General features: G+C 33.6%; 182 protein-coding genes and 3 tRNA genes (1 of these 185 only partly in view). 88 read left to right on the plus strand and 97 right to left on the minus strand.

Annotated elements, in window-relative coordinates:
* From mraY to HHX25_RS13170, 17 genes are all read left to right on the plus strand, one after another.
* Positions 1 to 580: the end of a phospho-N-acetylmuramoyl-pentapeptide-transferase gene (mraY, locus tag HHX25_RS13090; RefSeq protein WP_169674233.1), read on the plus strand. Its footprint begins 662 nt before the window's first position; 580 of the gene's 1,242 nt are visible here — the last part of the coding sequence; its start codon lies off the left edge, out of view; it ends in the stop codon at positions 578 to 580.
* Between the two features lie 37 nt (positions 581 to 617).
* Entirely contained in the window at positions 618 to 971 is a 354-nt protein-coding gene (locus HHX25_RS13095; RefSeq protein ID WP_169674236.1) for a four helix bundle protein, read from the plus strand.
* Between the two features lie 14 nt (positions 972 to 985).
* Positions 986 to 2,317 carry a UDP-N-acetylmuramoyl-L-alanine--D-glutamate ligase gene (murD, locus tag HHX25_RS13100; RefSeq protein WP_169674239.1) on the plus strand — a complete coding sequence of 444 codons (1,332 nt, stop codon included), beginning with the start codon at positions 986 to 988 and terminating at the stop codon, positions 2,315 to 2,317.
* A gap of 120 nt (positions 2,318 to 2,437) precedes the next feature.
* Entirely contained in the window at positions 2,438 to 3,631 is a 1,194-nt protein-coding gene (locus HHX25_RS13105) for an FtsW/RodA/SpoVE family cell cycle protein (RefSeq protein ID WP_169674757.1), read from the plus strand.
* Between the two features lie 6 nt (positions 3,632 to 3,637).
* Positions 3,638 to 4,753, plus strand: a complete 1,116-nt coding sequence (murG, locus tag HHX25_RS13110; protein ID WP_169674242.1) for an undecaprenyldiphospho-muramoylpentapeptide beta-N-acetylglucosaminyltransferase — start codon at positions 3,638 to 3,640, stop codon at positions 4,751 to 4,753.
* 26 nt (positions 4,754 to 4,779) lie between these two features.
* Positions 4,780 to 6,132: a UDP-N-acetylmuramate--L-alanine ligase gene (gene murC, locus HHX25_RS13115; RefSeq protein WP_169674244.1), complete on the plus strand. Its 1,353-nt coding sequence runs from the start codon at positions 4,780 to 4,782 to the stop codon at positions 6,130 to 6,132.
* 16 nt (positions 6,133 to 6,148) lie between these two features.
* The gene (locus HHX25_RS13120) at positions 6,149 to 6,841 is read left to right on the plus strand and encodes a cell division protein FtsQ/DivIB (RefSeq protein WP_317169086.1); all 693 of its coding nucleotides are present in this window, start codon (positions 6,149 to 6,151) and stop codon (positions 6,839 to 6,841) included.
* Between the two features lie 3 nt (positions 6,842 to 6,844).
* The gene (gene ftsA, locus HHX25_RS13125; protein WP_169674250.1) at positions 6,845 to 8,158 is read left to right on the plus strand and encodes a cell division protein FtsA; all 1,314 of its coding nucleotides are present in this window, start codon (positions 6,845 to 6,847) and stop codon (positions 8,156 to 8,158) included.
* 114 nt (positions 8,159 to 8,272) lie between these two features.
* Positions 8,273 to 10,276, plus strand: coding sequence for a cell division protein FtsZ (gene ftsZ, locus HHX25_RS13130; RefSeq protein ID WP_169674254.1), 2,004 nt, complete (start codon positions 8,273 to 8,275; stop codon positions 10,274 to 10,276).
* Between the two features lie 139 nt (positions 10,277 to 10,415).
* Entirely contained in the window at positions 10,416 to 10,865 is a 450-nt protein-coding gene (locus HHX25_RS13135; protein WP_169674256.1) for a GatB/YqeY domain-containing protein, read from the plus strand.
* Positions 10,866 to 11,070: 205 nt separating this feature from the next.
* A tRNA-Arg gene (locus HHX25_RS13140) sits at positions 11,071 to 11,144 on the plus strand.
* A 153-nt stretch (positions 11,145 to 11,297) separates the two neighbouring features.
* On the plus strand, positions 11,298 to 11,474 hold the full coding sequence (locus HHX25_RS13145; RefSeq protein WP_169674259.1) for a hypothetical protein: 177 nt from the start codon (positions 11,298 to 11,300) through the stop codon (positions 11,472 to 11,474).
* Positions 11,475 to 11,784: 310 nt separating this feature from the next.
* A complete protein-coding gene (locus HHX25_RS13150) occupies positions 11,785 to 12,159 on the plus strand; it encodes a site-specific integrase (protein ID WP_169674264.1) in 375 nt (124 codons plus the stop codon).
* Positions 12,160 to 12,196: 37 nt separating this feature from the next.
* On the plus strand, positions 12,197 to 12,481 hold the full coding sequence (locus HHX25_RS13155; RefSeq protein WP_169674267.1) for a hypothetical protein: 285 nt from the start codon (positions 12,197 to 12,199) through the stop codon (positions 12,479 to 12,481).
* A gap of 746 nt (positions 12,482 to 13,227) precedes the next feature.
* The gene (locus tag HHX25_RS13160) at positions 13,228 to 22,710 is read left to right on the plus strand and encodes a PKD domain-containing protein (RefSeq protein ID WP_169674270.1); all 9,483 of its coding nucleotides are present in this window, start codon (positions 13,228 to 13,230) and stop codon (positions 22,708 to 22,710) included.
* A gap of 47 nt (positions 22,711 to 22,757) precedes the next feature.
* Entirely contained in the window at positions 22,758 to 23,675 is a 918-nt protein-coding gene (locus HHX25_RS13165) for a PorP/SprF family type IX secretion system membrane protein (RefSeq protein ID WP_169674273.1), read from the plus strand.
* A gap of 14 nt (positions 23,676 to 23,689) precedes the next feature.
* Positions 23,690 to 25,690 carry an OmpA family protein gene (locus tag HHX25_RS13170; protein WP_169674277.1) on the plus strand — a complete coding sequence of 667 codons (2,001 nt, stop codon included), beginning with the start codon at positions 23,690 to 23,692 and terminating at the stop codon, positions 25,688 to 25,690.
* A gap of 61 nt (positions 25,691 to 25,751) precedes the next feature.
* Here HHX25_RS13170 and HHX25_RS13175 read toward each other — a convergent pair whose 3' ends face one another.
* From HHX25_RS13175 to HHX25_RS13190, 4 genes are all read right to left on the minus strand, one after another.
* The gene (locus HHX25_RS13175) at positions 25,752 to 30,644 is read right to left on the minus strand and encodes a DNA repair ATPase (RefSeq protein ID WP_169674281.1); all 4,893 of its coding nucleotides are present in this window, start codon (positions 30,642 to 30,644) and stop codon (positions 25,752 to 25,754) included.
* An 87-nt stretch (positions 30,645 to 30,731) separates the two neighbouring features.
* Complete coding sequence (locus HHX25_RS13180) at positions 30,732 to 31,166, minus strand: hypothetical protein (protein ID WP_169674284.1); 435 nt, start codon at positions 31,164 to 31,166, stop codon at positions 30,732 to 30,734.
* Positions 31,167 to 31,263: 97 nt separating this feature from the next.
* A complete protein-coding gene (locus HHX25_RS13185; RefSeq protein ID WP_169674287.1) occupies positions 31,264 to 33,330 on the minus strand; it encodes a flotillin family protein in 2,067 nt (688 codons plus the stop codon).
* 69 nt (positions 33,331 to 33,399) lie between these two features.
* Positions 33,400 to 34,131: a hypothetical protein gene (locus HHX25_RS13190; protein ID WP_169674290.1), complete on the minus strand. Its 732-nt coding sequence runs from the start codon at positions 34,129 to 34,131 to the stop codon at positions 33,400 to 33,402.
* A 620-nt stretch (positions 34,132 to 34,751) separates the two neighbouring features.
* Here HHX25_RS13190 and HHX25_RS13195 point away from each other — a divergent pair.
* Complete coding sequence (locus tag HHX25_RS13195; protein WP_169674295.1) at positions 34,752 to 36,047, plus strand: MFS transporter; 1,296 nt, start codon at positions 34,752 to 34,754, stop codon at positions 36,045 to 36,047.
* A 20-nt stretch (positions 36,048 to 36,067) separates the two neighbouring features.
* Complete coding sequence (locus HHX25_RS13200) at positions 36,068 to 37,225, plus strand: mandelate racemase/muconate lactonizing enzyme family protein (RefSeq protein WP_169674298.1); 1,158 nt, start codon at positions 36,068 to 36,070, stop codon at positions 37,223 to 37,225.
* Between the two features lie 125 nt (positions 37,226 to 37,350).
* On the opposite strand, the gene HHX25_RS13205 is transcribed toward HHX25_RS13200, so the two are convergent.
* Both HHX25_RS13205 and HHX25_RS13210 read right to left on the minus strand, forming a co-directional pair.
* On the minus strand, positions 37,351 to 39,078 hold the full coding sequence (locus tag HHX25_RS13205; RefSeq protein WP_169674301.1) for an FG-GAP-like repeat-containing protein: 1,728 nt from the start codon (positions 39,076 to 39,078) through the stop codon (positions 37,351 to 37,353).
* A 209-nt stretch (positions 39,079 to 39,287) separates the two neighbouring features.
* Entirely contained in the window at positions 39,288 to 42,620 is a 3,333-nt protein-coding gene (locus HHX25_RS13210) for a VCBS repeat-containing protein (protein ID WP_169674304.1), read from the minus strand.
* A 338-nt stretch (positions 42,621 to 42,958) separates the two neighbouring features.
* Here HHX25_RS13210 and HHX25_RS13215 point away from each other — a divergent pair, with 338 nt between their 5' ends.
* The 10 genes from HHX25_RS13215 to HHX25_RS13260 all read left to right on the plus strand — a co-directional run bounded on the left by HHX25_RS13215 (position 42,959) and on the right by HHX25_RS13260 (position 59,312).
* Complete coding sequence (locus tag HHX25_RS13215; protein ID WP_169674307.1) at positions 42,959 to 46,168, plus strand: SusC/RagA family TonB-linked outer membrane protein; 3,210 nt, start codon at positions 42,959 to 42,961, stop codon at positions 46,166 to 46,168.
* A 16-nt stretch (positions 46,169 to 46,184) separates the two neighbouring features.
* Complete coding sequence (locus tag HHX25_RS13220; protein WP_169674310.1) at positions 46,185 to 47,939, plus strand: RagB/SusD family nutrient uptake outer membrane protein; 1,755 nt, start codon at positions 46,185 to 46,187, stop codon at positions 47,937 to 47,939.
* Positions 47,940 to 48,203: 264 nt separating this feature from the next.
* The gene (locus HHX25_RS13225; protein ID WP_169674313.1) at positions 48,204 to 52,472 is read left to right on the plus strand and encodes a hybrid sensor histidine kinase/response regulator transcription factor; all 4,269 of its coding nucleotides are present in this window, start codon (positions 48,204 to 48,206) and stop codon (positions 52,470 to 52,472) included.
* A gap of 194 nt (positions 52,473 to 52,666) precedes the next feature.
* The gene (locus HHX25_RS13230; RefSeq protein ID WP_317169087.1) at positions 52,667 to 53,830 is read left to right on the plus strand and encodes a mandelate racemase/muconate lactonizing enzyme family protein; all 1,164 of its coding nucleotides are present in this window, start codon (positions 52,667 to 52,669) and stop codon (positions 53,828 to 53,830) included.
* A gap of 6 nt (positions 53,831 to 53,836) precedes the next feature.
* On the plus strand, positions 53,837 to 54,844 hold the full coding sequence (locus HHX25_RS13235; RefSeq protein ID WP_169674316.1) for a sugar kinase: 1,008 nt from the start codon (positions 53,837 to 53,839) through the stop codon (positions 54,842 to 54,844).
* On the plus strand, positions 54,841 to 55,470 hold the full coding sequence (locus tag HHX25_RS13240; protein WP_169674319.1) for a bifunctional 4-hydroxy-2-oxoglutarate aldolase/2-dehydro-3-deoxy-phosphogluconate aldolase: 630 nt from the start codon (positions 54,841 to 54,843) through the stop codon (positions 55,468 to 55,470). Before HHX25_RS13235 ends, HHX25_RS13240 begins: the two co-directional genes overlap by 4 nt.
* Positions 55,467 to 56,627, plus strand: a complete 1,161-nt coding sequence (gene dgoD, locus HHX25_RS13245; protein ID WP_169674322.1) for a galactonate dehydratase — start codon at positions 55,467 to 55,469, stop codon at positions 56,625 to 56,627. Before HHX25_RS13240 ends, dgoD begins: the two co-directional genes overlap by 4 nt.
* A 16-nt stretch (positions 56,628 to 56,643) precedes the next feature.
* Positions 56,644 to 57,750: an SMP-30/gluconolactonase/LRE family protein gene (locus tag HHX25_RS13250; RefSeq protein ID WP_240964532.1), complete on the plus strand. Its 1,107-nt coding sequence runs from the start codon at positions 56,644 to 56,646 to the stop codon at positions 57,748 to 57,750.
* A gap of 115 nt (positions 57,751 to 57,865) precedes the next feature.
* Positions 57,866 to 58,714: a zinc-dependent peptidase gene (locus HHX25_RS13255; protein WP_169674325.1), complete on the plus strand. Its 849-nt coding sequence runs from the start codon at positions 57,866 to 57,868 to the stop codon at positions 58,712 to 58,714.
* A gap of 181 nt (positions 58,715 to 58,895) precedes the next feature.
* Positions 58,896 to 59,312, plus strand: a complete 417-nt coding sequence (locus HHX25_RS13260) for a CBS domain-containing protein (RefSeq protein WP_169674328.1) — start codon at positions 58,896 to 58,898, stop codon at positions 59,310 to 59,312.
* On the opposite strand, the gene rpe is transcribed toward HHX25_RS13260, so the two are convergent.
* The 4 genes from rpe to HHX25_RS13280 form a co-directional block, all read right to left on the minus strand.
* Positions 59,309 to 59,971 (minus strand): ribulose-phosphate 3-epimerase, encoded by a 663-nt coding sequence (gene rpe / locus HHX25_RS13265; RefSeq protein ID WP_169674331.1) that lies wholly within the window; start codon positions 59,969 to 59,971, stop codon positions 59,309 to 59,311. The two genes, HHX25_RS13260 and rpe, sit on opposite strands and share 4 nt — an antisense overlap.
* Positions 59,972 to 60,009: 38 nt before the next feature.
* Positions 60,010 to 60,429, minus strand: coding sequence for a BLUF domain-containing protein (locus HHX25_RS13270; RefSeq protein WP_169674334.1), 420 nt, complete (start codon positions 60,427 to 60,429; stop codon positions 60,010 to 60,012).
* 313 nt (positions 60,430 to 60,742) lie between these two features.
* Positions 60,743 to 61,606 carry a sigma-70 family RNA polymerase sigma factor gene (locus tag HHX25_RS13275; protein WP_034041378.1) on the minus strand — a complete coding sequence of 288 codons (864 nt, stop codon included), beginning with the start codon at positions 61,604 to 61,606 and terminating at the stop codon, positions 60,743 to 60,745.
* Positions 61,607 to 61,796: 190 nt separating this feature from the next.
* Entirely contained in the window at positions 61,797 to 62,780 is a 984-nt protein-coding gene (locus HHX25_RS13280) for a hypothetical protein (RefSeq protein ID WP_240964533.1), read from the minus strand.
* 103 nt (positions 62,781 to 62,883) lie between these two features.
* Here HHX25_RS13280 and HHX25_RS13285 point away from each other — a divergent pair, with 103 nt between their 5' ends.
* On the plus strand, positions 62,884 to 63,543 hold the full coding sequence (locus HHX25_RS13285; RefSeq protein ID WP_169674337.1) for a hypothetical protein: 660 nt from the start codon (positions 62,884 to 62,886) through the stop codon (positions 63,541 to 63,543).
* Between the two features lie 178 nt (positions 63,544 to 63,721).
* Here HHX25_RS13285 and HHX25_RS13290 read toward each other — a convergent pair whose 3' ends face one another.
* From HHX25_RS13290 to HHX25_RS13310, 5 genes are all read right to left on the minus strand, one after another.
* On the minus strand, positions 63,722 to 65,158 hold the full coding sequence (locus HHX25_RS13290) for a glycosyltransferase (protein WP_169674340.1): 1,437 nt from the start codon (positions 65,156 to 65,158) through the stop codon (positions 63,722 to 63,724).
* A gap of 227 nt (positions 65,159 to 65,385) precedes the next feature.
* Positions 65,386 to 67,638, minus strand: a complete 2,253-nt coding sequence (locus tag HHX25_RS13295) for a polyribonucleotide nucleotidyltransferase (protein WP_169674343.1) — start codon at positions 67,636 to 67,638, stop codon at positions 65,386 to 65,388.
* Positions 67,639 to 67,849: 211 nt separating this feature from the next.
* Positions 67,850 to 68,119: a 30S ribosomal protein S15 gene (gene rpsO / locus HHX25_RS13300; RefSeq protein ID WP_169674765.1), complete on the minus strand. Its 270-nt coding sequence runs from the start codon at positions 68,117 to 68,119 to the stop codon at positions 67,850 to 67,852.
* A gap of 234 nt (positions 68,120 to 68,353) precedes the next feature.
* Entirely contained in the window at positions 68,354 to 68,665 is a 312-nt protein-coding gene (locus HHX25_RS13305) for a hypothetical protein (RefSeq protein ID WP_169674346.1), read from the minus strand.
* Positions 68,666 to 68,698: 33 nt separating this feature from the next.
* Positions 68,699 to 69,667: a sodium-dependent bicarbonate transport family permease gene (locus HHX25_RS13310; protein WP_169674349.1), complete on the minus strand. Its 969-nt coding sequence runs from the start codon at positions 69,665 to 69,667 to the stop codon at positions 68,699 to 68,701.
* A 309-nt stretch (positions 69,668 to 69,976) separates the two neighbouring features.
* Between HHX25_RS13310 and HHX25_RS13315 the strand changes: the two genes are divergently transcribed.
* Complete coding sequence (locus tag HHX25_RS13315) at positions 69,977 to 70,900, plus strand: LysR family transcriptional regulator (RefSeq protein ID WP_169674352.1); 924 nt, start codon at positions 69,977 to 69,979, stop codon at positions 70,898 to 70,900.
* 81 nt (positions 70,901 to 70,981) lie between these two features.
* On the opposite strand, the gene accD is transcribed toward HHX25_RS13315, so the two are convergent.
* The 3 genes from accD to tamL form a co-directional block, all read right to left on the minus strand.
* Entirely contained in the window at positions 70,982 to 71,839 is an 858-nt protein-coding gene (gene accD, locus HHX25_RS13320; RefSeq protein WP_169674355.1) for an acetyl-CoA carboxylase, carboxyltransferase subunit beta, read from the minus strand.
* Between the two features lie 275 nt (positions 71,840 to 72,114).
* Positions 72,115 to 73,182: a class II fructose-bisphosphate aldolase gene (gene fbaA, locus HHX25_RS13325; protein ID WP_169674358.1), complete on the minus strand. Its 1,068-nt coding sequence runs from the start codon at positions 73,180 to 73,182 to the stop codon at positions 72,115 to 72,117.
* Positions 73,183 to 73,336: 154 nt separating this feature from the next.
* Positions 73,337 to 75,862, minus strand: a complete 2,526-nt coding sequence (tamL, locus tag HHX25_RS13330; RefSeq protein ID WP_169674361.1) for a translocation and assembly module lipoprotein TamL — start codon at positions 75,860 to 75,862, stop codon at positions 73,337 to 73,339.
* Between the two features lie 250 nt (positions 75,863 to 76,112).
* Here tamL and HHX25_RS13335 point away from each other — a divergent pair, with 250 nt between their 5' ends.
* The gene (locus HHX25_RS13335; protein ID WP_169674364.1) at positions 76,113 to 76,838 is read left to right on the plus strand and encodes a TrmH family RNA methyltransferase; all 726 of its coding nucleotides are present in this window, start codon (positions 76,113 to 76,115) and stop codon (positions 76,836 to 76,838) included.
* Positions 76,839 to 76,866: 28 nt separating this feature from the next.
* On the opposite strand, the gene HHX25_RS13340 is transcribed toward HHX25_RS13335, so the two are convergent.
* From HHX25_RS13340 to ubiE, 3 genes are read right to left on the minus strand one after another with little or no spacing between them, the layout of a single operon-like run.
* Complete coding sequence (locus HHX25_RS13340) at positions 76,867 to 77,439, minus strand: hypothetical protein (RefSeq protein WP_169674368.1); 573 nt, start codon at positions 77,437 to 77,439, stop codon at positions 76,867 to 76,869.
* 28 nt (positions 77,440 to 77,467) lie between these two features.
* Complete coding sequence (gene porT, locus HHX25_RS13345; protein ID WP_169674371.1) at positions 77,468 to 78,196, minus strand: type IX secretion/gliding motility protein PorT/SprT; 729 nt, start codon at positions 78,194 to 78,196, stop codon at positions 77,468 to 77,470.
* A 5-nt stretch (positions 78,197 to 78,201) separates the two neighbouring features.
* Positions 78,202 to 78,927 (minus strand): bifunctional demethylmenaquinone methyltransferase/2-methoxy-6-polyprenyl-1,4-benzoquinol methylase UbiE, encoded by a 726-nt coding sequence (gene ubiE, locus HHX25_RS13350; protein ID WP_169674375.1) that lies wholly within the window; start codon positions 78,925 to 78,927, stop codon positions 78,202 to 78,204.
* Between the two features lie 259 nt (positions 78,928 to 79,186).
* Here ubiE and trkA point away from each other — a divergent pair, with 259 nt between their 5' ends.
* Together trkA and HHX25_RS13360 are read left to right on the plus strand one after the other, a co-directional pair.
* Complete coding sequence (trkA, locus tag HHX25_RS13355; RefSeq protein WP_169674379.1) at positions 79,187 to 80,536, plus strand: Trk system potassium transporter TrkA; 1,350 nt, start codon at positions 79,187 to 79,189, stop codon at positions 80,534 to 80,536.
* 14 nt (positions 80,537 to 80,550) lie between these two features.
* Complete coding sequence (locus tag HHX25_RS13360; RefSeq protein ID WP_169674382.1) at positions 80,551 to 82,044, plus strand: TrkH family potassium uptake protein; 1,494 nt, start codon at positions 80,551 to 80,553, stop codon at positions 82,042 to 82,044.
* Between the two features lie 16 nt (positions 82,045 to 82,060).
* On the opposite strand, the gene HHX25_RS13365 is transcribed toward HHX25_RS13360, so the two are convergent.
* The gene (locus tag HHX25_RS13365) at positions 82,061 to 82,717 is read right to left on the minus strand and encodes a response regulator transcription factor (protein WP_169674384.1); all 657 of its coding nucleotides are present in this window, start codon (positions 82,715 to 82,717) and stop codon (positions 82,061 to 82,063) included.
* 384 nt (positions 82,718 to 83,101) lie between these two features.
* On the opposite strand from HHX25_RS13365, the gene HHX25_RS13370 reads away from it, so the two are divergent.
* Both HHX25_RS13370 and HHX25_RS13375 read left to right on the plus strand, forming a co-directional pair.
* Positions 83,102 to 83,359 (plus strand): hypothetical protein, encoded by a 258-nt coding sequence (locus tag HHX25_RS13370; RefSeq protein WP_169674387.1) that lies wholly within the window; start codon positions 83,102 to 83,104, stop codon positions 83,357 to 83,359.
* A 236-nt stretch (positions 83,360 to 83,595) separates the two neighbouring features.
* Positions 83,596 to 83,859 (plus strand): hypothetical protein, encoded by a 264-nt coding sequence (locus tag HHX25_RS13375; RefSeq protein WP_169674390.1) that lies wholly within the window; start codon positions 83,596 to 83,598, stop codon positions 83,857 to 83,859.
* A gap of 161 nt (positions 83,860 to 84,020) precedes the next feature.
* Here HHX25_RS13375 and HHX25_RS13380 read toward each other — a convergent pair whose 3' ends face one another.
* Positions 84,021 to 85,205 carry a pyridoxal phosphate-dependent aminotransferase gene (locus HHX25_RS13380; RefSeq protein WP_169674393.1) on the minus strand — a complete coding sequence of 395 codons (1,185 nt, stop codon included), beginning with the start codon at positions 85,203 to 85,205 and terminating at the stop codon, positions 84,021 to 84,023.
* A gap of 36 nt (positions 85,206 to 85,241) precedes the next feature.
* Positions 85,242 to 86,336 (minus strand): fatty acid desaturase family protein, encoded by a 1,095-nt coding sequence (locus HHX25_RS13385; protein WP_169674396.1) that lies wholly within the window; start codon positions 86,334 to 86,336, stop codon positions 85,242 to 85,244.
* 142 nt (positions 86,337 to 86,478) lie between these two features.
* Between HHX25_RS13385 and rsmG the strand changes: the two genes are divergently transcribed.
* Entirely contained in the window at positions 86,479 to 87,108 is a 630-nt protein-coding gene (rsmG, locus tag HHX25_RS13390; protein WP_169674398.1) for a 16S rRNA (guanine(527)-N(7))-methyltransferase RsmG, read from the plus strand.
* Between the two features lie 7 nt (positions 87,109 to 87,115).
* Here rsmG and HHX25_RS13395 read toward each other — a convergent pair whose 3' ends face one another.
* From HHX25_RS13395 to uxuA, 4 genes are all read right to left on the minus strand, one after another.
* Entirely contained in the window at positions 87,116 to 88,072 is a 957-nt protein-coding gene (locus HHX25_RS13395) for a tetratricopeptide repeat protein (protein WP_169674401.1), read from the minus strand.
* 156 nt (positions 88,073 to 88,228) lie between these two features.
* Positions 88,229 to 89,476, minus strand: a complete 1,248-nt coding sequence (locus HHX25_RS13400) for an RNA polymerase sigma factor (RefSeq protein WP_169674404.1) — start codon at positions 89,474 to 89,476, stop codon at positions 88,229 to 88,231.
* Positions 89,476 to 89,811 (minus strand): YciI family protein, encoded by a 336-nt coding sequence (locus tag HHX25_RS13405; RefSeq protein WP_240964534.1) that lies wholly within the window; start codon positions 89,809 to 89,811, stop codon positions 89,476 to 89,478. Before HHX25_RS13405 ends, HHX25_RS13400 begins: the two co-directional genes overlap by 1 nt.
* Positions 89,812 to 89,913: 102 nt before the next feature.
* Complete coding sequence (gene uxuA / locus HHX25_RS13410) at positions 89,914 to 91,080, minus strand: mannonate dehydratase (protein WP_169674410.1); 1,167 nt, start codon at positions 91,078 to 91,080, stop codon at positions 89,914 to 89,916.
* A gap of 280 nt (positions 91,081 to 91,360) precedes the next feature.
* On the opposite strand from uxuA, the gene HHX25_RS13415 reads away from it, so the two are divergent.
* Positions 91,361 to 92,473, plus strand: a complete 1,113-nt coding sequence (locus HHX25_RS13415) for a helix-turn-helix domain-containing protein (protein WP_169674414.1) — start codon at positions 91,361 to 91,363, stop codon at positions 92,471 to 92,473.
* Positions 92,474 to 92,590: 117 nt separating this feature from the next.
* On the plus strand, positions 92,591 to 92,995 hold the full coding sequence (locus tag HHX25_RS13420) for a lipocalin-like domain-containing protein (RefSeq protein ID WP_169674417.1): 405 nt from the start codon (positions 92,591 to 92,593) through the stop codon (positions 92,993 to 92,995).
* A gap of 302 nt (positions 92,996 to 93,297) precedes the next feature.
* Here the strand turns inward: HHX25_RS13420 and pruA are convergent, their stop codons facing one another.
* The gene (pruA, locus tag HHX25_RS13425) at positions 93,298 to 94,926 is read right to left on the minus strand and encodes an L-glutamate gamma-semialdehyde dehydrogenase (RefSeq protein ID WP_169674420.1); all 1,629 of its coding nucleotides are present in this window, start codon (positions 94,924 to 94,926) and stop codon (positions 93,298 to 93,300) included.
* A gap of 151 nt (positions 94,927 to 95,077) precedes the next feature.
* Here pruA and HHX25_RS13430 point away from each other — a divergent pair, with 151 nt between their 5' ends.
* Together HHX25_RS13430 and HHX25_RS13435 are read left to right on the plus strand one after the other, a co-directional pair.
* Positions 95,078 to 95,803 carry an NRDE family protein gene (locus HHX25_RS13430; RefSeq protein WP_169674423.1) on the plus strand — a complete coding sequence of 242 codons (726 nt, stop codon included), beginning with the start codon at positions 95,078 to 95,080 and terminating at the stop codon, positions 95,801 to 95,803.
* The gene (locus HHX25_RS13435; RefSeq protein ID WP_169674426.1) at positions 95,796 to 96,800 is read left to right on the plus strand and encodes a DUF6695 family protein; all 1,005 of its coding nucleotides are present in this window, start codon (positions 95,796 to 95,798) and stop codon (positions 96,798 to 96,800) included. The genes HHX25_RS13430 and HHX25_RS13435 overlap by 8 nt, the downstream gene beginning before the upstream one ends.
* 5 nt (positions 96,801 to 96,805) lie before the next feature.
* Here the strand turns inward: HHX25_RS13435 and HHX25_RS13440 are convergent, their stop codons facing one another.
* From HHX25_RS13440 to HHX25_RS13450, 3 genes are all read right to left on the minus strand, one after another.
* Entirely contained in the window at positions 96,806 to 97,480 is a 675-nt protein-coding gene (locus HHX25_RS13440; protein ID WP_169674429.1) for a hypothetical protein, read from the minus strand.
* A 124-nt stretch (positions 97,481 to 97,604) separates the two neighbouring features.
* Positions 97,605 to 97,991 carry a Co2+/Mg2+ efflux protein ApaG gene (gene apaG, locus HHX25_RS13445; protein WP_169674433.1) on the minus strand — a complete coding sequence of 129 codons (387 nt, stop codon included), beginning with the start codon at positions 97,989 to 97,991 and terminating at the stop codon, positions 97,605 to 97,607.
* 109 nt (positions 97,992 to 98,100) lie between these two features.
* Positions 98,101 to 99,351, minus strand: coding sequence for a type IX secretion system plug protein (locus HHX25_RS13450; RefSeq protein WP_169674436.1), 1,251 nt, complete (start codon positions 99,349 to 99,351; stop codon positions 98,101 to 98,103).
* A 153-nt stretch (positions 99,352 to 99,504) separates the two neighbouring features.
* On the opposite strand from HHX25_RS13450, the gene HHX25_RS13455 reads away from it, so the two are divergent.
* The 6 genes from HHX25_RS13455 to nqrF all read left to right on the plus strand — a co-directional run bounded on the left by HHX25_RS13455 (position 99,505) and on the right by nqrF (position 105,667).
* Positions 99,505 to 100,860: a Na(+)-translocating NADH-quinone reductase subunit A gene (locus tag HHX25_RS13455; RefSeq protein ID WP_169674439.1), complete on the plus strand. Its 1,356-nt coding sequence runs from the start codon at positions 99,505 to 99,507 to the stop codon at positions 100,858 to 100,860.
* On the plus strand, positions 100,860 to 102,086 hold the full coding sequence (locus HHX25_RS13460) for an NADH:ubiquinone reductase (Na(+)-transporting) subunit B (RefSeq protein WP_169674442.1): 1,227 nt from the start codon (positions 100,860 to 100,862) through the stop codon (positions 102,084 to 102,086). The genes HHX25_RS13455 and HHX25_RS13460 overlap by 1 nt, the downstream gene beginning before the upstream one ends.
* Positions 102,087 to 102,088: 2 nt before the next feature.
* On the plus strand, positions 102,089 to 102,829 hold the full coding sequence (locus tag HHX25_RS13465) for a Na(+)-translocating NADH-quinone reductase subunit C (protein ID WP_169674444.1): 741 nt from the start codon (positions 102,089 to 102,091) through the stop codon (positions 102,827 to 102,829).
* 2 nt (positions 102,830 to 102,831) lie between these two features.
* Positions 102,832 to 103,476, plus strand: a complete 645-nt coding sequence (locus tag HHX25_RS13470) for an NADH:ubiquinone reductase (Na(+)-transporting) subunit D (protein WP_169674448.1) — start codon at positions 102,832 to 102,834, stop codon at positions 103,474 to 103,476.
* Between the two features lie 87 nt (positions 103,477 to 103,563).
* Positions 103,564 to 104,358: an NADH:ubiquinone reductase (Na(+)-transporting) subunit E gene (gene nqrE / locus HHX25_RS13475; RefSeq protein ID WP_169674450.1), complete on the plus strand. Its 795-nt coding sequence runs from the start codon at positions 103,564 to 103,566 to the stop codon at positions 104,356 to 104,358.
* A 1-nt stretch (position 104,359) separates the two neighbouring features.
* Positions 104,360 to 105,667, plus strand: coding sequence for an NADH:ubiquinone reductase (Na(+)-transporting) subunit F (gene nqrF, locus HHX25_RS13480; protein WP_169674453.1), 1,308 nt, complete (start codon positions 104,360 to 104,362; stop codon positions 105,665 to 105,667).
* Positions 105,668 to 105,801: 134 nt separating this feature from the next.
* Here nqrF and HHX25_RS13485 read toward each other — a convergent pair whose 3' ends face one another.
* The 3 genes from HHX25_RS13485 to HHX25_RS13495 all read right to left on the minus strand — a co-directional run bounded on the left by HHX25_RS13485 (position 105,802) and on the right by HHX25_RS13495 (position 110,224).
* Positions 105,802 to 106,260, minus strand: a complete 459-nt coding sequence (locus tag HHX25_RS13485) for a Na(+)-translocating NADH-quinone reductase subunit F (protein WP_169674456.1) — start codon at positions 106,258 to 106,260, stop codon at positions 105,802 to 105,804.
* 127 nt (positions 106,261 to 106,387) lie between these two features.
* Positions 106,388 to 109,042: a T9SS type A sorting domain-containing protein gene (locus HHX25_RS13490; RefSeq protein WP_169674459.1), complete on the minus strand. Its 2,655-nt coding sequence runs from the start codon at positions 109,040 to 109,042 to the stop codon at positions 106,388 to 106,390.
* Between the two features lie 435 nt (positions 109,043 to 109,477).
* Positions 109,478 to 110,224 carry a hypothetical protein gene (locus HHX25_RS13495; RefSeq protein ID WP_169674462.1) on the minus strand — a complete coding sequence of 249 codons (747 nt, stop codon included), beginning with the start codon at positions 110,222 to 110,224 and terminating at the stop codon, positions 109,478 to 109,480.
* A gap of 402 nt (positions 110,225 to 110,626) precedes the next feature.
* Between HHX25_RS13495 and HHX25_RS13500 the strand changes: the two genes are divergently transcribed.
* Both HHX25_RS13500 and HHX25_RS13505 read left to right on the plus strand, forming a co-directional pair.
* Entirely contained in the window at positions 110,627 to 111,004 is a 378-nt protein-coding gene (locus HHX25_RS13500) for a Na(+)-translocating NADH-quinone reductase subunit F (RefSeq protein ID WP_169674465.1), read from the plus strand.
* Positions 111,005 to 111,982, plus strand: coding sequence for an FAD:protein FMN transferase (locus tag HHX25_RS13505; RefSeq protein ID WP_169674468.1), 978 nt, complete (start codon positions 111,005 to 111,007; stop codon positions 111,980 to 111,982).
* Here HHX25_RS13505 and HHX25_RS13510 read toward each other — a convergent pair.
* Positions 111,979 to 114,180 (minus strand): response regulator, encoded by a 2,202-nt coding sequence (locus HHX25_RS13510; protein ID WP_169674471.1) that lies wholly within the window; start codon positions 114,178 to 114,180, stop codon positions 111,979 to 111,981. The genes HHX25_RS13505 and HHX25_RS13510 overlap by 4 nt on opposite strands.
* 58 nt (positions 114,181 to 114,238) lie before the next feature.
* Positions 114,239 to 116,737 (minus strand): TonB-dependent receptor, encoded by a 2,499-nt coding sequence (locus HHX25_RS13515; RefSeq protein WP_169674475.1) that lies wholly within the window; start codon positions 116,735 to 116,737, stop codon positions 114,239 to 114,241.
* A 227-nt stretch (positions 116,738 to 116,964) separates the two neighbouring features.
* On the opposite strand from HHX25_RS13515, the gene HHX25_RS13520 reads away from it, so the two are divergent.
* The 3 genes from HHX25_RS13520 to HHX25_RS13530 all read left to right on the plus strand — a co-directional run bounded on the left by HHX25_RS13520 (position 116,965) and on the right by HHX25_RS13530 (position 121,446).
* On the plus strand, positions 116,965 to 119,751 hold the full coding sequence (locus HHX25_RS13520; protein ID WP_169674478.1) for an SBBP repeat-containing protein: 2,787 nt from the start codon (positions 116,965 to 116,967) through the stop codon (positions 119,749 to 119,751).
* Positions 119,752 to 119,838: 87 nt separating this feature from the next.
* Positions 119,839 to 120,846, plus strand: a complete 1,008-nt coding sequence (locus HHX25_RS13525; protein WP_169674481.1) for a hypothetical protein — start codon at positions 119,839 to 119,841, stop codon at positions 120,844 to 120,846.
* 147 nt (positions 120,847 to 120,993) lie between these two features.
* Positions 120,994 to 121,446, plus strand: coding sequence for a hypothetical protein (locus HHX25_RS13530; RefSeq protein WP_169674485.1), 453 nt, complete (start codon positions 120,994 to 120,996; stop codon positions 121,444 to 121,446).
* A 44-nt stretch (positions 121,447 to 121,490) separates the two neighbouring features.
* Here the strand turns inward: HHX25_RS13530 and HHX25_RS13535 are convergent, their stop codons facing one another.
* The 4 genes from HHX25_RS13535 to map all read right to left on the minus strand — a co-directional run bounded on the left by HHX25_RS13535 (position 121,491) and on the right by map (position 123,945).
* Positions 121,491 to 121,862 carry a DUF423 domain-containing protein gene (locus tag HHX25_RS13535; RefSeq protein WP_169674488.1) on the minus strand — a complete coding sequence of 124 codons (372 nt, stop codon included), beginning with the start codon at positions 121,860 to 121,862 and terminating at the stop codon, positions 121,491 to 121,493.
* A gap of 5 nt (positions 121,863 to 121,867) precedes the next feature.
* A complete protein-coding gene (locus HHX25_RS13540) occupies positions 121,868 to 122,635 on the minus strand; it encodes a class I SAM-dependent methyltransferase (RefSeq protein ID WP_169674491.1) in 768 nt (255 codons plus the stop codon).
* Positions 122,636 to 122,686: 51 nt separating this feature from the next.
* A complete protein-coding gene (locus HHX25_RS13545; RefSeq protein ID WP_169674494.1) occupies positions 122,687 to 123,061 on the minus strand; it encodes a GxxExxY protein in 375 nt (124 codons plus the stop codon).
* Between the two features lie 65 nt (positions 123,062 to 123,126).
* Positions 123,127 to 123,945 carry a type I methionyl aminopeptidase gene (gene map / locus HHX25_RS13550; RefSeq protein WP_169674498.1) on the minus strand — a complete coding sequence of 273 codons (819 nt, stop codon included), beginning with the start codon at positions 123,943 to 123,945 and terminating at the stop codon, positions 123,127 to 123,129.
* Positions 123,946 to 124,066: 121 nt separating this feature from the next.
* Between map and HHX25_RS13555 the strand changes: the two genes are divergently transcribed.
* A complete protein-coding gene (locus tag HHX25_RS13555) occupies positions 124,067 to 125,332 on the plus strand; it encodes an acetyl-CoA hydrolase/transferase family protein (protein WP_169674502.1) in 1,266 nt (421 codons plus the stop codon).
* A gap of 7 nt (positions 125,333 to 125,339) precedes the next feature.
* Here the strand turns inward: HHX25_RS13555 and HHX25_RS13560 are convergent, their stop codons facing one another.
* Both HHX25_RS13560 and gpmI read right to left on the minus strand, forming a co-directional pair.
* Positions 125,340 to 125,744, minus strand: coding sequence for a BT0820 family HAD-type phosphatase (locus HHX25_RS13560; RefSeq protein WP_169674505.1), 405 nt, complete (start codon positions 125,742 to 125,744; stop codon positions 125,340 to 125,342).
* 56 nt (positions 125,745 to 125,800) lie between these two features.
* On the minus strand, positions 125,801 to 127,318 hold the full coding sequence (gene gpmI / locus HHX25_RS13565; protein WP_169674508.1) for a 2,3-bisphosphoglycerate-independent phosphoglycerate mutase: 1,518 nt from the start codon (positions 127,316 to 127,318) through the stop codon (positions 125,801 to 125,803).
* 250 nt (positions 127,319 to 127,568) lie between these two features.
* Between gpmI and HHX25_RS13570 the strand changes: the two genes are divergently transcribed.
* Positions 127,569 to 127,976, plus strand: a complete 408-nt coding sequence (locus HHX25_RS13570) for an ankyrin repeat domain-containing protein (RefSeq protein WP_169674511.1) — start codon at positions 127,569 to 127,571, stop codon at positions 127,974 to 127,976.
* A 68-nt stretch (positions 127,977 to 128,044) separates the two neighbouring features.
* Here HHX25_RS13570 and HHX25_RS13575 read toward each other — a convergent pair whose 3' ends face one another.
* Complete coding sequence (locus tag HHX25_RS13575) at positions 128,045 to 128,812, minus strand: M48 family metalloprotease (protein WP_169674514.1); 768 nt, start codon at positions 128,810 to 128,812, stop codon at positions 128,045 to 128,047.
* Between the two features lie 192 nt (positions 128,813 to 129,004).
* Here HHX25_RS13575 and HHX25_RS13580 point away from each other — a divergent pair, with 192 nt between their 5' ends.
* Both HHX25_RS13580 and HHX25_RS13585 read left to right on the plus strand, forming a co-directional pair.
* Positions 129,005 to 129,421, plus strand: coding sequence for a GNAT family N-acetyltransferase (locus tag HHX25_RS13580; RefSeq protein WP_317169090.1), 417 nt, complete (start codon positions 129,005 to 129,007; stop codon positions 129,419 to 129,421).
* Between the two features lie 50 nt (positions 129,422 to 129,471).
* Positions 129,472 to 129,544 (plus strand) — tRNA-Gly (locus HHX25_RS13585).
* 233 nt (positions 129,545 to 129,777) lie between these two features.
* Here HHX25_RS13585 and pepE read toward each other — a convergent pair.
* On the minus strand, positions 129,778 to 130,485 hold the full coding sequence (gene pepE / locus HHX25_RS13590) for a dipeptidase PepE (RefSeq protein ID WP_169674521.1): 708 nt from the start codon (positions 130,483 to 130,485) through the stop codon (positions 129,778 to 129,780).
* Positions 130,486 to 130,609: 124 nt separating this feature from the next.
* Between pepE and HHX25_RS13595 the strand changes: the two genes are divergently transcribed.
* From HHX25_RS13595 to HHX25_RS13640, 10 genes are all read left to right on the plus strand, one after another.
* Positions 130,610 to 131,419: a carboxypeptidase-like regulatory domain-containing protein gene (locus HHX25_RS13595; RefSeq protein ID WP_169674524.1), complete on the plus strand. Its 810-nt coding sequence runs from the start codon at positions 130,610 to 130,612 to the stop codon at positions 131,417 to 131,419.
* A gap of 108 nt (positions 131,420 to 131,527) precedes the next feature.
* Complete coding sequence (locus tag HHX25_RS13600; protein WP_169674527.1) at positions 131,528 to 132,340, plus strand: carboxypeptidase-like regulatory domain-containing protein; 813 nt, start codon at positions 131,528 to 131,530, stop codon at positions 132,338 to 132,340.
* A complete protein-coding gene (locus HHX25_RS13605) occupies positions 132,327 to 133,127 on the plus strand; it encodes a hypothetical protein (protein WP_169674530.1) in 801 nt (266 codons plus the stop codon). The genes HHX25_RS13600 and HHX25_RS13605 overlap by 14 nt, the downstream gene beginning before the upstream one ends.
* Before the next feature lie 93 nt (positions 133,128 to 133,220).
* Positions 133,221 to 133,724 carry a DUF6702 family protein gene (locus HHX25_RS13610; RefSeq protein WP_169674533.1) on the plus strand — a complete coding sequence of 168 codons (504 nt, stop codon included), beginning with the start codon at positions 133,221 to 133,223 and terminating at the stop codon, positions 133,722 to 133,724.
* Between the two features lie 122 nt (positions 133,725 to 133,846).
* On the plus strand, positions 133,847 to 136,105 hold the full coding sequence (locus HHX25_RS13615; protein WP_169674536.1) for a M1 family metallopeptidase: 2,259 nt from the start codon (positions 133,847 to 133,849) through the stop codon (positions 136,103 to 136,105).
* A 74-nt stretch (positions 136,106 to 136,179) separates the two neighbouring features.
* On the plus strand, positions 136,180 to 136,467 hold the full coding sequence (locus HHX25_RS13620) for a Sec-independent protein translocase subunit TatA/TatB (RefSeq protein WP_169674539.1): 288 nt from the start codon (positions 136,180 to 136,182) through the stop codon (positions 136,465 to 136,467).
* Positions 136,468 to 136,592: 125 nt separating this feature from the next.
* On the plus strand, positions 136,593 to 138,893 hold the full coding sequence (locus HHX25_RS13625) for an ATP-binding response regulator (RefSeq protein WP_169674542.1): 2,301 nt from the start codon (positions 136,593 to 136,595) through the stop codon (positions 138,891 to 138,893).
* Positions 138,894 to 139,105: 212 nt separating this feature from the next.
* Positions 139,106 to 141,052, plus strand: a complete 1,947-nt coding sequence (locus HHX25_RS13630; RefSeq protein WP_169674545.1) for a sensor histidine kinase — start codon at positions 139,106 to 139,108, stop codon at positions 141,050 to 141,052.
* Position 141,053: 1 nt separating this feature from the next.
* Positions 141,054 to 141,815 carry a LytR/AlgR family response regulator transcription factor gene (locus HHX25_RS13635; protein ID WP_169674548.1) on the plus strand — a complete coding sequence of 254 codons (762 nt, stop codon included), beginning with the start codon at positions 141,054 to 141,056 and terminating at the stop codon, positions 141,813 to 141,815.
* 100 nt (positions 141,816 to 141,915) lie between these two features.
* Positions 141,916 to 142,593 (plus strand): hypothetical protein, encoded by a 678-nt coding sequence (locus HHX25_RS13640; protein WP_169674551.1) that lies wholly within the window; start codon positions 141,916 to 141,918, stop codon positions 142,591 to 142,593.
* A 58-nt stretch (positions 142,594 to 142,651) separates the two neighbouring features.
* Here the strand turns inward: HHX25_RS13640 and HHX25_RS13645 are convergent, their stop codons facing one another.
* The 9 genes from HHX25_RS13645 to kynU all read right to left on the minus strand — a co-directional run bounded on the left by HHX25_RS13645 (position 142,652) and on the right by kynU (position 150,973).
* On the minus strand, positions 142,652 to 143,296 hold the full coding sequence (locus HHX25_RS13645; protein WP_169674554.1) for an O-methyltransferase: 645 nt from the start codon (positions 143,294 to 143,296) through the stop codon (positions 142,652 to 142,654).
* Between the two features lie 90 nt (positions 143,297 to 143,386).
* Entirely contained in the window at positions 143,387 to 144,472 is a 1,086-nt protein-coding gene (locus HHX25_RS13650) for an amidohydrolase family protein (RefSeq protein ID WP_169674557.1), read from the minus strand.
* Positions 144,473 to 144,481: 9 nt separating this feature from the next.
* Positions 144,482 to 145,006, minus strand: coding sequence for a 3-hydroxyanthranilate 3,4-dioxygenase (locus tag HHX25_RS13655; RefSeq protein ID WP_169674560.1), 525 nt, complete (start codon positions 145,004 to 145,006; stop codon positions 144,482 to 144,484).
* Positions 145,007 to 145,061: 55 nt separating this feature from the next.
* Positions 145,062 to 145,844: an SDR family oxidoreductase gene (locus tag HHX25_RS13660; protein WP_169674563.1), complete on the minus strand. Its 783-nt coding sequence runs from the start codon at positions 145,842 to 145,844 to the stop codon at positions 145,062 to 145,064.
* 1 nt (position 145,845) lies between these two features.
* On the minus strand, positions 145,846 to 146,286 hold the full coding sequence (locus tag HHX25_RS13665; protein WP_169674566.1) for a GNAT family N-acetyltransferase: 441 nt from the start codon (positions 146,284 to 146,286) through the stop codon (positions 145,846 to 145,848).
* Between the two features lie 12 nt (positions 146,287 to 146,298).
* On the minus strand, positions 146,299 to 147,741 hold the full coding sequence (locus HHX25_RS13670; protein ID WP_169674569.1) for an aldehyde dehydrogenase: 1,443 nt from the start codon (positions 147,739 to 147,741) through the stop codon (positions 146,299 to 146,301).
* Positions 147,742 to 147,836: 95 nt separating this feature from the next.
* Positions 147,837 to 148,250, minus strand: coding sequence for a RidA family protein (locus HHX25_RS13675; RefSeq protein WP_169674572.1), 414 nt, complete (start codon positions 148,248 to 148,250; stop codon positions 147,837 to 147,839).
* A 2-nt stretch (positions 148,251 to 148,252) separates the two neighbouring features.
* A complete protein-coding gene (locus HHX25_RS13680) occupies positions 148,253 to 149,665 on the minus strand; it encodes an FAD-dependent oxidoreductase (protein WP_169674575.1) in 1,413 nt (470 codons plus the stop codon).
* 45 nt (positions 149,666 to 149,710) lie between these two features.
* Positions 149,711 to 150,973, minus strand: a complete 1,263-nt coding sequence (gene kynU, locus HHX25_RS13685) for a kynureninase (protein WP_169674578.1) — start codon at positions 150,971 to 150,973, stop codon at positions 149,711 to 149,713.
* Between the two features lie 121 nt (positions 150,974 to 151,094).
* On the opposite strand from kynU, the gene HHX25_RS13690 reads away from it, so the two are divergent.
* Both HHX25_RS13690 and HHX25_RS13695 read left to right on the plus strand, forming a co-directional pair.
* Positions 151,095 to 151,925 (plus strand): IclR family transcriptional regulator, encoded by an 831-nt coding sequence (locus HHX25_RS13690; RefSeq protein ID WP_240964535.1) that lies wholly within the window; start codon positions 151,095 to 151,097, stop codon positions 151,923 to 151,925.
* Positions 151,926 to 151,972: 47 nt separating this feature from the next.
* Entirely contained in the window at positions 151,973 to 152,392 is a 420-nt protein-coding gene (locus tag HHX25_RS13695) for a (4Fe-4S)-binding protein (RefSeq protein WP_169674581.1), read from the plus strand.
* 180 nt (positions 152,393 to 152,572) lie between these two features.
* Here the strand turns inward: HHX25_RS13695 and HHX25_RS13700 are convergent, their stop codons facing one another.
* Positions 152,573 to 153,247, minus strand: a complete 675-nt coding sequence (locus HHX25_RS13700; RefSeq protein ID WP_169674583.1) for a hypothetical protein — start codon at positions 153,245 to 153,247, stop codon at positions 152,573 to 152,575.
* A 70-nt stretch (positions 153,248 to 153,317) separates the two neighbouring features.
* On the opposite strand from HHX25_RS13700, the gene HHX25_RS13705 reads away from it, so the two are divergent.
* Positions 153,318 to 154,118 (plus strand): class I SAM-dependent methyltransferase, encoded by an 801-nt coding sequence (locus HHX25_RS13705; RefSeq protein ID WP_169674586.1) that lies wholly within the window; start codon positions 153,318 to 153,320, stop codon positions 154,116 to 154,118.
* Positions 154,119 to 154,180: 62 nt separating this feature from the next.
* On the opposite strand, the gene HHX25_RS13710 is transcribed toward HHX25_RS13705, so the two are convergent.
* The gene (locus HHX25_RS13710; RefSeq protein WP_169674590.1) at positions 154,181 to 155,596 is read right to left on the minus strand and encodes a hypothetical protein; all 1,416 of its coding nucleotides are present in this window, start codon (positions 155,594 to 155,596) and stop codon (positions 154,181 to 154,183) included.
* A 283-nt stretch (positions 155,597 to 155,879) separates the two neighbouring features.
* Between HHX25_RS13710 and HHX25_RS13715 the strand changes: the two genes are divergently transcribed.
* Positions 155,880 to 157,949, plus strand: a complete 2,070-nt coding sequence (locus tag HHX25_RS13715; RefSeq protein WP_169674593.1) for a hybrid sensor histidine kinase/response regulator transcription factor — start codon at positions 155,880 to 155,882, stop codon at positions 157,947 to 157,949.
* An 83-nt stretch (positions 157,950 to 158,032) separates the two neighbouring features.
* Here HHX25_RS13715 and msrA read toward each other — a convergent pair whose 3' ends face one another.
* The 3 genes from msrA to HHX25_RS13730 form a co-directional block, all read right to left on the minus strand.
* Complete coding sequence (msrA, locus tag HHX25_RS13720; protein ID WP_169674596.1) at positions 158,033 to 158,689, minus strand: peptide-methionine (S)-S-oxide reductase MsrA; 657 nt, start codon at positions 158,687 to 158,689, stop codon at positions 158,033 to 158,035.
* 123 nt (positions 158,690 to 158,812) lie between these two features.
* Positions 158,813 to 159,592, minus strand: coding sequence for a zinc ribbon domain-containing protein (locus HHX25_RS13725; RefSeq protein WP_169674598.1), 780 nt, complete (start codon positions 159,590 to 159,592; stop codon positions 158,813 to 158,815).
* Between the two features lie 3 nt (positions 159,593 to 159,595).
* Complete coding sequence (locus HHX25_RS13730) at positions 159,596 to 160,690, minus strand: Nif3-like dinuclear metal center hexameric protein (RefSeq protein ID WP_169674601.1); 1,095 nt, start codon at positions 160,688 to 160,690, stop codon at positions 159,596 to 159,598.
* A 46-nt stretch (positions 160,691 to 160,736) separates the two neighbouring features.
* On the opposite strand from HHX25_RS13730, the gene lpxK reads away from it, so the two are divergent.
* The gene (gene lpxK, locus HHX25_RS13735; protein ID WP_169674769.1) at positions 160,737 to 161,747 is read left to right on the plus strand and encodes a tetraacyldisaccharide 4'-kinase; all 1,011 of its coding nucleotides are present in this window, start codon (positions 160,737 to 160,739) and stop codon (positions 161,745 to 161,747) included.
* On the opposite strand, the gene HHX25_RS13740 is transcribed toward lpxK, so the two are convergent.
* The 7 genes from HHX25_RS13740 to HHX25_RS13770 are packed head-to-tail and all read right to left on the minus strand — an operon-like array spanning position 161,737 to position 169,049.
* Positions 161,737 to 163,974: an ATP-binding protein gene (locus HHX25_RS13740; protein ID WP_169674604.1), complete on the minus strand. Its 2,238-nt coding sequence runs from the start codon at positions 163,972 to 163,974 to the stop codon at positions 161,737 to 161,739. The two genes, lpxK and HHX25_RS13740, sit on opposite strands and share 11 nt — an antisense overlap.
* Positions 163,975 to 164,001: 27 nt before the next feature.
* Complete coding sequence (gene gap, locus HHX25_RS13745; RefSeq protein ID WP_169674607.1) at positions 164,002 to 165,018, minus strand: type I glyceraldehyde-3-phosphate dehydrogenase; 1,017 nt, start codon at positions 165,016 to 165,018, stop codon at positions 164,002 to 164,004.
* A 1-nt stretch (position 165,019) separates the two neighbouring features.
* Positions 165,020 to 165,898: a lipoyl synthase gene (gene lipA / locus HHX25_RS13750; protein ID WP_169674610.1), complete on the minus strand. Its 879-nt coding sequence runs from the start codon at positions 165,896 to 165,898 to the stop codon at positions 165,020 to 165,022.
* A 48-nt stretch (positions 165,899 to 165,946) separates the two neighbouring features.
* Positions 165,947 to 167,191, minus strand: a complete 1,245-nt coding sequence (locus HHX25_RS13755; protein WP_169674614.1) for an Nramp family divalent metal transporter — start codon at positions 167,189 to 167,191, stop codon at positions 165,947 to 165,949.
* Positions 167,188 to 167,736, minus strand: a complete 549-nt coding sequence (locus HHX25_RS13760; RefSeq protein WP_169674617.1) for an RNA polymerase sigma factor — start codon at positions 167,734 to 167,736, stop codon at positions 167,188 to 167,190. The genes HHX25_RS13755 and HHX25_RS13760 overlap by 4 nt, the downstream gene beginning before the upstream one ends.
* Positions 167,727 to 168,839 (minus strand): glycosyltransferase, encoded by a 1,113-nt coding sequence (locus HHX25_RS13765; protein ID WP_169674622.1) that lies wholly within the window; start codon positions 168,837 to 168,839, stop codon positions 167,727 to 167,729. Before HHX25_RS13765 ends, HHX25_RS13760 begins: the two co-directional genes overlap by 10 nt.
* A gap of 6 nt (positions 168,840 to 168,845) precedes the next feature.
* Positions 168,846 to 169,049 (minus strand): membrane or secreted protein, encoded by a 204-nt coding sequence (locus tag HHX25_RS13770; RefSeq protein WP_169674625.1) that lies wholly within the window; start codon positions 169,047 to 169,049, stop codon positions 168,846 to 168,848.
* 228 nt (positions 169,050 to 169,277) lie between these two features.
* Here HHX25_RS13770 and aqpZ point away from each other — a divergent pair, with 228 nt between their 5' ends.
* Entirely contained in the window at positions 169,278 to 169,964 is a 687-nt protein-coding gene (gene aqpZ, locus HHX25_RS13775) for an aquaporin Z (RefSeq protein WP_169674628.1), read from the plus strand.
* 107 nt (positions 169,965 to 170,071) lie between these two features.
* Here aqpZ and HHX25_RS13780 read toward each other — a convergent pair whose 3' ends face one another.
* The 4 genes from HHX25_RS13780 to HHX25_RS13795 all read right to left on the minus strand — a co-directional run bounded on the left by HHX25_RS13780 (position 170,072) and on the right by HHX25_RS13795 (position 173,675).
* Complete coding sequence (locus HHX25_RS13780; protein ID WP_169674631.1) at positions 170,072 to 170,860, minus strand: anti-sigma factor; 789 nt, start codon at positions 170,858 to 170,860, stop codon at positions 170,072 to 170,074.
* Positions 170,861 to 170,872: 12 nt separating this feature from the next.
* A complete protein-coding gene (locus HHX25_RS13785) occupies positions 170,873 to 171,403 on the minus strand; it encodes an RNA polymerase sigma factor (protein WP_169674634.1) in 531 nt (176 codons plus the stop codon).
* Positions 171,404 to 171,471: 68 nt separating this feature from the next.
* Positions 171,472 to 172,485 carry a UDP-N-acetylmuramate dehydrogenase gene (murB, locus tag HHX25_RS13790; RefSeq protein WP_169674637.1) on the minus strand — a complete coding sequence of 338 codons (1,014 nt, stop codon included), beginning with the start codon at positions 172,483 to 172,485 and terminating at the stop codon, positions 171,472 to 171,474.
* Positions 172,476 to 173,675 carry a pyridoxal phosphate-dependent aminotransferase gene (locus tag HHX25_RS13795; RefSeq protein WP_169674640.1) on the minus strand — a complete coding sequence of 400 codons (1,200 nt, stop codon included), beginning with the start codon at positions 173,673 to 173,675 and terminating at the stop codon, positions 172,476 to 172,478. Before HHX25_RS13795 ends, murB begins: the two co-directional genes overlap by 10 nt.
* A 104-nt stretch (positions 173,676 to 173,779) precedes the next feature.
* On the opposite strand from HHX25_RS13795, the gene HHX25_RS13800 reads away from it, so the two are divergent.
* The gene (locus HHX25_RS13800; protein ID WP_169674643.1) at positions 173,780 to 175,135 is read left to right on the plus strand and encodes a PDZ domain-containing protein; all 1,356 of its coding nucleotides are present in this window, start codon (positions 173,780 to 173,782) and stop codon (positions 175,133 to 175,135) included.
* 58 nt (positions 175,136 to 175,193) lie between these two features.
* Here the strand turns inward: HHX25_RS13800 and HHX25_RS13805 are convergent, their stop codons facing one another.
* Entirely contained in the window at positions 175,194 to 175,619 is a 426-nt protein-coding gene (locus HHX25_RS13805) for a DUF1573 domain-containing protein (protein WP_169674646.1), read from the minus strand.
* A gap of 427 nt (positions 175,620 to 176,046) precedes the next feature.
* Here HHX25_RS13805 and HHX25_RS13810 point away from each other — a divergent pair, with 427 nt between their 5' ends.
* The gene (locus HHX25_RS13810; RefSeq protein ID WP_169674661.1) at positions 176,047 to 178,683 is read left to right on the plus strand and encodes a valine--tRNA ligase; all 2,637 of its coding nucleotides are present in this window, start codon (positions 176,047 to 176,049) and stop codon (positions 178,681 to 178,683) included.
* A 164-nt stretch (positions 178,684 to 178,847) separates the two neighbouring features.
* On the opposite strand, the gene HHX25_RS13815 is transcribed toward HHX25_RS13810, so the two are convergent.
* Genes HHX25_RS13815 through HHX25_RS13835 form a run of 5 tightly spaced genes read right to left on the minus strand, consistent with a single transcriptional unit; the run spans position 178,848 to position 182,969 of the window.
* Entirely contained in the window at positions 178,848 to 179,342 is a 495-nt protein-coding gene (locus HHX25_RS13815) for a DUF192 domain-containing protein (protein WP_169674664.1), read from the minus strand.
* A 1-nt stretch (position 179,343) separates the two neighbouring features.
* The gene (gene lgt, locus HHX25_RS13820) at positions 179,344 to 180,273 is read right to left on the minus strand and encodes a prolipoprotein diacylglyceryl transferase (RefSeq protein WP_169674667.1); all 930 of its coding nucleotides are present in this window, start codon (positions 180,271 to 180,273) and stop codon (positions 179,344 to 179,346) included.
* Positions 180,274 to 180,285: 12 nt separating this feature from the next.
* Positions 180,286 to 181,413, minus strand: coding sequence for a peptidylprolyl isomerase (locus HHX25_RS13825; protein ID WP_169674670.1), 1,128 nt, complete (start codon positions 181,411 to 181,413; stop codon positions 180,286 to 180,288).
* A gap of 1 nt (position 181,414) precedes the next feature.
* Positions 181,415 to 181,957, minus strand: a complete 543-nt coding sequence (gene gldI, locus HHX25_RS13830; RefSeq protein ID WP_169674673.1) for a gliding motility-associated peptidyl-prolyl isomerase GldI — start codon at positions 181,955 to 181,957, stop codon at positions 181,415 to 181,417.
* Entirely contained in the window at positions 181,950 to 182,969 is a 1,020-nt protein-coding gene (locus HHX25_RS13835; RefSeq protein ID WP_169674676.1) for a DHH family phosphoesterase, read from the minus strand. The genes gldI and HHX25_RS13835 overlap by 8 nt, the downstream gene beginning before the upstream one ends.
* Before the next feature lie 88 nt (positions 182,970 to 183,057).
* Here HHX25_RS13835 and HHX25_RS13840 point away from each other — a divergent pair, with 88 nt between their 5' ends.
* A complete protein-coding gene (locus tag HHX25_RS13840; protein ID WP_169674679.1) occupies positions 183,058 to 183,477 on the plus strand; it encodes a nucleoside-diphosphate kinase in 420 nt (139 codons plus the stop codon).
* Between the two features lie 73 nt (positions 183,478 to 183,550).
* On the opposite strand, the gene HHX25_RS13845 is transcribed toward HHX25_RS13840, so the two are convergent.
* From HHX25_RS13845 to recF, 5 genes are all read right to left on the minus strand, one after another.
* Positions 183,551 to 184,336 carry a nuclear transport factor 2 family protein gene (locus HHX25_RS13845; RefSeq protein WP_169674683.1) on the minus strand — a complete coding sequence of 262 codons (786 nt, stop codon included), beginning with the start codon at positions 184,334 to 184,336 and terminating at the stop codon, positions 183,551 to 183,553.
* Between the two features lie 193 nt (positions 184,337 to 184,529).
* Complete coding sequence (locus HHX25_RS13850) at positions 184,530 to 184,721, minus strand: cold-shock protein (RefSeq protein ID WP_102755017.1); 192 nt, start codon at positions 184,719 to 184,721, stop codon at positions 184,530 to 184,532.
* Positions 184,722 to 184,817: 96 nt separating this feature from the next.
* Positions 184,818 to 185,114, minus strand: coding sequence for a DUF721 domain-containing protein (locus HHX25_RS13855; protein ID WP_169674686.1), 297 nt, complete (start codon positions 185,112 to 185,114; stop codon positions 184,818 to 184,820).
* A gap of 35 nt (positions 185,115 to 185,149) precedes the next feature.
* Positions 185,150 to 185,830, minus strand: a complete 681-nt coding sequence (locus tag HHX25_RS13860) for a 2'-5' RNA ligase family protein (RefSeq protein ID WP_169674689.1) — start codon at positions 185,828 to 185,830, stop codon at positions 185,150 to 185,152.
* A gap of 16 nt (positions 185,831 to 185,846) precedes the next feature.
* The gene (recF, locus tag HHX25_RS13865; protein WP_169674690.1) at positions 185,847 to 186,926 is read right to left on the minus strand and encodes a DNA replication/repair protein RecF; all 1,080 of its coding nucleotides are present in this window, start codon (positions 186,924 to 186,926) and stop codon (positions 185,847 to 185,849) included.
* 138 nt (positions 186,927 to 187,064) lie between these two features.
* Here recF and HHX25_RS13870 point away from each other — a divergent pair, with 138 nt between their 5' ends.
* From HHX25_RS13870 to HHX25_RS13905, 8 genes are all read left to right on the plus strand, one after another.
* Complete coding sequence (locus HHX25_RS13870; protein WP_169674692.1) at positions 187,065 to 187,835, plus strand: tetratricopeptide repeat protein; 771 nt, start codon at positions 187,065 to 187,067, stop codon at positions 187,833 to 187,835.
* A gap of 5 nt (positions 187,836 to 187,840) precedes the next feature.
* On the plus strand, positions 187,841 to 188,326 hold the full coding sequence (ribH, locus tag HHX25_RS13875; RefSeq protein ID WP_169674695.1) for a 6,7-dimethyl-8-ribityllumazine synthase: 486 nt from the start codon (positions 187,841 to 187,843) through the stop codon (positions 188,324 to 188,326).
* A gap of 156 nt (positions 188,327 to 188,482) precedes the next feature.
* Entirely contained in the window at positions 188,483 to 188,716 is a 234-nt protein-coding gene (locus tag HHX25_RS13880; protein ID WP_169674698.1) for a hypothetical protein, read from the plus strand.
* Between the two features lie 18 nt (positions 188,717 to 188,734).
* Positions 188,735 to 189,022 carry a riboflavin synthase subunit beta gene (locus HHX25_RS13885; protein WP_169674700.1) on the plus strand — a complete coding sequence of 96 codons (288 nt, stop codon included), beginning with the start codon at positions 188,735 to 188,737 and terminating at the stop codon, positions 189,020 to 189,022.
* 3 nt (positions 189,023 to 189,025) lie between these two features.
* Positions 189,026 to 190,879 (plus strand): DNA mismatch repair endonuclease MutL, encoded by a 1,854-nt coding sequence (mutL, locus tag HHX25_RS13890; protein WP_169674703.1) that lies wholly within the window; start codon positions 189,026 to 189,028, stop codon positions 190,877 to 190,879.
* 4 nt (positions 190,880 to 190,883) lie between these two features.
* The gene (locus HHX25_RS13895) at positions 190,884 to 191,642 is read left to right on the plus strand and encodes a rhomboid family intramembrane serine protease (protein WP_169674706.1); all 759 of its coding nucleotides are present in this window, start codon (positions 190,884 to 190,886) and stop codon (positions 191,640 to 191,642) included.
* Complete coding sequence (locus tag HHX25_RS13900; protein WP_169674708.1) at positions 191,642 to 192,508, plus strand: rhomboid family protein; 867 nt, start codon at positions 191,642 to 191,644, stop codon at positions 192,506 to 192,508. The genes HHX25_RS13895 and HHX25_RS13900 overlap by 1 nt, the downstream gene beginning before the upstream one ends.
* A 302-nt stretch (positions 192,509 to 192,810) precedes the next feature.
* Positions 192,811 to 193,833 carry an endonuclease/exonuclease/phosphatase family protein gene (locus tag HHX25_RS13905; RefSeq protein WP_169674710.1) on the plus strand — a complete coding sequence of 341 codons (1,023 nt, stop codon included), beginning with the start codon at positions 192,811 to 192,813 and terminating at the stop codon, positions 193,831 to 193,833.
* Between the two features lie 79 nt (positions 193,834 to 193,912).
* Here the strand turns inward: HHX25_RS13905 and HHX25_RS13910 are convergent, their stop codons facing one another.
* The 16 genes from HHX25_RS13910 to HHX25_RS13985 all read right to left on the minus strand — a co-directional run bounded on the left by HHX25_RS13910 (position 193,913) and on the right by HHX25_RS13985 (position 209,967).
* Positions 193,913 to 194,221, minus strand: a complete 309-nt coding sequence (locus HHX25_RS13910) for a DUF6122 family protein (RefSeq protein WP_169674713.1) — start codon at positions 194,219 to 194,221, stop codon at positions 193,913 to 193,915.
* Positions 194,221 to 194,844, minus strand: a complete 624-nt coding sequence (locus HHX25_RS13915; RefSeq protein ID WP_169674716.1) for a WbqC family protein — start codon at positions 194,842 to 194,844, stop codon at positions 194,221 to 194,223. Before HHX25_RS13915 ends, HHX25_RS13910 begins: the two co-directional genes overlap by 1 nt.
* 87 nt (positions 194,845 to 194,931) lie before the next feature.
* Complete coding sequence (lepB, locus tag HHX25_RS13920; protein ID WP_169674718.1) at positions 194,932 to 196,518, minus strand: signal peptidase I; 1,587 nt, start codon at positions 196,516 to 196,518, stop codon at positions 194,932 to 194,934.
* A gap of 66 nt (positions 196,519 to 196,584) precedes the next feature.
* Positions 196,585 to 197,289 (minus strand): 4-hydroxy-tetrahydrodipicolinate reductase, encoded by a 705-nt coding sequence (gene dapB, locus HHX25_RS13925; protein ID WP_169674719.1) that lies wholly within the window; start codon positions 197,287 to 197,289, stop codon positions 196,585 to 196,587.
* The gene (locus HHX25_RS13930) at positions 197,290 to 197,904 is read right to left on the minus strand and encodes a DUF5683 domain-containing protein (protein ID WP_169674721.1); all 615 of its coding nucleotides are present in this window, start codon (positions 197,902 to 197,904) and stop codon (positions 197,290 to 197,292) included. It abuts the gene before it with no gap.
* A complete protein-coding gene (locus tag HHX25_RS13935) occupies positions 197,894 to 198,805 on the minus strand; it encodes a ParB/RepB/Spo0J family partition protein (RefSeq protein WP_169674723.1) in 912 nt (303 codons plus the stop codon). Before HHX25_RS13935 ends, HHX25_RS13930 begins: the two co-directional genes overlap by 11 nt.
* A 5-nt stretch (positions 198,806 to 198,810) precedes the next feature.
* Positions 198,811 to 199,575 (minus strand): ParA family protein, encoded by a 765-nt coding sequence (locus HHX25_RS13940; RefSeq protein ID WP_169674726.1) that lies wholly within the window; start codon positions 199,573 to 199,575, stop codon positions 198,811 to 198,813.
* Between the two features lie 111 nt (positions 199,576 to 199,686).
* Positions 199,687 to 200,772 (minus strand): ParA family protein, encoded by a 1,086-nt coding sequence (locus tag HHX25_RS13945; RefSeq protein WP_169674728.1) that lies wholly within the window; start codon positions 200,770 to 200,772, stop codon positions 199,687 to 199,689.
* Positions 200,773 to 200,906: 134 nt separating this feature from the next.
* Positions 200,907 to 203,075 (minus strand): methylmalonyl-CoA mutase, encoded by a 2,169-nt coding sequence (gene scpA, locus HHX25_RS13950; RefSeq protein ID WP_169674772.1) that lies wholly within the window; start codon positions 203,073 to 203,075, stop codon positions 200,907 to 200,909.
* Positions 203,075 to 203,710, minus strand: coding sequence for a hypothetical protein (locus tag HHX25_RS13955; RefSeq protein WP_169674730.1), 636 nt, complete (start codon positions 203,708 to 203,710; stop codon positions 203,075 to 203,077). Before HHX25_RS13955 ends, scpA begins: the two co-directional genes overlap by 1 nt.
* 1 nt (position 203,711) lies before the next feature.
* Positions 203,712 to 205,079 carry a methylmalonyl-CoA mutase subunit beta gene (locus tag HHX25_RS13960; protein ID WP_169674732.1) on the minus strand — a complete coding sequence of 456 codons (1,368 nt, stop codon included), beginning with the start codon at positions 205,077 to 205,079 and terminating at the stop codon, positions 203,712 to 203,714.
* Positions 205,072 to 205,395 (minus strand): FtsB family cell division protein, encoded by a 324-nt coding sequence (locus HHX25_RS13965; RefSeq protein ID WP_169674734.1) that lies wholly within the window; start codon positions 205,393 to 205,395, stop codon positions 205,072 to 205,074. Before HHX25_RS13965 ends, HHX25_RS13960 begins: the two co-directional genes overlap by 8 nt.
* Complete coding sequence (gene udk, locus HHX25_RS13970) at positions 205,396 to 206,001, minus strand: uridine kinase (protein ID WP_169674735.1); 606 nt, start codon at positions 205,999 to 206,001, stop codon at positions 205,396 to 205,398. It lies immediately after the preceding gene.
* Between the two features lie 68 nt (positions 206,002 to 206,069).
* Complete coding sequence (locus HHX25_RS13975) at positions 206,070 to 206,486, minus strand: c-type cytochrome (protein WP_169674737.1); 417 nt, start codon at positions 206,484 to 206,486, stop codon at positions 206,070 to 206,072.
* Positions 206,487 to 206,524: 38 nt separating this feature from the next.
* The gene (locus HHX25_RS13980) at positions 206,525 to 207,649 is read right to left on the minus strand and encodes a PQQ-dependent sugar dehydrogenase (RefSeq protein WP_169674739.1); all 1,125 of its coding nucleotides are present in this window, start codon (positions 207,647 to 207,649) and stop codon (positions 206,525 to 206,527) included.
* A 17-nt stretch (positions 207,650 to 207,666) separates the two neighbouring features.
* Complete coding sequence (locus tag HHX25_RS13985) at positions 207,667 to 209,967, minus strand: TonB-dependent receptor domain-containing protein (RefSeq protein ID WP_317169092.1); 2,301 nt, start codon at positions 209,965 to 209,967, stop codon at positions 207,667 to 207,669.
* 145 nt (positions 209,968 to 210,112) lie between these two features.
* On the opposite strand from HHX25_RS13985, the gene HHX25_RS13990 reads away from it, so the two are divergent.
* From HHX25_RS13990 to HHX25_RS14010, 5 genes are all read left to right on the plus strand, one after another.
* Positions 210,113 to 210,187: transfer RNA gene (locus HHX25_RS13990), tRNA-Pro, on the plus strand.
* Between the two features lie 78 nt (positions 210,188 to 210,265).
* Positions 210,266 to 210,448, plus strand: a complete 183-nt coding sequence (locus HHX25_RS13995; RefSeq protein ID WP_169674741.1) for a sigma factor-like helix-turn-helix DNA-binding protein — start codon at positions 210,266 to 210,268, stop codon at positions 210,446 to 210,448.
* Between the two features lie 757 nt (positions 210,449 to 211,205).
* On the plus strand, positions 211,206 to 213,059 hold the full coding sequence (locus tag HHX25_RS14000) for a glycoside hydrolase family 97 protein (protein ID WP_169674743.1): 1,854 nt from the start codon (positions 211,206 to 211,208) through the stop codon (positions 213,057 to 213,059).
* A 384-nt stretch (positions 213,060 to 213,443) separates the two neighbouring features.
* Entirely contained in the window at positions 213,444 to 216,419 is a 2,976-nt protein-coding gene (locus HHX25_RS14005; RefSeq protein ID WP_169674745.1) for a T9SS type A sorting domain-containing protein, read from the plus strand.
* Entirely contained in the window at positions 216,416 to 217,171 is a 756-nt protein-coding gene (locus HHX25_RS14010) for a fibronectin type III domain-containing protein (protein ID WP_169673983.1), read from the plus strand. Before HHX25_RS14005 ends, HHX25_RS14010 begins: the two co-directional genes overlap by 4 nt.
* Positions 217,172 to 217,179 lie beyond the last annotated feature (8 nt).

A 217,179-nucleotide genomic window follows, 5' to 3' on the forward strand; every position in this document is an offset into this window, starting at 1 on the left:
TATATTTATTCTAATCAGCATTATTATTATAACTGCTGTTTCAAACGGCGCAAACCTTACGGACGGTATTGATGGGTTAGCAGCCGGGACATCGGCAATAATAGTGCTTACATTAGGGATATTCGCATGGGTGTCTGGTAATATTATTTTTTCAGACTATCTCAATATTATGTATATCCCAAGAGTGGAGGAGATAACCATTTATATTGCTGCTTTTGTAGGGGCATTAATTGGTTTCTTATGGTACAACACATTTCCAGCTCAAGTTTTTATGGGAGATACAGGAAGCTTAACCATTGGGGGTATAATTGCTGTGATAGCTATTGCTGTTCGTAAAGAGTGGCTAATTCCAGTGTTGTGTGGTATTTTTTTAGCGGAAAATTTATCGGTAATCATGCAGGTAAGCTGGTTTAAGTATACGAAGAAAAAATATGGGGAAGGGCGTCGCATTTTTAAAATGTCACCATTGCATCATCACTATCAAAAATCAGGATATCATGAAAGTAAGATTGTAACCCGATTTTGGATTGTAGGTATTCTATTAGCGATTCTTTCAATAGTCACATTGAAAATTAGATAGTCAGAATTACGAATTACGATTTTGGATTTAAGAATATATGAAGGAAGTTTTAAAAAAAAGAACAAAAAAATTTGCATCAGATTGCTGGCATTTATGTACAAAATTTCCTGTTTCAAGAGAGTTCAATGCATACTGTAACCAATTAATAAGATGTTCAAGTTCAGTTGGGGCTAATTATAGAGCGGCGTGTAGGGCAAAGTCCGATGCGGATTTTATAAATAAGCTAAAGATTGTTGAAGAAGAAGCTGATGAGAGTATGTACTTTTTGGAATTGCTTATAGAGGTTGGTGGCAAGGAGCATAATGAAATAAGAAGATTGTTGGCCGAAGCAAACGAATTATTATCTATAACAGTTGCTTCAATTAGAACTATGAGAAACCGTAAATCGTAATTCTAAAATCGTAAATGAAAAAGTTAGTCATATTAGGAGGTGGAGAAAGTGGTGTTGGTACCGCGCTTTTGGGAAAAGAAAAGGGGTATGATGTTTTTGTTTCAGATAAAGGAAAAATTAAAGAAATATATAAAGAAGTTCTTATAAATAATGAGATTGAATGGGAAGATGAAAACCATTCGGAAGAAAAAATCCTGAATGCAGATGTTGTAATGAAAAGCCCTGGGATTCCAGATAAAGTGCCTTTGGTGAAACAGATTCGTGATAAGGGAATATTAGTAGTATCAGAAATTGAATTTGCATCGAAGTTTACGCAGGCTAGTATTGTTGGGATTACAGGGAGTAATGGTAAAACAACAACGGCTTCTTTGACGCATCATATTCTAAAACAAGTATTAAATGTGGGGCTAGCGGGTAATATAGGTGACAGTTTTGCTAAACAGGTTTTAGAGGAAGGCTACGATAATTATGTGTTGGAGATTAGCAGTTTTCAATTAGATGATATTGTCGATTTTAAACCGCATATAGCAGTAATTACAAACATTACACCTGATCATTTAGATAGGTATGACTATCAATTTGAGAAGTATATCGCTTCAAAATTTAGAATAGCTATGAATCAAACTAAAGCGGATTATTTGATTTATGATGCCGATGATGAAGTGATAGTCGAGCATTTAAAAAAACATCCAGTTCAGTCAACATTATTGCCATTTTCATTGACAAAGCAAATAGAGAATGGTGCGTATTTAAAAGATGATAATATAAATATAACAATTAATAACAACCAAATAATTATGCCAACAACAAATATAAAATTAGAAGGAAAACACAACACAAAAAATGCTATGGCTGCCTCGACAGTCTCGCATTTGTTGAAAATTAGAAAACAGACCATAAGGGAGAGTTTGGAAAACTTCCAGGGTGTTGAACACCGTTTGGAGCATGTTTTAAAAATTAATAAAGTACAGTATATAAACGATTCTAAAGCAACTAACGTAAATGCTACATATTATGCTTTGGAAAGTATGGATGCACCTACGGTTTGGATTGTTGGAGGGGAAGATAAAGGCAATAACTATGAGGAGTTGTTTCCTTTTGTAAATGAAAAAGTGAAGGCTATTATTTGTTTGGGCGCAGATAATGAGAAATTGATGCAAACGTTTGGGGGCATGGTCGATGTTATTGTTGAAACACAATTTATGAGCGAGGCGGTAAAAATTGCGTATAAAATTTCTGAAGCAGGAGATAATGTTTTATTGTCGCCAGCATGTGCAAGTTTTGATCTGTTTCAAAATTATGAAGATAGAGGGCGTCAATTTAAAAGCGCAGTAAGAAATTTATAAAAATCAGGAATTATCCTGTTTATCGCACTGAGCGTAGTCGAAGTGAGATTAAGGAGGTGGTAGGGATTAAAAGTATAATAATAACTTTCATTAGGAAAGATGTCTGGGAGGACAGATGGGATGCAAACAGTATTTAAAAACATAAAGGGAGATCGGTTAATTTGGGCTATTGTAGCGTTGTTGGCTATAGCCTCATTTTTGCCTGTTTACAGTGCTGCTAGTGATCTGGCATATGTTAAGCACAACGGTAATACGTTTATTTCGTTTGTAAAACATTTTATGCATTTGTTTTTAGGGTTCGTTATTATGTATGGAGTACATAAAATCCCGTATAGATATTTTAAAGGGTTGTCTTTGGTGATGATTCCAATAGTTTTGGTGTTGTTGGTTATTACGATGTTGCAAGGAACAGTTATGGGAGGGGCAAGTGCTAGTAGATGGATTAAAATACCTATTGTGGGCATGTCTTTTCAAACATCGACTTTTGCTTCGGTGGTGCTGATGGTTTATGTGGCGCGATATATGTCGAAAATTAAAGATATTAATATAAGCTTAAGGAAATCTATTCTTCCGCTTTGGATGCCTGTTTTTATGGTGTTGGCCTTAATTTTGCCTTCAAATTTTTCAACAGCAGCCATTATATTTTTAATGGTGTTGTTTCTGGTGTTTTTAGGAGGGTATCCTGTGCGCTATTTAGGGGTTATACTAGGTTCGGGCCTGTTGGCATTGGTGTTTTTTGTCATGTTTGCAAAATTAACAACCGGACCATTGCATGTTAAAGTGACCACTTGGGAAAACAGAATTAAGAACTATTCAAATAATGAAGATACGGATGCAGATTATCAAATAGAAAAAGCAAAAATTGCTATAGCATCTGGTAAGGTTTTCGGTGTCGGTCCAGGTAAAAGTATTCAAAAACATGCCTTGCCGCAATCGTCATCAGATTTCATTTTTGCAATTATTATAGAAGAATATGGCTTAATAGGGGGTTTTACAATTATAATCCTTTATATGTGGTTGTTGTTTAGGATTGTTATTGTATCTCAAAAATCTGATACCATATTCGGTAAACTCTTAGTATTGGGTGTTGGCTTGCCTATTGTGTTTCAAGCGTTAATTAATATGGCTGTAGCTGTCGAGTTGTTTCCTGTAACGGGACAAACATTGCCTTTGGTGAGTAGTGGAGGGACATCTATATGGATGACGTGTTTGGCGATAGGAATTATTTTAAGCGTGAGCGCGAAACGAGAAGAAATAAAAGAACAGGAAATTAAGGAGGATAATCCGTTGGAAATTTTAAGTGAAACTATTTAAGAGCTAGTGGCGAAAAAAGAAACATACAAAATCATATTATCTGGAGGAGGTACTGGAGGGCATATTTATCCTGCTATAGCTATAGCAAATGAGTTAAAATCTCGTTTTCCTGATGCGAAGTTTCTGTTTGTGGGAGCTAATGATAGAATGGAAATGGAGAAAGTGCCACAAGCTGGGTATGATATTAAAGGGCTTTGGATTTCTGGAATTCAGCGTAAACTAAGTTTAAAAAACCTAGCATTTCCTTTTAAGCTTATAAGTAGTTTATGGAATGCGCAAAAGATCGTAAAATCGTTTAAGCCAGATATCGCTATTGGAACGGGAGGATTCGCTAGTGGGCCTTTGTTGTATGTAGCAGCACTAAATAGGGTTCCCAGTTTAATACAGGAGCAGAATTCGTATCCTGGAATTACGAATAAGTTACTGTCAAAAAAGGCAGAAAGAATATGTGTAGCTTATGATGGATTGGAGCGTTTTTTTCCGAAAGAAAAAATTATAAAAACAGGTAACCCTGTACGTCGGGATTTGCTAAATGTAGATAGTAAAGCGGTTGAGGCTAAAGAGTTTTTCAACTTGAAACATGGAAAATATACGCTCTTAATTTTGGGGGGTAGTTTGGGGGCTAGAAGGATAAACGAATTGATAGAGAATAAACTGGATTTTTTAAATACGCTAAATGTGCAGGTTATATGGCAATGTGGAAAGTTGTATTATCAGCAGTATAAAATTTATAATAATACAAAGCATGTGCAGGTATTTGAATTTTTAAACCGTATGGATTATGCTTATGCTGCAGCTGATATGGTTATTTCAAGAGCTGGAGCTAGTTCGGTTTCAGAGTTGTGTATTGTAGGTAAGCCAGTCGTTTTTATCCCATCCCCAAATGTAGCTGAAGACCATCAGACAAAAAATGCTATGGCAATGGTAAATAATGATGCAGCCATGATAATAAAAGAAGCAGATTTGGATGTGGATTTTGAAAACAAGTTTTCACAACTCGTGGCATCACATGAAAAACAAAAAGAATTAGGTGTCAATATAAAAAAAATGGCATTGGAAAATGCTACATCTCAGATAGCAGACGAAGTAGAAAAGCTTCTGGCAAATGATAATATAAATTGATCTCTGTCAATGCAGAAATGACGAAAATGAACTTAAATAACATACATAACATCTATTTTGTTGGCATAGGGGGCGTCGGGATGAGTGCTTTGGCGCGTTATTTTCATGCCAATAATAAATGTGTGGCAGGCTACGATAAAACTCAAACCGACATAACGAATGGTTTGCTGGTTTTAGGTATAGAGGTTCATTTTGAAGATTCGGTAGATAATATTCCAGCTTCTTTTTTAGATGTCGAAAAAACACTTGTTGTTTATACGCCAGCGATTCCTAATAGTCATTCGGAATTGACATATTTTAACACGAATGCCTATAAGGTTTTAAAACGTTCGCAAATTCTGGGACTGATAACAGAAAATACATTTTGCTTAGCTGTAGCGGGAACTCATGGAAAAACGACAACGACGAGTATTTTGGGGCATTTAATGAATAAATGTGATGTGCCTTTAACAGCTTTTTTAGGAGGAATTAGTGAGAACTATAACTCCAATTTAATATTGAATGGCACAGAGGTTTCGGTTGTGGAGGCAGATGAGTTCGATCGTTCCTTTCTAACATTGTCTCCAGATATGGCATGTATTACATCTATGGATGCAGATCATTTAGATATTTATGGAGATGCTTCAGAATTAAAAAAAACATTTGAAGATTTTTCAAAAAGATTAAAACCTAATGGGAAATTGTTTGTTAGAAATGGTTTGCCGCTAGAAGGTGTTACGTATGGTATAGAAGATAATTCGGATTATGCGATTCAAAATATAAAAGTAGAAAATGGTACTTATGTTTTTGATGTGAAAACTCCAAAAACAGTACTTGAGGATTTACGATTTAATTTACCGGGCAGACATAATTTATTGAATGCTTTAATAGCTATGGCTATGGCTTTGGAGTATGGCTGTTCTAGTAAGCAGCTTATAGAGGCGTTAGAATCTTTTAAAGGTGTTAAACGTCGATTTACCTATCATATAAAAACTGAAAATCTTGTTTTTATTGATGATTATGCCCATCATCCTGAAGAGATTAATGCAGTACATCAGGCAGTTAGGGAAATGTACCCAGATGAAAAAGTATTGGCCATTTTTCAACCGCATTTGTACAGTCGGACACGTGATTTCATAGAAGGTTTTGCAGAAAGTTTATCCCAGTTTGATGAATTGCTGTTATTGGATATTTATCCAGCCAGAGAGCTGCCTATAGAAGGTGTGACTTCAGCTTGGTTGCTAAGTAAAATAAATAATGAAAATAAGCAGTTGGTAAACAAAAAAGAGTTGTTGCCAGCGATACATAATAGTGCTGCTAAAATTATATTAACCATTGGGGCAGGCGATATAGGAGAACAAGTAAAACGTATTAAAAAAGAATTCAATATTGCGAGTTAATTGGAATTACATAAAGATGTTTGTCTTATTGGTACTAGTGGCTTTTTTGTTTGCTTTTGCATCACAAAAAAATGCGCAGAGAAAAGTATCAAGCCCTCATGTGAGGTTTATTGGAGAGAATAATCTGTTTGTATCAAACGAAACTGTTAGTAAATTGTTAATACAAAAATATGGAGGTGTTAAAAATGTACCTAAAGAAACTTTAGATTTGAATGAGCTAGAAAATGCCCTAAAATCTAACCCAATGATAAAAACAGCAGAAGTGTATGTTGCTGTAAATGGTACACTTAATGCTGAAATTGAACAAAAGGTACCTATAGCACGAGTGAGTACAAACGCGTCTTATTATATTGATGATGAAGGTTCTTATATGCCATTATCTACTAATTATTCAGCTAGAGTACCATTAGTTACTGGTTATGTAGAAAAAAATAATTTAAAAAACATTCATAAAGTTGCCAGTAAAATTACTCGTGATGAGTTTTTAAAAAAGAATGTTATAGAAATTCATCAAAGTATCGATAAGGTTGTTTACTTAAAATTAAGACAATGCAACTTTATAGTGCAATTAGGTGACGTGAATTTTTTAAATAAAAAGATCAATAATTTAAAAGCGTTTTATCAAAAAAACCTAAAAGAAAAAACACTTAATAATTACAGTAAAGTCAATTTGCAGTTTGACAACCAAGTAGTGTGTACCAAAATATAAGGCATGGAGTATAATTTAGCAGTAGGATTAGACATAGGAACCACAAAGATTGTGGCAATGATTGGTCGTAAAAATGAATACGGTAAAGTTGAAATTTTAGGAATAGGTAAATCTAAAAGTTTAGGGGTACATCGCGGTGTTGTAAATAATATTACCCAAACGATACAATCCATACAACAAGCCGTTCAAGAAGCAGAAGTTTCCTCTGAAATGAAAATTGAAGGTGTTACTGTTGGTATTGCTGGGCAACACATAAGAAGCTTACAGCACAGTGATTATATAACAAGACCTAATTCAGAAAATGTTATCGATGATGAAGATATCGATAGATTGATAAATCAAGTACATAAACTCGTCATGCTACCAGGAGAGGAAATTATCCATGTATTGCCTCAGGAGTATAAAGTAGATGGTCAAGCAGAAATTAAGGAGCCAATAGGTATGTATGGTGGGCGTTTGGAGGCTAATTTTCATGTGGTTGTTGGTCAGGTATCTTCTATAAGAAATATAGGACGCTGTGTGCAAAGTGCTGGTTTAAATTTAGAAGGTATTACGTTGGAGCCGCTAGCCTCAGCAAATGCAGTTCTAAGTCAAGAAGAAAAAGAAGCTGGTGTGGCACTTATTGATATCGGTGGGGGTACCACAGATTTAGCCATTTTTAGAGATGGTATTATCCGCCATACAGCAGTGATTCCTTTTGGAGGAAATGTGATTACTGAAGATATAAAGGAAGGCTGTTCTATTATTGAAAAACAGGCTGAGTTGTTAAAGATAAAATTTGGTTCTGCATGGCCAGGAGAAAATAAAGATAACGAAATAGTGTCTATACCAGGTTTGAGAGGAAGAGAACCCAAAGAGATTACATTAAAAAACCTGTCAAAAATAATTCATGCACGTGTTGTTGAGATTGTTGAACAGGTGTATGTCGAAATTAAAAATTACGGACACGAAGAACAGAAGAAAAAATTAATTGCCGGTATTGTATTAACAGGTGGTGGTAGTCAGTTAAAACATTTAAAACAATTGGTAGAGTATATAACAGGTATGGACACTAGAATAGGGTATCCAAATGAGCATTTGGCAGGTGATAGTGATGGTGATATTACGAGTCCATTGTATGCTACGGCCGTAGGATTGGTTTTAGATGGTTTGAAACGCCAGGAAAGAAAGAAGTTGGAACAACAAAATGAAATTGAGGTAAAAGCTGAAGAAGAAAAACCAGCTGAAGAAATTAAAGAACAACCAGTAAAGGAACGCCGTTCTTTTCTAGATAAGCTAACCGATCGTGTTAAAGATTTTTTAGATAACGCAGAGTAAGAAACCTAATAAAATTGTCTGATAGATAATTTTAAAGAAGCAGCCTAATGGCATAGAGATAATAATATTCATTGAATTAAAAATAAAGTATAAAACCTCAGTAAAATAGAATTTATGAGCAGCAAAGAAGAATTCGAAAGCATTGCATTTGACCTTCCTAAAAACCAGTCAAATGTTATTAAAGTTATTGGTGTTGGAGGAGGAGGCAGCAATGCCATTAATCACATGTTCCAACAAGGTATTAAAGGTGTTGATTTTTACATATGTAATACCGATGCACAAGCACTTCAAAACAGTGGTGTGCCTAACAAAATCCAATTAGGGGTTAATTTAACCGAAGGGTTAGGTGCAGGAGCAAATCCAGATATAGGAGAGCAATCAGCCGTTGAAAGTTTTGATGAAATTTCACGAATGTTAGACTCTAATACCAAAATGGTATTTATCACCGCTGGTATGGGTGGTGGAACAGGAACTGGGGCTGCTCCTATTATTGCTAAAATGGCTAGAGAATTAGACATTTTAACAGTAGGTATTGTAACCATGCCATTTCAATTTGAAGGGAGAATGCGTATCGAACAGTCTCAAAAAGGAATTGAGAAATTAAGAGATGTTGTAGATTCGTTAATTGTAATAAATAATAATAAACTTCGTGAGGTTTATGGAAATCTTGGTTTTAAAGCAGGATTCTCTAAAGCAGACGAAGTGCTATCAACTGCTGCTCGTGGTATAGCCGAAGTTATTACACACCATTACACACAAAACATCGATTTACGAGATGCTAAAACAGTATTAAGTAACAGTGGAACTGCTATTATGGGATCTGCTTTGGCTTCAGGACAAAATCGTGCTCAGGATGCTATCCGTAAAGCTTTAGACTCCCCATTATTAAACGATAATAAAATTACAGGCGCAAAGAATGTGCTGTTGTTAATTGTTTCAGGTTCTCAAGAAATTACTATTGATGAGATTGGAGAAATTAATGATCATATTCAGACCGAAGCAGGCCATGGCGCCAATATTATTATGGGGGTTGGTGAAGATGAAGCATTGGAAGAGTCTATTGCAGTTACTATTATTGCTACAGGGTTTAACCTAGAACAACAAGACGAAATTTCTAATACAGAAACTAAAAAAGTAGTGCATTCACTTAGTGAAGACCAAGACTTAAACCCCAAAGAAAAAGATCCGGTAATTATTGCTCCAACAATAGAACTGGAAGAAAAAAAAGAAGCGCCTATAGTGCGTCATACCTTGGATTTGGAAGCGGAAGAAGAAGGACTTAGTAATTTAGAAAAGAGTTTTATTAATAAACAAAAACTTGCTAAACCAACTAAAGATATAGATTTAATACCAACCTCAGAACTTATAAAAAATATTGATGTAGTATATGATGAGGTAAAGGCAGATTTTGAAGAAGAGGAAGATTTTATTATCAAACCAGTTACAAGAATGTCTGACGATGTTGAAGATATTACCGATGTAGAAATTATTTCAGATTATATTGAAGAAGAGCAACAAATTACTTTAACTTTTGATTTGCCACTTTCATCAAATGATGTTGACAAAGAGGAGACTGAAGAGAAGGAAGATGTTATTTCACATCAATTAATGGCGGATGAGGATATTAAAGAAATACCAGTTAATGATTATGTTGAGCTTATAACGGTAACAGAAACTAATGAAGAGGGTGATGTTCGTTATGCATTGGATGATTATGTTGAGGTAGAATCTTCAATGAATAAAAAGCAACCAGTATCTAATGAAGCTGTAGAAGAAATAGATAATGATATTGTGTTTGAAAAAAAGACCTCTCAGGAGCCTACTCCAAAAGAAGAAGCCGAAGAAAAAGTAGATCCGATGAATACGCCTATTTCTGAGCTGCTTAAAGAACGTGCAGAAGAGCGTAGACGAAAAATGAAGGATTTTAATTATAAATTCAACAATGCAAAAATAGATGATATAGAAAAGGTGCCAGCTTATAAACGTCAAGGTGTAAACTTAGATGAGGCTAAGCATTCTTCGGAAACAGATATGTCTAGAACCAGTATTGGGTTGGATGATAATGATGATATTCAATTAAGAAGCAATAATTCGTTTTTACACGATAATGTAGATTAATAGTACACTGGCCTTACTTTGTTATGAACCCGAAAAGTGTCCCTCAACTTTTCGGGTTTTTATTTATTAAAATTTTGTCATTCCCTTCAAGGAGGGAATCTTTTTTTCTTATTATCTTCGCGTTTAAATTAGAATTACAATGAGTTTACAAAAAGATGTTATGTCTGCTTTAAAAGAAGCAATGAAAGCTAAAGATCAAACAGCTTTAACGGCTTTGCGAGCTGTGAAATCTGCTATTTTGTTAGCGCAAACAGAAAGTGGTGCTAAAGAAGATTTAACAGAAGAACAAGAACTTAAAATACTCCAAAAACAAGTAAAACAACGTAAGGATAGTGCAGCTGTTTATATAGAGCAAGGACGAGAAGACTTGGCTGCACCAGAATTGGCAGAAGCCGATGTTATTGCGCAATTTTTGCCAGAAGCCTTAACCGAAGAGGAAATTGAAAAAGTGGTTGTTATGACTATTGATAAAATAGGAGCTGAAGGTATGAAAGATATGGGTAAAGTTATGGGGATTGTTAGTAAAGAGTTGGCTGGACAAGCAGATGGAAAAACGATTTCTAATATAGTGAGACATAAGTTATCATAAATTAACAGGACCAATTATGATGACTAATTTGTCATTCCGAACGAAGTATGAGGAGGAATCTCATAATCATAAGATTTCTCAAGTTTATCTTGAGTACACTTCGATTCCTCTCAGCATAAACTAAAGTCAAATGTTTCATGCTTTGCTTTGTCGAAATGACAACTAATAAAAAAATTAAAAGATCCCTGCCTACGCAGGGATGTAAGGCTGCGTAGTTCAACTGGATAGAATATCAGATTTCGGCTCTGAGGGTTGGGGGTTCGAATCCCTCCGCGGTCACTAGAATACATTCAATTAAATTCGTTACCCCGTAGTTTGTAGGAACTACGGGGTTTTTGTTTTCAGTTGATTTCGAAACAATTCGTTTAATGTCATTTTTTTGTTCCACCAATATTTCACTAAAAATCATATGTTTCACCAAAAGAAAAAACTATGGGTACAACACTAAAATTTTACATTAATGAAAACAAAAAAAGTATTATCGACAGTCGTTACCCAATGTACCTCAGAATTGTACATGAAAGAAAAAAATCTGAAGGCAGAATTAGAGCGACACCGATAAGTGAACATGATATTCGAGACCATTTATTAAGTAGAAATAAATTGTAGATTATAATAACCATACAAGCTACCAATGATTTCTACACCAACCACATAATCCCCAGTGTTGATAAAGCACCTGGAATCAAAAGGAACTATATGATAATCCATTAATCATTTTAGTAGCTTTTTAAAGTACAGTGGACTGGAGTATTTAAATATTAGAGATTTTAAGAGAATGCATGCGTCCCAATTTGTAGATTATTTAAAAACCCCGTATCAGAATTAAATAAAATTGGATTAAATGGGCAATCCGTGAATAGTATAGTTAAGAATATAAAAACCAGTCTTCAATAAATTACTATTAGAAGAAAAAATAATGATCAATCCGTTTTTAGGAGTTAAAACCCCATTTAAACGTACAGAAAAACCTAGGTTAAGTAATAAGCAGTTTAAAAAGATAGTCAAACTTGATTTGGAAGAGAGTCCAACTTTGGAAGTGTATCGTGATATATTTTTGTTTCTGTGTTATACTGGATTTAGTTATTGTGATACATTGGATATTAGGTATAACGATATAACTTCGGGATTTTTAAAAATTCATAGAAAAAGTCTAAAGTACGTACAAATTGGATTAGATACCGAATATACTATCGTTAGAAAAGCTAATACTTATAATGAGGTCATTCGATTAGAAACTCAATCAAGAATCCCAATCCAGTGTCCCCAAAACGAGATAATACCTATTTCGTAGCATTAAGTTTAGGTTTGGTAATCCCGTTTATCTTTTTTTGCGTTTTATTTTTCTTAGATTTAAAGTCAATGTTAAGGATGATATTGTATCTCAAAACCCCAAAAGACCTGTTAATGAAGAGATATCATACGTTAAAGATAATAAACTTATAACCAGTATCGTAGATAGGTCGGTTTTATCTGAAGTATTTAGAGTACAAAGAACTAATATAGATCATCACCTTAGAGACGAGTCGTCTGATACTTTAGAAACAGGGAAAGTTATTTATGTAATAACATCAACAATAAAAGGAGAAGGAAAACATATACCGCTACAAATTTAGCCTTGTCTTACTTGGGATTAAACAAAAAGGTTATACTTATTGAGGCAGATTTTAGAAACCCTCAAATTCATTTTTGTTTTAATTTTTCAAGAGCAAAAAAGGATTGTCTTGTTTTTTGAATGAAGAAGAGGTTGATTATAAAGATTTGATAATGGATTATAAATGGTTCAAAATTAGAGATTTTATTGTCTGGTAACTTACAGCCTAATCCTGCGAAACTAATTTCAAATGGTAGGTTTGAACTGTTATTAAGCAAATTAAAAAGAGAGTATGATTGTATTATAGTAGATACAGCACCAACCATTTAGTTACAGATATGGTGTTAATTGCTTCATTTTCAGACACGACACTATACATTGTTCGTTCGCGTTTTACGGATAAAAAATTATTAAATTTCTCTAATAAGCTGGTAAATACCAGTTACCGTTATAAACGTTTTAGAGCCAAACAGAAGGTATGGCTACAATTATGATTATGGTAGTAATAATGTCAAGAGGTCATTGTTGGCCAAATACTTCACTAAATAAGTGTTGATAAAATAAAAGAATAACCTTTTTCTTTTATCTCTTTTTTCATCAATTAAGTTGATTTTTTGTAGCTTAAAAGCCTCTTTTAAGTAATCTTTTTTTTATTAAAAAATGCATTTTGTCGTATTTTATTTGCGTTTAATCGATAAAAAATGTAAAATTGCACATAATTGTAAGAAAGTACAATTTAAATTGTATAAAAATACTCATTATATACAGATGAAAAATAACCAACTTACCCAAAAAGGCAATAGTTTTAAGTTATTGATTTTTATAACTTTTCTATGTTCCATTAATTTCATAAATGGACAATCATGCACTATTAATGCAGGTTTAAACCAAACCATATGTGCAAATGATGTATTTCAATTAGATGGGAATACACCAGACACTTATATGGTTGCTCCATCCTGGAAACAAATTTCGGGACCTTCGGTAATCATAAGTGACCCGACTATTGATGATCCTATTATTACAGGAGCCATTCCTGGTAATTCATATGAGTTTGAACTTAGTGCCACTTGTTTTAATGGTGATGAACCTGTTCAAACAGTCATTATAACAGTACAGCCCATAACGATTGCAGATGCGGGTTTTGACGTAACATCATGTCCGGATAGTAGCGGCTCTATAGTAATAAATGGAAACACACCAATAAATTCGGGAGAAACTGGGCAATGGACCATAGAAGGCAGTAACAATGCAGGTGTTGTTATAAATCAACCCAACTCTGCGACGTCTACAATTAATCTACCTGAGACCAGTGCAGGAACTACTACATTACGTTGGACGATTACGGGACTTGATTATGCGCCAAGTCAATTCTGTGAATCGTTTGATGAGGTAATAATAACAAATTATGGAGGGACGTCTCCAGTTGATGCAGGATCAGATCAAACACTCAATAGCTGTTATACTGTAAGCCGTTCTACAAATTTAAATGCAAGTTTTGGAGGAAACGGTTTAAGCGGACAGCAAGGTACATGGTCGTTTGTAAGTGGGCCATCAACCCCAACTTTTGGAAATGTTAATAGTAATACATCATCAGTCAGTAATTTAATTGAAGGCGTTTATGTGTTTAGATGGGATGTTGTTGGTTCATGTGTTTCAGGAAGTGATACGGTAACTATTACGGTGGCACCAGCAACTCAGGACGTTACTGTAGCATTTATATCAAATGATAACCAGCGTTTTTGTGATCCGTCGATTACGCAAACAACGCTAGTGGGATCAGTACCAGATTTCACCAATGAAACAGTACTTTGGGAACAAATTGACCCTGGAACAGGAAACGTTATAACTCCTCCAACAGTTACTATTGTCGCCCCAACCAACAGTACTACACAGGTAACAGGATTAAGTTCTCCAACGGCTTACAGATTTAGATATACTATTGAAAATACAGTCACTGGTTGTACAACCAGTGATATTGTAAATGTAAGATATAACGTGAATCCCGTTAGTATTATTGTGAATTCGGGTAACGATATAACAGGTACCTGTGGAGATACTTCCATTCCTGTTCCCTATACGTCAACCAGTGGTAACAGAACAGAATACAGTATTATAAGTGGTCCTTCAGCTTCAGTTTTAACTTTTCCAACCTCCTATGTTAATTTAGGAGGCAGTAATAATGGAACAGCAAACATCAATAGTTTTGATGTCGCTGGGATATATACTGTGAATTTTAGGCGAAGAAGGTTAGGTAATCTTTTATTGAGTTGTGATGAGGCTAATGATGCTATCAATATCTACATATCTACGGCACCAGCGGGAGCAAATGCAGGTTCAGACCAGACTTTTACATGTGGTCAGGTCAATGGAAATTTGGCAGGTAGCGCTGTGGGTTTAGGAGAAACATCTATATGGTCTTTAGTTAGTGGGCCGGATGGCATGACAAATAGTATTATTGGCGATCGATATGCACAAAATTCATCACTTACAGGTTTGATACCAGGAGTTTATGAGTTTAGTTATACCGTATCGGCCGGGCCGGATTGTCCAATTTCAACCGACATCACAGAGGTAACGGTGACACCGGTAAGTAATTTACCTATAGATGCAGGTGTTAATCAGTTAGTTTGTTTCAATGCGCCTGTACAATTAGCAGCCGACTCGCTTTTAGACAGTCAAATAGGAACCTGGTCAGCATCAGATCCAGGAATAACATTTTCAGATGTTAACGATCCCAATGCGATTGCAGAAGGGTTTACAACACCTGATGCCACAGTTGGTAATGGCAATGCCTATACCTTAACATGGACGGTTGATGAACGGACCGGGTTCCCGGATTGTGGCGCAGCAGAAGTAGATACAGTCATTATAGAAACGTTGTTGGATGGATCGCCTACTACAGCAGATGCTGGAGCAGATCTTTGTTTTGCCACAGGTACCAGTACAATTCCCAATTTAGCAGCTAATGCCCTTGGAGCAGGAGAAGAAGGCACCTGGACCCAGTTATCAGGACCAAATACAGCAAGTTTTACTAATCCGAATAGTCCAACATCAGAAGTTACAGGACTTATTGATGGGCAATACGTGTTTACATGGACCATTTCATATACAGCTCCTGCACCAAATGCATGTCCGCCTACTTCAGATGATGTAGAAGTTGTAGTTGCAGATACGGCAACAACAATTAGTGCCGGTACAAATCAAACATTATGTTTAGCGCCTGGATTATTATCTTTTACAATGAATGCCGATGACCCTGCACCATTTGGAGGCGTGGGAACCTGGAATTTAGTTTCGGGCTTAACAGGTTTCACAGTGGACGATATAAATAGTCCAACAGCTACCTTTAGTAACCTACTGGATGGTTCTTATGTTTTCGAATGGATAATTTCTTATGGTAACTGTACAACGTCTAATACGTCCGATCAGGTGACCATTGAAGTCGGTATTCCGCCTACACCGGCAGTGATTCAGGGAGTTAACCCACAAACAATTTGTGCCGCAACGAATACAACAATTACAGCCGATCCTTTAATAAATCTGGGTATAGAAACTGGAACCTGGACGGTAGTTTCAGGGCCTAATACGCCAACAATAAATGATCCGAGTAGTAACTCAATAAATGTTACGGGTTTAATTACAGGAACTTATGTGTTTAGGTGGACAACCGTAAGTGGTTCTCCGCTTTGTCCAACATCAGCAGCAGATATTAATGTAGATGTTTTTGCACCGTCATCAGCTGGTTCAGATCAACAACTTTGCGAAGTAAATAGTGTTTTTTTGGAAGCTACCGAAGGAACTACAGGAACCTGGAGTATTGTTTCTGTTGATGGCGATACGACCCCAGGTGTGATAGCACCATATACACCAACCCAATCACCCAGTAACGGTAACACAGCGAATGCTCCGGTAGATCCAGGCTCTGTATATGTATTTGAGTTTACAACAGATTACCCGACTCTGGCATGTAATAATAGCGATCAAGTGACCATAACTGTGAGTAGTGGTCCTAGTGAAGATGCATTGGCGGGGCCGGATCAGGAAATTTGTATGGACGATCCCACTACAGGAGCGAATACCACGGTGTCTTTAACCTCAGGTAATGCAAGTATTCCTGTAGATGTAACCTCAGAATGGCGATTGCTGTCCCAGCCAGGAGGTGCTACAGTAGGTTTTACAACACCTAATAATAGTACCACAACCGATGTTACTGGTTTAACAGTGCCTGGCGTATATATTATAGAATTAAATTTTCAATCAAACTCCTGTATTGATAATGCAGATATCGTTAGAATAGAAGTGTTTCAAGCACCGACTCCAATTAATGCAGGGCCAGATCAAACCAATGCCTGCCAATTAGATTTCCTTACGGCAGCAACACCGCCTACCGTAGGCATAGGAACCTGGACGATAACAAGTCATCCGGTAGGTTCTTCTAATACAGCAACAATTGACAATCCAAATAACCCAGCTACGAGTCTATCAGATATAGAATTAGGAACCTATGAATTAACCTGGACGGTATCCAATGGCCCTTTTGCTTCAGGACCATGTTCCCCGCAAATGGATACAGTAGAAATAACATTTACAGATAATCCACCGTCACAAGCCATGGCTGGTCCCGATCAGGATTTATGTGATGAAACAGAAACATTTTTAAGTGCAACACCTTTGAGTTCCGGAACAGGAACCTGGTCACAAACAGGAGGTAACCTGGCAACAATTGCAGCAGCCAATAATCCGAATAGTTTAGTATTAGGACTTTCTGCTGGTATATATGAATTTACATGGACTGCCACTGGAGGGGGATGTACATCCGACGATGTCGTACAAATCATCATTCATGCAGATCCTGTAAGTGCAGAAGCTGGGGCCAATCAATCATTACCTGAATTCTCTTCTGTGACTTTAGGCGCAACATCACCACCAGTAGGATCAGGAGTTTGGATACAGCTTTCCGGGCCAACCTCTGTTGGTTTTGTTAACGATACAGACCCAGGAACAGCAGTAACAGGTACTACTGTTGGTACCTATGTTTTTGAATGGACTGTTAGTAGCGGAAATTGTAATATGGCCGCAGATCAGGTTACAGTGACGATAAATCCTATATCCGATCTGGAACTAACAAAAAGTGTATTATCTTCCAGTGTTAACGCAGGAGATGTGGTAACATTTACAGTCGCTATTTTTAATAATGATGCAAGTGCTACTAATTCTGATGCTACAGGTGTTACCGTCGAAGACGTCTTACCCTTAGGATATTCTTTAGTTCCAGGAACGGTATCAAATGGAGGTTCTTTTGACCTGGGGACACAAACTATAACGTGGTCTAACCTGTCCATTGTGAGCGGAACAACACTGAACTTAACATTTGATGCTACGGTTAATGGAACAGGTTCTTATGTAAATACTGCTCAAATTACAGCAAGTGACAATTTAGACCCGGATAGTGATCCTAGCACAGATAGTTCAGTAGATGAAGATGGTGATTTAGACGGTGACGATGATGACGAAGACACCGCATCCGTAACTATACAATCCTCGGATTTGTCTATTCAAAAAGTAGCTAACGTCACTAATGTTAGTATAGGCGATACGGTTATCTTTACATTAACTGTAACAAATTCGGGAGCAGATACCGCCACCAATGTTAGTGTTTCAGATCAATTACCTGTAGGTTTTACCTATCAAAGTGATGACTCAGGCGGTAGCTATAGCTCGGGGACAGGCGTATGGAATGTCGGCAGTGTTACAACAGCAACACCTCGGGTATTAAACATTACAGCTACAGTGAATGCACCAACAGGAGCAGCTAATGAATATCTGAATATAACCGAAATAATAGCAAGCGATCAACACGATCCAGATAGCACACCCAATAATGATGATGGAGACCAAAGTGAAGATGACGAAGACAGTGCTCAGGTCACTCTAGAGTTAGCGGACCTTCAGTTAACGAAAACCGTATTACCAGTTTCTGGTTCTGTGGGAGATACAGTAACATTCTCTCTTTTATTGGAAAACTTTGGGCCTGGAGATGCTACAGGAATAGCTATTGAAGACTTATTGCCTACAGGATTCGAAGTCGTTCCGGGAACCATTTCCGATTCAGGTATTTACGTCGTAGGAAACAAATCTATTGTATGGAATGATCTTTCTTTAAATAATGGACTTTCCAGAACGCTGACTTTCGATGCTACTGTGAATACATCTGGAAATTATACCAATAGTGCACAAATAACAGCCAGTGACCTGGATGATCCCGATAGTGATCCAGCTACAGACGAAACTGTGGATGAAGATGGAGACTTGGATGGTGATGATGATGATGAAGATACAGTAACTTTTACAATATTACAATCCGACCTATCCTTGACCAAGGGCGTACAGAACGCCGTTACGGTCCTACCACCTAATATCGGTGATGTGATAACCTTTGAAGTCACGATAAGCAATGGCGGCCCAGACAATGCCACGGGCATATCGGTATCTGATATCGTCCCATCGAGCTATGGCAACATCACCAATATCAGTAATGGCGGGGCGTTGATAGGGAGCACTATAAACTGGGGTGGCCTATCCGTAAACAACGGAGGAAGCCTGACGTTGACCTACGATGTAGAAGTGCTGGCCCCAACAGGCGCGGGAAGTGAGTACTTAAATATTGCAGAGATCACTGGTAGTGACCAGTTCGATCCAGACAGTACCCCGAACAACGACGATGGCGACCAGAGCGAAGACGATGAGGCGAACTTTACAGTAACGCCCCAACAATCCGATTTAAGTATAGAAAAAGTAGTCAGCAATGAGACGCCAAATGTAGGCGGTACGGTAAGCTTTACGATCACAGTGACCAACTCAGGTCCATCAGATGCTACTGGGGTATCGGTAGCCGATGTGGTACCATCCGGATATAGTGGCATCACCAATATAAGCGTTGGCGGTAGTTTGGGCGGCAGCACGATTACGTGGACGGGCTTAAGCGTCAGCACGACAGTACCAGTGGTATTGAGCTTTGATGCTGTGGTAGATGCCCCAACAGGAACAGCAGGTGAGTATGTAAACCAGGCACGTATCACTGCGAGCGATCAGTACGATCCTGATAGTGACCCGAGTACTGATGAGACAACAGACGATCGAGGAGACGGTATTCCCGATGATGATGAAGACACGGCAAACGTTGTCCCACAATCTTCCGACCTAAGCATAGAAAAGACGATAAACGACACGACACCAGATGTAGGCGATACGGTCACATTTACCCTAACGGTCACCAATGCAGGTCCAGATGCAGCCACTGGCGTATCGATAGAAGATGCCTTACCAAACGGATATACCTTGGTTACGGTCAACGATGGTGGTACAGGCGCTGCAAACACAGCAAGCTGGACAGGGTTGAGTATAGCAGCGAACAACGGGTCTATAAGTGTCACTTACACAGCCACGGTAAACGCACCTGGAGCAGGTGTTGGTTATACGAACGTCGCACAGATCACAGCCAGCGATCAACACGATCCAGACAGTAGTCCGAATAATGACGATGGCGATCAAAGCGAAGATGACGAGGACAGCTTAACCATAGCACCCAATCAGGCAGATTTGTCACTTACAAAAATGGTTGTAGATAGCGATACTACCCCATTAATGGGCTCTGAAATTACATTTGAAATTAGAGTTTTTAATGATGGGCCTCAAAATGCTACGGGTGTTCAGGTAAGAGACCTTTTACCATCAGGATATGACTATGTATTATATAGTTCAACAGCTGGTATATATGATGAAACCACAGGAGTTTGGGATGTTGGTAATGTGATAGCAGGTGGTTCACAAACCCTATTAATAGATGTACTGGTAAATGAAACAGGAGATTACCTTAATATAACAGAAGTGATAGCCTCTGATGTGTTTGATATAGACTCAAATCCTAATAACGATGATGGTGATCAAAGCGAAGATGATGAAGCTAGTGCAGTAACAGCACCAGTACAGCCTATGGCCGACCTGTCATTAACAAAAATAGTAGTAGATGGTGATACCACACCACTAATTGGTACGGAAATTACATTCCAGATTACTGTGACAAATGATGGACCACAAGATGCTACTGGAGTAGAAATTACGGACCTTTTACCATCTGGGTACGACTTTGTATTATTCAGTTCTACAGAAGGATCATATAATGAAAACACTGGCGTATGGACCGTAGGTAATATAGCCAATAGTACCTCGGAGACTTTGTTAATAGATGCTCTGGTTAATCCGACAGGAGATTATTTAAATATTACTCAGATTACAGCTTCAGATGTTTTAGATATCGATTCAACACCAAATAATGATGATGGCGATCAAAGTGAAGATGACGAAGCTAATGCCATCGTAACACCAGTTGCATCGGCTGCCGATTTATCATTGACGAAACGTGTTGTAGATGGAGACGTTAATCCGGTAGTAGGTTCAGAAATTACATTCATCATTACAGTAACAAACGACGGACCAGAAGATGCTACAGGTGTGCAGGTGATCGATTTATTACCATCAGGATTCGACTTTGTATTATTTAGTTCTACTTCGGGAACATACGATGAAACAACTGGAATTTGGAACATAGGAAATATTGCCAATGGTGGTACTGAAACCCTTTTAATTGATGTTTTGGTAAATGGAACAGGCGATTACTTAAATGTTGCAGAAATAACAGCATCAGATATATTAGATCTGGATTCAACACCAAATAACGATGACGGTGACCAAAGCGAAGATGATGAAGCTAATGCCGCAGTGAATCCTGTAGATGCTGTTGCAGATTTATCGATACAAAAAACAGTAGTCGATAATGATATCATGCCTAATGTGGGTGATGAGATTACATTTAGAATTACAGTTAATAACGACGGACCCGATGCGGCTACAGGCGTGGAAGTGATCGACGTTTTACCACATGGGTTTGATTTTATTCTTTATAGTTCTACCTCGGGGACTTATGATGAATCTAGTGGATTGTGGACTGTTGGTACAGTACCAGCTAATGGGTCTCAAACATTATTTATCGATGTGTTGATTAATGACCCAACGGGAACTTCTGGAGAGTACTTTAATGTCGCTCAAATAACAGGAAGTGATGTTTTAGATCCAGATAGTACACCTAATAATGACGATGGTGACCAAAGTGAAGATGATGAAGATGGGATCTTAATCTTAGTAGAAACAGCAGACTTAAGTTTAAACAAATCTGTTAGTGATGCCAATGCGAATGTTGGAGATATTATAATATTTACACTACAAATAGATAATACAGGTGTAAGTGTAGCAACAGGTGTTGCCGTTGAAGATATACTTCCGATAGGTTATAGCAATATATCCAATATTAGCAATGGTGGAGTACTATCTGGTAACACGATTAATTGGACCAACTTAAGTATTCCTTTAACTGGTTTAACGCTTACTTATGAAGCAACCGTAAACATGCCAACGTTGCAAGACGATGAATATTTAAATATAGCTCAAATTACTGCCAGTGATCAGTTTGATCCTAATAGTACACCAAATAATGATGATGGAGACCAAAGTGAAGGTGATGAAAGTGCTGTTAGAATCAATACACCAACGGCAGATATTGCAGTATCAAAAGTGGTGAGTAATGCGAATCCAGCAATAGCCGAAACGATTGTATTCACTATTACAGCAGAAAATATAGGAAGTATGGATGCTACCTCTGTCGAGATTATGGATGCCTTACCGCAAGGTTATGGGTTTATTTCAGCATCAGCATCCTCCGGTACCTATAGCAATAATACGGGCATATGGAACATCCCTTTAATATCGGTTGGAACTACCGAAACATTGGAGATTACAGTTGAAGTTTTAGATATTAATGATTATGAAAACACAGCATCATTGGAGTTTTTAGATCAAATAGATTCTAATGAAAATAACGACACAAGTACCGTATCTATAATACCACAATGTTTAAGAATTTACAACGAGTTTTCACCAAATGGTAACGGTAAAAATGAGGTGTTCTACATAGACTGTATCGCTAATTATCCTAATAACAAACTTCAAATATTTAATAGATGGGGTAATCTGGTTTATTATAAAGAGGGGTATGAAAATAGTTTTGATGGTGTTTCGAACGGAAGAGCCGTGCTAAACAAAAATGAAAAACTACCAGTAGGTACATACTATTACATATTAGACTTAGGAGACGGTATGGAGCCTAGATCAGGGTGGTTATACATAGTCAGATAATTTAAAAATTAAAATAAGACTTTCTAGCAAACATAAAAGAATATAAGATGAGCTTTAAATTAAAAACAATAATGGGTTTTGTTTTAATGTTGAATTTGTTAAAAACACAAGCACAGCAGGACCCGCAGTATACAGACTATATGTTTAATACATTGACTGTAAATTCTGCTTATGCAGGTTCAAGAGGACATTTATCTATAACTGGGTTACATAGAACGCAATGGGTTGGTTTGGATGGTGCGCCAGAAACACAATCCTTTAGTATAGAATCTCCAGTAGGCAAAAATGTAGGACTCGGTTTTTCTGTAATAAATGATAGACTCGGGCCTTCTGATGAGTTTTATTTTGATACCAATTTTTCATACACAATCACACTTTATAATGAAAGTAAGTTTTCTTTTGGAATAAAAGGGGGAGGAAGGATGCTAAATGTAGATTGGTCGAGAGGTTCTTATCAGGAGCAAGAAGACGTTTTTCAACAGAATATAGAGAACAGGTTTTTACCAACGATCGGGGCTGGAGTGTTTTGGCACAATACGAATACCTATGTAGGGTTATCAGTTCCAAATTTTCTAACCAACGAGCATTATGATGGCGTACAAAATGCTGTAGCGGCAGAGCGTTTGCATTACTTCTTAATAGCTGGTAAAGTTTTCGATTTAAGCCCTACAATCAAGTTTAAACCTGCTTTTCTCGGAAAGTTTGTCGTAGGAGCTCCTATTATTGTAGATCTGTCAGCTAATTTCCTGTTTCGGGACGCGCTAAGGTTGGGAATTGCTTACCGCTGGGATGATTCTGTTAGCGGACTCATTGGGTTACAACTATCACCTAAATTAATGCTGGGTTATGCATACGATTACACGACAACCGATTTGCAGAGCTTCAACTCGGGAACTCATGAGATCATGTTGCGTTTTGAATTGAAATCAAAAGAAAAACAATTAAAATCACCACGTTTCTTCTAAAAATATTGAGACATATGAAAACTATAGTTACTATAATAATGTTTTGTGTAATAAGCTTTTCTTTTTCACAAAACGCCGTAAAAAAAGCAGACAGATTATTTGATACCATGTGGTATAAAGAGGCTGCAGTATTGTATGAGTTGGAGCTTAATAAGATAGAACGAAGAAATCAAGGAGGTGATGCCAATCATATCAGTCTTTTAAAGCGTGCTGGTGATGCTTATTTCTTCAATACTGATATGGATAATGCTTACAAATGGTATGATAAATTAGTATCAGGCTTTTACTCTGAAGTTGATGCCGAATATATATTCAGATATGCACATGCGTTAGAAGGTGTTGGGAAATATAGAGAAGCAAAACGTTGGATGAAGGAGTTTTCAAAAAGAACCCACAAAAAAGACAATAGGTCCCCTAAGTTGGATCAGAGAGGGTTAACTGTGGATGATATTTTAGATATTGCACCTAGGTTTACACTTAAAAATGTATCTGTTAATACAAAATACTCAGACTTTGGGCCTATGTATTACAAAGATCAGTTAATTTATGCTTCAGCGGTGGACACGTCATATTATCACACACGAATATACCATTGGAATGAGCAACCGTTTTTAAACATGTATGTAGGTGAGCTTAATGAAATGGAGTCTGACCTTAAACACATCGATCAGTTTTCAAAGCTAATAAACACAAGATATCATGAAGCCACTCTGGCCTTTTCACCAAATCAAAAGAAAGTATATTTCACAAGAAATAATTATAATGGAGATTTAAAAAGAGATAAAGAGGGTACAAATCATTTAAAACTTTATAGTGCAGAATTGTTAAAAGGTGAAGATAGTTTACATACATGGCAAAATATAAAAGAACTACCGTTTAATAGTGATGATTATTCGGTAGGCCATCCAGCTATTAGCAGTGATGGTAAATTACTATATTTTGTATCGGATATGCCAGGTTCAATAGGTGGTACGGATATTTTTGTAGTAGATATATTAGATGATAATAATAAGGATCTTACAGAATACTCAGGATATTCACAACCCCGAAATTTAGGAAAACATATTAACACGCCTGGTCGGGAAATGTTTCCATATATCACAGATAATGCTTTATATTTTGCATCAGATGGATATCTGGGTCTTGGAGGACTGGATGTTTATGAAAGTCGCATCGTAAATAATCATTTTAATGAACCTGAAAATCAGGGAGCTCCATTAAATAGTGAGTTGGACGATTTTGGGTTTATTGTTAATGAAGAAAAAAATAGAGGTTTTGTCTGTTCAAACAGGTTATCCGGAAAGGGAGACGACGATATTTATTCCTTTGTTAGATATCCAAAAGGAGAGGCCTCCTGTTATCAGGCTATTAAAGGCTATATTTCCCATAATATTACAGGAGAACGTATAGCAGGTGTTCATATGTTTTTATTTGATGAGAATGGAAGGGAATTGGAAAAGACAACCACTAACATTAATGGGGGCTATGCGTTTAATACTTCATTAGATTGCTCAACAAAATTTATGATTAAAACAGAAAAAACAGGATATGGTCCTAGGGAAAAAGACGTACTCACACTGTCCAAAAGTGGAGAAACAGTTGTTCCTTTAGGGCTTGAAACGTTAAGCCGTTTAATTGTCGAGGAAGCAGGTGTCTTAAAAATTAAGATAGGCATTATCTACTTTAATTTAGATAAATCTTATATTCGACATGATGCTTCTGTAGAATTGAATAAAATTGTATTGCTGATGATGCAATATCCAAATATGGTCATTAAAATAGAGTCTCATACAGATTCTAGAAATACTGATGCTTACAATTTAGACTTGTCAGATAGAAGAGCCAAATCTACGAGAGATTATATAATTAGTCAGGGAATAGAAGCCAGTCGCATTGAAAGTGCAAAGGGCTATGGTGAATCACAGTTAATTAACGATTGTAAAGATGATGTCAATTGTTCGGAAGAAGTACATCAAGAGAATAGAAGGTCTGAGTTCATTATTATTAAGATGTAATTAAACTGAAATTATTTGGATTTAATTATATTTGAAACGGTAATGAAAAATTAATGTTTTCCTATTTATCTAAACCACGTTTCAAAACATTCTGTATACCCTCTAAATGTTCGCTAAATTGCATCATTTGAGCAAGAACTTGAGCCATTTCATTTTGATTTCCAAAACCTTTAAGTTTATTGTTTTTGGCAAAAGTGTCTTTAATAGTCTGCCAGCGTTCAATTTCTGTAGCCTCTAAAGTTTTAGTTAGTTCTTTGTATTTTAATAAATTAGCCTCAGCAGCACTTGTAAGTGTTTGCGATTCATTTTCGTAATGAGACAATAAAAGGGTTTCTAGCTCTTTATTATTCATAATGGGTACTACTTTAGCGACTAATTTACTCATATCCCGATAAGACCCCTGTAGTTTAAAGGAAGGCTCGGTGCGGTAATTGTCATCCATGGCTGCCGATTTGATATAGGTTTCATTGACCTTTAATACGGTATCGCGAATGGTAACAACTTTATCTAATACTGCTAAATAATCCTGAATTTCTTGTTTTGTGTGATTACCCTTAAGTGCTAAATTGTCACGATTTCCAGATTCTACAACGTCTATTAACTGATAGATATCTTCAAAATATTTACTGCTTAATTGATGGAGAATAGGGTTGGAGGTTAGTGCGTTTTCAATTAGACTAAGTTTAAATAAATCTGCAGTATCACCAATAATATCTCCTAAATTATAAATATCTGCACGATTAGCCAACATATCTGGTATTTGAAATTTTTCTCCACTTTCTGTATAGGGGTTACCAGCCATTATAACACAAAACTTCTTACTGCGTAAATCGTAAGTTTTTGGCTTGCCATGATATACCCCTTCAATTTTACGAGTACCATCGGCCAATGATATGAATTTTTGTAAAAACTCTGGATTACAATGCTGTATATCATCTAAATAGAGCATAACATTATTACCCATTTCAAAAGCCAAATTAAGCTTGTTCAGTTCTTCACGTGCTGCGGAGTTATTTGCGGTTAAAGGATCTACAGAGGTAACTTCATGGCCTATAGCAGGGCCATTTATTTTCATAAATATAAGCCCTAAACGATTTGCCATATACTCCATCAAAGTCGTTTTTCCATAACCAGGAGGTGATATGAGTAATAACATTCCCATACGATCGGTACGTTTGTTATCTCCTACACTTCCTAATTGTTTGGATAAATTATCACCAAATAAGGGCAAATACACTTGATCTATAAGTTTGTTTCTTACAAAAGAGGAAAGTACTCTTGGTTTAAATTCCTCTAGTTTTAAATTTTCTTTTAATGTTTCAGTAACAGTATGCTTTGCTTCTCGATATGCATCGAATGCTGGTACTTCTATCGATGTGAAGTGTTGTAATTGACTTATGAAATGATGATAATTAAATTGAAAACGACCTTGGTTAATGGTAGGGTGACTGCCTTTCAAATTTTCAATAAGAAATGAAGGACTTATTTGAATGGTTTCTGGGCTTGTCTCTCTTTTGTATAATATAATGGCAACAACTTCATAAGCATACTTTATATATTCGGGGGCTTGTAATTTTATAAAAGAACTTACCCATTGCATAACTAATTGTACGGTATCGGTAATTGTATATTTATCGTCTAAAGCAATTTCAAGAGATGTTTTAAAGGTAGAAACGGCATTTTTATTTTCTAAGGACTTTGAAAAGCTCTCATATAGTTCCTGGGCTGTTTTACTTACACAAAAGGTGTTGTTGCTTTGTAATTCATCAAATAAGTAGGAGGCTGTTTCAAACTCAAGTGTATTGTTGCGTTCTTCATAATCTTTAGAAATGATGCTATGAAGTGTAGATGCGCTTAATTCATGGCTTAGTGCCTCTATAACAATTTGATATTCTTTACTACTAGGAAAAGTAGCTAAAACCCCTCCTGAGGCTTTTATTTTTTGGTTCCACGATTTTTTGCTATCGATATCTAGAGTATTCCAAAAGAACTGTCCGTAGGCTCTAACCATAGCTTCATAACGAAGTAGACCTAAATCTTGATGTTTACTAATTAAAATTTTTAAAATTTTGGTTGCATCTTCATCATGAACACCTTTAATATAGCCTTCGGAATAGTTTTTACTGCTTTCGGTTTTTACAAGTTGAAACAATTCCGTTTCGTTAAGTTTGTCTATGTTTGGATACGAATTTGTGAAAATCTTATAAGCCAAATAAGACGATCTATATATGTTTTGGTTTTCTGATATTAATTCTTGATTCCAATATTTTTGAGATGTAATTAATGTGTCGTCTTCAATAGTTTGATAAAAATCGGTACCTGTAAGGTGGTATTTTAAAGTATCGTCTTTATAAACTATGGTTAGGTCTAAGGGCTGTTTGTTAACTCCAAATTTGTGTTTCCCTAGTTTGATAATATTTTCACCATCTTCATATAAATCTTGGGTATCTTTTAGTTTTCTAATAGCATCCTCTTTGGCTACTTTAATCCCTGTTTCAATGGATTCGGCTTTTCCAGCATCATCTAAATCTTTAAGATTGGTTATGATATCGCGAAGTTTATTAATCATTAGGTCTGAAGCAAAATACCCATTTATTTCAACCGTAGATTTAAAACTTAAGGCTTTTTTTGTGACCCCTTTTAAAATACGATTAGCAGCTGTCTCTAGGGTTATGGCTTTTTTATTTCTGGCTTCAATAAGACTGTTTTTTCTAGCTTCAAAAGCATTGTATACTTCTTCTCTTTTTTCAATGATTTGAGAAATAAAGTCTTCGAAATTTGCAAATCTGCCTTCTAAATCTTCTAATTGAACAGACACTTTGTTTAACAGCTCGTCTGTTTTTTCTGGAGTAGTAGCAATATCTAAGTAATTAATAATGCTTTGATCTATCAACTTTAGTTGTGCAGTAAATTCGGCTGAGGCTTCTTTTTCACCTAAAGCTTTCAATTTGTTTTTTAATCCTGCTTTAAGTTGGTTAATAGTAGCAAAGATTAGTGAAATATTATCAATGATTTGTGTGGAATGTGAGGCATCTTCTATTTCTAGGTTAGATACAATATCAATGAGCATTTCCAAATCAGTAGCTATTTGGTTGACCTCTTCTTCTAATTTTTTTGCATCGATAACTTTTTTAATGTCCTCTAAAGCGATTTCTTTTTCTGCTACACGCTTGTGGTAGGGTATAAGAGCCTTGTCGTTTAGTAGAAATTGAACACAACGTTGGGAAATTTTATCATTTTGAACTACAATATCTTCTTCTAGAGTCTTTATAAATGTAGTGTTTACATAGCGAATATCGTTTAAGCCAATAACTTCACCTCTAAGTGTTCTTAATTGTGATAGTACGGAGACGAAATCTTCTATAGATTTGAATGTACTGCTTTTAATTTTTCCAAAAATACCATCTGCTTTAGCCTGTATGTCTTGGGTAATATCTGCTGCGGTTTTACGAAGCTGTACTACTTTTTCAAATTCATCAACAGCAGCGTTGGCAGCAGCATTTAATTCTTTTAAAGGTTCGTTAATAAGAAAGGTCTCTGGCTCTGTAATCCAATAATAGCTATTTAAAATATCATTAGAGAATTTACTAATGTCTGTATACAAACCGTCATAACTATCTTCTTTATTTAGAAGGGTTATCAAAGCTTGGCATTCGGCCATAGCCTTAACAATGTCTTTGTTTCCTATTTTATATAATAGGGTATCGGTATGCTCAGAAGGAATAACATCTCCTTTAATAAACGGCGTTTGCCATATTTGAATTACATGGTGTTTGGTCTGCTCGTCTTCGGTTTTAAAGTAGCAAAGTTCGCCACCATTTAGAATGGTGTAACCATTACAGATGATGGGCGTTTTTACCTGTTGTTCTATAACATTGTAAGACATCAATACATATAGACCTTTCTGGCTTTCATAAAACACATAAAGGAAATCTTCACCATTAGGAGAGCTTACCTTCTTTTTAAACTTAACGTTGGAAATACCATTATCGAACAACTTAAAATCTCCGGACTGCAAATAATAGCCATCAGCAAAAATAATACCTTGGTCGTCTGGTAGTAACACGCATGCATCTGCAATACTTTCTATCTTTTTTACTTCTTGTATTTTATGATTGTATACAAAATATCTTGGTTCTTCTTGAAACGGCTTAATTTCTAAGGCAATTAAATTACCAAGGTCTGCATATTTATATTGGCCGTCGTCTAAGGTTTGGTCTGGGTGTGTTACGGGCTCGTCATAAATACCTTTACCATCATCTGTGTTATCTTCTATTTTGATGGTTAAATCGCCTCCAACTGTTTCTACAAATATTTTGTCTAATATTGATATGTGTGGATGCGTGCCATATACATGATTCTCTCGTGTTGGTTCTACCCAATTAAATTCATGCTGATTTGGGAATTTAAACTCATGTTCACTTCGGTTATCGATATACTCAAGTGTACCGTCATTAATTAACCATTTAAATGTTTTTATATCTGTGATGCTTTCACTTAACTGAAATACCATATGCAGATAATTTCCAACGATGGCAAATTTTGTAAAAACTGTATTTCTATAATATTTATAGAGATTGGTAAAATCATTTATAAAAGTATTGTCTTCTAACAGGTCTAAGGGTTGAATACTAAAGCGATCGTTGTCATAAATATAAATACTAAACACGTCGGCAAGTGTTATGTCGGTACGAAGCCCAAAGTGTACATTATAACCAAATAAACAAATATCTCCTATGGTAACAATATCTCTTGCAATACAATTGTTTTCGGTATTAATGCGATTATTGGCAATCAGTTTAGTTTCAACATTACCAAAAACGTTTTTACGAGCATCATTTAATTGAGATAACCTTGAAAGAAGTTCGCTTTTTTGTTTTTGTAAGCGCCCTTGAATAATCTCATAAGTGCCTCCGTCTAGTTGTATATTATTGTCTGTATTGGTTTGTTCCATAGTTTTTACTTTAATTGTAGCTCTATTTGTTAAGAATTACTCTTAAAATTTCTTTGTTTTGGCAGGAAGCTGATATCAAGTTTAAAATCATTTTTTAGTCCTAAAAAGCTTTTCTAAAGGTGTTAAGTTTTTATCAGAAGACTGTTTTCTGCTTCTTGTATTAGGTATTATTTCTACAATAGCTGAATTCCAAATTCTATTTGTGAAAAAACCTTTAGAAAGACGATATTTTATAGAGTCACCTTCATAGGATGTCTTATAGGTATCGTAATTGCCTCTAATGATTATTTCGTCATCTGATTTATCTTTAATAAAAAACAAAAAACCATTCGGATCATATTCATTTACAGGAAAAACAATATTATGTCCTGAACGATTATTTCCTGAATAAGTTATTTTATCTACATATTTTTTTCCAATAATGATTCCACGATGATACTCGTTCTTTAAAAAAGAGCTATCGGCTAAGTAGAATAATATTGTAGCTGTAATTAATATTAAAATGATTTTTGTTTTCGACACGAAATACTTGAAGCTTCAAAAATTAAATTTCTTAGATATATCGTAGTCAAAACATACGTTTTTATAAGTTTTGACTACGATTTAGTTTGATATGGGGCTACCCTAACTTCTTATCAGATAAGCCAAGTCCTTTAGCAAGGTTTGCTAGGTTATTGAATAAAGTTTCTTCATTGGTATCTGCGGTTTTAGATTTTAAATCCACTAGAAGATTAGCAACGGTTAGGTTTTTGATGTCTTCTGAAGAGATACCGTATTTAGTAGCAAAATCTTTTATTTTATCTAAAAGATTTCCCTTAACGTCTTCGCTCCCTAAAATAGCATCTTTAACCTGTGTAATATTATCTGAATGATTTACTAAGCGATCTATACCTTTAGACTTTGTAATTTGTCCGATAATTTGATCGAAGAACATCGTTTCTCCACCAACAATATCAATATTTGCAGCTTTAAGAGCCGCACCAATCACATCAGCTTGTGCATCTGCAATTTCTTTTTGGATGTTAATTTCGGCTAAATCTACTTGTAATTCCTTGTCTAAACGTAATTTAAACTCTTCATGCTCTTTACCAACACCATCTAATTTTTTCATGGCGTTTGCTTTTTCTTCAATACCAGCAGCTTCGGCCAGGGCTTGTTCTTTTATTACTTCGGCTTGGGCGACACCTTCTTCTTTTACGGCTTCTGCTTTAGCTAAAATACCAGCAGCTTCCGCTTTGGCTTTTTCTTCAATAATAGATGCTTCTACCAGACCTTGACGTTCATTAGCGTCAGCTTTTGCATGCATCACTTGTGCTTCAGACATACCAATAGTTGCTTCTTCTTTAGCTTTGGCTTCGGCTAGTGTTTTTCTAGCTTGAGCTTCTTTTTCGCTGGCTTGTTTCTTCGCCTCTGCTTCAATATTAATTTCTTCTGCTTTTTGTTTTGCAGCTTCTTTTTCAGCTTCGGCAGCTTTTATTGTTTTAATTAATTCTTCTTGTGCATTCGCTTCTGCGATTGTAATTTTTACTTGTTTTTCTCTATCGGCAGTTTTGAAAGCTTCAATATCTTTCATACTCTCTCGCTCTTCTACGACCCCTTTTTCTAACATCACTCTATCTCGAATAACGTCTTGAATATTTTTCTTTTCAACCTCTACAACTTTTTCTTTTTCAATTTGAGCCAGAGTGACAATACGTTCTCTTTCTGTAGCTTCCAGCATTCTATCTTTTTCTACGCGTTCTGTTTCTACCACATCGGTGCGCTGTTTGTTTTTAGCGGCTACAATTATTTGACGCGCCATGTTCTCTTCGGCTACTTTTACTTTTTCTTCTGTGGAAATTCTGGCGCTTTCAGATTTTAAACGTTCTTCTTCGGCAACTTTCAAGGTTTCAGCATTTTCTCGAGCCTTTATATTGGCAATTTCTCTTTTTTGTTGTTCTTCTTTTTCTGCTAATTGTTTGTCCAGCTCCAGTATGGCTTCACGAGCTTCTACATCTTGTTTGCGAATTACTTTCTCCTCATCACGTTTAATAAGGTTCGCTTTCATGTTTTGTTCTGCAGTGAGTTCTGTAATTTTTTTAATACCCTCGGCATCAAGAATGTTATCAGACTTTAAAAAACCAACAGGTGTTTGTTCTAGGTAATCGATAGCACAATCTTCTAAGGTATAACCGTTGAGGTCGGTACCAATAATATCTACAATTTCATCACGAAACTCTCTACGTGCTTCATATAATTCAACAAACTGGAATTTTTTACCTACTGTTTTTAAAGCTTCAGAGAATTTAGCCTCAAAGAGTTCTTCTAAAGTCGAAATATCTGAGGCTCTTTCGCAACCTACCGTTTGTGCTACTTTTTTAATAAAATCTACTTCGTTATTTACTCTTACAAAAAATGCAACCTTAATATCGGCACGCATATTATCTTTACATAATAAGCCATTATCTCCAATACGCTCAATTTGGATTTTCTTTACCGAAATATCCATGATTTCCACTTTATGAAATACAGGCACCACATATAAACCCTTATCTGTTGCTACTTTTGTACCCTTAAAGCCTGTTCTTACCAAAGCTTCTCCCTGAGGAACTTTTTTATAGAATAAGGCAATAATTGCAAAATAAATTATAATTAAGAAAAGAATAAGTCCAATGCCTATTCCAATAAATTGTGTGATGTGTTCCATAAGTTAATATTTGATTTTTAAATTGATTTAAAATTATTATATATATTTTGTTAATTGACTTTGTTTGATTTAAACAGGCTTTGTCTCATCATCTTCGTAGGGAAACACCCAATAAAAATTTTTATCTTCAGACTGCCTAACAATGACAATGTTTTGTCGGTAGCTAATTGTTTTACCATCAAAAGATTTTGCATATATAGACATAGGGTTTCCATCTGCCACCACTTCTGCGGCTCCCATTTTTTCTCCAGAAATTTTTGATAACATAATACCTTTTCTGCCCGTTAAATTTATAGGCAAATCACCGTCTTTATTTAAGTTTTTAAAAAAGCTTTTAAAAGGAGTCGTAATAATTTTAGTTAGAATTAAGGAAGGCAATATGCCTGCTAATAATAATGTATACCCAAAACTAGTATTGTAGGATCCCGTAATGCTTGTAGAAATGACAGTGCATAGCCACCATATAAAAACCCAACAGGTAAATGTGAACATAAATGGTAGGCCTACAAAATTAAAGTAGATTAATACCATTTGCCACCATTCCAATTTTTTTCTTTGGTCTCTAACAATATCTTCTTTATTGATTTCAACATTAGCAATATCGGGAAGGTTTGTAATGCTACCTAGATTGGTATTTACATCGACATCCACATCTGCATCAATATCTACATCGATGTCTACATCTACATCAAAATCAATTCCAGAAATCATGGTGAATAGCCAATAGATGATAAGTAATATAACAAGGAGGCTTAAAACAATATTTACAGAAGAAAAAGCAATTTCAATAATCGAGTTCAATAGATTTTGGTTTTTAGGCGAGTAGGTTTATGCTAATCAATTACTCACAAACAATATTAGGTAATTTTTTTATATTTTTAGTTAGTAAATTATTATTTGGTTTTTACTTTACCGTAGCTATAATTCTATTTATATGTAACCAAATAATTATAAATGTTACAATAAACTTTAAATTTATTGATTTATAGATAATATTTGTATCCATGGTTATACTTGAACCAGGTATGTTGCTGTTTGAACTAAAAATAAAGCAAAAAGAAGACGTCTAATAAAATATTTAGAAAGCCAATAATTTGCTGGATAAAAGAAACTTTTTTAGCTATAAATAATTATTAAATTTATGTTAACGCATTTTGTGCTTTAGAGAGAAAAACTACTTTTGTTTTTTTTAGCTTATAAAAAAATACATTGGGGGGTCAAATCTTTTTATAGTCTCTTAAATTATTGGTAAAGTAAAACTAACTAAAACTTGATATAATCTGTAGGTGTTGAGTTTTGGAAATGTTTTATAGTAATTACAGGTCAAGTATCTGTTCTTTCTGGCTTCTTGAATAATTTGTGGTTCTATTATTATATATTTAGACTTTACCATATTATTCAATCAAAACCAAACAATTTAAATGAGTGTAAGATCAATCAAATTAGAAACCAAAAAGCGGTATAATATTCTTGTAATGATATTTATTACTGTTGTAATAAATTATTTAGATAGAACCAATATATCCGTTGCGGCTTTTGCACTCCGAAAAGATTTAGGAATAGATACGGTTCAAATGGGCTATGTGTTTTCTGCCTTTGGTATATTTTATGCCAGTCTTCAAATTCCTGGAGGTATTGTTGCGGATAAAATTAAATCTCGAATACTTTACGCATTTATTTTAGTGTTTTGGTCAGTTGCCACTTTGTTACAGGGTTTAGTAAACTCTTTTGGAGCTTTGTTAGGTTTAAGAGCTAGTATTGGTATTTTTGAAGCGCCTTCGTATCCTATTAACAATTTAGTGGTGAGCAGATGGTTTCCAGAAAGGGAAAGGGCTTCGGCTATAGCAGTGTATACATCTGGTCAGTTTTTAGGTTTAGCTTTTTTAATACCGTTATTAACCCTTATTCAAGATGCGGTAGGTTGGCGCGGGTTATTTATAATCTCTGGAATTATAGGGATTGTTTGGGCAGCGATTTGGTATATATTTTACAGAGATCCGAGGGATCATAAAAGTGTTAGTGAATCTGAATTGGAATATATTGAAAAAGGAGGAGGTTTAGTTGGAGCTAAAAATAAAGATGAAGTTAAGAAAAAATTTGAATGGTCAGATTTTATACAAGCGTTTATTTATAGAAAGCTATGGGGTATTTATATAGGCCAGTTTTGTTTAGGAGCAATTACCATGTTCTTTTTAACTTGGTTCCCAACTTATTTAGTAGAGTTTAGAGGATTCGATTTTGTAAAATCAGGGTTTTATGCTTCGGTACCTTATTTAGCAGCATTTTGTGGGATTTTATTATCTGGTTTTACATCCGATTTTTTAATTAAAAAAGGGTATTCAGCCGAAATCTCTAGAAAATTACCCATTCTTGTTGGGATGCTATTGTCAACGTGTATTATTGGGGCTAACTATACTAATGACACGTTTTTTGTAATATTCTTCTTGGCGCTTGCTGGTTTTGGAATGGGATTAGCTAGTATTGCTTGGGTATTTGTATCTTTAATAGCTCCTAAAGATAATTTAGGCTTAGTAGGAGGTGCCTTTAACTTTATTGGTGGGCTATCTAGTATAGTTGTACCAACTGTTATTGGATATTTGGTGCAAGATGGAGATTTTAGCCCAGCACTACTATTTATTGCAGCTATTGCTTTCTTGGGCTTTTTCTCATACATATTTTTAGTTGGGAAAGTAGAGCGTATTGTTCCAAAGGAGTAATATTAAAACTTTTATTGTAAATGAAAATTACGGCAGTTAAACCGTATCCAATAAATATTGGTACAGGAAGTCAGTTAGTTGTTAAGGTAGAAACCGATTCTGGTATTTACGGTTGGGGAGCCTCTGGTTTGTCTGGTAGAGAGTATGCTGTTATAGGTGCACTCAAGCATTATGCACCCTTAATTATTGGAAAAGATCCTATGCAGATTGGGGCCATATGGCAGGATTTGTACAGAGGGCAATACTTTGAAGGAGGACGTGTTTTAACAGCAGCTATATCTGCTATAGATATTGCACTTTATGATATAAAAGGAAAGACCCTGAAGGTGCCTGTTTATGAATTGTTAGGAGGTAAACAACGTGATTTTGTTACATGCTTTGCTTCAATTCGCTTTTCAACTTTGGAGGAGCTGATAAATCAATCTAAAAGATTGGTAAATGAAGGGTGGGATATGCTAAGACTTGCTCCAGCTGAATTTGAAGAGCAAGAAGACACGTCTCGTTTTGAACCAAGAGAATCTATAGCCATAATTGCCGAGTGGATGCTTGCACTAAGAAAAGAAATCGGTAATAAAATCACTATAGGGATTGATTATCACTCAAGGTTAAGTTTGGCTGAGACCTATTCGTTTATGAAACGTATGCCAGAAGGAACCTTAGATTTTATAGAAGAGCCTATTCGTGATGAAACCCCAGGCGCCTATGAAGCCTTGCGGAAAATGATAGATATTCCTTTTGCAATAGGAGAAGAATTTTCAAGCAAATGGCAATTTTTACCATTTATAGAACGAAATATTGCTCAGTACGCCCGTGTAGATGTATGCAATGTAGGGGGAATTACGGAAGCCATGAAGGTAGCTTCAATGGCTGAAGCTCATTATATAGATTTAATGCCGCATAACCCTCTAGGACCAATTTGTACAGCCGCTACAATTCACTTAGCAGCAGCCAGTCCTAATTTTAGTTGGTTGGAAGAGTTAAATACCGGAGCTCATGGCTCAACAAACGATTCAAAATTTTATCCAGTACAACCAAAATTGCAAGGGGCAAGGTATCCAGTTTTAGACACACCTGGTCTTGGTGTTGAAGTAAATGAAGCGTTAGCTCAAGAAAGTAAATTTATTCCAGTCGAAATTCCAAGGTTGAGAAAAACCGATGGCTCTTTTACTAATTGGTAAGCTTTATTGAATTATCTTTTGGTTTAATAGAAGCATTTTATAAGGTAATTGTATTTGAAACCAAATAAATGTAAGTGTTGAGGAAAGTTTATGTATTGTAAGTTAATTGTTTGTTTATCAAATAATCAACTCTTTAAAACAACTTTCCCAGTCCAAGTTTTGTTATCTAGTTTAATTTGATAAATATAGAGGCCAGCAGGGAAGTGGTACCCGTTTTGATTTTTACCATACCATCTTTCTGCCCATTCGCCTTCTGGAATGTTTTCTCTGTAAAGATTCCATACTTGAAGTCCAGAAATAGAGTAAATATTAATTTCTAATGATGTCTGGGAAATAGTATTTATTTTAAATTCAGTAAAAAATGAAAAAGGATTAGGAATACAAGAGAGACTAATTTCTTCAGATAGAGGTTCGGGGTTTTCTTCATTGTTTTCTTCTTCATTTTCAGTTTCTTCAAAAGTTTTCCCTTCGGTCATTCCCGAACCTTCAACAATATTAATTTTTTGATTCTTGTCGATATTGTAAATGATTTCCTTTGAACTATTAGGCCATTTAACGATAAGACTGTCTATTTTTTTAACTTCCCCAAGTCCAAAATGTATGGGTTTAATACTTTGCCCCATAATAGCAGCGCCATGATTGAGCCTATGGACAGCTTTGCCTTCTGAAAAAGCCGATAAAGTTGCACCAAATGCATCTCTGTTTACCGTGGTCCCTTGCAGATTTACTTGAAGCCATGAATTGGGATTCGCAACTATATTTTCATATAAGTAAGGAGCGCTATTGGTGTTGCTTACCAGAATATCGAGATCACCATCATTGTCAAAATCAAAAACTTCAGCCCCCATACCATTAGCAATACCATCTGCTTCAGATTCATTTGACCATTCTTCAAAACTATTGCTGCCTTCACTTCGTAAATTTTTAAAGAATACGTTTTTATAGCGCAAGTCATTGTCTCCATTAACAACGTATATATCCTGATCTCCGTCATTATCGGCATCAAAAAGTCGTGTACCCCAGCCAAAATGACCATTTCCTACTTTTTCAACTTCTGTTTTATTTTCAAATGGAGCTCCAGGAGTTCCCATAAAAAGTGGGTTGCTTTTGCCTTCAGCAATGTTAGTAACATAGATGTCAAAATACCCATCGTTATTATAATCGCCAATATCTGAACCCATGCCACATCCTAGATTAGTTAAATTATAGGCTACTGTAGACTCAACAAACGATTTTCCTTCTTGGCTCAAGTAAAATTTGCTTAAACCAAAATCGTTTACAACGTAGATGTCTATCCAGCCATCATAGTTTACATCAATTGGGAGGCAAGACCATGTTCTGTTGCCATCGTCAAGATTAAGTGCGCCTTCAATCTCTGTAAATGTGCCATCATTATTGTTGGTAAATAATCTATTGGCAGCGTCTAGATATTGCAAGTACAGGTCCAGGTCACCATCGTTATCATAATCCCACCATAACCCTCCAGTGTTACTGCAATTATCCTTACAGGAAGTTATATTGGCTTGTACACTAACATCTGTAAATGTACCATTACCCGTGTTTTTATATAGTTGCGTACCATTTTGGTGAGCGAGCAATAAGTCTGGATAGCCATCATTGTTGTAGTCTCCCCAAGCAGCACCAAGTTTTAAGTCTAATTTATTAGCTTTAGAATGTTGATTTGCGAATCCAGCATCTTCTGTTACATCTTCAAATCGTCCCCCCCTATTGTTTAAAAGTCGACTCCAGGTATTTGGATTGTTTTTATCGAAGGAGTTATACGCTACAATAAAAACATCTAAATCGCCATCCAAATCGTAGTCTGCAACAGCATTTCCATAATTTACTTCCATTTCGGAAAAAATGGAAATATTCTTTTCAAAAAATCTCTGAGCCTCTACAGTTGTAACGCTAAATATTAAAAAAAGTACTAGTAATTTAGAAGTATGCAAAACGTATATTTTAGTCTCATTAAATTTAAAATATACATAGGATTAAAAAGAGTAATCCCAAATCAAATAGAAGTAAATTTTAGTTTATGCCAAGAGTAATGAGAACAGTGCTAATATTTGAAGACCTGTAAACTGTCATTATTGTTGCCAACTAAAATAGCTTGAGCATTTTTAATTTTAATCTTTGCCATAGATTTTGCATTATGGGGCACGTAAAACCCGCTTTCTGTTACAGGAATGCTATTAAACTTACCTTTACCATTTCCTTTTAAATATAAACCTATTCCAGCATCATTTCTAGGTGTTTCTATTTCAGATCCATATAAATTTCCTGATATGACTATATCTTTATTACCATCATCATCAAAATCGTCAACAATAATATTGTTAATACTTGATATTTGTGCTAATTGAGGTAATTTATGTAACTTGAAATCTTCTCCTTCAATATTTTTAACATAATATGAGGCAAAGTCGTGTGCTCTGAAGTGTAATGCATTATCTAGATTATCACCATAGATATCTTTTAAATTAGAGTTTCCAAAGGATTCGAAATTTGGAAATTTCTTTTCCAAAGAAGGAATTTGTTCTAGAGAGCAAGATCTGCCACGTACAGGGTACACCTGTCCGTGATCATAATAACTTAAAACAATGTCATTAGAACCATTTTTATCAAAATCATAACTATGAACTTGAAACGGATGATCTTCTGAGGCTTTATACTTGTAGTTAAGTCCTAAGTTACCAACAATAAGATCGTTGTATCCGTCTTTATCCATATCAGCACTAGTCACTTGAAAGTACCACCCTTCGGTGTTTTTGAGCCCTTCAAATTCTTTTCTTGCAAAAGAACCATTTTTGTTTACGAAAACTATAATAGGCATCCATTCTCCTGTAACAACCAAATCTAAAAAAGAGTCATTGTTAATATCGGTCCATGTTGCAGATGTTGTTAATCCTAGTTTGTTCAAGCCAGGTATCACGGTATTAGTTACATCTACAAAAGAGCCATTTCTATTTTCAAGTAACTTGCTATTTGTTGGGTGTGGGTATTTTTGAGGCGTAAGTCTTCCTCCTATGAAAAGGTCGAGGTCGCCATCATTATCATAATCAGCTTGTTCAACCACTGAACTGCTAATATAGTATTTTGGGACTCTAGTTTTGTCTTTCTTAAAGGAGCCCATACCATTATTTATATATAATCTATCTTGAAAAAGTCTATGGTTTTCAGGGAATTCATTACCGCCACTAGCTACAAATAAATCTAGATCACCGTCATTATCAACATCTATAAAAGTGCTTCCAGCATCTTCGGCGTCTTTATCCTGGATCCAGGCACCATCCTTTTTTTCTGAAAAAGTACCATCTTCTTTTTGTAGAAATAACACACCTGGATTACCCGCTGATCCGCCAATAAAAAAATCTTCTAGACTGTCATTGTTAACATCGCCAACAGAAAGATAAGGGCCAAATTGAGACATTTTATGAGGTAATAAAACTTCTCTTAAATAATCATTATAGGCATTCTCTTTGTGCTTGTACAGGAGTTTAGTATCTTGAATAATATCTTTAAAAACAAGGTCAGTCTTTTTTTGCTTTGAAATAAGTTGGTTTACTGTGATATTTTTAGGCGAAACCTGAATTGTTTGCTTGCCTTTAACATTTTCCAGTAATGTTGTTTCTCCGTTAGGCCATTTAATTTCAACTTTTTCTACCTGATTGGCATCGCCAATTCCGAAATGTGCAATGTCTTCACTTTTAGACATGTAGCCTCTGTTGTTAGAAAGCTCTACGATCTGCCATAGAGAATCGTTTTTATATAAGCTCACTCTTGTTCCATATATATTTGAGTTGTTTTTGATGCTTAATTTAAATCTAATATAATTTCCTATGTTTCTTTCTGTAGTATTATTTCTGTATATAAATGCTTCTTCATCTACATTGTTAATCACAATATCTAGATCGCCATCTAAATCTAAATCGGCATAGCAAGCACCATTTGACAATGTCGGTAAATCAAAACCCCAGTCTTCAATTTTGTTCTCAAATGTTAAATCCCCTCTGTTTTTATAGATGTAATTATTTAGCTTATCTTCTGGTGCCATTTGTGCTAGGGCCAAAACATTTACGACATCTTGAAACCTTTTGTTTTGTTTTTTTGCTTCAATTTCAATGCTATCTAAAATGATTTCGTATTTGTTATTTACATCACTGTAGCGCATATTTCTTTTAATACCATTAGTAACAAAAATATCTTTGAGGCCATCATTGTCAAAATCTGCGATTAGTGGCCCCCAGCTCCAATCTGTATTTGAAACCCCAGCAATTTGCGCAAGATCACTAAAGGTACTGTTGCCATTATTTCTCTGTAATGTATTAAACATATATTGGTAGTGCCAACCTCTATCTACGATGGCCCAGAAATCTTCAGGCCTCATACCTCCCATGTTTGTTTTTATACGCTTGTGGTCTTCGGCTACCATATCAACGACCATCATATCTAGATGACCATCATTATCAAAATCGGCTATATCACTTCCCATGCTAAAATTAGAAATATGCTTAAAGGATTTATTCGTGGTATTGCTAAAAGTCCTATTGCCATTATTTACATATAAATAATCAGGTTTATCATAATCGTTGGTAATGTATATATCGGGCCAGCTATCATTATTAATATCTCCAACACTAGCAGATAATCCATGGGCTAAATTTTTTGTACCAGCCATATGTGATACTTCTGAAAAGCCTTTGTTTGACCCAAGGTTTAAAAAAAGTTTATCACTGTAACGTGGATTTGCATATTTTAAAGGTGTTTGTCCACTAGACCTGTTTCCGTATCCAGGAGGTTGGTTGACCAGATATAAATCTACCCAGCCATCTTTGTTGAAATCAAAAAAATTAGCTTGAATTGAATGCCCAGGGTCGTTGATACGATAAGCTTGAGCGCTTTCTGTAAAACTTAAATCCCCATTATTTATATAAAGTAGATTATTGCTGCTGCCTCTTTTTTTGAGACTAGCATTTTTACAAACATAAATATCTAGGTACCCATCTGCATTTACATCGGCAAAGGTCACGCCAGTAGACCAAGAATTAATGGTATTTATTCCAGATTTTAAAGAAATGTCTTCGAAAGTTAAATTCCCTTTGTTTAGGTATAATTTGTCTTTAACTTGATTTCCTGAAAAATAAATATCAGGTAAACCATCATTATTAATATCTCCAATAGCAACGCCAGCCCCATTCACAAAACCTTCATTAATAAGGTGGTTCTCGTCTTTTGTTTCGGTAAGTGTGTTTGAAAATGTAATTCCTGTGTGATTTGAGCTAATTAAACTAAAATGTTTATCCGATGCCCTCAAAATAGGTGGGTGATTTTTAGTACAAGAATTTATACTTAACCCAATCAAAAATATAATACCGTAACTTTTTTTCAACATGAAGAATAAGATGTTTTTCTTAAAAATATATTAGAGATCCATTATCAAAATATGTAGGAGTTTAAGAGCGATATTTAGAAATATTTAAAATACCTCTCTAAAAAAGACCAAGTTAATAATTATTTGCTCATCTATTGATAAATATGGAATCTTAAGTGGCTTTTGATTGATTTTTACTCTTTGTTGAATTCCGTTTACTCACCTGCAAGTATGCTTAAGATGTAATTTGCATACCTGTTTAAGACGTGTGGTATGTGTCATATATATAATAGGACTGACGATACTGCAAATACAGGTCTTAAGAAAACTAATTTATTAACTAAACTAAACTTAAAATTATGAGGAAAATTTATTTTTTCAAATGCTTATTCGACAGATTTAGGTTGTTGGGCAAAAAGAAAGGACTGTTATTGCTCTCTCTTTTCAGTGCTTTTTTGTTACAAGCGCAAACGACTAATGTCTCGGGGGTGATTACAGATGAGTCTAATCAGCCTTTAATAGGCGCCAATGTCTTGGTAAAAGGAACCAGTAGAGGGGCGTATACAGATTTTGACGGTAAGTATACAATTGATGTAAACGCTGGAGAGGTTCTTGTATTCTCTTACACAGGATTTGAAACTAAAGAAGTTACAGTTGGTGCTAGTTCTACAATTGATGTCATCTTAGCTGAAGATGCCGCGTCTTTAGATGAGGTTATTTTAATTGGGTATGGTACTAGAAAAAAAGCTGATGTAGTGAGTGCTGTAAGTACGGTAGACAGGGACTTCTTGGAACAACAACCTTCTTCAGATGCCACGAGAGCATTACAAGGTAGTGCTTCGGGTGTGACGGTTGTTGCTTCTGCACGGCCAGGGCAACAAGCCCAAGTTAGAATTCGTGGTCTGGGAAGTATTAATGGAAATTCACCACTGTTTATTGTAGATGGTGTCACTGGGGGAGCTGTTCCACCACCGGATCAAATCGAATCTATTCAAGTGTTAAAAGATGCGTCTTCTACAGCTATTTATGGAGCTAGAGGTGCAAGTGGTGTGATTTTGATTACAACTAAAACAGGAAGAAAAGGTCAGGCAGCTAAAATTCAATTTAATGTTAGAACTGGTATTGGTAGAAATAATGCGAAATATGATTTAGTTACCGATCCTAATTTAATTGGGCAAATGCTCTGGTTAGAGCAAACAAATGATGGTATTACGCCTAGTCATCCACACTTTCAATTTGACCCAAATGACATTATGGGTACGAGGGTGAATGATTATTTATTCCCTAATGGAGCCTCTATTGGAGATCCTTCAACAGATCCTTCTTTATATGAAGAGCGAAACTACCCTATCACGTTAACTAATCAAAATGGTACAGATTGGCTAGATGAGTTGTATAGGTCTGCACTATTACAGGATTATAATTTAGGTATAACTGGTGGGTCAGAAAAAACAGCTTATTCGATAAATGCAAGTTTTTTCAATGAAGAAGGTGTTTTTAAATATAATGGGTTTAAACGATATGCTTTTAGATCTAATATTGATTCAGAACTTACAGATTGGTTAACAGTTGGCCAAAGATTAGGAGCTACATTAAGTGAAAGTAGTGGTAATACAGTAGGTTTTAACGCTATAGCAGAAACAAGTCCGCTAATTCCAGTATTTGATATCGCTGGAAATTGGGCTGGTGGTATTGTTGGAGGTAACCTGAATGATGGTCCGAACCCGTTAGGTAATAACTTCCGTGAGCGCAAAGATTTGAGAAAAACTTTAAACGTGCAGGGTAATTTCTACATTGAAATTAGTCCTTTAAAAGATTTAAAAATTAAATCTTTATTTGGTTATAATATGAATTGGTTTAGTGGTAAAGATCCTAGATTTGGAGATCCAGAAAATACCAATGGTTCTTTTACCAATACATTAAATGAAACCAGAAATAATAGTTTAACGTGGAACTTTACAAATACAATAAACTATACGAAGACATTTTCAGACCTTCACAACTTAGATGTTTTAGTGGGTATGGAGTCTACCAAAATGGATTTTGATATTATAACAGCAGGACGAGCAGGTTTTATTTCAACAAATGATGATTTTTATTTTTTAAGCTCAGGAGCTGATGCCATAACTAATGGCTCGATAGTAAATAATTCCAGTCCTTTTACTTGGTCGTTATTCTCATTATTCTCTCGAGTATTTTATTCTTATGATGATAAGTATATCTTAGAAGGTACTATTCGTCGTGACGGTTCATCAAGATTTGGTGCCAACAACCGTTACGGATATTTCCCAGCAGCCTCAGCAGGATGGGTAATCTCTAAGGAGAATTTTATGGAAGGTTCTAGCAATTGGTTAAATCAATTAAAGTTAAGAGCTGGATGGGGATTGTCAGGTAATGATCAAATAGGTAACTATAATGGATTTACAACCTTTGGTTCAGGCTTAGGTAATTCGTACTACGGTATAGGTGGTGGTGATAACACCATTTCTCTTGGATACCAATCTACAGCATATGGCAACCCAGATGCAAAATGGGAAACTACAGAATCAATCAACTTTGGTCTTGATGCATCTATTAGAGGAGGTTTATTTGTAAGTGTTGATTTTTGGAAAAAAACAACAGAAGATATGTTGTTTAGAACGACTATCCCTGCTATTGAAGGACAGGCTACGGCACCATTCGTAAATGTTGGAACCATGGACAATACTGGACTTGATATAGAAATAAACTATAATAAAAGTGTAAATGAAGATTTTAGTTATAATATTGGAGTTAATTTAACGACTTACACAAATGAAGTTACAAAATTGTCTGCAGAAGAAGGGGATGCACTTATAGGAAGAAGTGAAAGAGGCCAAACATATACAAGAGCAGAAAGTGGTAGAGCTTTTCCAGAATTTTATGGTTATATAGTAGATGGTATTTTCCAAACACAAGCAGAAGCTGACGGACATCCTGCAAATGGAAATTATAACGAACCTGGTAATCTTAAGATTAGAGATGTTGATGGCGATGGAGAAATTACACCAGATGATCGTACTTGGATTGGTAATCCGCACCCAGATTTTACGGCAGGTTTAAACATTGGGGCGAAATATAAAAATTTCGATTTAACTTCAATCTGGTATGCTAGTGTAGGTAACGATATACTTAACTACTACAATCGTTTTACGCGTTATGGTCTTTTTCAAGGGCCTAAGGCTGCAGACCGTTTATTCCGTTCATGGGGAAGCCCATATTTAGCGAATAATGCTGATGCAGTATTGCCTAAGGCCTCTAGTACAACAAGTTTTGAGCAAAACACTAATTCTGATATGATAGAGGATGGTTCATTCTTAAGACTAAAGTCTATTCAGTTAGGTTATAATGTGCCTTCTAAAGTATTGGATAAATTTGGTTTATCTAACATGAGATTATATGTTATGGGAACAAACTTAATTACTTTATTTGATACCTATTCTGGATTAGATGTAGAGGTATCGCCTACTACTGAAATAAATAGAGGTTTTGATTTTGGAACATGGCCACAACCGAAACAATTTATATTTGGAGTGAATATTGGTATATAAAATAAAAAAATAGAAAATGAAAAAATTTAAAATAACAATCAGTCTATTAGTAATTCTAGGAATTGCTTTTAGTTCTTGTAAAGAAGACTTTTTAGAAGAGTTTCCAAAAGGCGTGGTAACAATCGATACGCTTTCTGATGAAGACGGTGCAGACCTTCTCTTAATAGGGGCTTATTCTTTAATTGATGGTTTTTCAGCTGGAGGACCTGGTGGAGCTGGTGAAGCATCTGCAACCAATTGGGTTTGGGGAGATGTACCATCTGATGATATGCACCGTGGAGACCAAACAGGTGGATGGAGTGCTATTAACTTGATTGAACGATTTGAAGTAGATCCTACCAACCCATGGGTTGGCGGATTATGGGCCGCAAACTATGATGGTGTTTCTAGAGCCAATGATGTTATAAGAGTTATAAGAAACGCGGGAGATGCTATTTCTGCAGACAGAGCTACGCAATTAGAGGCCGAAGCGAGATGGTTACGTGCATGGTTCCATTTCCAATTAAGAACTAAAATTGAAAGAATACCATATATTACAGAAGATGTAACTGCTAGTGAAGTTCCTAATGATAGAGAAGTTTGGGATGATATTGAAGCAGATTTACAATGGGGTATTGATAATAATATGGCAGAAACACCTTCAGATGTAGGTAGAGCTTCACGCTGGGCTGCTAAGGCTTTAAAAGCTAGAGCACACATGTTCCAAAATGAATTTGCTCAAGCGAAGCCTATATTGGACGACATATTGAATAATGGACCATTCGTTTTAATGGATCATTTTTATGACAATCATGACGAAGAAAAACAAAACAACGCTGAGAGTATCTTTGAAGTACAATATACTGTAAATGATGGTGCTGCTGGAGGTGAGAATGCAGGTTCAGATCACAGAACATTATTCCCAAGGGGATCAGATGTTGGGTTATGCTGTGCTTATAGTGCACCTAGTTTCGATTTATTTAATGCTTTTAAAGTAGATGCGAACGGGTTACCATTATTAGACACTTTTCAAGATGATTTATTGTTAGAAGATTATGGCTTATTAGATACCCAAGCTTTCACACCAACAGATGTTGATCTTGACCCTAGAGTTGATTGGACTATAGGTAGACGTGGTATTCCATTTTTAGATTGGGGACCAATGAGTGGTGGTGATTGGATGCTTGATCAAGCTGGTATGGGACCATTTATGAACAAAAAAATCATGTTTTACAAAAGAAATTTCAGAACTATTTCTATTTCAACTCCAACTTGGTCTGCAGGTTTAAATGGTAATAACTGGAGATTGTTTAGATTGAGCCATATTATTTTATGGAGAGCTGAAGTTGCTGTTGAAGAAAATGATCTAGGCACAGCCATGACACTTGTTAATAGAATACGTGAAAGAGCACAAGACGATATTGTAATGGGTAGAGTAAGTAACACTACTTTTGGTGCTGGTGATCCAATAGTAATTGATGAAAATCAACCTGCTGCAAATTATAATCTTGGATTGTATACATCGTTTCCAGATCAAGATTATGCTAGAAAAGCAGTGCGTCATGAAACACGTTTAGAGTTTGCATTAGAAGGCATGCGTTTTCAGGATTTAGTACGTTGGGGAATCGATGGAGAAACTATAGGGGCATATTTACAGTCAGAATTATCAAATGGTAAGTTGCCTTGGATTCAAGGAGCGAGTTATGCTGCTGGAAAAAATGATCATTTCCCAATTCCTCAATCACAAATTGATTTACAGCCAGAAGTCTTAACACAAGACCCACAATATTAGTATTAGTTTGTTGAATTAGTCACAATTATTTTTAATTGTTTAGTTGTAAACGGCGATTATTCTACTACAATAGATAATTGCCGTTTTACTTTCATATTTAAACAAATTAAAGAGTTATATTGAAAATGACTTCTCTATAAAATATATACAAGCGATTAGTTTAAGTAAAGTTAATTTTTTAACTTGTATTATGTCTTATTGTTGATTTATAGGCGATTGAATCGTTAGTTGCTCTTTTGAAAGCTAAATTAATTTACCATAATTATGGATGAAAATAATTTTTTAGTGTCCCCAATTAGGAAGTATTTATTGTTAATACTAATCGTTTTTGGTGTTAGTAGTACTAGGGTATTTCATGCGCAAAATATAGATTTAAAGTTTGAACACTTTATTGATGAGAAGGGATTTACTCAAAACTCCGTAATGAAGGTTATTCAAGATCTAGATGGTTATATTTGGATAGGGACACTTAATGGTTTGTATAAGTATGATGGACAGCGATTTACGGTTTTTAGACATCAGTTTAATAATCCAAATAGTTTGGTAAGTAACTCGGTATATGAGTTAGAACTTGATGTTGAAGGTAATATACTAATAGGTACAGGTAAGGGGGTAAGTAAATATCATAGGCTTACCCAAACTTTTTCAACATATCCAATAATTTTACAAAATGCAAGAATTACGGCTATTTACCCAGAATTAAACGGGGGATTATGGGTAGGAACATTACACTCTGGTTTATATTATTTTGATAGCGCAGATCTTGAAGGGAATAACCCTGTAAATTATATACATAAGCCTAATCTTGAAACGAGTATAACGAGCAATCAAATACACTCAATTGTTAAGGACAAATCAGGTAATTTATGGGTAGGAACCTTAAAAGGTTTGAATAAAGTCGTTTTTAAAAATGGGATTGCTGAGTTTCTTCATTTTGAAAAAATGAAGGAAAGTATCAAATTGCTATTTGTAGATAAAAAAGGAACGCTCTGGGCATCAAAAGTAGGGCATAAACTAATAAAAATTGCTGACCCAGGAAATTTTACATCAACGAAGCAAAAAAACTTTGAAGAATATAGGATTGATACAGCCAAATCCGATACCGATGAATCTGGAGGTTTGCTTACCATGTTTGAAGGAAAAGACGGAAGCCTATTATTTGGGATCCATGGTTTTGGTCTTTATGTTTTTGATACAAAAACATGTAAGTACAGTGCTTATGTCCATGACCCTTCAAAACCAGAAAGTATAAGTAGTAACAATATAGAGTCCATACTAATCGATAATACAAATGTACTTTGGGTGGGCACAGAAGAAGGTGGGTTGAATAAATGTGATTTAAAACAAAAAGAGTTTCTCTTTTTTAATGAAAAGGTGCTTTCTGAGAATTCTTTGAGTAACTCCTCTGTTAATGTCATCGCTAAAGAAAATAATAATAGTTTCTGGGTAGGAACGCAAGATGGGTTAAACAAAGTAACCTTTAAAAATGATAATTATGAAGCCCCAACGTTTAAGCATTTTTATTTTAATGATGATGGCTCCAAGTCAAGTCAAAGAGCGCAAGAACATGTATGGTCTATTTTAAAAGACAATGACGCAGATTATTGGGTAGGTACTACAGATGGTATCGTCCATATGCGTCAAGATTATAAATCTGAAAAGATTTCCTCAAATCTAACCGAGCTTGATATGTTAGAGGTTTTTTCTTCTTTACAGGACAGGAATGGCGTTTTGTGGTTTGGATCATTGATAGATGGATTGGTAAAATGGACTAAGACTAAAAAAGACAATGGTAATGAGTTTGACTTTTCAAATCGCGTACATTATTTACCAGATAGTAACGATAAATATAGTATTAGTGCGAAAGAAGTTAGCTGTCTTTATGAAGATAAAAATGGGAATATATGGGTAGGAACATTACAAGGCGGTTTAAATTTAATTGTGCCAAGTGCAGATAACCAACATGATCAATTTGTATCCTATCAACATGATCCAGATAACCCTAGCACACTAAGTCATAATTCGGTTTTTTCAATACTTGAAGATAGAGAAGGTAATTTTTGGATAGGTACATTTGGAGGCGGTTTAAATAAAATGACTTTGCCTTCTAAAGGTAATACAGATCCTGTTTTTAAACATTTTACTGAAGATGATGGCTTGGCGAACAATGCTGTATATGGCATTTTAGAAGACAATAATGGAAATTTGTGGATAAGCACAGATAATGGGATTTCTCATTTTAATCCTAAGACAGAGACCTTTCAAAATTTTAGTAAAGATGATGGGTTACAAAGTAATAATTTTAGGATGAATGCTTACTATAAAAACAAAGACGGCTATTTGTTTTTTGGAGGCTTAAGAGGATTGAATATTTTTAACCCTAATCATTTAAAAGAAAACGATATTCCTGCTCCTGTAAAATTAACAGGTTTTAAAATAAAGAATGAAGACATAAATATAGGCGAAAAATATAATGGTAGAGTTTTATTTGATAAAACCATATCGTTAATTTCTAAACCTATAGATTTAAAATATCACGAAAATACATTAACCTTTGAATTTGCGGCATTACATTATGCAGCCCCAGAGAAAAACAGATTTAAATTTAAACTGGAAGGATTTGATAAGGATTGGGTTGATTCTAAAAAATTACCCTTTGCACATTATACAAACCTATCGCCTGGTAATTATACCTTCAAAGTCAAGGCGTCTAATAATGATGGACTATGGAACGAAGATTCTGCAAATATAAAATTGAGTATACATCCTCCTTTTTGGTTAACTTGGTGGGCTTATTTGGTATATGGTTTTATAATTTTAAGTGTTTTATGGGGGGTTCAATCGTATCTTAATTTACGTTCTCAACAACGAGCTTCGCTTCAAGTACAGAAAGAAATTGAAGAGGTGAATAAATTAAAACTTCAATTTTTTACTAATATATCTCATGAATTTAAAACACCTATAACACTTATACTTAATCCTATAGAAGAGCTTTTGGAATCTGTTGGAGATAGTTTGTCAATACAATCAAAATTAAAAGTAGTACAACGGAATGCGAATTCGTTATTAAGATTGGTACACCAACTTATGGAATTTAGAAAGATAGAAGTAGGGGAAACAAAGTTGGGAACTACAAAGGCGAATATTATAAACTTTATTAGGGAAATTACATTTTCATTTAGGGCATCAGCAAAGAAAAATGAAATCAACCTTTCCTTTGAAAGTGAATTATATTCAGCCGACGCTTGGTTTGATTGGGATAAATTGGAAAAAATTCTTAATAATTTAATATATAATGCCATAAAATTTACGCCATCAGGCGGACAGATTACGGTTAGGGTAAGTAAACCTGAAGATAATGATGAGCTTTATATCGCTGATAGAGATATAAAAACGCAATATCTACAAATAGAGGTCAAGGATAATGGCGACGGTATAGATAAAAACCAATTGCCTTATGTTTTTCAGCGTTTTTATCAAGTCAATAAGCCTAAAAGTAAAAGAGGGGCTGCTAATAAGGGGTCTGGTATAGGTTTAGCAATAACTAAAGATTTGGTTGATTTACATCATGGTGTGATAGAGGTAGAATCTGAAAAAGGAGAAGGGACCTGTTTTATGATAAAATTACCCTTAGGCAATGCTCATTTACTCCCAGAAGAAATGATTGAGATGACAGTTCCAGACCCTTTAAGTGAACAGGATATGGATTCAGATTATGTAAATGAAGATGAAGAGTTGGATAAAGACCAACAAGAAAGTGCGTTTAAGAATAGTATATTGATAGTTGATGATAATGAAGAAATAAGAGAATTGGTAAAAGAAGGGTTTATTAAAGGATATAATATATTTGAAGCAGAAAACGGCAAAGAAGCTTTAAATATAGCTTTAAAAGAAATGCCAGATATCATTATTAGTGATGTATTGATGCCAGAGATGGATGGTGTTGAATTTTGTCATAGTCTTAAAACAAATATTCGAACAAGCCATATTCCTATCATTTTACTCACAGCTTTAAACTCTGTGGAACATCGTATAAAAGGTTTAGAGTCTGGAGCAGATGCGTATATTCCAAAGCCTTTTAAAATGAAATTATTATCTGTACGCGTTGAAAAACTAATAGCTTCTAGAGATTTAATGCGCAAACGCTTTCAAACAGAGAAAGAACTAACCCCGGAAAAAATTACGTTGAATTCTATCGATGAAGAATTCCTCAAAAAGATAATGGATTTTATGGAAGCTAATATGGGTAGGGAATCCTATTGGGTTGACGAATTGGCATCAGATATGAATACAAGTCGTTCAACCTTTTTTAGAAAACTGAAGAAATTAACAGGTCAAGCTCCAAATGATTTTATGAGAATGATACGCTTAAAACGAGCTGTACAGTTATTAGAGCAGAATGAATTAACAATATCGCAGGTTAGCTACATGGTTGGTTTTAATGATCCGAACTATTTCGGTAAGTGTTTCAGAAAATTTTATGGAGATACACCTTCAAATTATATAAAAGAAAAACTTCAGTACAAAAAGTAAATTACTGAAGGTTTTAATTAAATTTACTCGCATAATAATTGATATCCTATGAATCTTAAGAATATTTTGAATAAAGCAATATGAGTTGGTATTGCTACATTTTTTATGGAATATATGATTTTATGGGGCTTTATTTCTATGCGTTAATAATTGAAAAAAAAGACATACAGTCGTTAAAGAATAAAATTTAAATTGTGAAAATAACAGATATCAAAACATATCCAATTAATATTGGTACAACTGGTATTCAATTGGTTGTAAAAGTAGAAACAGATTCAGGTATTTATGGTTGGGGAGCTTCGGGACTTTCTGGTAGAGAACTGGCAGTAGTAGGTTTAATAAAACATTTCAAAACATTTTTAATAGGAAAAGACCCAAGGCAAATTGGTGCTATATGGCAAGAGCTATATCGTGGACAATATTTTGAGGGTGGGCGTGTTTTTACTGCCGCCATATCTGCTATCGATATTGCTTTGTATGATATTAAAGGAAAAGTACTAGGCGTGCCCGTTTATGAATTGCTAGGAGGTAAACAGAGAGATTATGTAGAATGTTTTGCTTCCGTGCGTTTTGCTACTAAAGAAGAGTTGTTAGACTATTCTAAAACTTGTGTAAAAGAGGGCTGGACCGTTTTAAGATTAGCTCCAGCCGAATTTGAATCGCAAGAAGACACGGGGAGGTTTGAACCTAGAGAATCTATTGCCAAATTATCTAAATGGGTTACCGAACTTAGAAAAGAAGTGGGCCCAGATATTACTATTGGTATTGATTACCATACCAGGCTTACAGTAGCCCAAACGTATTCTTTTATGAAACGTATGCCTCCAGGAACTATAGATTTTATAGAAGAACCTATTCGCGATGAAAACCCAGAAGCATACCAGAATTTGCGCAATATGATAGATGTGCCCTTTGCGATAGGAGAAGAGTTTTCCAGCAAATGGCAATTTATGCCCTTTATAGAAAAAAATATAACACAATTTGCCCGTATAGATGTATGTAATGTGGGCGGTATTACTGAAGCTATGAAAGTTGCGGGCATGGCAGAAGCTCATTATATAGATTTGATGCCACATAATCCATTAGGGCCTATTTGTACAGCTGCGACCATTCATATAGCTGCTGCTTGTCCTAATTTTAGTTATTTGGAAGAAGTTAATACGCCTGCACAGTATATGGGAACCAATGCCCCCGAATTTTACCCTGTACAGCCTCAGCTGGAAGGTACAAGATATACTGTTACAGATGCACCAGGCTTAGGCGTTGAGTTTAACGAAGCATTAGCGATGGAGAGAGCGTTTGTTCCAGTAGACATTCCGAGATTAAGAAGAAATGATGGATCATTAACAAATTGGTAAGTAGTTATGGGTTTTACAACTTTTGGAGAAATTATGTTACGGTTAACCCCAAGCGAACACGCTGGGAAAATAAATTCAGCACAAAACTTTGGAGTGCATTACGCTGGCTCAGAATCTAATGTAGCAAGCTCGTTGGCAATTTTAAAGAATCAAGTACAATTTGTAACAAAACTACCTTTAAATGCCGTAGGAGATGGTGCTATGAGATCCTTACAAAGTTTTGGTATTTCAACAGGAAACATTGCTAGGGGAGGTCATAGGATAGGAACTTATTTTATAGAAATAGGATCTTCTATAAGACCTTCTAGTGTTGTTTACGATCGTGCGCATTCGGCTATCAGTGAGATGACGTTTGGAGAATTAGATTGGGAAACGATTTTAAAAGGTCAAAAATGGTTATTCATTTCGGGAATTACACCAGCACTATCTAAGTCATGTGCAGAAGCGACCTTACTTGTGGCAAAAACAGCCAGAAAAATGGGAGTTAAAGTAAGTTTTGATATGAATTTTAGAAGAACCCTTTGGAAAGATAAGAAGGACGCTAGAAGTATATTCGATGCCATATTGGAAAATACGGACCTGCTTTTTGGAAATACAGGCGTTCTAAAAGATGTGTACGATATGGAAGTTAGTGGGGCCAACCCTATAGATCAAACGATTAGTGCCATAGAAAAAGCTAAAAGTACTTTTGGTTTAGAACAACTGGCTTTTACGGTAAGAGAGCACCATTCAGCTAGCGAAAATAAATTATCTGGGGTGGCACTTTTAAACGATAAAACAACTATTTCCAATAGCTATAATGTTGAAATTATAGATCGTTTTGGAACAGGTGATGCTTTTGCTGCAGGTTTTTTACACGGTTTAGGTCAGGAATGGGGTCTGGATAAAACCTTGGGTTTTGCTACGGCAGCTTTTGCATTAAAACACACAATAAGAGGAGATCAACATACAAGTACGGAAGAAGAAATTCTTTCAATTTTTAAAGGTAACATATCAGGACACGTATTACGATGAATAGAAAAGAAATAGTAAATAGTATTAAAGCAGAAAAATTAGTTGTTATTATTAGATTAAAACAACAAGAACATATACCAGAAGTTGTAAAAGCTTTGGTAACTGGAGGTGTAAAGGTATTAGAGATTACTTCCAATACTCCAGGATATTTAGAGGAAATAAAACGCGTGCGTGACACCTATCCCAATATTCTTGTAGGAGCAGGAACCGTTATAAATAAAACCTTGGCGACCGAAGCTATAAATGCTGGTGCCCAATTTTTGGTAACACCCAATACTAATATCGATGTCATTTCGGTGGCACATGAAAATGAAGTGCCCGTATTAATGGGAGCAGTTACACCAACAGAAATATGCAATGCCGTTGAAGGAAAGGCGGATGTTGTGAAGCTTTTTCCTAGCGCGGCTATGGGGATCGACTATTTTAAAGCGGTAAAAGGCCCATTAGATACAGTGCCTTTCTTTGCTGTTGGGGGGATAGCAGTTGAAAATCTTCAAGAGTGGAAAGATGCTGGCACGGCAGGTTTTGGCTTGGGAGGAAATCTAGTAAAACCAATACAAAGTCGACAAGATTTTGACGGTATAGTTGCACTAGCAGAGCGTGTTTTGAAAATAATTCATTCGTGAAGGACGCATTAAAAATAGAAAAAATAGAGTTTTTTAAGGTGCCGCCAAGATGGCTATTCCTTAAAATTACAACACAGGAAGGCATTGTTGGTTGGGGGGAACCTGTAGTTGAAGGAAAAGCAGATACTGTATGGGCATGCGTTAAGGAACTCGAAAAATATCTTATTGGAAAGTCTGCTAATCATATTGAAGATATTTGGCAAATTCTGTATAGAGGTGGGTTTTATAGGGGTGGTCCTATTTTAATGAGTGCTATTTCTGGTATAGATCAAGCCTTATGGGATATTAAAGGTAAATCATTGGGCGTGCCTGTACATGAGCTCTTAGGGGGCGCTGTACGTCACAAAATGAAAATGTATTGTTGGATTGGTGGAGACCACCCGGATGTTGTATTAGAACAGGCCCACGAAAAAGTAAAGGCAGGCTATGAAGCGGTAAAAATGAATGCTACCGGAGGCATGGACTGGATAGCTTCTATAAAAGATGTAAAAAAAGTAGCCCATAATATTAAATTACTACGTGAAGAATTTGGAACGGATTTAGATATTGGTTTAGATTTTCATGGCAGAATACATAAAGGCATGGTGAAACGCCTAATTGATGAATTGACACCCTATGATCCTTTATTTATTGAAGAACCCGTACTTAGCGAAAATAATGAAGCACTAAAACATATTTATGGATATACCAACATTCCTATAGCGACAGGAGAACGTATGTTTTCAAGATGGGACTTTAAACCACTACTAGAACAGGGAACAGTCGATATTATCCAACCAGACTTAAGTCATGCAGGGGGTATTTCAGAAGTCCGTAGAATAGCTGCCATGGCAGAAGCTTATGATGTGTCTTTGGCACCTCATTGCCCTTTGGGGCCAATTTCTTTAGCTTCAGCATTGCAAGTTGATTTCGTTTCTTCAAATGCTGTTATTCAAGAAAGTAGTATCGGCATTCATTATAATCAAGGGTTCGATTTGCTAGATTATGTTTCAAACCCTGAAGTATTTGAAGTAAAAGATGGTTATATAGAACTTTTTCAAAGACCAGGTCTAGGGGTAGAGATAAACGAAGAAAAATTAAAAGAAGGTGTGAAAATAGGCCATGACTGGTCGAATCCTATTTGGCGTGGTAAGGACGGGAATTTTAACGAATGGTAAATTTTATAATATTATAATGAAACAGATTTTAAGCCTATTGATTGTAGCAACCTTCTTTTTAGCATCTTGTAAAAAAGAAAAGAAAAGCGATATTGTAAAAGAGGAGCATACAAAAGAAATAACAAAGAGTAAAGAAACATTAAAAGCAGAATCTACCCATTGGACACCAAGAACCAAGGAAGAAATGGTGTCGATGTTTAAAATTGAGATCTTTGATAACGAAGCTTTAAATGTTATAGATCCTAATTCAAAAATCGAAATTCTAGCTAGCGGATTTACTTGGACTGAAGGTCCTGTTTGGATTAAAGATGGTAATTATTTGTTGTTTTCAGATATTCCGAATAATAAGGTTTACAAATTAAATGCTCAAAGAGATACGATTACTTATTTGCATCCGTCGGGGATTTCTGTAGATAATTTTACAGGTTCAGAATCAGGTTCTAACGGCTTATTAGTTGATGGGGAAGGAGCATTGGTGTTGATGCAGCAGGGCAGTAGGATGGTAGGTAAAATGAAAGCACCTCTATCTAATCCTAAACCAGAATATGAATCTTTGGTTAATAACTATAAAGGAAAGAAACTTAATAGTCCAAACGATGGAGCTTTTGATAAAACTGGAAATCTTTATTTTACTGATCCACCATATGGATTGCCTTTAAATTTGGAAGATCCTACTAAAGAATTAGATTTTCAAGGTGTTTATTGTTTGCTTACTACAGGCGAATTATTGTTGTTGGATGCTACTTTAAAATATCCTAACGGTCTTTGTGTTTCACCCGATAATTCTAAGCTTTATGTTGCTGTTTCCAATATAGAAAATGCTGCTTGGTATGTGTATGATATTGTTGAGCCAGGTAAAGTAGCCAATAAAAAAGTGTTCTATGATGCTAATCATTTTTTACAAAAAGAAGGGTATCAAGGGCTGCCCGATGGTCTTAAAATAGCAAAGAATAATTACATGTTTGCAACAGGGCCAAAAGGCGTTTTAATCTTTAACTTAAAAGGGAAACTCTTGGCTAGAATCCATACGGGGCAGCTAACAGCTAATTGTGCTCTGGGAAAAGAGGAGAAGACCTTATATATGACTGCACATAATTTTATTTTATCTGTCAACTTAAAGTAGTTTTTAAATATAATAAGCGTATTTTGCTACGTAACTATACTTTTTATTAATTATTTTATATGAATAATTAGTAGGAAGTATATATTATAATTTAATTAAAAGCGTTAAGCAGTATATGTTTCTAATTCTAGTTGTACAACAATACACTTTGGGTAGTAAAATAATTCTTGGTGTTTTCTTTGTTGCCATGGCATATATATTTTTAAACTATGGTTTAAAAATGATAGAAATGGGCTATGTGCTTAAAAATAAACGACCACTTTACAACCACTTTTATTTTCGTTTAAGACGCTTAAACAAAAAACAGAAGACCATTTTAACAAACCAGTTTTCTTTTTATAAGAGACTTACCTCCAAAGAAAAAAAATACTTTGAGCACCGTGTAGCATCCTTTATAAAGGATAAAGATTTTATAGGTAGGGATATTGTAATTAGTGACGAAATAAAAGTATTGATAGCTTCAACTGCTGTGATGCTAACTTTTGGTTTTCGTGATTTTTATATCGGAATTATTTCAAAGATTGTGATATACCCGAGTAATTTTTATTCTAATACAAATAAAGCATATCACAAAGGAGAATTCAATCCCAGGTTAAAAGCCTTGGTGTTGTCTTGGGAAGATTTTGTACAAGGTTTTGATGATGGAAACGATAATTTAAATTTAGGGATACATGAGCTTACGCATGCCATTCATATTAATAGTATGAAAGAACGTGATGTAAGTTCAATTATTTTTAGTGATACTTTTAAGGAACTATCCACCTTATTCTCTGAAAATAAATTATTAAGAGAAGAATTAAAAGCATCTGATTACTTTAGAAACTATGCTTTTACAAATCAGTTTGAATTTTTAGCAGTTGCTATTGAGAATTTTATTGAAACACCTCAAGAATTCAGATCTCAGTTTCCCGAAATCTATAATAAAATAAGGCAAATGCTTAACTTTAGAGTTAAGGGATACTAACCAGGGTTTCTTATTTCTTCTTTTAAATACAATACTTTAATTCTGCTGAGGAGGCTTTATTTATTTAATTTCAATGGGTTCTTTATATTTTGCTATGTTGCTTTCTAGAGACATGATTTTTATCATACTTTATTTTTTTTTTCATACTTAATTTTAAAATAGAAATTAAAACCTATTTAAGATGAAAAGAAGAACTCCAGTTTCAGAAATAATGAGCAGTGATATTATAACTTTAAGTAAATCAGATAATTTAGAAAAAGCAGAAAAGCTTTTTAAAAAACATAATATCAGGCACATTCCAGTAGTTAACGGCGAATCTATAATTGGGATGCTAAGTTACACCGATTTACTAAGAATTAGTTTCGCAGATGCTACAGAAGATGAAGGCAACGTTGACACCATAGTTTATAATATGTTTACAATCGAACAGGTTATGACAAAAAAACTAGTTAGTGTTTCTAGCGATACAACGATTAAGGAAGTAGCAGAGATTTTAGCTAAAAATGAATTTCATGCACTACCAATTGTGGATAAGTCTCTTTTAGTAGGTATTGTAACAACTACAGATTTAATAAACTATTTGCTTGAGCAATATTAGGAATTGGCTAGTGCTTTTAAACCTTTTACAGTTTCTGTTTGATTATTGCTTTTAAACACATAGCTTCCGGCAACTAGTACATCAGCACCAACATCAACAAGTGCTTTGGCATTTTTATTAGTAACACCGCCGTCAATCTCTATAATAGTTGAAGCGCCTTTACGAGTAATTAATTCTTTTAATTGAGAGACCTTGTTATAAGTGTTTTCGATAAAACTTTGTCCACCAAAGCCAGGATTCACACTCATAATACAAACTAAATCAATATCGTTTATAGTATCTTCTAAAACATTTACATTGGTGTGAGGGTTTAATGCTACACCAGCTTTCATACCTTCAGATTTTATAGCTTGTAGGGTTCTGTGCAAATGTGTACAGGCTTCATAATGCACCGTAAGCACATCGCTACCTAAATCTGCAAAAGTTTTAATGTATCTATCTGGGTCTACAATCATTAAATGAACATCAATGGTTTTTTTAGCATGTTTGGCAATGGCCTGTAAAACAGGCATTCCAAAAGAAATATTAGGCACAAATACACCATCCATAATATCAATGTGAAACCAATCAGCCTCACTGGTATTAACCATTTCTATATCACGTTGAAGGTTTGCAAAATCTGCTGCCAGAATTGATGGAGCAATTAGTTTAGAAGTCATTGAATGTTTTGTTTATTTGGCAAAAATAACTGTTTTGCTCAATGTTTAGCTATTTTTTGTGCAATAAAATTTTCAACCATATTAACTACTTTATTAGCTAACGTATTATCGGCCTTTCTTAACCATTCAAGATATTCATAAAGTCTATTTAGTTCGTTGTTATCATTGATTATAGTGAACCCAAAATTGTAGTCTTCGAAAATGCGTTGTTGGATATCAATATTTATGACTTTAAAAATATTCCTGTGTCTGGTATCTAGGCTAATTCTTTTAAAGGTGGCATCAACACTTTTTTGATCGCCTTCAAGCACTTGAAGAAAATTAGCATTAGAGTAAATCAATATCCCTGTTATATTATACTTAGAATTATTTTTTTTCGCTTTTGAATATAAAACTTTGAGAGAATTTAGTGATTCTTCCTGACAAGAATCACTAATATAACATATTGTTTTTAACATTAGGAAAAAGGTTGTTTTTTCTAAAATACAAAAAATAATATAATGGGATAATTGAAGGGTAGCAATTTATATTAAAATAAGTCTTTAAAATAAAAAATGCTTTTATAAGAAAGGATAAAAATGAACCCCCGGTAATCAGCCGGGGGTTCTTTCATCAATCAAAAAACGAACAGTTATGTGTAACTGTTTGTTACGGTAATTTAGTCGTAAAAAAATTACGAACCTAAATATGTTTTTAAAATATCACTTAGACTACGCTCAGTGACCATTTTTTAGGGCTCAAACTAATCTTGGTAGCTGAGCGAAGCCGAAGCTAACCTAAATATGTTTTTAATATTTTGCTTCTAGAAGTATGTTTTAGTCTTCTAATCGCTTTTTCTTTAATTTGTCTCACACGTTCACGCGTTAAGTCGAATGTTTCTCCAATTTCTTCTAAAGTCATAGGGTGTTGGTTTCCTAGACCAAAGTATAAACGAATAACATCAGCTTCACGTGGTGTTAAAGTTTCTAAAGCACGTTCAATCTCAGTACGTAAAGATTCATGCAATAACTCTCTGTCTGGATTTGGTGATTCGCCACTGTTAAGTACATCGTATAAGTTAGAATCTTCTCCTTCAACTAAAGGGGCATCCATGCTCACATGGCGACCTGAGTTTTTCATAGACTCTTTAACGTCGTTAATAGTCATGTCCAATTCTTTGGCAATTTCCTCAGCACTTGGTGGACGTTCATGGCTTTGCTCAAGAAAAGCAAACGTTTTATTAATTTTATTAATAGAACCAATTTTGTTTAATGGTAAACGTACAATACGAGATTGTTCAGCCAAAGCTTGTAATATTGATTGACGAATCCACCAAACGGCATATGATATAAATTTAAAACCACGTGTTTCATCAAAGCGCTGTGCGGCTTTAATTAAACCTAAATTACCTTCATTGATTAAATCTGGTAATGTTAGACCTTGGTTTTGGTATTGTTTTGCCACCGAAACTACGAAACGTAAATTAGCTTTTGTTAATTTCTCTAAAGCTATTTGATCACCAGCTTTAATGCGTTGCGCTAATTCTACTTCCTCGTCAGCTGTAATTAAATCAACCTTTCCAATTTCCTGTAAATATTTGTCTAACGATGCAGTCTCCCTATTGGTAACCTGCTTCGTAATTTTAAGTTGTCTCATCTAAAATTCTCCTGTGATTTTTTATTGAATATTTTGGGCATTCAGTGGTTATACGTATATAAGTCGCATAATGTTACAAAAAGTTTCAAATTATTTTTGTGTTCTTTTATTTAGACCCAAAATTTTAAAGAAAGTCACATACCTATATAAATGTTCACTGTTCACATAAGTATTTAGGAATATATATTCTTTACTCAAAATCTAAAAGTTCTGTAGCTTCAATTAAATTGTGAAGTGCATCAATTTTCGAATAGATTTTATTAAAAAAAGTATTCCGTTCTTTTTCCCCAGCAGTATTTAATAATTTTGAGTTCTGTAACTGTTTGTTTAAGAAAATATCAGCTTCATTACAGGTGTGTTTATCTGCCGTTTTGTAGTAAGATAATAAAGTAAAAGGGACATAAAGCATTTTTGATTCTGGGGTACTTACCAAAACATTATTATTCATTAAATGCAACTCATTATAGAAGAGTTTAAATTCAAGGTTTTTATCAATGAGTTTAATAGCAATATCTTTTATTAATTGTTTTAATAGCTTACAAAATTGCAAGGCTGTTTCTGTTTTTACTTGTCCAGCTTGGTAGTAAAAATGAATTTGCTTTAGTGTGCTATTAACCGAAGTAATATCCCAAATCTCAATGGTATTCAAATTATAATAAAGACTGCCCAATCTTTTTCCAGCTTCAATTAATGCTGGGTTAGCAGCAAAATTCTCAAAGCTTTTGGTAGCCAATTCTGGGTTTAATAGTTTAAGCCAAACATAATATTTAAACTGACTTAGTTTATCGCCATTTAAATTATAAAATAAGGGGATGTCTTTTGCCGAATATAAAATACGACTCTCTTTTTGCTTTAGTAAAGGATAAAGAGAGTTATAAGAGTCATCAAAGTACAATTTAAGTTCTGCTTCTGTTTCAATATGTTTTGTCTTTTCGATGGCAACAAACTCTGTATTTGTTGTTTCAAATAGTCTATCTAAGGATATATTGTAATACTTTGCCAACACAATAGTTTCTTCAATAGAAAATTTACTTTTTAAACTTACCCGTCTATGTGCAGCATCGTAGCTAATATCTAAAGCTGTAGATATAGCCTCAATAGTTGATGTATTTTTAGGTAGTTCTTGTTTTAAATATTGAAGAAAAGCCGTTTGATACATGTTCAAATGTATCATTTTTTTTGTGATAATCACAAAATATAATATTAATTGTTGCATTTTAAGCCAGTTAACATGTGATTATAGCAATAATTTTGACTAGAATTCAAAAACTAAAATCATGAAAAAAGAACTTATTATTATAACTGTTCTAATATGCGGCCTTAAACTGTCTGCACAAACCGATACACTTTCTGTTACCAATAGTAAAGATTATTATGATGCTTTTGATGGTTACTTAAATAAGATAACTTTCAACTTTGGAATAGGGGCTTTTGTACCCAAAGGCAACCTGAAAACATATTTTGGAGATGCTCCTTTATTTGAGATCAGTGTTAGTTTTCCGCTTAAAAAGGCGAAATCATTAGAAGCTGTTTTTCAAATTATTATTCCTGACCAGCAAGAGGATTTTTTGTTTTTAAGAACTATAGATACTATTAATGTTAAGAGTACATCGATGTTTAATGGGTTTATAAGATTTAAAAAGTCAGTTCAGAATTCCAGAAAATCCAAGGTCAATCTGGGACTGGGTATAGGCGTATCAACCATAACAACCAATGCCAGAAATCCATTTTATAATGGTAGGAAAGATGAAAGCAAGTATGAGTTTATTTCGTCTCTCTTGTTGATTCCTGGGCTAGCATGGTCTTATACGTTTTCAGAACATGCAAAATTTACCTTAGGCTTAGACTTGCAATACTCACCGTATAAGATAGAAGGAGCTCTACGTGAGGATATTGGACAAATAGCTTTAATTCCAAAGATTAGTTATAGATTTTAAATTGAAAGAGGCTATATTGTTAAGTAAAATAAAGGCTAAATAAAAAGTATTTACATTTCGGTTTTTTCCAAGTAACCCATATAAAAAGAGTTCTTAATAATAAGGAAAATAGACAAAACGCAAAAGTTGCTTTTTAAATAGCCTTTCTCTAACTAACTAATTTAAATCTAGCTTTTAATTATTTTCTTTCTGATAAACCACGTGTTAACCATCCCCTTTTATTAGCGGTTGCGATCGCATAAGGTGTAATCCAAAATAAACCGAAAGTGTATAAAATACTGTATGTATAAGCCCAAAAAGACTCTTTGGTTTCATACCTGTTTGCGTAGAAAATGACAGGAAACGTTGATAGTATAAGGATGCTTAAAAATGTGGAACTCACGAATAAAATAGGATGGGTACACACAAAAAATAACATGAATATCAAAAATGGATAGGTCATTATTATTTCGAGTGATTGGCTTAAAAATAAAAGACGCGTACCTGTTTTGGAGCCTTCTTTGAAATTTTTAAAAACATATTTAGACATTTCAATATTTTCACGAACATTGCTTCTTCCCCATCTAATGAACATTTTGTACAAACCACGATATTTTTCAGGTACATTGGTATATGCATAGGCGTTTCTTTGGAACAAAACACTGTAGCCCTGTTTTAAAATCATGTTTGTCATAGCTCTATCTTCACCAATGTCTGAAGGTTGCCCCATAAAAGTTTGGTTAATCCATTCTTCAAGGCAGGCAAAAACAGCGTCACTTCTATATGCGGCCAAGGCTCCTGGAGTACACAACACAGAATTTAGACTGCTTTCTGCAGAACGTACAAATTCAAAACTCAAAACAAAGCTCACATCCAACATTTTTGGCAGCAAGGCTTTTTCCTTATTCAATACACGAATATTTCCTGCAACGGCACCACATTTTTCATTGGTAACAAATGGGCTAACAAGGTTTCTCAATGTATCTGGTTTCACGATGGAATCGCTATCTACTGTTACAAAAATATCTCCTGAGCCTTTATTAAATCCTCTATAAAGAGCATGACGTTTTCCCATATTTTTAGGTTGTTGGTAAATTTCCAGGCGATCACCTAATTGCTTTTTTGCATCTAGCATCCAATCCCAGGTATCATCTAAACTACCATCGTCAATGGCCAATAATTGTAATTTCTCTTTGGGGTAATTACTCTCTGTTAAACTCATCAAAGTATCCCAAACTTGTTTGCCCTCGTTATAGGCAGGTACAATTACAGTGCAAGTTGGTAATTCATCATTTGTAGCAGATGCGATGGGTTTGTATTTAAAATAACGATATAAAGTATAAATGAAAAAGCTCCCTTTAAACAATAGCAGGGCACCAGACACGATCATGAATAAAAACCCTAATGTAGAACTCATGCGATCAGTATTAAATTGGATAAAATCTTGTCTTAAAACAAACCCTAAATAAACGGCGTCGATCATAAGCAAAAAGGTACAGGTTAGCACTAGAATCCCCCAAATGTCTGATGTTTTTATTGGTGCTACATATTTATTCGTAAGCATGGATTTAGAAATATTAAACATGCTATTTTTTGACGTTTTTAATAGTTTAGAAACTAGCTTTTGGATTTTCATAAATCTGTTTTCGGCATTAGGTTTCTTACTTTTACGTAACAAAAATGATTTCAGATTTTTTTTAATATTTATTTATGAAAATAATTGGAATTGTTACTTGATATTTTGCGGTCTATTAAAATTTTATTGAAGAGGAAGTCTTTTATGCTTATGGTATAATATAAAAACCTCAATTAGTCATGACTAATTGAGGTTTTAAACTCTGAAAATTTATTAAAAGATTAAACTTAATCTTCTTTTTTGTTTTCTCTAGGTTTTCTATCGTCACGACGGTTATCACGTCCACGATTGTCTTTACCTCTATTATTTCTGTTATCACGACCGTTATTATCTCTAGGTGGTCTTGCTACATAGCCTTCTGGTTTTGGTAAAATAGCTTTACGAGATACTTTTTCCTTACGAGTTCTGGAGTCAATTCCAAAATACTTCACATCAAAAACGTCTCCCATATTTACAACGTCAGATACATTTTCTGTACGTTCCCAAGCTAATTCACTTACGTGCAACAATACTTCATTTCCAGGAGCGTCCATGTATTCTACAACCGCACCAAAATCAAGCATTTTAATAACCTTTACTTCATAAACACTGCCAACTTCAGGCTTAAACATCAAAGCATCTATTTTTGCTAGAACAGTATCGATACCTTCTTGTCCTGTTCCTAAAATTTCAACAATACCTTCTTCGGTAACTGGATCTTCGTTTATAACAATCGTTGTATTGGTTTCTTTTTGTAATTCTTGAATTACTTTTCCACCAGGCCCAATTAAAGCACCAATAAATTCATTAGGAATAGTACGAGTCACCATTTTAGGAGCATGAGACTTCACATCATCATTAGGTGCAGAAATCGTATCGGTTAATTTAGTTAAGATATGTAAACGACCGTCACGAGCTTGTTTTAAAGCATTGACAAGAATTTCGTAAGATAACCCTTTTACTTTAATATCCATTTGACAAGCCGTAATACCATCAGCAGTACCAGTTACTTTAAAATCCATATCACCTAAATGATCTTCATCACCTAAGATATCAGATAGTACAGCATATTTTCCAGAATCTGCATCAGAAATTAATCCCATGGCAATACCAGAAACAGGTTTTTTAAGTTGTACACCAGCATCCATCATAGCCATAGTACCAGAACATACTGTTGCCATAGATGACGACCCGTTAGATTCTAATACTTCACTTACAACACGAACAGTATAAGGGCAATCCTCTGGAACCATACCTTTTAAAGCACGTTGTGCCAGATTACCATGTCCTACTTCACGACGAGAGGTTCCACGAATCGGTCTAGCTTCTCCAGTTGAGAAAGGTGGGAAGTTGTAATGTAAATAGAAACGTTCTTCACCTTCGAAGGATGGCATGTCTATTTGATTAGCTTCTCTAGATGTTCCTAAAGTAACTGTGGCTAATGCCTGAGTTTCTCCACGGGTAAAGATAGCAGAACCGTGTGTTGATGGTAAATAATCTACCTCACACCAAATAGGTCTGATATCTGTTGTTTTACGTCCGTCTAAACGTAAACCTTCATTAAGAGTTAAATCACGAACTGCAGCTTTTTCAGCTTTGCTGTAATATTTCGAAATTAAGTCACCGAAATCTTCAACTTCTTCTTCAGAAAAAGTGGCAATAATTTCTTCTTTGATTTCTGCAAACGCAGCACCTCTTTCATGCTTAGAAGAGCCTGCCTTAGCTACAGCGTATACTTTGTCGTACGCCATGTCGTGAATTTTTTGAGCTAATTCTTCGTCTTCACGTTCTGGCTCGTATTCACGAGTTTCTTTTTTGCCAAATGCTTCGGCAAGTTTAATTTGAGCAGCACATTGTACTTTAATAGCTTCGTGAGCAAACTTAATGGCTTCGGTCATTTCTTCTTCAGAAATCTCATCCATTTCACCTTCTACCATCATAACAGAATCAGCAGAAGCACCAATAACCATATCGATATCAGATTCTTCTAACTGCGTTAAGGATGGATTGATTATAAATTCACCATTAATACGACCAACTCTTACCTCAGAAATTGGACATTCAAATGGAAAATCGGATAGTTGAATAGCAGCAGAAGCAGCTAATCCAGCCATAGCATCTGGCATCACGTCTTCATCATGAGACATTAATTGGATCATCACTTGTGTTTCACTATGATAATCTTTTGGGAATAATGGGCGTAAAACGCGGTCTACAAGACGCATGGTTAATACTTCACCATCACTAGGTCTTGCTTCTCTTTTAAAGAAGCCTCCTGGATATCGTCCAGCTGCAGCAAATTTTTCTCTATAATCAACTGTTAATGGTAAGAAATCAACATCTGCTTGTTTGTAATTGGAAACAACGGTACACAAAAGCATACATTTTCCAGATTGTACTACAACGCTACCATGCGCTTGTTTTGCTAATTTTCCAGTTTCGATAGAAATTTCTCTACCGTCACCTAGGTCTATGACCTCTCTAAAAACTTTTGGAATCATAAATTTTTTTAATTCTAATTAAACAATGGTCGTTGTGTTGTTGTAGTGTTGTGTGTGACCAATGAAAAACTATATATCCCGAACTTGTTTCAGGATCTGCTTAATCATAAATTACGTTAATTATACTCTTACGCTCGAGTTGTATTATTATTGTATCGACCAATTTTAGGGTGATACAAAAACAAAAAAGAGGCCGATTAGCCTCTTTTAATTATTTTCTTAATCCTAATTCTTTTACTATGGCACGATATCTTAAGATATCTTTCTTAGTTAAGTAATCTAGTAAAGCGCGACGCTTTCCTACTAGTTTTACTAATGAACGCTCAGTATTGAAATCTTTACGATTGTTTTTTAAGTGTTCTGTTAAGTGATTAATTCTGTAAGTAAACAATGCAATTTGTCCTTCTGCAGAACCTGTGTCTTTTGCACTTTTACCATGTTTTTTAAAGATGGCTTCTTTTTCTTTTTGATCTAAATACATGCTAATATTATTGTAAATAATTGTTATGTAAACGAAAGTTTCTCTTTCGAGCGGCAAATATAGTAATTTTTAATGATTTGCAAGAGCAATATCTTGTAAAGAAAGAAAACGGCAATTTAAACTAGGTTTATCATTTAAATGGGATATGGTGAAAATCCTAAAAGCCCATCAAAGAAATGTATTGATGGGCTTTAGGACTAACAAACTAAATTAAACTAAATCAAAAAAAATGAATCAATTTTCTACTTTTATTGTTACTATACTTTCAATTTTTAGCTTTTTATCATATAATCTGGCATTCGTTAAAAAAGATTTGGCTTCTTGCTTGGAATCAATAAGTTCAGCGATTCTGCCATTATCATATTCGCAAGCATCATTTATGTTTCCCTCTGTACGAGACAGTCTTTGTATTTTGTGAAAGTTTATCTTAACATCTAATATGTTATTTATAATATCTGTTGCTTCAGATGATGTAAAACAGCCATCTATAAGCTTGATTTTTTGCTCTAATTTAGAATCAATCGATGTTTTTAAAACGGTTTCCATAATGTGGTTTTTAAAATTAATATTGCGTTTATTTTAATTAAAATTTTGAATAATATATAAGTATAATGGCATGCCCAGCGTTATATTGAATGGGAATGTAATAGCCAGCGCCATAGGGATATATAAACTAGGACTGGCTTTAGGTACTGCTATTTTCATAGCGGCTGGTACGGCAATGTATGAAGCGCTGGCAGCAAGAATTGTAAATAATAACCTGTTACCAGTATGAGAAATAAAAGCACCGCTGGCAACAGCAACCAATGCACCATTTATAATGGGTATTATAATGGCGAATACTAGGGCAAACGAACCTTTTTTTATAAACTCCGAGAGTTTTTTTCCACTGGTAATCCCCATGTCCAACAAAAAGACTGCTAGAAATCCTTTGAAAATATCTGTAGTAAATGGCTTTATGCCCTCTGCCTGGGCATCACTGGCTAGAAATCCAATGGTTAAACTTCCTATTATTAGTAGTACGCTCCCATTAAATAGGGCATGGCGTAATGCCGTTTTAATAGGGATATCTGACTTTCGTTTGCTACCTTTAAAGATCATAATTAATAAAAGGCCTACCATGATGGAAGGAGCTTCCATAAGGGCCATTACGGCAACCATGTGACCGCTAAAGGGAATCTGTTCTATTTCTAAAAATGCAATGGCGGTAACAAAGGTTACAGCACTAACAGAGCCGTAAGATGCGGCTATGGCACCTGCATTTTCGATACTGAACTTCTTTCTAAGTATAAAGTACGTGTAAATTGGAACAGCTATGGCTAAAAAAATACCAAATAATAAAGCCCAAACAATTTCCATATTAAATACACTATGCGATAGTTCTTGGCCTCCTTTAAAACCTATTGCCAATAATAAATAAAGAGATATAAATTTCGACGAATTCTCTGGTATTTTAAGGTCGCTTTTCAATTGAACCGCAATAACACCAAGAAAGAAAAAGAGTAATGCAGGATTGGTAAGATTATCAAATAGTAAATGTAAATCCATAAAGAAGCTAGTTTTTAATAATTATTTAACCAATGTGTTTATTTTGTGTACTCCATATAACCATTCCAATTATAAAACCGCATAGTAGCAGTTCTTCTAGGAGAAGATTATTGCTTCTTATCGACAGTGAAACCGTGGTTAGATAAATTGATGTAATAACGATACCATTGAGAGTGGTGGGTTTTTGATGTGATTTTTTTGTACTGTTTAATAGCTTTTCTTTCATTATTTTCATATTTGATGCAAAGTTTAATTATTTTATTCATATATTTTTATTTATATTTATTATATAATATATAAAATATTTTTATGAATTATACATTGCATCAATTAGAGGTTTTTCTTAAAATAACAGAATTACAGAGTGTTACTAGGGCTTCCGAAGCATTGTATCTTACACAGCCAGCGGTTTCAATACAATTAAAAAAGTTCCAAGAGCAATTTAAAATTCCTTTGTTTGAAGTTGTTGGCAGAAGAATATACATCACTGAATTTGGTGAAGAAGTAGCACAGGCTGCTAAAAAAATAATGGAAGAAGTAAAGGCTATAGATTATAAGGCTTTATCATTTCAAGGCGAACTTGCTGGTAAGTTAAAAATAGCCATTGTATCTACTGCTAAGTATGTAATGCCTTATTTTATATCAGATTTTATTAATGAAAATAGAGGTGTCGATTTAATTATGGATGTAACTAACAAGGCTAATGTTGTTAGGGCTTTAGAAAATAATGAAGTTGATTTTGCTATGGTTTCAACAATACCTAAGAAACTTAAAATTAATAGAATTGAACTCATGAAAAATGAGTTGTTTATGGTGGGGAGAAAAGATTATAAGCATAAAGGAAAATATTTGTCTAAAACTGAGTTTCAAAAACTGCCACTTATTTACAGAGAACAAGGGTCTGCTACGCGTTTAGCTATGGAAAAGTTTATAGACTCTATGAAGATATCTACTTATAAAAAAATGGAATTAACCTCAAATGAAGCATTAAAACAGGCCGTTATTTCTGGTTTAGGATATTCTATCATGCCCTTAATTGGTATAAAAAATGCTATAAGTAATGAAGAGTTACAAATTATACCAGTAAAAGGACTTCCTATTACCACAAATTGGAATTTGGTTTGGTTGAGCTCTAAGAATATGACCAGTATTTCAAAAAAATTGATAGAACATATTAATGAAAATAAACAGTTGTTAATAGATAAGCATTTTGGTTGGTTGGATAAATATTAAATTTCTTTAAATAGCATAAAAAAGCCTTATCAAAATTAATTTTGATAAGGCTTTTGTTATTATAAAATAACGAAACACTTTTTACACTCTTAAAGGCTGATTGGTTATTAAATCAAGGTATTTATTTACCTTGTTTTTCAACTCATTTCTTACTGTAATAAAATCTAAGAAGCCATGTTCTAATAAAAATTCAGATGTTTGAAAGCCCTCTGGTAGTTCTTTTCCTGTAGTGTCTCTTACAATCCGTGGGCCTGCAAAGCCAATTAAAGCTCCTGGCTCGCTAATATTAATATCGCCTAGCATAGCAAATGATGCCGTTGTACCACCAGTAGTTGGATCTGTACACAATGAAATATAAGGGATTTTAGCGTCTGCCAATTGGGCTAATTTTACAGACGTTTTAGCTAATTGCATTAGGGATAATGCAGCTTCCATCATTCTTGCTCCTCCAGATTTTGATATCACCATTAAAGGAATTTTTTTCTTTAATGCATAATCTGCTGCACGTGCAATTTTCTCTCCTACAACGCTTCCCATAGAACCTCCAATAAACGCAAAATCCATACAAGCTACTACTAAGTCTTTTCCTTTGGATTTTCCTATAGCTGTACGAACAGCATCTTTTAAATTGGTTTTGTCTTGAGCATCTTTTAAACGTTCTGGATACTTTTTTGTGTCAACAAATTTAAGAGGATCCTTAGATTCTAAACTAGCATCTAATTCTTTAAATTTATTGTCATCGAATAATATTTCGAAATATTCTTTACTTCCTATGCGAACATGATAACCGTCTTCTGGGCTTACATAGAAATTTTTCTCTAATTCTTCTGCATCAACAACTTTACCTGTAGGTGATTTATACCAAAGCCCTTTAGGAGTATCTTTTTTCTCCTCGGTTGTTGTTGTGATTCCTTTTGTTTTTCTTTTAAACCAAGACATAATGATTTACTGTTTAACATCCCCATGTAAAAAGGGAATCTTTTTAAAATTTAGTTAGCACTTAGATATTCCTGCTTTTTCTGGAATAACATTCACTTTTAAGGCTAGATTAAAGCCTGACTACAAAATTAAGTCTTTTTTTAATTTTGTGGTAACACCCTAATGATTTTATTAATTCAATAATTGTAACTGGTTGTTTTGCAGGGGTGTAAATGTAAAAAGACTCTGTGTTATACAGAGTCTTTGATATATTTTTGTAGTAAATTCACCTAAAATTATAAGGTGTTTACATTGTTTAAATCTTCAAAAGCCTTTTTTAAACGTTCTACAAAAGTAAGCTCACCTTTACGTAACCATACACGTGGGTCATAGAATTTTTTATTTGGAACGTCATCTCCATCAGGGTTTCCTATCTGTGCTTTTAAATACTCAGATTTTTCGCCCATATAGTCGCGAATACCACTCATAAATGCGTATTGTAAATCGGTATCGATGTTCATTTTTATAACACCGTAGCTAATACCTTCGCGAATTTCTTCTACTGTTGAACCAGAACCGCCGTGGAAAACAAAATCAATGTGGTTTGCTTCAACACCATATTTTTCAGAAATATATTCTTGAGAATTTTTTAAGATTTTTGGAGTTAATTTTACGTTTCCAGGTTTGTAAACTCCATGAACGTTACCAAATGCTGCTGCAATAGTAAATCTAGGACTTACTTTGCTAAGTTCTTCGTAAGCGTATGCAACTTCTTCTGGTTGCGTATATAATTTAGAGTCATCGACATCTGTATTATCTACACCATCTTCTTCACCACCTGTAATTCCAAGTTCTATCTCGAGTGTCATGTCCATTTTACTCATGCGCTCTAAATAGGTTTTGCATATTTCAATATTTTCTTCAATTGGTTCTTCTGAAAGGTCAATCATGTGCGAACTGAAAAGTGATTTTCCTGTTTCTGCAAAATGTTTTTCACTGGCATCTAATAAACCATCAATCCAAGGTAATAGTTTTTTTGCACAGTGGTCTGTATGTAAAATTACTGGTACACCATAGGCTTCAGATAATGTATGCACGTGTTTAGCACCTGCAACGGCACCAGCAATGGCTGCTTTTTGTCCGTCATTACTTAAACCTTTACCTGCATTAAATTGTGCGCCTCCATTTGAAAACTGGATAATTACAGGGGCATTTAAATCTCTGGCAGTTTCTAATACACCATTGATGGTATCTGAACCTATAACGTTAACTGCTGGTAATGCATAATTGTTAGCTTTAGCATGATTGAAAATAGCTTGAACTTCATCACCTGTTGCTACACCTGGTTTTATATTGTGTCCCATTGTATTGTTTTAATTGATTTATAATTTTGACTGACCAAAAGTAATGATTTTTATAGATTCTATGTCAATGATTTAAATTGAAAATACAATTTGAAAGCTAAAACGTTGTAGTTTAGAAGCAAGCTGGCGTGTTACTGATTTAATGACAATTCATTTAAAAGGGATAGTTTATACCTATGTTATAAGTAGCATTTGAGAAGTTATAATCGTTAAACCATCGATTTTGATCTCTATAAAAAGGATCATAAGTTTTAAAACCTATGTCAAAACGAAATACAAAAAAACTAAAATCATAACGAAGGCCAAAGCCAGAGCCTACGGCTATATCTTTTAACGAATTAAAGTTTGTAAATGTGGCACTAGCGTCTTCTACGTTATCTAATACATTCCAAATATTTCCAGCATCAACAAAGATAGCCCCATTTAAATCTTCGAATATATTGAAGCGTTGCTCAGCATTCAAGGCTATTTTTAAGTTGGCTTCATTAAACTCATTGATGGTTTCAGAGCTACCTGGGCCTAAACCGTAAGCTGTCCATGCACGATTATCGTTGGGGCCACCTGCAAAGAAACTTTTTGAAAATGGTATACTGGTAGAGTTTCCGTAAGGAATGGCAATGCCTAAAAAACTTCTTATGGCCAATACATTCTTTTTTCCTAAATCCCAATGTTTTGTATAATCGAATTCTGTTTTTACATACTGTGAATAGGCAACATCAAAAATTTCGTAACGATCATCACTATTTTTCTTTAAGCCCAATAGTTTTGAAGTATTTGCAAGTAAATTGCCTGCTAGTTCTAGTTTGAAACGAAAGATTGAAAAGTCGTCATCAAACAAGTTGGTACGTTCGTCGTTAACAAAGCTAAAGCTGGAAGAAAGTATAAGGTTGTCTTCTGTTAATCGCTCTTTACGTTCATCAATACTATTTATTGTTGCTAATTGACTATCGGATATCTCACTAGGAGTTTGTGGGTTCAAGGCGTAATTTAAAAAAGCATCTGTTTGGCTAGGAATGCTTAAATCTGTATTTGAATCTATATAATTAACATCTTTTGCAATTTGATTTAGAGACTCATAAGAATTTTGATAGATTCCAAAATAATTATTTACATTAAGATTTCTAACGTATTGGGCATTAAATAAATCGAGTCTGTTGCTTACTTTTTTATTTGGATACCAGTTATAATTAAACGTACCACTAAAAGTTTGTTTGTCTAATCCTATGTTTGTCTGACTGGTTGCTGAAAGGCTCATTCGTGTAGAAGGAGACATGTACTTAGGAATGATACTCTCAGTATTGAAAGGTGAAAATAGCCTGGGGATGGTTAGTTTGAAATCGATACCTATTTCGTTAATATCAAAAAATGGGTCTTCAAGATTGTTTTTATCTTTTGAAGCGCCTATAGATCCAATAGCCGAGACTTCAAGAGTTTCTGCTCCTCTAAAAATATTTCTGATTAATAGACTCGGATTTAATGAAAACCCAACGGTTTGAATATTGCTCTGCGAAGCATCGGCACTAAAGCCTAAGCTGAACTTTTTTAAAGGTGTTAACCTAATGGTATCTGTTAGTGTATTGTCGGGATTCTCTATATATTCAATATTTGGGTATTTAAAGGTGCGTAATTCATTTAAATGCCTGTAAGTGCGCGTTCTATCGAGATCTCTAAAAACAGCGCCTGGGTTTATAAATATAGCGTCTGTGAGTGCTTCTGGTCTGTAGCGTATTTTATCGTAGCTATAGAGTTTGTAACCATTGTAAGTAATGGAATCTTGAAATGGTTTTCCCCTATTTTCAAATATGTAATCTGTTATAATGTTTACATCTTTAATTTTGAATATTTCAAAAGGTTCCCTTCTAATGGAATCTTGTGTTCTAATGGCCCTATCTTGAATTTGAATCCCGACATTTACCTTCTTATTAGTGCCAACGGTATCTATTTCGAAAGTGATGTAATCTTGATCAAAGTGAAATATCCCCGAGTTGCGTAATTCATTAGAAATCCTATCGCGTTCTTGTTCAAAATTAGTAGTCTTATATTGTTCGTTTGGTTTTATTAAAGCGTTCCGTTTAATATTTTGATATAAAGAATCTATGATGGGAGATTTTACTTTTTCTGAAATAGAATCTATTATAAAAGGAGTTCCTGTTTTTACTTCATACTTAACGCTTGCTCTTTTGTCCGCATTCTTTTTTATGTCATAAGCCGTTTTAACATCAAACCAACCATTGTTTATGTAGTAATCTTGAAGGCGTTTTACAGATTTTTTTGTTTTCTCTTCGTTTAAAATTACTGGAACTTCCCCGGTTTTACGCAGCCAATTATTAAATCCTACAGAAGAATTTTTTAATCGATATAATTGTTTTTTTGATAATTTTTTGGTTAATCGAGCTCTACGTTTGGGATTTTCATCCAACCATTCTTCAAATAGTGAATCCCTATTGTTACGAGCTAAATTATAAATGTGTAAACGTAACGGGATACCCGCAATTTTCCTGTTGGGTTTTTGGTATAATAAATTGTTTATGGTTTCTGTATTGTCTTTTTTGTCATTTACTAATACCGTGGTATTGGTAAGTAAATGTTCATTTTCGGCAACTCTTTTTGTACTATCACAGGATAAAACGTATCCTGTCAATACTAAGAAGATTAATATTTTCGAGAGCTGTTTTTTCAAATGAAATTAATTCAAATTATAATTTTTACGAATGGACTTCAATTAAAGAAATGTAATTCTGTCTATTTTGGACTCAAAAGTACATTTTTTCAGGTGTTTATTTTTATTTTTTTTCAAAGGGTGCATGTAAGACCAGAAAAATTTTAGTATTAGATATTTGCTTTGAAAAAAATATTTAAAAGATTTTAGTCTGAAACAACCGTATTTTTCATTTCTTTATAAAATAAAATATCACGTTAACTTAGATTACATGCTCTCTAAAAGCCATATAAAATTAATAACGAGTTTAAAACAGAAAAAATATAGACTGCAACATGGCTTTTTTGTTGTTGAGGGTGTTAAAACAATAAAAGAGTTGTTACAATCTAAATTAATACTTCATGCTTTATATACAACAGAATCTTTCAATATTGATGCCAAAAATGAAATTTTAATTACCGAAGTGGAATTAAAGCGCATAAGTTTTTTAACGACACCTAATAAGGCACTTGCTATTTTTAAAATTCCTGAAGCGAAATCGATTGGAGAAAATGGACTTATTTTAGCATTAGATGCCGTTAGAGACCCTGGAAACTTAGGAACGATTATTAGACTTTGTGATTGGTTTGGTGTTAAAGATTTGGTTTGTAGCAAGGAAACGGTAGATTGTTTTAACCCGAAAGTTATACAGGCTACAATGGGGTCTATTACCAGAGTAAATATTAGTTATGTGGATTTAGAGCGGTTTTTAAACGAAACAGGCTTACCAATTTATGGGGCTTTTATGGATGGAGAAACAGTTTACGATATACAATTGCCAGAAAAAGGGATTTTGGTAATGGGAAATGAAGCTAATGGTGTTTCTAAAGAAGTAGAAGCATTTATAAATACAAAAGTCTCCATTCCCAGATTTGGTGATTTACAAGCTACAGAAAGTTTAAATGTAGCTACTGCAACGGCTATTTTATTGAATGAATTTAGAAGGGTGAACTTTTAGTGTTCGATTGGCAGTGTTCCAATAGTCATTAAGATTGGTTTTTTTCTAAATAATTATTGATTATGTGATCATCCCATACTTGTGCTTCAATATACCTATCATATTTCAAATTCTCTTGAGATGACCATTTGTCTTTAGAGGGAATTCCGTATTGATTCAATAACTTTTGAATTTCATCTAACAAATATATTTGACCATTACAAGCTTTTCTATATTTAGCAAGTTTAGGCTCGTCGTAAAACTGAAATGATACCATGCTATCTGGGTAGGTGAAACTTATTTGTTCTGGTTTTATATTTGTCAAAGGAATCTTGACAACACCTGGGTTCGCATAGCAAGATTGCATCCATTCACATTTGCCCAAAGTAAAATAAGATGGACTGCTACTTTTTGGTTTCCCTCCTTTAGCAATAAACCCTTCTCTTAGCCTTTTTTCTAAAGCAAATCTTAATTCGACATAATTAGAAGGTCTTTTACTGTTAAAACCAACAGATATGTTGTTTTGAATTTTTTTAGCCTCTTCAAGTTTGTTTTGAGTAATGTTGAGAAATGGGCCTTGTTCAATTTCGTAGTAGTGATACAAAAACTCAGGTATATCCATTAAGTATTTGATTGAAGTTTGGTTTAAACTATTGAAAGGTAAAATTAACAAATACGCCTCTGGTTTTCATGCCAGCAATGTTACTGGTCCAGGGACTATTGGGGTCTTTATCTCTAACAAGTTCATCGCCTATTCCAAAAAGTCCACGAATAGAAGGTGTGAATTTAAAGTTATATAAGTATAAATCTATCCCAAATCCAAGTTCATAAAACAATGAATTCTTTTTGGTTCTAAATTGTCCATTTTTATTGTCTTCAGGGTTGTTTTCATTACTAGATAAGTTCAAGGCCGTAGAAAATCCACCTACAATAAAAGGTTTAAAATTATTCACGCGTTTGGTTGAAATCTTTACCAATAAGGGTAAATGTATGTAGGTTGATTTAACTTCCCTGATTAAATCTGAATTATTAAACGTTGTACCAGCAAAATACGTTTGACTATAATATAACTCCCGCGTTGTAATTAATAAGCCTGGTTCTAAGCGTAAATCAATAAAGCTATTGATGCGTAAATTTCCAATTAGACCAACACTGAAACCCGGGCTTTTTTTTACGTAGATATCTCGCAAATCTTCTTCATAATCAAAATTAAAATCGTAGCTATTAATCCCTAAAAAGTATCCCCAGCGTAATAATTTGTTATCTGTGGATCCTCTTCCTTGATTGGCATCATAAGTCACTTTTTCTTTGCTAAAAAGCTGCGCACTAGATGCTTGTACGATAAATAAAAATGATAGTAATGCAAAAAATCGCTTCATATTTATTACTTAGATGATTTGTAAATTGTTGCCACACCAAAAGTTTGTGGAAAATCTTCAACATTAATAAACCCAATTTTACGCAAAATATTGTTTAAAGCTTCTCCATAAGGAAAAACCGAGGCAGATTCGCACAAATATTTGTAAGCACTTCTGTCTTTTGAAAATAGTTTTCCAATAAGCGGTAAAATGTGTTTAGTGTAAAACTTGTAGCCCTGTTTGTATGGTGTTTTTGAAGGGATAGATGTTTCCAATATTACAAAAGTTCCTTTTGGTTTTAATACCCTAAAGATTTCTTTTAAACCATTTTCTAGAGTTTCAAAATTCCTCACACCAAAGGCCACGGTAATGGCATCAAACGAGTTGTCCTCAAAAGGCATATTTTCGCTATCACCCAAAACCATTTCTATTTTAGATTCTAAAGCTTTTTTCTTAATTTTTTCTTTACCAATTTCCAACATGCCGCTACTAATATCTAAACCTATAATTTTAGAAGCATTAGTTTCGGCTAGATTAATGGCTAAATCTCCAGTTCCTGTAGCAATATCCAAAATAGTCTCGGGAGTACTTTCTTTAACAAGCTTCACCACTTTTTTTCGCCATTTAATATCTATTCCAAAAGAAATAACACGGTTTAAACCGTCGTAATCTTCAGAAATAGTATCAAACATTTTAGTGACTTGCTCTTTTTTGCCTAAATCACTGTTTTTGTAGGGTTTAATTTTTGACAATGCTGTAATTTTTTGGCAAACCTACATAATTTATTTTTACTTTAATTATTAATTTAAGGCAAAATAAACCGAAGTGGTTTAAACAACTTCTTTGTATAGGTAATCTAGGTCAAAATTATTAAAATAAATACTATTTGAGAAAATATAAACTTTGAAAAAGTATACATTAAATAAGGTGACAAACATTATATTTATAATATCTCATGTAGCAATATGTATTTTATAGTATATTTGTTGCACTTTTTATGATAATCGAATAATGAAAATAATCATTGCTGGAGCTGGTGAAGTTGGATTTCATTTAGCAAAGTTATTGTCTTACGAGTCTCAAGAAATAACATTAATAGATATAGATAAAGAAAGTTTGGCTTACGCCGATGCCCATTTAGATATTAAAGTTATTAAAGGAGATACCACTTCAATTTCCATTTTAAAAGAAGCCCGAGTAAATAATTGTGACTTGTTCATTGCTGTTACGGCTATTGAAACAACAAATATCACGGTATGTGTATTGGCAAAACAATTAGGGGCTAAGCGTACTATTGCAAGGATTTCCAATACCGAATTTATAAACTATAAAGATGAGGTTGGTTTTACTAAATTTGGTATTGATGAATTAATTTCCCCAGAAGCCTTAGCTGCAGCCGAGATTAAATTATCATTAAAGCAATCCTCTTTTAATGATACGTACGAGTTTGAAGGTGGAGCACTTACCATGGTTGGTTTAACATTGTCCAGATCGGCTTCATTTGTTGGTAAAACAGTTAAAGAGGCTGCAAAGATATTTCCTGAAATACACTTTGTCCCAATAGCCATTCAACGTTTTGGTACGCAATATACAATCATTCCAAGAGGTAACACAGAATTTAAGAGAGGAGATAATGTCGTATTTGTAACTTCTGAAGGAGGTGCTGAAGAGCTCTGTAGACTCACAGGAAAATCGAACAGTGACATAAAGAATGTCATGATTTTAGGGGGCAGTCAAATTGGTTATAAGTCTGCAAGAGATTTGAGTGATAAAGGGTTTAACGTAAAACTTTTTGAAGAGAATAAAGAACGTGCGTTTGAAATAGCAGATGATTTACCGAACGTCCTAGTGATTCACAGTGATGGACGTAATGTTGATTTGCTTGATGAAGAGAATATTAGTGATATGGATGCTTTTATAGCTGTGGCAGGTAATTCTGAAACAAATATCATGTCTTGTTTAGTAGCCAAATCCAAAGGGGTTAAGAAAACTGTGGCTTTGGTAGAAAACATGGATTATTTCGAATTATCGCATTCGGTTGGTATTGAGACATTGATAAACAAAAAGTTACTGGCAGCAAATAATATCTTTAGATACATAAGAAAAGGAGAGGTCGTGGCCATGACTAAACTCAGTAATATGAATGCTGAATTGTTAGAGTTTGAAGTAAAACCGACTTCTGCCATTTGTAATAAGTATATTAAGGATGTTGATTTTCCAAGGTCTGCCATCATTGGAGGGGTTATTAGAAACGGCCTGGGTGTTATTGCTCTAGGAGATTTTAAAATTAGAGAAGGTGATCGCGTTGTGGTTTGTAGTTTGTTAAAATCAATAAAAGGTGTTGAAAAATTATTTCGTTAAGATGCATTTAAAGGATGAAGTTAAATTATAAAATAATTTTTCATTTCTTAGGTTTGCTACTGTTATTTAATGGCGGTTTTATGCTTGTGTCTGCCCTTGTGAGTTTTCTTTACGAGGATGGCGTTACATTCCAATTATTCTTATCTGGGATATTTACATTAATTGCTGGCCTTTTAGCCATGGTGTTTACAAGACATCATAAAAAAGAGATGAATAAACGCGAAGGGTATATTGTTGTTTCTTTTGGTTGGGTTATTATGGCACTTTCTGGCACCTTGCCCTATGTGCTAACGCAAAGTATTCCAAGCTTTACAAATGCTTTTTTTGAAACCATGTCTGGCTTTACAACTACAGGAGCTTCTATTTTAAATGATATTGAAGCTGTGCCTAAAGGTGTTTTGTTTTGGCGCAGTTTAACGCATTGGATAGGGGGTATGGGAATTATCGTTTTAGCGATTGCTATATTGCCTTTATTAGGAATTGGAGGTATGCAGCTTTTTGCTGCCGAAGCCCCAGGCCCTAGTGCCGATAAATTACACCCTAGAATTACTGATACCGCAAAACGTTTATGGCTTATTTATTTTGGATATACTGCGGCAGAAACCTTATTGCTTAGTGTAGCAGGTATGTCGTTTTTCGATGCTATAAACCATTCATTATGTACATTGTCTACAGGCGGTTTTTCGACTAAAAATGCCAGTGTGGCTTATTGGAATGGAGAACCCATTATTCAATACATTATTATATTATTTATGTTTTTGGCGGGTACTAACTTTGTTTTAAGCTATTTTGCTTTTAAAGGGAAAGTTCAAAAAATAATTAATGACGAAGAGTTTAAATTGTACTTCAAATTCATAGGAGTTTTTACATTAATTGCTGCGGTTATTATATATTTTAGGGCAGATATTTCTGCATCTTCTATTGTACACCCAATGGTTTGGGGAGAAGCTGAAAGTGCATTCAGGCATTCGCTATTTCAAGTATTGGCCATTATAACTACTACAGGTTTTGTGACAGCCGATTATACGATGTGGACACCTTTTTTAATGGTTTTCTTTTTTGGCCTTATGTTTTTGGGAGGATCTGCAGGAAGTACTTCGGGAGGGGTCAAAGTGGTACGTCATTTAATATTGATAAAAAATGGGTTTCTGGAATTTAAACGAACGTTGCATCCCAATGCTATTTTACCTGTTCGCTATAACAAAAGGGCTATTTCTGGAGATATTGTATTTAATATCCTGGGATTTTTTATTCTTTATATGCTGTCTTTCATTATCGGAGCCTTAGGATTTTCAATGTTTGAAATAGACTTTAAGTCGGCTATAGGTTTGGCTGCTTCCAGTTTGGGGAATGTAGGACCGGCACTTGGTGAGTTTGGTCCTGCAAATAATTATTCGGCTTTACCTCCTTTGGCGCAATGGTGGGCCTCTTTTTTAATGCTTATAGGCCGTTTGGAGCTCTTTACGGTACTTATTTTATTTACGCCTTTCTTTTGGCGTAATAGATAATGTAAAGATCTTTTTGTTAGATAAAACCTAGCTTTTTTGCTTCTTTTACTAGATTGAAGTTCTCTTTGTTTTTAGTGTCTAACAGGGTTTTTAATTTCGTTTTTCTTACTTCAATCGCTCTGGTAGATAATGGTATATAATTTGAAAGATCCTTGGTTTTTTCTCCCATCGAGAGGTGATATAATATTTGCCTGTCAAAATCATCGATCGTTATTCTATTGGCATATGTTTTACGAGTATAGCCTTCAATGGTTTTGCTGTAATATGTTTTTCCTTTTAAAGTGTCTATAATGGCATTTTTTAAATCAATGCCATCAATATCAGATTTAATCATAAACCCTTCAGGATGAATTTCATTAATAATATTCTGAATTCTGGTTTGATCTGTAATAGATGTTAAAACCAGTATTTTTGTATCGGGCGACTCTTTTCTTATCAAAAGTCCCAGGTCTTCACCACAAATAAAACGTTCGTTTCTTGAAATAGGGAGTTGAAGATCCAACAGTACAATTTGTGTTTTAATTCGTTGAATCTTGTATATGGCCTCATCACAATTTTTAGCAAAGGTTATATTAAAGGAAACATTTACTATTTCATTTAGTATGTTTTTATAAGCATTTGCTATAATAGCAGAATCTTCAATAATAAGTAGGTTAATGCTTATTTTGTTCATGCTGAGGGAATTATTTTTTAGTTCGACCTTCAAAAATATAGATTGTTTTTTGTAGTCAGCTTTAAAATAATCAAAATATGTGGAAAAACCGCAATAAATTATTAAATAAAAAGTATTCATTTGTACTTTGCTTATTAATGGGCAATAGGGGCTATTGTATTGACTTCCATTCTTTAAGCAAAAGGTTGTTATGCGAGCCACTGATTACTCAGTGGCTTTTTTTATAGTATAGCTGTTAAGAAAAAATACAATTGTTGATATGTCCATAAATGTTCATGATTAACCCTCGGTAATTCATGAATATAATAGTTTGTAAATAAGGTGATGTAACAATTTTAAAGTTTAAGCGTCGTCTTTATATAAACCAATAAAAATATACGAATCATGGAATTATTATTAACAGATCAAGACTTAGAGCCATTACCTGAATCCAATTCATTTTTAGAGCATACCAAACCACAAGGCATATTAAATTCTAACTATAAGAAATTAGTAAAAAGGAATTTAAATAATATCACTTCACAATCTCTTTTTGGAGTTAAACAACGTTTAAAAAATAGCCGATACAGATTTGCTTCAGGAGCAGAAACTATTTTGAAAGTATCTGCTTTTACTACTATTATTATTGCGATTTTTTCCTAGGCGACGATACTTTTTATAAAAGTTGTAACATTTTCGTAAAAAATACTAGATATATATAAAGCAGCTTTTTTACGATTGTTAACTGATGATCTTTTGAGCTAACCTCAAAATTATCTTTTATATTTTTTTGAATTGAATTTCGATGAACTTTTTTATCGGGCAGTCAATTTATTTTTACAACTTTAAATGTGTTGAATATATTTCAATACAATATCAACTTAAAAATTTAGAAAACTATGGGCGGAGAGGGATCGATGATGGCTGCTATTAATTCTTTAAAAAGCAATAGGAGTCTTATGTCTAAAAGAAAGGAAAAAGGCACTTTAGGCGGGAGTTATGCTAATGTTAAATTAGCAGAATTTCCTGAAGCAACCCCAGAACAGCTAAAGGAAATTAAAGAAAAGCTTCGTAAAGAAAACCAAAAAGATAGAACAAAACAGATTCTACTGTTTGGAGCATTGTGTATTATTTTAATTTCGACAATCTATTATTTTATTTAACGCATAAAAAAGAGGTCTAAAAAGTAATTTATTTTGTCATTCAGAGCGGAGCGAAGAATCTTATTAATGTGTAACCATAACATTAAAATTATGAGAGATGCTTCATTTCATTCTAAATGACACTTTTTAGACCTCTTCTAAATTATTGATTTGTTTTTTTTTTAGCTTACAGCTTCTTTTATTCGCTTAATGGCTTCAATAATTTGTTCTTGAGATGCCGCATAAGAAATACGAATACAATTCGGATTACCAAAAGCATCACCTGTTACGGTTGCAACTAGAGCTTCTTCCAATAAATACAAAGAAAAATCTGTGGCGTTGTTTATGGTTTTGCCTCGTAATGTTTTTCCGAAGTAAAAAGAGACATCTGGGAAAACATAAAAAGCACCTTCTGGAGTATTAGAGTTAAACCCTTCGATATCGCTTAGTAGATCAAGTATTAAATCACGACGAACTTTAAATTCGTCAATCATATATTGTACTTTACTAGGAGCAGCATTAAGCGCTGTGATAACTGCTTGCTGGGCAATACAATTGGCACCACTTGTAATTTGACCCTGTAATTTATTGCATGCACGAGCGATCTTTTCTGGAGCACCAATAAAACCAATACGCCATCCCGTCATAGCAAATGCTTTAGAAACACCGTTAACGGTAATAGTACGGTCGTACATATCATCAAATTCAGCCATGCTAGCATGACCTTCTCCGTAGTTTATATGCTCATATATTTCATCAGAAACGACATATATGTTTGGGTATTTAACCAATACATCGGCAAGCGCTCTTAATTCATCTTTGCTGTATACAGATCCACTTGGGTTACAAGGTGAGCTAAACCACATCATTTTAGTGTTAGGCGTAATAGCTGCTTCAAGTTGCTCTGGTGTCATTTTGAAATCGGTGTCAATAGATGTTTTAACTTCTACAGGAACCCCATCATTCAATTTAACAATATCAGAATAGCTTACCCAGTATGGGCAAGGTAAAATAACTTCATCCCCTTTATTAAGCATGACTCCAGCTATATTTGCCAAACATTGCTTGGCACCTGTTGAAACAACAATTTGAGGAAGGGTATATGTTAAGTTGTTATCGCGTTTAAATTTAGTAATAACGGCTTGTTTTAATTCAACATATCCGTCAACTGGAGAGTATGAATTGTAATTGTCGTTTATAGCTTGAATGGCGGCGTCTTTAATAAAATCGGGTGTATTAAAGTCTGGTTCGCCAAGGCTTAAACCAATAATGTCTTTTCCTTCTCCTCTAAGTTCTCTTGCTTTTGCTGCCATTGCTAAAGTGGCAGACGTAGACATGTTTAAAATTCTATCTGATAATAAGTTCATTTTTTTATATGTTGTATTGAAGTAAAAATGTGAATTTTAGGCTAAACTAGGTTTTTTTCCTAATACTTTAAGTTGGTTATAGTGTTCGTATATGGCTTCCCAAATAGTCTCATATTCATTATATGGCAGGCTAAACTCTTTAGCAGTTTGTTTAACGATTTTAGCTATTCTGTTATAGTGGATATGGCTAATTTGAGCAAATAAATGATGCTCAACTTGTCGGTTTAACCCACCCGTATAAAATTCAACTAACCAGCTTTTAGGTGAAAAATTAGATGTTGTAAACAATTGATGGATTGCCCAGGTATTTTTCATATTACCATTTTCATCAGGTAAAGGCATTTCTGTATTGGGCATAACATGAGCTAGTTGAAAAATAACGCTTAAAATAATCCCGGCAGTGTAGTGCATAATGAAGAACCCTATTAAAACTTGCCACCAAGTGAAGCCTAAGGCTAATGGTAAAACAACCCAGATGGCATAATATATAATTTTACCAATAATTAGCTTGGTCCACTGTGTTGCAGGGTTAGGAAACTTACCATAAGACAACTTTCTTTTTAAGTACACAAATGTTTGTTTGAAATCCGTTGTAACTGCCCAGTTTACGGTTAACAAACCATATAAAAAGAATGCATAATACTTTTGGTATTTATGAATTTTAAGCCATTTGGTGTGTTTTGAAAAACGTATAATTCTACCAGCGTCAATGTCTTCATCATGCCCCTGGATATTCGTATACGTGTGATGCAAAACATTATGTTGCACTTTCCAGTTATAATCATTTCCAGCTAAAATGTAAATGCTGCTTCCCATTAATTTATTAACCCATTTTTTACTTGAAAAAGAACCGTGATTAGCATCATGCATGACGTTCATGCCAACACCAGCCATACCAACACCTACAATCATCATAAAAACAACTTGAGTCCAAGCGGGCAAATCAACTGTAAAGATTAATACAACTGGTACGATAAGTAATGAAAACATGACTACCGCTTTGGTGTATAATTTCCAATTTCCTGTACGTTTTATGTTGTTGTCTTTAAAATAATCGTTAACACGCTTGTTCAGCGTTTTAAAAAATTTTGCAGAATCATTTCTTGAAAAAGTTAATGCTTTTTTACTCATGCTATTAATTTAAAATATAAGAAGGAATAAATTCCGATTGTTATATACCGAGCAAAGATAAGTATAAACGAACTTAAGTAATAACGTTTTTTTGTAAAAATATGCATGGAAAAAGTATATTTTTGTTGAAAATTTAACACCTATGGAGCTTGTTTTAAAATATTTCCCGGAGCTAACCGAAGATCAAATTTCAAAGTTTGAAAAGTTGGAAACACTTTACCAAGATTGGAATTTAAAGATTAATGTCGTGTCCCGTAAAGATATTGATGAGCTTTATTTACGTCATGTGCTACACTCTTTGGCTATCGCCAAGGTTTTAAAGTTTAAAACGGGAAGTAAAATCCTTGATGTTGGCACTGGCGGAGGTTTTCCAGGTGTTCCTTTGGCTATTTTGTTCCCTGAATGTTCCTTTCATTTGGTAGATAGTATTGCCAAAAAATTAAAGGTTGTCAATGAGGTGGTAGAAGGTTTAGGGTTAACCAATATAAAAACAACACATAGTCGTGTAGAGGATATTAAAGATACTTACGATTTTATTGTAAGTCGTGCTGTGGCTGCTATGCCGACTTTTGTGCATTGGGTAAAAGGGCGTGTTGCTAAGCAACAAAGACATGGCCTTAAAAATGGTATTTTGTACTTAAAAGGCGGGGATTTAAGTGAAGAACTTAAAGACTATAAAACAGCTGAAATATATAACTTAAGCGATTTTTATACTGAAGATTTTTTTGAAACTAAAAAAGTGGTCCACCTACCGCAAAAATTTAAGGGGTAGCCATGTATTACAATTTTAATAGAAGCTGTATATTATTATTAAAATAGTAGTATTGATTTTGAAACCAGTAGGTGTTGGCAAACGAATCTACCGTTACTATTTTTTTTTCTGGAGATAATATAGACTTTGCTTTCTGTAAATTCAGTTTGGCATTAGTGGTGTCACCTATTTTGTAATAGGTTAATGCGAGGCCGATAAGAGCATCAAAGTCTGTAGAATCAAACTTTAAAGCAGTAGAGAAGTCAGAAATAGCATTATTGTACTTTCCTAATAACAAATAGGAGGCTCCTCTATAAAAGTAAGCAAACGTGTTGTTTCTATTAATTCTTAATGCCGTTGATAAATCAATATTAGCTTTTTGGTAGTGATTAATGTCCATATAAAACACTCCTCTGTTGTAAAAATTATGTGCATTTGGTTCTGCTATTATGGCAAAAGAATAATCTTTTAATGCTCTTTTTGGCATGTTAAGAGCTTTGTATGCAGCAGCTCTTATTGTATATGTTTTTGATTGGTTTGGGGCTTTCTTTATAACTTTACTAAAATCTTTCACAGCATCTTCATATTCGCCCAAATCGTACTTTACACACCCAAGGCTGAACAAGGCGTCAATAAAAGTAGAGTCTATTTCGAAGGCTTTACCGTAGTCGTTTTTTGCTCCCACAAAATCTTTTAAACTATATCTGGAGTTTCCTCTATTATAATAAGTATCCGCATCAGGGTTCAAAACGATTATTTTTGAATAATCAACGATGGCGCCATGATAATCTCCTATATCGTTTTTTGCAATCCCGCGATAAAAATAAGCATCAAGATTTTTAGAATCTAGCTCTAAAGCTTTGGTGAAAAGATTAATCTTTTCATTTAAGTTGGTTTCTCTTATTGCTTTCCTGAAAAACTTATTGGATTGTGCAAAAGTTAATATAGGCAATGCTATTAACGCAGTTATAATAATTCTTTTCATGCTATAAGCAAGTCTTTTAGGGTATGATTCTAAACAATAAAGTTAGTAATATTTTATATATAACGTTAGGTTTTGTTTTTTAAGTATTAATAATTGAGTAAGTGACAAGGTTATAACAGGGTAGATTGTATTGTGCTGCCTCAATAAATAGAAATCTTAATTTTTAGCGAATAATAAATCTTGTTTCTTTTTTTGCAGATAGTTTTTTTCAAATTTATTGTTAACTATATTTATAGCATAATCTATATGTTTTATGGCTTCTGGAAGGTTGTTTGTAGCGTAATAATAATCAGACAAAGTTCCATAATACAAATAGGCTCTTTGTACAAAAGTCTCTGGTTCAATTTGGTCAAGGTACTTTTTAGACGTTTTGTAATCTTTGTTTTGTAAGCAAACAACAGCCATGGTTAGCAAGTGAATTGGCATAGGTTGAATGTTGTAAAGACACTCATACCAATGGAGTATTTTGTTCCAGTTTGTATCTTCAAAACGGGTTGCGCGTAAATGTTCGGCAGCAATAGCAGCTTCATAATGGTAACAAGAAAATGTAGCTGTGCTAACAGCCTTGTTCATCATGGCGTTCCCTAATTTTATTAGCGGAAAGTGCCATTGGCTTCTATCCTGATTTTTTAGGTCTAAAAGCTCGTTTTCGGCATTGGTTTTTGTTTCGATACGCGCCGAATGAAAACACATTAAAGCAAACAAGGCATAAACCTCTGGTGTTCGGGTGTGCTTATTTTTTAAGAGCATTTTACATAAGCGCATGGCTTCTCCACATAATTCTTTTCGAATTAGGGTCTCTTCTTTATTAGAGTGAAACCCTTCATTGAAAATAAGGTATAGCACTTCCATAACACTTTCTAATCGCTGAGGCAGTAATGTGCCTTGTGGGATTTGGAATTTTAATTGAGATTTTCGTATGGCTTTACGAGCGCGGGTCAGTCTCTTTTTTATACTATCTTCTTTAGTTAATAAGGCAGAGGATATTTCTTTAATACTAAATCCTGAAACTGTTTTCAATGCAAATGAAATACGGTCTCTGGGATCAAGTTTTGGATGGCAAGCTGTGAAGATCATTCGAAGTTGTGAATCTTCAATTTCAGTGTCTAAGAAGAGTTCGTTTATGGCAATGGTATTGGTGCCATGAACAATACGGGGAAGGTGTTTTTTTTCAGTATTTAATTTCCTGAAAATATCTAAAACTCTATTTTTAGCAGCTTGGGTTAGCCAGGCTTCAGGATTGTCTGGTTGTTTGGTACGCCAAGAAATACTTGCTTTTATAAAAGTATCCTGAACGGCATCTTCAATGATTTCGAGATGAGAAAGCCCAAAGATTCGAGTTAAAACAGAGACCATTTTTCCACTATGATAACGGAATAAATGGTCTATGAGTTTTTTTTCCATTAGCGGTCAAATACCATAATTTCACGAATCTCTACAGTGCCACCTAGATCGTAATCGGGATAATCTTCAGCAATTTTTTGAACCGCATCAAAATCGGTAGATTCTACCAGGTAGTAGCCACCAACAATTTCTTTAACTTCTGCGGATGTTAGATCTGTGACCGTTCTATTTTTACCAACCACACGGCGAATAGCAGGTGTTAAGGCATTGCCTCCACGAACAACCCCTGCTTTTTCCATTTTGTCATTCCATGCAAACCATTTTCCCATCCTGTTTTGAAGTTCTTCTGGAGATAAACCAAGATCTGTGTAATCTGCTCCGATGAAAATCATCATAAATTCTTTCATAATTATAATGTTTTTATTGTTTATATAGTTAAGACGTTTATTAAATTAAAAAAGGGGACACTATTTTCAAATTTAACAGGTTTTTTTCATCTATATACCATTACTTTTAGAAATGCCAAGTGCCAATCCTCTTAATTCGGCTAAACCTTTTAACCTGCCAATAGCAGAATAACCTGGGTAGCTAATATTGGTGTTTACATCATCAAGCATTTGGTGTCCATGATCTGGTCGCATGGGTAGCGTTTTATTTAGCTCCTTTTCAATTTTTAAAACAGTCTTTACAATCTCATACATATCTGAGGAGCCATCTAAGTGATTATCTTCAAAAAAACTACCATCGTTTTCGCGTTTTACATTGCGTAAATGAAGAAAATGAATACGATCTTTAAATTTTTCGATCATCTTTGGGAGGTCATTATCGGGGTTTGCACCTAAAGAGCCTGTACAAAAAGTGATCCCGTTAGAAGGGCTGTCTATAAAGTTTACCAGATCTTCCAGATCTTTTTCAGATTTTATAATCCTTGGAAGCCCCATAATATCCATGGGCGGGTCGTCTGGATGAATGGCCATTTTTATACCGAGTTCTTCAGCAATGGGAATAATTTCATTTAGAAAATAAGAAAGATTCGATTTCAAATCTTCATGAGATACGTCTTTATATTGAGCAATCATTTCCTTAAAAACAGGAATGGTTAAGTCGTCTACCGTACCAGGTAATCCTTTTAAAATATTGTCTTCTAATTTCTGCTTGTCTTCATCAGACATTTTTGAATATCGAATATCGGCCTTTTCCAATATATCTGGTGTATAGGCGTTTTTAATAGTGTCTCGCTGTATGATATATTTTTCAAAAATAGCCATGTCTACCTTATCGAATCGTAAAGCGGTTTTACCATTGTCTAGTTTCCAAAAAAGGTGCGTGCGCGTCCAATCTAATACAGGCATAAAATTATAACACACATTTTTAATACCGCATTGCGCCACATTTTTTAAGCTTTGTTTATAGTTTTCAATACGATATTGATAATCACCACGACGTAATTTAATATTTTCATGAATGGGAATACTTTCGATAAAAGACCATGTTAAGCCAGCTGCTTCAATGCTGTTCTTGACTTTTTGTATCTCACTGGTGTTCCAAACCTCGCCATTTGCGATATGGTGTAAAGCCGTTACTATGCCTGTAGCCCCCGTTTGTTTAATGTCCGATAGTGTTACAGGATCGTTTGCCCCAAACCATCTAAATGTTTCTTGCATTTTATATTATTAAGAGAAAGATAGGTTTTCAAATTTAGTAAATTCCTAATAAGACGGGAACTTTATGTTTAAATTTAGTGTGATTGATGTGGGTAAGTATTTAAATTGTTTAGATATGGTGAAAAAAATGATTAATGGATTAGAGTAAAAATAACTTTATAAGGTATTTATTATGTTGTATTCTGATTAATATTTGGTTAGATATTACATTCTAAAATTATTGCTATAACAATTCATTCATTGTATCTTTTTATATAGTTTTGAATTAATAAAATAGATAATGAATATTAAATTTATTGACTTCTTTATTCTTATTGGGGTTGTGCAGGGGTTGTTTTTTGCAATGGCTATTTTATTTTCTAAGTTCTTTAAAAGTAAAACCAATTTATATTTAGGAATTGGAATCTTAAATGGTGTTTTTATAAATATTCAGTACTGTTTGCTAAAATATGGATGGTATGACAACAATCCCAATTATAGAATATTTGAAGATATAGAGTTTGTTCTGCTTTTTCCGATATGTTTGTACGTTTATTATCTGAAATTCTTGAATCCGCAACTAAAGCTAACCGAAAAATATTTATTCTTAGCGCTTCCTTTCGTTATTTCATTATTATTAAACTTATACATTGGCGGTCACTATTACTTTGATTTGTACGTTATATCTAACAAACAATGGATTCCCTATTTCTATAAAATTGAATATTATTTTTCTATCATTTTAAATTTGATTTTTTTAATAGTGGAATATAAAATGCTTTTTAGAAAGAATAGTGATGATGATTATAATGTTGATTATGATCTAAAATGGATTAGAATGTTTTATGTACTTCATCTATCGATTGTGGTTGTCTGGATAATTTTAGAGGTTATTGATTATTTTTATGGTGATATGGCATTTGTTTTATGGTTATTTTTAAATTTTATTTTTTATTGGGTTGGTTATACTGGGGTTTACAAATTTAGATTGGCTAGGAACAGATATGAAATAAGAAAGATTGTAAATAAAGAAAAGAAAGTGACTAATGAAAAATTGAGCAAGTCAAATGAAAATCCATATTTTCAAAAAATGATATCTCTTTTTGAAGATGATAAACTATTTAGAGATTCTAAGTTGAGTAGAAATGATATTGCTGAAAGGCTTGGAATAAGTGTTGGTTATTTTTCTCAAATGATTAATACTGTTTCTGAAAAAAATCTTTCTGATTATTTAAATTTTTATAGAGTGGAAGAAGTTAAAAATATGCTGTTAAACGACGATTTTCAAAATTATAATCTTTTAGCTATTGGTCTTGAAGCAGGTTTTAATTCGAAATCGGCATTTTACATTGGGTTTAAAAAAGAAACAGGTTATACGCCTTCTGAATATAAAAAACAACATCAAAATAGGTAGTCTAAATTTGTCCATAATTGTTTACTTCTAACAATTATAAACCATCATTTTGTTTTACTAAATTAAGTTTGCCAAAAATTTAATATTAATGACTTTTTTGGGTCTAAAAAAAACAAAATGAATAAGAATTTATTATTAATACTAATTACTTTTAGTCTTGCATCTTCATGTAGTAAGGGTGGTAATATTATTAAAAAAATTAATGAAACATTTATTGTCGGAAAATGGAGATTAACTAGTGTAACTGAAAATGGATCGAATGTTAATTTAAATGATTGTGAACGATTAAAAACATTTGAGTTTAACACTGATAAAGAGGTTGTCATAAAAATATATGATTTTAATTTGAATGCTGAATGTGAGATAAGCTCCGACGATACATATGATTATTCAATTGATGATAATTCAATTACTATACAGGGCATAGGTGATGCTGAAATTTCTACTCTAAAAGATGAAACTTTAATTCTTCAATCGGTTGAAGCTTCAAACATTATTATTAAAACATTTGAAAAACAATGATTTTGAAATAATTTTGACTAAAGGAAGATAATAATTCTAGGGAGCGATAATGGTTAAGTTATCGCTCTTTTGTTTCGATAGAAACTTGTGTACAAAAGTGTAATATAAAATCATTTCAATATTTTATATCTAAATGTTAAACGAAGTACAATAATTTTTCCGATAAACTCAAAGATTTCATTTACAAAAGTTTATAAAATAGAAAAGAGACCTTCTAAATTTTTAGAAAGTCTCTTTTGTATAAGTTTCTATATGATGGGATTCCTGCTTTACTGAAGCAAGTTCAGCACATGCTGCAGGAATTATTCTCCTAAAAACGGATAACGGTAATCTGTAGGTGTTACAAAGGTTTCTTTTATCATTCTAGGCGATACCCATCGTAATAAGTTTTGTGCACTTCCAGCTTTGTCGTTAGTTCCAGAAGCTCTGGCACCGCCAAAAGGTTGTTGTCCAACGACGGCCCCTGTTGGTTTGTCATTAATATAGAAATTCCCAGCAGCATTTTGTAAAGCTTCGGTAGCCTGCGTTACGGCATATCTATCTTTGGAAATTATAGCACCGGTTAAAGCATATTCACTGGTTTCATCAACTAATTTTAAAGTTTCAGCGTAAGCATCGTCTTCGTAAACATAAATCGTGATAACAGGGCCAAATAACTCGGTACACATGGTTGTGTATTTTGGGTCTGTCGTGACAAGCACCGTTGGTTCAATAAAATACCCTTTGCTTTTGTCGTAGTTTCCACCTGCAATAATTTCGACGTTACTATCCGTTTTAGCCTGATCTATATATTTGGCTAGCTTGTCAAAGGAGCCTTCATGAATGACTGCTGTAATAAAATTACTCATGTCTTCTGGAGACCCCATTTTAAAGGATTTTATATCTTCTAAAACTAAACTTTTTACTTCGCTCCATAAACTTTTGGGAATGTAAGCTCTTGAAGCGGCGCTACATTTTTGTCCCTGAAATTCAAAAGCACCACGAGTAATAGCTGTAGCTACTTGTTTCGGATTTGCCGATTTATGCGCAACAATAAAGTCTTTGCCACCAGTTTCTCCAACAATTCTTGGGTACGTTTTATAATTGTGTATGTTATTGCCTATTTGTTTCCAAAGTTCTTTAAAAATAAAGGTAGAGCCCGTAAAGTGTAGGCCCGAGAAGTCCGGACTAGCCAAAACGGTATTCGTAATCATGACTGGGTCTCCAAAAACAACATTGATAACGCCCGGAGGGACACCAGCTTCTTCGAAAACATCCATAATTACTTTTGCAGAGTACACCTGGCTGTCACTAGGTTTCCAAACAACAACATTACCCATTAATGCCATACACGCAGGTAGATTTCCAGCAATGGCAGTAAAATTAAAAGGTGTTACGGCATAGGTAAATCCTTCAAGAGGTCTGTATTCAATCCTATTCCAGGCATCACTGGTGCTTTCTGGTTGCTCCATGTATATGTCTGTCATAAACTGTACATTAAAGCGTAAGAAATCTATAAATTCACAAGCAGCATCAATTTCAGCTTGATGAATGGTTTTAGATTGAGCTATCATGGTTGCAGCATTTATTTTTGCTCTGTAAGGGCCAGCAATGAGCTCGGCAGCCTTTAAGAAAATACCAGCACGTTGTTCCCAAGGTATTTGAGACCAATTCTTTCTTGCCTCTAAGGCGGTCGAAATAGCTTCGTCTATATGTGATTTCTCGGCTAAGTGGTAGGTTCCAACAATATGTTTATGATCGTGTGGAGGCGACATCGTTCGTGTATTGCCAGTTTCTATGTCTTTTCCGTTTATATATAATGGAACGTCAATTTTACTATGAAACATTTCTTTATATGCTTTTAGTACTGCTTCTCGTTCTGGAGACCCAGGGGCATAACTTTTAACAGGTTCGTTAACGGCTATAGGTACATTAAAAAAGCCTTTTCCCATGATTTTTGCGGTTTTCGTTATTGAATTTTCATTAAATAAGGTGCAAATTTACGAATTATTTAATGACTTCAATAACTAACAATGTTTAAAAACAAGTTAAAATTTATTTATTTTTTGTAAGTTGCCTCACCGTATTTAGACTACAAGTTTTATGTGTACAGTAACAATTATTCCAAAGGCTAATAATGGGTTTGTTTTAACTTCCAATAGGGATGAAGCACCAGAAAGAATATCCATTTCGCCAGATTTTTATATAATTAATGGTGTGAAAACGTTATTTCCTAAAGATCAGGTGTCTGGAGGTACATGGGTCGGTTTGAGTGAAAAAAACAGAGTGATTTGCGTTCTAAACGGTGGATTTAAATTACACGAACGCAAATTAAGTTATAGGAAGAGTAGAGGGGTAGTTGCTAAAGATTTTATGATTGCTGATGATATAGAAATTACCATTGAAGCTTATAATTTTTTAGATATAGAGCCATTTACTATTATTGTTATAGATTGGAATACTGATTTGAAATTTTATGAATTGGTTTGGGATGGAGAAAACAAATATTTTAGACAATTGCCAAACGAACCAAAAATCTGGTCTTCTTCAACTTTGTATTCTGAAGCCATGAAAAAAGAAAGGTTGAGTTGGTTTGAGTCTTTTAAAAATGAAAATGAATTAAATGAAGCGTCCCTATTAGAATTTCATAAAACAGCGGGGAGAGGAAATGAAGATTTTGGTGTTATAATAGACCGTGGTTTTGTTAAAACGACCAGTATTACGCAAGTAACAAAAAAAATGGATTCTGCTGAAATGCACTACGAAAACCTTCAAGATAAAATAACTACAACTAAAACCTTCAATCTTCCTCAAGTTGTAAATGAATAATACGGGTATTATTTTAACATTGGCGTATCCAGATACTATCGTTATGGTGTCTGAAGAATGGTTTTCTCCTTATTTAAGATTTCTGGGTGTTGGTAAAAAGAACTATTTACGGGCTGGCCATGCTGCCTTGGTGCTCATTGATAAAAGTACAGGGGTTTTAGAATATCATGATTTTGGACGTTACATTACATCTGAGCCCAATGGAAGGGTACGTGGAAGCGATACTGATAATGAATTGGATTTTCCAATAACAGCAGTGATTGAAAACGATTCCATTAAAAACTTAAATGCTATTTTAGAGTTTTTAGGAACCCACCCTAAATTAACCCATGGTGATGGAAAACTGGTAGCTTCTGTTTGTAATGCGGTCGATTACAAAAAGGCACGAACACATATTACCGCCATGCAAAAGCGTGAGTTTATCTATTATGCAGCGTTTAAAAAAGAAGCCTGCAATTGCGCGCGTTTTGTGACGGATACTTTAATAGCATCAGTCACTGATTTAAACATTAAAAAGAAGCTGAAAAACTCTAAGTGGTTTACGCCCAGTACTGTTGGCAATGTGCTTTTGGCAGATACGGAAAATCATGCTTTTGAAGTTTCTGGGACAGGTGTTATTTCAGAATTCAAAGGTTCTCAAAAAAGTGAAAATATTCGTTGCTTTTTAGATAAATTAAAAGGTCATAAACCATCTTTTGTAGGCACTTTAGAACCCCGAATTGTTGATGGTTTACATGAAAAAGCGCAATGGCTCTCTGGTATTGCTGCTGGTGCTTGGTTTGAGTTGCACAATACCGAAAATAAATTAGAATATCGTTTTAGGCGCATTTCTCCATACGGAAACGTGGATTGTGATGCTGTATTTGCAGTTAATGATGCTACATTTGATTATAACTTGACTTTTGAATTTGTACATTATTCTAACTGTAATTTTTTTCATGTGAAGCAGCATGGGCAGGTCTTTAAATTTGAGAGGCTTAAAAGTGGGGTTGGTTAAAATTGTTATTTAGATATGTCTTGTACTAATCTTTGAGTTATACCATTTTTCTCTGTTAAAACCCATATTAATTCATAAGCCCCTGACCCATCACCATGTTGCTGCTTTATAAAATATGAATCTTTATTTTTATAAACTTTTATGTTTTCGTTGCATTCATATAAATCGTTATATAAAACTTTGTGAATATTAATTCTTGTGTTATTTACAATTAAATTGGCTTTTTTGATTTCTCTTTTTGGGTAATTTCCATCTGTTCCCCAAATTTTCCTGCCATCAATTTTATTAACCAAATACCCATTGCCATCATCAATATGGTTTGTTCTATTAAAACCTTTAAACTCATAGTGTAGCTGTACCTCTTTTTGGTGACTGTTTTTTAAATACTCTATTGGTAGCAATCTGGATTTATGGATATAGCCTTTAAGATACATGTCCTCTGAATAATCTACACAAAACTTATCTTTTGGGATAAAAACTTGAATCCAATTTTTTTTCTCTTCGTAGTCATCGTAATTATACCAAAAAGCTTCATTCTCTTTCAGTTTATAAATTATTTTGGTGTCTTTTAGGCTGGATTTTCGAACGTTAGTATATCCATCTTTGTCTTTTATTATGGCAATTTGAGAATAAGAACATGTGAAAATTAAACCAATTAAAAAAGTTGAAATTTTTTTCATGGGAATTAGATCTAGGTTAAGCTAATGAATAATAAATATGAAATTAACAAGGAAGAAATTTTAGCGTAAAGTTAGTGTATGTCTTGTAGATATATTTCCCTGTATTCAGTGAAAATTTTAGCGATTAATTTATCGCAAAAGGTGCGCTCAGCTTAAAAGTAGGTATGGTGACTTTAAACTTCTTCGTAGTCGTAAAGTTTATCATACTATAATGTCCTTGCATAGCACCAAAAGGAGAGGTTAATAGACACCCAGAAGTATATGTATGGGATTCCCCGGGTTTTAACACGGGCTTTTTGCCAATAACACCTTCACCTGATACTATTTCAACATTGTTCAAAGCATCTAAAATCTCCCAATGGCGGGCATTGAGCTGTACAGAATCTTTACTTTGATTTTCAATAGTAATGGTATATCCAAAGGCATATTGCATTTTATAATTTTTATAAAATGAGCCTTCATAGGTGGTTACCACCGATATTTTTATGCCTCTTGTTATTTGTTGAACCATGTTGACTACTAGTACAAAGTATTTGTTGGGTGCTAAAATAGTAAATATTAAGTGGTTAGTGGTAATTTTTAACGTCTTAGGTAAAAAAACTAGTTAAAAAGCACAATTATTAGTTTGAGATGTTAATTGAGCTTCCTTCTCCAATACCAATAATTTTATCATATCTAGCACCTAAGTCCCTATAATACACAATAACTTTATAATTATTTTCAGTTTGATAGAAGTTACCACTAATAGCACCTTCATCAATACTTTTGTCATTATCGACAACAATATATTTATAATTATAAAAACCTTGTTTTAATAACATGGAGTTTGTGTATACGTTGAGTGATTCGTTAAAAACCATTTTAGTGCTTTCGTCGATAACATAATTGTTAAAATTACCATAAACATGAATATTCTTGTTTTTCAAAGATGCTACAGGGAGTAACGAAAAATGCATCCAGACGTAATCAGACTCTATACTTGGGTTTTCTGCATCAATGTTAAGAATAACATAATTACCATTAATATCTGGGTTGTAGGTATATGGTCTGCTGGCTCTCTCGAAATTAGTATATAGATAATTATGGTATAAATCTTTTAAATCGATGCTTTGTACACCCGTATTTGCAGCTCTAACATCTTTGTTTTCAAAAAATAAATACTCATTACCACCCCAAAAACTGGTTTCTGTATCATATTTATAAATCAACTGGTTGCCAATGGTGAATTGCGGTTTTATATTCGAAATAGCTGTGTTAAGATTGTTATTTTGAACAATGACAGCTTTTACTGCTTGTTTTGGGTTGTTAAATTGCATGGTTTTAGAATCGATAACAATTTCTACACGCTGCTTTTCTTCAATAAATTGAATATCACGAGAACGTTTAACACGAACACCAACATTAGTTGTATTTTCATAGATCATGAATTTTCTTGAAAAAACAAGGGTGTCATCACTATTAAAAACAGAAAGCATATAATTTCCCGAGACTTTTAAACGTCTAGTTTGTGCGTTGGGAATAGTGAGCATATAATGTGAGTAAATTTGATATGTGTTAAATGAGTTTTCGTAATTCCTGATGCGCTGGTTATCAAAACCATCCATGTATTCAGATTTCATCAATACTGATGGCGTCCAGTCGGAGTTAAAGTGTTCAATCTTATAATAATAATCATCTTCATCACCATTTAAAGCATCGAATTCCAGAACGACATATTCACCAAGTTTTAAAATTGGCAATTGTGTTTCGGGAGTATTGCCTTTAAAATTGATTGTTTTAATATAATCTGGAGGGGGCATTTCTTCTACTTGACAAAAAGTCAAGTGAGCGATTAAAAGTATGGGTAAAAAAGAGAAAAGTTTAAAAGGCATTGTAGGACAATTTTTGTAAATATACACAAATTTAATGCCTAAAACTGAACTTATTAAAAAGGTGATAAAATTCTATTCGATTTATTATGAAAACTGTATTTTAAATTCGTATTTTTGCACCGATTTTTAGACAACTAATTACAATAAAAAAATATGTCAAACGACATTCGCATTAAAAAAGGTCTAGACATTAAACTTAAGGGTGAAGCTGAAAAAACCTCTGAAAAGGCTATAGTAAGCAACTTTTATACTTTAAGACCTGAAGACTTCCACGGCGTTATCCCTAAATTAATTTCTAAAGTTGGAACAAAAATAAAAGCAGGAGAGACTGTTTTTTTCGACAAATCTAATGAAGCTGTCAAGTTCGTTTCGCCAGTTTCTGGTGAAGTTTTAGAAATTTCTCGTGGTGAAAAACGCAAAATTTTAGCAATTAAAATTCAAGCAGACAAAGAACAAGCTTATCTGGATCATGGTAAGTTTGATGTGGATACTGCTAATTCTGAAGCTATTAAATCACATTTGCTGGCAACAGGTTGTTGGCCGTTTGTAAAACAGCGTCCATATGATGTGATTGCCAATCCAGATAAAGCGCCAAAAGCTATTTTTATATCGGGATATGCTAGTGCTCCTTTAGCAGCGGATTTGGATTTTACATTGCAAGGAAAAGAAGCCGAATTACAAGCTGCAGTTACAGCTTTAGGAAAGCTTACAGAGGGTAAAGTACATGTCTCTGTTGGGAAAAATGGAAATTCACCGTTAGCAGGTTTAACAGGTGTTAGCTTGCATAAGGTTTCAGGCCCACATCCATCAGGAAATGTAGGAACTCAAATAAATAAAATAGATCCAATAAATAAAGGAGAGATTGTTTGGACTGTTAATCCGCAAGACTTAGTTATTATAGGTGAATTGTTGTTAACAGGAAAATTTAATGCAGAACGCATTGTAGCACTCGTTGGTTCTTCGGTTGAAAAGCCACGGTATTTTGTTACCAAGATAGGAAGCGAAGTAGCTACTATGATTTATGATAAAGGTATTGTCAAAGATTCTAACGATCGTATCATTTCAGGTAATGTTTTAAGTGGAAAACAAGTAAAACCAGATGGGCATTTAGATTATTTTAGTAATGTAATTTCTATAATTCCAGAAGGTGATGATTATGAGTTTTTTGGATGGAACAAGCCTGTTTTTAATAAAATATCGACATCAAGAGCGCTGACATTTTCTTGGTTAAACCCTAAAAAAGCATATAGTTTAAATACAAACACCAATGGTGAACACCGCGCTTTTGTAACAACGGGAACTTATGAAGAAGTGTTTCCTTTAGATATATATCCAATGCAGATATTAAAAGCATGTATGTATAAGGATTTAGATGAAATGGAAGCTTTAGGAATGTATGAAGTGGCTCCTGAAGATTTTGCATTAACAGAATTTGTTTGTGTGTCTAAGCAACCACATCAAAAAATTATAAGAGAAGGTTTAGACTTAATGCTTAAAGAGATCGGATAATGGGTTTAAAAGAAAAATTACATAATTTTAAAGTAAAAAACAAAGACAAGAAGTGGTTGCCTGCATTTTCTGCAATCCATACGTTTTTATACTTACCAAATGAGACCACACACAATGGGACTCATATAAAAGCAGCTGATGATTTAAAGCGTACTATGAATACGGTTATCATGGCTATGATACCGTGCTTAATTTTCGGAATGTTTAATGCGGGGTATCAACATAATTTGCAAGTTGGAGAAGCACAAGCAGTAGCAGGGAGCTTCTTTAGTTCTGAGTTTTGGACCATGGCTAACTTTATGATTGGTTTCTGGAAAATATTACCGCTAGTTATTGTGTCTTACGGTGTTGGTTTGGGGATTGAATTCATATTTGCCATTATTAAAGGGCACGAAGTAGAAGAAGGCTACTTGGTAACAGGTATGTTGGTCCCACTTATCGTACCAGTCGATATACCACTTTGGATGCTGGCTGTAGCGGTTGTGTTCGGTGTCGTTATTGGTAAAGAAGTTTTTGGAGGTACAGGGATGAATATTCTTAATCCTGCCTTAACCATTCGTGCTTTTCTGTTCTTTGCATATCCAACATGGATGTCTGGAGACAAGGTTTGGGTTGAAGGAGCCGTTGAGAGAACAAATGAAATTTTAGCAGGTGCAAATTTAGATGCTATTTCTGGAGAAACTATATTAGGTAGTTTGGCACAAGGAAAAGAAGCAGGCTATGGAGTTATGGATATGTTCTTAGGGTTTATTCCTGGTTCTGTTGGAGAAACATCAACTTTATTAATATTATTAGGAGGTTTATTCTTGATCTTTGCTAAAATTGGAAGCTGGAGAATCATGTTATCTTCTGCTCTTGGAGCTATTGTTATGGGATTAATCTTTAATCAAGTAGTTGATTCTGGTTGGATTACAGAAAGTAGTAAATTTTACGGATTAATGAGTACAACTTGGTGGCATCACTTACTTATAGGAGGTTTTGCTTTTGGTACTGTATTTATGGCGACAGATCCTGTTACAGCATCACAAACCAACAAAGGAAAATGGATTTATGGATTCTTAATAGGATTTATTTCTATTTTAATTCGTGTATTCAATCCAGCATATCCAGAAGGTGTTATGTTAGCCATTCTATTAATGAATGTGTTTGCACCTACAATTGACCATTACGTGGTTCAAGGCAATGTAAAACAAAGAATGAAACGTTTAAAAGCAAAAACAGCTTAGTTATGAGTAAAAAAACGGATTCAAATATATATACAATACTTTTTGCCATAGCCATGGTAATAATCGTTGGAGGCTTATTAGCGTTTACAGCTTCTGCCTTAAGACCTAGAATTGATAATAACGAACGATTGGAAAAGCAGCAAAACATTTTGTATGCTATGGGCGTTAATGCAAACGACGAAAGCAGTGCCATATTCGTTTCTACTGATGAAGCACCAGAATTGTTTTCAAAATACATTACCAAGCAATTAGTGATACAAGGTGATGATGTAACTGAAGATCCTGAAGCATATTTAATTGATGTAAAAAAGGAACAATCTAGTGCAAAAGCAGGAAACAAAAGAAGATTGCCTTTGTTTGTTGGTAATAAAGATGGTAAGACATTTTATATAGCGCCTATTAGAGGTAAAGGACTTTGGGATGCTATTTGGGCATATGTTGCTATGGATGCTAATATGGTTGTACAAGGAGCTTATTTTGACCACAAAGGAGAAACAGCTGGATTAGGTGCCAATATTAAGCAACGTTATTTTATGGACGATTTTATAGGTGAAAACCTAATGAGCAATGGAAGTTTTAAAGGAATTACGGTTGCCAAAGGAAATAATGATCCAAAGAATTTAGAGAAAAATGATAACGAGGTAGATGCAATTGCTGGAGCCACTATTACAGGTGATGGAGTTTCGGCAATGATTAAGTCTGAATTAAGACAATATGTATCTTATTTTAAAACATTAAAATAATTATGGGACTTTTATCAAAAAAAGACGCAGCATTAATTAAAGATCCATTAGCAGATAATAACCCTATTACCATTCAAGTATTAGGAATATGTTCGGCTTTAGCTATTACTGCCGAATTAGAAGCAGCAATTGTAATGTCGATTTCTGTATTGTTTGTATTAGGAATAGGAAACGTGGTTATTTCTTTAATGAGAAATATTATTCCGTCAAAAATTAGAATTATTGTTCAGCTAATTGTAGTTGCCGCTTTAGTAATTATTGTTGATCAAGTATTAAAAGCATTTGCATACGAATTGAGTAAAACACTTTCTGTTTTCGTTGGATTGATTATTACAAACTGTATAATCATGGGGCGTTTTGAAGCATTCGCATTAGGAAATGGGCCTTGGCGTTCATTCCTAGATGGTATAGGGAATTCTTTAGGATATGGTGTTATTTTAATTATAGTAGCCTTTTTTAGAGAATTGCTTGGAGCAGGAACTTTATTAGGATTTAAAGTTTTAGGAGACCCTATCGAGAAAACAGGTGTTTACGCATTTGGTTATGAAAATAACGGATTTATGTTATTAGCACCCATGGCATTAATTGTAGTTGGTATCATCATTTGGGTACAACGCAGTAGAAATGAAGCATTAATAGAAGATTAAAATAGTTTACAGTAAATCAGTCTACAATTGGCAATGAATGCTAATATTGAAGACTGCTAACTGAATACTGAACACTAAATAAAATATATGGAACATATAGAATTATTTTTCAAATCAATATTTATAGACAATATGGTATTTGCCACGTTCTTAGGGATGTGTTCTTACCTTGCGGTTTCTAAAAAGGTTAGTACAGCCGTTGGTCTTGGAGCAGCAGTAATATTTGTATTAGCAATTACGGTACCTTTAAACTGGTTATTGGATCAGTATCTTTTACAACCTGGAGCATTAGCTTGGTTAGGAGCTGAATATGCAGATTACGATTTAAGCTTTTTATCATTTATCATGTTTATTGCAACCATTGCAACCATGGTACAATTGGTAGAAATTGTAGTAGAGAAGTTTTCGCCATCATTATATAACTCACTTGGTATCTTTTTACCACTAATTGCTGTAAACTGTGCTATTTTAGGAGGATCTTTATTTATGCAATCTCGTGAGATTCCAACTTTAGGACTGGCAACGACCTATGGTATTGGTTCTGGAATTGGTTGGTTTTTAGCAATTTTAGCGATTGCAGCCATTCGCGAAAAAATCAGATACTCGAATGTACCACCAGCATTAAGAGGCTTAGGGATTACATTTATTATAACAGGTTTAATGGCTATTGGTTTTATGAGTTTTGGAGGTATGTTAACAGGAGGCGATGAAGGTGGTGCTAAAGAAGAAAAAACAGCTTCTGTTGAAAAGAATAAAGAATCAGAATCAAAAGAAAATATTGCGTTAAGCGAAGTAAAAGCATCTAGAGAAGATTCAGGAAAAGATAAAGCGGTTACTCAGCGTAGCCAAAGTATAGCTAACAACATAAAAGTAAATAAGTAATATGATATTAGCAGCAGGGACATTAGGAACCATAATAGCTACAGTAACAGCATTTTTAATTATTACGTTGTTGTTGGTCGCTTTACTATTATTTGTAAAACAAAAATTATCACCGTCTGGACCAGTAAAAATTACGATTAATGGTGAGCGTGAGGTTGAAGTAGCTTCTGGAGATAGTTTGTTAACAACATTAGGATCTCAAAAAATATTTTTACCATCAGCTTGTGGTGGAGGTGGAACATGTATTCAATGTGAGTGTCATGTATTAGAAGGCGGAGGAGAAGCCCTTCCAACTGAAACCCCACATTTTACACGTAAAGAATTACAACACGGAGCGCGTTTAGCTTGTCAGGTTAAAGTGAAGCAGGACATGAATATTACCATTCCAGAAGAAGTGTTTGGTATTAAAAAGTGGGAAGCAACGGTAGTGCGTAACTATAATGTAGCCTCTTTCATTAAAGAGTTTGTTGTAGAAATTCCAGAAGATATGGGGTATAAAGCAGGCGGGTATATTCAAATTGAAATACCTGAATGTGAAATTAAATATTCAGATATTGATATTACAGCCCATCCTGAAGAGCATGAAACACCAGATAAGTTTAAGGCAGAGTGGGACAAGTTTGGTCTTTGGCCATTAGTGATGAAGAATTCTGAAACTGTAGAAAGAGCTTACTCTATGGCTTCTTTCCCAGCTGAAGGACGTGAGATTATGTTGAATGTACGTATTGCTACCCCGCCATGGGATCGTGCTAAGAACGGATGGATGGATGTTAATCCAGGAGTAGCATCATCTTATATATTTGCTCAGAAGCCAGGTGATAAAGTAACTATTTCAGGACCTTACGGTGAGTTCTTTATTAATGAGTCTGAAAGTGAAATGCTTTACGTAGGTGGTGGAGCAGGGATGGCGCCAATGCGTTCACATTTATATCACTTATTTAAAACATTAAAAACAGGAAGAAAAGTAACCTATTGGTATGGTGGACGATCTAAACGTGAGTTGTTCTATTTAGAACATTTCTATGAGTTAGAAAAAGAGTTCCCTAACTTTAGATTTTTCTTAGCTTTATCTGAACCTTTACCAGAAGATAATTGGAAAGTAAAAGAAAATATTGACGCACCTGGTGATGGCTTTGTTGGGTTTATTCACAACTGTGTAATCGATAACTATTTAAGCCTACATGAAGCACCAGAAGATATCGAATTGTATTTTTGTGGACCACCGTTAATGAATAAAGCGGTTCAAAAAATGGGCGAAGATTTTGGTATTCCAGATGAGCACATTAGATTTGATGACTTTGGAGGTTAGACAAATAATCGTTAGTCGTTTTTCAGCACAGATTTAAGTTGAAATGCGTATAATACGAAACCTGATAATAAAACAAAACCCAACAGAGTAATGTTGGGTTTTGTTATTTTAAATGTTAGTGTAAGAGAGATTCACTAATTATAAAATTCTAGCTCATATTTAGGCTTTTCATTTTCAAATTCAAATAGTTTAGTATAATCCATAACATTAGGAACATTATCTAAATAACATAAAAACTTTACAACCTCATTCAAACCATTAAATAAAACATCTTTATCAGTAGGGTTTTCGGGCTTATCATTTTTATGATGAAGCGGTAAGCTATAACCACAGGTTTTTAAAAAAATATTTTCGATTTTTAGCAATTCCAGTGGTCTGTAACCATTAAATCTTCTACCTAGAGTTTCATGCACTTTACCTATGTAATTCAGTTCTAATGTACCATGTCTGTCTGAAAGGTGTTTCCAACTGTCCGTATTATCTAAAATATTTCCAACGGCACATTGTTTACAGCATTCAGGATTTAATTCATTATTATGAAATGCAGTATATAACTTTGTCAAGGCTTGTTCTAAACGCTTAGTAGTTTTCATGATAAATAAAGTAAAATTAACATAAACCAATTGATAAGAAGAAATGGTTTTGCTGCTTTTTAATCAAATTAATCAGTAGAACTATTTCTATAATCTATTACTAGACTTAAAGTTACATAATTTTTATTTATTGTTTTACTATTTTTAATATTTCATTAGTCTCACCAGTTTTTATTTTAACGAAATATATACCAGATGATAATTTGGATATATTTACCTTAATTTGGTTATTAATAATAAATGCATCCTTGTTATATACTAATGTGCCAAATATATTATATATAGACATTTCTGTGGCAGTATTATCCATTGAAGCAATGTTTATATGTAACGTAGTATTAACAGGATTAGGGAAGACTGTTAGACTGTTCCCAACTAATATTAGTTTTTCAAATTTTCCTTGACACTCTTTTTCTGTTTTTACTTCTATAGTATTAGTGCCGTTAGAAAGGGGTAATTGTATTTTATTATCGCTTGTTTTTATAGTTTCTTTATTTAATGTAATGATATATTCTGAAGCTCCAGACATAGTTAAGTCCACTTGTTTTGAAGTTTTGTCAACTTTAGATGTTACATCGATGTTTTCGGGCTCAGAGATGGTCAAATCAAATTCATATTTAAAATCAGTAATTCCTTCTAACGTGATTACTACCTTATAGGTTCCAGCTTTTAGATCTTCAACTTGAAAGGATTTAGAGAATGTATTTTGTTCATTATAGTCTGTCGAAGTAATAGCAATCTCATAATTTTGTTGGCGCAGAGCTTCTATAATAATTTTTCCGTTTTCAGATCCTGGACAAGTTGCGCCTAGTGTCTGAATTTTGAAATTGTTTGTTGGGATATTCTCTGGATCTACGATACGTATATTCTCTGAAAAATTGAATACTTGCATGGCAACCGACGAAACATGTCCACCTGCATCACTAAAGTTAATAGTTATGCTATTATTCTCTTGAATTAAATCGTATGATACGGGAATTTCTAAAACTCCAAAAAAACGATCTCTATTATTTTGATCGTAACCCCTCCAGTCTTCAGGAATTTCAACAGCAGTACCGTTGACTTCCACCAAGGGTTTTAAAGATTTGCCATGGTCGCGCCCTACACCTAAGCGCAAGATTGCTTCTCCATGGGTGCCAGTTTTTGATACATTATTTATTAAGAATGTTTGCGTTTCATTTGCATTGATAGGTTTATAATATGAAGAGGCATAGTATTTTTGTTCAATATTTTCTTCTGTTTGCGCTATTGTATTATCGAAAGTGTATTCTAATATAACAGTAGCTTGCTTTGGTAATAAAACTTCAGATTGAATATCTGTAAATGTTTCTTCTTCTAATTTGGTAGCATTATTTTCTAAATATACTTTACGAACAACTACTTGTTGGACATCATTGCCATTTATACCATTCATTAATAAACTAATGGTTCTATCTTCAAATTCCAGGCTATTAATTATAACATAAGCTTTATTGCCATCTACGTAGGCATCTGCCTGAATATCTTGGTCTGACGCTTTGGTATCTGCACGGGTGCCGTTTACATTTTTCCATAAATCGTACCAAATAACAGTATCTGCATATTCCCATTCGTCGCCAGTTTGCCCTTCAACTTCCCATTTTTGACGTAGTAGACGCGGACCATATACTTGGTCGGGGGCATTTTCTGGAGGACTCCACCAGCTAGCTTTGTGTAACAGGAAGGGCATCGCGACTAATATTTCTTGTTGACGTTCTAATAGCTGCATTTGCATGGATGAAAAAGAACGTACGTTTGCCCAATCCAACTCACGCGAGTAAGGACCTGCTGTGCCTGGATAAAAAGCCCCATATTCTGAGATGTTTAATGGCTTTACTTCCCCAAATTTTATGAAACTGTAAGCAGAAATCATATCTAAAATAGCTTCAACATTACTACCGCTACGATATTGTGGATTTCCATTATCGTTATTTCCTAAAAAGTCATATAAATGTACTGAGAAAAAATCCATGTTTTCACCCGCGATATCCATGAATAATTTCCAATTGTTTTTCCATAAATTAAAATCCCCAGCTTCAAATGATGGGTGAGCTGCGGTATAGCCACCAACTAATGTTTCTGGGCTTAATTCATGAATACGTTTAGCCACGACATTATGTAATTCTGAGATTTTTGCACGAGTTGTTGGTATATCATCGGCGTGAACAAAAGGTTCATTCATTACTTCGACCATCGAGGGTTTGGGTTGACCTGTTGTTCCTCCTGTTCCATATCTTAACAATAAAGATTGCGCATAATATTCTGCTAAAGGTTCAAAATCATCAAGCGCTGGTGTATACGTTTGGGAGTTATTCGTAGTAGGATCAATAACCCTATTTCCAGTAGGATATAAAATAGGTTGCCCACCAATCATCACATTCTGAGCGCGAAATTCTAGTTCATGCATCGATGTACCGTTGGCATAATTTTGTTTTTGCTTGTCGCCTTCAATTTGCATTTGAGTAATACTGGGCCAACCTGGCTTTGCAGGATCTTCACCTGTTTGGCTGTAAAACCATGGTAGTGATCCATTATCACGTCCTAAGTATACATCAAAGTCATTTAAAAATTGTTTTCGTTGGGCATCAGAATCCCAATCTCTGTCACCTAGAGTAGAGTGTACTGTTATAAATTTACTTCTTTCAAATTCAGAAACGTTACCCGATTGGTGCTTTACATTCAAGTTTATATCTACTGTAACAGTTTGTGCTTTTAATGAGCCTATAAAGGCAACAATAAAAATTAAATTAAGGATATGTCTCATGTTTTATATTTAGACTGTAAATCTAATTATAGTCTGTCTGCGATTGGAATACAAATTCATTTAAAACTATAACATATGTTTAATGATTAAATAAATTGTAATTGAAAATTCTATTCGAAAGTTTAGAGATAAAATAAGAAGCAGTATCTCCTATGATATATGATGAAGCTATAAATGCTAAAGGAAAGAAATTATATTTATTGTTTTAAGGGAAATACGCCAACAAAAAATAAACAATTTATGAATTATAAACTTGTCCAGTTTAACTAACGATGCTCATCCTAAAAATAGGAAGAGAAGTAAGAGTTTTATAAAAGAAATATAAAACCCAAAAAACTTTACTAGAGAATGAGTAAAGCTTTTTGGGTTTGGCTATTAAATTTTTATTTAGAACCTAATAAAAAGTAAAAATTAGGTTCAACACAAATAATATTATTAATCTTCTAAATCAGATTTGTTATAAACCCAACCAGGTAATGCAGAACTGTCAAAATTAGGTTTTCTTACAGTGTTTACATTTTCAAAACAAGAAGCATATACTAATTCTTTTACACTTAGTATGTTGTATACTTTGTCATGTTGTTCCTTTGTGAAAGTTCCAAATACAAGTTCTGGATCAACTGATTTATATGCACCATCTTCTAACATAAATGCAAACATAGTTTTTACATCACTTTCGTAAAAATCTGTGTTTTTATCGTAGTCAGCTTCATTTTCAATATAGCTTTTTCCTGCTACTAAAAGATATTCATTTCCTGAGTTTACGTTTTTAACGCTAACAGTACCTCTAAATAAAAGATGGTAGTCTTCGTTATATAAACCTGGTTTACCTTTTAAATTGTATTTGTTTGCACTATAAACTTTTTCAAAGTATGGTGTACTTAAACGTTTTATTTGGCTAGAATGAATATGCTTCATAAATTCTTCTTTCGATTTGAAATAAGAAGGTAAGTTTTCAGCACAGTATCCAGGATACCATTTAGGAGTGTATTCATCATGTAATAATTGATGACTTCCTTTTTTAAAGATTACTGGACGTTCGTAAACTCTTGGATTATAAAATTTATAATTTCCAATTTTAAACAATTCACATCCATCAGTGTTGGCATTTTCTTTTACACTTGTTTTACACGAAACAATAAAACAAAAAAGAGCAAGAGTTTTTAGTATTGTTTTATTCATAATTAAAAGTATTGTTGTAAAACTAAAAATTGTTTATTTCGAGCTTTACATGGTTAAAATCATTAAAAGAATGAACTTACATTCATTCTGAATTTGGGTTTGTTAGTGTGTTATTATTTTTTTGGTTAATTTAATAACGCGGTAAATATAATTTTTTTTCTAAACAAAGCGGATTAAAGGCATATATAATCGATGAAATGCATATTTTGTGTTGTAAAATCTTATTTTTTACTAAAATACATATGTTTAATCTTACGTAAAAGATGTTGATTCATCTTAGTTTTCTAGAAGTTAAAGATTAGTGAATCTAAAATATTGTACATAAACAACTAATTTATTGTTTCTAAATTTAAAAATTTTTAAATCTGATGTTAGTTGATTATTTAATATTAATTTTGCCTTATGAGTAAACCGCTTACTGAACAAGAATTACATAATTTAGCGATGAACTATGTTGGTAAAGATTTGGAACAACGTGGTTTTGAATTTATAGCTGTAAATAGTAAACTTAAAAAACATCCTCAGTTTGTTTGTATCGATAAAAACAAACAATATTATTTTGTGATCGTAAGAGCTGTTATATTACCAGATAACCCTAATAATTATGATGTTGTTTGGATGGAATCATTTAAAAAGCATGCCCGCGATAAAAATGCTAAGGTATTATATGCTGGTGTTGGATTAGGTAACATAAATGATGAAAAAGGCCCTATTTTTTTAAATGAGGAATATCTTCTAGAGTATAACGGGATACAGGTTTTAGAAACGAATTTTAACTAAATGAAGCAGGTTACAACTATATTACTAGTCGTTTTATTATTAATTTCTTGTAAGAAGGAATTAAAAAATACTAAACTATCAGGAAGTGTTTTTGGAACATTTTATGAAGTAACTTATAACTCGAATATAGATTACGAGAGGCAATTCGATAGTTTGTTTTACGTGATTAACAAATCCATGTCTACTTATCAAGCAAATTCGGATATTTCCAAATTGAACAGAAATGAAAAGGTTAAAATAGACGACCATTTTGTAAAAGTATACGAAGCTTCAAAAATAATTTATGAAGAAACAGAAGGCGCTTTCGACCCCACTATTGGCGCTGTTGTAAATGCCTGGGATTTTGGCCCTGAAGGTAAAATTGAAAACTTAGATAGTTTGAAAATTGATAGTTTAATGTTTACGGTCGGTTTTAGTAAGGTTATTAGAACCGATAATACGATTACCAAACCTGAAAGTGCTTTTTTAGATTTTAATGCGATAGCGAAAGGTTATGCAGTAGATGTCATTGCAACATTCTTAGATGATAAAAATATTAAAAACTATCTCGTTAATATAGGAGGCGAACTTCATGCCAAAGGGATTAATGTTGAGAAAAACACTGGTTGGACAGTAGGTGTTGAAAACCCTAATTTTGATGGTACCCAGTCCCTTTCCAGAACGCTTATTTTAACTAATGAAGCCATGGCCACTTCTGGAACGTACAGGAAATTTAAAATAGATGAAAGTGGCAATAGGTACGCTCATATTATTGATACAAAAACGGGGTATCCTAGTAAAACAAATTTGCTAAGCATTTCTGTAATAGCAAAAGATTGTATGACTGCTGATGCTTATGCAACTGCATTCAAATCTATGGGAATTGAAAAAGTGAAAACTTTTTTAAAATCACATCCAGAACTTAAAGTATTTCTGATTTTTGAGAATGATAAAAAGGAGTTGGAAACTTTGGCTTTGAATGGGTTTCCAGAGAATTAGAAATAGGATTTATTAGTAACACCAAATCGTTCTTCAAACTTCTTATAAAAATAGGTGGAGTTAGACATCCCTACAGCATGAGTCAGTTGGTTTTTTAATATAAATGGATCTTCTTCTAGTAACTGTTTCGCTTTTTGTAATCGTGCTTCCATTATAATTTGATTAGGTGATTGTCCAAACACAAGTTTTGTTTTACGGTTTAAAGAACTTTTAGAGGTATTTAATAAATCTGCTAAATAATCTACTCCAAAAGTTTTATCATGTAAATTTTCATTAATAATACTAGTTAGTTGTTTTATGAATGCATTCGATTTTTTCTGAAAGATTTCTTCTTCAGAAGTTTGTGTCAATTCTGTCTCTTTAATAATTTTATAAGAATCCAAATATTTCTTTACAGAAAACAGTAGTTCTTCTTCTAAAAAAGGCTTGGTTAAATAGCCATCAATACCTAAGCGTAACATACTTAGTTTCCCTTGATCGTCCGATCTTGCTGTGATAACAATAACAGGCGTTTTAGAGGCTCTTTTTTTTAATTGATTAACCAACTCTAAGCCATCCATTATAGGCATCATATAATCGGTTAATATGAGATCTACTTGGTGTTTATTAATAATTTTTATAGCTTCTTTACCATGTTCAGCTTCTAAAAGATCATAATCAGTCAAAAGACTCTTAATATATTTCCTCATTTGCGAATGGTCATCTACAATAAGTATTACGGGTTTTTGTTTGTTTATTATTGAAGGTTCAATTGACTTGTAATTTTCATTAAAAACATTATTTGAAATCTCAGATGTGGCTTCGTTAGGAATTGTAATACTAAAAACGGTTGCTATGTTTGGAGTGCTAGTTACATCAATATTAAAACCATGTTCTTCAATAATACTTTTTGTGAAAGCCAAACCAACGCCAGTGCCTTGACTTTTAGTGATATGGTTTTTATGTTGGTAAAAACGATCGAATACTTTATTTAAATGTGTTTTGGGAATACCAATGCCATTATCTTGGACTCTTATAGTAACAACACCATTTACATCACTATTAGTAAATAATTGTACGCTGCCATTTATTGAAGTGAATTTTAAGGCGTTGTTAAGTAAATTATTAAGGCCTCTAGACATTAATTTATAATCAATGTCAATAAATAAATCAGGACATTTTAGTTCTAATGTAAAATGAATATCTTTTTTTTCGAAAGCACCTTTAAAGTTTGAATAATGCTTTTTTAAAAATGTATATAGCGAAACAGGTTTAGTGTTAAGTATTAACTTATTGGCATCTAACTTGCTTAAATCCATAATGTTATCAACAATGGCTTGTATTTGTAGTAACTGATCGTTGACAATGTTGAGTTTTTCCGTATTTTCTTTTTTAGGCAAATTAAAGTTAATTTTTGAAGCATAGGCCTTAATTAAAGTTAATGGTGTTCTAATTTCATGAGATAAATTGACAAAAAAATGAGATTTAAATTCGTTGAGTTCTTTAAGTTCTTCTTGTTGTTTTTCAAGTATAATTTTATCATTTAGCACTTTGTCTTTTTCAATTTCAAGAAGCATTTCGTTTTTCTCATTCAAACGTTTAAAGTAATGGAATAAATAAAATGAAGCAAAAAACAAAGACGTTACTACAGGGTCTTTTAGCATTAATAATAGTCTGTAAACACTCATTTTTTCTATTTTCCCATTAAACATAATATTTATACTTTTTAGCATTTGAATATCTACAGCAGAAGTGGCATTTTGAATACCGTTAATCAAATCATTCAAATTAAAAGTAACCATACATATAGCTAACATGATGTATGAAGGGATATTACTTTTATATAAACTCATTACTATTAATGGTAAAAGCAAAAAATAGCAAACTGTATATTGGCTAAATGTAACAACAAAAGATAGGGTATAAAATGTGCTATAGGCTAAAAGAATAAAAATAATCTTTCCTATAGAAGAATAACCTTTTTTGTTTAGAAATAAAATAGAGGAAAGTATCGCAATACAAATACAGTGAATTAAAATATCTATATTTTTTCCTTCAGGCTCTATCCAAAAGTCTAGTGCTATAAAAAGTGAGCTAATATGAAACCATATTATTACAAAAATGTTAAGTAAGCGTATTTTTTTTTGTTCATTTTTATTAGCACAATTGTCTAGGCCAATGTCTGTAAAAGAAGCATACCAGCTTTTTAGTTTTTTCATTGTATTAGCTTCACTATTTAGGGTAATTTAATTCAAATTAATAATAGTTTTATAAAGATTAAAATTTCACCAATACTTGAGTTCCTATAAAACGCGGTAATCCTGCAACAAAAGTAGGTATTTGAAAAGCTGAAGCCGTATTGCCGCCATCTATAATATATTTTTTGTTAAATAAGTTTGTTGCAAAAAAGTTTAGTTCGTATTTCTTAGAAAAAATAAAACCAGCCTTAATGTTTAATAGTCCGTAACCGCTTTGCGAAATTTCAGATTTATTATCAGGCTCAAAAAAAACTTTTGATTGATAACTGTAATTTGGTCGTATATAATAATCTAGATTATCAATAAGTGCTTGTTGGAAGTTAATTCCTAGAGAATAAGTGTGTTTGGGGGTTAGTATAAACTTATTCCCAGCATATTGCTGTGGGTAGCCATTTTTGTCATTGTCATCAATAAAAGCATCTATGTAGGCATAATTCGCAAAAAAATGCGTTTTCTTGCCCCAGAAATATGACACTGAGGTTTCAATACCTATAGATGTCGCACGTCCACTATCTTCGGGAGTAGTTTTTAAATTACCATCTTCGCTTAATTGTGTTACAGGCGTCCTAAAATTGTTGTATTTGTAATGATACAAACTAGCATCTATTTGGAGCTTATTGGTAAACCAAAGTGTTTTTACGCCGGCTTCATAAGACCATACGGTTTCATCTGATAATTCATTTACTCCTTTATCAGTAATCAATAAAGCGTGAGGCCTACGGCCACGCGACATGATTCCAAAAATAGTGATGTTATTATTGAGTTCATAAGTTGCACCCAATTCTCCTACTGCCGAAATATAATTTTTATGAGTGCTCATAAAACCATTAGTCGGAACAAATAAGTTATTAGGACTGGCGTTATCGGGTAGTAAACTTCCTAAGATAGCAGGTTTTTTAGCTTCAAAAATTTCTACTCCCGAATTAAAATTTTCCCAAGTGGCCCGTAATCCAAAGTTCAATGTGAGCTTTGGAGCTAGTCTATAAAATAAATCACCAAAAAGATCTCCAGAATTATTACGTGCGCGATTAAAACTCGTTTCAGAATTAAAATCATTCAATGAATTAAAAGATCCCGGGCCTAATAAAAAAAATAAAGGATTATCTGGAGTTATGAATGTTGGAATCCCATTAACAGTTAGTTGACTTGGGTTTGTAAAAAGGATAGCAGCACTTTTCTCATTAGTTTCCAAAGTGAGTTGCTGTTGTCCATTTTCATGAAAATAATTTGCCCCTATAGAAGCCTTTACTTTTTGATTAACATAATTGAACCTAATCCCCGTATTTATTTGTTCTTGTTCTACTTCGGTTCTAAAAAATAATGTTGGAGCAGCCGTTCCATCAATATCGGAAGCTTCGTTAACATCAAATTTTCGATAAGATAGGTTCATTTCCACATCCCAATTGGGGTTTATATTATAATTTGCTAATCCCGTTATACCCAAAATGGTTCTTTTTACACCTAAGTTAGTGCCCCGATCTAAATCAGCAAATGTATGTGCTTGAGTATCTCCATCCATAGGAGCTAAAACGCCACTTTTATACCCAATTCCAGAAGGTGTATCATTTTGCCAATTAATACTAAAATCTATATGCGAGTTGTCTTTTCTTAAAGGGAAACGAAGTGAACTTCGTAAAGCTAATGTCTCTGTGCCATTAAGCTGCCCGCCAGATAAATTTTCTACGTATCCGTCTCTTTTAGTGTATATTCCTGATACACGCGCAAATATTTTATCTTTTAATAATATTGTATTGGCATAACCATCTAAAGTGACTAAATTGTAGTTTCCTGTGCCTAGTTTTAACGTACCTGAATGCTCGTTTTTTGCTTTATTCGAAGTAATATTCACCGCGCCTATTTGGACTGCTCGATTAAAAAGTGATACCTGAGGGCCTTTAAAAACACCTATGCTTTCAACATCAAACAATGCTACTGAAGCACCACTGAAACTACTTATAGGAACTTGATCTTGAAAAATTGAAACGCGTGAAGGGATTCTAGAATCGGCACTTTCGTTTCCAATACCACGAATAACAATATTGGAATTGTTAGGGCTAATGGTTTGCGATTGTAATCCAGGCACAAAAACAGAAATTTGGTCGTATTGTATAAGGTCGAATGCTTTTAAAAATTCACCAGATTGCAAACTCATAGCGCTAGACTTATAATTAGTTAAACTAGTACTGGCAATAAGCAAAACCTCATTTAATTTGTTAGCTTTTTTTTTCAATTTAATTTGTAAGTTTTCTTTTGTCTTTTTTAAAAGAAGCTCTATGTTTTGAGTTATATAATCTGGTGCATTGATATTAATGGTATAATGCCCTTCTTCTAAATTATTAAAAATAAAAGTGCCTCTATGGTTTGTTTTTACTGTTTTATTAGTAGGTAAAAGTGTCACATTTACATTCCTAATAGGTGTATTGGTTTCGTTAAAAAGGATTCCAATAATACTTTTTGATTGTGCCTGACTTGTTACTGAAATAATAAATAAAATGAGGACTAAGTAATTTCTCTTCATGTAAATTAAAAACAATTGCTATGATTTTGTGAATAAAGTAAGATTGGAATATCCATGAAATTTTGCCAAAAGTAAATATTAAAAAATATAAAGAATCAAAAATGACTCAAATCGTCAATTTTTGATTCAAATGGTTGTTGGCTTGACTTAAATGGTATTATTTATGGCGCAAATAGAGGTTTTATTACATATAGATTTGTACCACAATCTTAAAATTTAACCTAATTATGAAAAGAACATTACTTTGTTTATTAATAATTGTATTAGTAACATTTGGAACTACAAACGCTCAAAACCATGTATGGGCAACAACATTAGACGAAGACTCAGGAAAGTCTATAAAAATTGATGCATTAAATAATGTATACACTATTGGAATAACTCAAGCGGGACCAGGAACAGATAGAGGTGTTTTTATAAGAAAGCAAGATGCTAATGGTCTACAGCTTTGGATAAAATACATAAATGGTACTGGTGATGATCAACCATTAGCTTTAGCACTAGATAATAATGCCAATGTATTAGTTACTGGCTACTTCAATTTTCAAGTAGATTTTGACCCAGGCTCAGGTGTATTTAATATGTCGGCATCCGCAAGAAATCAAAATGCCTTTATTTTAAAATTGGATACCCATGGAGATTTTATTTGGGCAAGACAGATCAATGGTCCATCAGGAGATTTTGGAAGAGGAATAACAGCCGATGGGGCAGGAAATGTTTACACCACAGGCTTCTTTAAAGGTACAGTAGATTTCGATCCAGGTGCTGGTACAACAAACTTAACGGCTAATGGAACAAATCCCAATACATCAGATATTTTTATTCAGAAATTAAATGCAGCAGGAGATTTTGTTTGGGCTGTGAACATGGGAGCAGGAAATAATGATGAAGGTATGGCTATAAAAACAGATACATCGGGTAATGTATATACTACTGGGTATTTTGATGGAACAGTCGATTTTAATCCAGATCCAGATCCAACTACAGGGGTATATAATTTAAGTGCTGGAAGTAGTAGAAATGCATTTATTCAAAAATTAGACAGCTCTGGTAATTTTATCTGGGCAAAGGCTTTTTTAAGCTCATCTGGACAGGTTTATACTTTAGCCATGGATGTAGATGGATCAGAGAATGTATATACCACAGGTTACTTTAAATCCACGGTAGATTTTAATCCAGGAACAGGAACATTCAATATGTCTTCATTTGGAGGAGGAAATGATATTTTTGTTACAAAATTGGACGCTGCTGGAGATTTTGTATGGGCAAAACATATGGGTAGAGCTGGTAGTGATGTAGGTAGAGGTATTGCTGTAGATAATTCGGGTAATGTTTATACAACAGGTAGTTTTGGAGACACATGCGATTTCGATCCAGGTGCAGGTACGGAAAATTTAACTCCAGCTGGAAGTTTGGATATTTTTATTCAAAAATTAGATGCAATAGGAGATTACGAATGGGCAATAAGAGTTGGAGAGGTTTTAAATGATGTACCATTAGCTATCGAAGTAAAGGGGAATAATATTTATACCACAGGTTATTATGAAGGTACTGTAGATTTCGACCCAAGCACAGGAGTTGCAAACTTATCTTCTATGACTTCTCGCGACGCTTTTACTCATAAATTGGAGATTGTAAATTGTACAGTCAATATTCCAGATGCAAATTTTAAAAGCTACTTAGTAGGTGATACAGCCATAAACACCAATGGAGATACAGAAATACAGTGTAGTGAAGCGAATGCTTATACAGGATGGATTTCGGTTGCGAATAGAAATATTTCAGATTTAACTGGTATAGAGTCTTTTGTTAATATTACCAAGTTGTTTTGTAATGGTAACTCATTAACAAGTCTAAATTTAACATTAAATCCCTTATTAGATCAAATGAATGCCAATGATAATAATTTAGTTGAATTAAATATTTCCAGCGGCGGTAATACTAATATGGGATCGGGCTGGTTTAGTGCGGGTAACAATCCTAATCTTACATGTATTCAAGTAGATAATGTAGCATATAGTAATACGAATTGGATGTCTGGCATTGATGCTCAAACCAGTTTTAATACCAACTGTCCGCTTCCTTGTACAGTCAATATTCCAGATGCAAACTTTAAAAGCTATTTAGTAGGCAACACTTCAATAAATACCAATGGTGATTCGGAAATACAGTGCAGTGAAGCCAGTGCTTTTACGGGAAGAATAAATTGTTCTAGTCGATCTATTTCCGATTTAACAGGAATAGAGGCTTTTACCGCTTTAACAGAATTAATATGTAATGACAATCAATTAACGGCTTTAGATATTTCTGCTAATACAGCTCTTACAGAGGTATGGTGTTATAACAATCAAATTGCATCTTTAGATATTTCTTCAAATACAGCACTAGGCACATTATTTACACAAAACAATGCGCTTACAACTATAAATACGAATGGAGCTTCGAGTTTGTTTAACTTAGATTGTAGTAAGAATCAATTAACAAGTTTGGATGTGTCAAACAATGCGGCATTACAATTTTTACGCTGTTTTGAAAATCAATTAACAAGTTTAGATGTGTCATTGAATCCCACATTGGTTACGTTAAATTGTGCTGATAATCAATTAACATCATTAAATGTAGCAAACGGCAATAATAATAATATGACGGGACCGAATCGATTTAATGCTCATATTAATCCAAACTTGACTTGTGTTACTATAGACAATGGTTTTACAGTTCCTTCCACTTGGGCTGCAGGTAGTCAAACCAATTTTAGTACAAGTTGTACTTTGGGCTTGGATGACTATGTACTAGAAAACATTACCATGTATCCTAACCCAGTAACAAGTATTTTAATAGTGCAGTTAGAAGAAGGTTTAGAAAGAATAGAAGTGTATACTGTGCGAGGGCAAAAGGTAATGGAGAACCATAAAAAGCAAGTGGACGTATCAAACCTTTCAACAGGACTATATCTGCTAAAAATATATACGAACTCGGGTAAAGTAGGTGTAAAACGCTTTATAAAAAATTAAATCCCAATGATTAAATAGCAGGTCGGGTGAGCCTTATGGCGAGCTCGGCTTTTAATTTACTAATCTAAAAATTTAACCCATTATATTATGAAAACAAAATTATTACTATTATTTGTATTACTAGGGCTGGGAGGAATTGCTCAAAATGAAATTAAGCATCAAACCGAACAACTAGACCTGATTAATAAGGGAGAATATATCGCTTATTTTACGAAACAAAATGGATCGAGTGAATATGAAGGCGGGCTGGATAAGCTCATATATAAATTAACGAAATTACAAGATTATAGAATTCAACCTGGAGCACATAAAGAAGTTTATATGGTCTTTGCAGGCAGTGCAGATCACCCTGAGAGACATAAAGAAACTATGTTTTTACCAGATAATGAAGCGTTTCCCATAACCTATGTTCAAAAGGTATTTGAAGGCAATAAGGACATGCAGGATGAAATAGGATTTGCCCCTCGAATTAATCGTCTAACGGATGGAAACCGTCTTGTTTTTCTCGAAGGTAAGATTTACGCCATAAAAGATTGGAAAGACAAAGATAATTATAAACTGGTTTCCGTTTTAGAGCATCAAACAAAAAAGATGGGCGGTTTAAAAAAGATGAAAGAAGTCATGCGTTCTCCTAAAAAAATGAAAGCGATGCAGCCGCATGAAACTCTTCAGAAATATTTAGATAACGCATTTGAAAAACAACAGACGGTATATGACCAATGGATGAAAAAACCACAAAACGCGGCTATTGTTGAAAATACCGAAAGCATACGAAAATTAACAATTGATGCTATTAATAAGCAAAGAGCAGATTGGAGAAACTCAGATGAATACAGACGTATTAAAGAGCGCAACCAGAGTTTTGCTCAAAGCGATCTTGAAAATCGAGTTACCATAAGAAACAATTCAGGAAAAGATATCTACATCTATGCCGAAGGGTCAAGCAACGGATCTCGTGTTTCAATTAGTGGAAATGGCACATTTAGTTGTAAAAAAAATCAATACTATAGTTTTAACGGTAATTCGTCTGCGGCTAATGCGACAAAAATTGCCAGTGCTAATCAAAGTTGTGGTCAGACCATAACAGTGAATTAGAACATTTCACAAGGTTAAACATGTTAAAGCAAGAACTGAGGAGTTTATTGTATTTAATTATTGAGATAGCTCCTGGAAGAAAAACTTCTGGGAGTACTCAAAACCTAGATTAGTTTGAATAACTCAATTAAAATTATGTTTATAAAAATGAAGCAAATTATTTTAGTATGGTTGGTTTGTAGTAGTAGTGTTGGCTTCTCACAAGAAAAGTTGCCAGATCAAAGTATAAATGGAACTTATCACTTATTATTTGCTGAGCAGGGTAGCGAAACTAAAACAAAGTTATTCCAATTTGGTGAGAATAATGGAGTAAAATTATTGGCTATAGCGGCCTGTGAAAAATGTATTCCAGCAATTTATACCTATCAACCAGAGGCCAGTAAAAAACTTGGTGTACGTGTATTTCTTAATAATTTGGGATTGTACGTTATTGGTTATGATGAAGAAAGCTTTATAATTGTATTGGTCAAAAATAAGCTTGGTAACGGTGTATGGAACGATTTTTCATTTAGTAACTTCTACAGTAAAAATAAGGGGCTAGTCAAAAGTATGACTAAGGAAAAAATAAAAGCTTATGCTATTAGTCTTTCAAAAAAGTGAAAAAGCTTATTTTATTCTAAAGTTTATCTTTATCTGGGCTTAAATTACTGCCAAAAATTAACAAGTAATAAAAACCAGCCCATCACCAAAAGTAAACCACCTAGAGGAGTTATAGGTCCTAGAAACCGAAGTTTCTTTCCTTTGGCACTGGATAAAATCAATCCGTAAATACTAAAAGAAAATAAAAGAATCCCTATCGTGAAACACCAATAAATAGAAGATGTTATAGTGTTGGAATTAAATCCTAGGATAAGCAAAACAATAGCATGATACATTTGATATTTCACCCCTGTTTCAAAACTCTTTAGTTGTTCATCTGATAGAACTTTCTTAAGCAAATGGGCACCGAAAGCACCAAAAATAACAGATAGCATACCAAATACAGAAGCCGTAGTAATAACAATTTGTTGCGTCATAAGTACTAATTTTTAAAAACCACTGGAATGATTTCACCAGGTGCTAAGCAATATTTTTTTACGTCAGCTTCAGAAAGTGTTGAGGTATAATCAACTTCTTCAACCTTAAAACCAATACTGCGGAGTTTATCAAAATAGTCGCGACCGTATACACGTACGTGATCATACTGCCCAAATATTTTTGCACGCTCTTTTTTATCTGTAATAGTGTTATCCTCAAATGTTTTTTCTCTTGCTAAGTCTTGCGGAATTTGAAAAATACCCATGCCGCCAACTTTTAAAACTCGATACAGTTCTTGCATGGCTTTTGTATCGTCTGGAATATGTTCTAAAACATGATTACAAAAAATAATATCGAATTCATCATTTTTAAATGGCAAGCTACAAATATCGGCTTTTACATCTGCCAAAGGAGAATTTAAATCGGTTGTTACATAATCAAGATTTTTCATCTTTCTAAAGCGTTTACAAAATGCCTGTTCTGGAGCGAAGTGTAGCACTTTTTTTGTGGCTGTAAAGAAATCAGTTTCGTTTTGTAAGTATAGCCATAGTAACCGATGACGTTCTAAAGATAATGTAGAAGGGGATAGTACATTATTGCGTTGTTTACCATAACCATAAGGTAAAAAGCTTTTGAACCCCTTGTTGTCTATAGGGTCGGTATATGTATTACCTTTTAAAAAGAATGCTAAAACAGGACGGATAATATAGCTTAACCTGATGAGTAAAGGTCTTGGGATAGTGTTTAATATAATTTTGAAGGCTTTTTTCAAGATATTTCACTGAATTTTTTTGACACGAATTTCACGAATTTTCACGAATGATTATAGTACAATTCTTTTATATTTTAAGCTGTCTTCTCCAAAATTAATAAGAATACCGAGTTTCAGTTTTGAAACAGCCAGATAATTTAATGTTTGTTTTACGTTAGCGGGGGAGAGGCACCCAATAGCTTTTATTTCTAAGACAATTTTATCGAAAATAATGAAATCTGCTTTGTATTTGTGCGGTAAGATGTTGCCTTTATAATTTATATCGAATTTTTTTTCTCTTGAATAATCTATTCCATTGTCTATAAATTCAATTTCTAATGCATCAGCATAAACAACCTCATTAAAACCTTTTCCTAATTGATTATGCACTTCCATACAAATGCCAATTATTTTATAGGCTTCATCTTTATGGATAATTTGAGTCATTAAAATATTGGATTATTAAGTATAGGATAAGATTCGTGAAAATTCGTGAAATTAGTGTCAAAAAACTAAATTACTAAAGCCTTCTGACGGAACTCATCCTCTTCCTTACTCTCAATACCTAAGGCTTCATGTACATAAGCAAACGTAGATAGTATTTCGGGTTTTCCGTCTACAAGTGCCACGTCATGTTCAAAATGCACACTAGGTTTCCCATCTTGCGTAACAATAGTCCAACCGTCTTTTAATTGTCTTACTTTATGAGTGCCTCCATTTATCATAGGCTCTATGGCTACTACCATACCCTCAACAAATTTTTTACCACGACCTCTACGACCATAATTTGGCATTTCTGGATCTTCATGCATCTTTCTGCCTAATCCATGACCAACCAATTCTCTAACGACACCATAACCGTGGCTTTCGCAATGTTTTTGTATAGCATAACCAACATCGCCCACGCGATTATTTGCTTTGAATTCTCTAATACCAATATAAAGCGATTCTTTGGTTACCTGTATAAGCTTTTTTGTTTCAGGATCTACATCACCAATTTCAAAAGTATACGCATGATCTCCGTAAAACTCGTTCATTAACGCGCCACAGTCAATAGAGACAATATCACCATTTTTTAAAGGGGTATTTGTAGGTAAACCATGCACCACAGCTTCGTTTACGCTACAAAGCAAAGTTGATGGGCAGTCGTATAACCCTAAAAAACCTGGTAAAGCACCTTGATCTCTTATAAATTCTTCAGCAAGTTTATCAAGCTGCATAGTGGTAACGCCTTCCTTAACTTCTTTGGCAAGCATGCCAAGCGTTTTGGAAACTATCAATGCACTTTTGCGCATCAATTCAATTTCTTCTTTTGTTTTTACTACAATCATGTCTAAAAAAATAATGGCAAAGATACTTAAAATTAAGTATTAATATTTTTTTGCTAATATGACTTTTGACATTTTTTAAAAGGCTGTAAATGAATAAATTTATATACTAAAATGAAATAAAATGTATAAAGTTGTTAGTGCTGAAGAGGCTGTTAAGGTGATTAAAAGCAACCATCGGGTTTATATTCAGGCAGCCGCGGCAGCTCCACAGTTATTAATGAATGCCATGACAGAGCGGCACGAGGAATTAAGAAATGTTGAGGTTTGCCATTTACATGTTGAAGGAAAGGCAGGTTATGCCAATCCTGAGCTTAGCGACAGCTTTCATGTTAACTCATTTTTTATAGGAGATAATGTACGTCATACATTAACCTCTGGTAACGGCTCTTACACACCCGTTTTTCTAAGTGAGCTGCCATTATTGTTTAAGCGGAATATTTTACCATTAGACGTTGCATTAATTCATGTGTCTGTTCCAGATAAGCATGGCTATTGTTCATTAGGGGTTTCGGTAGAAGCTACCTTGGCAGCCATAGATAACGCCAAAATTGTTATTGCCCAGATAAACGAACAAATGCCAAGAACACATGGAGATGGTATTATCCATAGCACAGAAATAGATTTATTTGTTGAATGTAATGTTCCCATACCTGCTCATGCTTATGGAAACCCATCGGTTATTGAAAATAAAATAGGTGACTATGTTGCAAGTTTAATTGAAGACAAGAGCACTTTACAAATGGGAATAGGCACTATTCCCAATGCGGTATTATCTCGTTTAACTAACCATAAGGATTTAGGTTTACATACTGAAATGTTTTCTGATGGGGTTATTGATCTTATTATGAATGACGTGATTAATGGAAATTTTAAAGGGGTAAATCCAGGGCGAGCGCTAGCTACATTTTTAATAGGGTCTAAACGGTTGTATGATTATGTTGATGATAATCCGTTTGTAGAAATGCGTGCTTCAGATTATGTAAATGATGTGTCTATTATTAAACAAAACCCTAGAATGGTAGCTATTAACTCTGCTATTGAGGTAGATTTAACAGGACAAGTATGTGCTGACTCTATTGGAGCTAAAATGTATTCTGGTGTAGGTGGGCAAATGGATTATATTAGAGGCGCATCATTAAGCCATGAAGGGAAAGCTATTATAGCCTTGCCCTCGATTACAAAGAAAGGTATTAGTAGAATAGTTCCGTCTTTAAAACCAGGGGCTGGCGTGGTTACAACAAGAGCACATGTGCATCATGTTGTTACCGAATATGGCATAGCTAATTTATATGGTAAAACAATAAAAGAACGCGTTAAAGCTTTGGTGGATATTGCTCACCCAGACCATAGAGCGTCAATCGATAAAACGTATTATCAATTAATTTAATAACACACTATTTAAGAAAACTAAGAAAGCCCTTTTTTTTGGGAATTTCAGGAGGTTTTGTGTTTGTGAGTATTTGGTATATTTCTCCCCAGCCTAAAAAACCGCCTATATTTCTATCGTCAATAAATAAATCGGCATTAATCTTTCTGCTTACATCATTGGTATACTCTTCTTCTGGGAAACTATTATTTACAGCATAGAAATGGATACCATGATCTTCACAAAATTTAACGGCTTGATTTAATCGTTCACCAGATCTGTAAGTCCACAAAATAAGTCGGTGCCCATCGTCTTGTAGCTTTTTTAAAGTTTCAAAAGCAAATAGGATGGGCTTCCCTATTTTAGGATATGCGTCTTCAACAATAGTTCCATCAAAATCTATTGCAATAACGAGTTGGTTGTTAAAATTCATTTTAAGCTATAAACTTGGGTTTACAACAAAAGTACAACAATTTATTTTTTGTTTATTTATACCAGAGCATGTTGCGTCATAGATTCTGGCTGTTCAACCCCCATTAGCTTTAAAATAGTAGGTGCCATATCGCCTAAAATACCATCTTCAATAGTCTTTAATTCCTTATCGATTAAAATAACAGGAACAGGGTTTGTAGTATGTGCTGTATTTGGTGAACCGTCAGGGTTTATCATGGTTTCACAATTTCCATGATCGGCTATAAGCAATGTAGAATAACCATTTTCTAAAGCTGTTGTGATAACATCTTCGACACATTTATCTACTGCTTCACAAGCTTTTATGGCAGCTTCCATAACTCCTGTATGTCCTACCATATCACCATTAGCAAAGTTTAAACAAACAAAATCAACCTCACCTTTTTCAAGCTCAGGAATCAAAGCATCACGTAGTTCATAAGCACTCATTTCAGGTTTCAAGTCGTATGTAGCTACTTTTGGAGAGTTTCTTAAAATACGTGTTTCTCCATTAAAAGGTTCTTCGCGTCCCCCCGAGAAAAAGAATGTTACATGCGGATATTTTTCTGTTTCAGCGATACGAATTTGCTTTTTGTTATTTTTTTCTAAAACTTCACCTAGTGTTTCAGATAAATTCTCTTTATTGAATATAACATTTACATTTTTATATGTTTCATCATAATTTGTAAGTGTTACATAATGCAAATTCAATTTGTGCATGTTTTGTTCATGAAAATCGGTTTGCGATAAAGCTTCAGTTAGTTCCCTTCCACGATCTGTTCTAAAGTTAAAAAAGATAACGACGTCACCCTCCTTGATTTTAGTTTGAGGGTTACCAGCTTCATCAACCATAATTATTGGTTTGATAAACTCATCGGTAATATCATTATTATAGCTTTTTTGAACAGTCTCTGTAACATTAGTAGATTTTTCCCCATGACCATTAACCATAGCATCATAAGCTAATTTTACACGCTCCCAACGCTTGTCTCTATCCATAGCATAGTAACGGCCAGTAACAGTTGCTAATTTGCTATTTGTTTTCTCTAAATGACTTTCCAGTTCGGTAAGAAAACCATAACCCGATTTTGGATCTACATCACGGCCATCTGTAAATGCATGGACAAAGGTTTGGGTTAAGCCAAAATCGTTAGCAGCTTCCAATAGTTCAAATAAATGATTAATATGAGAATGCACTCCACCATCACTTAATAACCCTAAAAAATGAACATCTTTATTATTGGTTTTGGCGTAATTAAATGCGTCTACCAATACTTTTTCGTTATTTAATGTTTTGTTTTTAACAGCCAAGTTAACTTTTACCAAATCCTGGTAAACAATACGTCCTGCACCAAGATTCATATGTCCCACTTCACTATTTCCCATTTGGCCTTCTGGTAAACCAACGTGTAAACCATCAGTTCTTAAGGTAGCAAACGGGTATTTTTTGTAAAGTGAATCTATATAAGATGTATTTGCATGATCGATAGCAGAAACTTTAGGGTCTGGGGAATTCCCCCAGCCATCAAGTATCATTAAGATAACTTTCTTGTTCATTTTTGTTAAAATTTTAATAAGAAGCAAAGATAAAGAAGTTAAATAAAAGAATACACAAATAACCTTTCAAATACTAGAGTTTTCAGGGCTTTTTCGAGGTTTATAAAAAAAGAATCATTCAGTTAATTATTTGTGAAAAAAAAGTTAAAAATGTGTTATTTATTGTTTTTTGTGTAACAGTTTAAAATTAATATCGTCTCTTTAATATATCAAAAAACGAAAAATCATAAATCAAATTAAATCTTTCATCATGAAAAAATCAGTCATTATTACCGCCATTGCATTGTGTTTCTCTCTGGTAACTGTCAATGCTAAAACTGCTACAGAAAACATTAATATGACGCCTGTTGAGTTTGAATTTAAAGTGAACTCATTTTGTGTTTCAATTGCTAAAGGAGATTTAGAAACTGTTAAGAAACTTATTGACAGAGGAGCAGATGTAAATGAAATGTCTAATGGAATGACCCCAATCATGTATGCTGCCAAATTTAACAGAACAGATATTTTAAAACTTTTAATAGCTAAAGGAGCTAACTTAAAAGCAAAATCTGCTAAAAAAATGACAGCACTGAAATATGCTGAATTGCACGGAGCCACAGACGCTGCTGCAATTATAAAAGATGCGTTAGCGAAAGTAAAAGCAAAAAGGAAAAAATAATTATAGAATAAATAGTTATTTTGAGTTAGTCACTCTTAAAAAGCCTTGATTTTCAAGGCTTTTTTGTTTTATTGATTTCTGTATTTTTCTATAGCCTCTTGAATTTTTTCAATTCTGTTATCGGGGTCTGGATGTGTACTTTGGAATTCTGGAACACGATTAGGACCAGCAGCGGCTTTTAAAATTTCCATAACACCAATCATTTCTTCAGGATTATAACCAGCCTTAATCATAAAAAGCACACCAAGCTCATCACTTTCCAATTCATCATCCCTTCCATTGGTGAGCAACGTGTTTCGACCAATACCACTTACTAAGCCACCCATATCAGCTCCAACCGAGCCTGCTGTTGCCAAACCTTGCCAATATTCACTTTCTGCTATTCTTTCTGCGCTATGACGGCCTAGAACATGACCAATTTCATGACCTAAAACTCCAGCTAATTGGTCTTCGTTTTTTAGTTTAGAAAATAAAGCATGGGTTATAAATACTTGTCCTCCAGGTAATGCAAAAGCATTAATAGTGTTTGGGTCTGCTAATAAATGAAATTCGTATTGATAAGGCGTTTCTTTGGCGATGCTGTTATTAACCAATTTATTGCCAACGTTATCAACCATAGCCTGATATTGATTATTGGGATGTAGACCACCATGTTGTTGCTTCATTTGAGGCGCGCTTTGTAAGCCAATAGCAATTTCCTTATCTGGCGTCATAGATATAGTTTGTGTCCTCCCTGTATATGGATTCACTTCTCGTTGACTACACCTTTTAATAACAAAGAACAAGGCAATGGCTGCACCTATTAGTAAACGGACTTTAAGATTTTTTCCTCTCATCTTTTTAAGTTTATTGCAATTAAAAATATAAAATTTTTAAGCACTAAGTCAACTCATTTAAAAATTATTATAAGTCTAAGTATAAAATCAACTAGTTATTAGACACTAAACTTTATTAAAAGTCACTGGAGTAATTATAGAAATAAAATTAATTTTGAGCATTCATTTATAAAAAACTATTAGATGGCTTTCATGTTTAAAATTATAGAAAAAGAAAATATAAATACTGTGATTCCTTTAGTACAAAAACTAAATAACAATAAAATTTCTTATGAAGTTTTAGAACAGCGTTTTTCCGAAATGGTTACTCAAAATTATGAATGTGCAGTAATATATAATGGTGATAAGTTAATAGGTGTTACGGGTTTATGGTTTTGTACCAGACACTATTCAGGAAGAAGTGTAGAGCCAGATCATGTTTATATTGATGATGGCTATAGAGGTATGGGGTTAGGAAAACAGTTTTTTGAATGGATTTATAATTATATTAAAGCAAAGGGATATGAGGCTGTAGAATTGAATACCTATGTAACTAATGCTCCGTCACATAAGTTTTATTTTAATGAAGGTTTTAAAATTTTAGGATATCATTTTTTAAAAAAGATATAACTTTTTCTTGCAAATAAGTTAACAGTTTGTATATATTTGCACCATAAAACGCGGGAGTAGCTCAGTTGGTAGAGCGTCAGCCTTCCAAGCTGAATGTCGCCAGTTCGAACCTGGTCTCCCGCTCTAAAAGCTTCATATAAATATGAGGCTTTTTTTATGCCTAATATTTTATCGATGTTATTACCCTAAGGTGAGAAGTTTATCTTGAGCGTAGTCGAAAGGAACCTGGTCTCCCGCTCTAAAAGCTTCATATAAATACGAGGCTTTTTTTATACCTAATATTTCATCGATGTTATTACCCTAAGGTGAGAAGTTTATCTTGAGCGTAGTCGAAAGGAACTTGGTCTACTGTCCTTTTATTTCAAATGGCTTAGATCTGTTCCAGAATCTACTTCATAGGGAAGTTTGTTGTATTCAAAAACACGTGCAGTTAAAGCTCCCTTCAATATAATAGAATTATTGTTTACTTCTAGCCAGCTCCCTTCCCGTAAGCCGATAACGGGTTGAGTATTAAAATTATGAAATTCTTTTATTCTGGTTTCTCGGGTTTCACCCATATGCTTACTGTTTTTATCTGGGTCTAAATAATGTGGGTTAATATTAAAAGGAACAAAACCTAAGGCTTTAAAACTGGGAGGGTACACGATAGGCATATCGTTAGTTGTTTTTATAGTTAGCCCACAAATATTACTGCCAGCACTAGTTCCTAAATATGGTGTTCCTTTTTTTATGGCTGATTGCAAGGGGACTATTAAATCGTTTTTGTAAAGCTGGTTGGTTAAAACAAATGTATTGCCACCTCCAATAAAAATAGCCTTGGCTTTTTTAACAGCTTCTACAGGGTTTTTATAGGTGTGGATACCAGTCACATTTTTATTGATTTTATAAAAGGCAACACGTACTGTTCTAGTATAGTCATCGTGGGATATACCACTTGGTCTGGCATAAGGAATAAACAATATCTCTTCAATCCCTTTAAAAAAAGTAGATAGATTATCTAAAATATAATCTAAATAACCACTTCCGTGAATTGTTGAAGTACTCGCAATTATTATATTTTTCATAATAAACATTTTCAAAGTAAAACTAACCATTATACAATTAATATTAATATTATGTATAAGAAATTTTTATGGGTTTAGGTATTGAAAAGTCTAATAAAAATGTTATTTTAATAAAAAAAATAATATGAAAAAAACCATTTTCTTTTTTGCGCTACTATCCACAATACACGTTTTGTCTCAAAACATTAAACGTGTAAAGGTTAACGGAAAAATAATAGTTGAAAGCAGTGATATTTCTGGTATAACCATTTTTAATGTGTCATCAAACAAAGGAACTGTTACTAATGAAAATGGAGAATTTAAATTGAAGGTCGGTTTAGATGATTTAATTGAGGTGAGCGCATTGCAATATCAAAATCTTAATTTTAAAATTAATGAAGCTATTATGCAGTCTAAAACAATGAAGCTTTTTTTAATTGAAGAAGTTTATAAGTTGGAAGAGATTGTTGTGTCGACAAAAGGATTGTCGGGAAATTTAAAAACAGATATAGAAAATACCGATATTTTTAGACCTAAATTAGATGCACTGTATTTCGGAATTAAACATAGTGATGATTTCAATTTTAAGGATGATTACAAGTCTAAGGCCAAGAACATCACATTGAATTCCGAGAATCAAACCATGATTAACGGACTTAATATAGTAAATGTAGTTGATCAATTATTACTGCCGTTGTTTAGATCTGAAGTTACTGATAAAAAGAAATCTGGTATTCCAGATGTCCCTGTTGAATCAATAAAGTATTATTTTGGATCGGAGTTCTTAACTGATAATTTTAATATCCCAAGCCATCGCGTGGAAGAGTTTATAAGGTTTGTTGAAAGTAAAGACTTTGATTTTTCACTACTCAACTATGGAAAAGAAATGGAATTTCTTGAATTATTGAATAAAAAAAGCGTTGACTTTTTAAGCTTGAATGAGAAAAAACAGTAAGTTCAATAACACTTTTTAAGTTTTAAGTATGTTTTAACAAAAGTTTAAAATGGTTTTTCAATTTATTTAAGATTTGAAAGGCGTTCTTTATACTTAAATTTGACCAACTTGAAACGTGTATTAACTGCTTTTGTATTCCTTTTTTTATCACTTTGCGTAGACGGACAGTCAATTAGCAGGGTAAAAGTAAAAGGGATTATTCTTTCCTCTAGTAATGATGTTGAAGCAGTAACAATTTTCAATACGTCATCTAATAAAGGTGCGATCACTAATGAAAAGGGCGAATTCGTTATTAAAGTGACGTTGCGCGATGTCATTGAAATTTCAGCTTTACAATTTCAAACCGTTTCAGTTACTATAGATGAAGACGTTGTTAAAACAAAGCAGTTAAAAATACAATTGGTAGAGCAAGTTAACCAATTAGATGCAGTAACGCTTTCGTCTGGTCTTACAGGTAATATATTAACAGATGTCGCAAATGTAAAAACTGTTGACCCTATACGTATCGATATGGGGAATATGGATGCCGTTTTTGAATATAACGATGTCAAAGCATTTGATAACGATGTTGTTGAAAATCATTTAAAATCTGTAATTAATCCTGAAGCACGTAATTATCTTCCTGATGCTGTAAAAATTATTGAATTATTATTTAAAAGAGACCTATCTATTAAAATAGATCGACCTAAAGGACAAGTAAAAGATAGGGCAGAAGTAAAAAAGTTATTAGACGTTTATAGTCGCAAGTATATAAGCAAAACTTTTAGTATCCCATTAGCACATGTTGTTACCTTTGTTGCTTTTGCGGAAGAAAGGGGGATAGCTCCAGAGCTATTTAAGCGTGAAAATGAAATGCGGCTTATTGAGTTTTTAATAAAACAGAGTGAATCGTTTTTAAAACTTCAAGATGTTAAAAATTAAGGGTTTTATAGTAATATTTGTTTTGTTTCCTTTTCAAACAATTTTATCTCAATCTGTTGAAATATTTGGAAAGGTTCAAAGTAATTCTGGAATAGAGAATATTCATGTCATTAACAAAACAGCTCAGGTTTTTACCATAACAAATAAAACAGGCGAGTTTAGAATTAATGTTGCTTTAAATGATTCTTTGGTATTTTCATCTGTCCAACATCAATTTAAGGAAGTTGTTATTTCGAGTAATATTATTTCAACTAAAATACTTCTGGTAAAATTAGATGAACAAATTAACGAACTAGATGAAGTTGTTGTGGGGAAGGTCCTAACAGGAGATTTACTTAAAGATATAGCTAATGTAGAAGGTGATCCTCCTATTAATTTTTATGACGTAGGCATACCAGGTTATACAGGTAGAATAGCTACACAAAGTGAACGGCGTTTAAGCGAAGCGGGTGTGTTTAAACCGCAAATGTTATTAGGGCTGTTGGGAGGAGGTGTGCCTTTAAACCCTATATTAAATGGTATTTCGGGGCGAACAAAAATGTTAAAAAACCGCGTCATGATTGAAAGAAAAGAATCGTTGATAAACACCATAAAAACGAGATTGTCAAAAGATTTTTTTGCTTCAAACCCATTGGATGAAGACTTAAGAATGGATTTTTTCTATTTCTGTGCTGATGATGAAAATTTTATCAAGTATTGCAAAAACGAAACCGATTTTAAAATACTAATTTTTTTAAGGCATAAGTACAAACAGTATACTGAAAATTTAGAGATTGCAAACGACTAATCTCCTTTTGGAATACTTTTTGAAACATGATTTAATAACAATTAGGGACAAACTCATGGTGCTAAAATAATTACCTTAGCAAAAAATATTTAGATGAAATTTATTAAAACATTTTTATTTTTTTTAGTAATTCCGCTATTTGCATTTACAAGCCTGCATAAGTATTATGTCAGTGTTACTCAAATTAATTTTATAGAAGAGAAGCAATCGGTACAAATAACGACAAGGATTTTTATTGACGATTTTGAAAATTTATTACGTCATCGCTATGATGAATCTATTACATTGGCCATAGAAGATGAACCAAAAACTATAGATAACTACATTGATAGTTATTTAAAGGAAAGCATAAAAGTCAAGATTAACAATGAAGAAGCCCATCTTAATTTTATAGGAAAAAAATACGATCAGGATATTATGCGCTGCTATTTAGAAATAGAAGGTATTCACAGCATTGAATCTTTTGAAATTACCAATAAAGTATTATTCGATTTATTCAAAGAGCAACAAAATATAGTAAAGACAAAAATTTACTCCAAACAAAAAAGTTTCATACATATTCCAGAAAAGGACAATACATTGTTAAAGTTTAATTAAAAGTAAGTTAAAACTGAGTTAAAACGTTTTAGAATTCATTATTTTCGAATGTTTTTTGTGATAAAAAATCAATAATTATTGCTTAATCACTAAATTCATTAAACAAAATATAAAAATTGACAATGAAAAAACTCAAGTACTATTTCCTTTCTTTGGCTTTTGTTTCGACCAGTATTTTTGCACAAGAACAAGAAAAGGCAAAACCCCAAGGTCACACAGACCAGAACAAATTTAGGCAAATGAAAGATGTGTTGCCTACACCAAACGACACCAGAACAGCTTCTGGTGCACCTGGTCACCAATACACACAACAAAAAGTCGATTATATAATGGATATTCGTTTAGATGAATCTAAAAATCAGATTTATGGAAACGAAAAAATAACATATCATAACAATTCCAAAGATTATTTGGAGTATTTATGGGTGCAGCTTGACCAAAATATGAGAGCTAAAGATTCCAAAACCCCAGATATCGCAACGGAATCTTTTGATAGTCCTCTAAATGGCCCAAAAAGCTTTACGAAAGCAAATTTAAAGAAGCCTTTTGATGGTGGTTTTAATATCGATTATGTAAAAAATGCTGATGGTACAGATTTGCCTTTTATGATAAATCAAACCATGATGCGAATTAATTTGTCTAAACCATTAGCTCCGGGAGGCGTGTTTAAGTTTCAAATTAAGTGGTGGTATAATGTCAATAATCATATTCTTGATGGTGGGCGGTCTGGTTACGAGGCATTTCCAGATGGAAACAGTACCTATGTCATTGCGCAGTTCTATCCCAGACTCTGTGTTTACGATAATGTTGAAGGCTGGCAAAATATGCAATTTTGGGGACGTAGTGAATTTGCTCTGGAATTTGGGGATTTTGATGTTAAACTAACAGTACCAGCAGATCATAAATTAGAAGCAACTGGAGTATTACAAAATGAAAAAGATGTATTAACAAAAGAACAACTTAAACGTTTTGAGTTGGCTAAAAAATCATTCAAGGATCCAGTATTTATTGTCACACAAGAAGAAGCTGAAAAAGCAGAAAAAGAAAGAAGTTCAAAAACGAAAACATGGCATTTTAAGGCCAAAAATGTCAGGGATTTTGCTTTTGCTACTTCTAGGAAGTTTTTATGGGATGCCATGGCGGTAGATATCAATGGAAAAACTGTCATGGCAATTTCGTTGTACTCAAAAGAGGGAAATCCACTTTGGGAAGAACATTCAACAAGAGTTGTGGCAAATACATTAGAAGAATATTCTAAACTTACTTTTGATTATCCTTATAATAAGGCGGTCTCTGTACATGCACAGATGGGAATGGAATATCCTATGATTTGTTTTAACTATGGAAGGCCAAATCCTGATGGAACTTATTCAGAGCGGCTTAAAAGAGGTATGATAGGTGTGATCACCCATGAAGTCGGTCATAACTTTTTTCCAATGATCGTTAATAGTGATGAACGTCAATGGACATGGATGGATGAAGGATTAAACTCATTTGTGGAAACATTGGCAGAATTAGATTATGATCCTAATTTCATAACAGGTAATTTACCTAAAGATATGGTGCCGTATATGGGAGGAGACCAGAGCTATATTTCTCCAATTATGTCCCAAGGAGATTATGTACATCAATTTGGACCTAATGCTTATGCGAAACCAGCAGCAGGACTATATATGTTAAGGCATACTATTATGGGACCAGAATTATTTGATTATGCTTTTAGGACATACTCAAAAAGATGGATGTTTAAACACCCAACACCAGCAGATTTTTTTAGAAGCATGGAAGATGCCTCTGCCATGGATTTGGATTGGTTTTGGAGAGGATGGTTTTATACTACAGACTATACCGATATTGGCGTTAAACAGGTTAAGAGTTACTATTTAACTGATAAGCCAACTGAAAAAGCGAAGGAAGTTGCTAAACTAAATAATTTTAATCTAGATGATTATAAAGGCAAGCTGATTTATTATGCAGAAGCCAAAGAAGGAGTCATTCCACAGGATGCCAAGAACCCTTCAGATTTTGATGTTTTAAATGAGCATTTAAATAGTTTAGATGATGAAGAAAAATCGCGGTTAGGTGATGCACCAAAATATTTTTATGAAGTAACTTTTGAAAAACCAGGTGGGTTGGTAATGCCTATAATTTTGGAATTAACTTATGAAGATGGCACAAAAGAGAGAAAAACATTCCCAGCACAAATATGGAGGTATAATGAAAATGAAGTAAAAAAAGTTTTTAAAACCCAAAAAGCGATTACTAATTTGGAAATAGATCCTGATTTAGAGACTGCCGATGTGGATACATCAAACAATTCATGGCCCAAAAAAGTACAGCAAAGTGATTTTGACCAATTTAAAGAAAAGGTTAAAGGATAAAAATATTTGAATTAAAAGCCGATTTTTATAATCGGCTTTTTTTATTCTAACAAAACACTCACTATATTTGCGTTGTGATACAACAAGCTACATTTTTATTTATTAGTGGTGCAGAAATAGCATTTATACTATTTATTGTTATCATGGTTTTTGGTGCAGATAAGTTACCAGAAATTGCTCGCGGTTTAGGTAAAGGCATGCGTACCCTTAAAGACGCTACAAACGATATTAAGCATGAAATTACCAAAACAGCCGAAAAAAATGGAATCGATACGAGCATTACAGACGACGTTAAAAAAGAGCTCAACAAAGTTAAAGATGACTTAGAGGATTTTACGGGTTCTGTAAAACGTAAATTCTAATCTTTATGTAAGTTTTACCTTTACTATATACCTGTTAACGTTTAAATTAGGGTTTTCAACGAGTATTTTCATTTTCTCGCGTATTGAAAAATATATTGCGAATCCAAATCTATAATCCTAACAAAATGAAAACAATCCTACTTGTATGTTTTCTGTGCATTGTAAACTTGTCTTATTCTCAAGACGATAAGCACACAATCTTCCAAATAGATAGTTTAAATTCTGAAGCTTTACAGTTTTATGACAATAATGAGATTGTAAATGCATTAGCTTCAATTAACCAGTCCAAAAGGTTATCGGTATCTATTAATGATGTTTATGGGAGTGCTTTGGCTAATTTCATTCAAGGTCAAATTTATACATCCATAGAAGAATATGATGCAGCCGAGAGCAGATTTATTACCACACTTAAATCTTCCATAGAAATTGACGATAATTATTTAATAGCAAAATCATATTTAAACTTAGGGAAATTATACAAAAAGGAGAAATCGTTTAATCTGGTACGTTCTTATTTTGAGAATGCATTAAAACATGCATCTACAGGTGATGTTAAGGATCATAATAACCTTGACAAGCAACTAAATGTTTTGTTTGATATTCAAATTAATTTATGCCAATTATATCTGGAGAATAACCTAACCGAAAAGGCATTAATTTATCTTTTACGAGCAGAGGAAAATTTGAATAGCTATAAGGCAGATTCAAATGCTTATGCATATTTCAAGTATACACAAGGTTTATATTTTATTAAAAAAGAATTGTATACTAATGCCAATAAAAAGTTCAATGAAGCTTTAGCTTTTTTAGAACAAAATAATAGTGGTAACAGACAAAATTATAATTTACTTTTACTTAATATCTATAAAAAGCTAGCCTTGTCTTTAGATAAACAAGATTTAGACAAACAGGCCTACAATGCCCTATTGAAATATAATAATTATTTGTATAAATTTATCAATGAGGCGCAATTTGAACGAAAGTCAATTGCTGGATCTAAATACCTTATTGAAGATTATAAAAAAGATGCTCAAATAGCGAATACGGAACGTATACAACAAGTTGAAATTACCAATAAAGTAAAAAACTTAAACATTATTATAACGGTAGCACTATTCCTGTTTTTGGTGTCGTTAATTACAGTTTATAGAAGTTATATTTCTAAAAGAAAATTAACCAATATTTTAAAAGACCAGAATGAACAATTAGAAATTGCTCGAAATGAAGCAGTGAAATCATCAGAGTTGAAATCGAAATTTATTTCTAATGTAACCCACGAGTTAAGAACACCTCTTTATGGTGTTGTTGGTATTACCTCATTGCTTCTTGAAAATAATGATTTAAGCGAAAATGATACGAAGCTTATAAATTCACTTAAATATTCAGGAGATTATTTGTTAAATCTTATTAATGATATTTTACAAGTAAGCAAAATTGAATCCCAAAAAATAGAGCTGAAGAACACTTCGGTTAATTTAAAATCATTAATAAAGAATATTGTAGATTCTTTTGATTTCAGATTAAAAGAAACCAATAATAAAATCAATGTATTAATTGATAAACAACTTCCGCAATACATAAAATGCGATAAAGTAAGACTGTCTCAAATTCTAATTAATTTAATAGGAAACAGTATAAAATTTACAGCAAATGGATGTATTAATCTTCGCGTGATCATGTTAGATACCAATACAAACGAAGTTAAAATACGTTTTGAAATTGAAGATGATGGTTGTGGTATACCAAAACATAAATTTGATACTGTTTTTGACAACTTTTCTCAATTAGATGAAAATAATAACATTAACTATCAAGGCACAGGTTTGGGGCTTTCAATAACCAAAAATTTGGTAGAACTATTTAACAGTAAAATTGAACTTGCAAGTGAAGTAGGGGTTGGAACAACTTTTAGTTTTAATATCACTTTTGAAATAGACGTCGATAAAGTAGAAAAGAATGAGCAGGAATTCAAAAATAAAGTCGGAATAAAAACTTTCAATAATAAATACAAGATTTTAGTAGTAGAAGACAATAAGATAAATCAGGTTGTTACACAAAATTTACTTAAGAAAGCGAATTACGAATCTGTTGTGGTTAATAACGGTTTGGAGGCATTAAATATAGCTAAGATCAATGATTTTGATCTTATTTTAATGGATATTAACATGCCAGTGATGAACGGTAAAGAGGCAACGCGTCTTATTAGGGAATTCGATACTAATATTCCTATAATAGCCTTAACGGCATCCGATGTCGATAGTATAAAAAAGGACTGTGATGATAATGGTATTGGTTTTAATGATATTATTTATAAGCCTTTTGATACGTATGAATTTTATCAAGTTATAGAAACAAACATTCAATTAAGTAAATCGTGCAAGCTACCCGATAATGATAACCCTGTAAAATCTCTTTTGGCAGTATAAAGTACCGCTATTTGCATATATCATAAACTTCTTTTCATCCAGTGTTTATAAAACCTAGCATAAATTAAAAGAATAGCCATTTTTTGACTTAAATGGCTATTTGGTTTTTAATAAAATGTAGTTTGTAAAAACTATATGCAGTTCGTCAGAAATTAGTTTCAGTAACCAAACTTTAAAAGTTTCTTTGAGGTATTAATAGTTAAATTTAAACCATGAAGAAAATTATATTACTGACCCTTATTTTATTATGCATTCCCGTAATAGTACTAAGAGATTCTTATAACAAAAAAAATAATTACTCCAATTTGCCAAAGGATGAAAAGTGGGAGTATGTTAAGGAAAGAATTTTACCAAAAAATAAATTATTTTTTAATGGAGAATTAAGGATTCATAAGTTTAGTGGTCCTATTTTATATAAACTATATAATGCTACATCTGAAGATAGTTTGGCGTTAGAAAACCTTATAGAAGAACTTAAGCCATTATTGCCCAATAAAGAGATAAATTATTTTAAGCGTTATACAGGTATGTCACTTGGTGACCCTTTTTTAATAAATGAAAAAGATAGCATAGATATAAATGGTTACAATTTTGAACATTTAAAGAAATATACTATTAGACTATTTTTTGGATCAAAAAATCCCTCAATGAGAATAGATTCATCTCGGTCTAATTTCATTCATGAAAAACCAGGTTTTAGTCATATAACTTATGGGAAAAATATTGAGAGTGGAGTAGCATTTTCGGAAAATCATTATTCATTTGATGAAACCATGTCGATAGAGGAACGTCAAAAAATGTTGGAGCCCTTTTTCATTAGAACAATAGCATGTGCAAGTTTTTTTGAGTTAAAGTCAAAAAAAATAGTCAACTCCCAAAAGTCTATACTAAACGACAAAGAAACTGTTTTTATAGATTATGAATTTAGTGACTTAGATAAATTCTTATTACAAAAATTATATTCACCTACTTTATTGGAAGAGATTAAAGCATACATGAATAATGCTTATCCTTGGAAGTATACTAGTAATTATTTTGATAAGGATAAAACTAGAATAATTGCAATTTGGATTTGTTCTATACTGGCTGTTACTTTATTTTCGCTAAGTTTTGGTATTTTTTATAGAAAAAAATATAAGTACCTCTATCTTAGTTATTTCGCACCCATTTTAATGGGGGTTACGTGTTTGTTTAATGTACTTTACGTTTATGGGTATATTATAGAACCGGCTCTTTTAACAGATGTAACGATATATGTCGTATTAAGTATTATTTTGATAACAATTGCTTCAATGGCAGCATTTTGTTTAATGCTTTTTGATAAATATGTTATTAAAGATAGTATGCCTTTTACCTTGCAACTTATTTTAAAAATGTGTTTTACATTTCTCATTTTTATAATACCTGTTGTTATTGTTTTTATTGCAGAAAATAAGTATGGTAATTGGTTCATGAGAATTAATCCGTTTATAGCTGCCAGTTTTGTTTTTACTTTAATTAGAGGTGTTTTATTGTATTTAGATTATTTTTCAGATTCTTTAATAAAGCAAAAAGACGTCGAATTAAGTAAATTAAAAGAAGTTAACGCTCAAGCGGAAGTAAAACTTCTGCAGTCGCAAATTAATCCACATTTTTTATATAATTCGTTAAATTCTATTGCTACTTTAGCATCTACAGATACTGCTAAGACAGAAAAAATGGCATTATCCTTATCCGATTTGTTTAAATATACCATCAATAGAAAAGGAAAAAAGGAAAGCTCCATTAGTGATGAGGTACAGATGGTCAAGAACTATTTAGAAGTTGAGCAAATTCGTTTTGGTGATCGCTTAAATTTTGATATCGAAGTAGATAGGGGTCTGGAGCGTATAAAAATACCAATGTTTCTTATTCAGCCTTTAATAGAAAATGCTGTAAAACATGGCATCTCTAAAATCGAAGAAGAGGGTGTAATAAAATTGATAATTTCTAAAAGTCGGTCTGGTGTCGCGATTACAGTTATAGATAATGGTCCACAATTTCCTGATGGATTAGTCAGTGGTCATGGTTTGCAAACTGTTTACGATTTATTAAGGCTAAGTTATGGTGATAATGCATTGCTAAGTTGGGAAAATACGCCAGAAAAAAGAATTATGATTACTATTAATAACATTGCTTAACATGCAGAAACCATATACAACATTAATTATTGATGATGAGCCTTTAGCAAGAGAACGTTTAAATAAATTACTCATTAATTTTCCTGAGACTATCAACATCATAGGTTCTGCAAAAAACGGTACAGATGCAAAACAAAAGATTAAAGCGTTAAGCCCAGATTTAATATTTCTGGATATTGAAATGCCAGGACTTACAGGTTTTCAGTTAATAGAAAGTCTGGAAACCATACCGCTAATTGTTTTTTGTACGGCTTACGATACATATTCATTAAAGGCTTTTGAAACGAATAGTATCGATTATTTAGTGAAACCTGTAAGATTAGAACGTTTAGAGAAAACGATGGGTAAATTGAAACAGTTTAATACAAGAAGTACTTCACAAGACATTTTAGATGTTATAAAGAACATAACTGTAGCTAAAGAAGAAAGGAAGATGACATCTATTGCTGTTAAAAAGGGAGATAAATTAATATTTTTAAAATTAGACGATATATTTTATTTTGAAGCTAGTGATAAATATGTAACCATAAATACAGATAAAGAGGGCTTTATAACAGAAAAGTCGTTATCCCAATTAGAATCCAGATTACCAGATTATTTTTTAAGAGTACATAGGAGCTTTATTGTTAACATTAACTGTGTTAAAGAGATTCAAAAGTATTTTAATAGTAAATATGTTATAAGTCTCAATAATAAAAAACGAACAAATATAACGACAGGAAGAAGCTATAAAGAAAAAATAAAAGAGTGGATCGATATGTAACTTTTATTACAAGTAATATACTAACTTTAGCGAGGTGTAGAATTTGTGATTTTTATGGAATTAAGGATAAAAAAATATATCATTATTAAAACATAGTCGTATGAAAAAAATAAGCATAATTATAATTTTTACTTTGGTACTAGTTTCTTGTCATGTTAGAGTTGAATCTGTTAGGGAGACCTATACTAATGATGCTAGCTTAAGCGAAGAAATTAAGGATCGACGATCGCTTACACAAATCGCTTATCACGGTAAAGATATAGAGGAGAGGAGATCGGCAGTAAGCAAATTGGAGAACCAAAGTTCACTTGCGCATGTCGCTTATCATGATAAAGATGCCGAGATAAGGAAATTGGCAGTTGGTAAGTTGGTCAATCAAAGTTCGCTTGCACACGTGGCGTATCATGACAAAAATATGGAGGTAAGAAAATTGGCTATAAGTAAGCTGGCCAATCAAAGTTCACTTGCTCATGTCGCTTATCATGATAAAGATGTCCAGATAAGGGAAATAGCAGTTAATAGGTTAGCCAATCAAAGTTCGCTTGCACACGTGGCATATCATGACAGAGATGCACAGATAAGGAAATTAGCGGTTGGTAGGTTGACTAATCAAAGCTCGCTTGCTCATGTCGCTTATCATGATAAGGATATCCAAGTAAGGAAACTCGCTGTTGGTAAATTAACAAATCGAAATTCTCTTTTACATGTGGTTAATCACGATAAAGATATGCAAGTAAGGGCATTAGCCAAAAAAGTGTTGGAGCAGGTTTTGTATTAATCTTTTGGTGGTTCTATTTAGGAAATAAAATATCTAAGTAAAAAGGTATTTGTTTACCTCATTTTACCTTTCTGCTTATAGTCAATCCGTCCCTAATAGGTAAGACAACGGTTTCAACTCGATCATCATTTTTTAGAAGGATATTATATTCTAAAAGTGCTTTAGTGGCCATATCATCAGGTTTTAGGTCTTCAAGTATTTTACCGCTCCAAAGAACATTGTCTGATAAGATAATACCTCCAGGGTTTAGTTTGTCAATAACTATATTAAAATAACTGGGATAGTTTTCTTTATCGGCATCAATGAACACCAAATCGAAAATTGTATTTAGGGTTGGAATGATTTCTAGGGCATCACCAATATGCTGAAAAATTTGATTACCATGATCTGATTTGTTGAAATATTTTCGTTGGAAGTCCGCTAATTCTTCATTGATATCTATGGTATGTAATGCTCCAGAAGCTTGCATGCCTTCAGCTAAACATAAAGCAGAATATCCTGTGTAAGTACCTATTTCTAAGATGTTCTTTGGATTTACTAGCTTAGATATTATGCTTAGAACACGACCTTGGTAATGCCCGCTAAGCATGCGTGGCTGTAATATTTTTTGATAGGTTTCTCTACCAAGTTGCTGTAATAATTCAGGTTCATTTTCAGAATGTTTTACAACGTAGTCATCTAATTCTTCAGGTATAAAATGCATGGATATTGGTTAATGAATGCCAGATCGGATATTTTGATAACTGGCGAAATTAGTATTACAAATATACCAACAATAGATGTTTAAGACATTTTAATTAGCTAAAATTCGATTTACTAATTTTTGTTTCTCAGTTTCATCGTTACCAAATAACCAGCGTAATACATTGTCTTCCCATATATCCTCGTATTGTTTTTTGTCGATAATATTTTTATTGATGGCCAGATCCAATAATTTCCCAGGGTAAGAAGATTGGGCATCGCTTTCCATTTCACCAAGAGGGTAGGGGTCGTCTAATCCCATAATAACTTGATTGCTGCCTTGCCGGTCTATCATAAGTTTTAGCGAATCGGTATCGTGAACCAAGGTGTCAAAATAAATATTTGGATGACCGACGGCTTTTCTTGGGTGGTGTTTTCCTTTAAATAAATCGGGTCTGCCATCAAACCCTTGAATACGTCTTCCTAAATTCATTTGGGCCAGTTGTCCACCATGCGCAAAACAGGTTCTTATATTAGGAAAACGTTCTTGCATGCCATTCAAAGTATAAAAATGATAAGCGTCTCCGCACTGCGCAAGCATCCATATTAAATGGAACCGCCATGAAGAATTTTCTAGATTTATCATTTTGTCTCCATCATAAGGATGTATTTCAATAGCTAATTTATATGTGTCAGCCAATTCAAAGATAGCATCGTTTTCTTGGTCGAAAACAGATCGCCATTGTCCAATAGAATCCATGAAATGTGTTGGTAAACATAATACTTTCATATCTAATTGTTCCACACAGCGTTCGATTTCATATAGAGCACCATGAATAAAGCCAGGGTGTACTACAAAACCACAAGTGAATTTTTTGGGGTGGTCATGCTGTATTTTAGCATTAAAATCATTTTGAAACCGGAGTGCTTTTTTCATTTCTTCTAAGCGTAGTCCGTTACCATAAAGTTGTGATAAGTTTAAAACAACAGCATGGTCTAATTTGTTACGTTCCATCCATTCTAATTTTTCATGTAAGAAAAAACTAGAATCTGTTACAGGTCTTCTCCAGCCTTTTTGAAGCATGTATTTACGTTCGTCATCCACCCAGAAAATTTCTTTTTCTTTCATGAATTGGGGAATTTCCTCAGGGTAAGGAAGTAAATGCGAATGCCCGTTGATGCGGAGTTTACGTGCCATATTTTTTATTTAAATTTTTTTAGGGGCCTCCATTTTTGTGTCACATTTTTTGCAAGTGCATTTTTCCTCGCTAGAGTAGTACTTGTCAAAAATCTTGGGCATATCTGTTTCTATATTATCAAGCTTGAATTTCTTTCTATACAATAAATTATTGCAGTTTTCACAATACCATTCTAAAGCATCTTTCATTTTTTTAGAGCGAGGATATTCAATAACCAATCCAACTGTATTAGCAATACGTTGTGGCGAATGCGGTACTTTTGGAGGCAATAGGTAAATATCACCTTCTTTTATATGTACATCCTCTGGCTGTCCATTATTTATAATTTTTAAGACCATATCACCTTCTACCTGATAGAAAAATTCTGGAGTTTCATTATAATGATAGTCTTTTCTATTATTGGGACCGCCAACAACCATCACAATAAAATCACCATCCTTCCAAACACATTTGTTCCCAACAGGTGGTTTTAAAAGATGCCTATTTTCTTCTATCCAAGCTTTAAAATTTAAGGGAGAAACTAGTTTACTCATGTTTTTGTATTTTTTGGTGAACACTTCTAATTTTAGGGTTTTACTTGTTATAAAGTTACAAACTTTTTGTCCTTCCACCATCAACAGGGAGGTTTATTCCATTAACATAACTTGCAGCCTCACTTGCCAAAAAAGTAACCACATTTGCAGTCTCTTCAGGTTTGGCAAAACGTTTTGCGGGTGTATGGTTTTTCATAATTTTAGTCATTTCTTCAACTGAAATATCTGTTCCTTTTGCTTTAATGGTGATAATTTCTGTTAAGCGTTCAGTATCGGTAAATCCAGGTAACACATTATTTACGGTAATACCAAAAGCCGCTACCTCGTTTGATAGCGTTTTGCTCCAATTACCTACAGCACCTCTAATGGTATTACTAACACCAAGGCCAGGAATAGGCTCCTTTACTGATGTTGAAATAATATTGATAATCCTTCCAAAACCTTCATCTTTCATAAATGGAATTGTAGCTTGAGCTAACACATGATTACATTTAAGGTGTTGTACAAAAGCATTTTCAAACTCATCTAAACTAGCTGTTAAAATGTTCCCGCTCCTTGGTCCGCCAGTATTATTAACTAGAATATGAAACCCATGATTACTATTAATAAATTTGATAACCTGTTCTTGTAAATCCCTGGGATTCGAAAAATCTGCTACAATAAGGCTATGGTTTCCGTGTTCGGGTAATTCATTTAAAACAGCCTTGAGTTTTTCCCGGTTTCTGGCTACTAAAGTTACGTTAACACCTTCTTGTGCTAATGCAATAGCAGTTGCTTTACCAATGCCTTGCGTGCTTCCACAAACCAGAGCATTTTTATTGTTTAAGTTTAGATTCATATTATTCGTATATTATTTTAGCACGTGGGCTTAATTTTTCCATTAATTTTTCAGGGCTCTTTACGGTGTTAAACCCAAATTTTTCGTATAACTTATGTGCGTCTTTTGTTGCTAACATCCACTTGTCTATACTTTTCAGTTCGGGGTAGTTTAAAATCTTATCTATTAACAGTTTTGAGTATCCTTTACCTTGGTGCGACTCAATAACAAAAACATCTAAAAGATATGCGAAAAAGACCTTATCGGTCATGACCCTAGCATAAGCGATTTGGTTTCCATTGAGAAAGAGGCCAAAGTTGATGGTGTTTTCCATAGCTGTTTTCTGCTCTTTCAAGGTTCTTGATGTTCCCCAATAAGAGTTTTTAACAAATGAATAGATAAGATTTAAATCCATATCATTGGTTTCGGATGAAAAATAAATATTGTTTTCTAAAGCTACCATGCCGTCATAGAATTAATATTTTATACACACATTTTTGGCTTCAGTGAAAAAACGTAATGCTTCAAAACCCCCTTCACGACCTACACCAGAAGCTTTAATCCCGCCAAAGGGTGTTCTTAAGTCACGTAGCATCCAAGTATTAACCCAAACGATGCCAGATTGTAATTGGTTGCTCATACTCATAGTGCGTTTTAAGCTATTTGTCCACAATGTTGCCGATAATCCATATTTAACCTTATTGGCCATTTGTAATACGTCATCTTCTGTATTAAAGGGCATGATCGTTACAATAGGGCCAAAAATTTCTTCCTGATTGACTCTACATGCATCTGTTGTCACTTCAATAACTGTAGGTTCTAAATAGTACCCGTCTTGGTGACCAGTAACGGTAACTTTATTTCCTCCACAAAGAATGGTTCCGTTTTCCTCTTTAGCAATGCCAATATATTGCATGACTTTCTCAAGATGCGATTTAGAAACCAAAGCGCCAATGTCTGTATCTTTTTTTGAAGGATGTCCCACCTTGAGCTGTTTCGTTTTTTCAACAAAATCAGTTTTGAATTTTTCATAAATGCTTGCCTCTACAAAAATACGGCTACCACATAAACAAATTTGACCTTGGTTGGCAAAGGATGAACGAACAGTTGTTTCTAGCATATCATTATAATTGCAATCCGCAAAGATGATATTAGGGTTTTTGCCACCGAGTTCTAATGATAATTTTTTAAACATTGGTGCTGCTACCTTGGCAATATGAGCTCCTGTTTCGGTACCTCCCGTAAATGAAATCGCTTTAATATCTGGGTGTTCTATAATAGCTTGTCCAGTCGTACTGCCTAATCCGTGAATAATGTTTAAAACGCCTTTTGGCAGTCCTGCTTCTGAGCAAATCTCTCCAAATAAATAAGCAGTCATGGGTGTTACTTCGCTTGGCTTAGCAATAACACAATTTCCTGCTGCAATGGCTGGAGCAATTTTCCAGGTGAAGAGGTAGAGCGGTAGGTTCCAGGGAGATATACAACCAACAACTCCTATAGGTTGACGCAGTGTATAATTTATAGCATCATGGCCAATACTTTCATGGCTTTCACTTGCAAATTGTGTAATGGCGTTTCCAAAAAAACGAAAATTACTTGCGGCTCTGGGAATATCAACAGCTTTTGCTAGGCTTATAGGTTTGCCAGTGTCTTTACTTTCGACTTCTGCAAAGCGTTGTAAATGAACTTCTAGTAATTCTGAGATTCTGATTAAAATTCTGCTCCGTTCTTCTAAAGTGGTTTGCGACCAGCTTGGAAAAGCTGATTTAGCGGCAATGTACGCATTTTCTACATCTGCTTTTGAAGAGTTAGGGGTTTGCCCATACACTTTACCGTCAGCAGGGCAATAGTTGTCTATCCAATTGTTTGATGATGGATTTAGAAATTGACCGTTTATGTAGTTTTTTATTTGCTTCATTTTTGTCATTCCTGCGTAGGCAGGAATCTAATCTTTTAGTTCTGTTTTTTTACTATATTTTTCTCAATGCCATTTATAAACAATTAAATTTCATTCTATTTCTTTAGTGGTTTATAAGCCATTACCTTAATCTCCACAACCAAATCTGGATGTGGTAATTGATGGACTGCGACAGTGGTTCGTGTTGGTCCGGTTTTTGCATCAAAGAACTCGGCATATGCTTTGTTATAGCTAGCAAAATCATTCATGTTTACTAAAAAAGATGTGACATCAACAATATCTTTTAAAGTAGCACCTTCTTTAGCTAAATTCTTTTCTATATTCTTTATAACCTCGCGAGTTTGTACTTCAATGTTTAAGCGTTTGGAGCCCATCTCGTCAATAATATCAACGCCTGCTATAGTGTTATCTGGTCTACGGGAACTGGTCCCCGATACAAATATAAAATCGCCAACACGTTTGGTATGTGGGTAAGCACCTCGTGGTGTAACTTGTTTCTTTTCACTCATAGTTATTGTTTTAATCCTGCGATTCTATCATCTTCAAGAATATTATTGGTTTCTTGCTGGACGCTTTTTAAGATGACCTTTAATTCCTCTTTTGTCATATCTGATGTTGGGATACTTTTATCTGCTATCATGTTTAAAATAGCTTTATCTTGTGCTCGCCCTCTTGTCATCGCTTCATGATAACCAATGTTTTCATGAAAGGTAACCAAAGAATATTTTGATGAATATGCGTTAGGAAAATTTTGTTCCAAAGCCATTTCTAATTTACGTTTTTCCTGAAATATAGGGTTGGCAACATGGTCTTTCATTTCATGAAAGTTATCTATAGCTAAGTCAGCAATGGCATCAGTGTCTTTTTTACGAGTTGCCTCATAGGCCTTAAATACAGCTTCCCAGTTTCCTGAATTCTGATCTAAAATAGCGTCAAATTCAACAACATCTTCAAAAGAAGCATTCATGCCTTGACCGTAAAATGGAACAATAGCATGCGCAGAATCTCCCATTAATAAGGTATTGCCCTTATAATGCCAAGGCGAGCATTTTACAGTTCCTAGTGGTGCTGTTGGGTTTTTAAAGAAATCTTCAATAAGATTTGGCATTAGGCTTAAAGCATCAGGAAACTCTTTTTGAAAGAATTCTGAAACAATTTCTGGAGTTGTTAAATTATTGAAATTATACACACCTTCATCATAACTTAAAAATAGCGTCACTGTAAAACTACCATCTAAATTTGGAAGGGCAATAAGCATGAAAGAACCACGAGGCCATATGTGCAATGCGTTTTTATAAGTTTTATAATCACCTGTTTTAGTTGGTAGAATACTTAATTCTTTGTAACCATGTGTTAAATAGTCTTGGGAAAAACTGAACAAGAATTTTTTTGCTAAATAATAACTCTTGCGCATTGCAGATCCTGCACCATCTGTAGCGATAATAACATCTGCATCTTCAACAAATTCCGATTTCGTTTCATAATCTTTAAACAGGGCTGTTGTCTTTTTAAAATTGACCGATTTACATTTTTTATTAAAATAAATAGACACATTTTCATGCTTTTCGGCTTCATCCAAAAGTAAGGCATTCAACCCGCCACGGGACACCGAGTTGATGTACTCATGATCGCGTCCGCTATAATTTGATAAAAAAGTATGACCTTCTTTATCATGAATCATACGACCATTCATAGGAATGCAAAGTGCCTTTACTTTCTCTTCTATACCAACAAGCTTCATGGCCTTGTTACCACGGTCTGAAAATGCTAAGTTTATAGAACGACCAGCACTAATATCTACTTTGCGCAAGTCTGGACGCATCTCATAAACCGAAACATTATAACCTCTTTGTCCCAAACGTAAAGCCAAGAGCGATCCACAAAGTCCAGCACCTATAATGAGTATGTTTTGTTGTTTTTTCATGTTAATCGTCCTGAACCTGTTTCAGGACTTCATTTTAATTTAAAATCAATTTAATATGCTTTTTAACTTATCAACCATATGATAAACATCTTGAAATGAATTATAAAGCGGTGTGGGAGCACAACGAATAACATCAGGTTCTCTCCAATCACTTATAACGCCAACTTCGGTTAATTTATCATGCAGTGTTTTATCGGCATTTAAAACCTGAATGGAGAGTTGACAACCACGTTCTTCAGGGTTGGCTGGTGTAATTATTTTAATAGTGCCTTCTCCTAATTGCTTTAACAAAAATTCAAAATAACCTGTTAGTCTTTTAGATTTGTCGATCAACTTTTTTATGCCTATTTCATTAAAAATGTCCAAAGATGCTTTAATGGCAGCCATAGATAGTATTGGCGGATTACTAAGTTGCCAACCTTCAGCACCAGGAAGTACATCGAATTCCTGACGCATATTAAAACGTGTTTGTTTGTTATGGCTCCACCAACCTGTAAAACGATTTAAATCTTTGTTGTATGCATGCCTTTCATGAACAAAACAGCCAGCCAGACTTCCAGGGCCTGAATTTAAATATTTATAGGTACACCATACGGCAAAGTCTGCTCCAGAATCGTGTAAATTAAGAGCTACATTACCAGCGCCATGGGCGCAATCAAATCCAACCATGCATTGGTATTTATGCCCCAGGCTTGTGATGCGCTTTAGATCGAAATATTGACCTGTGTAGTAGTTCACACCGCCAATCATTATTAATGAGACTTCGCTACCATGTTTTTCGAGAATATCTTCCAAATCTTCATAACGTAATAATTCTTCATCTTTTCTAGGTTTCCAAAGGATTAAACCTTCTTTGTCATCAAAACCATGATGCCGTAATTGAGATTCTACAGCATATTTATCTGAAGGAAAGGCATCACTTTCTATAATTATTTTGTAACGTGTTTTTGTTGGCTTATAAAATGATACCATCATAAAATGCAAATTACCAGTTAATGTGTTCATGGTAACAACTTCAATAGGTTTTGCACCAACAACATTTGCCATGCTTTCGGCTAAAAACTCATGATAAGGTAGCCAAGGGTTTTTTGCCTCGGTATGCCCTTCTACTCCCAAATTAGCCCAATCTTCCAATTCTTGATTTATGTATGTTTTTGTTTGCTTTGGTTGAAGCCCAAGGGAATTTCCTGTCATATAAATCAATTCATTTCCTTTTTTGTCTTTAGGAATATGAAATCGATTACGGTAATTAGAAAGTTCATCTAATACATCTTGTTGCTTTGCGTAATCTAAGGTTGCTTTATACATGTTAAAGCCAATGGTTTAATGTTAAAATTTATGATTATGCTGATGAAAAGATTGTTTTTTTACAAAAAAATCCAAAATCGTTTCATTATACGAAACACTGTTTCAAAATTAATACTTATTTTTGAATAACAAAAATTATTCTACCTCTCAAAATAAAAGAAAATTTGATTATAAAGCTTGTATGGAAGATGTTAATAAAGATTTAAATTTATCAGTTATCAAAGCTTTTAGGCTTTTAGATACTTATTTAAATGATAAACAAGAATGGGGTGTCCGCGAATTGGCAAAAAAGACAGGTTATAACAAAACAACTACCTACCGTTTACTAAGTACATTAGAGTATTTAGATGTTGTGCAAAAGAATGATAACGATAAGTATATTTTAGGACTAAAATTATTTGAATTAGGGAATTTGGTTTCTATACACAAATCATTAAGGAGTTATTCTCGAATTCCTTTGGAGAATATTGCTAAAGAAATTAAAGAAACAGTGCATTTAGGAGTCTTAAGAAACGATCAGGTATTATATTTGAACAAGGCAGAAAGCCCATTAGGTTTGAAGGTTAGTACGCAAATAGGATCATATCAGGAGGCTTATTGTACGGCCTTAGGAAAAATACTTCTAGCTTTTTCGTCCACAAATCAAATTTCAGATTATTTAAAAAATGTCAAACTAAAAGCGCGTACTTCAAATACTATAACCAATTCTGAGGATTTATTGCTTGAACTTAAAAAGGTAAAAGAAAAGGTATATGCATTAGATATGGAAGAGCTTGAATTAGGACTTATTTGTATTGCTATACCTGTGTTTAACAAAAAGAAAGAAGTTATTGCCAGCATTAGTGTTTCTGGACCGTCTAGTAGATTTAAACCAGAAAATATAACGTCTTATTTGTCTATTATAAAGAAAGGAGCTTTGGAAATAGAGGAGCATATATCCGATTATAATTAAGCCCTATGCATAATCATTTTTTGTACCTTTAGTGAAAACTACATATTATGGGCAAGATCAAAGAATACTCAAACGGGGAAACTACGGTTGTTTGGGAAGCTGAAAAATGCATTCATTCGGCAATTTGTGCTAAAGGTTTACCAGAAGTTTTCCAGCCAAAAGTACGACCGTGGGTTAAAATAGATGCGGCATCAACAGATGCTATTGTAAATCAAGTCAAACAATGTCCTTCTGGGGCATTACGTTATTATATGAATGCCGAGGGAGATAAAACAGCAGAAGCATTAGAAACCAAAGTTGAGGTTCTAGAAAATGGACCGCTTTTGGTTTACGGGACACTAAAGGTCACTTATAAAGATGGTACAGAAGAAACAAAAAATAAAACAACCGCGTTTTGTAGGTGCGGAGCTTCGGCAAACAAACCTTTTTGTGATGGTACACATGTAACTAATAAATTTAAAGGCTAAAAAGAAGCATAAATAAAAGAAAAGCGCTTCAATTTCTAATAATTGAAGCGCTTTTGATATATATAGACGCAAATGCGGAAAGTTCTATTTATACTTTATATACGATTTAAGTCGAAGACTGGATCTTTTCATTACACAAAATCTAAAAAATATTTGAAAATTTGCTGTAAAATAAGATGACTAGTGAGTAAAGTCGATTTTTATATTAGTGAAATTAAGGTTCCAATTAGTGCCTGCTTTTTTGTGATCTAAAGCAATCTTAATACCTCCGAAATCTTGATAATTTTCAAAAGTTGTGATCATGGACGGTTCGTTGGTGTTTCCTTTTCTAAAAATCCATTCTTTAATTAAGAAGTCATTTCCGTAAAAAATATCGTAAGCGTCTCCAGGTGTATAACCACCTTCACTAGAATAAGTCAAGGTTATTTTGTTCATTTCGGTTTTACTAATTGGGGCAATTTCTTTTACTGGCTCCGAAATGCTCAGTCCTTCATCCCAAATTAATTGAAATGGTACTAACAACCAGTATTTATCATTTATAAAATTACCATCTAGCTTTGTTTTTGTTGAATCGATTTTACTTCTATTGTATAAAACTATGGAGTCGCCTCCTGTTGAAAAATTAACCTCATTTATTTTGGGTTTCCAGGCCCAAATTCTTTCAAAATGACTACTGTCTTTGTCTACATTAAAAGTGAAATTAATTTTATCGACGTGTTTCCAGTTTTTGTAACCGTGGGCATTTGCTATTTTTTCGGCTATGGTAAGAGGCTTTATCTCTAATATTTTTTCTTCCTTTTGTTTGCATGAAAGGCTTAGCAAGAGAAGAAACATGATAAGGGTGAACTTTTTCATAATAGAAATTTTTGGTAAAGATATTGAACATTCCATAAGAAGTTTTATCTTGATGAATTAAATTTTTATAATGGATAATAATGATATCTATTTTAATACCAATAAGGCTACCTGGAATGATAAAGTAAGGGTGCATGCTCAAAGTGACATGTATCATTTAGATGATTTTAAAAAAGGGAAATCTTCTTTAAAGCCTTATGAATTAGAAGCTTTGGGAGGTGTAAAAGGGAAATCACTTTTACACTTACAATGTCATTTTGGTCAGGATACGTTGAGTTGGAGTAGGTTAGGAGCTAAATGTACTGGTGTCGATTTAAGTGATGAAGGTATTAAGCTGGCAAAAAGCCTAAACAAGGAATTGAATTTAGATGCTGAATTTGTTTGCTGCAATGTTTTAAATACTTCCGATTTTATAAAGGAAACATTTGATATCGTTTTTACAAGTTATGGTGTGATTGGTTGGTTGCCTGATTTAAAACCCTGGGGACAAATGATCGCTGAACGTTTAAAAAAAGGAGGTACATTTTTTATGGCAGAATTTCACCCTATTGTTTGGATGTTCGATTATTTAGAGGGGAAGCCTGTTATGAAATACGGATATATGCAGGCCGATGTGATTTATGAAGAATATGAAGGTACATATGCCAACCAGGGAGCAAAGATGGTGAGTAAAGAATATGGTTGGAATCATGGTTTGGGCGAAGTGGTTTCTGCTTTAACGGAAGCTGGTTTACGTATTGAATATTTAAAGGAGTATGACGAAAGTCCTTATAATGTCTTACCGGATTTGGAGAAAACGGAGTCTGGAATGTATGCGACCAAAGACAAATTCTATCCTTTGATTTTTACATTAAAAGCGACCAAATTGTAGATTTTAAGTGGTTTTTTAAATGAAGGAAGGTGTTTGCTTAGTGAAAAAGACTATTACAGTATTTAAATAGAAATTAAAGAATTAAAGTTATTATCTAACCCTTTTAAGGATAGTTTTTTGTTAATTTTATATCCTCTAAAAATAGGAGATTTATTTTGCTTGAGAGATCCATTTATTGTTGTTAAATAATTCAGAATTTTGAGCAGGTGACAATAATTCTGTTTGTTATAATTAAGTTCATATTCATCAATACCCAAAGAGATTGACTTAATATCTCCAGATATCAAGTCAAATTTTTCTTGAATATTGTTAGTCAATTTATACTCAGGATTTTGATGTTTTTTTTCCTTTAATAATATAGCAATACCACCAATTAAATTATAAGCTAATGCGAAATATGCAAATCCGTAGGAGCGTTTTCTAATTTTAAATTTCCCTTTCTTTTCTTTGAAATCATGTTTTTCGTAGAATCCACTTTTACTTAATACGGCCCATTGACTAATTATTGAATATGACCATTCAATAAAATCGTCAAAATTCATATTTCTAAATATTGCATAAATATGGTATGAACTTTCTAAAATAGTAAGGTCATTCAGTGAAATGGTACTTTTAGGTTCGATATGATAAAAGGTAATATCTTTTAAAAGCATTGCGGTTTCTTCTGCATTACAAGATTTTAAATAAAGTAGGAAATCATCTGATTTGATAAGGATTTTATCATGTGGTTCTAATTGTTTTCCTCGTTTATCTAATGCGTAAGCAGGTGCCCATAAAGGATTTTCCATTCCATCAAAATCGACCAAAGCCCATATATTTGAATTTTTCACGCTCTCAGTAAGTGTAACCAACCTTATAATTGAGCCTTTTGGTCCAAATCGTTTAAACTGAACTCTTGCACCTACAAAAAAAATAGATGACCTTACATCAGGCTGAGAAATTCGTCTCCTAACTGATTGGGATTGACTTTTAAATTGACTAGAGAACCAAAAAATAGACAAATTAAATTGAATTGCTTTTTCGATGAATTCACCCAAATTGGAATATGTTCTTATTGATTCATATTCTTGACCAGCCCAACAGCTTACTAACTTTGCCTGATTGATGTTCTTGTCTCCTTTTCTAATAGTAAAAGATGTTGTAGCGGTTGGGTCAATAAATTCTACTGGTAAGAAAGATATTTCAGAACTAAAATTGTAATCTATAGTATCCGAAACAAAAGTTCCTACTTTGTCAAGTGACGGTATCTTAATCCCAATTTCTAGATGACTATCTTCTGTAAAGAAAGCCTTGAACTCACACCCATTCATAACAGAATAGAAGTCAAGTAGCGACTCAGGTAAAACGCCTTTATTGATATCTATGTCATTTTTTGATAAAGGTTCATTCACTTGATAATCAAGAATGGTTAAATCTTTTCTTTCATTAAGAGAAATTAGTAAGTCCTTTAAGTCTTTTGTGGCTTCAATTGTGCTCATCCTAATTAATTATATTGCAATTGTAGGGTTCCGTTTCAATTAATTTCATCTATTTTAAATAAGCTGCAATTAATTACTTTTTGTAATCAATTTTCAATCAATCTATATCACAAATCAACCAATTTCATCCTACAATCTGTTTTGCCAAATAGCAAAATGTCACAAATGAGTCAACCAACGTCACAAATTGGTCATTATCACATTTTACACTTGTTTTAGAGCAAAAACTTACTTTGGATTTTTATTTTTGGAGCGTATATTAAAAATTTCTCAAACTCTCTATATGTTGAAAAAAATACTTAATCTACTAACAACTTATTTCACGCTTGGTGCAGATGAAAATACCAGCATAAATGATTTAAAAAAAATCACTTTGTTACATATTTTTTGTAATACCTGGCATTTATTTACCATACTTACTTTTATAGGGGATTTTTATAATAATCAACTGTTGCTGATGAGTTATGCTGTTATGTTATCTTTTGTTATTAGTGTACAGGTTCTGCTCTATCTAAAAAAACTTTTAGCCGCTAGTCTTTTGTTTATTTTTAACCTGTCTGTTACTGCCTTCATTTTTTCTAATTATTTATATGTAGGAGAGCTTTTGGAATATTATTTTTTGTTGCCTCCAGCAATAGCGCTCATTTATATTGATAATCGAAAATTGAATATTGCCATATTGGTTATTTGTTTATTAGGCTTATATGTCCCCAATTTATATTTCGATCATTATCCACATTCTGTTCTAAACAATAAAAACCCACCTTTTTTGTTTTTCAGCATTTTTATAGTGATTAGTTATTTTAAAAACCTCAATATCCGCAATGAGAAAATACTGAAAGCTAAAACGGAACAATTGGAGGAGTTGGATAAGTTTAAATCACAATTTTTTACCAATATCTCTCATGAAATACGCACACCATTGGCTTTGATTAATGGGCATATTTCTGATCTGGATCTAGTTCCCAATTCTCCTAGAACGCAAGAAATTCAGCAAAACGTAAAAAAACAGATTCATAAGATTACCGATATGGTAGATAGTGTGTTGGATTTAGCCAAAATACAATCTTCTAACTTTAGCTTACAGTTAAAACTTACCAATGTCTCCAATCTAATTAGAAAACAATACATGTATTTTGAGCCTTTGTTCAGTCAGAAAAATATTGCTTTCCATATTTCTGATAATACAACAGATTATTATTCTTTTATAGATACCGTATTTTTTGAAAAAGCAATGAATAATCTTATTATAAATGCTTTAAAATATACGCATGAAGGGAAAGTTGCTATTGATAGCTATGAGGAAAACGGACAATTGGTTCTTAAAATTTCAGATACAGGTATTGGTATAGCTAACAGCGAGTTTGAGAGTATTTTTAATAGGTTTTACCAAATTAATAACGACATTAATAAATCTGGCGGTAGTGGTGTTGGTTTGGCTTTTTGTAAAGAAATTATTGAGCTGCATCAGGGCAAGATTTCTCTGAAAAGTGAACTGAACAAAGGGAGTATATTTACCATTGTTTTGCCATTGGAAAAAAGTTTACCCAATGTTATTGTACAGGATAAGGTTTCGATTAAAAAAGCAGAAAAAACCAAAGTAACAGAAAACGTGCTTGTCAATAATTCTAGATATCGTTTTTTAATTGTTGATGATAATTATGATATGCGAAAATACTTGATATCCATTTTAGAGAATCATTTTTGTTTAGAAGCTTCAAATGGTTTAGAAGCACTAGAAATTATTGCTCAAAATACTATAGATTTTATTATTACAGACTATATGATGCCAAAATTAAACGGCTATGACTTGGTTTCTGAACTAAACCGAAACAACAGTCATATACCTGTTATTATGCTAACAGCAAAAACCAACATGGATGCCAAATTAGATGTTTTAAAATTGGGCATTGACGACTATATTACAAAGCCTTTTGATAAAGGAGAATTGTTAACACGTATTGATAACTGTATTAAAAACTATGCTTCCAGAAGTTTATATAATAAAGAGCACGATATTAACGTAGAGGATTTAAAAAAGGATTTATTTATTGACCAACTAAAGGAATATATTATGGAAAATTCAAACAGCACGTTTTTAAACCAAGATATGATTGCTCTTGAATTTAATATTTCCAAAAGCTCTTTTTACAGAAAAATCAAAAGCAATACAGGGTTGAGTCCTAATAATTTTATACGCGAAATAAAACTTCAAAAAGCAAGAGGGATTTTGCAGAATAATCAGAACATTTCACTTAAGGAACTTTCTTTTGAAGTTGGGTTTAACCATATTAGTTATTTTTCTAAGATATATGAAAGGCGTTTCGGTGTAAAGCCTTTGAATGATAGGTGATTAATGGGGGGTGTCTGTTTATTGGTTAGACTAAAACGAGGTAATTTAAAAATATTTACAAACTTTGTTTGGGCTAAAAAGGCTCAATGATTGTCTTTCAATAGTTCTGGAAATTTAGCTTTAAACCTATTTAATCTGGGAATAGACACATTTCTTATATAGCTATTATTGGGATGGAGCCTTTCATAATTTTGATGATAATCTTCTGCAACCCAGAATTTTCGGAATGGATAGACTTCGGCAGCAATTTTAACACCTAGTTTTTTTGTTAAAGCTTCTTTTTTCTTTAAAATAATTTGTTTTTGAGCATCGTCTTGATAAAAAATAATAGAACGGTATTGAGATCCTCTGTCATTGCCTTGTCCGTTTACTTGCGTGACATTTTGAGATCCAAAATACACGTCTACTAAAGTTTCAAAGCTTACAATTTTCGGATCGTAAATAATTTCTACAGCTTCGGCATGGCCTGTTCTCCCTGTATTACTTGCTGCGTAGGTTGGGTTCTCTGTGTGGCCACCAGAATATCCAGAAATAGATTCTTCAACACCTTTTACGCTTTCGTAAATGGCTTCTACGCACCAAAAACAACCACTGGCAAAATAGGCCCTGGCCTTTCCATCTTTTAAAGGAACTTTAATGGGCTTAGCGTTGATAACCGCTTGCTGTTTTGAATTGACTTGCGCTGTGTTTTGACAACTAAACAAAATGGCTAAGATGAATAAAGGCAGTATCTTTTTCATGGCTTTGATTTTTTTTATAATAGACGAATAAAAATACGAAACCTTAAAAATAAGGAGGGAAAAGTTTATGTAATAAAAAAGCCTTCATTGGTGAAGGCTTTAAAATGTATTTCGGATAATGGATTATAGTTTTGCAAACATTTTTTCCATTTTTATTTTTTGTTCTTCAGCTAATACTGCATCTACTAGAATTCTACCACTATGTTCATCTGTAATTACTTTTTTACGAGAGGCAATTTCAACTTGTATTTGTGGAGGAATAGTAAAGAAAGATCCGCCAGAAGCACCTCTTTCAATTGGCACAACCGCTAAACCGTTTTTTACATTTTGACGAATTCTATTGTAAGCAGCTACTAATCGTTCTTCAATTTGAGTTTTGTAAGCTTCAGATTTTTCAATTAAGGCTTGTTCTTCTTTTTCAGTTTCGGCTAAAATGGCATCTAATTCACCTTTTTTGTGTTTTAAATGCGTTTCACGCTCTTTTAAACGCTCTTTTGTTTCAGAAATAACTTCTTTTTTCTGCTCTATTTGAGCTTTGAATTCTTTAATATGCTTTTCAGCCAATTGAATTTCTAATTCTTGAAATTCAACTTCTTTTGTTAAAGAATTGTATTCTCTGTTATTTCTAACATTTTTTTGTTGTTCACTGTACTTTTTTATTAAAGCTTTAGATTCCTCAATAAGGTTTTTCTTTGAAGCTATATCATTGTCTATAACTTCTAAACTTGCAACAAGTTTTTCTAATCTTATGTTTAATCCAGCAACTTCATCTTCTAAATCACGAACTTCTAAAGGAAGTTCTCCACGGACATTTCTGATTTCATCTATGCGAGAATCGATTAGTTGTAAATCGTATAAAGCTCTTAAGCGCTCTTCTACAGTTACTTCTTTCTTTTTAGCCATACTTTAAAAATACTTAACAGGATTGGTATTTGTCTTTGATAAAATGATTGCAAAATTAGTGATTTTTTTTGTAAGATAAGCTACTAAAAGATTTTTTGTGAATTGTTCGCTTTCATAATGTCCAATATCTGCTAAAAGAATACGGTTTTCTGCTGTAAAAAAATCATGATATTTTAAATCTGCAGTTATAAAAGCATTAGCTCCAGACGCTTTAGCAGCTTCAATGGCAAAACTACCAGATCCTCCTAAAACAGCGACCTTTTTTAATGGTTTGTTTAAAAACGATGAATGTCTAATACATCCTGTATTCATTTTAGATTTTAGATGATTTAAGAAGTCAGGCGCATCCATAGGCTCATTTAGTTCACCAATCATGCCCATACCTATGTGTTGGTTTTTATTTTCAAGCGTCGTAATTTCATAAGCAACTTCTTCATAGCTATGCGAATCAAAAAGGGTTTTAATAACTTTCGATTCTAAATGTTTAGAATAGGTAACCGTAACCTTAGTTTCTATTTCGGTATGGGTGTGGCCTTTTTTTCCTTTAGTAGGGTTGGAGTTTTCGCCACCATTAAAAGTACCATAGCCTTCTACATTAAAGCTACAGTTATTATAATTACCTATACTTCCTGCTCCTACATTAAATAAGGCAGTTCGTAATTGTTCGGCTTCATCTTTTGGAACATAAGTCGTTAGTTTTTTTATAGTTTCAGATTGTGGAATTAAGATACGTTTATTAGTAAGCTCTAATTGATTGCAAATCATATCATTTACACCTTGCATGGCATTATCTAAAGCCGTATGCATGCTGTAAATGGCTATGTCATGCTTAATAGCCTTTATAACTACGCGTTCCACATAGTTCTTGCCTGTAAGTTTTTTTAAACCCTTAAAAATAATGGGATGAAAACTAACTATAAGGTTGCAGTTTTTTTTTATAGCTTCATCTACAACAGTTTCAAGTGTATCTAAAGTAACAAGAACACCCGTTAGTTTTTCATTTTTATTACCAACTAAAAGCCCAACATTGTCAAAATCTTCTGCATAAGCTAGTGGTGACAATTCTTCTAAGTGGTTAATAACGTCTTGAACAATCATAGTATTTGTGTTTAAATTCAAAGATAAAATAATTACATTCGTTGTGATGATTTTTTTGCGTTACATTTTATTTCCCGTTGTCCCTATTTATTATTTAATAACATGGTTAAGGAACAAGTTATATGATATTGGAATTAAAAAATCCATGTCTCATAACCTGCCCGTAATTTGTGTTGGTAATTTGAGTGTTGGTGGCACTGGCAAGACTCCTATGATTGAGTATCTCATTAACCTTTTAAAAGACGATTACCTTGTGGCTACTTTAAGTAGGGGCTATAAACGTAAAACAAAAGGATTTCAATTAGCAAATAAAGGGACTACAGTAGAATCGATAGGAGATGAGCCTTTTCAGTTTTACAATAAGTTTAAAAAAGAAATACTTGTAGCTGTTGACACCAATAGAAATAATGGTATTGAACAATTGCAATCAAATGATAATCCGCCCGAAATTATTTTACTTGATGATGCTTTCCAGCATAGAAAGGTAGAAGCAGGGTTTAATATTTTGCTTACGACCTATGGTAATCCGTATTTTGAAGATATTGTTTTGCCCACTGGTAATTTACGGGAACCTAGAAATGGTGCTAAACGCGCTAATATTATTGTTGTTACCAAATGCCCAAAGGATTTAAGTGATAGTGAAAGAAGTAATCTGTTACGCCAAATAGACCCACAAGTGAATCAACATGTGTTCTTTAGCTCAATTAGTTATTCGAATCGGGTTATTTCCAGTGATATGACTAGAAGTATTAAAGATTTACAGAATTTTACTTTAGTCACTGGTATCGCCAATGCATCACCCTTGGTTTGTTTTTTAAATGAGAACGGGTTAACGTTTGAACATTTAAATTTTAAAGACCATCATGAATTTTCAAAAGAAGACATCCTAGAGTTGAATAAAAGAGAATCGATTATAACTACCGAAAAGGATTTTATGCGTTTAAAACAACATGAATCTTTGAGGAAAAAACTCTTCTATTTACCAATTAGCGTTGTAATTAATGATGAAGCAAAAATAAATGAATTGATAAAAGATTTTATAAAAACTAAGCTGTAGCAGGTTTATCTTTGTTGGTAGCTAAGGCGTTGTAAAGTTTTTTCTCGAATTCTTCTTGTTTAAATGGCTTAGGAATAATATCTGTAAAACCAGCTTCGTCAAATTCATGCATTTTATCTTCAATAGTAACTGCGGTTAAAGCAAAAATGGTTAGTTCCTTATCAAAAGCTCGGACTCTTTTGGTCGCTTCCATACCACTAATACCAGGCATATGAATATCCATTAAAATAATATCATATTTGTTGGCCTTAATCATTTCAACAGCTTCTTCACCGTTATCAACAATATCACATTTAAGTTTCATTTTAGTAAGAATCTTTTTGGTGATCATCTGATTGATTTTATTGTCTTCAACAACCAAAATCTTAACATTGGTTAGATCTAGTGTACTGGCATCGCCATCAAAATAGGTAGCTTTATTGTCTTTTGCTTCTTCTACCGATGTGTATTCAAGGGGTATTTCGAAGTAGAACGTGGTACCTTTGTCCAGCTCACTTTTCACATAGATTTTTCCTTTTAAAATATCAATGAGCCCTTTTACAATTGATAATCCTAAACCAGTACCACCATATTTGCGATTTATTTGAATAGAACCCTGTGAAAAGCTCTCAAACATATTGTCCTGCTTTTCTTGACTGATACCTATACCATTATCCTCAACTTCAAAGCGCAAGGTGTAAGTGTTATCTTTTATGTCTATTTTGTATACTCTAATCCAGATATCACCATCTTTGGTAAACTTAATGGAGTTGCCAATTAAATTAATGAGGATTTGAGATATTTTTAGTTGGTCGGCAATAAAATTCTCTGGTAGATCGGCATCGTACTCAGAATGAATTTTAACATTGTTGTCAAGAGCAGAATTATTGAGGGCTAAAACAATATTTTGTATTTTCTTTTTTAAGTTAAACGATTCAGGTTCAATATCGACTTTATTTGCTTCAATTTTATTTATTTGAAGTATATCGTTAATAAAGGTTAAAAGGTAATCGCCAGAAAATTTTAAAGACTTTAAATGCTGAACTTGTTCTGGTTTTGGGTTTTCGTCCAGTAGCATATTACTTAATCCAGTTACAGCGTAAAGAGGTGTACGTAGCTCATGTGTTACCGTAGATAGGAAATTAGCTTTGGTTTTTGATGCCAATTCTGCTTTTTCTTTTGCAATAATAAGTTCTCCATTTTTTTTATGAAGCATATTATTGGTTTTAAGTCTTATGTTATTGTTTTTGTAAAGTGATAAAGTTAAAAGCGATAAAATAGTGATTAAGGCGACACTTAAAATAGAAATTAAAGTTCCTAAGTTTTTATCATCTTCAGCTTTTTCCAATTGTTCTTCTATTTCAATATTTTTTTCATTAGCCTCGTTTAACAGGTATTGTGTTTCTTGGTCTTTTGAATAATTTAATCGTGTTAGATTCCTTATGGAATCAGAAAGCCTTGAATGTTCCTTTAAATATTCTCTGGAAATTTTGAAATCTTCGGTATCAAAATAGATATCACTAATAACCGAATAGGCTTCATTAAGTATGCTTATAAAATCATTTTGTTTAGCAATCTCTATCCCTTCAATAGTAGAAGCTAAGGCTTTTTCATTATCATTTAAATTATTATATATAATCCCATGATTGATTAGGGCTTCACTTAGAATTTTTTTGTAATCACCCTTTTTTGCTTGCGCCAAAGTTTGCTCAATAATGTCTCTCGCTTTTCTGTAATTATTAAGAAACATATAAGTTTTGCCTTCAGATAAAAGCACTTCAGCTAAATTTTCATTTAAATCTTCTTCTTGAAATTTTGATTTTGCTGCTCTATAAGAGTCTAAAGCTTGATGATAGTCTTTTTTTGTTAAATAAACATCTCCAAAAATCTTATAAGATTTCCCTAGGTTTTTGTTGTCATTAATGATTCTTTGTACTTCAATGGCCTTATTAAGTGACTTTATGGCATTATCTTCTTCTTCAATGATGAGTTGAAGCTTTCCTTTAATAGCATAAATAATCCCAATACTTTTTTTGTTATCCGAATTTTCAGCCAATTTCAGGGCCTCATCTAAGTTTTTTTGAACATCGTAATAATTGTATTTCTCCAATTCTACTAGAGCTTGCTCAATACGGTAGTTGATGTTGTTTTGTCTAATTTCAGGATCATCATCAATGGTTTTTTGAGATGAAACACACAGACTGAATAACATGGCTAGGATGTATATGTAGTTCTTAACTTGGGACATTTTATTCAATATTACCAGCAAATATAATTATTTTATCGATAAAATACACTTTTTTTCCGACAAATTGCATATTAGATCAATGATTCGTTTAGAATAACCACTCTCATTATCGTACCACCCAATGATCTTTACCATATTTCCAATTACAGATGTCATACCTGAGTCAAAAATACAAGAATGGGTGTTTCCCACTATGTCAATAGAAACGATAGGATCTGCAGTATATTCTAAAATACCTTTATAATGATTTTCGGAAGCTTCTTTAAAAGCACTATTTACATCGTTTATAGAGACATTCTTTTTTACATTAAAAGTGATATCGGTTAAAGAGCCATTTATTACGGGAACTCTTATACCACAGCCTCCTATAACGTCTGAGAGATCCGGGAATATTTTAGTCAGCGCTTTTGCAGCTCCTGTTGTAGTAGGTACAATGGATTGACTGGCCGCTCTTGAGCGACGTAGATCACGGTGCGGTTGGTCATGTAAGCTTTGATCGGTCGTATAAGAATGCACTGTAGTAATGTAAGCTTGATTGATACCACAAAGTTTATTAACAACATCAATCATAGGAGCAGCATTATTGGTTGTGCATGATGCATTGGATATAATAGTTTCAGAACCATCTATAATGCTATCATTAACGCCCAGAACAATAGTTTTAATAGCATCTTCTGAAGGTGGAACACTTAATACAACATGTCTTGCCCCATTATCTATATGATTATGCAGTTCTGAAGCTGTTTTGAACTTTCCAGTGGCTTCAATAACAAAATCTACATTATATGGTTTCCAATTAATAGTTTTAGGGTGACTGCAATTTAGTAAGGGGATTTTTTCGTAATCAACAATAATGTTATTGCCATTATAGGATATATTACCTTTAAACATCCCATGAACACTATCGTACTTAAGAAGGTGGCTTAACGTTTTGGCATTGGCTAAATCGTTAATAGCAACAACTTTTATGTTTTTATAATCTTGAATTAATCTAAAAACACGTCTGCCTATTCTCCCAAAACCATTGATCGCAACAGTAATCATATTAATCGATGTGTTTTTGTGCTCGGTAAGATGATCTTACTAAAGCACTACTTTCAACATGGCGGAAACCTAGTTCAAGACCAATCTCTTCGTATTCTTTAAATTGATCAGGATTTATAAATTGTTTAACAGGTAAGTGCTTTTTGCTTGGTTGAAGATATTGGCCAATAGTCACTACATCAACATCATGAGCTTTTAAATCGTGAAGTGTTTCGATAACTTCTTCCCTGGTTTCACCTAAACCAAGCATAATACCAGACTTTGTACGCCTTTGACCTTGTTGTTTTAAATATTTTAAAACCCCCATGCTTCTATCGTATTGGGCTTGTATACGAACTTCTCTAGTTAGGCGTCTTACCGTTTCAATATTATGAGATACGACTTCTGGAGCTACATCAATAATTCGATCCATATGCTGCTCTATGCCTTGAAAATCCGGAATTAGAGTTTCAAGCGTCGTTTCTGGGTTCATCCTACGCACTGCTTTAACAGTTTCAGACCACATAATGCTTCCCATATCTTTCAAATCATCTCTGTCAACACTTGTTAAAACAGCATGTTTGATTTTCATGATTTTTATGGAGCGTGCTACTTTTTCGGGCTCATCCCAATCTACGGTTTCTGGTCTTCCAGTTTTTACACCACAAAAACCACAGGAACGCGTGCAAACATTTCCTAATATCATAAACGTTGCGGTACCTTCTCCCCAGCATTCACCCATATTTGGGCAACTTCCAGAAGTACAAATCGTATTTAATTTATATTTATCTACCAAACCTCTAAGCTCGGTATACTTTTTACCTGTAGGAAGCTTAACACGGAGCCATTTTGGCTTTGCTTGTCGTTCTGGTAATATATTTGAAGCAGTTTCTGAATTCATATATTAAAAATAAAGCGCAAAGATACAAATAATGCTTTTAAAAGCACCCTATAAAGTAGTGAGGTACCAGATGCTGAATCCTATTAAAAAAGCAATTCCTAACCAGCTTAAAACATGAAGTTGCTTTGAGGGTTGCCAGTCTTTAGGTGTGTGTTTGCTTGAAATTAAACGATAATTAATAATAGCATAAAAAGGTGCTGTTATGAAGGATAAAATGGTTGCCACTTTTATAAGAAAACTCATTTTTGAAGCAAAAAAGAAAAAGATACCAATGGTTCCAATAGCTAATAAAGATATCCATAACGTGTAGTTGAGTTTTGAAGATGTACTAAAGAGTAACTGAGTAGTTTTGGCCATGGACCTAGGCGATGCATCTAATGTGGTTAATGTTGTACTAAACATGGTTGTAAAAGCTGCGATACCAATAATTATGTAAGCCCAATCCCCCAGGTTACTCGTATACATTTCAATTAGCTGATTGGCAAATACGCCTGCTTTACCACTGAAAGTTTCGCCGTTATTAAACATAACCAATGCGCCTAATAAAAGGAAACCAATACCTAAAATAATAGTGCTTATATAACCAACATTAAAATCGAATAAGGCCGATTTAGGATTGTATTGTTTTGCATCTTTCTTTTTTTCAATACACCAAAGCGATTGCCATACGGAAATGTCTAATGGTGCTGGCATCCAACCCATAAATGCTATTAAAAAAGCTATTTCTAAAGTATTGCTTGGTAATGTTTGAGTAAAAGATAATACCTCGGTATTATTAGATAAAGCCATACTTACGGCCACTATCGTACTAATAGTTAATGTGATAATAATAACCTTCATCAACTTATCTAATAGTTTATACTTGCCAACCAATAGTAATAATAAACAAAGGCATGTAATAATTACAGTCCAAATCTCAGTGCTGTTTATAGCTCTGTTTCCAATTTCAAAAGTTGGAAAATGACCAAAAAGAGTTGAAGCTAAACCTGCAGTTACTATGGTTACTGCGGTTTGTATAGTAAACATAGTTACTAAGTTTAATATGTAATAAGTTGCTAAAACACCTTTTCCTAATTTATTATAGCCATCTAGTAAACTTTCACCAGTAGCGGTAGCATATCGTGGGGCAAATTGAAAAAAAGGGTATTTAAATATATTTACCAAGAGTAAGGCCCAAAGTAACCCTAAACCAAAATCGGCACCAGCTCTGGTAGATTGTACCAAGTGAGATACACCAATAGCTGCGCCAGCAAACAATAAACCGGGCCCTAAATTTTTAAGTTTGGTAATCATCTATTTTTTCGAATAATTTCTGCAAGTAATTTTTTTGCACGCAGTAACTTAACCTTGACGTTGTTTATAGGTTCGTCCAGTTCTTTAGAAATTTCCTTATAGCTTAATTCTTGAAAATAACGCAAATTTATAACTTCTTGATAATGTGGTTTTAATTTTTTAATATCTCGTAGCAATTTTGCCAAATGTTGTTCGGTTATTAGTTTGTCTTCAGGTGAAGGCGATTCGTCTAAAACTTGAAAAACATCGCCATCATTTTTAGAAATGACTTGGGCAATAGAGTTTTTTTCTTTCCTAAGTAAATCAATATGGATATTTTTGGAGATTGTAATCAGCCAGGTTTTAAACTTGAAATCATCATCAAAAGTTTCAATTTTATCAAATGCTTTGGAGAAAGTTTGAATGGTAATATCCTCTGCATCGTTTTCATTTTGAATACGTTTTAATTGAAACCCATATACATCATCCCAAAAGAGATCTAATAAGTAGTTAAAAGCCTTTTGGTCGTTTTCTTTAGCTCGTTTAATGGCTTCGCTTATTTCCAATAATTAGGTTTTGATATAAGATTAGTTATAAAGATAGTTAATTGCATAATAATTAAAAAAACTTCTAAGAAAGGTAATAATACTAGCAGATCATTTTCTTTTAACTTCTTAGAAGGTTTTCCAAATATAACATATTGTATGATAATTCTGAATAAAAATAGTGCCAAAACTATTAACCAATGATGCATTGTTATAAATAAAGTAATTGCAAAAGCCCAAAATAATAATTGTGAACTGTAAATTAGGGTTAGCAAAATTTTATGCTTTAATTTATAGTGTTTTGCTGTTGAAACATGACGTCTTTTTTGTTTGAACCAAGCTTTGAAAGTAGTTTTTGGAACAGACTCTGTAAAACCGTTTTTTGAAAAGCAGATGGCTGTATTTTTTTGGTTTGCTACTTGATTAACAAATAAATCATCATCACCAGAACGTAGTTTTATATGATTAATGAAGCCATTATTTTTAAAAAATGTCGTTTTTGTATAGGCTAAATTTCTACCAACTCCCATATATGGGATTCCTAACTTTGCAAAAGAAAAGTACTGCATCGCTGTTACTAATGTTTCGAAACGAATGAGTTTATTTAATAAGGAGTTTTTAATTTTTGAATAGCCACTATAACCCAAAACAAGTTGTTTTCCTTTAGTAAAATGGCTGCTCATGTTCCTAATCCAGTATTTAGAAACAGGTTTACAGTCGGCATCAGTGAATAAAAGGAATTCATTCTTTGAAGCTTTAATACCAAGTGTTAATGCATATTTTTTATTTCCCCAAAATGCTTCGGTATTTTTAACATTTACAATTTTAATGTTTTCGTGCTGATTTGCAAATTGTTCCATAACTTCCAATGTTTTATCATTAGAAGCATCGTTAATTAAAACAATTTCAAAATTTGGATAATCTTGCTTAATTACCGAAGGCAAAAAGTTTTGTAAATTCTCAGCCTCATTTTTAGCGCAGATAATAACCGAAACGTCCATGTTTTTACGAGATTTCTTTTCTTGTTTAAGAAAAGTAAATCTTGTAAAGAAAAAAATATAAAAGATTGCTTGAATAATAACTACAGCAATAAATGCGTAGAAAATAAAATCAAGAAATATCATAAACGATTATGAATGTTGAGGTTCGTTACAATCGCTAAATTGATCTGGAGTTTTTCCACAAAATCCACAAGCTTCTCCGTCTTTATTGAGCATTGGGTTTTGGCTAGCACAAGTACCAGCAAATTTGCCATCTTTTTTTGACCAAATTTTAATAGCAATTCCAGCAATTCCTAACCCTAGTAAAACGATAGTTATTAAAAGAAGTTTCATGTGATAATATTTATTGTTTATCAGAAAATCATACAGAGAACTTAAATAGCCCTGTTATCAAATTAAAAGGGCTTTATAAAAGATATTTCACTATGATTTACTTTTCCACAAAGATAATGCTTTTCATTAAAAATGATGCCGAATAATGGTAGGGAAATACGATAGAATGAGTGACGTACTATATTGTTTCGTGTCTAATAAAAATACTAACTAATTAAATTCATATTTATGAAAAAATTATTTGCAGAGTTTTTTGGAACATTTTGGCTGGTTTTTGGAGGTTGTGGCAGTGCTGTTTTTGCAGCAGGTTATCCAGAATTAGGAATCGGTTTTGTTGGTGTAGCACTAGCATTTGGGCTTACTGTGTTAACTATGGCTTATGCTGTTGGACACATTTCTGGCGGACATTTTAACCCAGCAGTATCTCTAGGTTTATGGGCAGGAGGGAAGTTTGACGCGAAAAATTTATTAGGCTATATTTTGGCTCAGTTAACTGGAGCTTTAGTAGCGGCAGGTGCTTTGTATTTAATTGTAACAAATAAAGCTGATTTTGTCACTGTTGGTGGTTTTGCAGCTAATGGTTATGGTGATTTATCACCAGACGGTTACACCATGACAGCTGCATTAATAGCAGAGTTTTTACTAACAGCTTTTTTCTTGTTAATCATTTTAGGAAGTACTCATGCAAAGGCTCCAAAAGGATTTGCACCTATAGCTATTGGTTTGGGGTTAACTTTAATACATTTAATAAGTATTCCAATAACAAATACATCGGTTAATCCAGCGCGTTCTACCAGTCAGGCATTATTTGCCGAAGGCCATTTTACATCACAGCTTTGGTTATTTTGGCTTGCTCCAATTGCAGGTGCGATAGTTGCAGGTTTTGTGCATAAGGCATTATTTGATAAAGAATAATTAAGAAATTAGACAAAAGTGATTTGATATTTCTAGTATTCAAGAAAGCCTCGTTTTTATATTAAAAACGAGGCTTTCGACTTATTAATTATGATGTATTGTTTATTTTATTGTAAGCTAATTTCTGCTACTTTATTTTCTATAGAAGCAATAGTGTTTCCACCTTTTGGTTCTATGGTAATATTTAAAGCAAGTGCATCTTCAGCATAAGGAATAGACATAAGCTGTCTGTCTGCTTCATTCAATATTCCTAAGCTTACCATTTGTCCTTGCAAATCAGCCCATATTTGGTAGCATTGCTCTTCAGGTAATTTAGGTAATGAAACAACATCAATCATCGATGTTTTTTCTTTCGGATTAATGTAAGCAACTGTTTTTAAATCCTTAGCTCGCTCGTTTCCTTTGATGATGTATTTTTCAGTCTCAGGATTGTTAAGCTTTAACAACTGCCTCATGACATTATCAAGCATTAGATTGTTTTTTTCAATATCATTTCGTAAATCAAAAATTTCATCAACGACTATCTGGTTTTCTTGAGATAGCTTTTGTTTTTGGGAATAGAAATGATAAGAAGTACCAGCAAAAATTAAAGCAGCAATACTAGCAGCTATGCTGAATTTATACCACGATTTGTATTTTTTTCGTGCGTTTAAATCAACAACTGGAGCTTCATCAAGTTCATCTAAAATATTATTTAAGATGCTTTTAGGGGCTTCAACGGCATTGCTTTTGGCAACAATTTCTAAATTGTACTGCAATGTGTTGTAGGCGTTCTGTACTTCTGGATATTTTGAAATATAAGATTCAACCATTTCTGTTTCTGCAGAAGTAGTTTCACCTAATAGATATTTTTCTAAAAGGCCAGAACTTAAAAAAGTAGTTATTTTCTCATTCATGACTTTGTTTAGTTAAGGATTATAAATTTTTTTCAATTCTCGTAATCCAATTTTTAATCTTGACTTTATGGTTCCCAGCGGAATTTCTAATTCATCACTGGCTTCTTGTTGTGTCATGCCCTCAAAAAAGAGCGCATTGATCACTATTTGATATTTTTCATCAAGCCTTTTTAGATGGGTTTTTATATCTAAAACATCTTGATTTAATTCATTTGATTTTATCTTATATACGGACGAAGTCTCTATTTGGACTTCTTTGCCACTTTTGTTCTTTAACGATCTAACTTTATCGATAGCCGTATTATAGGCAATTCGATACAGCCAAGTAAATAATTTTGCTTTGTTGGGATCGTATTTTTTAGAGTATCTCCATATTTTTACGAAGCTTTCTTGAAGCACGTCTTGTGCAATATCATCATCGGTTATTATTTTTTTAATAACACCAAACAGTGAATCTGAGTAGCTTTCATAAAGTAGGGTAATGGCTTTTTTGTCGCCATTTTTTAGGAAGTGAATTATTTCTTTTTCTGTGGATGAAATCAAAGCAAATTTGGTTTTAACGAAAAATCGATATGGTCGTAATTATGCCAAAGTTAGAAATTTCTTTTAGATTACAATATATTTACTTCGGCTTCAATAGAAATATCAAAAATCCGTTTGACTGTTTTTTGTATTAATTTTGAAAGATTTAAGATGTCAGAACCTTTAGCATTACCATAATTGACAAGCACTAGAGCTTGATTTTTATGCACGCCATATTTGCCAAACTGCTTGCCTTTAAATCCAGCTTTTTCGATAAGCCAACCTGCAGGGACTTTCACTAGGTCTTTAGAAACAGGATAGCTCGGAATATCAGAAAAATTCTTCGATAAAATGTCGAAATTAGATTTTGAGATTACTGGGTTTTTGAAAAAACTGCCACTATTTCCTATTTCTTCTGGGTTGGGTAGCTTACTTTCTCTAATTGCTATAACAGCTTTCGATACATCTTGAATTGTTGGTTGACTAACCTGCATGGTTTCAAGTTGAGATGTAATGGCCCCATAGCTAACGTGAAGTTTATGATTTTTTTTGCTAAGAAGAAATGTAACACTTGTTATAATATATTTCCCTTTAGCACCTTGCTTGAAAATAGAGTTTCTGTAATCAAAATTACAATCGGTTTTTGTAAATGTTTTTACAGTTTGTGTTTCTAATGATATGGCTTCGCATGACACAAAAGTGTCTTTTAATTCAACACCATATGCTCCGATATTTTGAATAGGTGCTGTGCCTACATTACCTGGGATTAATGATAAGTTTTCAATACCTCCAAAATCATTATTGATACACCAGATTACGAATTCGTGCCAATTTTCACCTGCACTAGCTTTAATAGTAACAAAATTATCGTCTTCGGAGACGATTTTAATACCTTTTATATTAATATGTATAACAAGACCTTCAAAATTTTTTGTGAGTAACATATTGCTGCCACCACCCAAAATAAGCTTATTGGAATGGTTTTTAAGAGCTAAAACTTGTTTTAATTCATCTGTACTGGAAACAGAAATGAAAAAATTTGCAGTAACATCAATACCAAAAGTATTGTATGGTTTTAAGGATATGTTTTGTTCTATACGCACGAATCGTTGTAAGCTTTTAAAGCCTTTTTTAAAATATTAACTGCTTTAACCAAACTTTCTTTTTTTAATACGTAAGCAATCCGTACTTGGTTTAGACCAACCTCAGAAGTAGAGTAAAAACCGCCAGCTGGAGCAACCATTATGGTTTCGCCGTCAACATCAAAATGTTCTAAAATCCATTGAGCAAAATCATCAGAATTGTTTATTGGAAGTTCGGCTATACAATAAAAAGCGCCTTTAGGTTTTGCCACTTTAACACCCTCTATTTTTTGCAGTTCTACTATTAAAGTATTTCTTCTGGAGACATATTCTTCAATAACATCATCAAAATAACTTTGTGGTGTTTCCAAGGCAGCTTCACTCGCTATTTGCGCTAGTGTTGGCGGGCTTAAACGTGCTTGAGCAAATTTTAAAACGGTTTGTATTACTGTTTTGTTTTTTGATATAAGGCATCCTACTCTAGCTCCGCACATACTGTATCTTTTAGAAACAGAATCTATAATAATTGCATGATTTTCAAGTCCAGTTTCTTGCATGATAGAATAGTGTACATGATCATCATACACGAATTCCCGGTAGACTTCATCAGCAACTAAAAATAAATCATGTTTTTTAACAATTGCAGCTAGCTTTTGTATTTCTTCTTTAGAATATAAATAACCTGTGGGGTTATTTGGGTTGCAAATTAAAATGGCCTTTGTTTTTGGGGTAATCAACTTTTCAAACGCATCAATAGAAGGTAAAGCAAAATCGTTTTCAATTTTGGAAATTACAGGGACAATTTCAACTCCAGATGCAGTTGAAAAACCAGTGTAGTTAGCATAAAATGGTTCTGGGACAATAACTTCATCACCCACGTCCATAATGCTTCCAAAAGTAAAAAGAAGTGCTTCGCTACCACCAGTAGTAACTACAATATCATCATAGGAAATATCAATGTTATGCTTGGCATAGTATGATGCGATTTTTTGTCTATATACTTCTGATCCTTCCGATCTTGAATATGCCAATACATCTATATTGCTTTCTTTTACTGCTTGTAAGGCAATTTTAGGCGTTTTAATATCAGGTTGTCCAATATTTAAGTAATAAATACGCTTTCCTTTTTTTTCAGCCTCTTCGGCGTAAGGAACTAACTTGCGTATTGGAGAAGCAGGCATTTGCTGCCCTTTTTTAGATATTGATGGCATTGACGATAAATTAATCCTGCAAAGTTGAGAAAATTATCTTAAAGTTTTTTTAAAAAACAGCACTAAATAAGTAAGTTGATATAAAAGATTCGTAATTTCATTATATGAAAATTGTATTTCTCTCAATAAACAAGCTATTATGCCTTGTTTTAGTTTTTTTTTGTTTTAGTGGCCTTGGTTTCTCTCAGGGTAAGTTTATTATAGAAAATAAAAAGCAGACAGATAAGGTTAAATTTAAACTAATAAATAATTTAATTATCATTCCAGTTGAAGTTAATGGTGTTAAACTATCGTTTTTATTGGATACAGGAGTGAGCAAACCTATTATTTTTAATTTTTTAAATGTATCGGATACGCTAAAAATAAAAGAAACAGAGACCATTTTTTTAAAAGGTTTAGGGGAAGGAGAATCTGTAGAAACTTTAAGATCTAGGAATAATGTTTTTAAAATAGGAGATGCTATTAAGCTAAATCAAGACCTGTATGCGGTATATAATTCCAATCTCAATTTTGCTCCCAGGTTAGGGTTTCCCGTTCATGGGATTATTGGCTTTGATTTGTTTAAGGATTTAGTGGTTGAAATAAACTATTCGAAAAAAATTTTAAAATTAACAACACCAGAAAAATATACGTACAAGAAATGTAAAAAATGTGAAAGGCTAAATTTAGAGTTTTATAATAATAAACCATATATAAATGCAGATGTAGCTATAAATAGAGTCATAACTCCTGTAAAATTATTAATAGACTCTGGGGGTAGTGACGCCTTATGGCTGTTTGAAGATAACTCTTTAGGAATTAAATCCAATAACAAATACTTTTATGATTTTCTTGGTCATGGCTTGAGTGGAAGTGTATATGGGAAGCGTTCTAAAGCCAGAAGCTTTTTCTTAAGAAGTTTTGAACTTAATAATGTTAATGTTTCGTATCCAGATTCAACGTATATATTGCATGCAAGAAAACTCAAGGGGCGTAATGGTAGCTTGTCTGGTAATATTTTAAAACGATTTAATATTGTTTTTGATTATCGGAGGGCAAAAATTACCCTAACTAAGAATCATTATTTTAACGAAAAATTTCAGTATAATAAAAGTGGTATAGAATTGGCTCACAATGGACTTAGATTAGTACAGGAACGAGATAATTTCATTGGAAATGATAATTATGGAAACTCTCAAGAGCAAAGTGGTACGAGAATTATGATAAACCCTCAATATAAATTATCGTTAAAGCCAGCTTATACTATAGTAGAATTAAGGGAAGGTTCTCCTGCGGAAAAAGCTGGTTTGTTAAAAGGAGATGTGATTTTGAGTATAAATAATAAGAGTACGTATCATTTTAAGCTGCAAGAGTTGATTATAATGTTTTATGGCGATTCGGGCAAACGTATCAAGTTAAAAGTTGAAAGAGGTGATAAGATTTTAACTTTTGAGTTTCGTCTAGAAAACCTTTTTCAATAAAAAAGCCTAAACTAATTAATTTAAGTTTAGGCTATTTATTTTTTATTAGTTGAGCATTTTACTGCTGTACAATACTTTTGTCTTTCTTTTCTAAAACATTCTTTTTGCTTGGGTCTACTACTAAACCTTTTATTTTTAAAGCCACAGTAGGTGTTTCTGCATTCGATATAACAGTTATTGTTTTTCTAATAGGATTTACTCTATTTGTGTCATATTTAACCTCAATTTCTCCAGTTTTTCCTGGTAAAATAGGGTCTTTTGGTTTTTTAGGAATCGTACAGCCACAACTAGATGAAACTTTGGAAATTATAAGCGGCGCATCTCCTGTGTTTGTGAATTTAAAAACGCGCACCCCATTCGATCCTTTGTCAATAGTTCCATAATCGATAGTCTCAGACTCAAATTTTATTTTTGCTACTTTGTCTTGAGCATTTACAGATAAACTTATTAATCCGATAAATAAAATTGTAATTAATTGTTTCATTTGTCTATTTTTTATTGTTTTTATCAGGTCAAATACTGAGCATTTCTAACATTATTTTAGCTTTAAAATGCTCATTTTTATTAATTCTAATTTCATGTCAAACATACTTACTTTTTCTACAATCTACAAAAATATTAGACATAATGCAGGCATGTTAAGATATTCAACTGGGTTAAAAGTACGTACAACTTTTTCGAAATAGGTTTATATTTTGTTAAAATATTCAATAATCATTATTTTACAATTGTCACGATACATTTTACCTGTTAAAATTCATTTTTATACTACCAGAGCTGCTTGTAAGCAGATAAGGTGTCATTTCTCACACTAAAATTTCATTTATCAGTGAAATAATGGTTAAGCACATTTCACAGAAAAAGAAATATAAGTACTTTTGCACATCAATGTTCAAAAACTATTCCAAAGTATGCAAATACCTTCAAAATATGAGGCTAACCAGGTAGAAAGTAAGTGGTATGATTACTGGATGAAACATAATTATTTTCATTCAGAACCAGATGAAAGAGAACCATACACTATAGTAATTCCTCCGCCAAACGTAACGGGAGTTTTACATATGGGACATATGCTTAATAACACCATTCAAGATGTATTGATTCGCCGAGCACGTTTACAAGGAAAAAATGCTTGTTGGGTACCTGGTACAGATCATGCATCTATTGCTACAGAGGCAAAAGTGGTTGCAAAATTAAAAGAACAAGGTGTTGATAAAAATGATTTGTCTCGCGAGGAATTTTTAAAACATGCTTGGGAGTGGACACATGAATATGGAGGTGTTATTTTAGAGCAACTTAAAAAACTAGGCTGTTCTTGTGATTGGGAACGGACCAAATTTACCATGGATGATGATATGAGTGAAGCTGTCATCAAGGTATTTGTAGATTTGTATAATAAAGGCTTGATTTATCGTGGCTACCGTATGGTAAACTGGGATCCTGAAGCAAAAACGACTTTGTCTGATGAAGAAGTTATTCATGAAGAGCGTCAAGGGAATTTATATTATCTTCAATATAAAATTGAAGGTAGCGATGATGCTTTAACCATAGCAACAACACGACCTGAAACTATTTTTGGAGATACAGCAATTTGTATCAATCCTAATGATGAAAGGTTTCAACACTTACGTGGAAAAAAAGCCATTGTGCCTATATGTAATCGTGTAATTCCTATTATTGAAGATGAGTATGTAGATGTTGAGTTTGGTACTGGTTGTCTTAAAGTAACCCCGGCGCACGATGAAAATGACAAGAATTTAGGCGACAAGCATAAGCTAGAGGTTATCGATATTTTTAATGAAGATGCTTCATTAAATAGTTACGGACTTCATTTTGAAGGCCAAGACCGTTTTGTAGCTAGAAAAGCTGTTGCTAAAGAATTAGAAGAAACGGGTGTTTTAGTAAAAACGGAAACTCATATTAATAAAGTGGGAACCTCCGAAAGAACAAAAGCCGTTATAGAGCCACGTTTAAGCGATCAGTGGTTTCTAAAAATGGAAGATTTAGCAAAACCAGCAATTAAGGCAGTTTTAGGTGAAGATTCTGAAATTAATTTATTTCCTAAAAAGTTTGAAAATACCTATCGTCATTGGATGGAGAATATTCGCGATTGGAATATTTCACGTCAATTACTTTGGGGGCAGCAAATTCCAGCTTATTACTATGGTGAAAGGAAAGAAGATTTTGTTGTAGCAGAAACTATAGAGGATGCGTTAGAATTAGCTAAGAAGAAGGCTTCAAACTCCGAACTTCAGGCTTCAGACTTAAAACAGGATACAGATGCTCTGGATACATGGTTTAGCTCATGGTTATGGCCGATAAGTGTTTTTGATGGTATAAGAAACCCCGAAAATAAAGACATTAAATACTACTATCCTACAAATGACCTTGTAACAGGACCAGATATTTTATTCTTTTGGGTAGCGCGTATGATAGTTTCAGGCTACGAATATAAAGGTGAAAAACCATTTAATAATGTGTATTTAACGGGCTTGGTCCGCGATAAGCAACGCCGAAAAATGTCCAAACAGCTTGGTAATTCACCAGATGCTTTAAAACTTATTGAAACTTATGGTGCCGGCGGTGTACGTGTTGGATTGTTGTTGAGTTCTGCAGCAGGAAACGACCTGATGTTTGATGAAGCATTATGCCAACAAGGAAAAGGTTTTGGAAATAAAATTTGGAATGCTTATCGTTTAGTTGATGGGTGGCAAGTTGATGAAAGCATCCAGCAACCTGAATCAAGTAAAATAGCGATAGATTGGTATGAATCTAAATTTCAGAAAGTTTTAATTGAGATTGAAGACCATTTTAGTAAATATAGATTGAGTGATGCGTTAATGGCTATTTATAAGCTTATTTTTGATGATTTCTGCGGATGGTTTTTGGAAATGATCAAACCTGGATACCAACAGCCAATAGATGCTAAAACTTTAAAACGTGTTATTGCCATTTTTGAAGATAATTTAAAAATAGTACATCCTTTTATGCCATTTTTAACCGAAGATATCTGGCATTATATAGCTAAAAGAACTCCAGAAGAAGCTTTAATTGTTGCAAAATGGCCAGAGTCTAAGCCTGTGAACGAAGCTTTAATTAACGAATTTGAATTCGCTTCGGAAGTTATTTCGGGGATTAGAAATATTAGGAAGCAAAAAAATATAGCTTTTAAGGATGCTATTGAATTTTCGGTGATTAACAATGAAAAGGCTAATAAAGTATTCGATAGTATTATTTCTAAATTAGGCAATTTAGAGGCTATCGATTATGTTTCTGATGCTGTAGATGGAGCTTTAACCTTTAGAGTAAAATCTAATGAGTATTTTATACCAATGGCAGGTAGTATTGATGTGGAAGCTGAGATTAAAAAATTAACAGAAGAGTTAAATTATACTGAAGGCTTTTTAAAATCTGTACAAAAGAAACTTGCTAACGAACGTTTTGTAACTGGTGCGCCAGAACAGGTAGTGGCTAGTGAGAAGAAAAAAGAGGCAGATGCTTTGGCAAAAATAGAAACCCTTAAAGCCAGCTTGGCTAGTTTGGGGTAGTTTTCAGTGTTCAGTAGGCAGTGTTATTGAGAGCGATCCGTACTAAGGCGTAGCCGAAGTAAGCGAAGCATGCCTATTTTACATGTGTTCAGATTAATCAGTCGTAATTTCTTCTGAAGGCAGGAGGACTCTATCTATTTGAAAGGTTAATACTAGTGTTAATATCAGTTTGTGGTATAGCTTATGCTATCTCCAATAGAAATATTCCAGGTATCGACTAACCCTGCGTTAATTTCCAGTACATATTTTGCAGGAAATTTAGAAGGTAATGAGCTTTCATCAAATGGTTTGGCATTTTTTTGAAAGCTTACAATATTTTTATCACCTCCTATATAAATCAAATCTAAAGGGAATTTGGTATTTTTCATATAAAAGAAACGCGCTTTTATATCATCAAATACGAACAGCATTCCTTGATTAGTATCCATTGAATTTCTGTACATAAGCCCTGTTTGAATATCAAAATCTGTATCGGCTATTTCAATATCAAGTTTTACTTGCGTAGAGTCGACGGACTTAAATATTGTAAGGGCTCCTTCTTTTTTAAAAGTCACTTCGGTTTGTTTAATAACTTTTTTGTTTTCTTTACATGATGCCAAGTTTAAAAGGATACCGCTCGAAATTATAAAGACCAATATAGAGAAACGTTTAAAAAACATTTTATTTAACAGTTGTTTTGGGTTTGTAAACAAACATAAAATATAAACCAATGAGAATAAATGGAATACTAAGCCATTGCCCTGTATTTAGATTGGCCCAATTAATGTATTCGTCACCTTGCGGTTCTTTTGTGAACTCTACAAAGAAACGGATGGTCCATAATAAGACTAAAAATAATCCAAACAAAAAGCCTGTTTGCTCGCTTTTTTTAGTTTTGGAGTAGAAATACCATAAAAGTATAAATACAACTATGTAGCATAAAGATTCGTATAATTGCGCAGGGTGTCTGTATGGTACTTTTTCTAATAATTCTGAAAATTGAGGATTATCTGCTACGGCATTATAGGCCTGTTGCACATCTTTAATTCCAGTAAGTTGTGTGATCTGACTTTTGTGGTATTGATCTTGAATAAAACGCACGCCTAAACTAGATTCTGTAACTTTTCCGATAATTTCGGAGTTGATAAAATTCCCAATTCTTATAAAGACAGCACCTGAAGCAACCGTTATAACAACACGATCTAAAATCCATAATAGTGATTTGTATTTATATTTTTTACGATATAAATACATGCCTATAATAACACCAATGGCAGCACCATGACTTGCTAATCCTTGAAAGCCCGTAAATTCAAAACCTCCTTTGAACTTGAATGGGAGAAAAATGCTAAAAAAGTCTTGGGAAATTAGTTCCGATTGATAAAATAAAACATGCCCTAAGCGTGCTCCTAGCATGGTTGCCAATACTGTATAAATAAATAAAGGGTCTAAATAGTCTAAAGAAATTTTTTCTTTAGTAAAAATACGTTTCATAATGTACCAACCTAGTATAAAGGCAATAACCCACATAAGGCTATAGAAGTGCAATTTGAAATTTCCAACAATGTCAATGCCAGTTACAGGATTCCAATCAAATTTTAGTGCATGCATACGTTTTGTTTTTTACTTTAAAAGTTCTAGGACTTCAACCTCAAAAATGATATTAGATTTTCCTGGAATACCTCTAGTGCCAGCTTCTCCGTAAGCTAAATGATATGGGATAAACAAAGTGGCCTTATCTCCAACACTTAATTGTCGTAACCCTTCTTTAAAACCTGGGATCATACTGGCATTTGGACCAATATCGGCAGTAATAGGTTGATATCCATTAGCAGCTTTGCGTTTTTCATTTACAGCATCTAAAGCTTCGGCAATTTCTAGTTTACTGGTTTGAAGCAACTTTCCACTTTCAAAATATACGGCATAATGCGTGAGTACTGTAGCATTTTCTGTTAATTTTTCTCCAGTTCCTTTTTCGGTAACGAAAAATTGCAGTCCAGAAGATAGGGTTGTGGCCTTGGCTTGTTGCTCATCGAACTTCTCTTTAGTTGCTTTTAGTATGGCTTCTTTTTTAGCCTTTCTTTCCTTTTCTTTGCGTTCTGCCTCAGCGAAATGATTATTAAATATGTTAGGAGCGTCAAAAGATTTAGCGACTTTTCCTTTTCTAATAATATTCAATTCTTTAATAATAACATCTTCAATGGGTCTGTCACCAGCTGCAGTTTTTACATTAGAAATACTATCTTGAATCTCTAAACCAATAACCAATTCACCAAAAATATTATAGCCGTTATCTAAATGCGGTTTTGGTACTTCGGTGATAAAAAATTGACTGCCATTTGTGTTGCGTCCAGAGTTTGCCATAGATAAAATACCAGGTTTGTCATGTTTTAAATCTGGATGAAACTCATCCATAAACTTATAACCAGGACTCCCAGAACCAGTTCCGGTAGGATCCCCTCCTTGAATCATGAATTGATCAATAACCCGATGAAAAATAAGTCCGTTATAAAATTTTTTTCCTTTATAGATACTATCTACCATGGTATTGGTGCCTTCAGCTAACGATACAAAATTAGCAACAGTTACAGGTGCTTTTTCATGTTCTAATTTTGCTACCATAACGCCTTCAGTGGTGATAAACTCAGCATATAATCCATCTTCAAGATCTGGATATTGTGCCTTGCATGAAGCTAAAAATATTGAAAAAGTAATTAATGAAATTTTGATTGCGTTTTTTAAAAGAGTCATTTTAATTAGTTTGATTTTGGGTAATAGAGTTTACTGTAACTTCACAAATTATAGGAGTATTGCTGCCTATTTTATTTTCATCTCCATAGTAACCGTATGCTTTTTGCGATGGGAAAATAAAGGTCACGGTTTCGCCAGTTTTCATGAGTTTTAAACCCTCACGTAAACCAGTAAAGAGTTCTTGCTTATCCATCGTATAGGTTTGAGTTTTGAGATCTTCTTTAGAATATATTAGGTTGCCACTTAATGATTTTACATTATAATCATAGTTTATAATATCTCCAAAAAAAGGCGTTTTTAAAGAATCTATTTCTATTTTATTGTTGTAGTAATACCAGAAGCCACTTTCTGAAGCGATATAGTTATTGTCTTGCTTCTCCATAAGTTTCTCTATAGTAACTTGTTCTTGAGCAATAAGTTTTTTGTTGCGTTCTACAGAAGCATCTATGAAGGAACCTGTTTTTACTGAAATGGGGCGTCGTGCTTCGGGTGTTTTGCAATTTATAGCCAGTAAAACAATGGCCAATGTTAGTAATTTATTCATTATTTAGGGCTTTATTATAACTAGGCAATATACTAATAAATTTAGCAACTGTATCTTCTAATGATAAATGACTTTTTCCACCAGCAGCATTGGTATGGCCACCACCATTAAAATGTGCTCTGGATAATTCATTAACTGAGAAATTACCCTTTGAGCGTAAAGAAATCTTTATAATACCTTCTTGTTTATCTTCAATAAAAATAGCAGCCAGTATCGTGTTTTTTAAAGATAAAGCATAATTTACAACCCCTTCTGTATCTCCTTTTTTATAATCATATTTATGTAATTCTTCTTGAGAAAGTGTTATGTATGCTGTTCTTAGTTCTGGAATAACTTTTAAATTGCTTAGTGCGCACCCTAGAAGCTGCAAGCGGTTATAGCTATTAGTATCATAAACATTATTATGAATTTCTGTATTATTAGCTCCTTTTTCAATGAGTTGGGCTATTATTCGATGAGTTGTGCTAGTCGTAGATAAAAACCTAAATGAGCCTGTATCAGTCATAATGCCAACATACAAACAAGTTGAGATATTAGTGTCTATTAGATTGGTATCGCCTAGCATATCAATAAAATGATACACCATTTCACAAGTAGAACTCATGCTAACGTCGCTAAACATATATGTAGCATAATCATCAGGTGCTTGATGATGGTCAATCATAATTTTTAAGGCGCTACTTTCTGCAAGTACAGTTTCCATATCACCAGTTCTATGAAATGCGTTAAAATCTAGGGTAAATAAAATATCGGCAGCTTCAATGAGAGCATCACATGTTTCATTTTGGGAATCATATTTTAATATGGTGTCATTTCCTGGAATCCACTTTAAGAAAGTAGGGTAGTCATTAGGAACTAAAACATTTACTTGGTGGTTGCTCTTTGTAAGATAATGATACAAGCCGAGCGTTGAGCCAATAGCATCTCCATCTGGGTTTTTATGTGGTACAATTACAATCTTTTTTTTAGAAGATAATAGTTGTTTTATACTCAATATATCTTGTTTGTTCATAGTTGACGAAGATACAACTTTTTAAAATTGGATAAACTTGTTTTTAATTAGAAATGCATTACTTTTGCAGCAAAATTAAAACAATAAAATGGCAACAAATAGAACATTTACAATGCTTAAGCCAGATGCTGTTGAAAAAGGGCACATTGGCGCAATATTAGAAAAAATTTCAGCTTCAGGATTTAGAATCGTAGCAATGAAATTAACGCAAATGACAAAGGCAGACGCTGAAGCATTTTATGCAATCCACAATGAGCGTCCATTTTTTGCAGACTTAGTTGAATATATGACGCGTGGTCCTATTGTTGCGGCTATTTTAGAAAAAGACAATGCTGTTGAAGATTTTAGAACATTAATAGGAGCAACGAATCCTGCAGATGCAGCCGAAGGAACGATTCGTAAATTATATGCAGCCTCTATTGGAGAAAATGCTGTACATGGTAGTGATAGTGATGATAATGCAGCTATAGAAGGGGCTTTTCATTTTTCTGGAAGAGAGATGTTTTAAATCATTAAAAAACCATAAATAAAAAGAAGCCCGTAACATTGTTGCGGGTTTTTTGTTTAAAAATAGATAACAACTACTTTTTTACAGCTTCCTCAACGATATTTCCTTTTTCTCGAACGACCATTTTAGTAACTTTTCCCGAACTATTTTTAATAAATTCGAAAGTTAAAGGGCGTTCTTTACTAAAAAATAGTGATTCAGACTGAGGGTAAGCCGTCGCTAACATTTTACCTGCTTTAATTTGAAGCATGCTCTTCTTTCTGGTAATCGTTATAGTTTCTTTATTTGATGCTAGATATTTACCGATTAAAGAATCGAGCAATTCATAAGTTAATGAAATTTCTTTTTTATCAGTGTTTTGTGGTGGTGCTTTATGGTTATAGCTCAAAACACGTGTCATTTTCCATAAACCATCTTTTAATTGCCATATATGTGTAAATTTGGCAACTCCATCTAAGCATTCTGGTTTGTTGTTTTCAGTGATGTAGAATAGGTGGTTGCCAGATATAATACCACCATAATTATTTATTGGGTATATTTTTATACTGCTTTGAACTGCTTCTCGCCTTAATTTCCAATTATTTTTTGAACTGCATAAGTTCTTCTCCGATATTTTTAAAAATGCTTCGGCTCCTTTTGTTAATCCATTTTTATCATGATAAAATTCTAAATCATCCGACACATATTTTTTTAATATGTTTAAATTACACGAATTAAAACCTTTCCAGAAGATGCTATCATGATATGAGATAATAGCCTGCAGCTCTTTGTTGGTATTGTTCTGGTTTTGTGAATTTGAAATAGTTGTTGCTAATAGAAATACGACAAGCAGAAGTATTGTTGTTTTGATTTTTGTCATTTTGATTGATTAATGTTTATGTTAGACGATTTAATAGGTTAATTGGTTACATCAAATGAAAAATCCCATAAAATGTTATGGGATTTTGTATTAAAAAGTATTTGTTTAGAGGGTGAATGCAAAATTAATTCCACAAAAAAAAGTCTATCAAATACATGATAGACTTTTAATTGTAATTGTTAAAGTATATGTGTTAGACTACTTTTACGTTTACGGCGTTTAATCCTTTTCTACCTTCTTGTAGATCGAATTCTACTGTGTCACCTTCACGAATTTCATCGATAAGTCCTGAAATGTGTACGAAGTGTTCTTTGTTGTTGTCTTCTTCAATGATGAATCCAAAACCTTTAGAGTCATTGAAAAATTTTACGGTACCTTTACTCATGTTATGTTTTATAAAAAATTAAGTCACAAATATAAGACAAATAATAATAGCATTTCTGTTTTGTACAAAAATTTTGTATAAAATCTGTTTTTGTAATTATCGGATTACCAGTTTTTTAATGATTTCTTTGCCTAGTTCTTCATTAAGCATATTGATTATTTTTTTTTTGCCATAACTCAGCTCTTCCCTTAGTACACTGGAAGTTAGCTGTACATAAAGCGTGTCACGCTCTAAGTTTACCGATGCCGTATAATTGTTCACACCATTACCCATTAGGTTTGCCCAAGCGTCTGCTACGTTAACTTTGTTTAAACCTTTTTCTAACTTGTTGGTTTCTACAAATTCTTTTAATGCATCTTGTATGCTAATATGTTCGTTGTGTCGTTTTGCCATTGGGTTTGGTGCTATTTTGTTAAGTTATTAGAAATTTAAAGATTAAAACTAAATAGATTTTTTACATGTTTTTGTTTTTGATACCAGTCATTATATACTAATTCTAGAGTTTTTATTTTAAAACTTCCAAAATTATGGTCTTTATGGTTCTCAATTAGATTTAAAAAATCTGATTTTTTACTTAAGTTTTCTGTAAAACGAACCACGGTAGCATGTGCCGTTTGTATAGCGTAGCGTTTGTCAATACTTTGTTCTAAGGTACTGTTTTTAAAGTTATCCCTCAATTTATTTCTTATTTTATTTAATGATTCATTGTTCATAAAACCCTGAATCATAACGCATGAAGGGGATGCTGTTATTCCTTTAAATTTAATTTCAATATTCGAATCATCAATTAAACTATCATTGATGTGTTTAATATACTCAGGTAATTCAATGTCCTTTAACATAAAACCATCGTAACACGATATTATAGACATAACAGTTATATGAATATCGGAATTGGCATAATAATACTGATTGGGTTCTATAGTTTTAAGTTTACTAAGAAATTTTTGGATTTCATTTTTAACTTTTTTTGAAGGTCTGGCTAAAAGTGTAATACCAAATCTATTGTCTAAAGGCGAATGAATTAAATCATCAATTTGATAGTCATCGTTAGAAATTTTTTGGATGGATTCCTCGTATAGATTTTTATAGTGTGCTTCTAAATTCATTAAATTTTATTAAAACTTATAGTTTAAAAATCTCATAAGATTGGTGTACTTGTTTCACTGCAGCTTCGGTACGTTCTGCATGGGTATCACTTATAAATAACTGCCCGAAATTTTCATCATCGACCAATTTAATGATTTGAGCTACACGATTCTCATCTAATTTATCAAAAATATCATCAAGTAATAAAATAGGATTTACGCCACTTTGCGCTTTAATAAAGTCGAATTGGGCTAATTTTAAAGCAATTAAGAATGATTTTTGCTGACCCTGGCTACCAAACTTTTTAATAGGATGTTCTTCAATATTAAAATGTAAATCATCTTTATGAATACCAACACTTGTGTATTGCAGAGCTTTATCTTTATTGATAATATTTTTTAAAAGGGTATTTAAATCGGTTTCAAATAAATCACTATGATACTTCAAATCAACTATTTCCTTGCCATTGCTAATAGCTTCATAACGAGATTTGAAAATGGGGATAAATTCTTTTAAAAAAGCATCTCGTTTTTCAAATATACGCGTTCCAAAGTCTGTTAATTGATCGTTATAAACCTCTAAAGTATCATTATTAAAGGTGTGGTTTAAAGCAAAATACTTTAACAAGGCATTACGTTGAGCCAGTATTTTATTGTAATTAATTAAATCGTTTAAATAGGTTTTATCGCTTTGAGAAATAACGCTATCTATAAACTTTCTCCGAGTATCGCTACCTTCAATGATTAAATTTCTATCAGCAGGTGAAATAATTACAAGGGGTAAAAAACCGATGTGCTCACTAAATTTTTCATAAACCTTAGCATTGCGCTTAATAACTTTTTTTTTGCCTCGTTTTAAACTAATAATTATTTTTTCGGTTTTAGCCTCTTTTTCATAATCGCCATTGATGACAAAAAAGTCTTCATCATGCTTTATGTTTTGAGTTGCTACTGGGTTAAAATAGCTTTTTCCAAAAGATAAATGATAAATGGCGTCCAGTACATTGGTTTTTCCAATGCCATTATTTCCAACAATACAATTTATTTTATCATTGAAAGTAAACGATTTACTATCAAAGTTTTTGTAATTAAGTAATGAAAGTGATTTTAAAATCATAAAAAAAGCGACTTAAAGGCTATTTAGTTGCTAAACTCTTTAAAAAGAAGTGCAAATTATTGAAAAATATCAAATAAATACCCTTTTAGTTATGAAGAAAAATTATATTTTTGCGGCGCATAAATATAGATAGAATACATGGCGACTTATAATAAAAGAGGATATAAACCTAAAAATAAAGTAGAGAAAGAACAAAACATAGAAGTAGACTCTACAACGGCAGAAGTTTTTAATACCCTTGACGAAACGGCTTCTAAAACAGAAGCATTTGTAGCGAAGAACCAAAAATATATTTATATAGTAATAGGGCTTGTTGCTGTTATTGTTTTAGGGTCTTTAGGATATAAGGAATTTATAGCAAAGCCTAAACAAATATCTGCAATGAACGATATGTTTCAGGCTCAAAAATATTTTGATCAGGCTGTTACTGGAGTGGAAAAAGACTCCTTGTATAATTTGGCCTTAAATGGAGGAGAAGGGAAATTTGGAATGCTGGATATTATTGAAGAGTACAGTGGAACACCTTCTGCTAATCTAGCAAGTTATTATGCTGGTACTGCCTATTTAAGATTGAAAGATTATAAAAAGGCCGTTGAGCATTTAGAGAATTTTAAAAGTGATGATGAAATATTAGCACCTATAGCAAAAGGTAATATAGGTGACGCTTTTGTACAATTAAACCAGCAAGAAGAAGCTCTAGGATTTTATGAAGAAGCGGCCGAAATGCGCAATAACGAATATACAACACCTATGTATTTGTTTAAAGCAGGTGCTATTGCCTTAGATTTAGGAAAAGCAGATAAGGCTCTGGGGTATTTTGAGAGAATTAAAGAAGACTTCCCTAGTTCAAATGAAGCTTCTAAAGTGGATGTGTTTATAGGTAAAGCGCAAGTATTGGCTGGCAAATAGATAATATGGCTACGGAAAATAAAAACTTATCCGATTACGATAAAACAACAATCCCAAACGCGAGTAAATTTCGGTTTGGGATTGTTGTTTCAGAATGGAATGATACCATTACAGAGGGACTCTATGACGGTGCTTATAATACTTTGGTAGAAAATGGCGTACAGCCAAATAACATTATTAGATGGAACGTTCCAGGTAGTTATGAGCTTATCTATGGCTGTAAAAAAATGCAAGAGCAGATGGTCAATGCTGTTATTGCAGTAGGAAGTGTTATACAGGGAGAAACGAAACATTTCGATTTTGTTTGTGAAGCTGTATCTCAAGGAATAAAAGATTTAAATGTTACTCGAGAAACGCCCGTAATATTTTGTGTGCTTACAGATAATAATATGCAACAAGCCGTAGAGCGTTCTGGCGGTAAGCATGGTAATAAAGGAACTGAAGCTGCTGTTGCTGCTATTAAGATGGCCGAATTGCGTGAAAATAGTTAGTTTGGTGGTTGCTAATCAGTGATTGGTTGAGTTTTTTACTTCTAATTTCAAACTCCAAGCATCTTGCTTTGTTAGACTCTGTTAACAATTTTTGACATTCCAACAGCTGTTTTCTGTCTATTTTTAAGTATTTTTGAACAAAGCGTTTTATAGATTTTGTTTAAGCAACGTAAAAATAGAACTTTTAAATATGAGCCTAGATTTTCTAAGGAAAATCAAACAGGCTCAAATCCAAAAGAAGATTTTGATTCTGAAGACTTTGTTTCAAAATGGAAGCGACAAAGAGGAAACAATGTACGAGTTAAAGGAGCCCTGCCTGTGAAAACATTAATTTTAGTTTTGGTATTATTATTGCTTTGTATGTATGTATTAGAGAAAAAATACATGTAACCTTAAAGCTTAAAAACTATGGGAATTTTAAAAATACGGAAAAACAAAAAGTTTAGTTATACACCACGTTATTTTGATGATAAAGGTCAAGGCAACCCTTTTGAAATTAAACACAAATTTGACGAATACAGGACAACTGTAGGTAGTAATAAGGGCTTAAAAACAAAGTTTAATAATGCTTTAGACGATTTTAAAAATAATCCAGATAAAGAGGTTAACAGACGTGTTTTAATAATAGTTGGAATCCTTGTTTTAATATTTCTTTTTATCATCGATTTCGATTTATCTATATTCTTTTCTAAGTAATACATGGCAGACATCATCCAGCTTTTACCCGATCATGTCGCTAATCAAATAGCGGCAGGAGAAGTTGTACAACGCCCAGCATCGGTTGTAAAAGAGTTGCTTGAAAACGCTATTGATGCGGGAGCGACAACGATTAAACTTATTGTAAAAGACGCTGGAAAAACATTGGTTCAAGTTATCGATGACGGTAAGGGGATGAGTGTCACCGATGCCCGTTTGAGTTTTGAACGTCATGCGACTTCTAAAATTAGGACTGCAGATGATTTATTCCAATTGCATACCAAAGGATTTCGTGGAGAAGCTTTAGCAAGTATAGCGGCAATTGCTCATGTAGAGCTAAAAACGAAGCAAGAGCAAGATGATGTCGGTACGGCCATTGTGATTGAAGGTAGCAATGTGGTATCGCAAGACGTTGTAGTTACACCAAAAGGAACGTCTATTTCTGTCAAAAATCTTTTTTTTAATATTCCTGCGCGACGTAATTTTTTAAAATCGAATACGGTTGAATTACGTCATGTTATTGATGAGTTTCAGCGTGTGGCATTGGCGCATTCTAATATTAGTTTTGCTTTGTACAACAACGGAAGTGAGTCTTTTAATTTACCAATAAGTAACTATAGGCAACGTATTGTAAATATTTTTGGAAACAAAACCAATGAAAAGTTGGTGCCCGTTGAAGAGGATACCGAGGTTCTTAAAATTTCAGGATTTGTTGGTAAGCCCGAATTTGCTAAGAAAACAAGGGGTGAACAATACTTTTTTGTAAATAATCGCTTTATTAAAAGTGCTTATTTAAATCATGCGATAACTTCTGCATTCGACGGGTTATTAAAAAGTGGAACGCACCCAAGTTATTTTTTAAACTTGGAGGTAGACCCACAAACAATAGATATTAATATACACCCCACTAAGACAGAAATTAAGTTTGATGATGAGCATACGCTGTATGCTTTGTTGCGTTCTGCAGTTAAGCATAGCCTGGGACAATTTAATATTGCGCCTGTTTTAGATTTTGAGCGTGATCCAAACCTTGATACGCCGTATGCGTATAAAAATAAAAACACAGATGTACCAAAAGTAGAAGTAGATCGAACTTTTAATCCTTTTCAGGAAGAAAAACAATCTAAGGCTACGATGACAACATCTTATAAAAAAGAGCCTGCTGCTAATTGGGAAGGCTTGTATGTTGGATTAGAGTCTAAAGGCACTAAGACAGATCAGGATTTTAGTGAAGTGTATTTTGAAAGTGAAGAGTCTACACCTTCAATTTTTGATGAAGAAAAGCAGATAGACACTGTAAATACAACGTATCAGCTTCATAATAAATACATTGTTAGCACTATTAAATCTGGGATGTTGGTTATCGATCAGCACCGTGCACACCAACGAATTTTATATGAAGAGCTTCTTAAAAATATGACTATTAAAGAAGCGGTAAGTCAGCAGTTATTGTTCCCACTTCAATTGCATTTTTCAACACAAGAAATCACTATTGTTAAGCAATTAAAAGACGATTTAGAAAATACAGGGTTTGTGTTTTCAAACTTTGATGATGAATCTCTTGAAATTACGGGAGTTCCAATATCGGTTCCAGAGAGTGAGGTATCTATTATTTTAGAACAATTAATTAGCGATGTAGAAAATGAAGTGCCAGATAGTCATTTTAGTGCTACGGATTTATTAGCAAAATCAATGGCTAAAAGTTTAGCTATAAAAACAGGGCAATCCTTACAAAAGGACGAACAGGAACATTTAGTAAATAAGCTGTTTGCTTGTAAAGAACCAAATATTACACCAACTAACAGGTCAACATTCATTACATTAAGTGTAGACGAGTTAGATAAAAAATTTATATAGAATTATGATGAGGATTTCAGAAACCGTTAAACATTTAATTATTATTAATGTGATTATGTTTATTGGTAGCATGTTTATTGGGGAGGGCATGTTGTTTAAAGAGTGGTTTTCAATGTATTTCCCAAAAAATGAATTATTCCAGCCCTGGCAAATACTCACACATATGTTCATGCATGGAGGAGGGATGCATATTTTTTTCAATATGTTTGCACTTTGGATGTTTGGTACACCTGTTGAGCAGGTTTTAGGTTCTAAACGATTCTTATTTGTCTATTTCTCCGCAGGATTAGGAGCTGTAGGACTGCAGATATTATATTCCTATTTTATATATCAGAGTGATTTATCTATATTGGTTAATGCAGGTTTCGATACCACTCAAATACTTGAGACTTTAAATTCGGGTTTTGGAATGAGGGATACGCGCTGGGACACTTTTCTTCCTGGAGATAAACTTAAAAACTTTTTGGAGGCTTTTCATGTGCCAATGGTAGGTGCTTCGGGATGTATTATGGGAATTATGGCAGCATTTGCTATGATGAATCCCAATGCTGAACTTATGATGTTATTCTTACCAATACCTATTAAAGCGAAGTATTTTATCCCAGGTATCATTATCTTGGATCTAATTTCGGGTTTAACAGGGCAGTCCTTTTTTAGCCCGAGTAATACAGCATACATGGCGCATGTTGGAGGTGCGGTTGTAGGCTTTCTAATTATGTGGTATTGGAAAAAAACACAGTTTAATAGAAATCGTTGGAACTAATGACTTCGCTTTCTCAAGACATAAAAGATAAATTGTCCAGACTTAATGTTCTGGAAAAGGTTATAGTTATAAACTTGATTGTTTTTGTGCTTGGATTACTTTTAAAGTCTAATATAGGCTGGCTTGAATTACCAAGTGATTTGTCGGATTTTATAGTGCAACCATGGGCTATTATAACCTATGCTTTTTTACATTACGATTTTTGGCATTTTTTCTTTAACATGCTGTGGTTATATTTTATTGGGCGTATGTTTTTAAACCTATTCAGTCCTAAAATGGCACTAAATATTTATTTTTTAGGGGCCATGGCAGGCGGCTTGTTGTATATGCTATGTTATATCATGTTTCCTAATGTGTTTCAAGCAAACTCCCGATTATTAGGGGCTTCGGCTGCGGTTAGGGCCTTGTTAATATTTCTTTGTGCCTATATGCCAAATCAGGAACTGCGTTTTTTTACATTTAATTTGAAATTATGGTATGTAGGTGTTGCTATTGTAATAATTGATGTTATTGGTGTGTTTTCTGGAATCAATAATCCAGTGGGTAATTCTGGTGGTAATCTGGCACATTTAGGAGGTGTGCTGTTAGGTTATTTTTATGCAAAACAATTAACGAAAGGGCAAGATATAGGTAGAGGTTTTGAGAGTATTATGGACGCTGTTTTTAATATGTTTAAGCGAACAAAAAAAGGCCCATTGAAAACAGTGCATAGAAACAAATCAAAAATTGGGGGGTATACTAAAGCCGATTTTAAGGAGTTTAATAATCAGAAGAAAATAGATGTTATTCTAGATAAAATTAGTAAGAGTGGTTATGATAGTCTAACTGCCGAAGAAAAGGAGTTTTTGTTTAGAGCAGGAAAGTAATTCTATTGGAGGGTATAGAATAAAATTATACATCTTATAATCATGTATTTTAGAGAAGAAATTTGTTATTTTAACGAATAAATTCTTACAAATTAATGTTTGCTATTTATCTTCTCAATAATTATTAAGGACTTCATCTTTTGAAGTTGTAATATTTTAGAGGGGTTCAATTGATTGGCTTAATCCAGAATGAAATTGATTTATTGGATATTCTACATTCTCTAGCAGAAGTTGTAAAACCAATAGAAAAATTTAAATGGTATTTATGTATGAATAAATGGATATAGCCTTTGAATGGTAATATGAAAAAATTAAGTTTTATAAATAAAATTATCTATTATATAAATGTTATAGTGGCAATTTTGCTATTATTGTCATTTGCTTTACCATTTTTACCCCCAAAAACATTTTCTATCTTATCAGTACTTAATTTGGGTGTTTCCTTTTTAATTCTGGTTAACGTATTGTTCTTTTTATATTGGTTGGTGAAGCTTAAAAAACAATTAATGTTATCATTGTTTGTACTTTTTATTGGATACATCTCTTTTGGTTCTCTATATAAGTTTTCATCTTCAAAAAAGATAGAAAGCCCTAATAATATAAAGGTTATGAATTATAATGTTAGATTATTTAATCTTTATAATTGGATTACTGAAAAGCATGTTGAAAACAAAATTGTTGACTTTATTAAGGCAGAAGCTCCTGAAATTTTGAGTATTCAGGAATATCATCCTCATGAGAATATTGATCTTTCTTTTTTTAAGTATAAATATGAAAAGCTTTCTGGGAATAAGACAAAATATGGTCAGGCCATTTTTTCGCAATTCCCGATTGTAAATTCTGGATCTATTGAGTTTCCAGACACAGGCAACAATGCTATTTTTGCCGATATTTTAAAAGGGAGTGATACGGTTAGGGTTTATAATATTCATTTGGAGTCGTTACGTATCAATACCAATGTAGAGACTCTTAAGAATGAAGATTCCGAGCGTCTTTTTAAGCGTATTGGAGAGACGTTTAAGATGCAACAGTTTCAAACAGAGCTATTTTTAATGCATAAAAAACAGTGTACTTATAAAATGATTATTTGTGGTGACTTTAATAATACGGCATTTTCTTATGTATATAGTAAAATTAAAGGTGATTTAAACGATACGTTCAAAGAAGCAGGAAACGGATTTGGGCGTACTTACAATTTTAAATTTTTTCCAGTGCGTATCGATTTTATTTTTGCGGAAGAATCCTTTTCTGTAAATGGTTTTAAAGCTTATAATGAGTGCTATTCTGATCATTATCCCATTATGGCTACGCTTGGTTTGAAGTAGCTGTTTAAGGAACAGTAGTCAGTAAATAGTGTTCAGTATACAGTAATCATTCATTATAGTTTATGAATCAAGGGTAAGTTTACATGAACGAACAATCTACAAGGTCTGATACAATATGTATAACCAATCCCAGACCAATTAAACGTGTTTTTTTAGGGAGCAAAAGCATAAAGTATACAGCCATAGCATAATAAGAATGAAGTGGATGAAAATTAATGCTACATCTGTTGGGATTGAAAATGGGATTTGCTAGTAAGTGGTCTAAATCGATCCACATACCAGAAAACATGATTAAAAATGCTAATTTCCAGTTGGTTTTATACCAGATTAAGGCCACTACTAACGGGATTAGGATATGGCACCCATAATGAACAATGGTTTGTAACATTAAGGAGTTATTAGGGTTTGAGATTCTAAATAATTTAAAGCATTGGGGCCTTCATTAAAAAGCAGGTCTAAAATGCTTAGATTGGGTATAAAACCATGCTTGTTACCAAATACCTGTGTATAAGTATCAAATTGATAGACTTGTTCTTTCTTGGCATTTACTAGATATCTAAAATCTGTTTTGTTTTGAATTGATTTTTGATAAGTTTCAGATTTTAAAGTATGTAATTCCAATTGTAAACAATTACAAATAACTTCGATACATTTTAGGTTATAATCTAAAATATAATCTGCTTTTGTATTGAATAAAGGGAGAAGTTCATCTTCATAATATTCAAAAAAAGGGGATGTCCTGTAGGCTGAAAGTAACGATTTCCAATGGAGGCTTTGCCATTTTTCTTCGTTAAATATTTTCACATCACGGTATTTTTGACGATTCTTTTGCGAATGTATTACAGGAATGTTTAAAGCAAGTTTGCCATTGGCTCCATAAATATAGCAGCGGTTTCTATAAGTTTGCTTTAAAAAGTTATCGTTGATCTCGTACATGACTTCTTTTGCTTTTGCCATGGCAACAAAATGTGCGATGTTGGGGAAGTAAGTCGGATGTATTATAATGCTCATTACTGTTATTCCTACAAAGGCAGGAATCTCATTAATTAAAATGTTATTTTGTTTATGTGGATTTCTGCTTTTGCAGAAATGACAAATTTAACTATTAGCTTTTTTGCGTTTTTTCCATTTATTAAATCCAATCCACCCAAATAATAAAACAAGAAATGGGATAAAATAAGAGCTGGCCTTACCGCTGCCACTCACCGTTGTAAAGAAACGCTCCCAACGTGGGTTTTTTATACCATCCCAACTCATCCAAATAAAGACAGGTTTACCAACAACATGGTCAAAAGGTACAAAGCCCCAAGCACGGGCATCAATAGAGTTATGACGGTTGTCACCCATCATCCAATAATAATTTTGTTTGAAGGTATATGTATTTGCAACTTCACCATTGATTAAAATCTGATTTCCTTTTACTTCTAACGAGTTGCCCTCGTATTCGGTAATGACACGCTTATACAATGGCAAAACCTCTAGATTTATATCAATCGTTTTTCCTTCTTCTGGTATGTATAAAGGTCCAAAGAAATCAACATTCCAGTTATAGTTAGGATCATGTGGAAAAATATTGGGATCTCTTACACCTTTTTTCTTCTTAATAGGTGTTATACTGGCAACATTAGGATGGTTTTTAAACTTTGCCAAGGCTTCATCTGAAATCGCCGAAAAGTAGTAAGTGTTATTAGTATTTGGTATAATTCCAAAACCATCCGTAATATCGTAACGTTCTTTGAGGTATTTTGGACTAAATTGATTGGTTTTTGGTTGTACGTGGTAGCTAAACTGCAAATGAGCTCTGTCTGGCAATACATTTTGTTTTCCATTTATATACACATAACCATTGCGAACCTCTAATGAATCTCCAGCAACGGCAACACAGCGTTTTACTAAATTGGTTTTTTTGTCAATAGGTTTGTAATAGTTTCTATCTGGATGAAAATCGTTCATATCCAGTAAAGTATCGGCAGGCTGGTTAAAAACGACGATTTCATTCCTGTCTATTTTTTCAAATCCAGGAAGTCTTAAATAGGGTAATTGAAATTTGTTGATCCAAGAGGTTTTTCTTTCTTCAAAATTGTCATTAAATAAGTATGATTTATTCCCTAATTTAGGAATGGTATCATGTACCATAGGAGCAGCAACAGTCGTCATGGGTATCCTGGCACCATAATGAAACTTGCTTACAAAAAGGAAATCGCCAACTAATAAAGACTTTTCTAACGATGATGACGGTATGGTAAAAGGTTGTATAAAATAGGTATGAACAATAGTAGCAGCAACGATTGCAAATAAGATAGAACTTACCCAATCACCTCCAGATGTTTTTGGCTGCAAGCTTCTATTTTCAACATAGCTAAGATCTGCCATGTAGTTTAAGTAGTAATTGTAGAAACCTAGTGTAATTACTGCTAAAAAAGTATCTAAAGGTTTGTTTTTGCCAAAACTTCTGGCAGTTTCAACCCAAACAACAGGAAACATGATAAGGTTTACTATGGGCAAAAATAATAAGATAACCCACCACCAAGGGCGATTTATAATTTTCATTAAAACAACACCATTATAAACAGGTACAAAAGCTTCCCATGCCTGTTTACCAGCTTTTACATAAAGCTTCCAGGTACCCAAGCCATGAATTACTTGAATAATCAATATGAATATAAACCATTGCAAAAGTGTCATAATCTTAAAATTTTAGTTTTTTGTTAGTAGCCAAATTTATTAATGCTGTTACAGATTTATTTGGCATTAACCAATATTTAACACATCATTCATTGTAAACACACCTGTTTTTCCTGCTATCCATTCTGCTGCAATGACTGCACCTAATGCAAAACCTTGTCTTGTATGCGCTATATGTTCTATGGTAATGGTATCTACTTCGCTTTCGTAATTAACGGTGTGCGTTCCAGGGACATCCTCAATACGTTTTGCGACTATTGGGATGGTAGTTTCATCGTTTTCATCTAATTTCCAGTTATCATAACTAGCGTGCTGTGAAATAATATCGTTAGCTAAAGAAATGGCTGTACCACTCGGTGCATCTAGTTTTTGTGTATGGTGAATTTCTTCCATACTAACATTGTATTGTTTAAGCGTGCTCATCATTTTTGCAAGCGTTTTATTAAGCTCGAAAAAAATGTTAACACCCAAACTATAATTAGATGCATAAATAAATGCACCATTTTTCTCATTACATAAAGCAACGGCCTTATCGTAATTGTCTAACCAACCTGTTGTTCCAGATACAACAGGTACTTGATTGTTTAAACAGTTAGATATATTATTAAAAGCTACAGATGGAATACTGAAATCTATGGCTACATCTGCTTTTGTAATGTCATAGTCCGTGTCATCCTTATCGATAGCCAATACAATATTATGTCCTCTTTTAATGGCGATTTGCTCGATGGTTTTTCCCATTTTTCCGTATCCAAGTAAAGCTATATTCATCTAAAATTTAAAATTTAAAGTTAATCCGAGATTGCTGGAAGCATCAAGCTCATTAAATTTGTAATGCGGTGCCAGTGATAAATTTTCGTCTACGTTATACTGCAATAAATGAGCATCAACATTCGCATCGATTATATTTAATGCATAAAGTCCAAATGTTACCAGAAGCGCAATTTCCTTATTTTTTCTGAAAAATTTTTGTCCGCGCTCCAAACCTTCTGTTGTAACTCTTGGTGTCAATAATTGATTGCCATTCGCATCTTTATAAAATTCATCGTCTGTAAAACCAGCTAATCTTCTTTTGTAAGCATCTCTATATCTATTGTATTCTTTATTATTTGTCAGGTAAAAATAAACTCCTGTACCAATAGCACCATAAACTATTGGGATTTTCCAATATTTTTTATTGTAGGCTTGTCCCAAACCAGGTAATATGGCAGAATAGAATGCTGCTTTGGCTGGAGATAAGGGATTAATAGGATCTCTAATTTCTATAATAGAGTCTATAACGACTTCTTTTGGAAGTTTTTTTCTTTTCTTTTCTTTTTCTTGTGCTGGGGTTGAAAAACAAAATAAAAAAGCAAAGATACTTGCTATTAGATATTTATTTGGCACCGTCAATTAATTTTTTAATACGATTAAAGTCTTCTTCTGAATGGAAGGGAATTGTGATTTTTCCTTTCCCGTTTTTAGAAACTTTAACGTCAATTTTATGTCCAAAGTATTCAGAAAATGTTGTTATACCTTTTTTGATATACTTTGGCATGTCTTCGGTATCATTTTTTTTAGGTGCAACTTTAACTTCTTGAGTGTCATTAAAAGCACGGACCAAATTTTCGGTTTCTCTAACGGAAAGTTTATTGGAGAGTATTTTTTGATAAATATCCAACTGTATATTTGTGTCTTCAATATTGATGATGGCACGTCCATGCCCCATAGAGATAAACCCATCTCGCATTCCCGTTTGAATGATTGGGTCTAGTTTTAATAAACGTAAGTAATTGGCAATAGTAGAACGTTTTTTTCCAACACGTTCACTCATTTGCTCTTGTGTTAAATTGATTTCATCAATTAAACGTTGGTATGATAAGGCGATTTCAATAGGATCTAAATCTTGACGTTGAATATTCTCAACCAACGCCATTTCCAGCGATTCTTGGTCGTTAGCAATTCTAATATATGCCGGAATGGTTTCTAAGCCTATTAATTTTGAGGCTCTAAAACGACGCTCTCCAGAAACTAACTGGTAGTTATTAAACTCTAATTTTCTAACAGTGATAGGCTGAATAATCCCTAATTCCTTAATAGACGATGCTAATTCGCGTAATGATTCTTCACTGAAATTAGTACGTGGTTGAAAAGGGTTAACCTCAATAGATTCAATATCTAATTCAACTATATTCCCAATAACTTTATCGGCATTTTTATCCTGTACTGATTGGATATCGTTTTCAGGATCTTTTAATAATGCAGATAAACCTCTACCTAAAGCTTGTTTTTTTGTTGCCTTAGCCATAATATTTAGGAATTTTTATTGATGATTTCTTTTGCCAAACTTAAGTAATTGTTAGCACCTTTACTAGTGGCATCATAATTAATTATACTTTCTCCATAACTAGGTGCTTCACTTAAGCGTACATTACGTTGTATGATGGTTTGAAACACCATATTGTTGAAATGTTTTTGTACTTCTTCTACAACCTGATTAGACAATCTTAATCGCGCATCGTACATAGTAAGTAGCAGGCCTTCTATATCTAGTTCTGGATTATGAATTTTTTGAACACTTTTTATGGTGTTTAATAATTTTCCTAATCCTTCTAATGCAAAGTATTCACATTGTATTGGTATAACAACCGCATCTGCGGCCGTTAAAGCATTTAATGTTAGTAAACCTAATGACGGAGCACAATCGATTAAAATATAATCGTAATCATTCTGAATATCTGCCAAAGCCTTTTTTAACATGTATTCACGGGAATCTTTATCAACAAGTTCTATTTCAATAGCAACCAGATCTATATGAGCAGGAATAATATCCAGATTTGGTGATTCCGTTTTCATAATGGTTTCTCTAACTAAATTAGAGTGTTCTAAAAGTTGATAAGTTCCTATTTCGATAGTTTCTATATCTATTCCAATTCCAGAAGTTGCGTTTGCCTGAGGGTCAGCATCAATAAGTAGTACTTTTTTTTCCAAAACGCCAAGTGACGCTGCTAAATTTATTGATGTTGTTGTTTTTCCAACACCTCCTTTTTGATTAGCAATTGCAATAATTTTACCCATGAAATGATTCGGTTTTGTTATATTTTTATAAGCTTTTTTGTATAAGAAAATATGAGCGAAAGGTAATGATTTTTGATAAAAAAAACGGTATTAATTCATTTTTAATACGAACTATTGCACCTTATTTATTTTAAATGTTGTGAGTTTATAATCAACAATTTTTTCGTTTTCAAAATATAAATATAAATAGTTTTTTTTAGTGATACTAAATGAAGAACTCATTCTGTACATCCAAATATTAGAATGCATATCGTTATAAGAGAAACCTAATAAATTATTTATCTCAACTTTTCTTAAACCAATTAAGTGATTATAATCCCCTTCTTTTTTGCCTGTTTTGGAATTTACATGCGTCTTAATGATACGATCTACATCTTCTGTATTATGTTTTAATATTTTAGATAAATTGTTTTCATTTTCCGAATTTTTAGCTATCTCTTCATTATTATTGATTAATTCTGCTCCTAAATTTAAATAATTTTCGGCACCGATGCTATCGGGACTATATTTTATAACACTTAAACCATAGCTAGGAGATTCCCTTAGTTTAACATTTCGTCGTATTACGGTATCAAAAACCATAGGGCCAAAATGTTTGACTAATTCGGTTTGTAATTGACTTGATAAACTGGTTCTAGAATCGAACATAGTGATTAATAGCCCCTCAATATCGATATTTGAATTGGATGATTTTTTTATGCTTTTTATAGTTATTAATAGTTTGTTTAAGCCTTCTAGAGCATAAAATTCACATTGTACTGGTATAATTACCGAATGGCATGCCGTTAATGCACTAAGTGTTAATAGTCCGAACGATGGCGAGCAGTCAATAAGGATGTACTCATAATTTTCTGTAAGTTTAGAGAGTGCATTTTTTAGTACAAATAAATCAATGATTTTCGATTTATTTATTTCTACAGAGGCTAGCCGTATGTTAGATGGTATAAAATCAAAATGAGTAAAGTTAGGTTTTACAATATTCTTTTTTGCATTAAATGTACTGTGAAAAAAATCCAAACTACTGTGTTTTACGTCCGAGGGAATAAGACCAATACCCGAAGTGGAATTGGCTTGGGGGTCTAAGTCTATTAAAAGCACTTTTTTTTCGAGAAGCCCCAGTGCATCTGCCAGATTTATAGATGTAGTCGTTTTGCCAACGCCACCTTTTTGGTTAGCGATTGCTATAATTTTTTTCATTGGTTTTTATGATAGGGGATAATAAAAGTACAACTATTTTGAGTATTATAAACAGAATTTACTTATAATTTACTTAAAATAGATGTATTGGCTTACAGAGTTTCTTTGGTCGAAACTTTAATACTTTGCGGGTTTTAATCTATTAAAATCTCCAGGATTTTAATGGCAGCATCACTAATTTTGGTTCCAGGACCAAACACGGCTATAGCGCCAGCATCGAATAAGTATTGATAATCCTGTTTTGGTATTACGCCACCTACAATAACCATAATATCATCGCGTCCATAGGACTTTAAAGCTTCAATAACTTGCGGTACTAAGGTTTTGTGGCCAGCTGCTAATGAAGATACGCCTAAAATATGTACATCGTTTTCAACAGCTTGTTTTGCAGCTTCTTGAGGTGTTTGAAATAGCGGACCAATATCAACATCAAAACCAACATCTGCATATCCTGTAGCTACGACTTTAGCACCACGATCATGACCGTCCTGTCCCATTTTTGCAATCATAATACGTGGTCTTCTACCATCTTGTTCGGCAAAAACATCGGCTAATTGTTGCGCTTTTTTGAAAGATTCGTCGTCTTTTACTTCTTTACTATACACACCAGAAAATGATTTTATTTCCGCTTTGTAGCGTCCAAATTCCGCTTCTAAAGCATTGCTTATCTCTCCAAGGGTAGCACGTTCTCGAGCCGCTTCTACTGCTAAAGCTAATAAATTTAAATCCTCACGAATGTGGAGGGCTTTTGAATTTGATTCATTCGAATTTAAGGAAAATTTAGCAGCTTCGGTTAATTTTAATAATGCCGACTTAACTTTTTCGGAATTTCGTTCAGATTTAACTTGATTTAAACGTTCCATTTGCTGGGTTCTAACCGTTTGGTTATCGACTTCAAGTGTAGAGATCGCTTCTTCCTCTTCGAGTCTGTATTTGTTAACGCCAACAATAATATCCTGACCTGAATCTATACGTGCTTGTTTTTTAGCTGCGGCTTCTTCAATTCGAATTTTGGGGATACCAGCTTCTATAGCTTTTGTCATACCACCTAAGGCTTCGACTTCTTCTATCAAAGACCAGGCTTTTTGGGCGATGTCATGAGTTAGTTTTTCAACATAATAACTTCCGGCCCATGGATCTACAGTTTTGGTGATTTTTGTTTCTTCTTGTAAGTATATTTGGGTATTTCTGGCTATGCGTGCCGAAAAATCGGTTGGTAGAGCGATGGCCTCATCCAAGGCATTTGTATGTAAACTTTGGGTGCCACCAAAGGCAGCAGCGGCGGCTTCTATAGTTGTTCTTGCTACATTGTTAAAAGGATCTTGTTCTGTTAAACTCCAACCACTGGTTTGACAGTGGGTGCGTAAGGCTAAGGATTTTGGGTTTTTAGGATTAAATTGTTTTACCAATTTAGCCCAAAGCATACGTGCCGCACGCATTTTTGCAATTTCCATAAAATGGTTCATACCTATAGCCCAAAAGAAGGATAAGCGAGGTGCAAAAGTATCTATATCCATACCAGCAGCTAATCCTTTTCTAATATATTCCAGACCATCGGCTAGGGTATAGGCCAATTCAATATCACAGGTTGCTCCAGCTTCTTGCATGTGGTATCCAGAGATACTTATACTATTAAACTTAGGCATGTTTTTACTGGTGTATTCAAAAATATCTGAAATAATTTTCATGGAAGGTGTGGGCGGGTAGATATATGTATTGCGCACCATGAACTCTTTTAAAATATCATTTTGAATGGTGCCTGCAAGTTGCTCGGGTTTTACACCTTGTTCTTCGGCTGCCACAATATAAAATGCCATGATTGGTAATACGGCACCATTCATGGTCATGGAAACCGACATTTTATCCAATGGAATCTGATCGAACAGGGTTTTCATGTCTTCAACCGAATCGATAGCAACACCAGCTTTTCCAACATCTCCAACCACACGTTCATGGTCACTATCATAGCCTCTATGGGTTGCTAAATCGAAAGCAACAGAAAGTCCTTTTTGTCCCGCAGCTAAGTTGCGTCTGTAAAAGGCATTGCTTTCTTCTGCAGTACTAAAACCAGCATATTGTCTAATGGTCCAAGGTCTTCTAACATACATAGTGCTGTAAGGTCCTCGTAAGTTTGGTGCGATTCCAGCAACAAATCTAAGGTGCTCAAGGTCCTCAATATCATCTTTTGAATAAGATGATTTAACGGTTATGCCTTCAGCTGTTGAAAAAACCTTTGAATTTTCAACTTTTGCTTTTTTTTGCTTTCTATTTATGGTGATATGTTGAAGATCCTTTCTCAATATTATTCAGGTTTCTTATTAAAATCTACTTTAGGCTCAGGTCTATCTAAATTAATTTTAGAGAGATCGATATCAAAAAATTTTGAATAATAAAAATCAAAGGCAATATAGGAAGCTAAATACTTGTCTTTTAAAGCATCTCTATATCTAGAATTAAGTGGTGGACCAATTAACTTGGGGCTTAAATCGTTAATTGATAGCAGTGAGTTAAATGTTGTTTTTAAACTATTGTCTTTTATGTTATTTATAACACATTTGATTAGCGGACTGTCATAGTTTAAATGACTTTTTGTGTTCTCTGGATCCCATAACTTATTGTCTTGTTTTAAAGCTTCGAAAACTTTTATAGAATGCTCTGAAATAATATCTTCATACGCTAACCTTCCAAAATTAGCATTTCTTATAAATTGTGCATAAGCATTTACCAGTGTGCTTTTAAAGTTTTTCTTTTTGTAATAATTAAAAATATCATCTTCAAAAGAGTACATAGCTTCTTGATAAAGATTGTCATCTAAATCATTACAGGTAATAACAGTTGGTTTATTGCCGTACTTGTATGTTATTTGTACAGCTTCATTTTTGCAATTAAATAAAATAAGTGTTAACGCAATTACAATAATTTTTAAAATAGATTTCATTTTAAGATTCATTTTTTAGTCGTTCTTGTTCTATTTGTTCTGCTAATCGTTTTTCAATTATAGGTGCGATCCATGTTTTTCTTTTGTTTGTTTTTACAAAAGGGTAAAGTTCTAACGCCTGTTTCATTTTATCTTCTGTATTTGGGTGTTTATTGGTACCCAATAGTATTTCTTCTTTTGCATGAAACTGAGTTTCTTCTTTGACGAGGCTTTCTTTGATTTTTCGTTGAATGGTGCCATCTTTTAACTGTTTTAAAAAGCCCCCGTTTTTTTCTATATTTTTAAATAAGTTTAAAGCTTTTTCGGTTAGTTGATTTGTTAAAGATTCTATATAATAAGCGCCATCGGATGGATTTTTAACCATATCAAAATAGCTTTCGTGTTTTAAAACCAATAGTTGATTTCTGGCAATACGCTCACCAAATTCATTGTTCTTATGATAAATAGCATCATATGGTAAATTGTAAATGCTATTGGCACCACCAAGAATGGCACTCATACATTCGGTAGTTGTGCGTAACATATTGGTATTATAGTCGTATAGTGTTTTGTTGCGTTTAGTTGGGGTTGCTTGTATGAAACAATTGGGGTTTACGTTATATGCTGTAGCTAGGATATCCCAAAGAATTCGTAATGCACGTAATTTTGCAATTTCAAAAAAGTAGTTGGTCCCAACAGATACGTTAAAGGTTACCTTTAGAGTAGGGAAGATTTCCTTGTTGTTCTCAAAATAATTTAAATATTCGTTGGCATGTGCTAAAGCATATGCTAATTGCTGTAGAATGGTAGCTCCTGCATTTTGGTATAGGGAAACATCAATTGAAAATGATTTGGTATGTGTTACTATGGTCTTGAACTTAGAAAAATCATCTTTTAAATTCTGATACCAATTACCACTTCTTGCTAGATTACCTATAATGTCTGTATGGATATGAATCCCTGTATTAAAGGGAATCGTTGCTAATTGTTTTATAAATGTTTCAGAAAGATACTGTAACTCAAAATAGAGTGGCGTAATTTCAGGATTAATGTTTTTTATTAATTCATTAATTGAAATAGTTTCTGAAGAAATAATAAATTTAATGCTTTCAGCGCCCCTTTCAATAGCACCGAAGGCCTTTTTATTAGATTTTTCAGCATCAGCAACAAAAATAGATTGACAAATTTTCCATGTTGATGCTTCTACATTTGAAGCTTCGGGTTGGTCTTTTAAATCATCTGCATGATAAAATGGTTTTACCAAAATATCTTCATTGGTTTTCCAAACAAGGGTGTCATTATAGTCAGCTCCTTTTAAATCGAACTGTATTTTTTGTTTCCATTGTTTAGCTGAAACCGTATCAAATTCACTGAACAAACGATTACTCATTCTTTTTAGTCTTTAAACTGTCTTCGTATTCGATAATATAGATTTCTTCATTATCGCGCTTCATATAGTATGCTTCGCGCGCAAATTTTTCTAAACCATCTGGGGTGCTGAGTTTTTTTATTGCTTTATTATCTTTTTCTATTTCTTTTTTATAGTATTCTTTTTCGTTTTCTAAAGCGTCTATATCTGTATTTAATTCATGGTGTATTATCCACGAGTTGGCATCAAAAAATAGCATCCAGACTATGAAGGTCAGCAAAATTAGGGTAAACCAATTTTTAAAAGGTTTAAAGAATTTGTGCTTAAAAAATGCCATTTATAGTTTTTCGTTTATAATGGTTTTAACTATATCGATAGCTACAGTATTATATTTGTTATTAGGTATAATAATGTCTGCGTACTCTTTCATGGGTTCAATAAATTGATCATGCATAGGTTTTAACGTTGTTTGGTATCGTGTTAAAACTTCATCCAGGTCTCTGCCACGCTCAGAAATATCTCGTTTTAGACGTCTTATTAGACGTTCATCCGTATCTGCATGTACGAATATTTTAATATCGAACATTTTCCTTAGATCTGGATTTGTTAAAATTAAAATACCTTCAACAATCATAACCTTTCTTGGGTGTGTTAAAATAGTATCACCAGTTCTATTATGCTTAACGAACGAATACACAGGTTGGTGTATTGGCTTATTACTTTTAAGTATTTTTAAATGATCTGCTAAAAGACCAAAATCGATAGAACGTGGATGGTCAAAATTAATTTTTACCCGCTCTTCATAGGATAAATGCGTGGTGTCTTTATAATAGGAATCCTGAGAAATCACACCAACCTCACCTTCGGGTAGCTCATTTAATATCTGATTTACAACTGTTGTTTTACCACAGCCAGTACCACCTGCGATTCCAATTATAAGCATTATTAATTTAGTTTAGTTAGTCTTTACAAAGTTAACTAAATGTAAAGTTATTTAAATATGAAAACAGCTTATTTTTTAATTTTAGAAACCTCTTCTTCGGTAACTATCTTATTATTTTTATTTCCCCAACTGTTTGTAATATAGTTCATAACATCTGCAACTTCGTCATCACTTAAACCCATTGGGGCCATAAAGCCATTATATGTCTTTCCATTAACAACAATTTCTCCTTTTTGCCCATATTTAATGCCTCTAATGCTGGCTTCTCGATTTTTTTTAAGGTAATCTGAATTAGCAAGAGGCGGATATACTTTTTCGACGCCTTTGCCAGTAGGTAAGTGACAGGATACACAAAAATCGGTATAAATTTCATGCCCTCTTTTTATGCTCTCCTTTAAAGGGTCTGTTTGTGGTTCATTATTTTGATTTGTGTTAAAAAAGATGACTGTAACTAGTGTAACTAAACTTACTATAATTAATTTCATGTATTGCTGATTTTTTTGTGATGGATATACTTAATAATTTAATTTTCTGGGACGATCTTTACTATACCTTTGCCTTCTACGGCTACATAAATATAGCCATCTGGAGCTTCTATTACATTTCTAACACGGCCTATGTCTTCGAACAGTTTTTCGCGTTTTACAACTTTATTATTTTCTAAAACAAGCCTTTCAAGATATTCAAACTTTAAGGAGCCTACTAGAGTGCTTCCTTTCCAATCTGGATATTTATCTGAAGAAATAAAGGTCATACCGCTTGGAGCTATGGAAGGTACCCAATAAAATAGAGGTTGTTCCATGCCTTCTTTTTCTGTAATATCTGTAAATGCTGTACCATCATAGTTGATGCCATATGAAATAACTGGCCATCCAAAGTTTTTTCCTTTCTGCACGATATTAATTTCGTCGCCACCTTGAGGTCCATGCTCATTAATCCAAATCTCACCCGTAGATGGGTTTTTTGTCATACCTTGAGGGTTTCTATGTCCATAACTGTAAATAGCCGTTTTTGCATTGGCAGTATTTATAAAAGGGTTGTCTTTCGGGATGCTTCCATCATCATTTAATCTGTAAATTTTACCACAATCTCGAGTAATGTCTTGAGGGTTGACATCTCTATTGGCGCGATCTCCTACAGAAAAATACAAGTACCCCTCATTATCAAATTCAATGCGAGATCCCCAATGGCGACCGCCTTTTGTATTTGGTTCAGCTTTATAAAGTACTTTTTTATCAACTAAAGTATTATTATCTAGTTTCGCTCTTAAAATAGCAGTATTACCGCCATTACCTTCGCCTTCGGGTGATGCGTATGATATGTAGATCCATCCATTGTTTTCGTAATCAGGGTGCAATTTTATATCCATTAAGCCCCCTTGGCCACGAAGGTATATTTCTGGTACACCTTCAATGTTTGTTTTAGTGCCGTTTTTAAAATGGATAAGCTCGCCAGTTTTTTCAGTAATAAGCATGCTTCCATCTTGTAAAAAGGCCATGCCCCATGGAATATTTAAGTCTGAAACTACTGCTACAGTTGTATATTTATTAGTAGTGGAGGTTTCAGCTTTTACTTCAGATTCTGTTTGTTGTGCACATGACATGCATGACATGAAGATTATTGATAAAATTGAAAAAATAGTTCTCATAATTTTTTATTTATACTTTAAAATACATAATTTATATTCATTCCTGTATAATAATTTAAAGGGTTTCCAGGATAATAATACCTAGGAGCATTACCATTAAATCCAGATGCATTTATCAAGATTTGTGATGCATAGGTTTCATCAAAGATATTATTTATCCCTAAGAAAAGATTAAAGTTTAGCTTTTTATTAAAGGATGTTTTATATCCGATTTTAAAATTTGTTAAACTGTAACTGTCTGAGTATAGGTTATTACTGTCGGTAATGGGCATGTCTCCTACATATTGAAAATTAATATTTCCGTAAATTCCGAAAGATGATTCTATATTAATTCCTGTGTTAAAAATATCTGAAGGAACTCCAGTGAGATCATTGCCAGAAAAATTATTTTCGCCATCAATAAATTCTTTGAATTTAAAATTATTGAACGTGTAGTTTACAAAGGTATTTATACTTAATATTTCTTTTTGTAACCATTGGTAATTCAATGAGAGTTCTAAGCCGTCATGTTTTGTACTCCCTGCGTTTATACCAATAAATTCATCTTGAGCAGTTCTTCGAGACACTAAAAGATTTTTAATAGATAAGCGGTAAAGAGTTAAATTAAATTGTAAACGATTATTTATAAAAGTACCTCGCGTGCCTATTTCAAAATTCCATCCTGTTTCAGGTTTTAGATTGGTGTTTAGTTGTCCATCGGGTAATAATGTTTCGTCTAATGAAATAGGAGAGAAACCATGGCTAATATTTGAATAGATACCAATATTTTTAGAAATTTGATTGGATATACCAAATTTTGGAGATATAATATTCTTGAATTTAAAACTCCCAGATTGGTCTAGGTTGTTTGCCGAAATAGGAAACTTGTCTTTTAAATTATATGATGTTTGATTTAAATTTAGGCCCGTGGATAGTATCGTATTTCTTGAAAGCTTATAGGTGGTTTCAAAAAACGCATTGTAATAGCTTCTTCGTTCTTTAAAGTTTGATAACTGATTACCTTCAACACTTCCAGTACCATTGGGGAAATTTCTGTATAAATTTTCGAATGTTTCAGATTTATAAGTGTCTTTAAAAAGTTCACCACCAAGTGTCCAATTAAACGTTTTATTGAAAAGTTTAGAGTTTCCTAAAATCCGACTTCTTATGCCCATTGCCAAGGTGTTTTCTTTTAAGATATTAAAAGGTCGCGGTTCGTAGGCATCATGAAAAGAAGTAAAAATACTAGTTATTTGCTTAATATGATTGTTATACTGGTAATTCCATGACAGACCAAAAATTGCACGTTTAGAATTTTCAAAACCTTGAGATTGTTTCCATGTAAATGCTGCAGATTTAGGACTGTTTAAAAAGGTTTCTTCGTTAATGGAACTAGGGATAAAAGCTTTTAGATCAACGTAACTGGCTAAAAAAGATAGTTCGTTTTTTTTATTTAAATAATGACTGGAATTTATAGAGAAAGTTTGTCTGTTGTATTTGTTGTTTTCGCGATATCCGTCGCTATGAGTATAGCTTTGAGTAGCTCTAAAGCTATGAGTTGCGTTACCATGGTTAATATTTATAGTACCTTTTGATAATCCAAAAGAACCTACAGAGATTCCTGTATTTATAGCCGATTGATTTAAAAACGCATTTTTGGGTGTTATATGTACAGTTCCACCAAGGCCAGCACCATAAATGCTAGAAGCCGCACCTTTAACAATTTCAAAACGTGAGATGGTATTTAATTCAAAATCTTCAATAGTAGTTTCTCCGCTACCTGTTGTTAGTGGAATATCTTTAAAGTAAGCTCTAATTTTAGCCGTGCCAAATAGGTTTCTGGAGCCGATCCCTCTAATTGTTATTCGGTTGGTATTAAGCGCCCCACTTTGCATAAAAACCCCAGGTGTTCTGTTTAAAACGGATGCTATGTTAATATCATTGCCTAGTTCAATAGCTTTTAAAGGAACAATATTGATTGATGTTACGGCTTCTTTTAGTTTTTTTGGAATATGGTTTGAGTTAATAATGACTTCATTTAGCTCAGATGGGTTCATCATTAGTTGAATAATATAATATGAGTCATGTTTTAAATCAAGAATTTTTTCAAGGTAACCTTCTTTTTTAAAAGAATAGGTACTGGCTTCAGAGATTTCAAAGGTTCCGTTTAAATTAGAAACAACAGAAGTTGGGTTATTTAGATTTGTTATTTGTACGTTTGATAGTATGATACCATTATCCTTATCTATAATTTTTCCTTTAATTTTTGATTGCCCTAAAGCATTAAGAGTAAATCCAATAATAAGAAAAATAGTAATTCTTTTTTTTATAAAATGCACAAGCTAATCGTTTGTATTTAGGTTTGCTAAAATATAGTTTTTTTGATAATATATTTTTGTGATATTTAGGAGTAAATATTTTTATATAAAAAATGGTGAAATGAATAAAAAGACTATATTTGCAGTCTTAAAATGATAACCTATTCGGGGTGTAGCGTAGCCCGGTTATCGCGCCGCGTTTGGGACGCGGAGGTCGCAGGTTCGAATCCTGCCACCCCGACTTAATTAATATCAACACAAATTAAAGCCTTGTTAGTCGTTTGATTAACAGGCTTTTTTGTTTTTTTTGCATTTCAAAATGCCTACACATAGAAGAGAAACGTTTGTAAAAAGTCGTTTTGATGATCTTTCTGTAAAAGAAATAGCAAAAGAAATGAATATTAGCTCAAAAACTGTCGAAAATCAAATCACTTTTGCTCTAAAATTTATTAAGGCTAATTGGGAATTCGATAAAGCTAGAACTAGCATTTATTTGGCATAATATTTTGTTTAATATAATCCATAATTAAATAAAAAAGTTAAAGCTATCGTCTTAATCTACTATACTACTTAAAAAACGTAAAAATTTTTTATTAATCCGATTTTTTGCCTACTACCTCTGTTAATGAACAAAATAGGGTACTATTAAGAACAATTTTGAGGCTATAAAAGAGAAAAAAGTTTTCCAACTTTGTAAATGCTATTATCACATAAATCAAGTTTAGTTTGATATTCACTTTTGTTAATCCATGATGCCATTGTGGTTTATCATTAATAAGTTACATGTGATAAAAAAAATTTTTGAGTTAGTCATGAATAAATTTTGAGTTAGTCATATTTATTTAGTTTAGTTGCCTCTATCCAATTAATTATTGGATAGAGGTTTTTGTTGAAACAATTTAATCGCTTTATAGTTTTAAAGGGCAATTTTGAACGAATTATAAGAGAAAAGGAAATATTTGTATCCATAACCCTAGATTATAGACATTATATTTGAAATTATATTACTAATCACTTTTGTCTATGTTTAATAAATTGAGATGATAATCAATTTATCTAATATAATTCTATGCTAGTTTGTTGTTTAGATTTATTTGGCCAGAAATTAATATTATGACTAGAAAAACAATGAAGACCGAGAGGTGATATATTTTATAACTTAATTTAGAAATCTATTTATAATTAATTTTTTTACTACTAAAATGCACAAAACTTATTTGAATTTCAAAAATAGAAATGTATACAGTTTAATTCTTTTAATGTTATTTTCAATAATAACCATTTCTTGTTCAGAGAAGAAAAAGAGTGTTGAGGTTAAAAGTCCTGATGGACACTTTAATTTACTCTTTAATATTGACGAAAAACTGGGGACATCGTATAGCGTAAAATATAAAGGACATCAGATTATTGAGCCATCTGGTTTAGGGATTGGAGCTATTGATACAACACAACACATTGAAATAGATTATGTAAAAACAACTAAGGTTGATAGCAGTTGGATACCAGTTTATGGTGAGAAGAATCAATATCAAGATACATATCAAGAATCATTTATAGCCCTAAAAGGAGATGATATTAAATTTAATCTTAGAATCAGAGCTTATAATGAAGGTGTTGCATTTCGGTATGAATTCCCAAAGCATAGAGGTAAAATAGAGGAAGAGAAAACAGAGTTTTCATTACCGTTAAATGCCGATGTGTGGGCTTCAAGGATGGCTCAAAAGGAAATCAAAAAAAGCAAAGTATCAGAAATAGATACCATAGTTGAAAGACCTCTTTTAATTCAACTTAATGATTCGTTATTCGCTGCCATTGGAGAAGCTGGCTTAGTGGATTATTCCCGAATGAAATTTATGTCAAAACCTGGATACCCAGGAACATTAGTTTCAAAATTAGATAGTTTGGTTCAACTTAGCGATTCTGTAGATAAATCGCCTTGGCGTTTTATAATGGCAGGGGAGCGTCCAGCAGAAATATTAGAAAATAATTATTTGATTCTTAATTTAAATGAACCTAATAAAATAGAAAATACATCTTGGATTAAGCCAGGAAAAATTATTAGAGAATCAACACTTACAACCCAGGGAGGTATGGCCTGTGTGGATTTTGCTGAAAAGCATCATTTGCAGTTTATTGAATTCGATGCAGGATGGTATGGTAATGAATATGATGAAGCGTCTGATGCTACTACTGTAACTATTGATCCGAATCGATCCAATGGACCATTAGATTTAAAAGCAGTAATTCAATATGCTAAGAGTAAAAATATTGGTGTCGTTTTATATGTGAATAGAAGATCTATGGAGAAACAGTTAGATGATGTGCTTCCTCTGTTAAGTTCTTGGGGTGTTACGGGGCTTAAGTACGGTTTTGTTAATGTGGGCTCGCAAGAATGGACAAGTTGGTTACATGATGCTGTTAGAAAAGCAGCAGACCATAAATTAATGGTCGACATTCACGATGAGTACCGTCCGACTGGTTACTCAAGAACATATCCAAACCTAATGACTCAAGAAGGTATCAGGGGTGATGAAGAATCTCCAAAAAATTCCATGGTATTAAATACTTTGTTTACAAGAATGATAGCAGGAGCAGGCGATCAGACAAATTGTTATTTTGCCCCTCGAGTTACAGAAATAATGGGATCCCATACATCTCAATTAGCAAAAGCAGTTTGTATTTACAGTCCTTGGCAATTTTTGTATTGGTATGATAGACCAGAAGGCTCCGATGCCGATGGACCTGGAGCTGGAGATACAAAAACTTTTATTCAAGAAGTGCCAGAACTAGCATTTTACGACGCATTACCTACGGTTTGGGATGATACTAAGATAATTGATGGATTTCCTGGTGAATATGGTATTGTAGCAAGACGTAGTGGGGATGATTGGTTTGTAGGAGCTTTAACAGGGGTTAAAGGCCGTCAATTGAATATCTCGTTGGATTTTCTGGATAAAAATAAAAATTATGAAGCCACAATTTATTCAGATGATGAAAATAGTACATCCATCACCAAAGTAAATATTGAAACGAGAAAAGTTAATTCTAATGATACCATAAATCATCAGTTGTTGAAAGAAAATGGACTTGCCATGCATATTCGATCTTTATAAACTATAGGTCAATCTAATCAATCTTTAACAAAAAATGTATTACATAACAGTGATGCATTTTTTGTTATAGGAAGTTTTTAAATATTTTTGATTCCTAAATAATCTTCAAATTGTGCTAAACACTTCTATCTAAATAATCTTTTTTTTTTAATATAAAAGCAAATAGAGATATTTTTTGTAAGTATATACATCAATATTGGCAAATTGAACAATTTGTCCTCCCAATATGAAAGTTATATAAGGGGTTAAGTTCCTCTATTCAATTTAGTTTTGTTAGTATAGTTACATCAACTATTCTAAATTATTACTAAGGTATTTAACCCAAATTGATTTTATATAGCGTAATAGTTGGGAAAAACATAATCTACAACTATTCAAAAAAGTATGAATAAAAGAAAAAAAATACGATCGTATACCCTGTTTTTATTATTTATGTTTTGTGTGAACATAGGCGTTACTGCTCAAGATCTATATGTTGCTACCAATGGTAATGACAGCAACGATGGGTCGATCAATAATCCGTTAGCTACTTTAATAGGGGCAAGGGACAAAGCGAGAAGCACGGGAGCTAAAAATATATTTATTAGAGGGGGGCGTTACTATTTTGATACAACATGCGAGCTGGGTTCTCAGGATAATGGAATTTCTTTCAGTGGCTTTCAAGATGAAAAAGTAATCTTCGATGGCAGCAAATTTATAAATCCAGAACAGTTTCAGATTGTAACCGAAGATAATTTATTGGCTAAATTACATAATAATGCTAAGGGTAAAGTTTTCTCAAGAGTGATTACGGATACCGAATTACAGACCCTTTTGGATCAGCCCAGTGCCCAGATTTCAATAAATGATAAAATGGGTACAGTTGCTAGGTTTCCCAATATAGGATTTGCGCATATAAATATTGGAACTGTTACTGGGGAGACCGTTAATGAATCTGGAACTGAAAGCACTCCAAAAGGTCCAGAATTTAAACTTATGGAGACCATAGATGCTTCAAAGTGGGGTGCAGAATTGGGACGGCTGAAAAAAATGAAAACCAGAGGTTACATTTCTGCAGAATGGTATAAGGAAGATAATATAGTCCATGCCATAAATACATCTGGTGATATAAAGTTAAGAAACGGATCTAGATATGGAGTAGCCGATGAAGAGGTAAGTCGTTTGTTTTTTTATCACCTTTTATGCGAACTTGATGAGCCAGGAGAATGGTATTACGATCCTACAGACTCTCGGTTATATATATGGCCTATGGAAACAATTAATGACAACACGTCAATAGGTGTCTGGGCTGGGCCACAGCTTTTTGAAATAAATGATGGTCAGGATATCGAGATAAAAAAAATGACGATTCAGAATATTGGATCTGGAAATAATGGACAAGGAGCCGTCAATGTTAAAGGGACCAGTCAGAATATATTGGTAGCTGGTATTACATTTAGATTTATAGCAGCTCCACTTACATCGGTAAATTTCTGGCATGATGTAAAGAACAGTAAGGTACAGAGTTGCGATTTTTACGATGTGCCTAACAATAGTAGATTGTATGGGGGTAAAATAACATCTACATCCGTTGAATATGGTAATAATATTATGGAAAACTGCCACTTTACCCAGATTTATTCAAAGGATTTTTATGGGAAGGCATGTGGTATTTCTGGGGCAGGAAATATATTTAGAAACAATTTGATTCATAATACAAACGGACAACCAGTAACGCATCATGGTGTAGACCACATTATAGAACTTAATGAAGCTTTTAATGTAGGTGTTGAAGAAGGTGATGGAGGCGCTATATATACAGGAGCTAATTTATGGTCTCATGGAAATGTGATTCGACATAATTTTATTCATCATATTATGAGTATACCTGGTTTTTTTGGTAGAATGGGAGTCTATGTTGATGATAGAGATGGAGGCGATGATGTTAAAGAAAATGTGTTTTATAAAGGAGGCATGTATAGTGTTTTAATAAATGCTGGTAATGGAAATTGGGTACGTAATAACGTTATCTTAAATGGCTGGGTCGCCATACGCTCCAATAGCGGGGGAACTGCTGAGAAATATGCAGAAATGATGCAATTTTTAACTACAAACCCAACTTCTAATGATAAAAGAAACTATATAGGTAGAATGTTGGAGGATGTTGGTATTTCTGGATGGCAAAATGGATTGAATGAAACGAATTGGATTGATCGTATAGAACCTTTTTGGACAGATAGATATCCTTTGTTTCGTCCATCTATGCAGGCCATATTTGATAATAAATTGGCAAAACCATATGAAACGCGTTTTCATGATAATATGATCCATGGTAGTACGTCTGGTAGAAACTTTGAGCTGCCTCCAGAAGTTGATGTACAGGGAACAATTGATATTAATGAATCTTTGTTTGTTAATGCCGCAAATTTGAATTTAAAATTTAAAGAGCCAAGGCCAAGCTATGCTCCAGATATTCCGTTCGATAATATCGGATTGTATCTGGATGAATATAGATGTGCTATACCAGACAAAAATGAGTATCGTCAAAAGGTAAAGCAAAGGTTTGATGGACAACCATGCCATAGTAGCTCATCAGTATATAATGTAAATACAATCAATAGTATTTTATATTACAATTCTGGGGCAGAAATTTATAAATCAGTCCCCTGTACGGGTGCCATCGTAGAGACAGGCGACGACAGCTACACTGTCAAGGCCACGGGGGAGACCTGTCTTGGCAAGGGCAACGGCCAGATAAGTATCCAGGCAAGGAATTCTGGGAGCTATGTTGCCAACCTTGATGGCGGTTCCGATATCAACTTTACCAGCGAATGGCTCATAGAGAACCTGGCCGCGGGCCCCTACGAGCTGTGCATCACCAATACGGCCAGCGGTTCCATCCAGTGCTACGGTCTGGATATAGAGGCGGGTACCTCGGTAACGGGCAAGACGACCTCGGGCTCTGGCAAGGTGGCCGTGAACATCTCCGAGGGCACGGCGCCCTTCGATGTCTACGTGAACAGCGCAAAGGTCCTGCGGACATCCTCGCCCGCCTTCTCCGTTGATGCCTCCTATGGCGACGTGGTGGAGGTAAAAACAAGTGTGGCCTGCGAGGGCGTGCTCAGCAAGACCATGAACGGTATTGTTTCTGTGTCCCCCAACCCGACAGAGGGAGGGCTCTCCATAGCGCTGCCCGCACCACTCAAAAATGTTACGGTGTCCGTCTACAACGTTTATTCCCAGCTGGTCTCCTCGGGAAGCTATCCCGTGAGCGACGGCCGAGTGGGACTGGAGATAAACGGCGCGCCTGCTGGTATCTATTTTGCCTCCATAGAGATGGGGGACGGCAGACCAAAGGTTTTAAAAATAATCAAGAAATGATGAAAAAGACAACAAAAAGAAGAACAACCATGAAAAAGTATTTGTTTATTACGATGATCGGAATTTTAGTAACGGCCTGCGGCGGCGGCAGTGATGCCCCTGGGCCAGGCCCAGACCCAGGACCAGACCCGGGACCGACAGGCAACAATGCGCCAACGGTACCCGTGCTGTCGGCCCCCGAGAACAACCTGCTGTGCATAGACAACAACCTTGAGTTCAGCTGGTCGGCCTCGAGCGATGCGGAGGAGGATGCCATAAAGTATACCATTGAGGTGTCCCTGGATGCCGCCTTCACACAGATAACACACAGCGTCAACAACATAACCGCTACCAGCAGGACCATCCTTCTGGACAGGGACCAGGCCTATTACTGGCGGGTGAGGGCGAGCGACAGCAAGAATGCCTCGAGCGACTTTTCGTCGGCATTCCAGCTCTACACGGAAGGCTTTGGGGAGGAGAACCACCTGCCCTTCGCCCCTTCGCTGCAGAAGCCAGAAATGGACGGGACCGTACAGGGGACCTCGGCGTCACTGATGTGGGGTGCAACGGACGTGGACGGCGACAGCCTGACCTTCGATATCTATCTGGACACCGACCCGTCACCGACCACCAAGGTGGTGGCAGACCACCCGAGCAAGGATTATGTGGCCTCCTCACTGGCGGCCGCGACCACTTACTACTGGAAGGTCGTTGCAAAGGATGGCAAGGGGGGCATAACCATTGGACAGGTATGGAGCTTCACAACAAATTAGTATGAATC

The sequence above is a fragment of the Flavivirga algicola genome (assembly GCF_012910715.1).
Lineage (GTDB): Bacteria > Bacteroidota > Bacteroidia > Flavobacteriales > Flavobacteriaceae > Flavivirga > Flavivirga algicola.

What these genes read in the sequence shown, in the direction of transcription:
- HHX25_RS13095 (WP_169674236.1), top strand. Translation starts at nt 618, where the DNA reads ATGAAGGAAGTTTTAAAAAAAAGAACAAAAAAATTTGCATCAGATTGC.
- murD (WP_169674239.1), top strand. Translation starts at nt 986, where the DNA reads ATGAAAAAGTTAGTCATATTAGGAGGTGGAGAAAGTGGTGTTGGTACC.
- HHX25_RS13105 (WP_169674757.1), top strand. Translation starts at nt 2,438, where the DNA reads ATGCAAACAGTATTTAAAAACATAAAGGGAGATCGGTTAATTTGGGCT.
- murC (WP_169674244.1), top strand. Translation starts at nt 4,780, where the DNA reads ATGAACTTAAATAACATACATAACATCTATTTTGTTGGCATAGGGGGC.
- HHX25_RS13120 (WP_317169086.1), top strand. Translation starts at nt 6,149, where the DNA reads ATGTTTGTCTTATTGGTACTAGTGGCTTTTTTGTTTGCTTTTGCATCA.
- ftsA (WP_169674250.1), top strand. Translation starts at nt 6,845, where the DNA reads ATGGAGTATAATTTAGCAGTAGGATTAGACATAGGAACCACAAAGATT.
- ftsZ (WP_169674254.1), top strand. Translation starts at nt 8,273, where the DNA reads ATGAGCAGCAAAGAAGAATTCGAAAGCATTGCATTTGACCTTCCTAAA.
- HHX25_RS13135 (WP_169674256.1), top strand. Translation starts at nt 10,416, where the DNA reads ATGAGTTTACAAAAAGATGTTATGTCTGCTTTAAAAGAAGCAATGAAA.
- HHX25_RS13145 (WP_169674259.1), top strand. Translation starts at nt 11,298, where the DNA reads ATGGGTACAACACTAAAATTTTACATTAATGAAAACAAAAAAAGTATT.
- HHX25_RS13150 (WP_169674264.1), top strand. Translation starts at nt 11,785, where the DNA reads ATGATCAATCCGTTTTTAGGAGTTAAAACCCCATTTAAACGTACAGAA.
- HHX25_RS13160 (WP_169674270.1), top strand. Translation starts at nt 13,228, where the DNA reads ATGAAAAATAACCAACTTACCCAAAAAGGCAATAGTTTTAAGTTATTG.
- HHX25_RS13165 (WP_169674273.1), top strand. Translation starts at nt 22,758, where the DNA reads ATGAGCTTTAAATTAAAAACAATAATGGGTTTTGTTTTAATGTTGAAT.
- HHX25_RS13170 (WP_169674277.1), top strand. Translation starts at nt 23,690, where the DNA reads ATGAAAACTATAGTTACTATAATAATGTTTTGTGTAATAAGCTTTTCT.
- HHX25_RS13175 (WP_169674281.1), bottom strand. Translation starts at nt 30,644, where the DNA reads ATGGAACAAACCAATACAGACAATAATATACAACTAGACGGAGGCACT.
- HHX25_RS13185 (WP_169674287.1), bottom strand. Translation starts at nt 33,330, where the DNA reads ATGGAACACATCACACAATTTATTGGAATAGGCATTGGACTTATTCTT.
- HHX25_RS13195 (WP_169674295.1), top strand. Translation starts at nt 34,752, where the DNA reads ATGAGTGTAAGATCAATCAAATTAGAAACCAAAAAGCGGTATAATATT.
- HHX25_RS13200 (WP_169674298.1), top strand. Translation starts at nt 36,068, where the DNA reads ATGAAAATTACGGCAGTTAAACCGTATCCAATAAATATTGGTACAGGA.
- HHX25_RS13205 (WP_169674301.1), bottom strand. Translation starts at nt 39,078, where the DNA reads ATGGAAGTAAATTATGGAAATGCTGTTGCAGACTACGATTTGGATGGC.
- HHX25_RS13210 (WP_169674304.1), bottom strand. Translation starts at nt 42,620, where the DNA reads ATGTTGAAAAAAAGTTACGGTATTATATTTTTGATTGGGTTAAGTATA.
- HHX25_RS13215 (WP_169674307.1), top strand. Translation starts at nt 42,959, where the DNA reads ATGAGGAAAATTTATTTTTTCAAATGCTTATTCGACAGATTTAGGTTG.
- HHX25_RS13220 (WP_169674310.1), top strand. Translation starts at nt 46,185, where the DNA reads ATGAAAAAATTTAAAATAACAATCAGTCTATTAGTAATTCTAGGAATT.
- HHX25_RS13225 (WP_169674313.1), top strand. Translation starts at nt 48,204, where the DNA reads ATGGATGAAAATAATTTTTTAGTGTCCCCAATTAGGAAGTATTTATTG.
- HHX25_RS13235 (WP_169674316.1), top strand. Translation starts at nt 53,837, where the DNA reads ATGGGTTTTACAACTTTTGGAGAAATTATGTTACGGTTAACCCCAAGC.
- HHX25_RS13240 (WP_169674319.1), top strand. Translation starts at nt 54,841, where the DNA reads ATGAATAGAAAAGAAATAGTAAATAGTATTAAAGCAGAAAAATTAGTT.
- HHX25_RS13250 (WP_240964532.1), top strand. Translation starts at nt 56,644, where the DNA reads ATGAAACAGATTTTAAGCCTATTGATTGTAGCAACCTTCTTTTTAGCA.
- HHX25_RS13255 (WP_169674325.1), top strand. Translation starts at nt 57,866, where the DNA reads ATGTTTCTAATTCTAGTTGTACAACAATACACTTTGGGTAGTAAAATA.
- HHX25_RS13260 (WP_169674328.1), top strand. Translation starts at nt 58,896, where the DNA reads ATGAAAAGAAGAACTCCAGTTTCAGAAATAATGAGCAGTGATATTATA.
- rpe (WP_169674331.1), bottom strand. Translation starts at nt 59,971, where the DNA reads ATGACTTCTAAACTAATTGCTCCATCAATTCTGGCAGCAGATTTTGCA.
- HHX25_RS13270 (WP_169674334.1), bottom strand. Translation starts at nt 60,429, where the DNA reads ATGTTAAAAACAATATGTTATATTAGTGATTCTTGTCAGGAAGAATCA.
- HHX25_RS13275 (WP_034041378.1), bottom strand. Translation starts at nt 61,606, where the DNA reads ATGAGACAACTTAAAATTACGAAGCAGGTTACCAATAGGGAGACTGCA.
- HHX25_RS13280 (WP_240964533.1), bottom strand. Translation starts at nt 62,780, where the DNA reads ATGATACATTTGAACATGTATCAAACGGCTTTTCTTCAATATTTAAAA.
- HHX25_RS13285 (WP_169674337.1), top strand. Translation starts at nt 62,884, where the DNA reads ATGAAAAAAGAACTTATTATTATAACTGTTCTAATATGCGGCCTTAAA.
- HHX25_RS13290 (WP_169674340.1), bottom strand. Translation starts at nt 65,158, where the DNA reads ATGAAAATCCAAAAGCTAGTTTCTAAACTATTAAAAACGTCAAAAAAT.
- HHX25_RS13295 (WP_169674343.1), bottom strand. Translation starts at nt 67,638, where the DNA reads ATGATTCCAAAAGTTTTTAGAGAGGTCATAGACCTAGGTGACGGTAGA.
- rpsO (WP_169674765.1), bottom strand. Translation starts at nt 68,119, where the DNA reads ATGTATTTAGATCAAAAAGAAAAAGAAGCCATCTTTAAAAAACATGGT.
- HHX25_RS13305 (WP_169674346.1), bottom strand. Translation starts at nt 68,665, where the DNA reads ATGGAAACCGTTTTAAAAACATCGATTGATTCTAAATTAGAGCAAAAA.
- HHX25_RS13310 (WP_169674349.1), bottom strand. Translation starts at nt 69,667, where the DNA reads ATGGATTTACATTTACTATTTGATAATCTTACCAATCCTGCATTACTC.
- HHX25_RS13315 (WP_169674352.1), top strand. Translation starts at nt 69,977, where the DNA reads ATGAATTATACATTGCATCAATTAGAGGTTTTTCTTAAAATAACAGAA.
- accD (WP_169674355.1), bottom strand. Translation starts at nt 71,839, where the DNA reads ATGTCTTGGTTTAAAAGAAAAACAAAAGGAATCACAACAACAACCGAG.
- fbaA (WP_169674358.1), bottom strand. Translation starts at nt 73,182, where the DNA reads ATGGGACACAATATAAAACCAGGTGTAGCAACAGGTGATGAAGTTCAA.
- HHX25_RS13335 (WP_169674364.1), top strand. Translation starts at nt 76,113, where the DNA reads ATGCTCTCTAAAAGCCATATAAAATTAATAACGAGTTTAAAACAGAAA.
- HHX25_RS13340 (WP_169674368.1), bottom strand. Translation starts at nt 77,439, where the DNA reads ATGGATATACCTGAGTTTTTGTATCACTACTACGAAATTGAACAAGGC.
- porT (WP_169674371.1), bottom strand. Translation starts at nt 78,196, where the DNA reads ATGAAGCGATTTTTTGCATTACTATCATTTTTATTTATCGTACAAGCA.
- trkA (WP_169674379.1), top strand. Translation starts at nt 79,187, where the DNA reads ATGAAAATAATCATTGCTGGAGCTGGTGAAGTTGGATTTCATTTAGCA.
- HHX25_RS13360 (WP_169674382.1), top strand. Translation starts at nt 80,551, where the DNA reads ATGAAGTTAAATTATAAAATAATTTTTCATTTCTTAGGTTTGCTACTG.
- HHX25_RS13365 (WP_169674384.1), bottom strand. Translation starts at nt 82,717, where the DNA reads ATGAACAAAATAAGCATTAACCTACTTATTATTGAAGATTCTGCTATT.
- HHX25_RS13370 (WP_169674387.1), top strand. Translation starts at nt 83,102, where the DNA reads ATGGAATTATTATTAACAGATCAAGACTTAGAGCCATTACCTGAATCC.
- HHX25_RS13375 (WP_169674390.1), top strand. Translation starts at nt 83,596, where the DNA reads ATGGGCGGAGAGGGATCGATGATGGCTGCTATTAATTCTTTAAAAAGC.
- HHX25_RS13380 (WP_169674393.1), bottom strand. Translation starts at nt 85,205, where the DNA reads ATGAACTTATTATCAGATAGAATTTTAAACATGTCTACGTCTGCCACT.
- HHX25_RS13385 (WP_169674396.1), bottom strand. Translation starts at nt 86,336, where the DNA reads ATGAGTAAAAAAGCATTAACTTTTTCAAGAAATGATTCTGCAAAATTT.
- rsmG (WP_169674398.1), top strand. Translation starts at nt 86,479, where the DNA reads ATGGAGCTTGTTTTAAAATATTTCCCGGAGCTAACCGAAGATCAAATT.
- HHX25_RS13395 (WP_169674401.1), bottom strand. Translation starts at nt 88,072, where the DNA reads ATGAAAAGAATTATTATAACTGCGTTAATAGCATTGCCTATATTAACT.
- HHX25_RS13400 (WP_169674404.1), bottom strand. Translation starts at nt 89,476, where the DNA reads ATGGAAAAAAAACTCATAGACCATTTATTCCGTTATCATAGTGGAAAA.
- HHX25_RS13405 (WP_240964534.1), bottom strand. Translation starts at nt 89,811, where the DNA reads ATGATGATTTTCATCGGAGCAGATTACACAGATCTTGGTTTATCTCCA.
- uxuA (WP_169674410.1), bottom strand. Translation starts at nt 91,080, where the DNA reads ATGCAAGAAACATTTAGATGGTTTGGGGCAAACGATCCTGTAACACTA.
- HHX25_RS13415 (WP_169674414.1), top strand. Translation starts at nt 91,361, where the DNA reads ATGAATATTAAATTTATTGACTTCTTTATTCTTATTGGGGTTGTGCAG.
- HHX25_RS13420 (WP_169674417.1), top strand. Translation starts at nt 92,591, where the DNA reads ATGAATAAGAATTTATTATTAATACTAATTACTTTTAGTCTTGCATCT.
- pruA (WP_169674420.1), bottom strand. Translation starts at nt 94,926, where the DNA reads ATGGGAAAAGGCTTTTTTAATGTACCTATAGCCGTTAACGAACCTGTT.
- HHX25_RS13430 (WP_169674423.1), top strand. Translation starts at nt 95,078, where the DNA reads ATGTGTACAGTAACAATTATTCCAAAGGCTAATAATGGGTTTGTTTTA.
- HHX25_RS13435 (WP_169674426.1), top strand. Translation starts at nt 95,796, where the DNA reads ATGAATAATACGGGTATTATTTTAACATTGGCGTATCCAGATACTATC.
- HHX25_RS13440 (WP_169674429.1), bottom strand. Translation starts at nt 97,480, where the DNA reads ATGAAAAAAATTTCAACTTTTTTAATTGGTTTAATTTTCACATGTTCT.
- apaG (WP_169674433.1), bottom strand. Translation starts at nt 97,991, where the DNA reads ATGGTTCAACAAATAACAAGAGGCATAAAAATATCGGTGGTAACCACC.
- HHX25_RS13450 (WP_169674436.1), bottom strand. Translation starts at nt 99,351, where the DNA reads ATGCCTTTTAAACTTTTCTCTTTTTTACCCATACTTTTAATCGCTCAC.
- HHX25_RS13455 (WP_169674439.1), top strand. Translation starts at nt 99,505, where the DNA reads ATGTCAAACGACATTCGCATTAAAAAAGGTCTAGACATTAAACTTAAG.
- HHX25_RS13460 (WP_169674442.1), top strand. Translation starts at nt 100,860, where the DNA reads ATGGGTTTAAAAGAAAAATTACATAATTTTAAAGTAAAAAACAAAGAC.
- HHX25_RS13465 (WP_169674444.1), top strand. Translation starts at nt 102,089, where the DNA reads ATGAGTAAAAAAACGGATTCAAATATATATACAATACTTTTTGCCATA.
- HHX25_RS13470 (WP_169674448.1), top strand. Translation starts at nt 102,832, where the DNA reads ATGGGACTTTTATCAAAAAAAGACGCAGCATTAATTAAAGATCCATTA.
- nqrE (WP_169674450.1), top strand. Translation starts at nt 103,564, where the DNA reads ATGGAACATATAGAATTATTTTTCAAATCAATATTTATAGACAATATG.
- nqrF (WP_169674453.1), top strand. Translation starts at nt 104,360, where the DNA reads ATGATATTAGCAGCAGGGACATTAGGAACCATAATAGCTACAGTAACA.
- HHX25_RS13485 (WP_169674456.1), bottom strand. Translation starts at nt 106,260, where the DNA reads ATGAAAACTACTAAGCGTTTAGAACAAGCCTTGACAAAGTTATATACT.
- HHX25_RS13490 (WP_169674459.1), bottom strand. Translation starts at nt 109,042, where the DNA reads ATGAGACATATCCTTAATTTAATTTTTATTGTTGCCTTTATAGGCTCA.
- HHX25_RS13495 (WP_169674462.1), bottom strand. Translation starts at nt 110,224, where the DNA reads ATGAATAAAACAATACTAAAAACTCTTGCTCTTTTTTGTTTTATTGTT.
- HHX25_RS13500 (WP_169674465.1), top strand. Translation starts at nt 110,627, where the DNA reads ATGAGTAAACCGCTTACTGAACAAGAATTACATAATTTAGCGATGAAC.
- HHX25_RS13505 (WP_169674468.1), top strand. Translation starts at nt 111,005, where the DNA reads ATGAAGCAGGTTACAACTATATTACTAGTCGTTTTATTATTAATTTCT.
- HHX25_RS13510 (WP_169674471.1), bottom strand. Translation starts at nt 114,180, where the DNA reads ATGAAAAAACTAAAAAGCTGGTATGCTTCTTTTACAGACATTGGCCTA.
- HHX25_RS13515 (WP_169674475.1), bottom strand. Translation starts at nt 116,737, where the DNA reads ATGAAGAGAAATTACTTAGTCCTCATTTTATTTATTATTTCAGTAACA.
- HHX25_RS13520 (WP_169674478.1), top strand. Translation starts at nt 116,965, where the DNA reads ATGAAAAGAACATTACTTTGTTTATTAATAATTGTATTAGTAACATTT.
- HHX25_RS13525 (WP_169674481.1), top strand. Translation starts at nt 119,839, where the DNA reads ATGAAAACAAAATTATTACTATTATTTGTATTACTAGGGCTGGGAGGA.
- HHX25_RS13530 (WP_169674485.1), top strand. Translation starts at nt 120,994, where the DNA reads ATGAAGCAAATTATTTTAGTATGGTTGGTTTGTAGTAGTAGTGTTGGC.
- HHX25_RS13535 (WP_169674488.1), bottom strand. Translation starts at nt 121,862, where the DNA reads ATGACGCAACAAATTGTTATTACTACGGCTTCTGTATTTGGTATGCTA.
- HHX25_RS13545 (WP_169674494.1), bottom strand. Translation starts at nt 123,061, where the DNA reads ATGACTCAAATTATCCATAAAGATGAAGCCTATAAAATAATTGGCATT.
- map (WP_169674498.1), bottom strand. Translation starts at nt 123,945, where the DNA reads ATGATTGTAGTAAAAACAAAAGAAGAAATTGAATTGATGCGCAAAAGT.
- HHX25_RS13555 (WP_169674502.1), top strand. Translation starts at nt 124,067, where the DNA reads ATGTATAAAGTTGTTAGTGCTGAAGAGGCTGTTAAGGTGATTAAAAGC.
- HHX25_RS13560 (WP_169674505.1), bottom strand. Translation starts at nt 125,744, where the DNA reads ATGAATTTTAACAACCAACTCGTTATTGCAATAGATTTTGATGGAACT.
- gpmI (WP_169674508.1), bottom strand. Translation starts at nt 127,318, where the DNA reads ATGAACAAGAAAGTTATCTTAATGATACTTGATGGCTGGGGGAATTCC.
- HHX25_RS13570 (WP_169674511.1), top strand. Translation starts at nt 127,569, where the DNA reads ATGAAAAAATCAGTCATTATTACCGCCATTGCATTGTGTTTCTCTCTG.
- HHX25_RS13575 (WP_169674514.1), bottom strand. Translation starts at nt 128,812, where the DNA reads ATGAGAGGAAAAAATCTTAAAGTCCGTTTACTAATAGGTGCAGCCATT.
- HHX25_RS13580 (WP_317169090.1), top strand. Translation starts at nt 129,005, where the DNA reads ATGTTTAAAATTATAGAAAAAGAAAATATAAATACTGTGATTCCTTTA.
- pepE (WP_169674521.1), bottom strand. Translation starts at nt 130,485, where the DNA reads ATGAAAAATATAATAATTGCGAGTACTTCAACAATTCACGGAAGTGGT.
- HHX25_RS13595 (WP_169674524.1), top strand. Translation starts at nt 130,610, where the DNA reads ATGAAAAAAACCATTTTCTTTTTTGCGCTACTATCCACAATACACGTT.
- HHX25_RS13605 (WP_169674530.1), top strand. Translation starts at nt 132,327, where the DNA reads ATGTTAAAAATTAAGGGTTTTATAGTAATATTTGTTTTGTTTCCTTTT.
- HHX25_RS13610 (WP_169674533.1), top strand. Translation starts at nt 133,221, where the DNA reads ATGAAATTTATTAAAACATTTTTATTTTTTTTAGTAATTCCGCTATTT.
- HHX25_RS13615 (WP_169674536.1), top strand. Translation starts at nt 133,847, where the DNA reads ATGAAAAAACTCAAGTACTATTTCCTTTCTTTGGCTTTTGTTTCGACC.
- HHX25_RS13625 (WP_169674542.1), top strand. Translation starts at nt 136,593, where the DNA reads ATGAAAACAATCCTACTTGTATGTTTTCTGTGCATTGTAAACTTGTCT.
- HHX25_RS13630 (WP_169674545.1), top strand. Translation starts at nt 139,106, where the DNA reads ATGAAGAAAATTATATTACTGACCCTTATTTTATTATGCATTCCCGTA.
- HHX25_RS13635 (WP_169674548.1), top strand. Translation starts at nt 141,054, where the DNA reads ATGCAGAAACCATATACAACATTAATTATTGATGATGAGCCTTTAGCA.
- HHX25_RS13640 (WP_169674551.1), top strand. Translation starts at nt 141,916, where the DNA reads ATGAAAAAAATAAGCATAATTATAATTTTTACTTTGGTACTAGTTTCT.
- HHX25_RS13645 (WP_169674554.1), bottom strand. Translation starts at nt 143,296, where the DNA reads ATGCATTTTATACCTGAAGAATTAGATGACTACGTTGTAAAACATTCT.
- HHX25_RS13650 (WP_169674557.1), bottom strand. Translation starts at nt 144,472, where the DNA reads ATGGCACGTAAACTCCGCATCAACGGGCATTCGCATTTACTTCCTTAC.
- HHX25_RS13655 (WP_169674560.1), bottom strand. Translation starts at nt 145,006, where the DNA reads ATGAGTAAACTAGTTTCTCCCTTAAATTTTAAAGCTTGGATAGAAGAA.
- HHX25_RS13660 (WP_169674563.1), bottom strand. Translation starts at nt 145,844, where the DNA reads ATGAATCTAAACTTAAACAATAAAAATGCTCTGGTTTGTGGAAGCACG.
- HHX25_RS13665 (WP_169674566.1), bottom strand. Translation starts at nt 146,286, where the DNA reads ATGGTAGCTTTAGAAAACAATATTTATTTTTCATCCGAAACCAATGAT.
- HHX25_RS13670 (WP_169674569.1), bottom strand. Translation starts at nt 147,741, where the DNA reads ATGAAGCAAATAAAAAACTACATAAACGGTCAATTTCTAAATCCATCA.
- HHX25_RS13675 (WP_169674572.1), bottom strand. Translation starts at nt 148,250, where the DNA reads ATGAGTGAAAAGAAACAAGTTACACCACGAGGTGCTTACCCACATACC.
- HHX25_RS13680 (WP_169674575.1), bottom strand. Translation starts at nt 149,665, where the DNA reads ATGAAAAAACAACAAAACATACTCATTATAGGTGCTGGACTTTGTGGA.
- kynU (WP_169674578.1), bottom strand. Translation starts at nt 150,973, where the DNA reads ATGTATAAAGCAACCTTAGATTACGCAAAGCAACAAGATGTATTAGAT.
- HHX25_RS13695 (WP_169674581.1), top strand. Translation starts at nt 151,973, where the DNA reads ATGGGCAAGATCAAAGAATACTCAAACGGGGAAACTACGGTTGTTTGG.
- HHX25_RS13700 (WP_169674583.1), bottom strand. Translation starts at nt 153,247, where the DNA reads ATGAAAAAGTTCACCCTTATCATGTTTCTTCTCTTGCTAAGCCTTTCA.
- HHX25_RS13705 (WP_169674586.1), top strand. Translation starts at nt 153,318, where the DNA reads ATGGATAATAATGATATCTATTTTAATACCAATAAGGCTACCTGGAAT.
- HHX25_RS13710 (WP_169674590.1), bottom strand. Translation starts at nt 155,596, where the DNA reads ATGAGCACAATTGAAGCCACAAAAGACTTAAAGGACTTACTAATTTCT.
- HHX25_RS13715 (WP_169674593.1), top strand. Translation starts at nt 155,880, where the DNA reads ATGTTGAAAAAAATACTTAATCTACTAACAACTTATTTCACGCTTGGT.
- msrA (WP_169674596.1), bottom strand. Translation starts at nt 158,689, where the DNA reads ATGAAAAAGATACTGCCTTTATTCATCTTAGCCATTTTGTTTAGTTGT.
- HHX25_RS13725 (WP_169674598.1), bottom strand. Translation starts at nt 159,592, where the DNA reads ATGGCTAAAAAGAAAGAAGTAACTGTAGAAGAGCGCTTAAGAGCTTTA.
- HHX25_RS13730 (WP_169674601.1), bottom strand. Translation starts at nt 160,690, where the DNA reads ATGATTGTTCAAGACGTTATTAACCACTTAGAAGAATTGTCACCACTA.
- lpxK (WP_169674769.1), top strand. Translation starts at nt 160,737, where the DNA reads ATGATTTTTTTGCGTTACATTTTATTTCCCGTTGTCCCTATTTATTAT.
- HHX25_RS13740 (WP_169674604.1), bottom strand. Translation starts at nt 163,974, where the DNA reads ATGTCCCAAGTTAAGAACTACATATACATCCTAGCCATGTTATTCAGT.
- gap (WP_169674607.1), bottom strand. Translation starts at nt 165,018, where the DNA reads ATGATTACTGTTGCGATCAATGGTTTTGGGAGAATAGGCAGACGTGTT.
- lipA (WP_169674610.1), bottom strand. Translation starts at nt 165,898, where the DNA reads ATGAATTCAGAAACTGCTTCAAATATATTACCAGAACGACAAGCAAAG.
- HHX25_RS13755 (WP_169674614.1), bottom strand. Translation starts at nt 167,191, where the DNA reads ATGATTACCAAACTTAAAAATTTAGGGCCCGGTTTATTGTTTGCTGGC.
- HHX25_RS13765 (WP_169674622.1), bottom strand. Translation starts at nt 168,839, where the DNA reads ATGATATTTCTTGATTTTATTTTCTACGCATTTATTGCTGTAGTTATT.
- HHX25_RS13770 (WP_169674625.1), bottom strand. Translation starts at nt 169,049, where the DNA reads ATGAAACTTCTTTTAATAACTATCGTTTTACTAGGGTTAGGAATTGCT.
- aqpZ (WP_169674628.1), top strand. Translation starts at nt 169,278, where the DNA reads ATGAAAAAATTATTTGCAGAGTTTTTTGGAACATTTTGGCTGGTTTTT.
- HHX25_RS13780 (WP_169674631.1), bottom strand. Translation starts at nt 170,860, where the DNA reads ATGAATGAGAAAATAACTACTTTTTTAAGTTCTGGCCTTTTAGAAAAA.
- HHX25_RS13795 (WP_169674640.1), bottom strand. Translation starts at nt 173,675, where the DNA reads ATGCCATCAATATCTAAAAAAGGGCAGCAAATGCCTGCTTCTCCAATA.
- HHX25_RS13800 (WP_169674643.1), top strand. Translation starts at nt 173,780, where the DNA reads ATGAAAATTGTATTTCTCTCAATAAACAAGCTATTATGCCTTGTTTTA.
- HHX25_RS13805 (WP_169674646.1), bottom strand. Translation starts at nt 175,619, where the DNA reads ATGAAACAATTAATTACAATTTTATTTATCGGATTAATAAGTTTATCT.
- HHX25_RS13810 (WP_169674661.1), top strand. Translation starts at nt 176,047, where the DNA reads ATGCAAATACCTTCAAAATATGAGGCTAACCAGGTAGAAAGTAAGTGG.
- HHX25_RS13815 (WP_169674664.1), bottom strand. Translation starts at nt 179,342, where the DNA reads ATGTTTTTTAAACGTTTCTCTATATTGGTCTTTATAATTTCGAGCGGT.
- lgt (WP_169674667.1), bottom strand. Translation starts at nt 180,273, where the DNA reads ATGCATGCACTAAAATTTGATTGGAATCCTGTAACTGGCATTGACATT.
- HHX25_RS13825 (WP_169674670.1), bottom strand. Translation starts at nt 181,413, where the DNA reads ATGACTCTTTTAAAAAACGCAATCAAAATTTCATTAATTACTTTTTCA.
- gldI (WP_169674673.1), bottom strand. Translation starts at nt 181,957, where the DNA reads ATGAATAAATTACTAACATTGGCCATTGTTTTACTGGCTATAAATTGC.
- HHX25_RS13835 (WP_169674676.1), bottom strand. Translation starts at nt 182,969, where the DNA reads ATGAACAAACAAGATATATTGAGTATAAAACAACTATTATCTTCTAAA.
- HHX25_RS13840 (WP_169674679.1), top strand. Translation starts at nt 183,058, where the DNA reads ATGGCAACAAATAGAACATTTACAATGCTTAAGCCAGATGCTGTTGAA.
- HHX25_RS13845 (WP_169674683.1), bottom strand. Translation starts at nt 184,336, where the DNA reads ATGACAAAAATCAAAACAACAATACTTCTGCTTGTCGTATTTCTATTA.
- HHX25_RS13850 (WP_102755017.1), bottom strand. Translation starts at nt 184,721, where the DNA reads ATGAGTAAAGGTACCGTAAAATTTTTCAATGACTCTAAAGGTTTTGGA.
- HHX25_RS13855 (WP_169674686.1), bottom strand. Translation starts at nt 185,114, where the DNA reads ATGGCAAAACGACACAACGAACATATTAGCATACAAGATGCATTAAAA.
- HHX25_RS13860 (WP_169674689.1), bottom strand. Translation starts at nt 185,830, where the DNA reads ATGAATTTAGAAGCACACTATAAAAATCTATACGAGGAATCCATCCAA.
- recF (WP_169674690.1), bottom strand. Translation starts at nt 186,926, where the DNA reads ATGATTTTAAAATCACTTTCATTACTTAATTACAAAAACTTTGATAGT.
- HHX25_RS13870 (WP_169674692.1), top strand. Translation starts at nt 187,065, where the DNA reads ATGGCGACTTATAATAAAAGAGGATATAAACCTAAAAATAAAGTAGAG.
- ribH (WP_169674695.1), top strand. Translation starts at nt 187,841, where the DNA reads ATGGCTACGGAAAATAAAAACTTATCCGATTACGATAAAACAACAATC.
- HHX25_RS13885 (WP_169674700.1), top strand. Translation starts at nt 188,735, where the DNA reads ATGGGAATTTTAAAAATACGGAAAAACAAAAAGTTTAGTTATACACCA.
- mutL (WP_169674703.1), top strand. Translation starts at nt 189,026, where the DNA reads ATGGCAGACATCATCCAGCTTTTACCCGATCATGTCGCTAATCAAATA.
- HHX25_RS13895 (WP_169674706.1), top strand. Translation starts at nt 190,884, where the DNA reads ATGATGAGGATTTCAGAAACCGTTAAACATTTAATTATTATTAATGTG.
- HHX25_RS13900 (WP_169674708.1), top strand. Translation starts at nt 191,642, where the DNA reads ATGACTTCGCTTTCTCAAGACATAAAAGATAAATTGTCCAGACTTAAT.
- HHX25_RS13905 (WP_169674710.1), top strand. Translation starts at nt 192,811, where the DNA reads ATGAAAAAATTAAGTTTTATAAATAAAATTATCTATTATATAAATGTT.
- HHX25_RS13910 (WP_169674713.1), bottom strand. Translation starts at nt 194,221, where the DNA reads ATGTTACAAACCATTGTTCATTATGGGTGCCATATCCTAATCCCGTTA.
- HHX25_RS13915 (WP_169674716.1), bottom strand. Translation starts at nt 194,844, where the DNA reads ATGAGCATTATAATACATCCGACTTACTTCCCCAACATCGCACATTTT.
- lepB (WP_169674718.1), bottom strand. Translation starts at nt 196,518, where the DNA reads ATGACACTTTTGCAATGGTTTATATTCATATTGATTATTCAAGTAATT.
- dapB (WP_169674719.1), bottom strand. Translation starts at nt 197,289, where the DNA reads ATGAATATAGCTTTACTTGGATACGGAAAAATGGGAAAAACCATCGAG.
- HHX25_RS13935 (WP_169674723.1), bottom strand. Translation starts at nt 198,805, where the DNA reads ATGGCTAAGGCAACAAAAAAACAAGCTTTAGGTAGAGGTTTATCTGCA.
- HHX25_RS13940 (WP_169674726.1), bottom strand. Translation starts at nt 199,575, where the DNA reads ATGGGTAAAATTATTGCAATTGCTAATCAAAAAGGAGGTGTTGGAAAA.
- HHX25_RS13945 (WP_169674728.1), bottom strand. Translation starts at nt 200,772, where the DNA reads ATGAAAAAAATTATAGCAATCGCTAACCAAAAAGGTGGCGTTGGCAAA.
- HHX25_RS13955 (WP_169674730.1), bottom strand. Translation starts at nt 203,710, where the DNA reads ATGAAATCTATTTTAAAAATTATTGTAATTGCGTTAACACTTATTTTA.
- HHX25_RS13960 (WP_169674732.1), bottom strand. Translation starts at nt 205,079, where the DNA reads ATGAGTAATCGTTTGTTCAGTGAATTTGATACGGTTTCAGCTAAACAA.
- HHX25_RS13965 (WP_169674734.1), bottom strand. Translation starts at nt 205,395, where the DNA reads ATGGCATTTTTTAAGCACAAATTCTTTAAACCTTTTAAAAATTGGTTT.
- udk (WP_169674735.1), bottom strand. Translation starts at nt 206,001, where the DNA reads ATGCTTATAATTGGAATCGCAGGTGGTACTGGCTGTGGTAAAACAACA.
- HHX25_RS13975 (WP_169674737.1), bottom strand. Translation starts at nt 206,486, where the DNA reads ATGAAATTAATTATAGTAAGTTTAGTTACACTAGTTACAGTCATCTTT.
- HHX25_RS13980 (WP_169674739.1), bottom strand. Translation starts at nt 207,649, where the DNA reads ATGAGAACTATTTTTTCAATTTTATCAATAATCTTCATGTCATGCATG.
- HHX25_RS13995 (WP_169674741.1), top strand. Translation starts at nt 210,266, where the DNA reads ATGCCTACACATAGAAGAGAAACGTTTGTAAAAAGTCGTTTTGATGAT.
- HHX25_RS14000 (WP_169674743.1), top strand. Translation starts at nt 211,206, where the DNA reads ATGTTATTTTCAATAATAACCATTTCTTGTTCAGAGAAGAAAAAGAGT.
- HHX25_RS14005 (WP_169674745.1), top strand. Translation starts at nt 213,444, where the DNA reads ATGAATAAAAGAAAAAAAATACGATCGTATACCCTGTTTTTATTATTT.
- HHX25_RS14010 (WP_169673983.1), top strand. Translation starts at nt 216,416, where the DNA reads ATGATGAAAAAGACAACAAAAAGAAGAACAACCATGAAAAAGTATTTG.